157 protein-coding genes and 2 pseudogenes (1 of these 159 cut by a window edge) are annotated in these 230,686 nt (G+C 53.2%); 78 read left to right on the top strand and 81 right to left on the bottom strand.

The features are described 5' to 3' along the window. The coding region (locus tag A6X21_RS07555; RefSeq protein WP_165603718.1) for an RHS repeat-associated core domain-containing protein at positions 1-11,004 on the bottom strand (11,004 nt) is incomplete at its 3' end. Between the two features lie 159 nt (positions 11,005-11,163). Beyond that, on the bottom strand, positions 11,164-11,796 hold the full coding sequence (locus tag A6X21_RS07560) for a hypothetical protein (protein WP_131818241.1): 633 nt from the start codon (positions 11,794-11,796) through the stop codon (positions 11,164-11,166). Positions 11,797-11,827: 31 nt separating this feature from the next. Between A6X21_RS07560 and A6X21_RS07565 the strand changes: the two genes are divergently transcribed. The 7 genes from A6X21_RS07565 (at position 11,828) to A6X21_RS07595 (ending at position 20,588) form a co-directional block, all read left to right on the top strand. Next, positions 11,828-12,115, top strand: a complete 288-nt coding sequence (locus A6X21_RS07565) for a hypothetical protein (protein WP_068847001.1) — start codon at positions 11,828-11,830, stop codon at positions 12,113-12,115. A gap of 51 nt (positions 12,116-12,166) precedes the next feature. Beyond that, positions 12,167-12,613 (top strand): hypothetical protein, encoded by a 447-nt coding sequence (locus A6X21_RS24305; protein ID WP_068847002.1) that lies wholly within the window; start codon positions 12,167-12,169, stop codon positions 12,611-12,613. 747 nt (positions 12,614-13,360) lie between these two features. Continuing rightward, on the top strand, positions 13,361-13,807 hold the full coding sequence (locus A6X21_RS24605; RefSeq protein ID WP_165603719.1) for a glycosyltransferase: 447 nt from the start codon (positions 13,361-13,363) through the stop codon (positions 13,805-13,807). Positions 13,808-13,935: 128 nt separating this feature from the next. Next, a complete protein-coding gene (locus tag A6X21_RS07580; protein ID WP_068847004.1) occupies positions 13,936-14,631 on the top strand; it encodes a glycosyltransferase family 2 protein in 696 nt (231 codons plus the stop codon). A gap of 467 nt (positions 14,632-15,098) precedes the next feature. Beyond that, on the top strand, positions 15,099-16,145 hold the full coding sequence (locus A6X21_RS07585) for a glycosyltransferase family protein (protein ID WP_165603720.1): 1,047 nt from the start codon (positions 15,099-15,101) through the stop codon (positions 16,143-16,145). A gap of 532 nt (positions 16,146-16,677) precedes the next feature. Continuing rightward, positions 16,678-18,585 carry an ATP-dependent nuclease gene (locus A6X21_RS07590; RefSeq protein ID WP_068847006.1) on the top strand — a complete coding sequence of 636 codons (1,908 nt, stop codon included), beginning with the start codon at positions 16,678-16,680 and terminating at the stop codon, positions 18,583-18,585. Beyond that, complete coding sequence (locus A6X21_RS07595; protein ID WP_068847007.1) at positions 18,582-20,588, top strand: UvrD-helicase domain-containing protein; 2,007 nt, start codon at positions 18,582-18,584, stop codon at positions 20,586-20,588. The genes A6X21_RS07590 and A6X21_RS07595 overlap by 4 nt, the downstream gene beginning before the upstream one ends. A 150-nt stretch (positions 20,589-20,738) precedes the next feature. Here the strand turns inward: A6X21_RS07595 and A6X21_RS07600 are convergent, their stop codons facing one another. Next, positions 20,739-21,938: an aminotransferase class V-fold PLP-dependent enzyme gene (locus A6X21_RS07600; RefSeq protein WP_068847008.1), complete on the bottom strand. Its 1,200-nt coding sequence runs from the start codon at positions 21,936-21,938 to the stop codon at positions 20,739-20,741. 223 nt (positions 21,939-22,161) lie between these two features. Here A6X21_RS07600 and A6X21_RS07605 point away from each other — a divergent pair, with 223 nt between their 5' ends. From A6X21_RS07605 to A6X21_RS07620, 4 genes are all read left to right on the top strand, one after another. Further along, entirely contained in the window at positions 22,162-23,385 is a 1,224-nt protein-coding gene (locus A6X21_RS07605) for a class I mannose-6-phosphate isomerase (protein ID WP_068847009.1), read from the top strand. 155 nt (positions 23,386-23,540) lie between these two features. Next, positions 23,541-24,131, top strand: a complete 591-nt coding sequence (locus tag A6X21_RS07610) for a Uma2 family endonuclease (RefSeq protein WP_068847010.1) — start codon at positions 23,541-23,543, stop codon at positions 24,129-24,131. 52 nt (positions 24,132-24,183) lie between these two features. Continuing rightward, complete coding sequence (locus A6X21_RS07615; RefSeq protein WP_068847011.1) at positions 24,184-24,789, top strand: Uma2 family endonuclease; 606 nt, start codon at positions 24,184-24,186, stop codon at positions 24,787-24,789. 62 nt (positions 24,790-24,851) lie between these two features. Beyond that, entirely contained in the window at positions 24,852-25,880 is a 1,029-nt protein-coding gene (locus A6X21_RS07620) for a sugar phosphate isomerase/epimerase family protein (RefSeq protein ID WP_068847425.1), read from the top strand. 137 nt (positions 25,881-26,017) lie between these two features. Here A6X21_RS07620 and A6X21_RS07625 read toward each other — a convergent pair whose 3' ends face one another. The 6 genes from A6X21_RS07625 to A6X21_RS07650 form a co-directional block, all read right to left on the bottom strand. After that, on the bottom strand, positions 26,018-27,043 hold the full coding sequence (locus tag A6X21_RS07625) for a transglutaminase family protein (protein WP_068847012.1): 1,026 nt from the start codon (positions 27,041-27,043) through the stop codon (positions 26,018-26,020). A gap of 92 nt (positions 27,044-27,135) precedes the next feature. Then, positions 27,136-30,258, bottom strand: coding sequence for an efflux RND transporter permease subunit (locus tag A6X21_RS07630; protein ID WP_068847013.1), 3,123 nt, complete (start codon positions 30,256-30,258; stop codon positions 27,136-27,138). Then, the gene (locus A6X21_RS07635; protein ID WP_240490198.1) at positions 30,255-31,598 is read right to left on the bottom strand and encodes an efflux RND transporter periplasmic adaptor subunit; all 1,344 of its coding nucleotides are present in this window, start codon (positions 31,596-31,598) and stop codon (positions 30,255-30,257) included. Before A6X21_RS07635 ends, A6X21_RS07630 begins: the two co-directional genes overlap by 4 nt. A 201-nt stretch (positions 31,599-31,799) precedes the next feature. Beyond that, a complete protein-coding gene (locus A6X21_RS07640; protein ID WP_131818243.1) occupies positions 31,800-32,942 on the bottom strand; it encodes a DUF6666 family protein in 1,143 nt (380 codons plus the stop codon). A 189-nt stretch (positions 32,943-33,131) separates the two neighbouring features. Further along, positions 33,132-34,598: an HD-GYP domain-containing protein gene (locus tag A6X21_RS07645; protein WP_068847016.1), complete on the bottom strand. Its 1,467-nt coding sequence runs from the start codon at positions 34,596-34,598 to the stop codon at positions 33,132-33,134. Positions 34,599-34,937: 339 nt separating this feature from the next. Continuing rightward, a complete protein-coding gene (locus tag A6X21_RS07650; protein WP_013109879.1) occupies positions 34,938-35,810 on the bottom strand; it encodes a sigma-70 family RNA polymerase sigma factor in 873 nt (290 codons plus the stop codon). Positions 35,811-36,597: 787 nt separating this feature from the next. Here A6X21_RS07650 and A6X21_RS07660 point away from each other — a divergent pair. Continuing rightward, complete coding sequence (locus tag A6X21_RS07660; protein WP_068847018.1) at positions 36,598-37,440, top strand: TPM domain-containing protein; 843 nt, start codon at positions 36,598-36,600, stop codon at positions 37,438-37,440. A gap of 85 nt (positions 37,441-37,525) precedes the next feature. Then, positions 37,526-38,212, top strand: coding sequence for a TPM domain-containing protein (locus A6X21_RS07665; RefSeq protein ID WP_068847019.1), 687 nt, complete (start codon positions 37,526-37,528; stop codon positions 38,210-38,212). Between the two features lie 80 nt (positions 38,213-38,292). Here A6X21_RS07665 and A6X21_RS07670 read toward each other — a convergent pair whose 3' ends face one another. The 4 genes from A6X21_RS07670 to A6X21_RS07685 form a co-directional block, all read right to left on the bottom strand. Next, positions 38,293-38,709 (bottom strand): carboxypeptidase regulatory-like domain-containing protein, encoded by a 417-nt coding sequence (locus A6X21_RS07670; protein WP_131818244.1) that lies wholly within the window; start codon positions 38,707-38,709, stop codon positions 38,293-38,295. A gap of 192 nt (positions 38,710-38,901) precedes the next feature. Continuing rightward, positions 38,902-39,978: a DUF1559 domain-containing protein gene (locus A6X21_RS07675; protein ID WP_068847021.1), complete on the bottom strand. Its 1,077-nt coding sequence runs from the start codon at positions 39,976-39,978 to the stop codon at positions 38,902-38,904. Positions 39,979-40,401: 423 nt separating this feature from the next. Beyond that, on the bottom strand, positions 40,402-42,195 hold the full coding sequence (locus A6X21_RS07680) for a 30S ribosomal protein S1 (RefSeq protein ID WP_068847022.1): 1,794 nt from the start codon (positions 42,193-42,195) through the stop codon (positions 40,402-40,404). A 320-nt stretch (positions 42,196-42,515) separates the two neighbouring features. Beyond that, a complete protein-coding gene (locus tag A6X21_RS07685) occupies positions 42,516-43,703 on the bottom strand; it encodes an aldose 1-epimerase family protein (RefSeq protein ID WP_068847023.1) in 1,188 nt (395 codons plus the stop codon). Positions 43,704-43,967: 264 nt separating this feature from the next. Here A6X21_RS07685 and A6X21_RS07690 point away from each other — a divergent pair, with 264 nt between their 5' ends. Together A6X21_RS07690 and ftsH are read left to right on the top strand one after the other, a co-directional pair. Next, entirely contained in the window at positions 43,968-44,810 is an 843-nt protein-coding gene (locus tag A6X21_RS07690) for a glycosyltransferase family 2 protein (RefSeq protein WP_068847024.1), read from the top strand. A gap of 341 nt (positions 44,811-45,151) precedes the next feature. Further along, positions 45,152-47,104: an ATP-dependent zinc metalloprotease FtsH gene (gene ftsH, locus A6X21_RS07695; RefSeq protein WP_068847025.1), complete on the top strand. Its 1,953-nt coding sequence runs from the start codon at positions 45,152-45,154 to the stop codon at positions 47,102-47,104. Between the two features lie 792 nt (positions 47,105-47,896). Here the strand turns inward: ftsH and A6X21_RS07705 are convergent. From A6X21_RS07705 to A6X21_RS07725, 5 genes are all read right to left on the bottom strand, one after another. Then, positions 47,897-48,088, bottom strand: coding sequence for a hypothetical protein (locus A6X21_RS07705; RefSeq protein ID WP_068847027.1), 192 nt, complete (start codon positions 48,086-48,088; stop codon positions 47,897-47,899). Positions 48,089-48,203: 115 nt separating this feature from the next. Continuing rightward, on the bottom strand, positions 48,204-49,202 hold the full coding sequence (locus A6X21_RS07710) for a DUF1559 domain-containing protein (RefSeq protein ID WP_068847028.1): 999 nt from the start codon (positions 49,200-49,202) through the stop codon (positions 48,204-48,206). A 525-nt stretch (positions 49,203-49,727) separates the two neighbouring features. Next, the gene (locus tag A6X21_RS07715; protein WP_131818245.1) at positions 49,728-50,060 is read right to left on the bottom strand and encodes a hypothetical protein; all 333 of its coding nucleotides are present in this window, start codon (positions 50,058-50,060) and stop codon (positions 49,728-49,730) included. Positions 50,061-50,239: 179 nt separating this feature from the next. Then, positions 50,240-51,244, bottom strand: a complete 1,005-nt coding sequence (locus A6X21_RS07720; protein WP_068847428.1) for a DUF1559 domain-containing protein — start codon at positions 51,242-51,244, stop codon at positions 50,240-50,242. Between the two features lie 252 nt (positions 51,245-51,496). Next, positions 51,497-52,507 carry a ThuA domain-containing protein gene (locus A6X21_RS07725; RefSeq protein WP_240490199.1) on the bottom strand — a complete coding sequence of 337 codons (1,011 nt, stop codon included), beginning with the start codon at positions 52,505-52,507 and terminating at the stop codon, positions 51,497-51,499. 278 nt (positions 52,508-52,785) lie between these two features. On the opposite strand from A6X21_RS07725, the gene A6X21_RS07730 reads away from it, so the two are divergent. After that, a complete protein-coding gene (locus tag A6X21_RS07730; protein WP_068847030.1) occupies positions 52,786-54,735 on the top strand; it encodes a tetratricopeptide repeat protein in 1,950 nt (649 codons plus the stop codon). A 213-nt stretch (positions 54,736-54,948) separates the two neighbouring features. Continuing rightward, positions 54,949-55,710 carry a polyprenol monophosphomannose synthase gene (locus tag A6X21_RS07735; RefSeq protein ID WP_068847031.1) on the top strand — a complete coding sequence of 254 codons (762 nt, stop codon included), beginning with the start codon at positions 54,949-54,951 and terminating at the stop codon, positions 55,708-55,710. Here the strand turns inward: A6X21_RS07735 and panB are convergent, their stop codons facing one another. Then, the gene (gene panB / locus A6X21_RS07740; RefSeq protein ID WP_068847032.1) at positions 55,711-56,556 is read right to left on the bottom strand and encodes a 3-methyl-2-oxobutanoate hydroxymethyltransferase; all 846 of its coding nucleotides are present in this window, start codon (positions 56,554-56,556) and stop codon (positions 55,711-55,713) included. It lies immediately after the preceding gene. Positions 56,557-57,516: 960 nt separating this feature from the next. Between panB and A6X21_RS07755 the strand changes: the two genes are divergently transcribed. The 5 genes from A6X21_RS07755 (at position 57,517) to A6X21_RS07775 (ending at position 62,265) form a co-directional block, all read left to right on the top strand. Then, positions 57,517-58,566 carry an NAD(P)/FAD-dependent oxidoreductase gene (locus A6X21_RS07755; RefSeq protein WP_240490200.1) on the top strand — a complete coding sequence of 350 codons (1,050 nt, stop codon included), beginning with the start codon at positions 57,517-57,519 and terminating at the stop codon, positions 58,564-58,566. Positions 58,567-58,659: 93 nt separating this feature from the next. Continuing rightward, on the top strand, positions 58,660-59,841 hold the full coding sequence (locus tag A6X21_RS07760; RefSeq protein ID WP_068847035.1) for a M24 family metallopeptidase: 1,182 nt from the start codon (positions 58,660-58,662) through the stop codon (positions 59,839-59,841). 47 nt (positions 59,842-59,888) lie between these two features. Continuing rightward, the gene (locus A6X21_RS07765) at positions 59,889-60,908 is read left to right on the top strand and encodes an NAD-dependent epimerase/dehydratase family protein (protein ID WP_068847036.1); all 1,020 of its coding nucleotides are present in this window, start codon (positions 59,889-59,891) and stop codon (positions 60,906-60,908) included. 285 nt (positions 60,909-61,193) lie between these two features. Further along, positions 61,194-61,697, top strand: coding sequence for a thioredoxin family protein (locus A6X21_RS07770; RefSeq protein WP_165603721.1), 504 nt, complete (start codon positions 61,194-61,196; stop codon positions 61,695-61,697). A 259-nt stretch (positions 61,698-61,956) separates the two neighbouring features. Beyond that, on the top strand, positions 61,957-62,265 hold the full coding sequence (locus A6X21_RS07775; RefSeq protein WP_068847038.1) for a hypothetical protein: 309 nt from the start codon (positions 61,957-61,959) through the stop codon (positions 62,263-62,265). 21 nt (positions 62,266-62,286) lie between these two features. Here the strand turns inward: A6X21_RS07775 and A6X21_RS07780 are convergent, their stop codons facing one another. After that, the gene (locus A6X21_RS07780; RefSeq protein ID WP_083233501.1) at positions 62,287-63,108 is read right to left on the bottom strand and encodes a phytanoyl-CoA dioxygenase family protein; all 822 of its coding nucleotides are present in this window, start codon (positions 63,106-63,108) and stop codon (positions 62,287-62,289) included. Positions 63,109-63,213: 105 nt separating this feature from the next. Further along, entirely contained in the window at positions 63,214-64,635 is a 1,422-nt protein-coding gene (locus A6X21_RS07785; RefSeq protein ID WP_068847039.1) for a sigma-54-dependent transcriptional regulator, read from the bottom strand. 279 nt (positions 64,636-64,914) lie between these two features. Here A6X21_RS07785 and A6X21_RS07790 point away from each other — a divergent pair, with 279 nt between their 5' ends. Beyond that, on the top strand, positions 64,915-66,252 hold the full coding sequence (locus tag A6X21_RS07790) for a hypothetical protein (RefSeq protein WP_068847040.1): 1,338 nt from the start codon (positions 64,915-64,917) through the stop codon (positions 66,250-66,252). Between the two features lie 281 nt (positions 66,253-66,533). Then, positions 66,534-68,027 carry a hypothetical protein gene (locus A6X21_RS07795; protein ID WP_068847041.1) on the top strand — a complete coding sequence of 498 codons (1,494 nt, stop codon included), beginning with the start codon at positions 66,534-66,536 and terminating at the stop codon, positions 68,025-68,027. A 98-nt stretch (positions 68,028-68,125) separates the two neighbouring features. Here the strand turns inward: A6X21_RS07795 and A6X21_RS07800 are convergent, their stop codons facing one another. From A6X21_RS07800 to A6X21_RS07830, 6 genes are all read right to left on the bottom strand, one after another. Next, positions 68,126-69,058 carry a TIM barrel protein gene (locus tag A6X21_RS07800; protein WP_068847042.1) on the bottom strand — a complete coding sequence of 311 codons (933 nt, stop codon included), beginning with the start codon at positions 69,056-69,058 and terminating at the stop codon, positions 68,126-68,128. A gap of 212 nt (positions 69,059-69,270) precedes the next feature. Beyond that, positions 69,271-69,828, bottom strand: a complete 558-nt coding sequence (locus A6X21_RS07805; RefSeq protein WP_068847435.1) for a hypothetical protein — start codon at positions 69,826-69,828, stop codon at positions 69,271-69,273. A gap of 488 nt (positions 69,829-70,316) precedes the next feature. Then, entirely contained in the window at positions 70,317-71,288 is a 972-nt protein-coding gene (locus A6X21_RS07815; protein WP_068847044.1) for an aldo/keto reductase, read from the bottom strand. A gap of 57 nt (positions 71,289-71,345) precedes the next feature. Beyond that, positions 71,346-71,801 carry an RbsD/FucU family protein gene (locus A6X21_RS07820; RefSeq protein ID WP_068847437.1) on the bottom strand — a complete coding sequence of 152 codons (456 nt, stop codon included), beginning with the start codon at positions 71,799-71,801 and terminating at the stop codon, positions 71,346-71,348. A 108-nt stretch (positions 71,802-71,909) separates the two neighbouring features. Beyond that, the gene (locus tag A6X21_RS07825) at positions 71,910-72,425 is read right to left on the bottom strand and encodes a YaiI/YqxD family protein (protein WP_068847045.1); all 516 of its coding nucleotides are present in this window, start codon (positions 72,423-72,425) and stop codon (positions 71,910-71,912) included. Positions 72,426-72,587: 162 nt separating this feature from the next. Then, complete coding sequence (locus tag A6X21_RS07830) at positions 72,588-74,207, bottom strand: arylsulfatase (RefSeq protein ID WP_369009488.1); 1,620 nt, start codon at positions 74,205-74,207, stop codon at positions 72,588-72,590. A gap of 389 nt (positions 74,208-74,596) precedes the next feature. Between A6X21_RS07830 and A6X21_RS07835 the strand changes: the two genes are divergently transcribed. Further along, positions 74,597-76,381: an ABC-F family ATP-binding cassette domain-containing protein gene (locus tag A6X21_RS07835; protein WP_068847047.1), complete on the top strand. Its 1,785-nt coding sequence runs from the start codon at positions 74,597-74,599 to the stop codon at positions 76,379-76,381. A 68-nt stretch (positions 76,382-76,449) separates the two neighbouring features. Here the strand turns inward: A6X21_RS07835 and nhaA are convergent, their stop codons facing one another. Beyond that, positions 76,450-77,865, bottom strand: a complete 1,416-nt coding sequence (gene nhaA / locus A6X21_RS07840) for a Na+/H+ antiporter NhaA (RefSeq protein WP_068847048.1) — start codon at positions 77,863-77,865, stop codon at positions 76,450-76,452. A gap of 203 nt (positions 77,866-78,068) precedes the next feature. Further along, positions 78,069-79,973 (bottom strand): ATP-binding cassette domain-containing protein, encoded by a 1,905-nt coding sequence (locus tag A6X21_RS07845; protein WP_068847049.1) that lies wholly within the window; start codon positions 79,971-79,973, stop codon positions 78,069-78,071. Positions 79,974-80,330: 357 nt separating this feature from the next. Here A6X21_RS07845 and A6X21_RS07850 point away from each other — a divergent pair, with 357 nt between their 5' ends. Continuing rightward, positions 80,331-83,018, top strand: coding sequence for a PAS domain-containing sensor histidine kinase (locus A6X21_RS07850; RefSeq protein ID WP_068847050.1), 2,688 nt, complete (start codon positions 80,331-80,333; stop codon positions 83,016-83,018). 14 nt (positions 83,019-83,032) lie between these two features. On the opposite strand, the gene A6X21_RS07855 is transcribed toward A6X21_RS07850, so the two are convergent. Next, positions 83,033-84,106 carry a DUF1570 domain-containing protein gene (locus A6X21_RS07855; RefSeq protein WP_165603722.1) on the bottom strand — a complete coding sequence of 358 codons (1,074 nt, stop codon included), beginning with the start codon at positions 84,104-84,106 and terminating at the stop codon, positions 83,033-83,035. Between the two features lie 339 nt (positions 84,107-84,445). Here A6X21_RS07855 and A6X21_RS07865 point away from each other — a divergent pair, with 339 nt between their 5' ends. Together A6X21_RS07865 and A6X21_RS07875 are read left to right on the top strand one after the other, a co-directional pair. Further along, positions 84,446-85,801, top strand: a complete 1,356-nt coding sequence (locus A6X21_RS07865; RefSeq protein WP_068847053.1) for a hypothetical protein — start codon at positions 84,446-84,448, stop codon at positions 85,799-85,801. Between the two features lie 178 nt (positions 85,802-85,979). Then, the gene (locus A6X21_RS07875) at positions 85,980-87,635 is read left to right on the top strand and encodes a glycine--tRNA ligase (RefSeq protein WP_205847416.1); all 1,656 of its coding nucleotides are present in this window, start codon (positions 85,980-85,982) and stop codon (positions 87,633-87,635) included. Positions 87,636-87,715: 80 nt separating this feature from the next. Here A6X21_RS07875 and A6X21_RS07880 read toward each other — a convergent pair whose 3' ends face one another. From A6X21_RS07880 to A6X21_RS07905, 6 genes are all read right to left on the bottom strand, one after another. Beyond that, complete coding sequence (locus A6X21_RS07880) at positions 87,716-88,183, bottom strand: transthyretin-like family protein (protein WP_068847055.1); 468 nt, start codon at positions 88,181-88,183, stop codon at positions 87,716-87,718. Between the two features lie 54 nt (positions 88,184-88,237). Next, positions 88,238-89,206, bottom strand: coding sequence for a DUF1559 family PulG-like putative transporter (locus A6X21_RS07885; protein WP_068847439.1), 969 nt, complete (start codon positions 89,204-89,206; stop codon positions 88,238-88,240). Positions 89,207-89,379: 173 nt separating this feature from the next. Then, entirely contained in the window at positions 89,380-90,630 is a 1,251-nt protein-coding gene (locus A6X21_RS07890; RefSeq protein ID WP_068847056.1) for a hypothetical protein, read from the bottom strand. 185 nt (positions 90,631-90,815) lie between these two features. Beyond that, a complete protein-coding gene (miaB, locus tag A6X21_RS07895; RefSeq protein ID WP_240490201.1) occupies positions 90,816-92,456 on the bottom strand; it encodes a tRNA (N6-isopentenyl adenosine(37)-C2)-methylthiotransferase MiaB in 1,641 nt (546 codons plus the stop codon). Between the two features lie 61 nt (positions 92,457-92,517). Then, positions 92,518-92,727: a hypothetical protein gene (locus A6X21_RS07900; RefSeq protein WP_068847057.1), complete on the bottom strand. Its 210-nt coding sequence runs from the start codon at positions 92,725-92,727 to the stop codon at positions 92,518-92,520. Between the two features lie 162 nt (positions 92,728-92,889). After that, positions 92,890-93,954: a YheT family hydrolase gene (locus A6X21_RS07905; RefSeq protein WP_131818246.1), complete on the bottom strand. Its 1,065-nt coding sequence runs from the start codon at positions 93,952-93,954 to the stop codon at positions 92,890-92,892. A 188-nt stretch (positions 93,955-94,142) separates the two neighbouring features. Between A6X21_RS07905 and ychF the strand changes: the two genes are divergently transcribed. Beyond that, positions 94,143-95,234: a redox-regulated ATPase YchF gene (ychF, locus tag A6X21_RS07910; protein ID WP_068847059.1), complete on the top strand. Its 1,092-nt coding sequence runs from the start codon at positions 94,143-94,145 to the stop codon at positions 95,232-95,234. Between the two features lie 698 nt (positions 95,235-95,932). On the opposite strand, the gene katG is transcribed toward ychF, so the two are convergent. Continuing rightward, positions 95,933-98,314, bottom strand: a complete 2,382-nt coding sequence (gene katG / locus A6X21_RS07920; RefSeq protein ID WP_068847061.1) for a catalase/peroxidase HPI — start codon at positions 98,312-98,314, stop codon at positions 95,933-95,935. A 252-nt stretch (positions 98,315-98,566) separates the two neighbouring features. Between katG and A6X21_RS07925 the strand changes: the two genes are divergently transcribed. The 4 genes from A6X21_RS07925 to A6X21_RS07940 all read left to right on the top strand — a co-directional run bounded on the left by A6X21_RS07925 (position 98,567) and on the right by A6X21_RS07940 (position 103,519). Then, on the top strand, positions 98,567-99,433 hold the full coding sequence (locus A6X21_RS07925; protein WP_068847062.1) for a LysR family transcriptional regulator: 867 nt from the start codon (positions 98,567-98,569) through the stop codon (positions 99,431-99,433). A 109-nt stretch (positions 99,434-99,542) separates the two neighbouring features. After that, complete coding sequence (locus A6X21_RS07930) at positions 99,543-101,165, top strand: ThuA domain-containing protein (protein ID WP_068847063.1); 1,623 nt, start codon at positions 99,543-99,545, stop codon at positions 101,163-101,165. 210 nt (positions 101,166-101,375) lie between these two features. Next, on the top strand, positions 101,376-102,044 hold the full coding sequence (locus A6X21_RS07935) for an LpoB-related protein (protein ID WP_068847064.1): 669 nt from the start codon (positions 101,376-101,378) through the stop codon (positions 102,042-102,044). Positions 102,045-102,109: 65 nt separating this feature from the next. Beyond that, on the top strand, positions 102,110-103,519 hold the full coding sequence (locus tag A6X21_RS07940) for a COG3014 family protein (RefSeq protein WP_068847443.1): 1,410 nt from the start codon (positions 102,110-102,112) through the stop codon (positions 103,517-103,519). A 19-nt stretch (positions 103,520-103,538) separates the two neighbouring features. Here the strand turns inward: A6X21_RS07940 and A6X21_RS07945 are convergent, their stop codons facing one another. Continuing rightward, positions 103,539-104,324, bottom strand: coding sequence for an AraC family transcriptional regulator (locus tag A6X21_RS07945; RefSeq protein ID WP_068847065.1), 786 nt, complete (start codon positions 104,322-104,324; stop codon positions 103,539-103,541). Positions 104,325-104,476: 152 nt separating this feature from the next. Here A6X21_RS07945 and A6X21_RS07950 point away from each other — a divergent pair, with 152 nt between their 5' ends. From A6X21_RS07950 to A6X21_RS07980, 7 genes are all read left to right on the top strand, one after another. Then, positions 104,477-107,749, top strand: a complete 3,273-nt coding sequence (locus tag A6X21_RS07950; RefSeq protein ID WP_068847066.1) for a bifunctional proline dehydrogenase/L-glutamate gamma-semialdehyde dehydrogenase — start codon at positions 104,477-104,479, stop codon at positions 107,747-107,749. A 510-nt stretch (positions 107,750-108,259) separates the two neighbouring features. After that, positions 108,260-118,876 (top strand): type I polyketide synthase, encoded by a 10,617-nt coding sequence (locus tag A6X21_RS07955; RefSeq protein ID WP_068847067.1) that lies wholly within the window; start codon positions 108,260-108,262, stop codon positions 118,874-118,876. 41 nt (positions 118,877-118,917) lie between these two features. Then, positions 118,918-119,682, top strand: coding sequence for a 4'-phosphopantetheinyl transferase family protein (locus tag A6X21_RS07960; protein ID WP_165603723.1), 765 nt, complete (start codon positions 118,918-118,920; stop codon positions 119,680-119,682). 60 nt (positions 119,683-119,742) lie between these two features. Further along, positions 119,743-120,507 (top strand): SDR family oxidoreductase, encoded by a 765-nt coding sequence (locus tag A6X21_RS07965; RefSeq protein WP_068847069.1) that lies wholly within the window; start codon positions 119,743-119,745, stop codon positions 120,505-120,507. 92 nt (positions 120,508-120,599) lie between these two features. Beyond that, on the top strand, positions 120,600-122,309 hold the full coding sequence (locus A6X21_RS07970) for a GH3 auxin-responsive promoter family protein (RefSeq protein WP_068847070.1): 1,710 nt from the start codon (positions 120,600-120,602) through the stop codon (positions 122,307-122,309). A gap of 168 nt (positions 122,310-122,477) precedes the next feature. After that, positions 122,478-123,494, top strand: coding sequence for a dihydrodipicolinate synthase family protein (locus A6X21_RS07975; protein WP_068847071.1), 1,017 nt, complete (start codon positions 122,478-122,480; stop codon positions 123,492-123,494). Positions 123,495-123,621: 127 nt separating this feature from the next. Beyond that, the gene (locus tag A6X21_RS07980) at positions 123,622-124,188 is read left to right on the top strand and encodes a DJ-1/PfpI family protein (protein WP_068847072.1); all 567 of its coding nucleotides are present in this window, start codon (positions 123,622-123,624) and stop codon (positions 124,186-124,188) included. 113 nt (positions 124,189-124,301) lie between these two features. On the opposite strand, the gene A6X21_RS07985 is transcribed toward A6X21_RS07980, so the two are convergent. Beyond that, the gene (locus A6X21_RS07985; protein WP_068847073.1) at positions 124,302-125,582 is read right to left on the bottom strand and encodes a valine--pyruvate transaminase; all 1,281 of its coding nucleotides are present in this window, start codon (positions 125,580-125,582) and stop codon (positions 124,302-124,304) included. 520 nt (positions 125,583-126,102) lie between these two features. On the opposite strand from A6X21_RS07985, the gene A6X21_RS07990 reads away from it, so the two are divergent. After that, positions 126,103-127,170, top strand: coding sequence for a sigma-54 interaction domain-containing protein (locus A6X21_RS07990; protein ID WP_240490202.1), 1,068 nt, complete (start codon positions 126,103-126,105; stop codon positions 127,168-127,170). A gap of 54 nt (positions 127,171-127,224) precedes the next feature. On the opposite strand, the gene A6X21_RS07995 is transcribed toward A6X21_RS07990, so the two are convergent. Then, a complete protein-coding gene (locus A6X21_RS07995) occupies positions 127,225-128,172 on the bottom strand; it encodes a C-terminal binding protein (protein WP_068847074.1) in 948 nt (315 codons plus the stop codon). Positions 128,173-128,784: 612 nt separating this feature from the next. Here A6X21_RS07995 and A6X21_RS08000 point away from each other — a divergent pair. The 4 genes from A6X21_RS08000 (at position 128,785) to A6X21_RS08015 (ending at position 132,608) form a co-directional block, all read left to right on the top strand. Next, positions 128,785-130,044: a DUF481 domain-containing protein gene (locus A6X21_RS08000; RefSeq protein ID WP_131818248.1), complete on the top strand. Its 1,260-nt coding sequence runs from the start codon at positions 128,785-128,787 to the stop codon at positions 130,042-130,044. 177 nt (positions 130,045-130,221) lie between these two features. Continuing rightward, positions 130,222-131,085 carry a sugar phosphate isomerase/epimerase family protein gene (locus A6X21_RS08005; RefSeq protein ID WP_068847076.1) on the top strand — a complete coding sequence of 288 codons (864 nt, stop codon included), beginning with the start codon at positions 130,222-130,224 and terminating at the stop codon, positions 131,083-131,085. Between the two features lie 189 nt (positions 131,086-131,274). Beyond that, the gene (locus A6X21_RS08010; RefSeq protein WP_068847077.1) at positions 131,275-132,048 is read left to right on the top strand and encodes a segregation and condensation protein A; all 774 of its coding nucleotides are present in this window, start codon (positions 131,275-131,277) and stop codon (positions 132,046-132,048) included. 110 nt (positions 132,049-132,158) lie between these two features. Continuing rightward, positions 132,159-132,608 (top strand): magnetosome magnetite crystal formation protein family, encoded by a 450-nt coding sequence (locus A6X21_RS08015; RefSeq protein ID WP_068847078.1) that lies wholly within the window; start codon positions 132,159-132,161, stop codon positions 132,606-132,608. Here the strand turns inward: A6X21_RS08015 and A6X21_RS08020 are convergent. From A6X21_RS08020 to A6X21_RS08035, 4 genes are all read right to left on the bottom strand, one after another. Then, positions 132,601-132,981 (bottom strand): hypothetical protein, encoded by a 381-nt coding sequence (locus A6X21_RS08020; protein ID WP_068847079.1) that lies wholly within the window; start codon positions 132,979-132,981, stop codon positions 132,601-132,603. The two genes, A6X21_RS08015 and A6X21_RS08020, sit on opposite strands and share 8 nt — an antisense overlap. Before the next feature lie 138 nt (positions 132,982-133,119). Further along, complete coding sequence (locus A6X21_RS08025) at positions 133,120-134,307, bottom strand: DEAD/DEAH box helicase (protein WP_068847080.1); 1,188 nt, start codon at positions 134,305-134,307, stop codon at positions 133,120-133,122. A 260-nt stretch (positions 134,308-134,567) separates the two neighbouring features. Then, positions 134,568-136,226 carry a formylmethanofuran dehydrogenase subunit A gene (locus A6X21_RS08030; protein WP_068847081.1) on the bottom strand — a complete coding sequence of 553 codons (1,659 nt, stop codon included), beginning with the start codon at positions 136,224-136,226 and terminating at the stop codon, positions 134,568-134,570. Between the two features lie 109 nt (positions 136,227-136,335). Further along, a complete protein-coding gene (locus A6X21_RS08035; RefSeq protein ID WP_068847082.1) occupies positions 136,336-138,807 on the bottom strand; it encodes a PAS domain S-box protein in 2,472 nt (823 codons plus the stop codon). Between the two features lie 508 nt (positions 138,808-139,315). Between A6X21_RS08035 and A6X21_RS08045 the strand changes: the two genes are divergently transcribed. From A6X21_RS08045 to glgC, 3 genes are all read left to right on the top strand, one after another. Then, positions 139,316-140,332: an AAA family ATPase gene (locus tag A6X21_RS08045; RefSeq protein ID WP_013109950.1), complete on the top strand. Its 1,017-nt coding sequence runs from the start codon at positions 139,316-139,318 to the stop codon at positions 140,330-140,332. A 70-nt stretch (positions 140,333-140,402) separates the two neighbouring features. After that, the gene (locus A6X21_RS08050; protein ID WP_068847084.1) at positions 140,403-141,302 is read left to right on the top strand and encodes a DUF58 domain-containing protein; all 900 of its coding nucleotides are present in this window, start codon (positions 140,403-140,405) and stop codon (positions 141,300-141,302) included. Positions 141,303-141,345: 43 nt separating this feature from the next. Then, entirely contained in the window at positions 141,346-142,596 is a 1,251-nt protein-coding gene (gene glgC, locus A6X21_RS08055; RefSeq protein ID WP_068847085.1) for a glucose-1-phosphate adenylyltransferase, read from the top strand. Between the two features lie 82 nt (positions 142,597-142,678). Here the strand turns inward: glgC and A6X21_RS08060 are convergent, their stop codons facing one another. Together A6X21_RS08060 and fliD are read right to left on the bottom strand one after the other, a co-directional pair. Further along, a complete protein-coding gene (locus A6X21_RS08060) occupies positions 142,679-143,179 on the bottom strand; it encodes a flagellar export chaperone FliS (RefSeq protein ID WP_165603724.1) in 501 nt (166 codons plus the stop codon). 283 nt (positions 143,180-143,462) lie between these two features. Then, a pseudogene (gene fliD, locus A6X21_RS08070) lies at positions 143,463-146,262 on the bottom strand (flagellar filament capping protein FliD). Positions 146,263-147,084: 822 nt separating this feature from the next. Here fliD and A6X21_RS08075 point away from each other — a divergent pair. Next, the gene (locus A6X21_RS08075; protein WP_068847089.1) at positions 147,085-148,377 is read left to right on the top strand and encodes a beta-ketoacyl-[acyl-carrier-protein] synthase family protein; all 1,293 of its coding nucleotides are present in this window, start codon (positions 147,085-147,087) and stop codon (positions 148,375-148,377) included. A gap of 128 nt (positions 148,378-148,505) precedes the next feature. On the opposite strand, the gene A6X21_RS08080 is transcribed toward A6X21_RS08075, so the two are convergent. Continuing rightward, positions 148,506-150,026, bottom strand: coding sequence for an alkaline phosphatase D family protein (locus A6X21_RS08080; protein WP_438822575.1), 1,521 nt, complete (start codon positions 150,024-150,026; stop codon positions 148,506-148,508). A gap of 475 nt (positions 150,027-150,501) precedes the next feature. On the opposite strand from A6X21_RS08080, the gene A6X21_RS08085 reads away from it, so the two are divergent. The 9 genes and pseudogenes from A6X21_RS08085 to A6X21_RS08125 all read left to right on the top strand — a co-directional run bounded on the left by A6X21_RS08085 (position 150,502) and on the right by A6X21_RS08125 (position 162,426). Beyond that, positions 150,502-151,209 carry a MotA/TolQ/ExbB proton channel family protein gene (locus A6X21_RS08085; RefSeq protein WP_068847091.1) on the top strand — a complete coding sequence of 236 codons (708 nt, stop codon included), beginning with the start codon at positions 150,502-150,504 and terminating at the stop codon, positions 151,207-151,209. Continuing rightward, the gene (locus A6X21_RS08090; protein ID WP_068847092.1) at positions 151,206-151,727 is read left to right on the top strand and encodes an ExbD/TolR family protein; all 522 of its coding nucleotides are present in this window, start codon (positions 151,206-151,208) and stop codon (positions 151,725-151,727) included. The genes A6X21_RS08085 and A6X21_RS08090 overlap by 4 nt, the downstream gene beginning before the upstream one ends. 3 nt (positions 151,728-151,730) lie before the next feature. Continuing rightward, a complete protein-coding gene (locus tag A6X21_RS08095; RefSeq protein WP_068847093.1) occupies positions 151,731-152,483 on the top strand; it encodes a biopolymer transporter ExbD in 753 nt (250 codons plus the stop codon). Further along, positions 152,483-156,037 carry an outer membrane protein assembly factor BamB family protein gene (locus A6X21_RS08100; RefSeq protein WP_068847094.1) on the top strand — a complete coding sequence of 1,185 codons (3,555 nt, stop codon included), beginning with the start codon at positions 152,483-152,485 and terminating at the stop codon, positions 156,035-156,037. The genes A6X21_RS08095 and A6X21_RS08100 overlap by 1 nt, the downstream gene beginning before the upstream one ends. 782 nt (positions 156,038-156,819) lie before the next feature. Beyond that, a pseudogene (locus A6X21_RS25745) lies at positions 156,820-158,271 on the top strand (ABC transporter substrate-binding protein); the annotation flags it as partial. Positions 158,272-158,636: 365 nt separating this feature from the next. Further along, positions 158,637-160,250 (top strand): hypothetical protein, encoded by a 1,614-nt coding sequence (locus A6X21_RS08110; protein ID WP_068847096.1) that lies wholly within the window; start codon positions 158,637-158,639, stop codon positions 160,248-160,250. Between the two features lie 80 nt (positions 160,251-160,330). Further along, on the top strand, positions 160,331-161,497 hold the full coding sequence (gene aroC, locus A6X21_RS08115; RefSeq protein ID WP_068847097.1) for a chorismate synthase: 1,167 nt from the start codon (positions 160,331-160,333) through the stop codon (positions 161,495-161,497). Between the two features lie 30 nt (positions 161,498-161,527). After that, entirely contained in the window at positions 161,528-161,950 is a 423-nt protein-coding gene (locus A6X21_RS08120; protein ID WP_068847098.1) for a secondary thiamine-phosphate synthase enzyme YjbQ, read from the top strand. A gap of 56 nt (positions 161,951-162,006) precedes the next feature. Continuing rightward, positions 162,007-162,426, top strand: a complete 420-nt coding sequence (locus A6X21_RS08125; protein WP_068847099.1) for a Dabb family protein — start codon at positions 162,007-162,009, stop codon at positions 162,424-162,426. Between the two features lie 187 nt (positions 162,427-162,613). Here A6X21_RS08125 and A6X21_RS08130 read toward each other — a convergent pair whose 3' ends face one another. Continuing rightward, entirely contained in the window at positions 162,614-164,518 is a 1,905-nt protein-coding gene (locus tag A6X21_RS08130; protein WP_068847100.1) for a cytochrome c peroxidase, read from the bottom strand. A 328-nt stretch (positions 164,519-164,846) separates the two neighbouring features. Here A6X21_RS08130 and A6X21_RS08135 point away from each other — a divergent pair, with 328 nt between their 5' ends. Beyond that, entirely contained in the window at positions 164,847-166,028 is a 1,182-nt protein-coding gene (locus tag A6X21_RS08135) for an acyltransferase family protein (RefSeq protein ID WP_083233460.1), read from the top strand. Positions 166,029-166,152: 124 nt separating this feature from the next. Beyond that, positions 166,153-167,403 carry a 3-keto-disaccharide hydrolase gene (locus A6X21_RS08140; protein ID WP_083233461.1) on the top strand — a complete coding sequence of 417 codons (1,251 nt, stop codon included), beginning with the start codon at positions 166,153-166,155 and terminating at the stop codon, positions 167,401-167,403. A 33-nt stretch (positions 167,404-167,436) separates the two neighbouring features. Here the strand turns inward: A6X21_RS08140 and A6X21_RS08145 are convergent, their stop codons facing one another. From A6X21_RS08145 to A6X21_RS08155, 3 genes are all read right to left on the bottom strand, one after another. Continuing rightward, positions 167,437-168,822, bottom strand: a complete 1,386-nt coding sequence (locus tag A6X21_RS08145) for a tRNA modification GTPase (RefSeq protein WP_083233462.1) — start codon at positions 168,820-168,822, stop codon at positions 167,437-167,439. Between the two features lie 147 nt (positions 168,823-168,969). Then, positions 168,970-171,069 carry a membrane protein insertase YidC gene (gene yidC, locus A6X21_RS08150; RefSeq protein WP_068847102.1) on the bottom strand — a complete coding sequence of 700 codons (2,100 nt, stop codon included), beginning with the start codon at positions 171,067-171,069 and terminating at the stop codon, positions 168,970-168,972. A gap of 250 nt (positions 171,070-171,319) precedes the next feature. Next, positions 171,320-172,063, bottom strand: coding sequence for a metallophosphoesterase family protein (locus A6X21_RS08155; RefSeq protein WP_013109972.1), 744 nt, complete (start codon positions 172,061-172,063; stop codon positions 171,320-171,322). Positions 172,064-172,661: 598 nt separating this feature from the next. Between A6X21_RS08155 and hflX the strand changes: the two genes are divergently transcribed. Then, complete coding sequence (hflX, locus tag A6X21_RS08160) at positions 172,662-173,978, top strand: GTPase HflX (RefSeq protein WP_068847447.1); 1,317 nt, start codon at positions 172,662-172,664, stop codon at positions 173,976-173,978. A 165-nt stretch (positions 173,979-174,143) separates the two neighbouring features. Continuing rightward, on the top strand, positions 174,144-175,145 hold the full coding sequence (locus A6X21_RS08165) for a YdjY domain-containing protein (protein WP_240490203.1): 1,002 nt from the start codon (positions 174,144-174,146) through the stop codon (positions 175,143-175,145). Between the two features lie 73 nt (positions 175,146-175,218). On the opposite strand, the gene A6X21_RS08170 is transcribed toward A6X21_RS08165, so the two are convergent. The 3 genes from A6X21_RS08170 to kdsB form a co-directional block, all read right to left on the bottom strand. Next, entirely contained in the window at positions 175,219-175,875 is a 657-nt protein-coding gene (locus A6X21_RS08170) for an HAD family hydrolase (RefSeq protein WP_083233463.1), read from the bottom strand. Between the two features lie 255 nt (positions 175,876-176,130). Beyond that, complete coding sequence (pyrG, locus tag A6X21_RS08175) at positions 176,131-177,768, bottom strand: CTP synthase (RefSeq protein ID WP_068847103.1); 1,638 nt, start codon at positions 177,766-177,768, stop codon at positions 176,131-176,133. A gap of 138 nt (positions 177,769-177,906) precedes the next feature. Further along, on the bottom strand, positions 177,907-178,662 hold the full coding sequence (gene kdsB, locus A6X21_RS08180; protein ID WP_068847104.1) for a 3-deoxy-manno-octulosonate cytidylyltransferase: 756 nt from the start codon (positions 178,660-178,662) through the stop codon (positions 177,907-177,909). Positions 178,663-179,283: 621 nt separating this feature from the next. Here kdsB and A6X21_RS08185 point away from each other — a divergent pair. The 6 genes from A6X21_RS08185 to A6X21_RS08205 all read left to right on the top strand — a co-directional run bounded on the left by A6X21_RS08185 (position 179,284) and on the right by A6X21_RS08205 (position 185,207). Then, positions 179,284-181,626, top strand: coding sequence for a PAS domain S-box protein (locus A6X21_RS08185; protein WP_068847105.1), 2,343 nt, complete (start codon positions 179,284-179,286; stop codon positions 181,624-181,626). Positions 181,627-181,742: 116 nt separating this feature from the next. Further along, on the top strand, positions 181,743-182,438 hold the full coding sequence (locus A6X21_RS08190) for a response regulator transcription factor (RefSeq protein ID WP_083233464.1): 696 nt from the start codon (positions 181,743-181,745) through the stop codon (positions 182,436-182,438). Between the two features lie 113 nt (positions 182,439-182,551). Next, the gene (locus A6X21_RS08195; protein ID WP_068847106.1) at positions 182,552-183,220 is read left to right on the top strand and encodes an HAD family hydrolase; all 669 of its coding nucleotides are present in this window, start codon (positions 182,552-182,554) and stop codon (positions 183,218-183,220) included. Between the two features lie 208 nt (positions 183,221-183,428). Then, positions 183,429-184,067 carry a hypothetical protein gene (locus A6X21_RS08200; RefSeq protein ID WP_068847107.1) on the top strand — a complete coding sequence of 213 codons (639 nt, stop codon included), beginning with the start codon at positions 183,429-183,431 and terminating at the stop codon, positions 184,065-184,067. A 35-nt stretch (positions 184,068-184,102) separates the two neighbouring features. Continuing rightward, on the top strand, positions 184,103-184,258 hold the full coding sequence (locus tag A6X21_RS24610) for a hypothetical protein (protein ID WP_165603726.1): 156 nt from the start codon (positions 184,103-184,105) through the stop codon (positions 184,256-184,258). After that, entirely contained in the window at positions 184,245-185,207 is a 963-nt protein-coding gene (locus tag A6X21_RS08205; protein WP_068847108.1) for a pyridoxal-phosphate dependent enzyme, read from the top strand. The genes A6X21_RS24610 and A6X21_RS08205 overlap by 14 nt, the downstream gene beginning before the upstream one ends. Before the next feature lie 91 nt (positions 185,208-185,298). Here the strand turns inward: A6X21_RS08205 and A6X21_RS08210 are convergent, their stop codons facing one another. The 5 genes from A6X21_RS08210 to A6X21_RS08230 form a co-directional block, all read right to left on the bottom strand. Continuing rightward, positions 185,299-186,309 carry a cytochrome-c peroxidase gene (locus A6X21_RS08210; RefSeq protein ID WP_083233465.1) on the bottom strand — a complete coding sequence of 337 codons (1,011 nt, stop codon included), beginning with the start codon at positions 186,307-186,309 and terminating at the stop codon, positions 185,299-185,301. Between the two features lie 65 nt (positions 186,310-186,374). Further along, positions 186,375-189,608 carry a c-type cytochrome gene (locus A6X21_RS08215; RefSeq protein ID WP_068847109.1) on the bottom strand — a complete coding sequence of 1,078 codons (3,234 nt, stop codon included), beginning with the start codon at positions 189,606-189,608 and terminating at the stop codon, positions 186,375-186,377. Between the two features lie 121 nt (positions 189,609-189,729). Further along, the gene (locus A6X21_RS08220; protein WP_083233466.1) at positions 189,730-191,037 is read right to left on the bottom strand and encodes an NAD(P)/FAD-dependent oxidoreductase; all 1,308 of its coding nucleotides are present in this window, start codon (positions 191,035-191,037) and stop codon (positions 189,730-189,732) included. A gap of 149 nt (positions 191,038-191,186) precedes the next feature. Then, entirely contained in the window at positions 191,187-193,940 is a 2,754-nt protein-coding gene (locus A6X21_RS08225) for a glycosyl hydrolase family 28-related protein (protein ID WP_068847110.1), read from the bottom strand. A 94-nt stretch (positions 193,941-194,034) separates the two neighbouring features. Beyond that, positions 194,035-196,167: an alpha/beta hydrolase family protein gene (locus A6X21_RS08230; RefSeq protein ID WP_068847111.1), complete on the bottom strand. Its 2,133-nt coding sequence runs from the start codon at positions 196,165-196,167 to the stop codon at positions 194,035-194,037. A gap of 392 nt (positions 196,168-196,559) precedes the next feature. Here A6X21_RS08230 and A6X21_RS08235 point away from each other — a divergent pair, with 392 nt between their 5' ends. The 5 genes from A6X21_RS08235 to A6X21_RS08260 all read left to right on the top strand — a co-directional run bounded on the left by A6X21_RS08235 (position 196,560) and on the right by A6X21_RS08260 (position 203,764). After that, complete coding sequence (locus A6X21_RS08235) at positions 196,560-198,257, top strand: DUF1549 domain-containing protein (RefSeq protein WP_165603727.1); 1,698 nt, start codon at positions 196,560-196,562, stop codon at positions 198,255-198,257. Between the two features lie 203 nt (positions 198,258-198,460). Further along, positions 198,461-199,810 carry a DUF1501 domain-containing protein gene (locus A6X21_RS08240; RefSeq protein WP_205847418.1) on the top strand — a complete coding sequence of 450 codons (1,350 nt, stop codon included), beginning with the start codon at positions 198,461-198,463 and terminating at the stop codon, positions 199,808-199,810. A gap of 26 nt (positions 199,811-199,836) precedes the next feature. Continuing rightward, a complete protein-coding gene (locus A6X21_RS08245; protein ID WP_068847113.1) occupies positions 199,837-200,895 on the top strand; it encodes a WD40 repeat domain-containing protein in 1,059 nt (352 codons plus the stop codon). A 398-nt stretch (positions 200,896-201,293) separates the two neighbouring features. After that, positions 201,294-203,006, top strand: coding sequence for a DNA polymerase/3'-5' exonuclease PolX (gene polX, locus A6X21_RS08255; RefSeq protein WP_068847115.1), 1,713 nt, complete (start codon positions 201,294-201,296; stop codon positions 203,004-203,006). Between the two features lie 383 nt (positions 203,007-203,389). Further along, positions 203,390-203,764, top strand: a complete 375-nt coding sequence (locus A6X21_RS08260; RefSeq protein ID WP_068847116.1) for a hypothetical protein — start codon at positions 203,390-203,392, stop codon at positions 203,762-203,764. Between the two features lie 87 nt (positions 203,765-203,851). Here the strand turns inward: A6X21_RS08260 and A6X21_RS25330 are convergent, their stop codons facing one another. Next, on the bottom strand, positions 203,852-203,980 hold the full coding sequence (locus A6X21_RS25330; protein ID WP_261340641.1) for a hypothetical protein: 129 nt from the start codon (positions 203,978-203,980) through the stop codon (positions 203,852-203,854). 140 nt (positions 203,981-204,120) lie between these two features. Between A6X21_RS25330 and clpX the strand changes: the two genes are divergently transcribed. The 4 genes from clpX to A6X21_RS08285 all read left to right on the top strand — a co-directional run bounded on the left by clpX (position 204,121) and on the right by A6X21_RS08285 (position 207,682). Next, on the top strand, positions 204,121-205,404 hold the full coding sequence (gene clpX / locus A6X21_RS08270; RefSeq protein ID WP_068847118.1) for an ATP-dependent Clp protease ATP-binding subunit ClpX: 1,284 nt from the start codon (positions 204,121-204,123) through the stop codon (positions 205,402-205,404). Positions 205,405-205,706: 302 nt separating this feature from the next. Continuing rightward, positions 205,707-206,576: an FHA domain-containing protein gene (locus tag A6X21_RS08275; protein ID WP_068847119.1), complete on the top strand. Its 870-nt coding sequence runs from the start codon at positions 205,707-205,709 to the stop codon at positions 206,574-206,576. Between the two features lie 198 nt (positions 206,577-206,774). Further along, a complete protein-coding gene (locus A6X21_RS08280; RefSeq protein ID WP_068847120.1) occupies positions 206,775-207,170 on the top strand; it encodes a DUF4440 domain-containing protein in 396 nt (131 codons plus the stop codon). Positions 207,171-207,229: 59 nt separating this feature from the next. Then, positions 207,230-207,682 carry a hypothetical protein gene (locus A6X21_RS08285; RefSeq protein WP_068847121.1) on the top strand — a complete coding sequence of 151 codons (453 nt, stop codon included), beginning with the start codon at positions 207,230-207,232 and terminating at the stop codon, positions 207,680-207,682. A gap of 39 nt (positions 207,683-207,721) precedes the next feature. Here A6X21_RS08285 and A6X21_RS08290 read toward each other — a convergent pair whose 3' ends face one another. From A6X21_RS08290 to serC, 6 genes are all read right to left on the bottom strand, one after another. Continuing rightward, positions 207,722-209,167: a DUF1501 domain-containing protein gene (locus tag A6X21_RS08290; protein ID WP_083233504.1), complete on the bottom strand. Its 1,446-nt coding sequence runs from the start codon at positions 209,165-209,167 to the stop codon at positions 207,722-207,724. Between the two features lie 67 nt (positions 209,168-209,234). After that, positions 209,235-211,652 (bottom strand): DUF1553 domain-containing protein, encoded by a 2,418-nt coding sequence (locus A6X21_RS08295; RefSeq protein ID WP_068847122.1) that lies wholly within the window; start codon positions 211,650-211,652, stop codon positions 209,235-209,237. 226 nt (positions 211,653-211,878) lie between these two features. Next, positions 211,879-212,262 (bottom strand): hypothetical protein, encoded by a 384-nt coding sequence (locus A6X21_RS08300; protein WP_240490204.1) that lies wholly within the window; start codon positions 212,260-212,262, stop codon positions 211,879-211,881. Between the two features lie 551 nt (positions 212,263-212,813). Continuing rightward, complete coding sequence (thiC, locus tag A6X21_RS08305) at positions 212,814-214,667, bottom strand: phosphomethylpyrimidine synthase ThiC (protein ID WP_068847123.1); 1,854 nt, start codon at positions 214,665-214,667, stop codon at positions 212,814-212,816. Positions 214,668-214,960: 293 nt separating this feature from the next. Next, positions 214,961-215,857, bottom strand: coding sequence for a phosphorylase family protein (locus A6X21_RS08310; RefSeq protein ID WP_068847124.1), 897 nt, complete (start codon positions 215,855-215,857; stop codon positions 214,961-214,963). 66 nt (positions 215,858-215,923) lie between these two features. Continuing rightward, positions 215,924-217,000 (bottom strand): 3-phosphoserine/phosphohydroxythreonine transaminase, encoded by a 1,077-nt coding sequence (gene serC / locus A6X21_RS08315; protein ID WP_068847125.1) that lies wholly within the window; start codon positions 216,998-217,000, stop codon positions 215,924-215,926. Positions 217,001-217,551: 551 nt separating this feature from the next. On the opposite strand from serC, the gene A6X21_RS08320 reads away from it, so the two are divergent. Further along, complete coding sequence (locus A6X21_RS08320) at positions 217,552-218,364, top strand: sensor histidine kinase (protein ID WP_068847126.1); 813 nt, start codon at positions 217,552-217,554, stop codon at positions 218,362-218,364. Positions 218,365-218,667: 303 nt separating this feature from the next. Here A6X21_RS08320 and A6X21_RS08325 read toward each other — a convergent pair whose 3' ends face one another. The 15 genes from A6X21_RS08325 to A6X21_RS08395 form a co-directional block, all read right to left on the bottom strand. After that, positions 218,668-219,591 carry a malate dehydrogenase gene (locus A6X21_RS08325; protein WP_041403408.1) on the bottom strand — a complete coding sequence of 308 codons (924 nt, stop codon included), beginning with the start codon at positions 219,589-219,591 and terminating at the stop codon, positions 218,668-218,670. Between the two features lie 93 nt (positions 219,592-219,684). Next, entirely contained in the window at positions 219,685-220,593 is a 909-nt protein-coding gene (pvmN, locus tag A6X21_RS08330) for an aldolase PvmN (protein ID WP_068847462.1), read from the bottom strand. Positions 220,594-220,650: 57 nt separating this feature from the next. Next, the gene (gene pvmM, locus A6X21_RS08335) at positions 220,651-220,962 is read right to left on the bottom strand and encodes a BMC-P shell protein PvmM (RefSeq protein WP_068847127.1); all 312 of its coding nucleotides are present in this window, start codon (positions 220,960-220,962) and stop codon (positions 220,651-220,653) included. Further along, a complete protein-coding gene (locus A6X21_RS08340) occupies positions 220,959-221,819 on the bottom strand; it encodes a hypothetical protein (protein WP_068847128.1) in 861 nt (286 codons plus the stop codon). The genes pvmM and A6X21_RS08340 overlap by 4 nt, the downstream gene beginning before the upstream one ends. A gap of 84 nt (positions 221,820-221,903) precedes the next feature. Beyond that, the gene (gene pvmK / locus A6X21_RS08345) at positions 221,904-222,161 is read right to left on the bottom strand and encodes a BMC-P shell protein PvmK (RefSeq protein ID WP_068847129.1); all 258 of its coding nucleotides are present in this window, start codon (positions 222,159-222,161) and stop codon (positions 221,904-221,906) included. Positions 222,162-222,242: 81 nt separating this feature from the next. Then, complete coding sequence (locus A6X21_RS08350; RefSeq protein WP_068847464.1) at positions 222,243-223,664, bottom strand: aldehyde dehydrogenase family protein; 1,422 nt, start codon at positions 223,662-223,664, stop codon at positions 222,243-222,245. A gap of 135 nt (positions 223,665-223,799) precedes the next feature. Next, entirely contained in the window at positions 223,800-224,315 is a 516-nt protein-coding gene (locus A6X21_RS08355; protein ID WP_068847130.1) for a hypothetical protein, read from the bottom strand. Beyond that, positions 224,312-224,674 (bottom strand): EutN/CcmL family microcompartment protein, encoded by a 363-nt coding sequence (locus A6X21_RS08360; protein WP_068847131.1) that lies wholly within the window; start codon positions 224,672-224,674, stop codon positions 224,312-224,314. The genes A6X21_RS08355 and A6X21_RS08360 overlap by 4 nt, the downstream gene beginning before the upstream one ends. 53 nt (positions 224,675-224,727) lie before the next feature. Continuing rightward, complete coding sequence (gene pvmG, locus A6X21_RS08365) at positions 224,728-225,915, bottom strand: lactate kinase PvmG (protein WP_068847465.1); 1,188 nt, start codon at positions 225,913-225,915, stop codon at positions 224,728-224,730. Positions 225,916-226,142: 227 nt separating this feature from the next. Further along, on the bottom strand, positions 226,143-226,412 hold the full coding sequence (pvmE, locus tag A6X21_RS25510) for a BMC-H shell protein PvmE (protein ID WP_068847467.1): 270 nt from the start codon (positions 226,410-226,412) through the stop codon (positions 226,143-226,145). 189 nt (positions 226,413-226,601) lie between these two features. Further along, the gene (pvmD, locus tag A6X21_RS08375; protein ID WP_013110017.1) at positions 226,602-226,892 is read right to left on the bottom strand and encodes a BMC-H shell protein PvmD; all 291 of its coding nucleotides are present in this window, start codon (positions 226,890-226,892) and stop codon (positions 226,602-226,604) included. A gap of 87 nt (positions 226,893-226,979) precedes the next feature. Continuing rightward, entirely contained in the window at positions 226,980-227,714 is a 735-nt protein-coding gene (gene pvmB / locus A6X21_RS08380; RefSeq protein ID WP_068847132.1) for a phosphotransacylase PvmB, read from the bottom strand. A gap of 46 nt (positions 227,715-227,760) precedes the next feature. Continuing rightward, positions 227,761-228,510, bottom strand: coding sequence for a DeoR/GlpR family transcription regulator PvmA (pvmA, locus tag A6X21_RS08385; protein WP_068847133.1), 750 nt, complete (start codon positions 228,508-228,510; stop codon positions 227,761-227,763). Between the two features lie 325 nt (positions 228,511-228,835). Further along, positions 228,836-229,504: a phosphoribosylglycinamide formyltransferase gene (gene purN / locus A6X21_RS08390; protein ID WP_068847134.1), complete on the bottom strand. Its 669-nt coding sequence runs from the start codon at positions 229,502-229,504 to the stop codon at positions 228,836-228,838. A 114-nt stretch (positions 229,505-229,618) separates the two neighbouring features. Then, positions 229,619-230,686, bottom strand: the 3' portion of a protein-coding gene (locus A6X21_RS08395) for a hypothetical protein (RefSeq protein ID WP_068847135.1). 300 nt of this gene lie beyond the right edge of the window; only the last 1,068 of its 1,368 coding nucleotides appear in the window; the start codon falls outside the window, past its right edge; its stop codon occupies positions 229,619-229,621.

The following is a 230,686-nucleotide window of genomic DNA, read 5'->3' on the forward strand; positions in this document are numbered from 1 at the left end:
GTGGGATTTCGTGGTGCCTAACGGTTGATGTTCTCCTTCGATCTGGAGTTCGAGAATGCTTCCCGACTTGTGCCGGAAGACGCCTGTGACCAGACGGCCAGTGCCGGGGACAACAAACGTCTCTTCAATGCTAACGACTTGAGCGGGTCCCTCAATCCCGATTTCGGGGAGATTGAGGAATATTGTTCTGCCGGGAGTGGCGCATTCATCGTCCACCCATGCGGCGGGACGCAGCAGTGTGGCGGTGCCGCAGGGTGTGTTGTCGGCCAAGAGCACCAACTCCACCCGCCGCCAATCTACAAAGCGCCCCTCCAGCGAAGCAGCAGCCAACTCCCAGTCTTCCGGCAAAGCGGGATCCACCCGCTCACCCACCCCCAAGCGTTCAATGAGTGTTCGCCCTACATGGGTCTTCACCAGCGTCCCCGCCACAAAGCAGTTGCCGCAGGCTTTGGGCGCGCCACCCTTGGGAGGAGCGGCGGGGGCTGTGTTGCCACCGGTTCCCGGCAGGCCGCATGCGGGACCCGCAGGGGCTGCGCCGGGTTTGTTGCGGGGCCTCTTCCCTTGAAGCAGCCAATGCAGGATCGAAATCAGGACCTGCTTCATGAACTGTCGAATCTTCGCCTTGATCTTGCAGACAAGCTCCTGCAGTTTCTTGATCAAACCCGGCAGCACCGCTGTCACGATAGCCTTCAAGAAGGGACCGATCATCCCCACGACCAGTGTGCTGAAGCCTGTAGCGATTTTTTGAATGGTGGCTTCGTTGCAATTGCTGGCTTGGCAAATGGATTGAACGAGGAACTGCATCATTTTGACAAGTTCGTCGCACATTGAAAGAAATGCCTTTAGTAACCCGTAGAGCAAATCTAGACCACCGACGCCAGGAGCAAGCTTTCTCGCGACTTGACCTATGACATCTGCCAAAATATTCGGCAGTTCCTGGGTCACGGTTTCAACGATCATCTGCCGCAATTGTTCGAAAGTCGGAAGCGACGGCACCTCGATTGGTTTGCCACTCATCCAATCCATCGCCATTCCGGTGGCAGTCGAAACAAGTGACCTAACCTGAGTGTCCGCAATCTTCAACTCTCGTGCCGCTTCATAGGCCAGTTCTTCGATGCCCGAGGCGCTCAAATCCACAGCGGCACCCAGAGCCCCGAGAATTCGCGTTGGATTGCCACTCAGGAGAGCATCGAGGTCAATATCTGCGCCGAGAACTTCCTTGAGTATCTGTCGAACGACTTGCATCGAATTCGATTTGAGATAGTTGATGGCCATTTCAATGCCGCGGTTCATTCCCGCCATCAGGCAATAGAGCACTTGCCGGGCTCGATCAACATCTGAGAATACAGCCATGACCTCGGCGAGCTCACCTGCCGCTCCACCGGCTTTGCTGAAACAGTCGATCAATCGGCTAACCGTTCCGCAGAAGTCATCCAGCAGTTTATCGGCCAGCCAGCAGCCCCAACTTTCAGGCTCATTCTGCGCTGGTGGAGGCGTCTCCGGAGTGCTTGGCGCCAAATTGGGTGCAATCGCCTCAGGTGGCTTTTTGCATTTCAGTGTCCCTTTGTAGTCACTACATTTGCGAGCACCGGCAAGCAGAGCTTTAATCGCACGGCCTTGAATATCCCCCTTGGGGTCGAGATTGGTTTTAGCAGCAATCGCTTTCGCGACATTGTAGGGAATACACATCCCGCTGTCAGTGACATCGGAACCTCGTTTAATCGAGGTGATTTCAAGAACTCTTCCGATGGATGGATACTTCTCATCGTTGGGACGCCCGACGTAAACCTGCGGTGTTCCACATTTGGATGCTGCCGTTTTCCAATATGTATTGGTGACCATCGCACCTGTGGTTTTGTCGTTCCGGAATTCTTCGACCAGCGTATCCAAGCCGCTGGGGTCGGAGTTGTTGGTGGGGTTGTTGTGGGCGTAGCGGTAGAAGTTTTCGTCGCTGGATTCGAAGCGGATGGGGTCTTCGCTGCGGAATCGGCCGGTGTGGGTGTCGTAGTCGCGGCGGCGGAGGTTGTACCAGCCGGTCTCCTCGTCGCGGTAGTAGCCCTCCTTCGCATTCCACAGGTAAGGCTGCAGCGTGGTGCCGCTGCTGGTGGCTTCTTCGCCCCAGGCGGTGAACCGGTAGGTGTCCTCGACCACGGCGGAGCTATCGGTGAGGGCGGCAGTCGAACCGACCACGTCGAAGTGGTGGAACAGGCTGCCACCATCGCGATGCTGGCTGAGCAGGTCGCCGTATTCCTGCGGCTGGAACGTGTATTCCACCAGCGCCGTGCCGAACTCGTCCTCTTCGAACGCCAGGTTGTGCTTGTCCCAGATGTAATTCACAGTTTCGAGGTCGTCGGTCTTCGAGATCCGCTTCCTGTCGATGTTGTAGGTGTAGGTGACGACCGATTCATCGGGCAGCAGGACGGCGACGGCCTGGTTCTCGGTGTTCCAGATGGTGGTCGTGACGGCACCGGCGAGATCGACACGTGTCTGGTTGCCGACGGCGTCATAACTGTAGGTCGTCCGTTCGGAAGGATTCCAGGCGACGAGCAGCCGGTTGGCCGCATCGTAGGCATGGTGTGTGGTTTCCCCATCGACACTTTTGGTGGCGCGGTTGCCCGCCGGATCGTAGGTGAATGTCGTGGCGGTATTCAGGGTTCCCGCCCGGAACTCGCCGGTGAGCTGGCCAGTGAGGTCGTAAGTCCACGAAGTGCTGTCCCCTGTGGCTTCGAGCACCCGACGTTTGCGACCGGCGGGATCATAGGTGCACGTGAAGCTTTCCAGGAGCAGGCCTGCTGCTCCCTCGTGCCGCACCACGCACAGCCGGCCCGCCAGATCGTAGATCTGAGAGGTGCGGGTACCGTTGGCCCGGTCGATGAGCGTTTGCCGGCCTGCGGGATCGTAGCTGTAGCTGGTGAGTTCGCCGTATGAGTTCTGCAGCGTGCGGGGCTGGTTGGCGAGATCGTAGGTGTAGGTGGTGCGGCCCCCCGTGACCTGACCGGTCGCCAGACGATTGCCGACGGCATCCCACAGGAACGTGAAACGCTGGAGATGGGGGAAGCGGACAACGACGATGCGATTGAGCGGATCATAGGTGCGGGTGGTGCAGCCCCCCGTGTCGCAGGCGAGGAGCCTGTTACCGACAACATCATAGACGGCAGTGGTGCGGCTGCCATCGGGATACCTGCGGGTGGTTTCCTTGTCGAGGGAGTTGTAGGTGAATGTGATCCGATCACCCCGGGCGTCCTGGCGCACGACTTCGCGGCCCAGAGGATCGCGCAGGAATGTCAGCCGCTGGCCAAGGGGATTGATCTGCGACCGCTCGCGACTGGCGGCATCGTACAGGAATGTGGACCGGAACCCGCGACCATTGACCTGGGCAACCAGCCGGCCTGCGGCATCATGAATGGTGCTGAGGCGGATCCCGAGCGGCGAGACCGAGGCCCGTGTGCGGCCCGCGAGGTCGTACAGTGTTGTCGAGCGGGCTCCCAACGGATCGATCCGGCCGGACTGGCGACCGAGAAGATCGTAGAGGGTGGTCGAGATATCGCCGAGAGGATTCAGAACACGGCGCTGCTGCCCGGCGGCATCGTAGACCGTTGTTGTCCGGGCGGCGAGCGGATCAATCTGGACAGTCCGGCGGCCCGCCCGGTCATAGAGCGACGATGTGCGTCGGGCCAGGGGATCCACCACGGACCGTGTGCGGCCTGCGGCATCGTACATATTCGTCGTGCGGGCCCCCCGGGGATCGACTGTAGCGATGGTGCGATCCGCAGTATCAAAGACCGTGGTGCTGCGATGGCCCAACGCATCGATGGTCGCAATGGCCCGATTGGCGAGATCGTGGATGGTCGAGGTGCGGCGTGCCAGTGGATCGATCGAGGCAATCATACGGCTGGCGGCATCATAAAGCGTCGACGTGCGGGCGGCCTGCGGATCAATCACGGCCCGCGTGCGGCCCGCGAGATCGTAGACGGTCGTCGCACGCTGCAGGAGTGGATCGATAGCGACCATGACACGACCCGCGCGATCGTACACCGACGTTGTCCGTTCCAGCAGTGGATTGACCGTGGCCATCGACCGTCCCACAGGATCGAAGACCGTGGTGCTCCGCAGACCGAGTGGATCGATCCGCGTGGTTTGCCGTCCGGCGGGATCGAAGATGGATGTCGTACGCTGCCCTAAGGGATCAATCTGGACAATGGGCCGGTTGTCGGCGTCATAGAGAATTGTGGTGCGACAGGCCAGGGGATCAATCGTGGCGACACGCAGTCCACCCAGGTCGTAGAGTGTGGAGCTGCGCCGCAGCAGTGGATCGAGTCGGGCAATTTCCCGGTTCGCGGGATCGAACAGGCTCGTCGTGCGTGCTGCCAGGGGATCGATCTGGGCCACCGTTCTGGCGGCGGCATCGTAGATGGTGGTCATTCGTTCGGAGAGCGGATTGACAAGAGCGACGCGGCGTCCGTTCAGGTCGTAGATGGAACTCGTGCGGTAACCGAGCGGATCGATCTGGGCAATGCTCCAGCCGGCAGCGTTGTAGATCGATGTCGAGCGTTTACCGAGTGGTTCGACCTGGGAAATCTTCTGACTGGCAGCGTCGTAGACGGTCGTCATCCGATAGCCGAGCGGACGGATCCGGGTGGTTTCCCGACCTGCGGCGTCGTAAAGGAAGCTGGTGACCACCAGGACGGGATCGATCGTGCGGCGAATCTGCCCGGCAGCATCAAACACCGTTGTGGTGCGCGCGGCCAGCGGGTCGACCTGTACGATCTTCCTTCCCGCGGCGTCGTAGACCTCTGTTGTGCGCGCACCGAGGGGATCGATCTGAGCGACTGGTCGACCGACCGGATCGAACTGGGTGGTGGTGCGGTGCCCGAGCGGATCGATCTTCTGCTTGAGTTGGCCGGCCTTGTCGTAGACCGACGTCGACCGATAGCCGCGACCATCAATGGAGGCGATCTGGCGGCCATCCGCATCATGGATGGGAGTTGTACGGACACCCCGTGGATTCACGACATCCCGGACGCGGCCTGCGGGATCGTAACTGGTTGTTGTCCGGGCTCCCACTGGATCGATCTGAACGATGGTCTGTCCCGCCAGATCGAAGAGGGTGGTACTGATGTGAGCCAGCGGATCAATCGTCCGCACCACTCGTCCCGCGCGATCGTAAACGCTGGTGGTGCGGTCGAGCAGCGGATTGAGAGTGGCAATTGTTCGTCCGGCTTTGTCGAAGACGGTCGTCGTTCGCAGATTCAAAGGATTGCGGGAGGCAATCTGGCGGCCGGCGGCATCGTGAACCAGGGAAGTGCGTCGGGCCAGGGGATCCACAGTGGCCCGCACGCGACCCGCGATGTCGTAGACCGTGGTGGTACGGTGGGCGAGGGGATCGATCAGCACTGTGCGACGGCCCACGAGGTCGTACTGGCTGGTCGTCCGCCGTCCCAGGGGATCCAGCGTGGAGATCGTCTGGCCAGCCGGATCGTAGAGGGTGGTCGAACGGTGGTTCAGCGGATCGATTTTCGCGGTGGTGCGACCATTCAGGTCGTAGACGGTTGTCGTCCGTTGGCCCAGGGCATCGACCTGAGCGACCTGCTGTCCTGCTGCATCGAAGAGCATGGACGTGCGGCGACCGATCGGATCGACAACGGCGATTTTCCGGGCGACGGGATCATAGAGGCTCGTGGTGCGCGCTCCCAGGGAATCGATGGTCGCCATCTCGCGATCGGCGGCGTCATAGACCATGGATCGTCGATTTTCGAGGGGATCCACAATCGCCAGTGGCTTACCCACGGGACTAAAAAGCGTGGTCGTACGGAAGCCCAAAGGATTGATGGTCGACGTCTGACGATCCGCCGCGTCGAAGAGCGATGTTGTCACCGCGCCCACTGGATCCATAGTTCGGCGTAACCTGCCGACGGGATCGTAGCTCGACGTCGTCCGTTGACCCAACGGATCCTGCGCGACGATGGATTGCCCTGCGGCATCAAAGATGGTCGTGGTTCTTTCAAGAAGCGGGTTGACAGTGGCGATCGTGCGGCTCGCCCCGTCATGGATCTGCGTGGTGGCAAATCCCAGCGGATCAATGGTTCGGACGATCTGATCGGCGGCGTCATAAATCGTTGAGGAGCGAAATCCGGCTGCATCCACCGTGGCCACTGTTCGCCCCGCCCGATCGAAGATCGTGGATGTCCGCCGTCCCAAAGGATCGATCTGGGCAATGTTCTTTGCGGCCCGATCATAGATCGACGAGGTACGCAATCCCAGTGGGGTCACCCGTGCGATCACCTGGCTGGCAGCGTCGAGCAGAGTGGTGGTTCGACGCTGCAAGGGATCAATTCGGGCAATTTCGCGACCGGCGCGATCGAAGAGAGTTGTCGAGCGGGCTCCGATGGCATCAAGAGTGGCCCTGATCCTCCCGACAGCATCGAAGAGGCTGGTCGTCCGTTGTTCCAGGGGATCGATGGTGGCCACTACGCGACCGGCAAGGTCATAAAGCATCGTGGTGCGATGATTGTTGGCGTCGATCTGTGCGATTCGCTGTCCGACCCGGTCGAACAGCAGGCTTGTCCGCTGACCCAGCGGATTCAGGGTGGCGATCGATCGCCCGGCAGCGTCGTACAACTGTGTGGTGATGTGACGATTGGCATCGATCCTGGCCACAGTTCTTGCCAGTGCGTCGCAGATCGTTGTCGTGCGGTACGCCAATGGATTGATGGCCACAATCGCACGTCCCGCGGCATCGTACAGCGTCGTCGTGATTTCGCCTTCAGGATTGATCGATCGCCTCAAGCGTCCCGCCGCGTCGTAAATCGAGGACGTTCGGCGGGCGAGGCCGTCCAGCAGGGCGATCGACTCGCCAGCCGCGTTGTAGACGGTGGTCTGCCGATGCCCCAGGGGATCGATCTTGCTGACGGCCCTGCCGACGCTGTCAAAAATGGTCGTCGAGCGGTACGGATTGGACACCGCAATGGCCTGACCTGCAGCATCGAAGACCGTTGTGGAGCGCCTTGCCAGAGGATCGAGGGTGACTCGCGGACGTCCCAGCAGGTCGAAGAGGCTGGAGGTTCGAGCTCCCAAAGGATTCACCGTTGCGAGCTGGCGTCCGGCCAGATCGAAGATCGCAGTGGTCCTCTCCTCGAGGGCGTTCACCGTACCGACTGCCCGTCCCGCGACATCGTAAAGGGTCGTGGTTCGCGTCCCGTCGGCAGCGATACGGGCCAGATTCTGCCCGGCCACATCGTACACGGTGGTTGTCAGCCTCCCGAGTGCGTCGACGAGACGAATCGGCCGGCCGGCAGGACTGTAAACCGTCGTGGTGCGGGCATTCAGAGGATCGATTGTGACAATCGATTGATCGGCGGCATCGTAGAGCGTGGTGGATCTTTGACCCAGCGCATCGATCCGCGCGACCTGTCGGCCGGCACGATCATAAATACTGGTGGTCTGATATCCGAGAGGGTCTGTGACACGCCGGACTCGACCGACGGCATCGAAACTGCTGGACGTCCGCGCGCCGAGCGGATCGATGGTCGCGATCTGGCGTCCCGCCCGATCAAAAATCGAACTCGATCGCCGCCCCAAAGGATCGATCTGCGCGATGGAACGTCCCACGGCATCGAAGATCGTGCTCGACCGGGAACGATCCGGTGCGACGGTCGCGATGGTCTGGTCGGCCCCATTGAAAATGGAGGTTGTCCGACGGTTCAAAGGATCAACCTGCGCAACCACCCGGCCTGCCGGATCGTAGACGCTTGTCGTCCGGGCTCCCAGGGCATTCACCCCGGCCACAGCCCGCCCGGCCGTGTCGTAGACCGTCGAACTTCTCGCTCCCACCGGATTGATCTGGGCCAGTGTCTGATCGGCCAGATTGTAGATCGACGTCGAGATGGCGCCGGCGGGATCGACCACCCGCCGCTGACGACCGGCGGCGTCATACACCTGGGTCGTAATGCGGCGCAGCGGATCCATCGTGCGACGAACCCGTCCATTAAGGTCATAGGTCGTCGTGGTACGTTCACGCTGGGGATTGATCTGCGCGATCGCCTGATTGGCGGGGTCAAAAACCGTCGAGTTGCGGTTTCCCAGGGGGTTGACGGCGGAAATCTGTCGGCCGAGGACGTCGTAGACCATGGTCCGGGTGAACGCCAGGGGGTTCACCCGGCGGATGACTTGACCTGCCAGATCATAAACCGTTGTCTGGATTTCGCCCGCCGGATTGACAACGCGAATCGCGCGTCCGGCCGCGTCGTAGACTGTCGATGTCCGGTACCCCCAGGGATCGATCTGAGCAACCACCTGGCTGACAGAGTTATAGACGAATGTTGTCCGTGAGCCATCGGCACTGATCATGGCCACTCGCCGACCTTCCCTGTCGTAGACCGTCGTCGAGCGGTGCCCCAGGGGATTAATTCCGGCGACAGCGCGACCGACGGAATCATAAATCACTGTCGAACGACGGCCCGTCGGACGGATTTCCGCAATCCGCCGGCCCGCCAGATCATAGACCGAAGTGATGCGATCGCGGGCCGGCGAAATGGAGACATGGCTGCGGCCGGCGAAGTCATACAAGGTGGTCGCCATGCGACCCAGGGGGTCGATCGTGCGCACAAGTCGGCCGTCCAGATCGTAGACAGAAGTGGTGCGGGCCCCGAGAGGACTGATACTGCCAATCAACAGGCCACTCAGGTCGTAGATGTTGGTGGAACGTTCTCCGCCGGGAAGGACCTGCCCGATCAGTTGCCCGGTCGGGTCGTAAATGAAGCTCGTCGTGCGACCCAGGGGATCGGCCTGCTGAATCGGTTCACCCTGCTTCGAGAAGGTGTTGGTGGTTCTGTACTCCGCGGGATTGATGACCGCAATCAGCCAGTTTCGATCATCGTAGACATTCGTCGTACGACGCCCCATCGGGTCGATCAAAGCGATAGGGCGACTGGCCGCATCGTAGATCGTCGAAGTCCTGGCTCCCAGAGGATTGATCACAGCGATCTGATTTCCGAGATCATCATAACGGTAATCAACCGTCCGACCCAGAGCGTCTGTTGTGGAGACGAGGTGTCCCTGGGAATCAGAAACAGATGTCGTTCGTGATCCGGATGGCGAAATCACGGTTCGTGTACGGGTCTCATCGTGGTAACGGATCTGTTCTGTCGCGAGGTCAGGAGCTGTAAATTGAACTAACCTTCCGGCATTGTCATAGGAAAACGACTGGACAAAGCCCAGAGGGTCCATCACCCGAACCAGTTGCCCGGCCTCATTGTAAGACATCGAAGTGCGACCACCACTCGGAGCAATAATGGCTGTATTGCGATCCGCTGCGTCGTAGAGATACGTGGTTGTGACTCCCATGGCCGTCCGCACGGTCAGGGGCAGACCCCGGGGAGTATATGTCGCAGAAATATTGCGGGAGAGAGCCTCCTGAATCTCCGTTAAAACGCCGGTCTCACTATCCCGTACCAGCGTCGTGCGGGCATTCAGCGCATTAATTGTGGTTTGCAACTGGCCGAATGCAGGATCGTAGACATAGGTCGTCCTGAAGCCCCGTCGATCCACATTGACTGTAACTCGATTGAGTTCATCGCGGCCAAGCTGCAGGGGATTACCAGCGGCGTCAATGACGGCTGTCACCTGTCCGAGGGCATAGGTCTGACTTGTCTGGCCCCCTTCCGGCTGCTGCTGATTCAACAACTGGCCTGTTCCGTCACCGATGAACGTCGTGATCAGTCCCTGTGGACGCATGAGCCGAAACAGTCGCCCGGACGAATCATAGGTATAAGTGGATCTCAGGCCCCGAGAATCAATCACGGCCTGACGCTGACCGGTCACAGAATCATAAATGGAGGTGGTGCGACTGCCATCCACCAGGAGAAAGCCTGTGATACGGTTCGCTGAGTCGTAGAGGTAGGTATAGCGTCCCACAGAGGGAATCGAAAGACTCTGGATCTTCGCCGGGAAAGTCGCGTCGGGCCGGGTGAATGTAGAACTCGATGTCGCACCGGTCGCCAGTGTCCGTCCGGTCAGATTTCCTGACAGGTCCCAGGTCAGCGTTGTCGCCTGATTCAGCGGATTGGTTAACCGGATCGGTTGTCCCGTTGTATCAAAGCCCATACCCCAAAGGCCACCATCCGGATTTTCAAATGACGTGCGGATGGCCGATGCATCGTAACTGATGGTCCCGCGAAGATTTCCCAGGCGGATGGTTTTGAGGGAACGGCTGCTTCCTGTATAGGCAAAAGTTGTCCTGCTCAAATCAGGGTTGATGACAGTTGTCAGCCGCGAACTGCTGTTGTAAGCGAAGGACGTGCGGACAGCAGTGGGGAGGCAAATGCTCTGCAATCGTCCTGAACCATCGTAACTGAATGTCGTGATTCTGGACGTGGCGTCGATTCCCTGTGTGAGATGGCCACTGGAGTCATACAGGAAGGTCGATCGACGATCATCGAAGGGATGTATCACATGAGAGAGCCGGGGCACACCCGCCACACTCGTGTAGACGAGGTTCCACTCGAGAGATCCCTGAGTCGCTAAAATATATTTTCCATCGGCATCGTACCGGACGACTAAACCCTCGGGAAAGAATTCCTCCCAGCCCGAGCTGGTTGATCGAAGCCGATTTTCGCTCCCGGAAGGGAGATCATAGTATTCAGCATCCGGATCTGACTTCGTGTAAATCGACAGCGTTCCGCTATCAGACTGGACAGTCACATGAAGTGACGGATCATCACCCGGAATGATCCTGCGGTCGAAATAGGCAGTCCAGCCAATTCCCAGTGGCCCATCAGTCTCTTTACCACTGAGATAGGTGGCTGAAAGAGGGGGATCGGAGTTGGTGGCTGCGGGACCGACAAACAACAGGAGCAACTCGCGGGTGAAAGCATCGACGACGGCCGGCGGTGTGTTGTACTGCCCGCGAATCCCGGTTCCCTCCACCGTGACAAAACGGGTGACTACGGGAAGCCGTGCCATCTCCAGTCCAAAATCAAACTCTGCTGCTTCATCGACAACAGACATCTGAGTGCTGACAGGTGAATTCTGAGACCCTCCTAAAATGCCTGATTCAGGTATTTTCAACTCGACTCGGAACATCACAAGGTCTCGCATGCGAGGGAAGGGCTCATGAGTGAGGGGGACACATAATACTTGGCGACACCCGGTGCAAGGACATGCCGGTCACGGGTCCTGGAGGTAGAGATCATCAGTGCCGTTGAGCTTGTAAATATTGTAGAGAACGCCACCGTTGACATTAGGGATTGTAGCGCTCTGCTTTGTAAAGCAATCGTCTCGATGGGGCAGACCTGAGCGGGTATCGCCAGGAAAGAGCTTCCCTTTGTAGGATCCGTAGCAATAGGTTTCCTGAACCCATTTCAGACAGTGGTCGGGAACACTCCCTCCGGGACTGCCTCCCCCCCCGGTCCGTGGAGCGGCAGGGTCAGCAAATGAATCTGACGACGAGGAAAAAGCTCCATAGGCTGCATCAGTCATGGCACGCGGATTTCCAGAAATCGCATTCCCAAGCTGATTTAACATGCCATACAGATTCATATCCGCCTGGCTGGGAATATAGATGTTTGACAGGGAAGGCCAGATATTGGCAGGCGTGAGGCTGCCCCCAATCAATCCGTTACGAAGCTTCCATGCATTGAGCCTGGCAAGATGAGCTGCACGGAGTTCTTTTGATGTGAGTGATTGAGTCTTTACAGAGCTTTTTGTTATGCATTCCCCATGCCCGACTCCTCCATTCGGCTCGCCGGTGAGTTTGACGGCAGCAACCGGAAACTGTGCCTGGGCCTGCGCATTCTTCACAGCGGCCTCACCACATGGATCACTGATCAACGTGATCAGTTTTGCACCAGAAGGCTTAGCGCTTGACGAACTGGAACTGGAGGAGGAGCTGGATGGCCCAATGCTGCTCGATGAACTATACGGAGGAGTGCTGCTTGACGAGCTGGAGCTGCTCGACGAGCTGGAACTACTTGAGGAACTCGAACTGCTCGACGAGCTCGAACTGCTTGAGGAGCTGGACGTCGGTATGCCACTCGACGAACTATATGGCGGAGTACTGCTTGAGGAACTGGAGCTGCTGGACGAACTGTATGGGGGAACGCTGCTCGACGAGCTGTAGGGTGGAATACTGCTTGAAGAGCTCGAGCTGCTTGAGGAGCTGGACGGCCCAATGCTGCTCGACGAGCTATATGGCGGAATGCTGCTGGACGAACTGGAGCTGCTGGATGAACTGTATGGGGGAACGCTGCTCGACGAGCTGTATGGTGGAATACTGCTTGAAGAGCTCGAGCTGCTCGAGGAGTTCGATGGCCCAATGCTGCTCGACGAGCTATATGGCGGAATGCTCGAAGAGCTGGAGCTGCTTGACGAGCTGGAGCTGCTTGACGAGCTCGAACTGCTGGACGAGCTCGAAGGTGGAATACTGCTGGACGAGCTGTATGGGGGAATGCTGCTCGACGAACTGTATGGCGAATCACTGCTGGACGAAGTGATCGAATCACTGCTCGATGACGTCATCGAATCGCTGGATGATGAGGCAGGAATCTCTTCGGTGTCGCTTGATGCACTGTTCTCGTCAGGCATTCCCCTACCCTTTATCTCCAGAGACTTCTCTTAGTAAGGGACTTACCGATCAAATGTGCGTAGAGCGTACAAAGAGGATTTCACTAAGTCAAATAAAATTGACTGTGCAGAATTCTGTTGAGAATTCGACAGAGACAGACTAGGTAAGTATACATTCTTCGTTTTATGACCAACGCCAGCCCCCCCCCTTTTTTTCAGCACTGCACAAATGCCGCTCAATCAAATCTGCGTCATCGGCTTCCCTTCACGCCTCGGCGGCGCCGACACAGAACTCGACCACCAGATACACGTTTGGCAGCATCTAGGAATTGAAGTTTACCTTCTGCACACTGGAGATCTTGATGACAATTTGAAAGCGATGCGAATGGAGGAGCGGGGATGTAAAATCCTGAGACCGCGTGATTGGAGCGCTTGCCGTGGCATGCACGTGATCTCTTACTGCAACGGGGAATTCCTGAAAAACCTTGCCGAGATCCGCAGGCACGCACGATCGACAACTTTTGTTAATTGCATGACATGGCTGTTTGAATCCGAGAAAGAAGCGCACCTCCAGGGCTGGATCGATCACTTTCTCTATCAAACAGATCATGCCCGAGAACGCGTCTCACTAGAATTACAATCAATCAATGCCAACTACTCCTGGATCACACTCCGACCCTACTTCCACCTATCCGACTTTCCCTTCTACCGAGATAGAAACTCTGACAGATTCCGATTTGCCAGGGTGTCTCGGGAAGACCCTTCGAAATTTCATCCTTCACAAATGTGGGTCTATGAAAGCATGGTGGCACCAGTCCTTAAGGAAGGTGTGATATTGGGGATTAGTGATCGGATTCGAGAAAAGATCGGTCGAGAGCCGAACTGGATAACCGGCCTGCCAGCTGGTGGAACTCCAGTTCAGGAAGTCTACCGGCAGGCACACTGTATCATTCAGATGTCAGAGACTTATGAAAATCTGCCAAGAGTCGGTTTTGAAGCCATGGCCAGCGGATGCGTGCTCATTGTCGACGATCGGGGAGGATGGCGAGAACAGGTGCTCCACGGCCAAACCGGCTTTCTTTGCTCGAATGAGCGAGAATTCGTCTACTACGCTTCTCGAGCCGCTTTTGAAAGTGCCGAACGACGGCAAATGGCGGAACAGGCGAGAGTCTGGCTGGAAGAACAGTGGGGTATGGAAAAAGCCATGATTTCGTGGGGAGATTTCTTTTCCATGCTGGAAAACAAATGACTCAATGACGGCAATCTGTAACCAATTCGGCCACACGACAACTCAAACTCACAGTTGGCTAAAAAATGGAAGACTCAGACCATCCGTTCTTGTCCTGTGTGTGCCTGACGTACAACCGTCCGAAATGTGTGGATTCCATTCTCGCCTGCTATCAGGCGTTCGACTGGCCGATTTCACGACGTGAACTGATAATTCTCGACGATGGCGGCCTGCATAGAACGCAGCAAGGACCAGGGTGGAGGCTGGTTACCGCTGCTCAGCGATTCTCTACGCTGGGAGAGAAACGCAATTTCGCAACGACTTTGGTCGCGAGGGATTGCTGGGCCATCGTGGTCATGGATGACGATGATATCTATCTTCCCTGGACGTTGCGGGCCCATTTCTTCGCACTGGCACAAGCCGGGTGGTCGAGGCCCAGTCAGGTTTACCATGCGAAGGGCGACAGCCTGCATGTGGCCAACACCGGAGGGCTTTATCACGCAAGCTGGGCATTCCGTCGCGACGTACTCACTCGAGTGGGTGGCTATCCGCAGATCAATAATGGAGAAGATCAGGTTCTGGCGGCCAGCTTGATGGCGGCGGGTGTTTCGGTCATGGATCCGATAAGTGGCTTCCCACCCTTCTTCATATTGGAATTTGAGACGGGATATCCGCACCTCTCACTAATGGACAACGAGACCGGTTGGAGTCAGATGCAAAGCCTGAGAGATAATCTCCACGGCCACTTGAATTCGGAACCTCGAACGGTGACTCCCCAATGGCGCAAGGACTACATCAAAATGGCACGGCAGGCAATCGCTCAAAGGCAGCCTCCCCTGGAATGATCATCCCCTCCAGCCCATCTCGTGAGGACGCCGTGCGATCTCAGCCAATTTTTCCAGACGTCCGGATTATAGGTGATGTCCGGAGTGCAGGAGGCAGTGGTCCCTCGAATGGACAGTATGCACTTCAGAAGGCAATGCGACAGGATAATGAAACCGCGAATCGCGAATGGTTGCATATCGGCGGAGATCTCCATACCGGTGAGATTCCCTGGTTCTGGAGTTGGGAACACCGACCACAAGCTGTGGCATGTTCCCGCGAGGGTCGACCTTTTTTCATTGGCCCAAATGTACTTTTTCTGAATTCCCAAGCCCCGCGGTCTGATCTCTTGGAATCGGAGTTGCTGGATTCACCTCACTGCCTGGCGATGTTTTGTCATTCAACATGGTATGACGAACTCATCCGCCAAAACCGTGGTTCACAAAATGATTGCCCCATCGTCCGAATCCCGTATCCGGTCATTCCCCACGTGAGTGTTCCTCAAGAACCCGCTGACTTCGATCTGCTCATCTATCTCAAGCAAGACAAGTTCAGTTCTCTAGCTGCACAACTTCAGCAGCCACCCCTCAGAACAGTTCTCATTCGCTATGGTGAGTATGTGCGGGAAGAACTCTGCGAGATCGCTTCGCGGTGTCGAATGTGCGTTTATCTGACTGATGATGAGCAGGGGGGACTGGCTCTACAAGAGATTCTGATGACCGGCTGCCCGACCATTGGACTTCGCACTGGCGCTCCTCTGGTCGTCGACAAACTTACCGGCCGAATCGTCACACAACTTGATGAATCGATCCTTCGTGAAGCCATGCGGGAAGTTGAAAGCTATCCCAGAGTGCAAGTCGCAAAAGCGGCAGCACTCATGTTCTCAACCAGGCGAATCGCAAAGAGCTTTATCGATACGCTGGATCGATTGCGGCGTGGAAGCCTTTCGAAAAACCAATTACAGGCTCAACCGACTCCACCAGCGCCCACTTCCATGGATGTGGCCGCATGGAAGATGTTCTGGGTCGAGCGATTCGCCAGTCGCAGGGTTGTGATTCATTGCCTCGATTCATCGGCGGCGGTTTCGGAGATTCTTGCCAAGCTACCCCTTGAAGTGTCAGCAGAGCTGTCCTTCTGCGAAAGCGATCCGACCGATTCCCTTTCTCTTTTAAAATCGACCCCTGCGACGAACATCGACGCTCTTGAAGCCATGTTGCCAACTGATCACCACTTTGATGTGGTTGTCGTTATGGCTCCTACTCTCGATTTGCCCCAGCTTCGATACCGCCTGGCGAAGACAGGGTGTTTCCCAGGCAGGGAAGTTGTCACGATATTCCAGGCGACGGAAATTGATCCCACCAAAGCACAGGTTATGGATTTGCCATCCGCAAGCAGATCGCAGAAAGGCAGACTGATAGTTCAAGAAAGGTTTAACGAAACCCGGGCTGCGGTAAGATTCACTTTTGAATCCGTCAACGTCGCCTCCTGGAGATATGCGTCAGTTGCCGTGGACTCACCAATAGTCACCGACGATTGAAGGCATCGTTCTCCAGTGCCGGTCATCGACTGTTCTTGAGAGTTTCTCAGACCTATTTGACCACCCGTGAGATCATAGCGACCCGGTGGCAGCCTGCTCACACCTTTTCCAGTCGTTCAGCACCACAGGCTTGTCGTCTTGAGCGTTCCAGAAGGCCAAATCGACTTGGTACGATCCATCGACCAGACAACAGGACAAAGCCATTTTTCGCCTTGGAATGGTTGATGAATTCGAGTTAACTCCCATTCGCAATAGCCTTGCGATTTAGCATATCCCGGCAGGTTACCACGGGTCGGCACTCTTCGAGCGGGCGGGCTGTATGCCCGAGGCAGGGAGTTTTTATTGCCGAAAGCGCTGCTCTGCAAGTTGCTGAGGATCTCAGATGGAACCCAATAAGAATTGGGGCCCTGTCATTGCCCCTCTATGGATTCACCATACTGGTAGAAATAAGAGTTTTCAGCCTGGGCGTCTGTATGATTAGATTAAATGTATCCAGTTAGCTACTATGCTGAGAAAAAGAAGGGCTTAAGCGATGTACTTGGACAAAATCGAAATTGAAAATTTTCGTTTGTTTGGCAGTCGTGAAGATGGGCGGCACGCTCAGATTCAATTCCAACCAGGAATCAACCTGATTGTTGGGCCGAATGATGCGGGCAAGACATGCCTCATCGACTCTATCAGGTTGCTAGTCGGAACCGTTACGGCGGACTACTTCCCGATTACCGAAGATGATTTTCACATATTTGGCGGAAAGAGGGCTAGTCAAATTTCGGTGATTGGCGAGTTCCGAGGAATTTCCGTCGATGAAGCGGGAGCGTTCCTCGAATACCTTGGAACGGAAGAGGTCGATGGGAATCCACAGTTTTGCCTTCGGTTGCGATTGGTTGCAACTCTTCACGATCCCAAAACTGTATCTCCGCGAAAGCGGCGAGTTCGAGTTGACCTACGCGCTGGCCCCGACGAAGACGGCATCCGGTTTGACGGACAGGCACGAGAACTTTTGGCCGCCACCTATCTCAAACCTCTCAGAGATGCTGTCAACGAACTTGCAGCGCGACGAGGCTCTCGCCTGTCCCAGATTCTTCGGGCATACCAACATATCGATGGACATGAAAACTCCGACTGGAATTCCGGAATTACTGAAGAGCCCAAAACGATGATGGGGATAGCTCAAAAGGCCGACCATCTTCTACGCAATACCAACGTAATTCAACAGGCGGAATCGGATCTTAACACATTGCACCTCGGCGAGTTCAGTATTGGAGACACTCCCTTGATGGGACGCATCGTGCCATCAAGTCAAGAGTTACGACACATTCTGGAACGACTAGAATTGTCGCTAGCTGACGCGGAGGCCAACACGTGCCGAGGACTTGGCCTTTACAACCTTCTCTTCATCGCGACAGAACTTCTCGCGCTTTCCCCGACTGAAGATCCCGATCTTCCACTGCTGTTGATCGAGGAACCAGAGGCCCATCTCCACCCGCAGTATCAGCAAAGATTGATAGAATACATTCGACGCAAGGCCAAAACGTCCTCTAAGGATGGCCACAAAAGTTTGCAGGTGATTCTGACCAGCCACAGTCCGCACCTTGCCTCTCAAGTACCTTTGCACTGTGTGACTCTTATGCATTCGGGTCGAGGGTATTCACTCCGACCAGGCGAAACAAAGCTCGACGAAACAGACTATGCGTTCTTGCAACGCTTTCTGGATGTCACGAAATCAAACCTGTTCTTTGCAAACGGCGTGATTCTCGTGGAAGGCGATGCTGAGGCTTTGTTACTACCGGTACTCGCCTCCAAGATTGGCCGTCCGCTTGATCGTTACGGGGTGTCAATCGTCAATGTGGGTCATACCGGATTATTCCGATACTCACGAATTTTTCAACGTGCCGACGGTAAAATGTCCGTACCTATCCAAGTTGCCTGTATCGCTGATCGAGATATTCCACCAGTAGAAGCCGCTGACCTTGTGTCGGAAGATCGGCCCACCGCCGACAAATACACTCCCGAGCAAATAGCAGCAAACATTGCTAAACTTCAGAGGAATGATGGTCAACGGGTGAAGACATTCGTTTCGAGTTGTTGGACGTTAGAATATGACCTTGTAATACATGGCCTTGGTCGACTCGTTCACGCCGCAGTCTGCCTTGCTAAGAAATCAAAAACTTCAAATGGTTTTCCGAAGGGCGAAAAATATTTGAGATGCGTTGCAGCCGCAAATGAAGAATATCGAAGCTGGGTACAAAAAAAAGTCGGAACGAGCGATATAGCTGTTCAGATTTACGCTCCGCTGGCTAAAAAGCAGGCGTCAAAAGCTGAGACTGCCCAGGCACTGGCAACGCTCCTTGAAAAAACTTGCGTGAAGGATCTTAGACCGTTCTTGCCACCGTACCTTGTCGACGCGATCGACTTTGCCACGGGAGCGACGAGCCCATGAATTCGATACTTCCTTTTGACGATTTAGACCTGCCACATATTTCCGATGAAGACATCGATCAGCTTGCCGCCCGAACTTCACTGCGCCTTGATGATGAACGCAGATTGATCCTACGAAACATGTCTCGAGTGGACGTACGGGCATGTCCCGGAAGCGGTAAAACAACGCTTCTCGTTGCCAAGCTAGCGATCCTTGCAGCGAAGTGGAAATTGAGAAGTCGCGGTATCTGTGTTTTGTCGCATACAAATGTGGCTCGCCGGGAAATCCAATCGCGATTCGGCCAGTTTCCAGCGTTACAATGCCTAAATGCTTATCCCCATTTCGTTGGAACCATACAGTCATTCATTGATCAGTTTCTCGGCGTACACGGGGCCCTGAGTGCATTCGGGCGAAGGCCAGCAGTGATCGATAATGACCGATATCGTTTCGAGGCGTGCAAAGAGTTCTTCAGCGGACCTCAGTACAACACGGCCAGAATGGCGCTTCAAAGGTTCTACCAGGGAAATCTGCATCGAACATCGGCCGATTGTATAAGTGAGATCGAGTACTGCGATTCAGCACTCTCACTGACTCCGATTCCATCGAAATCGAATCCGTGGGGAGAGGCTGCCCCTTCGATTGTCCTACTAAAAGCACTCAAAAACACACTCTCTCGCCGTGGTTATTTTCGGTTCAAGGATATGGATGCACTTGCGCTGCACTACTTAGAACGCAATTCCGTGATCGTAGCCTCGCTTCGAAGGCGGTTTCCAGTTGTCTTCGTTGACGAAATGCAAGATACATCCCAAATGCACGCAGGTATTCTGGAAACGCTGTTTGGCGAAGGGGTCGTATTCCAGCGCATCGGAGATGATCGACAGGCGATCTACTCTGATTCAGCACCGGAAGATGACGCTAATGGGTCGTCGTTTCCCAGACCAGCCGCTCTGACGATGTCGAAGTCGTATCGTCTAAGCCCACTGGTGAGTTCACTCGTGCAAAACCTCTGTTCCGGTGAAGTTGAGCAAATTCAGGGAAATCAAGACCGTCGGGATGGACGCCATTCCATCTTGGTGTTTACCCGTCAAAACATTGTAAACGTTCTTCCGAAGTTTGCCGAACTGGTGGCCGAAGATGTTGGCACAGACTTGCCTGCAAACTTGGTTCGTGCGGTCGGTGCAGTGCAAAAAGATAAGGGAGAAAGCGATAAATTTCCTGCTTCAATCCCACAATACTGGCCAGCCTTTGATCCACCACGACGAGATAAAATAACCAGAGGGCAGTCACTCGGCGTATTTGTGCAGAGTGCGGCGGCGCACGTTCGCACGAATGGTAATGTGGGAGCAGCGATGCGTTGTCTTGTTGAGGCAGTTTCCCGTGTTATGTGCCTTCAGTCTGGGGCTGATTCAACTGTTGATATTCGGCCTCATGCTCTGCCTTCATCTCTGCAACAAGTCTCTCCACAAGCCGCGAAGCGACTGAAAACTAGTCTCGCAGAGTTCCTTCTGTTTCTAAGCGACCCGAGCGTGGCCGTGACAATGGATTCACTTGGAAAGATTACTGCTGTTTTGAAGGAATTGTGTCCCGGAAAGTGGAAAGGGGATGCGTCGCAATTCTGGCAATTGACAATAGAGCCAGTGGGGAAAACTCCAGTTGGAGCCCAGACTTCGTCTGAAGCTGTCGAAACTGGCACAAACATCTTTCAACATCACAGCAGTCACGGCAAAGTTGAAGTGATGGTCGATACCATTCATTCCGTAAAAGGAGAAACACTTAGAGCAGTGCTTGTTCTAGACACGTTTCAGAACACGCAACATCTTGGTTCTCTGATACAGAGCGGGCACTTACTGGGAACTCGTCCAGCGAACAAGCCAGGGAAGCAACTCGACCGACACTTGAAACGAGCGTTTGTTGCAGCCACTCGCCCCACACACCTGCTTTGTATAGCACTGTGCAGCGATTACGTGAATGACACGAATCGGGCTGAGTTTAAAAAACTTGGATGGCAAGTTGTGGATGTCTGACACAAGCCACAGGTTACGCGACCCTCTAATGTGTGACCCATTAAAGTCTCGTTTTGGCCCTCCATTTCGAGTCCTTAAAGTTATGGAGAACTGGCGTAACCAATGTCACACGCCAGAAACCAATATGAAGTATGACAAATTGGTTAACTGCTACCAGCAGCGGCCGTGGAGTTTTTTGAGGGTCTCTTCCAACAAGCGGAGATCCTGGCGGTCGTTGTAGAGGTGGCAGGAGATGCGGAGGTGGCGGGTGTTGTTCCAGAACATGACCGGTGCCTCAATACGGGCTGTTTCCCAGAGGCCAACCTGAAGCGGGTCGGAGTCGGCCTTAGGGAGTGGCAACTCGCTGGGAGGCAAGGGGACCGCGACCATCGTGCCACACCACGCCATATCCGCTGGAGCGATCGCTTTGGTGCCGAAGAGTTCTTCCAGCATCGTTCTGGCTTCACAAGCGAGAGCGAAACCCCGCTTGCGAAAGTGATCGAGGCCGAACGATTCCACGAACTGGATCGCGGTCGGTACCGCGAGGTAGTGATCTGGATCGCGGGTCCCTTGCCAGCGAAGTTCATCCTGCCAGGTTGCGGCACGTCCAGCGGCAGGGCGGCCCCAGCTCAGCATGGGAGCACGGACTTTCGACTGCCATTCCGGTGCGACGTAAAGGAAGCCGGTTCCTAACGGAGCACAGAGCCACTTGTGCAGGCTCGCACAATAAAAAGCGGCTCCCAGTTCTCCCAGTGAAAAATCCTGCATGGCAATAGCATGCGGGCCATCGATGACGACGGGAATCTCCCGCTGCTTGAATTCGGCCATGAGTTCGCGAATGGGAAATACGGTCGCGGTGGCGGAGGTGACATGGCTGAGAATAACGAGCCGTGTGCGCGGTGTGACGGCGTAGAGCAGGGGCTCGATGATATCTGAGGGATCGTGAAATGGCCTGAGGTTGGCCGTCACAAGTTTAGCACCGGCTGCTGTACAGGCTCGTTCCCAGATGCGGCGGACGGCTCCATATTCGTGGTCGTTGAACAGGACTTCGTCGCCGGGCCTTAGTTCGAACGAGGCTGCCACGACATTCATGGCAGTGGTCGCGTTTTCGATGAATAGCAGGTCATTGGGCGAGCATTTCAGAAAACTGGCGAGAGCGGCTTTTGCCAGCTCGACTTCATGGTCCAGCTCGCGGACGAAGCCATTCATGGGATTGGCGGCGAGACGCTGCGACCATTGTTGCCGGGCCTCCTGGACGGGAAGAGGAGTCGGGCCAAAGGAACCGTGATTGAGGTAAGTCACACCTTCGGCAATCCTCCAGAAGTTCCTTTTGTTGTGGGTGGCGTCGTTGAGTTGCAGCAGATCGGTCATTGTGAATCGATTACGGGGACTGGAATGATGCGAATTCGTTCGTGGAGGCAATCAGGATTGTAATCGATGTTTTGCGAAGAAGGTGGTCTCCCCCTTTGCAAAACGACCTGCTTCCAGCCACAATGCGACGAATTCACATGCGTTGATCTTCAATGGATCAATGAACGTGATTCTGATCGAACAGCATTGAGTCTGGCAAAAGTCGTGAAACGGGAGAATTCCAGTGGCAAGTGTAAAGACGTTGGCCAGTGCCGCGTTGACCGAAGGTCGTGGTGTATTCCGATTGTCCCCGACGTGGGTTCCTCGCTCGTTCCTGCAGCCTGGCCGTCGGCTGAAGCTGCATCCAGCCGATTATTACGCTCTGGGAACACATCGCGGTGGGATTGATGAGCGTTGGTTTGGCTCCACGACAGAAGCTGCCAATGAAGGACGTGCACATGATGAAGGCCTGAGCTACTGCGTGGCGGGTGGGGAAAAATTCCTGCTGCGAGACGCTGTGGAAGAGCTTGGCGCAGAGATCGTGGGCGAGCACATCTGGTCGAAGTACAAGAAGTGGCCAGTCTACTCCAAGTTCTTCGATAACATGGGGCCCATTCCTCACCACATGCACCAGAACGCCGAGCAGGCGAAGCTGGTCGGTCAAGAAGGGAAACCCGAGAGTTATTACTTCCCACCGCAACTCAACAATGTGGGGAATAACTTCCCCTACACGTTCATGGGTTTTGAACCAGGGACGACGAAAGAACAAGTGGTGGCCTGCCTGGATCGCTGGAATGATGGCGATAACGGCATTCTCGACCTGTCGAAGGCATACCGATTGAAGGTGGGCACGGGCTGGTTGATTCCACCCTGTATTCTGCATGCTCCCGGCTCGCTGTTGACCTACGAACCACAGTGGGGCAGCGATGTGTTTGGGATGTATCAGTCGATGGTCGAAGGCCGCGCTGTGCCACGTTCACTGCTGACGAAGGACTTCCCGGAAGAGAAGCATGGCGACAATACTTACCTCGTCGATGCCCTCGACTGGGAAGGGAACGTGAATCCAAACTTTAAGGATAGCCACTATCTGGAACCGATTGTGGCTTCCGGGAGTGATAAAGAAGGCTTTATTGACCGCTGGATTGTTTACGGCCGCATCAAGGGAGCACAGGATTTCACCGCCAAGGAACTGACCATTCAGCCCGGCACCAAGGTGACGATCAAGGATGGCGGCGCCTACGGCTGGATCACAGTGCAGGGCGAAGGGTCAGTCAATGGCTTGAAGCTGCAGACACCATCGATGATTCGTTTTGGCCAGATGACGATGGACGAAGTCTTCGTCACGGCCAAGGCTGCCAAAGAAGGTGTCACCTTCGAGAATACAGGGACAGATCCACTGGTCGGCTTGCGTTACTTCGGTCCGGAAGCTCAACCTGAAGCTCCTGAGATCGGTGCCTGGAAGAAGTAACGATTGTTACGACGTAAGTGATGCTCTTGGGCGGGGGATTGACAACAATCCCCCGCATTTTTTGATATACTCAATGGTCGACAGTCTTTGATTTCTTCTATCGAGATGAAGAAGTTGTCAGTGACCTGGCAACAAAATTTTCCCGGAGATTCGCGATGTCGATTGCTCCCATGCCTCCCGTCACTCTGGATGAATTTCTGCGGCGAGAAGCGGAAGCCGGTGAAGGTGTGCGTCTGGAACTCATTCACGGAGAGATTCGAGAAACCGATACGACCACACGCAATGCCTGGAATACATTTGTCTTGTTTCGGCTGTCATACATTATTGAAACATGGTTAATTCATCATCCCCAATTGACGGCATTCGCCGGCGTTGGTGAATGCCGTTGTGAGATCACTCAGGATCCCCCGCAAATTGTAGGAATTGACCTGGGTGTCTGGATGGGGCCGGAATACGCTCAAGTGCCAGAAAGCCCATCGCATCCTCGTACACCGCCGGTGCTGGCAGTGGAAGTGCTTTCTCCCAGTGACACCCATGGGGATATCAGCGAGAAGCGCAAGCTCTACCTCGATTGCGGCGTTGAGGAAGTCTGGTATGTCGATCCTGAACTGCGAGCCATAACGATCCATCGAAATGGTCAAGAACCCGAATTGCTCTCAATTTCTCAACGATATGTAGGCCAGGGGACATTCAGCGGCCTCGAATTTGATACCCGCCTGCTTTTTGAACGTGGACCGATTATTTGAGTGACTTCCATAGACATCAGTCCTGAGTCAGGATTGGTTGAGGAGATGCCTGATGGCCACAGTGACAACACCACACATCACACTTCAAGAGTTCTTGAAGCTTGAAGCCGAAGCTCCTGAGGGTGTGACGTTAGAACTGATCGAAGGCAAGTTGGTGGAAAGGCCATCAATGACGACACGAGGCGCTTGGCATTCTTTTGTCCTTGCACAACTCGTCGCGAGACTGGTTTTGTGGCAAGATTCAAAACTTGATTTTCAAGGAAGTGTGGCTGCTGGTGAAGTTCGTTGCCAGCTTGATCCAGAAAGTGAATCTGTCGTCGGCATTGATGTTGGTGTCTGGGATCAGGAAACACCTTCTTTCGATCCACCGCTTTACGAAGGGCCGCCAGTGGTGGCGGCGGAGATTCTTTCACCCAGCGATACTGTGCAGGGAGTTTCCTCAAAGACTGAGTTGTATTTGAAATCGGGGGTGAGACAGGTGTGGATTCTGGATCCTGTCTGGAAGACGGTCACAGTGTTCCGCAAAGGTCAAAAGCCGATTCTGCTGGGAGATGATGACCTGCTGAGTGGAGAGGGCGAACTCCCCGGTTTTTCTGTGCCGGTTTCCCGATTTTTCGGCAAACTCAAGGACGTTGCGAGTCCATCTGAAGTTCATTAAACCATTTCCTGTTGATGATGAGTTTTTCGTTTTGAGTGGCACCTTTTGTGGAATCGATTGCTATGACACACGCCTTTCCGAAGCTTCACAACGCCATGTGGCCTGGTCTCGTTGGTAAAGAACCAGGCACAGACCATCCTCCCATCAGCCTCGAAAAAATGCTGGAAATGACGGGCAAGGCACATGTCAATGGCGTGACCTACGACGGCGTGGATCTGTTCCTGTTTCACCCGCACACGGATCCCGATGCCAGCGAAACCGCCATTCGCAACATGGCTGATCTGATTGCGGCACATGGCCTCAAAGTGGGTTCGCTGGTGGCACCTGTCTGGCCGGGAACGGTCGGCGATTCCGCCATGGGTGATGAAGCGGCTCGTAAGAAATTCGTGCTGGCTGTTGAGAAAGCCTGCCGCATTGGAAAGATTCTGCGAGAGCACGGTGTGCGTGAATATGGCGTCATCCGCATCGATTCTGCGACTGGCACTTCGACATGGCATGATGACCCCAAAGGGAACACCGCCAAGATTGCCAGAACGTTTCAGGAAGCGGCCAGTGTAGCGGCCAGCTATAACGAACGATTAGCAGCCGAAGGTGAGATCTGCTGGGCGGGAATGCACTCGTGGAAAGATATGGTCGATCTGCTGGAAGCTGTTGATCGCCCGAAGACCGTCGGATTTCAGGCGGACCTGGCTCATACCTACCTCTACCTTCTGGGCTATAACGCGGAAGAGCATGCCCTGCTGAAGCCTGGTTACTCAGATGAAGAATTCTGGGCGGCCTACAAAGTCATGACTGACGCACTGCGTCCGTGGACCATCGATTTCCATGTCGCCCAGAACGATGGTTCTGTCCATGGTACTGGCAGTCATGACAAGACCGGTCGCCACTGCCCGGCAGATGATCCGAATGGCAAGCTGGATATTGTGAAGTGTGCTGGCTACTGGCTGCAGGGAGCCAAAGAACGCGGCATTCAGCATATCTGCTGGGATGGCTGCATGTTCCCGAACTCCACTCTGGAAAATCAGCAGACCTGGAACACCATTCTCAAGACGATGATCGATGTCCGCGAGGCTGCTGGCTGGGACAAGTAGGCAGACTCGTTGTCTTGAGATTGAACACCAACGAACAACGGCAGTGCTTTCTCGAAGAGCACTGCCGTTGTTTACATGACCATATTTCTATCGAACAAAATTATTCATCGACTTTATTCGTTCAATAATGTCTCCAGCTACTGATCAGCACCAGTCTCCAATGGTGCCGCAGGGGGCGACATTGGTTCTGATGGTGATGTCAGCGGAGCAGATTCTGCGATCTGCGCAGTGACTGCGCTGTCGGACTCCGTTGGCAGAGGAAGTTCAGCAGACGGTGCAGGTTCGCTCGAAACGGGAGGCGCTGCCAATTCGTTGACATCGAAGACTTGAACGTTCACTTCCATGTGATTGAAGGCATTGGATGGGCCCGACCAGAAGCCTGCCAGTGGCGAGGCCTTGTCCTGTTCGCGGGCGACACCGACCGAGACATGTTCAGCTCCTGCGAGCTTATTGTTTGTGGGGTCAAACCCGCGCCATCCCGCACCGGGAAGATAGATTTCCGTCCAGGCGTGTGTTGAGCCATGTTGTTCGGCTCCCATCTGGATATAACCCGTCACAAACCGCGCCGCCAGCCCCCAGTGCCGGGCTGCCTCCATCATCAGGACGGCGTAGTCTCGGCAGGAACCTGTTCCCAGACGAATGGTTTCACAGGGAAGCTGAACACCGGGTTCATCCCGATGCATATATTGAAACGACTCATAGATGCGGGTGTTCAAGGTGATCAGCAGATCGGCCGTGTTCAGGAGTTGACCCGGTTGATACAGACTTGAAAGCCATTCATGAATGACCGCACCGTCAGCGGGATAGCTGGGTAACCGGAATGGAAACAGTTCGACCTGCTCATCAGCACTGTACTGAAACGGATAGGATTGACCAATCGGGTCGATCGAACAACTCAGGCCATAATCATCATAGAGATCAACTTCGACTTCGCTATAGAAACGAAGTTTACTGGCAGGTTCGAGAAAGTTAACGATCGCTATGCTGTTGCCATAAATATCGCGAAGCCAGCGAACTTCAGCAGCGGGCTCGATTTCCAACCTGGAAGACACAATATGCAGGTCATGCCCCTCGCGCGGCCTGACCATCGCTCGATGCGGACCGAATGTCACGGGTTCGTTGTAGTGATATTCAGTGTTATGAATAATCCGAATGCGTTTCAATTGAATCTCTTATCGTCTCTGAAAGGCTCACTCATGCGAAGAATCATTGATGCTTCGCGAGAAGTCATTGGTTAATCAAAGGAAGAGTGGCCTCAATCTGTGACGACCGAAGCGGGCTCTTCATCTTTTTGAACCCTGTAAAGGATCGCGTAGATGGCTGGCATGACGAGCATTGTCAACACGCAGGCAAACGAAAGTCCGAACATGATGCAGGCGGCCATCGCTGCGAAAAACGGGTCTTTTGTCAGTGGAATCATGCCGAGCACTGTCGTGATGGCCACCATCAGCACGGGTCGAAGTTTACTGACGCCGGCATCGAGAATGGCTGCATACTGCGACTTTCCTTCAGCTCTGGCCGTTTGAATTCGACTGAGGACCACAATCGAGTTTTTGATCTGCTCTCCACCGAGACTGAGGACACCGAGCAGAGCCATGAATCCAAAAGGCTGCCCAGTGATCAGCAGGCCAGCCGTCACTCCAATGAGAGCCAGCGGAACAATCAACCAGACCAGGAGTGTCTGTCGAATCGAGTTGAACAGGCAGACCACGATGAAGACCATGATCACCAGCGCCATCGGCAATGGTTGCACCAGAGCGGCACGAGCATCGCTGGAATCTTCGTACTCACCGCCCCAGGTCATGGTGTAACCCGGTGGCAACGGAATGGCCTCAATCTGTTTTCGAACTCTTTCAAAGAGCTGGCTGGGCAACCCAGTGCGGGGATCCGCATGCACCGTTACAGTTTCGCGCCGGTTTCTGCGATGGATGATCGGATCTTCCCATTCGAGCGTCGTTCCGGAAACCACCTGGCTTAGTGGAATCATTCGTCCTGCCAGCGGGCTCCAGATCTGCATGCTCTGGATCGCATTGACATCACTGCGTTCATTGAGTGGGGGACGTGCGATAATTGGTAGTAGCCGGGTTTCCTGCGGGAAAATCCCGCGACCACTCCCCCCTGGTTCGCGATAAAAACCAACGACTCGTCCTTCGAACCCAGATTGCAAGGCTTCGGCGACTTCAACGCGGGTAATACCATTTCGACGGGCTTGCTGTTCAAAAATTGCTGGTCGAAGCACGAGTTCGCGCTCACGCCAGTTCGTCCTCACGCACAGAGTGTTCGGATCTTCCCGGAGAATTCTGACAGCTTGATCCGAAAGTTCACGGAGCTTGGAGGCATCCGGGCCATCAAAGCGTGCCTGAATACGACCACCGGCTCCTGGGCCCAGCAGGAACTTTTTCGCAATCGTGTTGGCGTTGGGATAATTCTCGTCGAGATGTTTCTGAATCGTGGTGATCAGTCCCGCGATCTGTGTGGCATCATCGACATCGACCAGAAACTGAACGAAAGCACGATTTTCCCGTTCCGGACTATAGACCAGAAGAAACCGTAAACCTCCGCCTCCCACAAATGCGGTCACATGCTTAACGGAAGGGAGTTTTTGAATGTAATCCTCGATTTCCTCAGCAAATGCTTCGGATTCGAGAATGTGCGTTCCGGAAGGCAGAAAACAGTCGACCATGAACTGCGGTCGAGTCGCGGGAGGAAAAAAACTCTGATCAACGAATCGGAAGGCATAAACCGAGCCGATGAACCCGAGAATCGAGACCACCACCACGCCCCACCGAAACCTCAGGCAGAACTCGAGGAGTTTACGGTATGTCTGAAAGAAGATTCCGCCATAAGGATCTGCTGCTTTTTCAGAGCCATTCGGCTGTTTCGCTTTTGCGAGAGGTGAGAACGATAAATAACTTAGCAGAGGAGTGATTGTGATTGAGGAGACCCAACTCAGGCTCAGTGAAATCAGAATCACCCAGAAGAGTGAATTGCAATACTCACCCGTCGAGTCTTCCGACAGTCCAATCGCGGCAAAGGCAATGACTCCGATCGCGGTGGCGCCGAACAGCGGCCATTGGTTCTGAGAAACCACTTCGCGCACGGCCTGGAGCTTATCGTCTCCCCCTTCAATGCGGACCTTGATCCCTTCAATCACAATGATCGCGTTATCCGTCAACATGCAGAGTGCGATGATGAGTGCTCCCAGCGAGATCCGCTCCATGAGCAACCCACCGACCAAATACATGACGAGGAATGTCGCCATGATCGTGAGGAATAGAACCGCACCAATAATCAGGCCAGTCTTGCGCCCCATGGCGAAGAGCAGCACAACGAAGACAATCGTCACCGCCTTTGCCAGATTGAAGATGAAATCATTCGTAGCAATGGTGACGGCTTCGGGCTGGAAATTGATATCGCCAATTTCGATCCCCAGTGGTTGATCGCTTTTGAGCGAATCCAGCTTCTCGCGAACTCCATTTCCCATGGTCACAACGTTTCCACCCTGAACTGTGGAAATGCCGATCCCTACAGCCGGTTTTCCATCGTAGCGTAGAATTCTTCGGGGAGGATCTTCGTAACCTCTTTGAATATCCGCAACATCCCGCAGACGGAGCTGGCGACCCGAACTGTCGGAATTGATAACGATATCGAGCATCTCTTCAGCAGAATTCAACGCTCCTTCGGGATCGATCGCCAGGTGCTCTTCACCAACGCGAATTCGTCCACCATCGGCCGCGATATTCTTGGATTGCAACAGGCTGTAGATCTGCTGCTCGTTAATCCCCAGTTGCGAAAGTCGTTGTCTGGATATCTCCAGAAAGACGACTTCCTGCTGGGGACTGAAAAGATCGACTTTCTTTACTCCCGGGACAGTGAGTAATTCCCGGCGTAGAAACTCCGAGTACCGGCGAAGTTCTGGTTGAGTGAAACCATCGCCCGAAACCGCGAGAAAGATGCCATAAACATCTCCAAAATCATCGACGACGAGTGTTCGCCCACGGACAGAAGGTGGAAGCTGGCTCTGAACATCGTTGATTTTGCGACGCAGTTCATCCCAGACCTGCGGAATGGAAAAGCGGTCATAACGATCCTGAATGACAGCCGTGACCACTGAGCGGCCGCGGACAGATTCGGATTCGACACGCAGCAATTGCCCCATTTGCTGACAGGCCGCTTCGATGGGGTTCGTCACTTCTTTCGCCACTTCCTCGGCACTGGCACCGGGGTAGGGGGTGATAATCAAGGCTTCTTTGATAGTGAATTCGGGATCTTCGAGCCGACCCAGTCGCTCATAAGCGACGATGCCGCCGAGCAGGATGAAGAACATCGAGACGAAGAGTACACGGTTATTGCGAACGGAAAATTCACCGATATTCATCGTGTGCTCCCTTCGCTGGTCGAGGGAGTCGAAGCGAGGCTGTCTCCGAGATCACGAACCTGCATGCCCGGTCGAAGAAACTTGACACCTGCAACCGCAATTCGATCACCCGGGGCCAGGCCTTCCAGGATTTCGATATCACTGCCAGTGGCTGAACCCACTTTGACTTCTCGTGATTGAGCTTTTAACTCTTCATCGATGATCCAGACAATCTGCTGACCGGTTTCGGACTGCGTCAAAGCTGTCACAGGAACCAGGAGAGGACTGTTTCCTAAGACTTCGGCTCGGCGGTAGGTGGCGAGTATATTGGCGGTCATTCCCGGAAGAACTTGCAGCCCTGCGGGTGTCTGCATGCCCACTCGCACAGTGAATGTCTGTGTCACCGGGTCGGCCACTTGTCCGATCTCGCGAATCCTCACAGGAAAAGCCACGCCGGGTGCACCGCTGATCGTGGCAGAGAGCGAGACGATGTCTGCCCGGGTAATGTCTGCCACCATGACTGTTTCGGGAACATCCACCAGGATCTCGACTTCATCGACATCCTGAAAGCGCACGATGGGCTCTTTGGCCCTCACATTCTGGCCCTGTTCAACAAACCTCTGGGCAATCACACCATCATAAGGAGCTCGGAGCGTGCTGTCCTGAAGATTGAGATTCGCCTCCACCAGTTGAGCTTCCAGCCCGCGAATCATGGCTTCTTGTGATTGAATATCTTCTTCTCGACCAATGCTTCCTGCCGCAACAAGTTGCTCAGCAGCCTTGAGCTCTTCCTGAGCGACACGGTAAGCCGCTTCCGACATTTCGTACTGAGCTCGAGTGACCACATTGGTGGTGACGAGACGCGTGTTGCGTTCGTGCTCTGTTCGTGTTTTCGACAGGCGGGCCTGGGCAGCACGCACCTGGGCCTCACGCCGGAGACGTTCTTCGGCACGTTCCCCCTGCATCAGTGCTGCCAGTCCTGCGCGTGCCTGATCGAGCTGGCTCTGCAGAGTGGCGACTCGTGCCTTGAATTCATCCTGACGTAATTGACCGATAAGCTCGCCTTTGGCGACGCGCTGACCTTCCTTGACCGGAAGATCCACGAGTAATCCGGAAACCTGAAAGGCAAGTTCAACGCGTTGAGAGGCTTCGACTTTGCCGGGAAAAGTGCGACTACGAAGATCCGCCACTGAAGTGATGACTTGAGTCTTCACCGGACGCGGACCGACGTTAATAACCTTTGGCTGGGGCGAGCAACTGGCAGCCAGGCAGATCATCGAGCAGAGGATTAAGACATGGGAAGATTTCGGCAACGAGAATGTGCCAAGACTCAACCGCTTTGAGTTCCAGAGTCGCTTCATGATGAGTTGAATTCCCAGAGGCTTCGGTACCTGATTGGCCCGAAACTGGCAGAGAGTTGGATGCATGCATACTAGAGACTGGCCTGGGTTCAATCGCGTCGAACCTGCTATAAGCTAAGGTGCGGCAACCTGAGTTGGAAAGTCTGTGCCTCTGGAATTTCGCGACGGAGTCAGTTTTAAGACCATTCTCCGCGGAAAAGACTACCGGTTGAGATCGACAGAGAAGGTCGGGCTTCCTCCCATGGGGAGTAGTGGTCGAAAGCGAGTCAACTTCTGGCGCATTGCATTTCCGCCGGGATAGAAGGCGAAGCCCAGAAATGCGTCAACCGTCCCGGAATCTGCCGGCATCATCAGATTGGTCTCACCGTAGAGCGACCAGTAATCACTGAGAGGGCAATTCACTCTGGCCCCTAAAATCGGCATGGCACTCGTGCGGTCATCCTGGGGAAAGACAAGGACTTCCTGGCCATGACTTTCACAGACGCCAACCCAGACGGCTGTCTCTGCCGCCGTCGGCCACACATGATTCCAGTAGACATTGATCTGATTGATCGATTGGAGCTGGACAGTCGTCGCACCAATCACGGCATCATCGGTCATCCCTCGAAGTGTTGACCACACTCCGATTTCATTCGATTCATTGAGTTCATAGCCCGCCTGAAAACGCCACTGGCTGAGAAAATTGTTGTCGTAATACTCCTGATAGAGAAAATCGTGACCAGCTCCCCAGTTAATTCCGTTGGGTAGCCTTTGAAAGAGACCCACTGTCGTGAAGAACTGAGTGCGACCTTCCGTTCCATCCACTGTTTCGAGGACTGCCACAGCATTCCCGGCGGCAACAAAGGCTGTTCCCATTTGAACACCCAGTCCCCACTCTTCGACTAGGGGGATGCCCAGATTCGCGTGGATGCGGCCACCAAGGTTGGCGTTTACGCCCAGATCCTGTGGCTGCTTGGCACCGTCAATCCCTGCAAAGAGCTGCAGTCGGTCCAGCCAATGCTCTCCAATAACTTCAAACGACTCCCGGCACTCCGGCACACAGGCAGGTTCATGATCAGAGAATTCGACTTGCGAAAGCTGCAAGATGGCAGGAGGTTCTTCCTCTTGAGAATCGATGGTTAAGTCTTGCGTTGAAGATTTAGCCGTTTGCTGAATCGAAGCATCCGTATGAAAGGGAGCGAAAACGGTATCTGGTGCTGCTAATGAAGCTGTGCCAAAGACCGTAAACGGGCTTTCATACACCTGGTGATTCGGTCGTGGAGCACTGGCCGAAACTTCGACCGGCATCTGGACCTGAAAAATTGCCAACACCGCCACACTGGCCCAGAGACCCATCCTGGTCATGCCGATTCATCCTTGCACGGTCGCATCATGCAGCCGGTGAAACTGTTGCTGGAGGTTGAATGAGAACGAAGCCATTCATTGTAAGTATTGCCACTTACGAACGTATTCAGTTCTACGCAACAGTCGAGAGAAATCACTCACGGGATATCTCGACGATTGTATCGGCTATCAAATAACGAGGTAATTCACTCAAAGATTACCAAGAAGCTGATCAATCGCTTCGAGCTGTTGTGTGACGCGCGTTTGCGGGTTTTGTCGATCGATCCAGTTATGCAGTGCCTGCACGACCTCGGGGGCAAAGACAGTCCCCGCATCTTTATCCATAATGGACATCACTTTTTCGATGGGCATGGCATCGCGATAAGGGCGTTTGGCTGTTAACGCATCGTAAACGTCGGCGACGGGAAGAATGCGATAATGCAGTGGCAGCTCTTCGGTGATCAGCCGGCGATGGTAGCCTTTACCATCCAGCCGTTCGTGATGGGCCGCAGCGACATCCGCGAGCTGACCAAAACGGGGCACGTTGAGCAGGATTTTTTCGGAGAAATCCGGATGCTTGCGAATGGCTGCAAACTCTTCATCCGTAGGCTTGCCTGGTTTATCGAGTATCGCGTTGGAGACGCCGAGTTTTCCCAGATCGTGAAGCAGGCCGGCGCGGTACAGATCCCGCTGCATCTCTTCACTAAAACCAAGAATCTGTGCCAGATCGCGAGACAATTCAGCAACAACGTTCGAATGATTGAATGTCCATGGACTCTTGGCATCAACGACCGAGGCAAACGCATAACAGATCTTGTCCATAAGAACGTCATCGACCAGATGAATCTGATCGGGAATCTCCCAGGCGACGGCCAGATCGAGCGAATTTCGAGTCTCAACCTGCTCCCAGAAAGCGGTATCGAAGCAAAGCCCGCTGACAATACGCGACAGTTGAGGGTCAAACCATGTGCCGCTTCGTTCGGTCACGATCTGATGAACTTTTTGCGGGCCACCCAGTTGGTAAAAGACCTCGACTGTTTGTGCGATACCCAGAATTCGAGCCAGGAGTGGAATTTCCTCTCCCTTGAGACCATCTGGCTGGCCTTTGCCATTCCAGTGTTCATCCAGACTGCGAATTGCCAGAGCTGTGGTTTCAGAGAAACCGAGATCGCGAGCAATTTGGGCTCCTCGTTCACAACGAGTCTCTACAAGACGTCTGGCACCTTCAGGACCTGTCGCAAACAGGGCGGCCACCTTGAGGATTTTTTGCAGTGGTGAAGCCTCAGGAGCCACATGGGCCCAACTGAAACTGACGCTGGCTTGCATCCTCGTCCAGTCGATCGATTTCAGGTCATGCTTGATCTGCCGTTCATCAGCGCCAAACAAATAACACATCTTCGCGGCGTTACTCGAGCACCCGAGATCTTTCATCAGCAGAGCGTAGTAGAGATCGGCCAACTGGTGCTGTGGCAATCCCAGCAGTTCGGCAATCTTCATCCCGATGATGCAGGAGCGGGCGGCATGACCGGCGGGCTGACCTTCGGTCAAGTCGAGTGCCACTGACAACGCTGCGATCAACTCAGAAAGTCGCAGTTGACCAGGTTCGATCAGCCGTTTTTCAGTGATATGAGAGGAAGTTGTGAGATTATCCCAAGAATCGACGATTGCAGTCGCCATATGTCCCTGCCTGCGAGCTTCGCCTGAAAGTTCCGCAGACACAAATCCGCAGAACAGGCAGACGACCAGTAAACCACGAGAAATTTAGTCTTGTAATGGTTCACCAGAGCAACTACTTGAGGGAAAACATGCAGTTCAAAGACAGGGGCATCGACCTTTATCGAATATGACTGAGATTCATCTTCAAAGTCGAGAAAATGTCCACTGAAACTTATGAAAATGCAGTGGGTAATGATTCGAAGTTAAATGAAAAAAGGGGCCTGTCCCTCGCGAGACCGGCCCCTCTCCTTGCATGGCATGTCCTGTTTCAAAGAGAAACACTCAGGTTCTCTTCGACGATTACTCTCCCAGAATCCGCTTAGCGATTCGCTTGAGAGCTTCAGATTCGATCTGGCGAACACGTTCACGGGTCAACCCCATCTCCTCGCCAATTTCTTTCAACGTCTTGGGCTCGGAATCATCCAGGCCAAATCGCAATCTCAAGATTTTCGCCTCACGCTCGTCCATGGTTTCGAGCATGGCGTAAACATGCTTGAGATTATCGACATCGAGCAGTTCATCATCCGGGCCTTTGACCCGCTCATCAGCGACCATGTCCGACATCATCCAGCCCGATTCTTCGTCGTCGGTCTGAGGTGTCGAGCTGTAGAGGTGAATCGCCTTTTTAACGATCGAGAGTTTCTTTTTAGGAAGCCCCAATTCGATGGCGACTTCTTCCTGAGTCGGAGGCCGCTTGAACTGATCTTCCAGCTTGGCAGTCGCTTTTCGCCACTTGGAAAGGAGTTCAACCATGTAAGCGGGAATGCGAATGGTCTTGCCGCAGTTGATTAAGGCACGTTTGATCGACTGTTTAATCCAGTAGCTGGCATAGGTGCTGAACCGGGTATTCATATCCGGGTCAAAGCCTTCCACCGCACGGAGTAAGCCCAGATTTCCCTCTTCGATGAGATCCTGAAGAGGAAGACCTTTACCAACGTAAGCCCGGGCAATATTGACAACCAGGCGGAGATTGGCGCGAACCATGCGGTCACGTGCCTCTTTCTCGCCATTGGCAATCCGATTGGCCAGCTCCCGCTCATCGCGAGCTGTCAGAAGGGCTGTCTCGTTGATTTCCCGAAGATATGTTTCGAGGGGGGTCTGAACTGCTGAACTGCCGCTGGCAATACTGCCACCAGCGTCATCGAGAAACGAAAGACTCAAAGATTTTGACATTTTTTAGGGCTCTGCCGCTGAGGGTGTCAGGGGATGGCACGTTGTCGGCAGACTGCTCTCAGGCTGCCACTCGGTGTCGCAGAGCGCTGGAATTGAGTCCCACTGCATTCAAACAGGCACAGCCCCGAATCATCCGGCGGCTTGCGGCCCCTCATGTCGCAGATCTGAGTTCATCAGATCGACCCTCGACATGGGCCAGCTTTGTCATCCTGTTCGCTTCCAACACTGATCGACGCTTTGTCTGACAATGTATATCGACAGGAGGGGGGGAGAATTCGCGGTCTTCTCTCGAAAAATGGCTGTTCCGATTAGTGAAACCAGGCAAGAGAGCTAGTCGTGCGGGGCGTAAGGGACGTGCGGGCGCGCCGTCAAATTCTTCGCACATTTCGTAATCGCGCGACTTGACAATGTGTCAATCGTGAGCCTCCTGCATTCGCAGACACGTCTGTGGCGTTGTCGAAACGTTTCAACATCTTTGCAACGGACAATCGCGCAGCAGTGAAGACTCCAGTGGATTTCACACCAGCGATTATCACAGCATCTGTCGTGCCTGAAATCGAGGATTAAAGATTTCACGATAAGTTTCTGCTCAATAAAAAACGACCAAACGTTAACATCTGCAGAACACGATTTATCGTTACAGACCTTATCTCGTCATCATCAGGAATTCGATATCATCACGCAGATGATGATGTCATCACTGAAGAAGTCTTGATAACGAGCCATCGCGACTCGACGAGTCCATGGCATTGCCGGCAGACACGCAATTAGAAAGCCCTTCACAGATATGCTGCGAACGACAAAGCTGCCCTTTCCGTCTCCATTGTTTCTGGTGCTGGTAACAAGTGTCGTCTTGTCGAATTTCACAGCCTTGCCAGGCACGGCTTTTGCGCAACACCTGATCTCGATGATGCGACCGGCTGAAGGTCAGTTCATTGTGGACCGGGCTTCTCTGCTCAAACAGGCCGATTACGAGACCGTCGAGAGGCTGGCCGACAACCTTCTGAAAAGCAGGGCGGCACCACTGATTGTCGTAACAATCTCGACCATGGCTGAAGTGGGTGGTGAAGGAATGAGTATCGACATGTTTGCCAGAACCCTCTTTGATCAATGGGGGATTGGCCCGAAAACTGTCGCCAATGAAAACTGGAACCGAGGAATGCTGCTGGTGGTTGCACATGATGATCGCAAGGCTCGCATTGAACTGGGAGCAGGCTGGGGCCGAAGCCACGACAAAGACGCACAGCAAATCATGGACGAACTCATGCTGCCACATTTTCGGCAAGGCGATTATTCATCAGGAATTCTTGCGGGTGTCGAGGGACTTGATGCCATGGCCAGAGACTTGAAACTCCCTTCAAAAAGCATCACCAGCCGCCCGATTAAAGCCAGCGATCTCTGGATAGCCGGAGGCGTGATTGGTCTCGCGATCTTTTCGGTAGTCTCACTCGTCAGGCGTGGGACGAATGGATGGGCATGGATCTTCTGGGGTTTCGTCTTTACGGTCGTTGTGATGGTGATGTTTAAGAGCCGCTCCTCCAGAAGGTCAGGTTACTCAGGAGGTTCCTATGGTGGCAGTTCGTTTGGCGGTGGTTTTTCTGGTGGCGGTGGGGCTTCAGGTTCATGGTGATTCCCATGAGCTCACTCATTTCAAAGTCGAACGATTCTGATTTCCTGAGCTGTGAATTCTTGACTCGACTGATAGCGAGAACGACATGTCGCATCTGGTAGCAGATCTGACCGACGAAGATTGCGAAGCCATCAACCGTGCAGTGCAGCAAGCTGAATCTCGAACGGAGGCAGAAATTGTGCCCGTAGTCGCGGCGATTTCTGGTCGTTATGACCGCGGCGAAGATTTATTTGGATTGCTGATGGGACTGCTGCTCATGATCGTTGCATGGAACCTGCTTCCGCAATCAATCCCGGAACCAGGTTCCTGGGAGGTTGGCCCGGCATGGTGGGAAGCATTCCTTTTAAGCATTGCAGTCATCGCGGGCTTTCTCTTTGGTGTTCATCTTGCGAGTCGTTTTCCAGTCCTTGCTCAGCTTCTGTCGAGTTCAAAGGATAAAACGGAAGAAGTGATGGCTGCGGCTCAAATGGCTTTTGTGCAAGAAGAAATTCACCATACTCAACGCCGCGCAGGGGTTTTGCTCTACCTCTCAATGACAGAGCGGATCGTCGCTGTCATTGCGGACAAGGTCGCATACGAAGCCCTCGGTCAAGCCGCGATCAATGAACTCTGCCAATCACTGACTGCCAGGTTGCGAAGCGATTCTCTCACCAATGCCCTTACTGCTGCGGTTGAAGAACTGGGCCAGCAACTGCAGCAGGTCTTACCAAACACAGCAGTTCAAGCGGATGAACTTCCCAATGCCGTGCGCGTTCTGAGAAATGCCGTCTAGCGGAGTCTATGGAAGGTTGATGCAGAAGGGAGCAGGTCTCGACAAATTGCCTCTCAGGGAAATCGAGGGTTGATCAACGCTCATTCCGCCTTAGGTTTAATCCCCGCCAAGTCGAAATTGATGACATTTTCCCCACTGATCACTGCGGCAGATTTTTCGGGGAGATACATCACGGGAGGAGGCACCGGCTTGGATTCATCTGTTGAAAGCTCTTCAATGACGATTTTGACTTTACTCATGCCGACAGGCGCTCCTTTGACGCCACCTGTGTAAGTCAAACTGTATTCCCCTTGATCGTTGGTGCGGCCAGTGGCAGCCGCGCCACTTTTCTCTCCCTCAGGAGTGAACACAATCGTGGCATTGGTCACTGGTGTTGTCCCTTTGGTGACCACGCCTGTGACTTGCCCCAGATCTGGCGTATCCGATGCTCCTGAACAGCCCAATAAAACGAGGGACACAACTAACGGGCAAATGCAGCAGAATGTTCGAACAGTCACTTGTTGAAAAACTCCTTGAGAGAAAGCCAACCTGGATGAGGTGAACTCTCACTGGTGCAAATCAGTTAAAAAGATAACAGGAGGCCCAGCCACCTGGACGGACAGAGATGGCAAACCTGCGGCCAGCAACGAGAAGGGATTGATTGCAATCGGCAATCAATCCCTCGTCTTTTGCGGCCAATTCAAGACTGATTAAAACTCACCCGAGACCCAACTGTCGTTGCGGCGACAGATGCCATCAATAACCACGGTTCCAACATTCTCAGAGATAAACCGCACCGAGCCATCGGCCATCAGGAAGTGAGCACCGCCCGTGTGCTCCGAGTTGAATGTCGAGTGAAGCAGTCCACCACTATCGGATGGTCCGTAATTATTGACGCCAACGACATTCACTGCGGGATTATCCCAGTTGATCAATTGAGGAGATCGAGGCGAAGTGATTCCTCCAATTCGGGAGATCTGATCATTCCCCGCCGACCAGGCTCCACCGCGATGATTTGATGACCGATAATCGAGAGGGGTGGTACCACCTGTCTGGCGCATCCCCTTACCCTGTTCGGAAACCATCGCAGTGTTCGACGTCCCGTCCACCACACGAGCGATGGTAACAGGTGTAATCATACTGCCATAGCGCGACCACCCAGAAGTATTCCACACCGCGTCGGTAATTGAGGGGACAATAATGCCGCTTCCCACAATCTGTCCATATCCCGTCCAGGCCGCCTGAGTACGAGCATCACCTGACGTGTTGTAGGCACCGCAGATTCCCACATAATTCGTGATCTGAACCGTGATCGATGTGACTGCCGAGGCTCCAGGGAGTGCACGAGTGCTGGCTGTTGTCGCTGATGTACGACTGGTCGGCAGAGTGCTCGATGGGCAGTTGAGTCCAGGGACCATCAGGCCATTTTTCACTTCCCAACTGCGATCGGCCCCGGAGGTTCCATGGAAGTCAGACCCTGAAAAAACCATTCGATTGAATGCGGGTGCCTGATCCATCATAGGCAAAACACGCACAAACCAGGAACACGATTTGTTCAGATTGGCTCCCGTACCCTCAGCCACAAATGAGGCAATCGGGAACATGCCGGCGACATCATGGTAATTATGAATCGCCAATCCCAACTGCTTCAGATTGTTGCGGCACTGCGTACGACGGGCTGCTTCGCGCGCCTGCTGAACGGCAGGCAAAAGCAAGGCAATCAGAATTGCAATAATGGCGATCACCACCAGCAATTCAATCAACGTAAATCCATTTCTTCGTTGCATCACAAGTCTTTCACAAACAGGTAGGAAATGCTCCAAAAACAAAAACCGGAGCAACAAATAGCTACCTGAGCGAATATTATGCCACGCTTTGCGTGACAAATTCGTCTATGCCTTTGATTGATCATGCACACAAACTTTGGCATTCGAAAGTACTTCATTTGACAAGTAGTCGAAAATACTTACGTCAGGAACCACTGATTGAATTGATCTTACGCCCCTGTCAATTCTTCTCAAATCGATCTCTCGCCAAGCACTGCTATTAAAAGACTGCGAAGAAATTGGGCATAATGATTGCTGTATTCACAGCATCGAGACGGCTTCGATTCCACAAAATAAAGAAAGCCGTCCGACAACCGGGAAGTTGTCGGACGGCTTTGAAATCAATCGAGCGTGAACTGAGGGAAACCTTTCCCTCAGAGATGATTAGCCCTCAGTCGATCCTGCATCGCCACTCATGCTGAAGAGTGGGCCTGCAGCCCCTTCGGTACCACCCTTAAGCTCAGTTCGAGGCTTAGGAGCAGCGGGTGTCTGTTCGGCTGGTTTGCTCTCTTCCGTCGGCAGTTCACCACTGGTCTTGCGACTCAGGCCGATCTTCCGATCGACTGGGTCGATTCGCAGAATACGAACTTCCAGCTCATCGCCCACCTTCACGAACGTTTCAGGATTTTCGATCTTCTGATCGGCCAGCTCAGAAACGTGGAGGAGACCTTCGAGTTCCGGCTCCAGTTCCACAAAGACACCAAAGTTGGTGATCTTCGTCACCTTGCCAGTGACAACTTCACCAGGCTGGTACTTCGTGGGGATGCGGTTTTCCCATGGATCTTCGTCAAGCTGCTTCAGACCCAGGGCAATTCGCTTGCGCTCTTCGTCGACCGAGATCACCTGGCACTTGAGCAGATCGCCCTTCTTGAGCATTTCGTTGGCGTGCGAAATCTTGCGTGTCCAGGACATATCGCTGACGTGCAGCAGGCCATCGACACCCTCTTCCAGTTCGATGAACGCGCCGTAATTGGTGAGGTTGCGGACAGTTCCTTCGACAATCGTACCTGGTGGGTACTTGGCAGAAACCTGATCCCATGGATTGGGCATGGCCTGCTTCATCCCGAGCGAGATTTCCTGCTTGTCTTTGTTGATGTTCAGGACAACAACTTCGACTTCGTCGCCAGGGTTGACAAGTTCCGATGGGTGATTGACGCGCTTCGTCCAGGACATTTCGCTGATGTGTACGAGGCCTTCGATGCCGTCTTCGAGCTTCACGAACGCGCCGTAGCTCATGACGTTGACAACATCGCCCTTGATCTTTGTGCCAACCGGGTACTTGGTTTCGACATCGTCCCAGGGGCTCTTGTCCTTCTGCTTCAAGCCGAGAGCGATCTTTTCTCGATCCCGGTCAATGTGCAGAATCATCACTTCGACTTCGTCGTCAATTTTGACCATTTCGCTTGGGTGACCAATCCGGCCCCAGCTCATATCTGTAATGTGCAGCAAGCCATCGATACCACCGAGGTCAACGAACGCACCGAAGTCGGCGATGTTCTTGACGGTACCACGGCGAATTTCGCCTTCTTTGAGGTCGGCCAGCAGAGTCTTCTTCATCTTCTCGCGCTGCTCTTCAATCAGGCGGCGGCGAGAGACCACAATGTTTCGACGCTGTTCATCAATCTTGAGAATGAGGCACTCGATTGAGCGGCCTTTGTATGAGTCAAGATCGTGTGGGCGGCGGATATCGACCTGAGAAGCCGGCAGGAAGACGTTGACGCCAATGTTGACGAGCAGACCACCCTTGATCTTGCGAACGACTTCGCCCTTGACGACGTCGCCTTCTTTGTGCTCGCGAATGACCTTTTCCCACTCACGGATCCGATCGGCTTTCTTCTTGGAAAGCATAATCAGACCGAATTCATCCTCGATTTCTTCGAGGAGCACAGCGATGCGCATGCCGGGAATTGGCTGTTCATCTTCATCAGACCATTCGTCGCGAGGAACAATCCCTTCGCTCTTGTAGCCGATATCGATGAGAACTTCGTCGCCTTCGATGCGGATCACTGTCCCTTCGATGATCGAATTGACATCGTAGGTTTCGCCGTGAGGCGTGTAGAGGGCATCAATTTCTTCTTGATCCAGGCCAGCATCTTCAAGGCCGAGCGAGGCGGCAAATGCCTGATCCAGTTCGTCGTCGCTAATGGAGTATTCGCGAAGCAGATGACGGTCAACCATGCGTTTTCAATCCTGACTGCACGACTCAAAACCAGACATAAGCTCCGCCAGGGGAATGACTTATGCTGAATAGAAAGTCGGCGGCGGACACTTTGCCAGCTCCACAGCAGAGTATCCTCTTCTCAAAAATGGAGGAGGTGCGGGTCGACCGGGCACACTGCCCGAAATCCAGACCCGATGGAGCGAACCCGGATTTTAGTCACAAACGGACTTTTTTGAAAAGTCTGGAGGCGGCGCAATTCCCTGCAAAACCGAGAGTTCGGCCAAAAAGCACTCCGGATTCCGGCACAGACAGCCCTTGCGGACAAACGTTTCAGCTTTCAGACTTCGGCCGAAGGCGACCAACCCGGTTTGGGAAAGTGATGAATCACGCCCGGAATCAGCGTCTGCAATTCATGAACCCGGGACAGAACAGCATCCACATCTCTCTGCTGCGTAAACACTTCCAACTCGAATCTTGTCTCATAGCTGGCTCCGGGAGCGAGCAGGGGTAAACGGCCTTGCTCCCGCTCAAAACTATGGAAGTTCGGGAAGTTTACACTCGGCTCAATTCCGGTCACATACCCCGTCGCAACGTCACAGGTGTTTTTCCAAACTGTCAGCCACGGAAGGCTGTGCTTGTCAAACTTAACCGCCAGAGCCAATGGCCCCTGGTTGCCTTCAGGAGGAGCTAACACAGCGAGCGATTGACCTTGTTCGTCGGCGATCGGGTCAAAGAAATAGGCTTCCTCAGCATAGCCGGTGGTGGGAGGCAGGTAAGTTTGCCATGTCGAAATTCCACTCGCAGCCTGTGCATCGCGCGGTGCCAATGTGCGAAAAGGGATATGAACCTGCGAGCCCTGCTGCAAAAACGGCTCGCCGATATTCAGGTGGTAAAGCATGGAAAGCGGTGCCTTATGGCCGCCAAGATTCGTCATCCGATCGAAAATCTCGATGCCCGACAGATTCGAGCGAAATGTGTACGTCGTTTCGAGCCGGAAACAGTCACCGAACATCGACTGCTCTTCCACAACCCCGATCACCTGAATCTGCTGCTTAGGTGCAGAGATCTCCACTCGTAGATGATGCGCCGGGAGATTCGCCACACGCCCATGCAAGGTAATGGTTTTGCCAGCATCGTTGCCGGGAGGCCCGTTGAACCCCATGCCACAACGACACAAAAGCTCGTTAAATCCATGCAGCCAGCCCAAACCTCCGCGATCCTGCAAGGGAACATACGCTGGGTGAACAGGCCTTGAAACGGGTGAATTCCACTTGAGTGGAAACCCGGAAACGGTTCCTTTCCATAATCCCATGCCCCGGGTGGGGAGAATTTCAAATGAGACATCCCCGAGTTGCACAGACAGAACATCGACGCCAGCGGAAACCCCTGTTTTTAATGTTTCGAATCTCAATGACCATGGTTGTCCCCAGGCGGGCCCGGCATCATCCAATGTTGAATTGAGACAAACAGGTGCCGCGTGCCGATTGGTGGTTTCATCAATCAGCAGGATTGTCTTTTCATCCATAACTCACCCGATCTCCTGGGAGTAGACTCAAGTTTTCTCAGCAGCGAACAACGTTTTGCCTGGTGGGACATGGTAGCAGAGTGATGTTCATCCCGTGAAACAGTCTGTTCAATTTCGCCGGTCTCAGATGATTTTGTCAGAGACTTTTTTTAAGGGAAGGGGACTACGCACTGGCAAGCGGCACCATTCCCGATCATGATCATGCCTATTGCTTTGCAGTCATTTTGCAAGTTCAGCGATCTGAGCAGAAGGGAAGAACCCGGGATGAATCTGACGGAAGTGGAAGTCGAGAAAAGACCTTACAGCCCAGAGTGGTTCGAGGAAGTTCGTCGCCAACTGGGTGATATCGTCTGTCGACAACTGGGCATCTACGCCGTTGCCGATGACATCCTGCTGAGTGTCGTGATCCCGATTTACAACGAGAAAGATTCTTTCAAGGTTCTCCTCGACCGGGTGAAAGCTGTTCCCATCCGCAAGGAAATCGTCTTAATCGACGATTGCAGTAAAGACGGCACTCGAGATCAACTGAAGGAACTTGAAGCCGAACTGGCCCAAAGTCCGCCTGATGAATTCAACAAACTCGTCTTTGCCTATCACGAAAAGAATATGGGCAAAGGAGCTGCTGTCAAAACTGGTTTTTCCAAAACCACGGGCCAGATCATCATCATTCAGGATGCCGACCTCGAGTACGATCCTTCAGAGTACCTCAGGTTGATTCGGCCCATTATCGAGGGCAAAGCCGATGTGGTTTTCGGCAGCCGGTTTCTGGGTGATCAGGAACATCGAGTGCTGTATTACTGGCACTTCCTGGGGAACACTGTACTGACCACTCTTTCGAACTGTTTCACAAACCTCAATCTCACCGACATGGAAACCTGTTACAAGGTTTTCACGAGAAAGGCCCTCGATTCGATCTGGCCCACACTCAAGCAGAATCGCTTTGGTATTGAACCCGAGATCACTGCCAAAGTCGCCCGCCGCAATCTGCGCGTTTATGAGATGTCGATCAGCTATTCGGGCCGTACTTACGAGCAAGGCAAAAAGATCGGCTGGAAGGATGGAGTCCAGGCCTTGTACTGCATTGTCCGCTACTGGTGGGCGGATTGATTCCCAACGAGTTCGCCCAAAAGATTCGTTCGAAACTCCATCCATCAACTGCGATATGCCATTCGATTTCGTCGTCACATGGTAACTCTCAAGGGATTTTCTCTCGTTTCCATGTCAGTTTTCGTATGACTGTGCGTCTGTCTTGATTGATCGAATCAAATTCGACGGCTGACAATCGAGGCACAGCCACTGGGGTGACAATGTGGTTTGCCCTCAGTATGTCTGACGTATTATGCTTGTGGCATTGCAGTTATTGCAGCAGCAATGGGTCGTCATCATCTGGATGGCTGCCTACCATATGGGACATTGGAAGTTCACCAAGATCGTAGTAAAGAGGCCTCATGGCACCGCTGCCGAAGGATTCCCCGCCCCCACCTGCTCCCCGCCTTCCCAACAACCGGGAAACTGATGATGAACCCAAGCGGTCTTCGTTTCCCGCCTCCTGGGTGATCCTGTTTCTCATCCTCACCATTGGCTTCGTCTGGATGTGGCAGGCTTCTCCTTCCAATCAAGGAAAGCGCGTCGACTACATCTTTGTCTGGCGGCAGGCCGAAGAGGGCAAGATCGCCAAAGTGACTTATCACGGCGAACTCCTCACAGGGACATGGAAAAACGAAAAGGGAACTGTTGATCCCGAAGATCCCAATAAAGTAATTCCAGCAAATTTCAATACCATTCTCCCGTTGAAGCAGGATGACGACCTGCTGCGATTGCTCCGCGAGAAAGGGGTCAAAATCTCGGCTGAACCTCAGGATCCAGGCCTCGGGATGACGTTACTCCTGTGGCTCTCCGGGCCACTCCTGATTCTGGGTGTCTTTTACTACATGATGCGTCGCAACACCGACGCCATGGGTGGCGGCGGGATGATGGGCAATTTCATTCGCAGCCCTGCCAAAAAATTCAAAGCCAGCGAACAAATGACAACCTTCGCCGATGTTGCCGCGATGGAACAGGCCAAAGGTGAACTGGCAGAGATCGTCGAGTTCCTCAAAAGTCCGCAGAAGTTTCAAAAGCTGGGTGCTCAAATCCCCAAAGGTGTTTTGCTGATGGGGCCACCCGGAACCGGCAAGACTCTATTGGCAAGAGCCACTGCTGGCGAAGCGGGTGTCCCTTTCTATTCCATCAATGGCTCTGAGTTCATCCAGATGTTTGTGGGTGTCGGTGCCAGCCGCGTGCGTGATCTTTTCCGCAATGCGAAGGAGAACAGTCCCTGCATTCTGTTCATCGACGAGATTGATGCCGTCGGTCGTGTTCGTGGAGCAGGGCTGGGTGGTGGACATGACGAGCGGGAACAGACTCTCAATCAGATCCTGAGTGAGATGGATGGTTTTAATCAGACAGAGGCTGTCATTGTCATCGCTGCGACAAACCGTCCCGATGTTCTCGATCCCGCACTCTTGCGACCTGGTCGCTTTGACCGCCACATTTCGGTGGATCGATCCAATAAAACAGGACGGGAAGCCATCCTGAAGGTTCATTGCCGGAAGGTCCCCTTAGCCGATGATGTCGACCTCGCTGCGATTGCTGCTTCGACCATTGGTTTTTCGGGCGCAGAACTGAAGAACCTCGTCAACGAAGCCGCTTTGGGAGCCGCTCGTGATGGCCGTGATAAAGTCACCAAAAGTGATTTCGATCTCGCCCGCGACCGCGTGCTGATGGGTGCAAAGCGTGAAGAAGTCTTATCGCCCCATGAACGCGAAATGACGGCTTATCATGAGGCCGGCCACGCTCTTTTGGCATGGTTCCAGCCTGAGCTGGATCCTGTTCATAAAGTGACGATTATCCCGCGTGGTCGCGCTCTGGGTGTGACTCAACTCCTCCCCAACGAAGAACGTTACAATATTGGTGAAAAGCGCATACACGCCCAGCTCGTGTTCATGCTGGGTGGTCGTGCTGCAGAGAAGCTGGTCTTCGACGAGTATTCGGCTGGGGCCGAAGACGATCTCAAACGGGCCACTCAACTCACCAGGCGGATGGTCAGCCATTGGGGGATGAGCGACGTCATTGGGCCGGTTGCTTTTCGGAGTGGCGAAGAACATCCCTTCCTGGGAAAAGAAATGTCAGAGCCTCGCGAACACAGCGAAGCGACGGCTCATCTGATCGATCAGGAAGTACAGCGAATTCTGGTCGAAGCCGCCAATAAAGCCCGCCAAATGCTGGTCGATCATCGAGAAGCCCTCGACAAACTCTCACTGGAACTGGTGAAAGCGGAAGCCCTCGATTATGACCAGATGGTGGCCATCATTGGCGAGCCAATCCCAAGAACCGAGCACACACTGGTGAGTAATGACTAGGCTGGTGGATGTAAATCACCAGCAAGTGATCGCTGTTTGATCCGGGTCGTGTTCGGGGCCTCCCACGATGTTTTCAGCGTGAGACCTTATCAAAGGCTCGACTGCGCTAGAGCCCCTTGTTCATCACACACCAAAGACGTGCGAGCTCGCCCTCATCCCAACCTTCTCCCGTCGGAACGGGAGAAGGAGCAAAAAACCCTCGCCCGCGTCCTCGTGGGAGAGGGTGGCACGGAGTGCCGGGTGAGGGGCTTTTCCGTTCGATGTGGAGCAGCCACTTGCACTTCCACCGTGTGCCACTGCTGGCTTGCCAGCAGTGCTCATCCCACGATGTTTTCAGCGTGAGACTTTATCAGAGGCTCTACTGCGATAGAGCCCCTTGTTCATCACATACCAAAGACGTGCGAACTCGCCCTCATCCCGGCCTTCTCCCGTCAGAACGGGAGAAGGAGCAAACCCTCGCCCGCGTCTGCGTGGGAGAGGGTGGCACGGAGTGCCGGGTGAGGGGCTTTTCCGTTCGATGTGGAGCAGTCACCAAGGCTTTCGCAGGGGCGCCAATGGACTGCTATTGGCCAGTGATGAAAGGCATCCCGCGATGAATCCGTTCGTGAATTGTTCGCCAACAACGCTCGAGCTCGCCCTCATCCCGGCCTTCTCCCGTCAGAACGGGAGAAGGAGCAAAAATCTCGCGGCACACTCCCAGCGTATTCACCTCGATTAGCAGTCATGCCGATTCGGCACAATGCACACTTCTGGTGAACTCAAAGACTTTCGCGAGCGGGATGATCTTCAGATTTACTTCTTGCCGGCGGCATGAGCTTCTGCGGCTTTGGCAGCCGCTTCTTCGGCTTCCTTCTGAATCTTGGCAGACTCTTCTGCAGTTTTAGTAGCGACCGGCGTACCACCGCCACCGCATCCGGTGAGCATTGTGGTTGAGAATCCACCGAGGACGAGAGTGCAGAGGGCGAGACGAATCAGATGAGTCATGGAGCAATTCCGCTGTAAAGGAGAGGTAAAGGAAACGCCTGCCGCGAAGATCGCGACAGGCGCCAAAAGACAAACATCCCGGTACTCAGTTGACGGCCTGGAATGGTGGTTCAGCTTAGAACTCACCCAGAGTTTCGCCGCCGTTCTTGGAGCCGATGCCGCGATAAAGCGTCAGATCGATGTTTTCGCTCAGGAACTTGACAGCCCCATCACCCATCAGGAAGTGAGCACCACCGGTATGGCGGCTGCCAAAGCCTTGGTCTGAACCACCATTGATTCGATAAACACCCTGGCCCGTTGTGGCATCAAGCACGTTATCCATGATTCGAAGCTGCCCACCAATTGAGCTGCGTCCATTGCAGCCAGCGTTGTTGTTACCGCCTGCCCAAAGAGGATAATTCCCGTTTCCAGTATTAGTTGGGGAGACGTTGGCAGAAATGGAAACTTCACCCAGCATGGCTGTATTCGAAGTTCCATCCGTGACATCACGCATCTTCGTGAACCATGTTTCGTCATTGTTGTTCGACATTAAAAATATGCCCGTCTGCCGGTTCCCACGCCAGTTTCCATCGGCGCAGGTGGTGCTGATTTCACCACCGATGTTGCCCAGATAGTTGGACTTGGCATACCCATCATTATCTTTGGCTGGCAGGACATCAGAGGGACACACGAAAGCAGCCAGTGTGTTTCTGGCAGCACCACCAGCGGCATTGCCGTTGATTTCCGCGGCGTTATTGGCTGGTGTTCCATCGATGTTGGCATGCCGGAGATAACCAGAGCTGTTGACAGGAACCCGGTAGAAGTAAAGGGTATCGGCAAACAACAGATTGTAAAGCGGGGCCTGATCCAACTCTGGGAGAATGGCGGCACCCCAACCCCAACTGCGGTTGTCATCATCCGACATCCCTGTCGGGAAGACGTTGTAGGTGTCATGGAAGTTGTGGAGTGCCAGGCCAAACTGCTTGAGGTTGTTGCGGCACTGGGTTCTCCGGGCCGCCTCGCGAGCCTGTTGGACCGCAGGCAGCAGCAGTGCAATCAGAATGGCGATAATCGCTATCACCACCAGCAGCTCAATGAGCGTAAAACCAGTACGACGGACACAATGCGTTTTCATGCGAAGCTCCTCAGAACGAGTGAAAAGACATGAACGACAGAAATGAATCGACAGAAGAGAGGCTTTGAGTCAGACATTCGATCGATGTCGTGACCCACACTGTCATCGGTGAGATTAGTCACAGAGAGTCAACAAATCAACACCTGCCAATACTTAAGAATGTGTGATTTTTCGAGAATTAACTCATTACCCAGAAAGGGCTTAGTGAAAACACCAACAACCCTGGTACACATACCAACACAGCATATTGACACCACTTAGATTGTGAGATGAGGTATTTCATTAGAGTCAAACGGAAATGATCGGCTTTACTTTTTCGTCATCGAGGCACGACTCAAGGGTGAGTGGAGAGGGTGACTGGAGAAAATGCTGCCTTTGTTTTATGTGGCATGAAATGAGAGAGCCCCTACTTTCGTAAGGGCTCTCTCATTTCAAGTTGCTTTACTGAGCGTGAAAAGTGCTACCTGGCCAACCACAGGCAATCATGCGAGCATAAGTATGGATTGCTGCCGCTGCTCAATTCATTCATTGGGCCGGGAGCTTCTTGAGGAGTTCAGCGGCAAGTTTCTTGCGGGTCGCTGGATTCGGATGACTCGTCGCGGCATCGAATTCCTTCTGTAAGACTGCTGTTTCGACGCCGGGTACCGAGACTTTGCCAAGTTCTTCGCGGATCAAGCTGACACCACTATCTGTCTGACCTGAATTCGAGAAAAACGTCAGCCACTCGCGAACACGATCCAGTGAGGTTGTTTCTTTAGCTTTTTGAGCGGAGGCGTACTTCTGCTCCCCCGAGCTGCACCCTGAAACAGCAGCTATGGAAAGAACAATCGCTGCGAAAGTGGCATAACTTTTCATCATGTTAGCTCCGCGAAATTTTACATGGTCTATCGAGATTGAGTTGATGGCAGAATCCTGATGACTGTGCAACACCAGTCTTTACAGTCAACTATTTCAAAAGTATCCCCAACCGTCGGGGCGGAATAAAAACACCACTGCAGGAAGATCCAGCAGTGGTGTTTGGTGATATACAGCTCGAGTTAGAAGTCGCCTAATGGATTTCCATCAGCACGAGCACCGGCACGCTGCCACAACAAGGTATCAATGTTCTCGCTGATAAAGCGAACTGTGCCATCTCCCATGGCGACATGTGCACCGCCCGTGTGGCGACTGCGGGCAGGAGCAATTGATGATCGGTCAGCACACAATCCAAAGCCACCACCATAAGCTGCGGAACGGAATTTCCAGTTGGGGGTTGCCGCTGTGTTAAAGAGTGTCTGGTGAGGATAAGGTGAGGTCCAGTCGCTGCCACAAGCACTCAAAGAACCTTCGGCAGTTGTTGAAAGCCCATTGAGGACCGCCCCTTCGGTGGCAAGTTCAGCTGCCGTGGGAAAGTTATTATCAACGAATGTAGGGCTTGTCGGATTGCGGACGATGTCGGAATCCGATGTGCCGTTCTGATTATTATCACCCTTTAACAGTTCACCCAGAATGACCACGTTCGATGAACCATCCGTAATGTCACGAAAGTTCATTTCTCGCCCCTGAGTGATAATCCCATTGGATACCGTTCCAACAGCAGTCGCACTCATACCGCTCCAGTTGTTCCAGGCTGAGCCGGTGCAACCTGCGTAGTTGTTACCTGGCTGAGCACCACCATAAGGACGATCTGATGGGCAAACAAAAGCTGCAATTTTCGAATTGCGTGCGGTGGCGTTGGCACCATTGTCATAGGTGACGTTCATGTTCCAGGTGTTGAAGAGGGGCGTCTGATCCACATAAGGAAGAATCGACACGACCCACGAATGTCCATGCCAGCCACTCCCTGTCGAAGGCCAGTAGGCACCTTTGGGAAACATGTTGTAGACGTCGTGATAGTTGTGCAGTGCCAATCCCAACTGCTTGAGATTGTTCCGGCACTGGGTGCGGCGGGCGGCCTCGCGTGCCTGCTGAACGGCGGGCAGCAGCAAAGCGATCAGAATGGCGATAATGGCAATCACCACCAACAGTTCAATCAAAGTAAATCCGCGGCGAAGTGACTTCATAGAATCTTCCTGAAGATGTGAGAGAAAAGACGAGATCATCAAGTATAGACATCAACACATCTCCATGCAAATCCCAAGTCTCTTTAGCAACAAAAAATTCAGGCACGCGCAAACACTTTGCATTTCAGCAGTTACAAAAAACGCAGGTGCCAGAACTCTCTTGCAAATTGAGAATTCTGACACCTGAATTGCTGAATGCCGTGAAAATACTCAATAGTTGGCGACGCCTTGAGTGTTTGCGATCTCCCAACCTTAACGTGTTGCTGGCAAAGACTTTTCGGGGATTGGCTTCAGTCCGGGAAGCTCAATCGGTACGATGCCGCTCCCTTCGTAGCCTGGCAATGGCTGGCCATTTTCCTGCAGTTTGTCGACTGTCCAGAGGACGCCCCGGGTGACGACTCCCAACCACTCCTCGCTCAGCATTGTCTCATTGTGATGACCCAGGGTGGTGCCAAACACCTTGGTCTTCCCCAAAGTGTTCACCCAGATCACAGGATGCTCGGCCTTGGTTTGAGGCCCAAAGGCAGTCGCCAGCGGAGTGCAGTTAGGCCACACTTTTTCAATCACGTAGAGTTCACCATTCGGAGTCGTCCACTTTTCAGGGAAGCCGTGCATCACGGGGTGCTGAGGCATGATGTTGACGACGTTCTCAGGCCGGGCATTCTCATGTCGGCGCGAGGTGACGCCAATCAGTTCCCGCCAGCCATCGGCAATATCACCCGCATTGCGATAACTGTGCATCGAGCAGTGAATGAAAATCGCTGGCTTCCCTTCCATGTGAGCCTTCAAGATCTTGCGAATGAAGGCTTCGTCTTTCACGTCGCCGAAGCATTCGTTGTGGATGATCACGTCGTAGCCATCGGCCCAGTTCGCCTCGTTGTATTTCGATACCTGATGGTCCTTTTTGCCATCGCCTTCTTCGACCACATCGACCTGAATCCGTGCCCGCTGTGCCAACCCTTTCGAGATGATGATCCCTTGCCTTGGATAATCGTGGCAGCACCCACCGGAAATCAGCAGAGCACGAATCGGTGCCACACTCTCACCTGCCTTGGCGGCAACAGGTTGTTCCCCCTGAGCGCTGGCAACATTCCCGAGTGAAATGGCCACGACGCCACAGGCCAGCATCGCGATCGCCCAAATGGCCCGAGTTTTATTGAGAGATTGATCCATTCGCATCTGCTGCCCCGTCGTTAGAAGTGATCGATTGAAAATGTTGCCAAAGCTCTCTGGTCGCCCTGAAGCCTGAGTTCGCTTGATCATATCAACGGTCAGTGATCAATAACATCTTCCAGTTCACTTTACGGACTGTGAGGCAATCTCTTCTTCCAGAAAGCTCCCTTGCAGGTGGCGACATTCATCAAGAATGTCGCTCGAGCTAACTTTTCAGCAGCATCTTTACAGTTCACCAGCGGAGTGCGATACTTGATTTACGCGAGAACCTCACTGTCCCCTGAGCTCCCCAAAAGTTCTGAGCAGGTTCTGGCACGATGACCGATCGCCAGAGAGAAATCTCGATGGCTTATTTTCGAGGTTGAACCATGCTTTCCAGACAGCAGCCTCTTTCCCATAACCAGAGTGATCCAGGGCAGATCACAATTGGTGCCGCTTCCGATCGGCTTTTAAGCAATTTCTCGCTGTTGAGTAAAATCACAAACATTCCGCACTTCATTGATCGAGCCAGCCGGTGTTCTGTCGATTGGTCTAAGTTCACAACGAACGCGTTGAAAACCTTGATCTGCCTGGTCGTCACAGGTGGCGGAATCTGTTCCCTGCCCACTGAAGCTGACGCTCAGCATCAACCCACCCCCCGAACCTCAAGTTCTGCGTTCCCGCAAGGTCAACCTTACTATCCACCCCATGGTGGAAATTCTGGCTATGGTGGATATCGCGGACGATCGTATGGCGGCTGGGGTGTGGTCAGTTCACAAGGCCCGGGCTGGGTGGGTGGCACATTCACTTCCGGTGGCATGATCACTTACAACCTGCCGCTATTCCCCGCTTATTATGGCGGCTGGGGCAATTACGGAGCAGTGCCATACTATTCCACCTGGGGTACCTTTGCGCCCGGCATGGCTGGGCCGATTGGTGGTTATTCCTGGGGTGTCACGCAGACGGGGCCAGGTTGGGGGCCACCCATTGGTGGCAGCGTCTACACACCCGTGCTGGGGCCCAACGGCTTCGAGAACAGGTATGTGGGGACCTATGGCCTTGGTCCATTGGGTGGCAGCATTATCAATTCCCCTTCGCCAGGCACTCCGCTCCCTGGCATTAACGGTGGTGTACCCATTGGTGCGGGAATCATCGGTGCTCAAGGAAACATGCAGCCCGGGAACATTCCCGGCGGCCCGATTGTCGATCAATTCGGGATTGATGCCGCACTGGTTGATCCGGCTCAACGCCCTGTAGCAGCTTCCAGTCCTGACTCAAAAATCAAAAGTCTGGAGGCGCAAAGTCTGGGAGATCACTGGTTCCGCCAGCAGCAATGGGCGAAAGCATTTACTGAGTACCGCAAAGCAGTGAGCCTCGCAGATGACCGGGGTGAAGCCCATTTCCGCACAGGATTATGTCTGGCTGCCATGGGTCAGTTCACTTCGGCTGTCGCGTACTTCAAACGGGCTTTGTATCTGAATCCGGAAATTGCCCGTGATGGCGAATCGCTGGTCATGCTTTTTGGCGAAGACCACGACCTCGCACGCTTGAATACCATTCATCGAGTCAGTGACTGGGTGCGCGGTGACATCCGAGATACCGACCGACTGTTTCTGCTGGGGCTGCTGCTACATTTTGATCGCGACCCGCGTTCTGTTGAAGTTCTGACGGCGGGCCTGCAGATGGCTGGTCGCGGCCCTCATTTTGAAACACTTCTGGCCAGCCAGTTGGCCGCCGCCCAGCCAGCCCCCGGCGAGGCACAAGATCAACTTCCTGCCATCCCTGGACAAAACCCTACCGGACTCAATCCCTCAAATCCATTATCAAACCCTTCCGGACGACAGCTGGGGCAGGGCATGGCACAGCCCCAACCACCTCGGCACTCTCCGGTCAATCCTCCCACTTCGAGCTATACCGTCATTCAGCCACGTGGTGCCCAGAATAACCCCATAGTGCCGCCGAGAACCTTGCCTCGGGAACCGCTGTTTGATCCAGCTCGTCCCGATCCAGTCCCTCAGAGTGACTTACCGCCTCTACCATCAAGAAACGTCATTGATCAGCAGCCACCAGTTCCGGCGATCCCCCAGGAAGCGGGCGGGGACTCGCTGCCCATGCAGCCATCGCCTTTGCCGCCTCCACCCGTAGCACCCCTTCCTGAGGATGAGCCGACCACCAGGCCGACAGTTCCTGCGGCTGGCAGTTCCGGCAACATGCCAGTCGTCATCCCCCCACTCCCAGGTGTGAGCGGAGCGACAACTGGAACCTCAAAGCAAGTCCCTACAAACCCCAAACCACCCGTCAATAGCACTGGCCCCATGTTGCCACCTCCCAGTCCGTAATCCATGATTCCTGACTCCGAAGGGGCGGCTGCAGTCATCGCTCGTCGATTCACACCTTTCCCAAAATTCGTTCGCAGCATTGCCACCCAATTGAGTTGCATGGGGCTCGACAACAGGCGAGATTACGTCCAACTTTCGCCATTGGGCATCAGATGAGAATGTTTTCATCGATGTCGTGTTATTGAGTCACCACCTGATTCTGGACAGGGACGCATGAGCAATGTGCACGACGCACAGATCCTGATCTCCATCTGTACTTACAACGAAAAGGAGAACATCCAAAGGCTGCTCCCCATGATCCGGGAGGCCTTGCCTGCCGCGCACATCATGGTTGTCGATGACAACTCACCAGATGGCACGGCCAACGTGGTGCGAGAACTGTCTCAATTCGATCAGCACATCGAGTTGTTTCTCAGGCTGAACAAAGAAGGGCTGGGTGCTGCACAACTCGCCTCCTTTCGGAAAGCCTGTGAAAGCTCTTTCGACTTTCTCATTAATATGGATGCCGATTTCAGCCACCACCCGCGTTACCTGCCATCGTTGATTGCCGCGATGGAAACCGCCGATGTGGTCATCGGTTCCCGCTATGTGCCTGGGGGTGGAGTCCAGGGCTGGCCCTGGAGTCGCCGGCTGATGAGCTTTCTGGTGAATCTCTACTCGCGGACACTGCTGGGTATGAGGGCTCGAGACACCAGTGGTGCATACCGCTGCTACCGGTTGGAGACATTGCGGCAAGTGCGCCTCGATCAAGTCCGTTCCCGAGGCTACGCCTTTCAGGAGGAGATCCTCTTCCGGCTGGTTCGCGCAGGTGCCCGAGTGGTCGAAGTCCCCATTCTCTTTGAAGACCGTCAGCACGGGCAGTCAAAGATCAACTGGAAAGTTGCCCTGGTGGCACTTTGGGATATGTTCTGTGTCGCGACTGAGCGACTTCGCCGCCAACCCATCAAGCAGGAAATTTCGACTCAGGCAAAGTAGTTACGAATGCGTATGCTCGGGCCCGGGAAACTGGCCGGCATGAACTTCCTGTACATAGGCGCGGGCAGCACTGCGAATCTGTGAATCAATTTCTGCGAACCGCTTTAAAAATCTGGGGGAGAAACCTGGCGTGATCCCCAGTAAATCGGGCCCCACGAGAACCTGGCCATCACAGTGTGGGCCAGCACCAATACCGATGGTTGGAATTCGTAAAGATTTGGTCACGAGTTCGGCAATTTCCGAAGGAATCAGTTCGAGGACAATCCCGAAAGCTCCCGCCTCTTCGGCCGCTTTCGCATCTGCCAGAATCACGTCGGCATTGCGTTGAATCCGTCCTAATCCGCCCAATTTATGCATTGCCTGCGGTCTCAACCCCACATGGGCCATTACGGGGATATCGGCATCAGCAATCCGGCGAATTGTCTCAGCCTGCAAGGCACCACCTTCCAATTTGACCGCTGCCGCTCCGGTTTCTTTGAGGATGCGACCTGCATTAGCCACTGCCTGATCGCCATTCACCTGATAACTCATGAATGGCAAATCGACGATCACCAACGCCCGCTGACAGGCCCGAGCCACGATCTCACCGTGATAGATCATCTGGTCAATCGTGACAGGCAACGTCGAACTCCGACCTTGCACAACCATTCCTAAAGAATCACCAACCAGCACAGAGTCGACACCAGATTCATCAAATGCCTTTGCCATCAGGAAATCGTAGGCTGTCGCCATGGCCAGTTTTTCGCCACGAATTTTGGCTCCCTGAAAACGGGGAACCGTCATCCTGGGGCCTGTGAATGATCCTTCAGCCTGACCGGACGACGGGAGCGGTGGATGGTGCGACATGATGAAATTCTGAATCTCATGGGTGAACAGAGCATGGAGAGCTGCCGTCGATGATGGCCAACCAGTCCCAGCGAGACAACTTCGACAGACGGAAGTTCACCCCGAAAACTCTGAAAATGTCTCCAGACACTCTGCAAACGGCGGCTCGACAAACCCGGGAAATGGTGTGCCTCACGTCAAGTGGCCTAGATGAACGACAATCTGCCCTCCATGAAAAGGTGACAACAGCCATCCATGCACAGATGATCAAAATTTGTGACAAATCGCATGAAAAGTGTTTTTATGAACACTTCTTATGCGATATTCTGGCACAACGGCGAGTGCGGAGTGTTTATTTTCGCTGCATCATTTTGCAACAGCCATCTGTGCGATAATCGATCACAGGCTGGTGGACTGATGGATGATCTCGCAATTTCAGCATTCGAAAGTGCTATGACTCGGTCCTACCCGAGAAACTCACGATTGGCATAGAACGTGCCTATGTAATGCGGCATGAGTCGCGACAGGCGTTGGCCCGCACTTGTCGTTACTTATGAAAGGGTGACCTGCACTTTCAGTGTGGGTCACCCTTTCTCCATTTCATCCCGCCAGGTGGCTTCATCCCACCCGATGTCTCAATTATCTCGTCATCCCCGCTGAAAACTCGCTTTCCGTGATTTCACTGGACAAGCCTCATGTGCGATCCATGACATTCAATTGGCTGAATCAGCATGATTCGGAAAACAGGAAGTCGGGCAGCGGCATGTTTTCGAGTTGCCCTTCTCAATTGAGGGCTATCGTGCTGGATCCGCTAAGAATCACGCCCCATCGACAACGGTTTCCAAGCGAACTCAGCCGCGTGATCGCTCCCGGGCATTTCACTCCCATGCATTGATGGAAATGCCGGCCACCTGTATTGTTCCCTTTGCAAAGATGGTCATTTGGCACGAAGTTCGACGAAGAGATCTGTGGAGTAGCGCTGTGACAGAACGAGTTGTCATCATCGGTTCCGGCCCGGCAGGATGGTCAGCAGCAATTTACGCGGCTCGAGCCAGTCTTGAACCCCTGGTTTTCGAAGGCGCCATCTCCGATGAGAATCGTATTCGTGGAACACTGCCACTGGGTCAACTCGCTCTCACAACTGAAGTTGAAAACTATGCCGGCTTTCCGGCAGCCAATCTCACACAATTTCTGGAGACGGCACTTCCCAAAGAACGTCGGCAGTACATGCCACCCCACTCAGGCCACGGTGTGACCGGGCCCGAACTGATGGAACTGATGCGTGCCCAGGCAGTGAACTTTGGAACGAGGATTATCACGGCAGATATCGTTTCCGCTGATCTTTCCAAACGCCCATTCGTTCTGAAAACTTCCGACGATACGGTGGTTGAAGCCCATTCGCTGATCATTGCGACTGGTGCCCGAGCCAACTATCTGGGCCTCCCCAGCGAAGATCGCTTTAAAAATCATGGTGTCTCGGCCTGCGCAGTTTGCGATGGAGCTTTACCTCGCTTCCGCAACAAGCCACTGGTGGTTGTCGGCGGTGGTGATAGTGCCATGGAAGAAGCGACTTACCTCTCCAAGTTTGCGTCGAAGGTTCATCTTGTTCATCGTCGCGATGAATTCCGTGCCAGTAAAATCATGGCGGCCCGTGTGCTGGAGAATCCTAAGATTCAGGTCGAATGGAGTTCTGCCGTCACCGAGGTTCTGGGGGATGACCAGCGCGGTGTCACTGGTGTGCGGCTGAAGAGTCTTAAAGATGACTCCGAGCGAACACTCGAGGCAGCGGGGATGTTCTGCGCCATCGGCCATACGCCCAATACAGACTTTCTTGCCGGACAGATTGAAACGGATGACAAAGGTTACGTTGTCTATAAGACGCCGTTCCGCACAGAAACGTCCGTCGAAGGTGTGTTTGCCGCTGGTGATGTCGCCGACAGCTACTATCGGCAGGCGATCACCTCAGCGGGCACAGGTTGCATGTCGGCACTCGATGCCGAACGCTGGCTGGCCAGTCAGGGAATTCACTAGACCTTGCCCAGCCACATTTGAAAATGCCTTTGGAAATCTCAGAGAAAAGCCCCGGTCAGTTTTTGACTGGGATGTCACCTGCAGGAAATGAATATGCTGACCAAAGATGGTGTTCTCGGGCGAAGACAGCGGCTTTGGAATACAATCCCTTCACGGTTTGAATGGCTTCTGATTGCCGACCCGAGGCATGTTCAATACCTCTCGAACTTTCTCGTGAACCCATTGAGTTTTTCAGCGGGTGAACGTGCCTGGCTCCTGCTGGAACGATCGGGCAAGGCCACTCTTCTGGGCGACAACTTCACCCTTCGTTCGAGAGCTATGGAGCCGGTGGTCGATGACGAAGTGATGATCAAGTGGTATGACCACCAGCATTCCGTCATCAACCGAGATCATGCACTTCTGGAAGCGGCCAGGCAGGTTGCAGATCGATTGTATGGCCGTGTCGGTGCTGTCGAAGCGGAATGGCTGCCTTTGGGTGCCTTCGAGGTTCTGGGGTTAGATCACGAATCTCACTCGATTAAACGAGAAGCAGGGGATGGACTGCCCGATAAGTTCCCAGTCGATCTGGGAACAACGATCCGTTCGCTGCGTCGTCAAAAAGATGCGGATGAAATCGCCTTGCTGAAGCAATGTATGGCAGCGGGTGATGCTGGCCATGCCTTTGCCCGTGAATTCGTGGCGACAGGTCGAACTGAACTCGAAATCTACCTGGGAGTACAACAGGCAGCACTTTCGGCTGTGGGCCGCACAGGGCTCGTCTATGGCGACTTCCGAGCAGCCACCAGGGAAACGCCCAAGTCGGGGGGCTTGCCGACAAATTATGCTCTCCAATCGGGAGATATGTACATTCTCGATTATTCGGTTTGTCTGGATGGTTATCGATCCGATTTTACCAATACGATCTGCGTGACCGATCCCACACCGGAACAGCAGAAGCTCTATGATGTCGTGATGGCCGCACAGCAGGCGGGCGAAAAAACACTCAAAGCGGGTCGACCTGCCAAGGATGTCTTCGCTGCCGTTGAAGCTCCGATCATTGAAGCCGGCATGAAGGATCGTTTCGGACATCATGCCGGCCATGGAATTGGTCTGGCACACCCCGAACCACCAGTTCTGGTTCGCGACAGCACGGATACTCTGCTGGCTGGTGATGTGGTCACTCTCGAACCGGGACTCTACGTTCCTGGAGTGGGTGGGATTCGCATTGAGCACAACTACCTCATCACCGAGACAGGTTACGAGCGGCTCAGCCAGCATGTGATCGCATTGAGATAAACTTCCTCATCCCTGTTCGACTCTCTTTTGTGGCCGATTGAAAATACATGACAGATGCGATTGGTTCGGTTCGTCCTCGCCGGGTTCTTGTAACGGGTGCCGGTGGATTTCTGGGGGGCGTGCTGGCCCGTCGTTTGCAGGCTGAGGGACATCAGGTCGTCACGATTCAACGTGGCGATTACCCTGAGCTAGCCAACGCAGGAATCGAGTGCCATCGCGGCTCGATTACCGACCTTTCTGTCCTTGCTCGAGCCATGGAAGGATGTGAGACTGTCTTTCATGTGGCAGCCAAAGCCGGCGTATGGGGATCGTGGCTCGATTACTTTCGCACGAATGTGCAGGGGACTCAGGCTGTCATCGATACCTGCAAACAGGCACAAGTGAGGCAGCTCGTTTTCACCAGTTCCCCCAGTGTGATCTTTGATGGTAAAGACCATGTGGGTGTGGATGAATCCTATCCCTATCCCGCTTCCTATATGGCTCATTACCCAGCCACGAAAGCCGATGCGGAACGACGGGTCTTGAACGCCAATCATGAGAGTTTGCAGACGATTTCGCTCAGGCCACATCTGATCTGGGGTCCGGGAGATCCCCATTTGATTCCACGAGTACTGGATCGTGGCCAGAAGGGAAAACTGCGCCGGATTGGAAATCGTGAATACCTGGTCGATGCCGTCTATGTTGATAACGCGGCCGATGCTCACGTGCTGGCGATGAGTGCACTGGATCGAGGTGTCGGCGGTGGACAAACCTACTTTGTGACCAATCAGGAACCGTGGGAGTTATGGAAGTTGCTCAATGCCATCCTCGCTTGTCGTGGGATCGCTCCCGTCACAAAAACAATCCCGGCAGTTCTGGCGAAATCAATGGGGGCACTGTTTGAGACCACTTACCGACTCCTCGGGAAAACTTCCGAACCACCCATGACCCGTTTTGTCGCCAGCCAGCTCTCGACCAGCCATTGGTATTCCCCAGTGAAGATTCAACGGGACTTAGGTTATTTTCCGCGAATCTCGATGGACGAGGGGTTGCAGATGCTGGCTAAGTCATTGGCATCCCCATCCTGACCAAAGCCTCAGTTCCGCCAGCCTCTCCTAGACTTAACTCTTCCCAGTTTGACACAAATCGCTCCTCAGTTTCCTAGCCATCCTGAACTTACGGAATCTCCGGCAATTTCCGCCATTTCGTTGGCGTCGCTGAGTCATTTCCCTTACCCTTTCCCGGTGGTTTAGGAATCTTTTGCCGATTCCGCTGACTTTTCCGACAAGGACGATGATGGCGGTTTTCGGGCAATTGGTACGGATGCCCCTAGGGAGTGAATCTGAATGGTTTTTGCAGAGCGCAGGATGTGCGTGGTATTCGCAGTTTTCAGTGCAGTTGTCTGTCAGACATGGCTACTACTCGCCGCCGAACAAAACAGCCCTCCCGTGACTCCTCAGGTGCCGGCAGCACCTCAGAGCATTTCCTGGAGAGCCAGCTATCGAAAAGCCTGGGATGAGTCCAAGGCCACAGGCAAGCCGATGCTCATCAACATCTCGGCCAAATGGTGCCTCGCCTGTCGGACACTCGAACAGCAGACGCTTAACCAGCCGCAGGTGCAGCAGATGGTGAATGAAAATTTCATCGCGGTGCAACTGGATGCGGATGCTCATCGCGATCTCGTCCAGTCCTTCCGTGTCACGGGATTGCCCACATGCCTGGTGGTCGCTCCTGATCTCACCATCGAAGACCGCATCATCGGCATGCAGCCAGCCAACACATTCACTGGCCGCCTCTCCGAATCAGTCAGACCTGACATCGAAATGGCCAGTACACCAGGACCGGCCTCCGCAACTCAACCAGCCAATGGCATCTAATTGCCGTTGCATCTCAAAGTGAGTCGCTGAACCCGCAGAAAACACCAGCGGATCTCCGCTGGTGTTTTCATGTACACGCAAGGAAGTGCCGGTTTTTATCAGAGTGGCAATTGCATCGATTGCACTGTTCCGAGACTTCACCATATCGTTTTCGCGATGCCGATCCGATGACCAGTGACGTCACGGTGGGCGCAGGAAGTCATGGACAGGTCAACCAGAGCAGGGGTGCTCTCTGTTGCCTGAAGATGAAAGCAGCAACGTGCGTGATATCTCGTCTGTTCGATCACTCAACGATCTTCGAGACTTTGTGCATCAGGAACTCTGTCGGTTCGAGAATCTGCTGGCAGAGCAGTTTCAACTGACCGAATCGCGTATTCTTCGCCAGGGAGAATTATGCGGCTTGCAGTTTATGCTCCAGGGCCCGCGGAGTGTTCGCCTGAACGCTGTCTGGGCGGCCGACAAAAACGATCTTTATCTTTATAATGCCCGAGGTGAGCGCTGCGCCAAGCTTAAGGTCGCGACTCAACTCTCGACGGAATTGAGCCAGACTGATTCATCGGCTGCTTGAGTCGTTACCTCTTCCCAGATGCTAACTGGTGATCGAAGGGGTCAGCAGCAGTTCGGGCATGGAGGCCGACCGGCTTCCTGCAACCGGCAGATTGTCTCCACCACGAAATGTGAATACGACCGAGTATTTCGTGTCGTTTGTGGTGTTTCGATCAGCCGCATGCAAAGCGAGGCAGTGGAAAAACAGGACATCGCCGGGTTCCAGCTCAACGAATTCCCGCCGGGCAATCCACTCTTGATTCTCCGGTAAATCGGTCCGGAAAAACAACGCGTCATCCAGTCGTTCGCGGCTCAATTTCTCTCGATGGGAACCTGGAATCACCTGCAGGCAGCCATTCGCGCGAGTTTCGTGGCCCAGTGCCAGCCACACATTCACCAGATCGGGCTTGGTATAGCTCCAGTAACGAATGTCCTGATGCCAACCCGTCTCGCTGCTGTAGGCCGGCTGCTTGGTCATAATGCAGTTATGATGGGCCAATGGGCAGATCACACGCGGACCGAGAATCTGCTGCAATCGACGCACCAGTTTGGGCTGTCCCAGCCATTCACTAAAGACATAATCCCGGGTCAAGGCCTGCTTCAGCCGGCGAATAGTCCTTCCACCTTCCGCTTCAAACGATGCTGGTGAACCTGGGTATTGCAACTCGGCTTCGTATTCGACGGGAGCAATGTGTTCATCCAGCCCCCGGCGAACGACTTCCATCATCCGCTGACGACTTTCCGATGTCCCTAACCCCCGGACAACGACGTATCCTCGCTCACGAAACTGATGAATTTCATCATCAGAAAAAAAATCGCCGGGTAACTGGCTGGCCGTCGAACTGGCATTCAGGATGTTCGTCACGCTGGTCTCACAACTCACAAGATCGATTTCGATCAACAACTTTCAGAACAGACTCCTCTGGGGATCCGTCCTCTGGCCATAGGCAAAATTCTGACTCACCATGGATTACAGCTCATACTCGCGAATCTTGCGATAGAGCGTGCGTTCGCCGATTCCCAGCAGATTGGCAGCTTCGTCGCGCTTTCCACCGGTCAACTCCAGCGCCCGCGCGATGTAATACTTTTCGACATCGTTCAACGAACGCCCGATAAGTCCATCATTTCCGGCAGGATGCTGAATGAGATCAACTTCGCTCTGTTCATGATGGCCAGCACCAATCCCTTCCGGAAGATCGTCCACATCCAGTTTGCCATCAATGTCGAGCACCATCATCCCTTCGACCACATTACGCAGCTCGCGAATATTTCCCGGCCACGAATGAGCCATCAAGGCCTGTTGAACCTGACGGGTGACGGTGGGAATCGGCTTTTTATGACGCTCGGCAAACTGCTTGAGAAAATGATCAATCAGGAACGGGATGTCGGCTCGTCGATCACTGAGTGGTGGCAAGACAATCGTGACGACTGAAAGCCTGAAGTAAAGATCTTTACGGAATGTTCCCTTCTTGATCATATCCTGCAGATCAGCATTGGTCGCAGCCACGAGTCGGACGTTGATTGGAATCTCGTCGTTGGCACCCAGCCTGGTAATGCGACGCTCTTCGAGGACTCGCAGCAATTTGATTTGCGTGGCCATGGGCATTTCGCCCACTTCATCGAGAAACAATGTGCCACCGTTGGCATACTCGAATTTCCCGATTCGTTTAGTCGCTGCACCGGTGAATGCTCCCGCTTCGTGACCAAACAGTTCACTCTCGAGAATACTTTCCGGAAGTGCCGAGATATTGAGCGGAACAAAAGGCTTGTTTTTGCGTTCGCTGTTCTGATGGATCGCCCGCGCCACGAGTTCTTTACCAGTCCCGCTTTCTCCCTGTATCAGGACTGTACTATCCGTCGGCGCTACGCTCCTCAATTTTTCAATGAGCCGGTGCATCGAAGGACTATTGCCAATCACCCCTTCAAAACCAAACTTTTCATCAAGTCGCCGGCTGAGTTCAAATGTCTTTCTCAGCAGACGGATGCGCGAACTGGCACGGTCCACCGCCTGCCTCAACTCACTGATATCGAGCGGTTTTGTGAGATAGGTATGAGCCCCGTGCTGTCCCGCTGTCAGTGCCGATTTGATCGAGGCATGCCCGGTCAGCAAAATGACTTCGGCATCCGGCAGTTCAGCCTTGGACCTGCGCAGAATCTCCAGGCCATCTACTTCGTCCATCATCAGTTCAGTGATGATCACATCAAAGTTCTCAACCTCAATCAGGTCGAGTGCCTTCTTTCCGGATTCTGCTCCGGCCGAAGCGACTGTGCAGTCGTAACCCACACGCGTCAAACTGTCAGCCACGGCTTGTGCATGGGCTTCGTCGTTGTCCACAATCAGCACGCGGACACGGACTTCACTCGTTTCTGCAGGCTTGATTTCCTTGGCCATGAGTGACGGATTTTCCTCACACGAAGCATTTTTTCAGGCATATCATCTCGTGTAGTAGGATACCATCTCCTGATCATCCTTGCGATGTATCCGAGCGTCGCTTCTCGGCTCGACCTTCATGAGCAGAATTTTGTCCAACAGTTTCAATTTGAAGACGATCCCTCAGTTTCAACCATCGCCGTTACACTAAGATCGATTTCTTCAAGATTTGATGGCGCCATTTAAAACGAGTGAAGCCGCCCCTGGCCAATGCATTAAACAAGTTCTGGAATTTCAAGCATGGTAAACGCTGATTCTCAAATCCGGGCTGGTCGAAAGAATTTTCAGCTCCACCAAAATGTCACCGCCTGGGTGGGGCTGGCAGTGGCAGTCCTGGCCTCGTTGAGTGTTCTTCAAGCGGTCATGGCGGCTCCACAAAAAGTAACGGCCGCCAAGCCCGTTGCCAGAGCGATCATGAAACTGGAGCTTGATTACGTTGTCAAAATGGATCGCACCGAATATCCACTCAAACCCGGGGCCATTGTCACCCTGCAGATGAGTAATGGCAAAGTTTACGAGGATCTGGAAATTGCTCAGGTTCAGAATGGCTCGAAACCAGATACTTTCAAACAGATTACGTTCAAACCATCAAAAGGTGTTCCACCCAAAATCGCACCCGTGGCTATGCAGCAGTTTCGTACGGAAGATAACGCTTACGACGTCGTGATCGATCCACAAAGTAAAGGTTACCTGCTGATTGATCTAAAGCGACGCGATGAAATCGCCGCTGAACGGCTGAAGAGCTCTGGACATCGCTTATGGAAGGAACCTGCGAGTGAAGCAGTCGAGAAGGCGAATGCCTTCTATGACGATCTGATGAAGAAAGCGCAGTCTGATAATCCGCAAAGCCGCTTCCATAAGGTGGAAACTCAGTACTTCGTGTTTTTTACCGATATGCCCCCAGCCCATGTGGCTGCATATATCGCCAATCTGGACAAAATGTACGATCAGCTTTGTGTGCTCTTCGGTGTGCCACAAGGGACAAACATCTGGCTGGGGAAATGCCCGGTGATCGTCTTTGCCTCGTCAAACGACTTTCAGACATTCGAGGCCCGTCATCTGGGTAATCCAGAGACTCAAGGAATCGCCGGGTTGTCTCACCAATGGAGTGACGGGCGTGTATTAACGGTCTGCGGTCGTGGTGATGATCCCGTCTTCTTTGCTGCCGTTTTAGTGCATGAAACCTCTCACGGGTTTCTCCATCGAATTCGTTCAACGAGCCGGATTCCTCCCTGGATGAACGAAGGGATCGCCGATTGGGTGGCAGCGGTCGTGGTTCCACAAAGTGATCATATTGCCAATCGCATGACGGGAGCGATCCCTCAAATCAAAGCCACCGGATCTCTGGATGGACTGCTCAGTTCTGATGGCCGGATTGATGGCTGGCAGTACGGCGTCGCAGCCACAATGACTCAGTTTCTCGTTACGACCGATGCCAATGCGTATCGAGGGTTGATCACGGCAGTTAAGGAAGGGTTTACCTGGCAACAGGCTCTCGAACTCACCTATGGCATCACCCCGGCACAACTTGTTTCTGCCTATGGTAAGCAACTGGGATTTCCCGCCCTGCAGCCTTAATCAATTCATGCCGCCAGGCACGCCACCGGCACGATTCGCCGATAACCCTCCGCTGAATTATTCGACCGATCATCGAGCAGGAGAATTCCAGCGAAAGTGGCCGTGTCACTTTGGGTAATTTGTAGTGGGCTCGCGGTGAAGCGTGGAAAGGTTGTAAGCCATCGCCCATCCGTTCCGATGTCATGATTACTGAGGGATAGGGATCAGTCTTCCGAGAGTGTGATGGAGCACCTTCGTGTGAGATTATGGCCGCCTCAGCCCTTTCACGACGCGATTGATCCATGTCGTTTGCCGGTGCACGCTCCGCAGGTGATCGACGCCGCCGGCGAATGGCTGTCGGCCACGATCATGGTACGGAGAGATCACCAGAAAATGGTGAGTCGATTCCACTGGCCGATCTGCTCCAGAAAACAATGGCTGGAAGATCTCTTAAACTGATTCCCGGACTGCCAGTGCGTCTCTGGGTTGTCTGGTTGACGATTTCTCTGGCAACATTATCGGCGGCCTTTGCCAGTTGGCTGTTGATCGCCCATACCTCACTGCCGGCTTTCTTTGCCCCCATCACACAGCGGCTGTTCAGCTCAAACGATGCTGTTTTTTCGATTGTGCTCGAATCCGCAGGATGGCTGGCGGCTGGCCAGATCTTTTTCCTGATTGGCTGGTGCCGTTCTCGCAGTTCCCTCGATTTCAAAGGACGGTACCGCGTCTGGTATTGGGCTGGCGTCTTGTCACTGACTGTTTCACTGTGCCGATTACTCGATCTGCATACCGCGATTGCCGAGATGATCCTGCAGACCACTCAATGGAAGTTCTGGAACTCCGTCAATGTTCTCTGGACTTCGGCTGCGTTTTTCACTGGAACACTCCTGGTGAGAAATCTCGATCGTGATATGCGATCCAGCCGGCTTTCTCTCTGGAGTCTAAGATTCACCGCTGCTCTGATGATGATCTGCGTCTGTATGCGACTGGCACTGGATCGCTCGGCGAGTTTGAACGGGCAGGTCAATGCCAATGCCGAGATGTCTCTGGCAATTCTTCGGCTGTGGACAGCAGGTGCTGTGGTAATAACAGCCTGGCTGCATCTCAGGCAGGTCGTCTACTTCTCGGCCGATCCTCCAGCTTCCCAAGAGCGTCGAGCCAACCGCATTACACGAGTTCTCAGCGGAATGAAGCTTTTCCGCTGGTGGGGAGTCAAACGTCCTGCGGCTCCAGCCAAGCCCACCCGTGTTCGCAAGAAAGCCGCAGCATCTGAAGATGCACCCAAAAAGACCACCCGCAAGAAAGCGACGAAAAAGCGGACAACGCGCGCCAGGACAGTCGTTCAAAGTGAAGTGGCTGATGACAGCGAATCAAGCGAAGCCACGTACGACGAAGAGAACTATGAATCAAACGATCAATCGACTGACGAATCCGGTGAAGAACCACTCGACCGAGATGCTGAGATCCAGCGTGCGATGGACGAAGAAGACTGGGATCGTCTCGAAGAATTGACACGTCCTGATCATGCAAACGCTTCGAATACCTCCTCGTCAGGAAAAGATCGCTCAACACGTCACCATCAGGCAGCCAGCTCCTCTCGAAAACAAGTCGAGGAAGAATCTGATGTCAGTGCTGAAGCAACTGATTCAGCAGACTCTGGAGAAGAATCTGCCGACCAGGATTACATGCGGGTCGATGAAGGGCATAAATCCCTCAAGGGACTGTCCAAGAAACAGCGCCGTGATATGAAGAAACGCCAGAAGCATGGTGCCTACGACGACAGCGACGACGAGTAGCTGCGATTCATGAAATCAAACTTGAGAGCACTCGAATTGGGTTGTGCTTTCCGCGTGACAATCTCTCTGAAGTCTAGATCTGGATCCTGGATCAAAAATCAGACATCGCACAGGTGAATGGCTTCTTTGAGTCCAATCGCTGGATCCATGGTGGGAATGAATTCGTGCCCCACATAGCCCTGGTAGCCCACATCCAGCAAGGCCTGCATGACGGCAGGGTAATTGACTTCCTGATTCACATGGAGTTCACCCCGGCCTGGATTACCAGCCGTGTGAATATGCCCCAGCCAATCTTTGTGCTGATGAATCCTTGAGACCAAATCACCATCCATGATTTGAACATGATAGATATCAAATAACAGCTTCACTCGCGGCGAACCGACCTGTTTGAGAATCTCGATGCAGTAATCGACATGATCCCCCTGATATCCGGGATGTCCTTTCATCGGATGAGTCGATACCCGGCTATTCAGATGCTCCAGGCAAAGCGTGACCTGTTTCTCTTCAGCATAACCGGCGATCTGCTTGTAAGCCTTAACGCAATTCGCCATACCCACGTCATCAGGAATAATGACTCCTTTCGAGTTCGCTCTCATCCCGGTAAATGTGATCACACTGGGGCAGCCAAAGTCCGCCGCTTGATCAATTTTCTTTCTCAGAACTGTCAGACATTCTTCATGATTGGCAGGATCGTTGACCCCTTTGACAAAACCATGGCTGGAAGCAATCGCACAGGTTAATCCGTGTTCCTTGAGAACAGGCCAGTACACAGGATCCACCAGTTCCACACTCTGGACCCCCAGCTTTTTCGCCTGACGACAAAACTCTTGAATGTCTTTCCAATAGTCTTTGTAGCACCAGTGCACCAGAGAATGACGAATGTTCCCCTTCAGTGCCGGACTCGTCGATTCCTGAGCAAGGGCAGTGTGGGTTTCCATGGCGGCAATTCCCGCGAAAGCAGCACCAGCAGCAGCGGCTGCGAGATAGTCCGATGTCTGACCGAGCCATTCCCTGCGAGTCGAAGTCGTCATGATCTCTTTCCTGATGTCACTTCAATCTGAGTTGAGAAAAGAATTATGCCATCTTTTGGGCAGGAGGAAAGCCCGTTCAATTCAAACCACCAATCGAAAAACAAAGAACCCCGTGCCGATCAAATCATGACACGGGGCTCTCTGAAATTGCTGGAAATCGCCAGGACATCGGCCCGCGAACTCACGGAACCGTCGAATAATTCGGCTACCAACTACTCGAGAATTTTGGAAGCATCTTTGGAGATGGCAGCAATCGTTTCTTCGGTGAGATCCTTGGCGGCGAAGCCCTTGTTGACCTTCACTTTGCCTTCGACCCACATCATGACAGTAACGTCGGCCTGTGGATTGAGCTTGTAGCTCTTAGGACCGGCGGCACCTTCGAATGTTGTCAGAGGGATCTGCTTGATGGAGTGCTTGGTTGCCACTTCGGACAGCTTTGCTTCCGCAGAGCTGGGTGAATCACTGGTCAGCACCAGGAAGCCAGCCATCTTGGCATCGCGGTTGGCAGAGACCACACCATCCAGAGCCTTGGTCAGCTTGGCGACGTTTTCATCAACGTCCTTGGTGAAAATGGAGACCACAGGCTGATTGCCAAAGCGGCAGCGGTAGCAGAGGTCTTCACCCTTCTGAGGGCCGGTGACATCATGCACATAAAACGCAGGAACTCGCTGGCCTGCGGAAAGTCCGGATTCAATTTCTGCAGCCGTCGAAACGACCACACCTGTCGCTACAGCAGCCAGAACAGCCAAAGACGCAAACAACTTCTTCATTCGGTAACTCCACATCTAACGAGGTGATCAATCAAGCCGATTTTCAGAGAAGAATCAAACCTCACTGAAAACCAATGCAATTCCTGCATTACAGCTTAGTCATGTACCGGAATTTGATCCAGAACTTTCACGAAAGAACTGGGATCGGACGAAAAATGATGAAATGACCGATTGATTTTCTTATCGAAGCCTCCAGCCTCAGGCGTTTTGACTTCGTCACCATGCCAACCGATCAACGAGAAGAAGCAACGAAGGCCGACAGCCCTGTCCGGAAGCCCCTCCAACGCAGAGTGACTTCGCGCCGTCGGCCTTCGCTGCGATCCCCAGGAGTGAGATAAGCAGAATCTGTGCCAGCGGCGTAATTTGCACCTTGATCAGCAATTTCCTGAGAGTTTTCGCGTAAGTCACTCCGCCAGATCTCCCAGACTGACGCGAAAATGAAAATTTGATCGTCAGAATGACAACGCTTTACCTTTTTCCAACAACGCTCATACGACGAATTCACCGTTTTGAAACCGGGAGCCTGCGGGCTCATTATTTTCGGGTTTCCCCTCGACATGTGCCCAGTTATGAATGGGTTCCAGAATCTTCAAGACGACCTGAAGCAGCTCTTCATCAATCGGTTCTTCTGCCCACCGGCACCATTCCGAAACTCGGGCCGGGTTAGCGGTCCCGGCAATGCAGGTCGTCATCTCTTCATTTCGAATCGAGAATTGAAGTGCGAGCTTGGCAAGATCGCTCCCATGTTCCCTGCAATAAGCCGCCGCCTTTGCAGCGACTTCCCGAACCACCGGTGTTGCCTTGTGCCAGGGAGGCAACGGATCATTGCACAAGAGTCTGGCAGCAAACGGGGCAGCATTCTCAATTCCCACTCCACGTTCCTTCAAAAATGGAACAAGATCTCCAAAACTGGTGTTCTGCAACGTGTAATGGTTGTACGAAAGGACCACATCCAGAGGTGTCTGCTTGAGTACGGTCGTAAAGTTCTTGAGGGGGTAACCGCTGACGCCTATAAACCTCACCTTGCCCGATTTTTGAACTTCACGCAAAGCCGGGATCGTCTCGTCAATGACCTGCTGGACATCGACAAATTCGATGTCATGGCAGATCATGATGTCGATGTGATCGGTCCCGAGTCGATGCAGACTGACGTCGACACTTTCACGCACACGCTTCGCAGAAAAATCGAAATGGTTCGCATCGTATCGCCCCAGTTTCGTCTGGAGGATGTACGAATCGCGCGGAATCTCCCGGAAGAGAATTCCCAGAAGTACTTCGGACATCCCGCGCCCGTAAAAAGGGGCGGTATCGATGAAGTTCATCCCCTCGTCGAGTGCGACCCGAACGGCCTGCATGGCCTCCGAGACATCAACTTTACGAAACTCCTGACCTAACGATGAGGCGCCAAAGCCGACCACTGGCAGCTTCAGTCCGGTCTTTCCCAATTCGCGATACTGCATCTTCGTTCCTGAATCTGGCAGGGATGTCTTTGTCGAAACGGCTCAGAAATGCACAACTCAAACAGTTGATGGCTGACGCACACCGACTTTGAGCAACAGATTCGCCCAGAGTGCCACGTCTCCCGTCTGGATTGTCAGCACATGGTCGGTCGATTTCACTTCTTCGTAAAAATCCCATTTGGAGATCGGTGTCAAAGGCATCGAAAGACCGGCTGCAGCCATCGTGGCAGCAAACTCCTTCCACACGGGGGGATCACCCAATTGTGCATACGGGTCATCGGCAGGGATACCCATGGTATGCACGTGATCGATCGGAATCGCCGAAAGTATAGCTTCGAGCACCTGGTTAACCGTCACCAGCCCTGGCGACAGATTCAACGAAATCAGCGTCCCATTGGGCCCCATGGTTGTTGAAGCGGGATAGTTACCATCCGCAATCAGGATGCGGGCATGATGCCCAGCCCGCCCCAGGACAGCCAGAATCTCAGGATGAATCAGTTTGGATTTGAGCATTTGGATTTGTTTCGTCTGGAGAGCAGGTTCAAGCGACTCAATCTCGTTGATCAAAACATAATCATCTTTGCCTCGCGATGAAAGCTGGCGATCTCTTCCAAAACCTGCTCACGCACCGGGCGAGTCGTCAGTGGTGATTTCGGGTGGAGAAGGCGGTGGATTGCTCGCCAGCCTTCTCAATTCCCGAGTCAAAAGCTGATCCAGGGCCTGAGCAAACCGCTGCTTGTCTTTCACACCATAAGGTGCCGGCCCACCTGTCAATAACCCCGCTTCGCGCAGTTGATCATTCAAATCGCGCGCTGCCCGGCGCTCGCCAATTGTTTCCTGGGTGCAGAGATAACCATGAAAGTCGATGACGAAAACGCCTTGAGGAATCAGATCGGACATCAGAGGCACATCACTGGTGATGGCCAGATCGCCACGATTCGATTGAGCGACAATGTATCGATCAGCGACATCGGGCCCGCCGGGAACAATCTGCAGTTTGACAAATCGATTTCCAGAAGGAACCCACATGCCAGAATTCGCCACCACGGTGGTTTCCAACTGGAGTCGAGTGGCTGCCCGGAAGACCAGCTCTTTTACTTCCCGCGGACTGGCATCCCCATCGATCCAGATCTTCATACGCGATCCTTATGGCTTTACCCCAAGCTCAATTTCGTCAGGCAATAAAATATCGACTCCTGAGACATTATGATTGCCTGGCGTTCAAACGCAAAAACCAGAGAGGCAAAAGCCCATTGCCTTTGCCTCTCTGGAATTCGGTCAACTTCATTTTTCTGGATATCAATGGCCAGTGGGCAAAGGAATTCGAATGCCCTCTTTTTCGAGCAGTTCGCGAACATGTTTCAGTCGCTCAAACTCAGGAATCGTGATGGGCCCTGTATAGGCCTCGCTCTGCATTTTTCGAGGTGGATAGGTGAGATAAGTTTTCATCAGATCCTTGATGGCCACATTGAACGAGACCAGAATCCATGTACGCTCTGTGTAGTTGTTCATAAAAATGTCGTAGCGTTCTTGAGGATCCTGCCAGAGGTCAAATACCTGTGGAACTGTAGCAACATACTTTTCGGGCCCTTTCCAGCCCAGGTTTGAATCGACACTCAGCCCACCAGTAGGCTGGCCATTATCTCCCCTGAGGTTGAACACGACCTTATAGTTCCCCACTCGAATAGCGCCGGGGCTCAGTTCCGTCTCGGTGAAGTAGAACCATGTGTTTCTTGGACATTTACCACTCCCGGTGAGAACTGGAGTCAGGTCATAGCTATCAAAAATCATGGGTTGACCTTCACGATCTTTCGTTGGTAGCGGCACCCCGGCAACTGAAGCAAATGTCGCCATCAAGTCCAGACCGCCCACGATATCGTGATTCCGTACTGCCGGCTTAATTTTTCCAGGCCAGACGGCAATCGCGGGCACGCGGTTCCCTCCTTCGCGAACAGTCCCCTTGGTTCCGCGAAATGGTGTATACCCCGCATCAGGATAGACATCCTGCCAGGCGCCGTTATCAGTCGTGTAGAAAATCAACGTGTTCTGATCGAGCTTCAATTCTTTCAGCTTATCGACCACACGGCCGATCCGCGTATCGAGCTCGACAACAGAGTCGGCATACTTCGACTTCGAAGGCGACTTATGCACAAACTCCGGCGCTGGCAGGTTCGGCTGATGCACCTTCATAAAGTTGATATGTGCAAAGAAGGGTTGATTGGGAGTCTTGGCGGCATCTTCCAGAAAACTGATGCCCGACTGCTCAATGTACTGATCCAGAAACGGAATCCCGACGACGCCTTTATCCGGCGTGTTGACATACTGGCCATTGACCTTCCAGTCTTCGCGAGCTTTTTCGCCAGCATTCCCTGAAAGCGAACCTTTGGTGATTTTTCCAAAAAGTTCCCTCAATGATGGATCCATATCCGGGAACCAGGTGGGATCACCGTAAGTGTAGGCATTGCAATGGTAAAGAAAGCAATGCTTCATCACGTCATAGCCATGAGCATTCGGGAGAGCGTAATCGGCTTCACCCAGATGCCATTTGCCCGTGAAGTAGGTTTTGTAGCCACCCTGTTTGAGAACAGAACCCAGCGTCCATTCGGCTTTAGGTAGTCCGCCACCTTCGCCCTGAAAAGCCACTGTCGTCATACCACTGCGATTCGGAATGCGCCCTGTCACCATGGCAGCTCGCCCGGGAGTGCAACTGGGCTGAGCATAAAAAGAGAAAAAGGTCATACCATTGGCGGCCAACCGATCGATGTTCGGTGTGGGCATCCCGCGGCCTTCGCCCCCGCCGTATGGTCCGAGATCGCCATATCCCGTATCGTCCGAGACGATCAACAGAATGTTAGGTTTATCGGCGGCCATCGCCATTCCAGACAGCATCCATCCCAAAGCCAACGTCAGCAGGCTCATGTGAAGTTGTTTCATCGTGCAAAGACTTTCCATGAAGAGGATCGAGATTCTATGCTGCAGCGATCTGCCGAGAGGTCTTGCTGATTAACGATTTGCTGTCCCTGGCCCTGAACAGCGGATCGCGTTTCAAACCAGTTGTTACCGGCAATCAAGCCCTGCGAACGCACCTCTGCACGCTACAAAGCCTCTGAATGATTGGCAAGCAGCCAACCCGTGAACATATCTTCATAACGAATATTCATTCCCTCAAAATAATCCTGCGAAAAAAACTCCTCAGGATTGGCTCCTGCCCGCACTCTCCACGACAAGCCAAAAGGCCGCTATACTCTCGTTTCGATAATTGTGTGATCATGAAAGACGAGTTTTCCACAGCGAGAGTATAGGGCGTTATGGCACTGCTGCAGATTCGAGATGCCTGCAAAAGTTATGGTTCGCAGATTCTGCTCGACCATGCCGAAGCGACCATTTCTGAAGATGTCAAAGTCGGCTTTGTCGGTCGGAATGGTGCTGGCAAAAGTACTTTGCTGCGCGTTCTCCTGGGGGAAGAAGAACTCGACAGTGGCACAGTCTCGCGCCATCCGAATCTCCGACTCGGTTACTTGCGCCAGCATGATGATTTTCGCCCCAACGAGTCGGCACTCGAATTTCTCATGCGGGATAGTGGTCAGCCTGATTGGAAGTGTGGCGAAGTGGCTGGCCAGTTCGAACTCAAAGGGAGCTACCTCGACGGCCCGATCTCCAAACTTTCCGGCGGATGGCAAACCCGCGTCAAACTGGCTGCACTTTTACTGCACGAACCCAATCTGCTGCTCCTGGACGAACCCACGAACTTTCTGGATCTGCGCACGCAGATTCTGCTCGAACATTTTCTAAGAGGTTACAACGAAGCCTGTCTGATTGTTTCCCATGATCGCGCATTTCTCGGTGCCACCTGTACTCAGACACTGGCACTCGCCCGCGGCAAGTTGACCATGTTCCCCGGCAAGATCGATGCCTATCTCGATTACGAGCGGGAGCAGCGCGAGATCATTGAGCGATCGAATGCCTCTGTCCTTGCCAAGCGGAAACATCTCGAAGAGTTTATTGCCAAGAACAAAGCTCGCGCAAGTACAGCCACCCAGGCCCGTTCAAAAACCAAGCAGCTCGAACGTCTCGAATTGCAGGATGTTGAAGCCGATGAAGCCACGGCTCACATCCGCGCCCCCATGATCGAACCCCGGCAGGGCCCGGCCGTTCGCTGCAAAGAAATGGCGATTGGCTACGCCGAAAGAAAAATCGCCGAAGATATCACCCTCGAAATCGATCATGGCTCGCGCGCTGCCATTGTGGGTGACAATGGTCAGGGAAAGACCACTTTTTTGCGAACAATTGTCAATTCGCTTAAGCCACTGGCAGGTGAACTCCGCTGGGGACATGGCTGCCAGGTCGGTGTCTACGCGCAACATGTCTATTCCACGTTGCCACCAGAAAAAACTGTCATTCAGTATCTGGAAGAAACCGCCGCCCCGCTGACACGTACGCAAACAGTGCTCGATATTGCCGGCGCATTTCTGTTCCGTGGCGCCCATGTCGAAAAGAAAATCAGCGTGCTGTCCGGAGGAGAGCGTGCCAGGCTCTGTCTCGCGGGCATGTTGCTCAGTCAATACAACGTTATGGTGCTCGACGAGCCGGGTAACCACCTTGATGTGGAAACCGTCGAAGCCTTGGCAGATGCATTGGTGAACTACAAAGGGACCGTGATTTTCACCACACACGACCGCCACTTCATGAAGCGTGTCGCCACCTGTGTGATCGAAGTCAAAGATGGTCGAGTCACCAACTACAATGGCGATTACGACGCTTACGTTTATGCCGTCAATAAAGAAATCGATGACGGAGAGCGTGAGGCCAATGCCGGAAAAATGGCCAAAGCTCCAGCGGCAGTCCTCGCTCCCAAGGCAGCAAAGCCCAAGGGTAAAGACGACCGAGCCCTGCGAAAAGAACTTCAAACCTGCGAGCGAAACATCGCCAAACTCGATGAGCAGAAAAAAGCCCTGACCCTGTCACTTTCGAATGAAGCCGATGCGAAAAAGGCCCTGGAGCTTCACAATCAGCTTGAAGACATCACCAGCCAGTTGACTCAGGCTGAAGAACGCTGGTGTGAAATCCAGGAGGAACTGGGCGAAGGCTGGTAGCAGCCCGGAATAGGGACCACATGTCGAGAGGCGGTGCCCCGGACTTTCCTGCATGATCAATCATTGAGTCAGACTTTTCCCTCATCGGATGATTCCGAAACTGCTGGCAAGGCTTTGCTGATCAGCACAATGCCCAGAATCGCCGAGAGGGTGGAACCCATCAACGTCCCCAGCTTCCCGGCTGCTATGAAACTCTCTGGAAGTGCGAGCGCCCCCAGAAACAGCGACATCGTAAAGCCAATCCCCGCCAGGCATGCCCCGCCCAGATAAAGCTTCCAGTTCACACCATCGGGGAGTCTGGCCAGGCCAATCAATACTGCCAGAAACGACAGCCCGAAAATCCCGACGGGCTTTCCAATCGCCAATCCCAGCGCTACGCAGAGAGAAACCGGTTCAAACGCTTTACTGAAATCCAATGGAACACCGGCATTCGCCAGGGCGAACAGCGGCATGATCAGAAATGCCACCCACGGGTGGAGCGCATGCTCAAGTCGATAGAGTGGCGCAATGCTCTCTCGCGTGGCGAACTCGGCTTCTGCCAGATCATCGTGCATTGTTTTATGCAGGGGAATTGGCTTTCCAGGTTTGAGAGATTCCTGATCCGAATCGGACTGAAATTTCTTCAATTCATCAGTCAGTCGCTTCAAAACAGCCGTCAATGTGTCGTAGGGCACCCAGGCCTTTGACGGAGTCATCAACCCGAGGATCACACCGGCAATCGTGGGATGGACGCCCGATTTCAAAACCGCCAGCCACGTCACACCACCCACAACCACATACAGCCAGACATTCCGCACGCCGACTCGATTCATCAGGAATGTGAGCGTGATCCCCACAGCGGCAACCATCAGTCCCACCAGGGCCAGCTTTTCTGTAAAGAGAACTGCTATCAGAATGACAGCTCCCAGATCGTCCACAATAGCCAGCGAGAGCAGCAGAATTTTCAGACCAATGGGGACTCGATTTCCAAAGAGCGAGAGCAGGCCAACCACAAAGGCGATATCGGTCGCCATCGGAATGGTCCAACCCTTCATGGCTTCTGGCGGAACTCGAAAAACCTGACTGGCTCCCAGAAAGACGAGGGCAGGGACAATCATCCCTCCCAGCGCTGCAATAATCGGGAGTGCCGCTTTGCGCAGATCACTCAACTCACCCGAAACAATCTCTCGCTTGATCTCCAAGCCCACCACGAAAAAGAAAATTGTCATCAGGCCATCATTGATGACATGGAGAAAATCCTTCTTCAGAACATAATCACCAAAGCCTATGAAACAGGATGTTTCCCAGATATGCAGAAACTGTTCACTCCAGGGAGAATTGGCTGCAATCAGCGCGAAGGCCGTAGCCGCCACCAGGAGCAGGCCACTTGTCGCCTGCAGCTTCAAAAATCGTCTGACAGGCGATAACCACCCCGCAATCTGGCTGACAGGTAACAAACGATCTGCCGCTTGATCGGACGCCGGACGATCACCTGGGTTGGCCATTGATGAGGGGTTCCTTGAGTCAGAAGGACGACATACGCAGACGATCAACTCGTCCCATCAGGTTGAGTAACAATTCTCAAACTGATGATGCGAGAGGTACCACAGTGACGCCTCGGAGAAAACCTCAACTCCCAGCGAAAAGACTCGCATGCAAAGATCCGCAGCTATCAATCTTTAATGGCCACACAACTGATGATCCGCATTTACCCGCCGCGTTTGGCCTCAAGTTCTTCCCAGCGGGCATACGCGGTCTGTAGATCTTGATGCAGTCGACTTAACCTCTCTGTGACTGTCGCCACTTCCTGAGGAGACTGCTTGAAGAACTCAGGTTGCCCCATGCGAGTTTCAAGACTCGACTGCTCCTGTTCCAGCGACTCAATCCTGGCAGGTAGCTCGGTCAGTTCTTTCTCTTCCTTGAAGCTCAGAGACTTTCCCTTTTTGGCTGCCGGTGGATTCGTGACAGGTGCCGCCTGAGCCTCAACAGGTGTGTTCTGCCGAACAGACTTCTGGGCCAGCCAGTCATCATACCCACCGACATACTCATTGACGGAACCCTCGCCCTCAAAGACAAGAGTCTGCGTGACCACATTATTGATGAACTGCCGGTCGTGACTGACAAGCAGCACTGTTCCGGGATACTCGACCAGCAAGTCTTCCAGCAATTCGAGAGTTTCGGCATCGAGATCGTTGGTCGGTTCGTCGAGAACCAGCAGGTTCGACGGCTTCGAAAACAATCGGGCCAATAACAAACGATTTCGCTCTCCACCTGAGAGGTACTTCACCAGCGTCCTGGATCTCTCCGGGGAGAAGAGAAAATCCTCCAGGTACCCAATGACATGTCTCCGGCGGCCATTAATCTCAATCATGTCCGCGCCCGGCGAAACATTCTCCTGCACAGAGAGATCATCATTGAGCTGAGCTCTCAACTGGTCGAAGTAAGCAATCTCCAGCCGGGTCCCCAGTTTTACTTTGCCCGATTGAGGTGTGAGTTCACCCAACAGAATTCTCAAAAGTGTCGTCTTGCCACATCCATTAGGCCCGAGAATCCCAATCTTGTCACCACGGGTAATGAGTGTTGAAACATCTCTCAAGATCGTTCGCCCGCCGACCTCGTAATTGACCTTTTCTGCTAAGGCCACCACAGTGCCTGATCGCTCAGCCTCCTTGTGAAGCTCAACTTTGACATTGCCCACTTTGGCCCGGCGAGCCGCCCGCTCCTTGCGCATTTCCAACAGCGCCTTCACACGCCCCTGATTCCTGACGTTACGAGCTTTGACCCCTTTACGAATCCAAACTTCTTCCTGAGCCAATTTCTTATCGAAAAGCGCCTGTTCATGCTCTTCGGCAGCCAGGGCTGCTTCTTTTCGCTGCAGAAAAGTCTGATAGTCACATGTCCAGTCGAACAGACGGGCGCGATCAATTTCGATGATCCTCGTCGCAAGGCGCTGCAAGAACATGCGGTCGTGCGTCACGAAGATCAAAGTCCCGGAGAATCTCAGCAGAAATTCTTCGAGCCACCGAATGGCTTCAATGTCCAGGTGGTTGGTGGGCTCATCCAGCAGGAGCACATCGGGTTCGATAACCAACGACTTGGCCAACAGTACGCGACGCTTCATCCCGGAAGAAAGGCTGTCAAATGGCCGATCATGCGGCAGTTCCATCCGTTCGATCATCTGCTCGACCTGATGCTCCCATTCCCAGGCGTAAGCAGGATCGAGCGTGGCAGAAAACTCTTCCATACGTTGGATTTCATCGGCGGTTCGCTGAATTGCTGATGAATTCTGGCTCAGTTGGTGCAGCCAGTACTGTGCCGCCACCGCTTCCCCATGCGGGCCTAACCCTCGGGCCACTTCATCGAAGACGGTCCCGACGACACCGCGCGGCACATCCTGAATCTGGCGGGCGAGTTTGATCCCTGATTGAACTTCGACGAGGCCCGCGTCTGGCTTCAATTCGTTGAGCATCAGCTTCATCAGAGTCGACTTACCGGTACCATTTCGACCCACCAGACAGACTCGTTCGCCAAGCTCCACCTGAACTGTCGCGTTCTCAATCAGCGGTTTTCCACCGTAACTGAAACTCAGCTCTTTCAATCCCAGAACAGCCATCCGGCAAATGCCTTTCAAATGCGATCAATTTTCAATAACGCCTATCTGCTTCCTGAGAGGCTAACAGGTAGGAGGGAAAATCACATTCTCATCGAAATCCCAGAAGAATCCCCTCAAATAAGGGGTAACTACCAATAGAGATTCTTCAATAAACATTGTCTTATATGATGCTCGCGCGAAGCATTCTGGGTTTTACTGCTGTGCCTCAACCTGTCGCTTCGCACTTCCATGTGTCACAAAGTCTGCCAAAATGTCTGTAACTTCGACAAGTTTTGGCACCAATTCCCTGCCGACGCGATAGGTTTGGTGCCATTCGCCTGTCGACATTCCAATAAGTGTTGTTCAAGGGTTTGAACCATGCAGATGTCAGAGCATCGGTCATCCCTCGATTTTCTTGCTGACTACAAGAGCTTCCTGGAAACGGTCCCGGCCGGTGTTGAACTGCTTGATTTCGATGGCCGTGTGATTTACGCCAACGGCGAGTATTTTCGAATCTTTGGCTGTCCACCTCGTCGCTCGGAAGGTTCACCCTGGCTGCAGCGTTTCCAAAACCACAATTTGATGGAGGCCAGGCTCCAATGGGAAGGTGTTCAACGCGGCGAAAGCATTGAAGGCGAGCAAACCGAACAAACTTATGACGGTTCGCAGATAACGATCCGTTATCGCTTTTGCCAACTCAACAAGGGGACTGCTAAGACTGCACCCAGGTTGTTTGTCCGCTATTCTCAAAAGATTCCCTCGCCTGGTACAGGCAAAACTCCAGAATGCGCGGCAGGATCGCCATGCATTGCCCTGATCGAACAACTGCCGATTATTGCCTGGATGGAAGACACGAATCATAACTGTATTTTTGTAAGTCATTACTGGTGTCAGTTCACTGGTGCTTCCGAAAATGAGCACATGGAACAAGGCTGGCTCAATTTCATTCATCCCGAGGATTTGGAGAGAATTCGTTCCGCAAATGAATTCCATGCCACTTGCGACCTCCAATACCGGATCCGCGGGAAAGATGGTGAATATCGCTGGTTTCTTGAACTCAGTCAGCCCTGCCTGAATAAAGCTGGCCGCATCGATGGATACATGGGAATTTGTATCGATACCACAGAAAGTCTTCGCGAATCGCGAATTTCTATCGAGCGAAAAAAACAACTGCGTGCCATGGTCGAGCACGCTCCGGGAGTCGCGATTCAATGGTTTGATCGAACAGGCCGTATTCAACTCTGGAATGCGGCATCCAGTCAGATGTTTGGTTTTACTGCCGAAGAAGCCATTGGAAAGACTTTCGCCGAACTCATTCACACCCCCGCAGAGTTTGATTGCTTGCTCAAGACTCTGGAGGAGATCTTACAGACGGGCCAGTCGATTGGCCCGAATGAGTATCAGTTCCATCGAAAGAATGGCTCCACGGGAACTTGTCTCTCGACTCTCTTTCGGATTCCTTCCCATGACGAACAGCCTTTGTTCTGCTGCATGGACATCGACATTACGGAGCGCATCCGCACCGAAAACGCTCTCCGGGAAAGTGAAGCCAAGTTCCGCACCTTGGCCAAAAATTTTCCGGATGCCATCTTTATCCTCGACCCCGATGATCCGCAGGTGCCACTCAAGATTGCCTTCACGAATGATGCGGTCCGCACGATTCATGGCTTTGAACCCGAAGAACTGATTGGCCAATCGCTCGCTAGAAAAGTTGATGACGCACCAACCGCTGCTCATGTGCCGGAAAGAATAACTCGTGTGAGAAAAGGCGAAGTGCTTCGATTCGAAGCGACACATATCCATCGGGATGGTCACACCATCCCCATGAGTGTGACCGCCTGCATGATTCCCTGGGATGGCAAAATGATGCTGCTGGGCATCAACCGGGATATGTCGTTACAAAAAGCCGCCGAAGAAGCTCGGCAAGAAAGTGAGGCCCGCTTTCGATCGGCGTTCTATTCTTCCTCAACAGGCATGGCGATTGTTTCTCTCAAAGGGGAATTCCTGGATGCAAACACATCGCTTTGCCGCATGCTGGGATACTCCCTCGAAGAGTTGACTGCCACAAGTTTCCCGGCGATCACACACCCGACAGAAGTTGACCGTGATGTCCATGCGATGAAACGTCTGATTCGTGGAGAAATCCCCTTTTATACAACAGAAAAGCGATATCGCCGACATGACGGAAGCTACATCCCGAGCTATATCTCGGCAGCACTGGTCCGCAACAGCCACGGCGAACCTGCCTACTTTGTCACACAAATGCTCGATCTCTCAGAGAAAAAACGGCTTGAGCAGGAGTTGATCCAGAACCAGCGACTTTCTGTCATGAAGCAGATGGCCAGTGGCCTCTCTCATGATTTCAATAATCTGATTACCGTTATCCTCGGTTATTGCGAGACGCTTCTCGTCAGACCAGACACCACTGATCAGCAGCGAAGTCTGATTTTGCCGATCCGGGAAGCCGGGCATCATGCTTCGCGGATGATCCGGCAGCTCATTGCATTCAGTCGCAAGCAGCCCGTAGCCTTCGAACGGATCAATTTGAATTCCATCGTTCGCAGCATGGAAATGATGATTCGTGGCATCCTGCGACAAAACTTCGTCCTCGATCTTCGTTTGACCGAACTCCTCCCAAACATTATGGCAGATCCCGTACAGATTGATCAGATCCTGGTCAATCTGGCCATCAATGCCCGCGACGCCATGCCGGAAGGAGGGACATTCACCATCAAAACCGAGTGGGTCTCGTCACATGCTGACCACCCACAATCGACGCGCACTACTAAAACGGTCGTGCAGGCGAATGATCTTGTCCGCCTCTCTGTCAGCGATACGGGAACAGGTATCCCGAAAGATCTCATCCCCCGCATCTTCGAACCGTTCTTTACGACCAAAGGCGAGGGACAAGGCCATGGATTGGGTCTCTCGGTTGTTCATGGAATCGTCAATCAGGCCGGTGGCACGATTCGCGTCTTCAGTGAGCCAGGAAATGGCACCACGTTCGAAATCGACCTTCCCGCCTGTGTCGGGCCCATCTCACCGGATCGTCCCGAAGCTCCCTGAAGCTCAACGCCCCCTTATCGACTGCGGGGAGAAAGTTCCTCAAAGAACCTTTTGATCTCGATTTCGAGGCTTTCAGGCTCTTTTCCTAGATTTTCCACGACGTGTCGCAGCCGCCGGGAAGTGATCGACTTGTCGATCTTTGGATCCGTTTTATCGAAGGTCGTCAGCAGCCGGACATACTGGCTGGGCCTCGTTTCCAGCAGAAAGTATGTCACCGCCCAGGCTTGGGCATAAGCATCCAGAGCTCGGGCTTCGAAGAGATCATCACCTTCGATCAAAGCTCGCAACCAGCCCCGAGGCAACTTCTGTTGAATGGCTCGAAAGTGCAGATACCTCTCCCGGTTGATGCGATCCCACGCACTCGCTTGCCGATCTCTTTTTCGTAGAGCGTCATTCTCGAAAGCCATGGCTAAGCCTTCAATCATCCAGACAGGCCCCGGATCAATTCTCGAATGCAGACCATAATTGAAAGCCAGTTGGTGAACCGCTTCGTGGATGAGTGTGGCATGACGTTCACGCAACGATTGATGCTTTTCACCAGGCGAGAGCACTATTCGATTACTCTCGACCAGATAAACCCCTGCCAGATTTTCCCTCGCTTTTCGGGGGCGAATCTGCACCAGTTGATCAAACTCAGCCTGTCGGGACGGCATGATAACTACGAGCGGAAACTCCAGTGGCGCGGGAGTGTGGCCATACACACTCAACCAGCCCACAAAATCGCGGCGAACTTCGTCGAACAACTCCTTCAGTTCATTTTCCACACCCGCAGGTGCAGCCACGATCAACCCATCTGTCGCTGCCACACGCAGAGTTGGCCATTCCCGCACGAGCTGACTCTTCATCTCGACCGTTGTCATGGGCGAAAATTCGCCCGGCAATACCTGATAACGACTCACTCGGGCAAGATCGACCAATCGTTGAGAACCATCGGCCAACTGAAACCAGCATTGAACCGAATCCCTGGCAATCACGCGCCCGCGCAACGTCGCTCCTTCGTACAAAATCTCCAATGAGCGATCATCGGCTGCTAATCCAGCAGAGAAAGACAACCACACACAGCAGGCCCACAAAGACGCGCGAAACATAGGAACCACTCGTGCTGCAGGGTGCTTTGATGTGAAACTTTCTGGCATAACGCCCTTGATCATTCTTCGGCCAGATCTTGTAAATCTTCTCCTGATCGTCGCATCCTTTGCGTATGATCGAGGAGAATGTTGCAGAGGGCAGGGAGGGACTCTCCGAAGATGGCAATGGTCAGCAAACCTGTCGCCCCAAAAAACAATCTAGTTTTTATTCGAGCACAAGCCGCACGATTTCGCAGTTCGTCAGAGGAACGTCCCAAAAGTCCATCGTTCTGGAGTTGATGAATACGCTCAACTCGAGCGATCAAGGACGGTTTTGGCCACGTCTTCAAGGAAAGAAACATGCCCGACACTGGGTTTTATCGACATTTATCGATTCTATCGATTTTGACGCTGGCACTGTTTTCATGGGAACAGATTTCATGGGAACAGACTGATGCGGGCGAGATTCGCCCCGCCGAACCTCTCCAGATGAGTGATCCTCAGCTTCCTGCTCTTGTTGCACAAAAGATTCGACAGCTCTCATCCCGGCAACTCGAAATTCGCCAGACTGCCGAAAAAGGTCTGGTTGAATTGGGGCCGGAGGCTTTGCCATTTCTTCCATCTCCTGAAGTTCTGGGAGATGCTTCCAGCCGTGATGCATTACGTCGTGTGCGCCAGCAGTTAGAGATGTTACGTGCCCGTGAAGCCGCACAACCTTCGCGTATCACTCTTTCGGGAACGTTCACCGCCAATCGTCTCGAAGCCGAGTTTTTGCAACAAACGTCCAATCCAGTCCGTTTATTGAAGAATTCACCCGCAACGACATACACCGTCAACTGGCAGGGTCTGACGTTCTGGGAAGCGATCGCCAACCTGCTCGAGGTGTCCGACCTGGCCATCGATCCCGATTCCATGGGCTCGACGTTAACGCTCATCTCCTCGACGAAATCAGCGGCAGAGAGATCCGTCATTCCCTCTGGGCCCTTTGCCTGGAGTGTCGAGTCGATCGAACAGAAGCCACTCAGTGGTACGCCTGGTTCCATCGCCAGACTTCACATTCGAGTCCGAACGGAACCTCGACTTGATCCACTCTTTGTGTTTGTCAACAGCCAGGACTGGCAGGTGAACGCTCTGGTTAAGACCGCCGGCGAAAAGGAGCCAGCCCTTGAAAAATTGAATTTGTGGAACCCTTCCGCTCGATATGAACTTGTGGCTGGCTCTGTTCAGCAGGGCACGACGTTCACCATCGATGCCATCCTGCCGGAAGGCAAAATCCCCAGCGAATATCAGATTTCCGGCAAAGCATTGATTCACACCGGCCTCGTGAAGCAAGAGTTTGATTTTGCGGCGAATCGACTCAAACCTGGCCAATCGATTCGTCGTGGCGGAGTGACCATCACGATTCGAGCTGTCTCAGCACCCGAAACAAAACCTGCGACAATCGAACTTTCAACCGCATACGACGTGAGCGGCCCGGCCTTCGAATCGCACCGTGCCTGGGTGTTCCACCGTCAGGCATGGATCAAACGCGGCAAAACTGGCACCCTCGAGCCATTTGTGGAATTGAATGTCACCCAGGCCGCTGCGGGGATCACCATGGCCGAGTTCACTTTTGCCAATCCTCTCACCGAAAGTGAAACGTTCGTTTACTCGGCTCCGCTTTTGCTTTCCGATCTTGAAGCCACGCTCAAAACAACCATCCCAGTGGCCAGGTAGTTCCGAATGCTACAAAACGCTCTGGCTCAGCGAACAATCGGCAAGTTGCCTTGACCGGAACGCCGGGTTGCTCAAAACTTCCCATGATTCTTCAGCCTTGGCTGGCACTTGCGCCCGAACTCGGCGACGATTTGTCACATCAGTCTCTTTGTTTCCTTTGCATGATAGAACAGCTTCAATGACCCAGTACAGCATGGATAAGATTGTCGCCCTCGCCAAGCGGCGTGGCCTGATGTTCCAGTCTTCCGAAATCTACGGTGGACTCAACGGTTTTTGGGATTACGGACCGCTGGGTGTCGAACTGAAGCGGAATGTTCGCCAGGCCTGGTGGGATGACATGATCACCCGGCACGACGAACTCTCAATTCCTGCAGGCGCTCCTTCGACCTTCGACATGGTGGGTGTCGAAACATCAATCATCATGCACCCGCAGGTCTGGAAAGTTTCGGGACACTTCGACCTCTTCTGCGACAAAATGGTCGATTGCAAAGAATCGCGCAAACGATATCGGCTCGATCATGTGAAGGGCCGCTGGATCGAAAGCGTTAAACGTGTGCAGGGCGAAATCCCGGAAGGCGCCGCTCCCGAGCGAGTCTTCATCACGACGATGGCCGAAATCGACGAGCGGAATGACGATATCGAAAAGAAGGCGCTGCAGTACTTCGGGCTCCGCAGTAAAGATGCCGGTAAATTGAAGTTCGTCTCAGAAATTGAATCGCTGCCACCGGTTGAGCAGTTCGTTGACGTGATTGCGCCTGATGCTCGCAGCAAGGCAACATTAACCACGCCGCGCGACTTCAACCTGATGTTCAAGACCACCCTCGGCGCGTTGGGAACCGAAGACGATGCCGCCTTCCTTCGTCCGGAGACGGCTCAGGGGATGTTCGTCAACTTCAAGAACGTCTGCGATTCGAGCCGGGTCAAAATCCCATTCGGAATTGCGCAGATTGGCAAGAGCTTCCGTAACGAGATCACTCCTCGCAACTTCACCTTCCGCTCGCGAGAGTTCGAGCAGATGGAGGTGGAATTCTTCTGTCATCCGCAGGATTCTCTCGCCTGGTACACCTACTGGCGCGACCGCCGCTATAAGTGGTACACCGATCTGGGCATTTCGAGCGATAAGCTCATTCTTCGCGAGCATACTCACGAAGAACTGGCGCACTACTCTGTTGGAACCGCCGATGTGGAGTACGCCTTTCCATTTCTGCCGGCTGGTGAATATGGAGAGTTGGAAGGGGTCGCCCATCGCGGCGATTTCGACCTGCGCTCACACTCTCAGGGTAAGCTTCGCAAAGAGGGGAACGAACTGGTTGTCGAAGCGGGAGCCGACGGCAAACCCAAATACTTGGGAAGTGGCAAGGATCTTTCGTACTTCGATGACCAGTCGCGCGAGCGGTACTTACCGCATGTTATTGAACCAGCCGCTGGCTGTGACAGGGCGACGCTGGCATTTCTTTGCGAAGCCTATCACGAAGACAAACAGCCGGATGAAAAGGGCGAGATGCAGGAACGTGTCGTGCTGAAACTGCACCCACGACTCGCCCCCGTCAAGGTCGCGATTTTCCCGCTGATCAAGAAAGACGGCATGCCCGAAAAAGCAGCCGAAATCTACCGCGAATTCAAGCGGGCAGGGATTACGGCCGCCTACGATCAACAGGCTGCCATTGGCCGACGCTATCGCCGTATGGATGAAATCGGCACACCCTACTGCATCACAGTCGATGGCGACACGATGTCCGCCGACACAGTCACCATCCGCAACCGCGATACCCTGGAACAGATCCGCCTGCCCGTTAAAGAAGTGGTCGACCACATCGCCAAACTGGTGCGGTAGCAACTCTTGACTAAAACACTGGCAGATCGAGCCGGTTCAAGTAGTGGCTCGATCTGTCAGCTTTTTCAAATATAGCTACTTCAATTCCTGAATTTTGTAAGCTCAGGGATACTCAACTCGAAATTCGCGAAATCAGTACCATCGTAGGGCACCTCAAAAGTCAAAGTCGTCTCTTCGTGATATCTTTTAGGCAGATACTCCTTCACGAGGATGAGATCCCGATCAATATCTCGAACTTCACTGACGATTGCGACAGTGTGACCACCAGGAACCGCACCAAGTACTTTCGAGCCCGCAGTACGTAGTTCAAAATTGCCGTTGGAATCAGTAACTGCAGATGAAAGTTCACCTACCATGGCGGACCGACCGTTTCGCACCGGTGCGAAAATCACGGTCAATTTCTCGGTTGGCACACCATTCAGCGTCACTTTTCCGCGAACCGGCACATATTGGAACGTCTTAGGACCAAAACTAATACCAATTATGGTAAAAATCAGCATTGAGAGAACACACAGCCCTCCCCATCGAATCCAGGGGTTCAATAACATCAAGCCTCCCTTCACAACATATCTTTACATGCATTTGCGAAAGCAGGATGCGGATTACCAATCACCTACGGCATTGTTATCAGCCTTACGAGCCAGCCAACTGAGTGTTTGCCAATCCATGTTTTGACTCGCAAATCTCACTGACCCGTCACACATGAGGAAGTGAGAGCCACCCACATGTTGGCTGTTAAAAATATCTGTGGGATATGACCCAGTATTAGGGTTCCAAAGGGTAACGCTCGCCAACGTATCCGGGACTCGAGCGTGGTTATGCTGAATGCCAGCAGCAATTGCTACTTGTGGAGCTCCAACCCATAGCGCACCGCCCGAGTTGTTGGGTGCAGTCCCGCGCGTGCGAACACAATCTCGTTCACCGAGATAGATGGTATTGCTTGTCCCATCGAGTACATATGCGATCTTCGTTGCGCTCTGATAGTGGGAAACGCCGGCAGTCGTCGAACCACGCGAATAAATAGAGGTATTGTTAGGGTTTGCTCCTGTACAAGCCACATAGTTCGATTTCGCAAGCCGTTGATCTTCTGTTGCTGCTCCATGAGCAAGGTTCGAGGCGTCAGAATACCATGGATTGATCGCTGGACCTGTATCTGAGGGACAGACAAAGACTGGGAGTACCGTTCGAGGGAGCCCACTAATCGCAGTCCATGGCGACTGAAAGTCAAATCGATTATAGAGCGGTGCCTGATCGACATACGGGAGGAGAAAGGTCCCCCAGCCAACTCCATTACGGCGTGTTCCCTCCAGATTAAGATTCACCGAAACTGCTGGATACAGAACCCCAGGTGGGAAAACCTCATGTGTTGAATGGTAGTTATGCAGAGCTAATCCTAATTGCTTCAAATTATTACGACATTGGGTTCTTCTCGCTGCTTCACGGGCTTGCTGAACCGCAGGCAGCAGTAAGGCAATGAGTACCGCGATAATGGCGATCACCACCAGAAGTTCAATGAGAGTGAAGCCGCGGCGGTCCCGCCGTCTTCCCGAATTGACAGAATACAGAGTCATCATGAGATCCTTGACAGAGAAAAACACCACGAATAGATGAGCGCGATCCAGAGAACAATCGAAAGTGGAACTGCAATGAATCCTGAGGATGTTATGTCTACAAAAATTGTTTTCAAAAGCGCCTTAAGGACTGACTTTGAGCAATTGTCGAGAAGCCTGTTTTGGAAGATTGTTTAATTGGCACGCCGAGGGTCGATCAGTTCGCCGATGATTTCGCAACCGTACAGTGGATAATCGACACGGAGTCGCCAGCAAGTGTATTGATCGATGTCATAACCAGCACCAGTCGTAATGGTTCTCATCATAGAGGAGTAACCTGGATACTCTCGAATCACACTGGGACCAACCCCCAGATTTTCCATCTGAAGTTGCGTGGGAAGATTGCGCTCAATCCCGGGCGGAGAAGGCTGATCGCTCGAAGAACCACCAACCAGAACCTGCACATTGGGCTCCCAATCATCGGCAAAGCCGGGCTCGACCAGCAGGTCGGTCACATAGCTTTTGACAGGCAGATCCATGACACAGCGTGAACCAACCACACCTTCCTGACCTGTCGGATCAGGGATGTTGCCGTAGTTCACTCCAAAAAAAAGCGTAGACTCCCCCGTGGCTCCCACGTTACCGTGCAGCAGATTTCCATAAATCCAGCCAGCTTCGCCAAAAACCATCTCCACATCGGGGGCTGGCTGCGAACAGAAATCCTGCAACAAATAGCTACCCAATTCTTCTGTCCCGGCCAGATTCGTCCGGCGAATTCCTTTGCGATGATTTGCCCCCGGGCCATTTCCGACAGTACGGGAGCGAAATACATTAACGCGTTCAATCTCCCAAAGCAGTCTCAGGTCGACGAGGCCGCCCACCATAATCAAATTCACTACTCCGGAATGCTCCTTCGACTTCTGAATGATCCCGCAGCGAATGAGCGTCTGGGCCTGCACACCCAGCATGTGACTCATACCCCGAAAAACATTCCGACGATGTTGAAGTTCGGCAGCATGCCAGCCATCTCGCGCGCCGACCGCTGAAACCATCGAATTGAAGCAAACTCGATCTCCCGCATGCCGTTCGACGAGTGTTTCAAATTGGTTGTAAGCCGAAAGTAATCCATCGAGCAGCTTCTCATTGACCCCGCGAACTCTTGAACCTTCAACGAACCGGTTGATCGAGACTCGCGAAGGAACACTGGCCGCAGCCTCCAAAGGAACCTTCGCTTCAGCGATCTTGAGCAATTGCCAGGAAAGCGTCCGATCCAAGTCCATCAGCCGCTCAAGATCTCCTGCTTTTTTGATTCCTCCCAGCGCTCTAAGAATTGCAGCCACTTGATAATTGAGCGAGGACATCACAGCGGCAGCCTCATCCATAAATCCGCTGGGCGATTTTGCCACAGACTGATTTTTGGATTTTTTGGTGCTCACCTTTGTCATGATTGAATTCTGGCCCCTCTGCGACTCAATAACCTCGAAACCTAAAAACTCAGCGTCATTGACTTTCCGAGCACTCTATCGTCCGAACCTGTGATTTCAAAAACATTTTTTCAAAAAGTTTTTGAAAGCGCCTGAGAGCATAGCTTTCGTGCGTTAGAAACAAAGAAAAAACTGCAAAGGGTAAGCTAAACCAGAATCGGCAGCAGGGAACTGCTGCCATGCTGGACTTCGCGCGTCAGTATCGAACCCACCAGTGTCGTGGGTGTGACATCGTGAACCACTACCTGCGCCAGGCTCCCCGCCAGCCTGGGATTGCCGTCAAAGACTACAATGCGGTCACAGCGGGTGCGGCCGGTCAGTTGTTCTTTGAGCGAACTGTCAGCTTTCTTGATGGCATTCTTACTCGGACCTTCCACCAGGACTTCCACCTCCCGCCCGATAAACGCCGCGTTGTCCTCTTCACTGATCTCGTTCTGAAGCTCCAGCAGTTCCTGATTTCGACGCTTCTTCACGTCATCGGGAATATCATCCCGGAAGAGTGATTGGGCTTTCGTTCCCGGTCGTTCGCTGTACTTGAAAATGAAACTGTTCTTGAAGCGGTATTCGCGAATCGCCTCCAGACTCTTTTGATGGCTTTCTTCGGTCTCACCACAAAAGCCCACAATGAAATCACTTGAGACTGCCGAGTGCGGGAGATACTCCTTGATCCGTTGATGCATCTCGCGATAGTGGGCCGTGGTGTAACCTCGTTTCATGCGGGAGAGAACGTCGTCACACCCATGCTGCAATGGAACATGGATGTAATGACTGCATTTAGGCAGGTCTCGCAAGGCAATCAGCAAATCATCGGTCATGTCTCGCGGATAGCTGGTGACAAACTTGAAGCGCAGCATGCCGGGGGTTTCGTGCATGGCTGCCAGCAGATCAGAGAGTCGCCAAGTTTTGCCATTTTCGACGCATTTGTAGCTGTTGACCGTCTGGCCCAGAAGTGTCACTTCCTTGACACCTTGCCCCGCCAGATGAGCCACTTCGGCCAGAATCTCTGACGGCAAACGGCTCTGCTCCGGCCCGCGCGTCATCGGCACCACGCAATACGTGCAGAACTTGTCGCAACCAAACATGATCCGCACAAAGGCCTGATAGGGCGAAGGCCGCATCTCCGGTTCTCGCAAAGGATCGTAGCTTTGAAAGCTGGCACTCACTTCCCGGCGTGTCCCCGCCTTGCGATCAAGACTCACGGCCAATGCCCGCTCGCGATCTTTCCGAGCATTTTTGATGAGCCCAGGGATCTCGGCCATCTGGCCAGTTCCCACGACGATGTCCACATGCGGAGCCCGATCAAAAATCAGCGATTGGTCCTTCTGAGCCATGCAGCCCATCACGCCAATGACCTGCTGCGGTCGCTGCTTGCGGGCATGCTTGAGGCGACCCAGAGCACTGTAAATTTTATGCTCAGCATGCTCGCGGACACTGCAGGTGTTGAAAAGAATCGTATCGGCATCATCCGGTTGGCTGGTGAGTTCGTATCCCTCACGCCTTAGAGCCGCCACGACCAACTCACTGTCGAGCATATTCATCTGGCAGCCGACGGTTTCAATATAGAGCTTGCCGTTATGGTCTCGCTGACCTGGCGCACCTTGCTCATCAGGACTGAGTTCAGTGCTTGCTTGAGTTTTGGCAGCATCGCTTGCCGAATCTCCACTGGCTGCAGCGGCTAAATCATCCGAATTCAAAGTGGCGACTTCGAGAGAACCGGTAGAAGTACCTTCGCAGCCATCATTCGATAGTGCTTGTGTAGGCAATGTGATAATAGGAAGCGTCGACATACAAACCACCGCAACTCTGTAATCAGATTTCAAAACAATACGGCAATACTTCTGCAATCACTCAGGCGGCTTTCCTGGCTTGTCCCGCCAGTGTGGATTCCGCGTCCCTCGATTCTGCAGCAGCCGCAGCAGCTTTTTCCCGCTCAGCCTTTTCTCTTTCGAACCGCAATTTCGCAAATGTTACCTGTCGATGCTGTTCGACCATTCCCATCCAGAAACGAAGTGCCAGCAAAGCACAACCGACCCATAAGGCCGCAATCAGATATCCCATCACGAACCTCCTGTTCGTCGGTTGCCACGCTTTGCTTAAATCACACTCTTCGCCTGCCGGAGTCGCCTCAAACCCATCGCCATTCGGCCGTCAACGGCGGAAAGTTTAACAGAGAACAGTTTTTCAGGGAATCGTGGCTGCAACTGCTGAATAGATAAGGCATTAAAGTCGATTCACTGGCCCACCCGCCACCCCGAGTGCCCAATGTGCCACAAACTCATCGAGCCAGAAGCCGCTTTTCCCACCCTGTCGAGTTTCGAAATAACCGACATGACCTCCAGACCGGGCCACGACCACCCGGGTAGAAGGCGACCAGCGAGCCTGCGCATCACTGAAAATCGACACAGGAATCAGAGGATCATCCCGTGCTGTCAGGATGGTCGTGGCCAGTTCAATCTGATCGAGTGTCGATCGAGCACTGGAAAGTCTGTAATACTCGTCGGCACTCGCAAATCCACTGCGGGGAGCCGTATAGAATTCGTCAAACTCCAGGAGAGTTTTGGGGCGTCGAAGTTCTTTCGGCCAGCGGGTGGCATCGGTTCTTCGGGAAAGCTCTCCGTAGAGACGCCTGACAAAGAACTGGTCATAGATCCAGTTCAATCCCACAGAAAGCTGCTTCACGCATTGAGAGAGGTCAATCGGCGGATTGATGGCCAGAGCCGACACAACATCTGGCGGTAACTCTCGCGCCGCCACACCCACTGTTTTCAGCAGAATGTTTCCGCTTAACGAGATGCCGCAAAGGGCCAGCTTGCGACGTTTTCCTGAAGCCTCAATGGCCCAGGGGGATTGCTTCCACCAGTGGATCACAGCCAGTAGATCAGACGTGCGTCCGGCATGATAAGGCCTTTGGGCGAGAATCTCCTGTTCACCACAGCCGCGATGATTCATCCGTACCACTGAAATGCCTGCCTGAAGCAACTGGCTGGTCAATCGACGGATCAGCCCACTGCGATGATCTCCACACAGGCCAGGCATCAGAAGCACTGTCAGTGGGATTTCCGAGCGATCCACAGACGTATTTTCTTTGGGAAAATTCGCATAAACAGTCAGTCGATCGCCATCGTCCAGCGGAACCACCTCACGCAAAGAATCTCCCGGCTCCTCGGAAACGGGCCACAACCCGCAGGCAATTGTCTGCAGGTGCCCGCTTTTCAGCCACCACCTGGGAGACATTGGCAGGTCGAAAAAGTTCGTACCACCACTGGAAATAGCGCGATCGCTCATGAGAAATCGCTGATCTGTCGCGATCGGGGCGGCTTGATCTGAACAATCCAATCGATGCTCCGGCGTGCAAAACGGAATGGGGCGTGATATCACTCCACTACAGTGGTCAGTCTGCCGACTGACCTGTGGTCTGCCGTGGGGCACGGCCGTTCAAGAGAATTCATGCAGTGTAGATTGGTTTCGCAATTATGGAAGCGGGAATTGTCGGGCTCCCCAATGTCGGCAAGAGCACACTCTTCAATGCACTCACATGCTCAAAAGCCGCTCAAAGTGCAAACTACCCTTTTTGCACGATCGAGCCGAACGAAGGCATCGTCAGCGTCCCCGATTCCCGCCTCGAGCGGATCACCAAATTCATCCCACCACAAAAGGTGATCCCCGCAGCCCTCAAGCTGGTTGATATCGCCGGTATCGTCAAAGGGGCCAGCGAAGGGCAGGGACTGGGTAACAAATTCCTGAGCCACATTCGCGAAGTCGACGCCATTCTTCAGGTGGTCCGCTGCTTCGAAGATCCGGATGTCGTGCACGTCGCGGGCGATGTCAACCCTTTGGTCGACATCGAAACGATCGAAATGGAACTGATGCTCGCTGATATGCAGACGCTCGATAACTCGCTGCCCAAAGCCGAACGGGCAGCCCGCACGGGTGATAAAGAGGCCAAGCTGCGCGTCGATGTCATTAAGAAATGCACAGCTCATCTGGCCACCGATCAGCCACTAAGAAAACTTGAAGCCGACGAGAACGAAACCAAGATCATCCGCTCATTCGGCTTAATGACAGCCAAACCCGTCCTGTATGTGGCGAATGTGGACGAAAATGATCTTCTGGGCGAAGGGCCACTCGTCAAACAGCTTCAGGATTTTGCTGCCAAAGTCGGGGCAGAAGTGGTTCCCGTGTGTGCGAAGCTCGAAGCGGAACTGGCTGAACTCGATCCAGCCGATCGAGCGGAAATGCTCGAATCGGTCGGCCTGAAAGAACCGGCACTCGCCATTCTGGCCCGGGCCACTTATCGCACATTAGGCCAGCAAAGCTACTTCACTGCGGGTGAAAAGGAAGTGCGGGCCTGGACAATCCCCGTCGGAGCCACAGCACCACAAGCAGCCGGCGTAATCCACACCGACTTTGAGAAAGGCTTTATCCGCGCAGAAATCTACACTCTGGCCGATCTCGAACAATATAAAACCGAAAAAGAGATCCGCGCTGCGGGCAAGCTGAGAGTGGAAGGCAAGACCTACATCATGCAGGACGGCGACATCTGCCACTTCCTCGTGAATTCGTAAGTACAAACGATGGGCTATCATCGTTCCGGACTTTGCGAGACACATCGATTGATCCGATGGTGACTGATCGAACTATTGCTATGCCCGCCGCTTCAATCCACTTGGGAACTGCCGAGTTGAGTGCTCTGGAGTGTCTTTATGAACGAGTTATCGATGAAGGTCTTTGTGAGCATCTGAGGCGCTCGGAATCAGCCATCCCAGCACGAAGGACAGGCCGCAGGAGATTATGGCGGCGACTCCCAGGAAAATGACGGCTCCCAGCCCGGGAAAATTTGGGGAACGTTGGGCTTGTCTTTCCCACCAGAGAAAGAGCAACGTAAACCCGATCGACCCACAAATGATCGAAAGCCAGAACAGCACCCGCCAGAACCGAAGGCTTGGAGCCCGCTGTTTCAGAGCGACTGGAAATGAGGCTCCGATGAAGGCAGCAAACCAGCAGGTCGCCAAAGAGATCGCAGAAAATTCGACAACGGCGCGTGGAAATCTGGGCAACCAAACAAATGAACACACTATCAGCCCTAGATAAAACAGAATCTCCATGCTCGACCACATCGCTTTAGAGCTCACGAAGGATTCCCCTGTAAACATGGGATTTGTGCGTTGATAAAGGATCTATAATGCTTGACCGATTGCTGATCACCTAACAAAAAAAGCCACTCGGTTTTGAACCCGAGTGGCCTGGATCGATCTCGTGCAAACTATCTTTGACCGAGAGCTGCCTGAACGTTGGCCTTTTTCAGCTTGGGATCCAGATCAAAGCGATCCAGATGCATCACCTTTGTCCATGCTGCGACGAAGTCATTCAGGAACTTCTGCTTGCCGTCAGCACTGGCATAGACTTCCGAAATCGCTCTCAACTGTGAGTTCGAGCCAAAGACCAGATCGACCGATGATGCCGTCCATTTGACCTGTCCCGTCTTGCGGTCGCGACCTTCAAAGAAGTGCTCACACATGGGCGAGGTCTGCCAGGTCGTGTTCATATCCAGCAGATTCACAAAGAAATCGTTGGTGAGAGTGCCAGGATTCTTGGTGAACACCCCCATGCCCGGGAAGCCCACATTCGTGTCGAGCACTCGCAGACCACCGATCAGCACTGTCATTTCGGGTGCAGTCAGTGTCAGCAGTTGAGCTCGATCGACAAGCAGTTCTTCACCCCGACGATCGAGATCATGCCCGAAGAAGTTGCGAAAACCATCAGCCTTGGGTTCGAGGACTGCAAAGGATTCCGCATCCGTCATTTCAGCCGTGGCGTCAGTACGACCAGGCACGAAAGGAACTTTTACGGGATTTCCAGCCTTCTTGGCCGCTTCTTCAATTCCGGCACAACCACCCAGCACGATCAGGTCGGCGAGTGAAACTTTCTTATTGGTCTTCTGAGCCGAGTTAAAATCTTTCTGGATCTGCTCGTAGACCTTTAAGACCTTGGCCAGTTCCGCAGGCTGATTCACCTTCCAGTCTTTCTGGGGAGCCAGACGAATACGGGCTCCATTGGCTCCACCACGCTTGTCACTCCCGCGGAAAGTCGACGCCGAAGCCCAGGCGGTTCTCACCATCTGAGGAATGGTCAGTTCGGAAGCGAGAATCGTCCCCTTGAGCGAATCAATATCCTGAGCGTTGATCAGCTCATGATTGACCGCAGGCACAGGATCCTGCCAGATCTGTGGTGCAGCGACTTCAGGCCCCAGCAGGCGGCTGACTGGCCCCATATCGCGGTGAGTCAGCTTATACCAGGCCTTGGCGAACGCCTGCTTGAACTCGGCAGGGTTCTCATGAAACTTCTTCGAAACCTTCGCATAGGCAGGATCGGTCTTCAGAGCGATGTCTGTCGTGAACATCATCGGGGCATGAGACTTTTTGGCGTCATGAGCATCAGGGACAGTTCCCTGTGCAGCTTTTTCTTTGGGTGTCCACTGCCAGGCACCCGCAGGACTCTTGGTCAATTCCCATTCGTAGCTGAACAGGTTATCGAAGTAACCGTTGGACCATTGTGTGGGAGTGGAAGTCCACGCACCTTCGAGGCCACTGGTGATTGTGTCCTTCCCATTGCCTTTACCGAAGGTATTCTTCCAGCCCAGACCCTGTTCCTGAATAGGAGCACCTTCGGGTGCAGGGCCCACATGACCTTCCGGCGTGGCGGCGCCATGCGCTTTGCCGAATGTGTGGCCGCCGGCAATCAGAGCGACTGTTTCTTCATCATTCATCGCCATGCGGGCAAATGTTTCACGAATGTCGCGGGCAGCTGCCAGCGGATCAGGCTTGCCATCAGGGCCTTCGGGATTCACATAAATCAGCCCCATCTGCACGGCTGCCAATGGTTTTTCAAGAACGCGATCACCCGTGTACCGGCTGTCTCCCAGCCACTTGGATTCGGGGCCCCAATAAATATCTTCCTGAGGTTCCCAGACATCTTCACGACCACCGGCAAACCCGAGTGTTTCACCACCCATCGATTCGATGGCCACATTCCCAGTGAGAATCATCAGATCAGCCCACGAGATCTTGTTGCCATACTTCTGCTTGATGGGCCAGAGCAGGCGGCGGGCTTTGTCAAGGTTGGCATTATCAGGCCAACTGTTCAGCGGAGCAAATCGCTGTGTGCCATATCCTGCACCACCGCGACCATCGGTGATTCGATAAGTACCGGCACTGTGCCACGCCATACGAATCATGAGAGGCCCATAATTACCAAAGTCAGCCGGCCACCAATCCTGCGATGTCGAGAGAAGTTCTTTGATGTCCTTCTTCAATGCCACCAGATCGAGTTTGCTGAACTCTTCGGCATAATTGAAGTTTGGCCCCATGGGGTTACTCTTCGCCGAATTCTGATGCAGAATCGACAGATTCAATTGGTCAGGCCACCAGTCGCGATTTGACATGGCTCCCGCGGCAGTGTTCCGAGCAGACGCCGGATTCACATTCCCCATGACGGGGCATTGGCCACCGGCCGCACCTGGTTTCGCAGCCCCCTTATCTTCGGCGGTTGTCACCAGCCCGCTGGTGGCCAGCAAGCCACACGACGCCGCCAGTGCCGTGACTGCCATTGACCGTCGCATCGATCTCAACCATGAATGCTTCGTCATTGTCCATTCCTTTCAAGGTTTTGCCTTGTCACCATGGGCTTGAGCACATCAGCCCATCTGTGGGAACAAGCACACAGCCAATCATCTGCCGATCTGCACACTCCGTGATATGAAACCCGTTTCAATTTTGAATTTGTTGGGTTTTGATCCATCAACACTTAAGATTATGACAACCCGAACTCAATACAGCCAATGCATTCCTGTGATATATTCCATGCATTTCATGCATGAATCCAAAGGGTGAGAATTGTGATGGATCTGGATCAGTTAAGATATTTTCTGCAGGTGGCTCGTGAAGGAAGTTTCACTAGAGCGGCCGAAACGCTTCACATTTCTCAACCAGCTCTCAGCAGATCGATTCAAAAGCTGGAAGAAGAGTTTGGTCGCCCGGTTTTTGAGCGCAAGACTCGCTCTGTCGAACTGACCGATGCCGGCCAGTTGTTGCAATCGCGGGCCCAGCAGGTCCTCTCCATACTCGATGACACCAAATCAGAATTGATGGATGATGGAGAAAGTGGCCGGGTCCGGATTGGAGCCATTCCCACCATTGCCCCCTATTTTCTGCCAACTGTCCTCCGCCGTTTCTCCCAAAAATTTCCTCGGGCAACGGTCTTCGTGCAGGAGAGCACGACAGATGTTCTCCTGAAAAGTTGCACGCAGGGAGAAATCGACCTCGCTGTTCTCGCACTTCCCGTCCCGGCCAAGTATCTGGAAGTCGAAGAACTTTTCGAGGAAGAATTACTGCTGGTGCTGCCGACAGATCATCCACTGGTTGAGAAAGACAAGATCCGGGTCACAGACGTGGAGCCTTTCCCCTTTGTGCTGCTCGATGAGGCTCATTGCCTCTCGGATAACATCGTCTCGTTTTGTCGGCAACGATCTTTTCAGCCTGTAGCGGTCGAACGCATCAGTCAACTGGCCATGGTGCAGGAACTCGTCTCACTTTCACACGGCATCTCGATGATCCCGGCCATGGCGCGGCAGCTCGATCAGAGCGACCGCCGTGTCTATCGTTCGTTTGCCGGTAGAAAACCGACCCGGACAGTCGCCGTCGCATGGAACCCTTATCGCTTCCAGAGTCGCTTGCTGGAAGCATTTCGTGAATGCCTGCGACAGTGATAGTAATCGGAATCTCAATTTACGAGTTGGAGAAGGTGCTACCCAACGAGATTGAGCTTGAATTTATCTTGCAAGATCCGGTTTGATCCGCTGATGATCAGGGAACTTTATGCACGGCATCATTGAAGGTCTCACCATGATTCGAAAGCTCATCTGGCCCGCAGCACTTTACTTGCTGAGCTTCTGCGGTTTATTCGCACTGAACGAGGTTGCAGATGCAGGTTCCATGAATTTGACATTACGCAGCCGCACTCCGGTTGCAGTCAAAGAGCCCACAGGTCGCGACGATCGCCTTCCTTCCACTGGCAATCACTATTTGACCAATCAGCAGGCTCTTTGGGATCCTCAGAAAACAGCCTTGATCATTTGTGATATGTGGGATCAGCACACTTGCCCGAATGCGGCCAGGCGGGTGGCCGAATTGGCACCACGAGTGAACCAGGTGGCACAAAAACTGCGATCTCAAGGGGTCCTGATCATTCATGCTCCCAGCGACACAATGAAGTTTTACGAAGAACATCCCGCCAGGCGATTGGCCCAGACAGCACCTGTCGCGAAACCAGAGACTCCGCTGCAGCGCTGGGCAGGACTGGATTCATCGAAGGAACCACCACTTCCGATTGACGATTCCGATGGCGGCTGCGGTGGCGAATCCAATTGGAAGAAGGGCATGCCCTATCCCTGGACACGGCAGATCGCTTCGATTGAGATCGCCGAAGGAGATGCGATTTCTGATTCAGCCGAGATCTACAATCTGCTGAAGGCCAGAGGCATTGAGAACGTGCTGGTCACGGGCGTGCATACGAACATGTGCGTTCTGGGTCGCCCTTTCGCCATTCGCCAGCTTGTCAATCAGAAGTTCCACGTCGCACTGATTCGCGACTTGACCGACACCATGTATAACCCGGCGAAGGCCCCCTTTGTGAGTCACTTCACGGGGACGGATCTCGTCGTCGAGCACATCGAGAAATACTGGTGCCCCACGATCACCAGCGATCAACTCGTGGGGGGGCAGCCATTTCGCTTCCAGGACGATCAACGCCCACACATCGTGATGCTCATCGGCGAACCTGAGTATCAGACAGCAACAACTCTGCCAGCCTTTGCAATCAGCCATCTGGGAAAAGACTTTCGTGTCACGATTCTGCATATCGACGAGAAGTCACAAAATCACTTTCCGGGAATAGATGCTGTTCTTGAAGCTGATGTCCTTCTGCTGAGCGTGCGCAGACATCCATTGATTCCGGGTGACCTGCAGATCATTCGCAACTATCTCTCGGCGGGGAAGCCTGTGGTTGGCATTCGGACAGCCAGCCATGCCTTCTCGTTACGCAATAAGCCTGCCCCCGAGGGAACCATCGACTGGCCCTTGCTCGACCCCGAAGTCTTCGGCGGCCACTACACCAATCACTATGGTGCAGAACTCAAAACCACTGCCACCATCGTCGCTGAGCAGGCCCAACACCGTATCCTGAAAGGGTTGCCGATGAACAGCTTTCGCACAGGTGGCAGCCTCTATCAGGTTCTACCGCTGGAAGAAAAATCGACGATTCTTGTGTGGGGCAGGGCAGAAACGATCGAACAACCCCAACCTGTCGCCTGGCTTTTCCAGCGTGCCGATGGCGGCACCTCGTTCTACACATCACTCGGACACATTGATGACTTTCGCGGAAGTGAATTCCCGAAACTGCTGACACAGGCCATTCAATCTCTCCTCCCGAAGAAATCCTGACCCGGTGAGACTGCATGAGCAGGCTCCCTGCATGATCACACGCCCGGAGTGGGCAGCGGCAGATTCCGCCGCAACTTAACCTGAGGCTGGTCAATTCTCGTCTTCTGCCTCGCGATGAACTTGTGATAACTCTCGTATGTGAAGATGAGCGGACGGTTCAGAAAAATCTGAACTCGACGCTCTGCCCTGGAGCTCACAGAGAGGTCAATCATGAGACGTCGTACGTTTCTTCATACCGGTTGGGTGGCCATGACGTCGTTCGCAGCCGCGCAGCTTGGGTGCCGGAACAAGCAGGTGGCACATATCCTTTCTGAAGACGACAAAGACATGGTGGGCAGCCATACGGCTGGCGCTGAGACGTGGGAACCTTTGATCCAGACATCCGTCGGCCAGCTTCTTGGTCGACAGGAAATTGTGCTTCCCACCAGTGGCGGCGATATGGCCTTTCCTCTGCGAAAGAAAATCTGCTTCGCGGGGGTCGAGAACAAAAGCTCCGAAGAAATTGGTGATTTCAAAGCCCAGATCTACCAGAAGATCGATTCATGCATCAACTCTTCAGAGAGTTTTGAAGTCATCAATCAGAGATACGTCGAAGCGGGACTCCGGCAGTGCGGACTTCGCCCCGATGATCTGTTCGTGCCGAACAGTCGTCGCACGTTCGTCGCCACGATGGAAAAGCTGGAACAACCATTCGACTATCTACTTTTTGCAACCATTACCTCAGGTACCACACGCAGCAACGAGAAAAACTATCAACGCGACTATCTGTTAACGCTGGAGCTGGTCAACCTCGAGAACGGAACTGCTGATAAAGAATCGGCTGAGATCCGCAAAGGATACCATAAATCGCAACTGGGTAAGCTGAAGAACTATGGTTGATCGATGAGAGAGAATTCTCATCTCGTGGATTACCATTTCTTTCCATTCCTCCCGGTCATTTCGTCATGAGCTGGCTGTTGCTGAAAGAGCGATATCGCATTCTTGCGACGGTTTTCATACCGGGGGCTATGCTGTGGCTGGCCTCAGGGTGTGCTTCGCACGCTGCCCGGGCAATGGCCATTCGAGAATCGTTTTACGCCAACAATCTGCCAGTCGCTCTGGAAGAAATCGACCGGCACAAAGATCGGCGTTTGCGGAATAACGATGTCAAACAGCTCGATCGAGCGATCATCGAACTGGCGCAAGGCGATCCCCAGTCGGCCGAGCGACTTCTGCGAACAGTACGGGATCGATTCGACCATTACGAGCAGGTTTCATTAGCCGACGAAGTCGGCAATCTGCTGGCGGACAGTAATGCCCGTGCCTATGCCGGTGAGGACTACGAGAAGGTTCTGATCCGTACTTTTCTCGCTCTCAGCAGTCTGATGCATGGTGGTGAAGATGCCGGGGCATATGCCCTGCAAACCATCGAAAAGCAGCAGCAGATCATCGATCGGATCAAATCCCGCGATGAGGAGCAGGAAGCTGAGATTCTGGCCTATAAGCAAGTCGCTATCGGTCCTTACATTCGCGCAATGCTGGCTGAAGAATCTCCGCTCACACTGGATGAAGCGGCCCAGGCACGAATTCAGGTCGCTAACTGGGCACCCGATTTTCGCGATGCCAAGAGCGATCTTCAGCGGGCACAATTTGAATCGCCACATCGCCCTGGCGAAGGGACTTTGTATCTATTTGCCATGGTGGGCCGCGGCCCCATTAAGGAGGAAGTCGCCGAGATCGCTACTCAGGCCTCGTTACTGATTGCTGACCGCATCATTTCGAATAACTCGAACCGAGGTTTGCCACCCACTTTGGCACCGGTCAAAGTTCCCAAGGTACGAACTTTTACACCGTCGATCCAAGCTGTCGAACTGGTGGTCGATGGCCAGCATTCTGCTGAAACAGCAACACTCCTTGATATTGGCGAGATGGCGCAGCGTCAGGCAGAGGCTCATTTTCCGCGTGTGATTGCTGAGGCAGTGGCTCGTCGAGTGATCAAAAAGGGAGTCATCTACGCCGCCAAAGAAGGTGTCGATGCCTCCCCCTGGTCGGCAGCGAGCGTCGGACTTTCCGCATTGGGAGTGGCCTGGGAAGCGACGGAAACCGCTGACACCCGCTGCTGGTCGCTGCTCCCGGATCAGATACAAGTGGCCAGAGTTTCGCTACCTGTTGGCGAACATGAGGTACAGCTCAGGGGAGTCAGGGGCCACTTGAAATATCCCGGGGCTTCCGCCCGGAAAGTGACCATTCGACAAGGACGCCACACCTATCTGATGGGCTTTTTTCCGGATGAGCAACTCGTCGGCCAGCTTATCATCAGCGAAGGCCCGGATTCTCGCAGTGAAGAATCGTCGAACTTGATGGTGAACCCCTGAGACAATTTGTATCAGATCATCATAGTCTCTTTTCACCCTGAGCCTGGCCTTCCCGCTGAAAGGCTTTGCGATATTCACCGGGCGAAGTTCCCGTCGCTTCGCGAAACTGTCGGCTGAACGACGCCTGATCGTAGAACCCGCACTCGATCGCCAGATCTCGCAAAGGAATCGCCGATTGTCTCAAGGCAATGGCGGCTGCCTCAATGCGCGCCTTTGTCAGGAGTTGCCTTGGTGATAAGCCCGACATTTCCCGAATCTTTCGCTCAAACTGACTGACCGATAAACCCGATTTTGCCGCCAGTTCCATCACGCGCAGCGGCTCAGCAAAATCATTTGTTAAAGCGTCAAGTGCCTCAGCCATCGGATTCAAAGATTGCCCCTGATCGGCTGGCGTCGCCAGATCGCGCGAGATTCCTGCCAGAGCGACAATCTTCCCGGAAACGTCACTGACTGGAATTTTCTGAGAAACAAACCAGCCAATTGCACCATCTGTCCGCGTCACCATCTCCAGGCGGTTATGGACTGGCATCCCGGTGGAAAGTACCGCGTCATCCTGTTGTTCATAGCCAGCAGCCAAAGCTGACGGAAAGAGACTTTGGGCAGTCTTTCCCAGCAACTCGCTCAAAGTCCTTAACCCGGCCGCTCGAACAAAAGCCGAATTCGCAGCCACATAACGCCTCTCCACATCTTTCACGCAGAAGAGCACATCTCCGAGCGCATCAAAGAGCATTTCGGCGGCAGCTAATCCGGGAACATCCCGCAAAAGTTCGTTCCGCAGATTCTTTGCATGAGAGGTTTTTGCCATGAGGAGAGTCAATTCGTGGAAACAGAATCATCCAGGTTCAGCGGCCAAAATATCTAAAACGTCGACCAATGGAAATCATTGTATAAATTCGGCGTCGCAACAGGGCGAATTCCCACACGACGATCATCGGATTTCAGGGTAACATTCACATCATGAGAACACTCACCCCCCCTGATTTTTCCGTCAATCTGATTGATTCTGCTTCCTTTCTGGAGAGTGTGAGTCAACGCGCTGAACAACTGCTTGTCAAATCCCGACTGGCTCAAACCTCGGCCGAGAAGAAAGCCGCCCAAAATGTGGCCGGTATGATGAACGACCGTGCCGGGAAGTCGCTGACGCTGGCGATGGTTGACGAAGTCTTTCGCAGCCATCAACCAGCCCGACAGGCCCAGAGGTGGCAATCGGCATTAAATAGGTTTGGTATTCCCGGATACCTCCCGTGGATTGATCGCTGCCTCATGCAAATTGGCTCTCTGGCAAGTCGAATTGCTCCAGGGATCGTCATGCCTTTAGTGACAAGCCGACTGCAGAGCGAAAGCTCGAATGTCATTCTCGATGCGACACCGAGTGAACTCAAAAAGCACTTTGCCACACGCCAGAGCGAGGGCTTTCGCTGCAACCTGAATCATCTGGGAGAGGCAATCCTCGGTGAGGAAGAAGCGCAGCACCGCTTAAAGCTCATTCTCGGATATCTGGCCAACCCACTGGTCGACTACGTTTCGGTCAAGATCACTGCGATTTTCAGCCAGGTGAATATCGTTGCCTGGGAAGAAACCCGAAGCGAGATCTGCAAGCGACTGAGAACAATTTTCAGAGCAGCACTTCCACAAGGAAAATTCGTCAATCTCGATATGGAAGAGTATCGAGATCTGGCGATTACCATCGAAGCATTTCAGACCGTGCTCGATGAGCCTGAGTTTCGTCAACTTTCAGCCGGTATTGTGCTGCAGGCATACCTGCCGGATTCTTTCGCAGCCCAGAAGAATTTGACGGAATGGGCCCGAAAGCGAGTTGAATCTGGTGGCGAAGATATCAAGGTCCGCCTTGTCAAAGGGGCGAATCTGGCTATGGAACAGGTCGAAGCTGAACTTCACGGCTGGAATCAGGCACCCTATCCCACAAAAGCCGATACCGATGCCAACTTCCGGCGCATGCTCGAGTATGGCTGCCAGCCCGAACATGCCGAGTACGTTCGTTTAGGAGTGGCTTCCCACAATCTGTTCGATATTGCACTCGCACTCGAATTACGCGAGCGTCTGGGAACAACCGAACGCGTCGAACTCGAAATGCTGGAAGGGATGGCAAACCATCAGGCGCGTGTGGTACGAGACGAAGCCCATGGTTTGTTGCTGTACTCGCCGGTGGTGCAGAAGGCTGATTTTTTCAGTGCCATGTCGTATCTGGTGCGCCGCCTCGATGAGAACACAGCACCCGAGAACTTCTTGAGAGCGGCGTTCTCTCTTGAACCAGATTCACCCACCTGGCATGAGCAGAAGCAACGATTTGAAGATGGTTGGAACCATCGAACAAACGTGAGTGCTCTTTCTCGACGGATCGAACCTCTCCACGATCTGCAGACGATGTCGACCTTTGAAAACGAGCCTGACAGCGACTGGACTCAGATCCAGGTTCGCGAACAACTCAATCAGGCAATTGCCAACTGGTCAAACCCGGTCTTGCCGCCACTTGCCGAACTTGATTTCGTGCTCGATCAGGCAGTTGTTTCACAGCCTGCCTGGGAATCGAGAACGATCGAAGAACGCCGGCAAATCCTCATGTCAGCCGCCAAGGTCATGCGACAGGATCGTTTCCGAACGATTGCCTGCATGCAGCGGGAAGCCAAAAAGGCGATCTGGGAAGCTGATGCCGAAATTTCTGAGGCGATCGATTTCGCGCGCTATTATGCGATGGAATTTGAGATTCCCGCCTCGATGAAGGCGCAAGCACTCGGAGTTGTGGTTGTCACTCCGCCATGGAATTTTCCTTATGCAATACCGGCTGGAGGAGTTCTGGCAGCACTCATGGCGGGTTGCAGCGTGATTCTCAAACCGGCTCCAGAAACGGCAGTCACGGCCTACTTGCTGGCCAGTCAACTCTGGGAAGCTGGCGTTCCGAGGGATGTCCTGCAGTTTTTCCCCTGCGAAGATGGTGAGACTGGAAAAGCTCTAATCACTGACTCTCGTGTCGCTGCCGTCGTGCTGACTGGCGGATGGGAAACCGCGCAGATGTTCCGCAACTGGCGGCCAACGCTCCGTTTATATGCCGAAACGAGTGGCAAGAACGCCATGGTCATCACGGCTCAGGCAGACCGTGAACTGGCGATTAAAGACCTTGTGAAGTCCGCGTTCGGACATTCAGGACAAAAATGCAGTGCAGCCAGCCTCGCGATTGTCGATCAGGAGATTTATCGCGATCCAGCTTTTCGCAGACAACTGCGCGATGCTGCATCCAGCCTGATCGTTGGCCCAGCGACTGATCGACGCAGTGTTGTCACACCGCTGATTCGCCCGGCCAGCCCCGCATTACATCGAGCCTTAACGACTCTCGAACCCGGAGAAGAGTGGCTGCTGGAACCTGTACAAAGCCCCCACGATCCTTGCCTGTGGTCTCCGGGGATCAAACTCGGCGTGAAACCTGGCTCATGGTTCCATCTCACCGAATGTTTCGGCCCGGTTCTGGGAATCATGTGCTCGACCACTCTTGATGAAGCGATCAAGTGGCAAAATGCGACTTCCTTCGGCTTGACGGCCGGCCTGCATACTCTCGACAAAGAAGAGCAGGTCTACTGGAAAGATCGCGTGCAGGCTGGAAACGTCTACATCAACCGCTCAACAACGGGAGCCATTGTTCGTCGGCAGCCTTTTGGTGGTTGGAAGCGATCAAGCATTGGCCCCGGTGCAAAAGCTGGTGGCCCGAATTACTCCCATCTCTTCACACGATTGACCGACAGGAACAGCTTCGTTTCACCAGTCGAGATTGAGCATAGCTACCAGAAAGCCTGGAATCAGCAGTTCAGCGTCAGTCATGATCCATCGAAATTGCACTGCGAGCGAAACGAATTCCGTTATCGTCCATCTCGAGGTGTCATCCTGCGAGTTGGTATCTGTGACGAAACCACGGCCTCTCAAGCGATTGAGCGTGCTCAACTGGCTGCACAGATCACTGGCGTCCGGCTGATCATCAGTGATTCGAGGAGAGAATCCGAAGCCGATTTTCTCACGAGTCTTGCAGATCATGCAGGCGAGGCCGAATTTCTGAGAATTGTCGGAGCTGTCTCTGAAGCTGTCTTTAAGGCGGCGGCAGATCTTGATCTCAACTGGATCGATGCGCCATTAACGGCTCATGGTCCAACAGAGCTTCGATACTGGTTGCGAGAACAGAGTGTTTCCCAGACGCGACATCGATATGGATTAATCATCGATTGATGAACGCAGCGGGATCAAGGAATTAATCTCATCTTGCATTCACTCCAAACCGGCCATTTCAGGGAGATCAAAACTCCTGGGATTGGCCGGTTTTTGGTTTGATTGGCAGCAAGGATCTCATTGATTGACGGAGACCATGTTTGTTGAAACTTAATACAAATCGTGTCACCCAATTCACAATACAAGTGTTTATACTTACTGCAACAGGAGTGAAGAATCCGTAAAATCCGTCCATATAGTAACAATCGTCACAACCGGATTAACCGGAAGACTCGATAAGTTTGCTTCGACATGCATATGGTGAATGATCTTACAGCCAAGAACTCTATGATTGATTTCACCTTGTTGACCAGCCCCGGCAACCATTTCTAAAGTCGGAGGCGACGAACGATTACAGATTCAATAAGTTGGATTTATTTATCTGATAGGAATCCGTTCAGTCATCAGCAGGACGGAGAGCCCGATGCAAGGATGTATCGCACATGAAATGAATTCAAAAGGCTGTTTCCCATGGTACAGGTTCCCCCCATCGCCGTGATCGGTGTCTCATGTCGGATGCCCGGTGGCGACGGTATCGCAGAATACTGGAAGCTGATCTCATCGGGATCAAGCGCTATTCGCGAGTTACCTGCTGATCGACTCGACAAGAGTCTCTATTTTGATACAGAGCAGGGGAAACCAGGACGTTCTTATACCGATCTGGGAGGCGTTGTTACGGAGCGACCTGTCAATCGACAGATCTGTCCCATCTCTGATAAAGACCTGCAGACTTCTGATACAGCGCATCTCACACTTTGCGAGGTGGCCTCCTCGGCACTGAAACATGCAGGGATGGATCCTGCTAAAGTTCCTTACCGACGAACGGGTGTCTATGTCGGACATTCTGGCGGCAGTTGCCTGGGAGGAGATGCCGCCTTTGCCAGATATGTGGGGATTGCAGGGGAAATTCTCCGCAAGCAGGAGGAATTCAAAGGCTGCTCACCATCCGCCCGGGCCGAGATTTCTCGCCGTATGGTCGATCAACTGCGATCCCAGTTTCCGGACGAAGAATCGCTCAAGCCGATGAATTTTGCAGCGGCAAATGCCGCCATGCTGATTTCTCGCGTGCATGGTTTCGAAGGTCCTTCGCTGGTCATCGATGCCGCTTGTGCCTCATCACTGATGGCATTGAGCCAGGCTGCCTACGCCTTGGCGCGTGGCGAAATCGACATGGCCGTGGCGGGTGGGGCATCCTACAGCAAGTGGTTTGGTCTCGTTCTGTTTTCGATGGCCATGTCCATCAGTGGAACCGGGTCAAGACCGTTCGATGCCGATGCCGATGGCCTCATCAGTTCAGACGGTTACGGGCTGGTTGTTCTCAAAACACTCCCGAAAGCTCTGGCCGATGGTGATCGAATTCTGTCGGTCATCCGCGGGATTGGTGTCTCTTCTGATGGACGCGGTAAAAGCCTGTGGGCTCCACGCCAGGAAGGACAGATTCTCGCTGTCGAACGGGCATATTCGAAGAACATCGACCCCGCTTCGTTGCAATACATTGAATGCCATGCCACATCCACTCAGGTCGGCGATGCCACTGAACTCAAATCTCTGGCTCAAGTGCTGACTGGCAAAATCCCGGCTGGTCGAAAAATACCCATTGGCAGTGTGAAAGCCAATATTGGCCATACTCTCGAAGCCGCAGGGATTGCAGGGTTTATCAAAACGGTTCTCGCCATGGAACATGGCGTGATCCCACCTCAGATCAATTTCAAGACGCCTAATCCTGAAATTGAGTGGCAGAATGTTCCTTTTGAAGTTGCTACCAGCGCCAGAGAATGGAACCGTCCTGCTGGAGGAATGCCGCGACGAGCTGCCGTGAACTCGTTCGGTATCGGTGGGCTCAATGTCCACATGGTGCTCGATGACGGGCCCTTGCCTGGTGAAAAATCCAAGACCTCTGTGACCGTACCATCGGCACAGCCAAAGAGTAACGTCGCACCGGCTCCCGTGCAGCAGCCGATGGCTGTGATTGGCATGGCATCGATTCTTCCCGGTGCTTTGACAAAAGCCGCCCTGTGGGAAGCGCTCATCGCCGGCAAAGATCCCAAGTGCGAGTTTCCCAAAGAGACCAGCACCTTGGCCTATACGCTCCTCGCTGAAGAGCAGAAATCGCAAAAGCCAGAATTGACATCGCGCGGTGGTTACGTCGCGGATTTCGTTTACGATTGGAAGCGGCATAAAGTTCCACCCAAACAGGTCGCGAATGCCAATCCACTGCAGTTCATGCTGCTCGACGCGGCGGACCAGGCTCTGACCGATGCCGGTTACGAAAAGAAACCTTTTGATCGCCATCGTTCAACAGTAATCGTCGGAACGATGTTTGGAGGTGACTTTGCTGTCCAACTCCAGTTGGGTCTGCGTTTGCCACATATTCAAAAGGTGCTGCGCGAACATCTGGAAGCGAATGGCACAGAACCACACCAGATTGACGAAGCTCTGCTTCAATATGAAAAGCACTTCTTGAAAGTTCTGCCAGCATTACTCGATGAAACAGGCAGTTTCACCAGCAGTACCCTGGCTTCCAGACTTTCGAAAACCTTCGATTTCCGCGGTGGCGCGTTTGCCCTCGAAGCTGAGGAAGTTTCCGGGCTGGTGGCTGTCAACCTCGGGATCAATATGCTCGAAACCGGCACGACAGATCTTGTTCTGTGTGCTGCCGGCCATCAATCGATGAGTTACAACAGCTTCGAGAAACTCGTCGAGAAGGATCTTCTGAGCAACGGACAATCCCGCTCGGCCTTCGATGCCGATTTCGATGGAATTCTGCCCGCAGAAGGTGTGGCCGTTCTTGTTTTGAAGCGTCTTGCGGATGCTGAACGTGACGGGGATACGATCCGTGCAGTCATTCGCGGAACTGGCCAGTGCAACCGTCGTAATGATGAAGCTGGTGCCCTGCGCGAGTCGTTTAACACCGCTCTCAAAGTCGCCAACACTTCACCGAAGTCAATTGGTGCGATTGAAGTCTCAGGTGTCGATTGCAAAGCCCGCAATCTTGACCAACTTGAACTGGCCAAGGCCATCGATCAGGAAAGCGGCCAGCCACAAGCCTTGATCGGTTCGCTGACTCCTCAAATCGGTTACCTGCGCGGTGCCTCGGGAGTGGCTTCGATTGTCAAATCGATTCTCGAGTTGCAGAACGGTCAAATCGCCCCGCAATTTGGTCTGAAAAAGCTGGCTGCGGAAGTTCAGCCTGTCGCACATGCGATCCCTCAAAAGGTCATGCCACTCTATGCCACAGCTCCCGGCGAGAAAGGCCAGATTGCAATCAGTAACAGCTCTCTTGATGGGTCAGGTTTCAGCCTGATTCTCGAAAGTGGCCAGAAACTGCCACTCCGCCCGGCAGCAGTTCCTTCCGTCGCAACCAGCCAACCAACCACTGCAAAACAGGCCCCGGCTTCTTTGCCTTCGCGACTGACTGCCTCTCAATCAAAGAGAGCAAAGCTGGCTCTCGCCTTTCCAGGGCAGGGGTCTTACTACGCAGGGATGGGCGCCGACCTGATTGCGAATTACCCCGAAGTCCGGCAGAAACTGGCCGAGTTCAACGAGGTGCTCAAACTCGAAAACTGCCCGGACTTTGAAACGCTTTCTGCAGACCCGGGCAACAGTATTCTCAATGCTCAACTTTCGATGCTCGTGATCGATCTGCTCTACTACACGGCCTACAAGACAGCGGATATTCAGCCAGATTTTGTCTGTGGACACAGCTATGGCGAGTTTCCGGCACTGGTGGCAGCAGGGGCACTCACCTTCCGCAGTGCGGTCATAGCCACACGCGATCGATCTCATGTGGTCGAAGAATTTGCTGGCAAGCAGGGGACCTTACTCGCTGTCTCTTCGGATGCTTCCACATTGCGCCATCTCTTGACGAGGGCACCCGTCGAAGTCTTCATTGCCAATATGAACTCGCCCGAGCAGACCGTTCTGGGTGGAACGATTGATGACCTGAAGCAATTCGAAAAGATCCTGCGGGAACGCCGGATCGGGAGCCGACTTCTGAAAGTTCCGGCTGCCTATCACACACCTCTGCTCGAACCGGCACTTGCCACTTATCGTGACTGCATTCGAGCTTTGCCAATCTCCGTTCCGCAGATTCCGGTCATCAGTGGCATCGGTAATCGAGAAGTCACTGATCCAGAAGAGATTCGCGAAAATCTCGTAATGCAACTGGTCAGTCCCATGGACTTTGTGGGGATGGTTCAACTCCTGGGACAGCTTTCTGTCGGCGTGGTGGTCGAAGTGGGGCCGCGAAAGGTACTCACGCAACTGATTCAGAAAACAGCCACAGAAGGGCAGATGGAATGCCTTCCTATGGATCCTCGCGACAATTCGTCGCCAGATTGGCAATCCACGCTCAGAAGCAAGTACGAAGAATCTGTCGTCAAAACTGCCCCATCGGCTGCTGCCACGCCCCAGAAAACGCCAGCTTCCCCAGTACCAGCACAGGCCCAAAAGCCAGTTTCTCTGCCACAAAAGCCCGCCGTTCAGCCCGCTGCTGCGAGCTCATCCGTTTCGATTCCTGGTCAGACGAAAACCAGCCAGGTTCAACCCACTCCCGCAACGACCACCGTACCAACCACAGGTTCAAAAGTGACAGACCGTCCCCGTATCGTTCACTTCGACGCGACCGCGAAACGAAAAGAAGAAAATCGTTTGCGGGCAATCCAGCAACGTGCCGAGTCTGGTCGACCTGTGGCCACACCGGCCAGTCCGAAATCAACGCAAAACTCGCCTGCCATTTCTCACAGCGACCTCGCCGAGACAAATGGACATTCGGGGCACTTCGAAAAGAATGGACACGCTTCGGATGTCAAAAGCAAAGCACCAGCTCTTAACCCAGCTCAAGCGAAAGAAGAAATCGCTCCTCCGGTCGTTGTGATCGACGAGGTTCCAGCGGCTCCACGCAAGTTACCCAATCGCGCGGAACTCGAAGCATTCGTTGTCGAATACATCGTCGATCAGACGGGTTACCCACCGGAGATGGTCGAACTCGAAGCGGATCTTGAAGCCGATCTCGGCATCGACAGCATCAAGAAGGCCCAGATGCTTGGCGAATGCGCTCAGAAGTTCGAACTCCACTGGCTCGCCAATGAAGTTGCCGATCTTTCGCTCGATCAGTTCCCCAATCTCGCTTCCATCATCAAGTTCCTGACGGAAGATGCCGCCAAAGCCACTGCATCACCTGCGGAAGAACAGCCTGTTGCAGCCATACCTGCCGCTGCTCTGCCAGCCGTAGCCATCGTGACTGAAACCAGCGAAGAGGCGGCTCCACGCAAACTTCCCAATCGCGCGGAACTTGAAGCATTCGTTGTCGAATACATCGTGGATCAGACGGGTTACCCGCCAGAGATGGTCGAACTCGAAGCGGATCTCGAAGCCGATCTCGGTATCGACAGCATCAAGAAGGCCCAGATGCTCGGCGAATGCGCTCAGAAGTTCGAACTCCACTGGCTCGCCAATGAAGTCGCCGACCTTTCCCTTGATCAGTTCCCCAATCTCGCTTCCATCATCAAGTTCCTGACGGAAGATGCCGCCAAAGCCTCTTCAAGTGCAAATACGATTGATGCGGTTGCAATTTCCAAATCGGTCGACACCGTCGACAGAATTGAACCAGTACATCCGGCGGTCGAGGCATTGCCTGCTCCCGTCGCGGCCCCTGTCCTCGCGACTACAGTGACGAGCGAAACAGGCACCAGCGAAACACCGACCAGCGAAGAGGCGACTCCACGCAAGTTGCCCAATCGCGCGGAACTCGAAGCGTTCGTTGTCGAATACATCGTCGATCAGACGGGTTACCCACCGGAGATGGTCGAACTCGAAGCGGATCTTGAAGCCGATCTCGGCATCGACAGCATCAAGAAGGCCCAGATGCTTGGCGAATGCGCTCAGAAGTTCGAACTCCACTGGCTCGCCAATGAAGTTGCCGATCTTTCGCTCGATCAGTTCCCCAATCTCGCTTCCATCATCAAGTTCCTGACGGAAGATGCCGCCAAAGCCACTGCATCACCTGCGGAAGAACAGCCTGTTGCAGCCATACCTGCCGCTGCTCTGCCAGCCGTAGCCATCGTGACTGAAACCAGCGAAGAGGCGGCTCCACGCAAACTGCCCAATCGCGCGGAACTTGAAGCGTTCGTTGTCGAATACATCGTGGATCAGACCGGTTACCCGCCAGAGATGGTCGAACTCGAAGCGGATCTCGAAGCCGATCTCGGTATCGACAGCATCAAGAAGGCCCAGATGCTCGGCGAATGCGCTCAGAAGTTCGAACTCCACTGGCTCGCCAATGAAGTTGCCGATCTTTCCCTTGATCAGTTCCCCAATCTCGCTTCCATCATCAAGTTCCTGACGGAAGATGCCGCCAAAGCCTCTTCGACATCACAATCAGAGTCGCCTGCTGCCTCACGGGAGACCGAACTTGAACTTCAGGATTCCAGCACTGCTACAGCCACACTGACGGAACCAGCAACTGTTTCTACCCAAGCTGTGACCCAGGTCATCGAAGCCGTGCCTGCAGTTTCGATTGTCAGAGAATCTGTCATGATTCTTAAAGGTAGCCCGTACGAAATGGGCTTCCAGCATGGCCAGAAAGAGAAAGCCGCCATCCACGGTATTCTTGAACGCCAGATCACACGCTATGGTGCCCGACTCGACAACATGCCCGAATTGGATGAGGCCGTCAGTGATCCCGCACGATACTTCGGAGAAGATGAAGTCGCGGAACTGAAAGGGATTGCCGACGGTGCCGAACTCCCTCTTGCATTCCTGATTGGCCATAACCTGGGCCTCTGCGAAGACTATGTTCCGGGCTGTGCTCAGTTTGCGGTCTCTGCTCAGGCGAATGGTGGAAAGGGAATGATCCATGCCGCCAACGAAGATTCTTCGCTCGCACTCAGTTTGACAGATTGCCTCCGCCGCGTTGTGCAGTGTCGAATTCCTGCTCACGGTTATCGACACATCGTCTTCAGCGTGAGTGGACAGGTCAGCGGCATCAATGGCACCAACGAAAAGGGTCTCACAGTCACCAGCACTCTGCTGCTGGATCGAGCCCCTCGCGACATTACGGCACCCGGTGATATCCATCCGGTGCTGATCAAGAAAATCCTCGAGAAGGCCGCCACACCCGCCGAAGCGATCGAGATCCTCAAAAGTTCCAAGCGAAATGGAGCCTGGGGAGTCTGCGTCAGCCACGCCGATACCGATTCACTCTGCTATGTCGAATACGACAGCGATCAACTGGAAGTTCGCAGTGGGATGACCCGCGTCATTGGCACAAACCACTCGCTGCTGCTCGGCGCCACACATCCGACACCTCCACACTCCATGCACCGTATGGATCGCCTGCAGGAACTCCTGGCCAAGGAAGAAGCTTTCGGGCTCGACTTCCCGGCTGCTGAAAAGACTCTTCGCGACCAGTTCGATGGTGGGCGTCAGCGAGTCACTGCTCATGCGACCATGAACACAATCTGCCGTGTCGATAACCAGATCAGTGTGGTTTTTGGCCCGGGACAGAAAACAATCCGTGTGACTCCCGGTTCATACCGCAAGGAATTTGCGCATGAATTCTCCACGCTGGATGTCAATGGCTTCTTCCGTGGTGCTGATGAATTAGTCGTCAACGATGTCCCGACGAACTCAAACACGGGCTCCAGCGTGAGTTCGGCACTAGATTCTACATCAGCACAGCAAACCGATCTCCCTCGCTTGGCTGGTTTACCAGTGATCGATGAGCGTGTGATGCATCGGGTCATCCTGCGTCCACGTGTCGCACCGCTCTCGCAGACAGCACAAAGGGTAAGCCTCACAGGTAAAACAGTCGTCTATGGTTCCGGTGAAGTCGCGAGGGCCTTGATCTCCAAGTTAAAGGCCACAGGTCTCGAAGTCGCTGCGATCCCGACCTGTTTTGATGTGACAAAGCTGGAAGCTGAATTCGAAAATCTGGCATCTCTTCAATCTGCCAGGAATCTGATTCTCGTAGGGCCACGATCCTCAGAAGAAGTCAGTGAAGCGAGTGCTTCTGCACGATTCCTGACAGCCTTCCGTCTTTGCCAGTTATGGACTCAAAGCGGTCAGGAAACCTGCCCGCTGACCGAGAGATCGTTAACCTTTGTCTCCTTCATGGGAGGAAATTTCGGTCTCGAAGGGAGCCCAGCCAACGCCGATGGTGGTGCCATGTCTGGCCTTGCCAAGGCTCTTCGCCGCGAACTGGCACCTCTAGCTGTCCGAACTGTCGATTTTGCCAGTGACGACGTGACAGATCGAGTCGTTGACCAGTTGGCAAACGAACTCTCACAACCTTTCGAAACATGCGAAGTTGCCTATTCGCGTGGTGAGCGTTTTGTTGTGGGAGCCCGCCCTGTGCCGGCGACTCCTGTGCCACAGAATGGGCCAACACCAGGTTCAGCCTGGATTATCTCGGGCGGTGCCCGCGGTGTCACAGCCGTTGTGGCCAGAGAGCTCGGAGTTCGCTATGGAGTTCACCTCCATCTGATTGGTTCGTCACCAATTCCCGAACTCGATCCATCACTTCTGAACGCTTCCGCCGAAGAGCTGAAAGCCTTGCGTCGGAAAATCATGTCCGAGGCGCGTGAACGTGGCGAAGTTCCTCTGGATGCCTGGAGTACGTTCGAACGCAGCCTCGAAGCCTGCCGCAATCTGCGGGATATGCGACAAGCCGGTGTCTCCGTCACATACCATTGCTGCGATATTAGTCAGGCTGAAGCGGTCGAGAAAACGGTTTCAGCGATTCGCACTTTCAATCATCCGATTGAAGGGGTCATTCATGGAGCCGGTGTCGAACATGCCTGCCGATTCGAACGTAAGCAGTTACCCAAGGTTCAAAAAACCTTTGATGTCAAAGTCGAAGGCGCACGGCACCTGGCTGCTGCACTTGAACATGATCCTGTGGCCTACTTTGTCGGATTCGGTTCGACGAGTGGTCGATTCGGTGGTTTAGGCCAGGCCGATTACTCGGCAGCCTCCGATTCACTTGCCAAGTTCTGTAATGAACTGGGCCGCAAGAATCCCGACTGGCGGACCATTGTGGTTCACTGGCCGCCCTGGGGCGAAGTGGGCATGGCCGCCCGCCCTGAAAGTAAACTCGCTCTCGAAGCCGGCGGAATGGCATTTATGCCACCACAAGAAGGCGTCGCCTTCCTGCTGGAAGAATTGGCTTCATCATCACCAGAACCAGAGATCCTGATTGTCGATAAGCCAGATGGCCTCGACCTCGATCGTACGCTGCCCGAACTGGCAGAGTGGAAAGGCTTCGCAGCCGCCCAGAAAGTGGTCGATGCCTCACCACTCCTGGATACCGTGATCGCCCTGACACCTGGGGAGTATGTCGAAGTCGAAGTCCGATTGAACCCTGCACAAGATCCCTTCCTGTATGATCATCAACATCGCAATGCTCCCATTCTCCCCATGACATTCGGTCTGGAGACATTGGCTCAGGCATTCAGGGTTCTGCATCCCGAAATCGAGCAGGTGACTGTTCTCGATGGGGAAATTGTCAACCCCATGCGGTTCTTTGCGGATCGTCAAGAACTTGCCATCGCTCGCATCCGTCGATCAGGAGACAGTTTCGAAGGGGAACTTGTCACGAGGTTCTTCAATCGCAAGGGTGTCCTGCTCAAGCACGAACGAGTGCTCGTCAAAGCCCGGCTCAAACCGGGTGTCGATGCACCAGACGCAGTCAAACCTGCCAAATCATCCATGCAGCTTAAGAAGGTTCAGTACGCAGAAACGTGGGATCAGGTCGCTGCCTTGAATCTGGGGAGTGTCTTCACAGGCCCCTCCATTCGAGGGCTGACGGAGTTCGCTTACGAAGGGAAGACTTTCGAAGGGATCATCGTTCCACCACCGATCAGTGGATTTGCGGGAAATCGTGGAGCAACCGGCTGGATGTTGAATCCCGCTGTGCTTGATGCCTGCCTCATTGGGTGTGATCGCTGGGCAGCCCAGGCCGTCGAGAGGCAAAGCCTGCCTGTGAATATCGAAAAGGTCAGCCTGTATCGCCCCGCCACCGATGGTGATCTTTGCCGGATTGATGGTCAGGTGCTTGAAGTCACTGAGAGAAACCTGCGATTCAACTTTTCGCTGTGGAACTCGAAAGAGGAGCTCATTCTGCAGGTGGAAGGATTCTGTACCACAGCAGTCATGGGTGGCTCGTCAACGGAAACGACGACAGAAATCCCTGTCGAAATCGCTTCGAGAACGATTGCCGAAACGAAGTCTCTCAACCCGGCTGATCTGAATCTGCTGTTCCCTGTCGAGGCAGTGACAGCCAGTGCAGACCGTTGGGAAGCCGAAGTGCGGATCGAGCCTTTGACAGAGCCGCTGATGACAGCGCACCGATTTAACAATTCACCACTCCTCCCCGGAGCCGCGATGGTCGAGTTGTTTGCCGAAGCGTTACAACAGGTTCTTCCCGGCCCCGGTGTGGCTCGAATTCGCAACTTTTCCATTCAGCATTCGCTGCACCTGAAGGCAGCTCTCCCACGTCGTGTGCAGGTCGTAGCAGTGAAAGAAGCCGACTGCTATCGCTGCCAGTTGATCGATCTCGATGGTGGCTCCATTACACTGGCAACCGCTCTGATTGACCGAGTGGATGCAGCCAGCCTGCAATTGCCACAACTCGATCAGCCCAAGGGAAGCTACAGTCCCATGAAGTATCCGGATATGGGGCCGTTGATTCATGGTGCGCCTCTGCGCAGCCTGCAGGCGATGTGTTCTGGCCGAGATGATGCCTGGGCCGAAATCGTACCCACAGAAATGAGCAAATTGCTGGGCCCCAATTCGAAGTGCCAGCCGGTTGTTCACCCGGCCGTGCTCGATGGCAGCTTCTATGCCTGTGGAATTCACGCCTGGATCAACTGCTTCGGAAGAGTCGAGTTACCACTTGGTTTTGAGGAACTGCTGATTCTCCGTGATCAGCCATTAAGCAAAGCCGACAAACTGGTCACTCGTGTCCGATACCGCGACAGTGACGACAAAGGTTCTTCGTATGAGATCTCTGTTTTCGACAAACGGAAACAACCAGTCTACGTAGTGAGGAACTATCGCAGTGTTGCTAAAGGCAGCGTGACATTGTGATGAGTAACGACGGAATGAGTGACTACGGGATCAGGGAGGGAATGACTTCTCACTTCGAGATTCATACCGCCACCAAAGCACAACTTCGAACCGAACTGCTCTCCAGCGGTCTCGGGGAGAAGTTCGCCAATGATACTGAAAAGTTCCTCGACCCTGCCCGCAAAGAATCGTGGGAGCTCAGCCGATTTTTGATTGCGAGTCGAGTTTTTGGATTGCTGAAAACTGATTGCTCTCAGGATTTCATGTCACTCGAGTTATCCGAGATTGAAGTCTTGACGCGCAATCATCAGGGCAGGGGGATTCCACCAGCAGTTTTCATCGAGAACCAGCAGATCCCCTGGACATTTTCGCTTTCACATGCAGGAGACAATTACGCACTCGCCATTTGTCGGCAGCCGCAATTTCGACCCGGAGTGGATCTGGTCAACACCAGCACTTTCACTCTGGCCGCCTTACAAATGTGGTTCACGCCGGAGGAAAGAGAATATCTCGCCAATCATGATGAGCGGGCGGCTGGAACCCTCTGGGCACTCAAGGAAGCAGTCTACAAATCCGTAAATCATGGAGAACCATTTCGTCCCAGACAGATTGAAATTCTTCCTGAGGGCAGAAAGTTGATTTGCCGTGTGAGAGGAATTCAAGTGCACTTTGATGAAGCCGTCATCCGCTTCATCGAAAAAGATTGCCTGCTCGCAGCCATCTTGACCAAGCAGAACTCCTTCTCGAACTCTGATGAAGACTACTTCGATAACAAAACCAGTTCTCACTCACTAAACGACGCATCTCACGAGCTGATCATGCATTGATGCTCAACCCTGAAAACACGAATTCTTACTCCCGGAATTACAGAGTCAAAGGCCACTCGAATGATTGATTTAACCAATAAGATCGCCCTCGTCTCCGGGGCCTCGCGCGGCATTGGTCGCGCGACAGCCCTGCAACTTGCCCGCGCAGGAGCTGACGTGGTCATCAATTATGTGCAGTCTCGCGACTGTGCCGACCGCGTGGCAGAAGAAATCGCCGCCATGGGCCGCCGCGTGGCTATTGTCCGTGCGGATGTCAGCGAGCAGAGCGATGTTCAGAGCATGATGGAATTTGTGGGCAATGAGTTTGGCAGGCTCGACATTCTCGTCAGTAATGCTGCATCGGGTGGATTCCGCCCCCTGCTGGCGGCCACTCCCAAGAATTTCGAAGCCGCGATGAATACCAATGTCCGCGCACTTCTATTCCTCGTACAGGCCGCACATCCTTTGTTAGGGCAAAGCGTCGATCGAGCCAAGATTGTGGCCATTTCGAGCCATGGCTCACACATGGCACTCCCATGGTACGGTCTGATTGGTACCTCCAAGGCGGCACTGGAAAGTCTGATTCGCCACATGGCACTTGAGTTTGGCGATCAGGGAATGAACTTCAACGTTGTCCAGGCGGGTCTGGTTCCGACAGATTCCACCAAGATGATTCCTGGCTCCGAAGTCATGTTTAACGCACGAAGCTCCAAGACCATGATGGGTGATCGCCAGCTCGAGCCCGAAGACGTCGCGAACGCAGTCCTTTATCTTTGCAGCCCACTGAGCGATCTGGTTCAAGGGCAAGTCTTGATCATCGACGGCGGGGCCGCCATTCACGTTTAACGAGTGATTGCTTTCTCCAAGTGGTCTTCGAACTGGTACTGACCATCTGATCGCGATCACTTTGCCAGAACTGTTCTACGGAATACTGCACGATGCTCAATCTGATCTTCTCCATGATCGGCAGTTTCCTGGCACGGAAAGTCGGCCAGCAGCGCATGGCGTTTCATCAGGCCACAATGCGACCCCGCGAATCGCAACAGGCCTTCTTAAAAGAATTACTTGCTGCCCATGCGGATTCGGCGTTTGGCAAGGATCATTTTTTTCGAGAAATTCAAACTGCGGCTGATTTCCAGAAGAGAATGCCAATCGCTGAGTACGAGAACTTCGCCCCTTACATCGAACGCGTCAAAGCGGGTGAAACCACGGCGATGTTCTGCAACGAGCAGATCGTCATGTTCAATCTCACCAGTGGTACGAGCAGCACTCGAAAATTTATCCCCGTCACCAATCGCTACCTCAGTGATTACCGACGCGGCTGGTCGATGTGGGGCTTACAGACTTTCGAAAAGTACCCGCAGCTTTTCCTGCAGCCAAAAGTCAGCTTTGGCAGTGCCTCGAAGGAATCGGTCACTTCAGCGGGCATTCCCTGTGGCAGTCTCAGTGGCCTGACAGTCAAAATGAATCCTGCCGTCGTACGGAGCACCTATTGCCTCCCGGCGGATACGGCTGACCATGCCGACGCTTTTGCCAGATGTTACCTCAACTGGCGGATCGGCATCCAAAGAAACCTCGGTATGGGTGTCGCCCCCAATCCGGGTTTGCTTCTCCAGTTCGCTCGGTTTGGAACTGAACACGCGGAACGTCTCATTCGCGAACTGCACGACGGTACCCACTCCTGCACAGCGGCTTTGCCGCGACATCTCCAGAATTGGCTCAAGCGCCAGATCCGCCCGAATCGCAAACGTGCTCTCGAACTGGAGCAGATCTTTACTCGCCAGAATGCTCTTTACCCCAAGGATGTCTGGCCTCAACTTCGATTGATTGCCTGTTGGCTGGGTGGGCCTACGAGGGCTTACATCTCACAAATTCCCGAGTATTTCGGCGATGTCACATTGCGGGATATCGGTTTGATCTCCAGCGAAAGCCGCATCAGCCTTCCCAAAGAGGACAACACACCTGCGGGTATTCTCGATGTGACCAGTGCCTATTTTGAGTTCGTTCCCGTCGACGAAATGAATTCCAGCCATCCGATTGTTCTCGATGCCGCCGAACTCGAAACCGGGAAAGAGTATTACATCCTTTTGACAACGACCAGCGGTCTCTATCGATACAACATTCATGATGTGGTGCGAGTTGTTGACTGGCATGAAAAAGCACCGATGATCGAATTTCTGCATAAAGGAAGCAGAATTGCCAATCTCTTCGGTGAAAAACTCACCGAGAGCCAGATTGTCAAAGCGGTCACAACGTTCGTTCAGTCAACAGCGACGCCTCTGGGCGATTTTTCACTGACTATGCCACTTCCCCATGAGCCGATGGCCTATCGGTTTTACGCCGAAATGCGAGATTCACTCTCTTCCGATTCGATCGCCACTCTGGCTCGGCAACTGGACGAATCTCTGGGTGAGCAGAACTATCTGTACCGCCGGAAAAGAGTCGAAGGCCTGCTCGATCCCCTCGAATTGATTGTCATTCCACAAGGTGCCTGGCGCGCCTGGGATCTCAGCCAACTCGCCCGCAATGGCGGCACCATGGATCAGTACAAGCATCCTTTTCTGATCACCAATCGCAGCCTGATCGACGATCTCCAGGTCGAACCTGTCAGTTCTCACCCCGCCACCTCGATCACTGATCATAAATAATCAGTTGGCCAAAGACGTCTGAATCGGATCGTTCAGGCAAGTGCATGAGATGATGGTCTGTTACTATTTCTCTTGTGATTCGATATCGGTTGCCGCGCGCATCGACTTCCTTCTGGCAACTGGAATCCCCTGAACAATCCATTCGTCCAAGCTCAGGCCGAAAACTTCATGCATTCCATTTCAAACGCCCGTCAGCAGTTACAGCAGAAACTTTTCCCTCAGGGAATTCCGCGACTCTGGTGCCCCTCACTGACGCACTTCTCAGCCGCCGCTCAGTTCGACGTCCAGAGAATTCGCGCTCATGCCACGGCGATGTCACCCTGGATCGGTGGACTACTCGTTCCCGGATCGACAGGCGAAGGCTGGGAGATGACCGATGACGATATTGAGCAGTTGCTGGAAATCACGTTCGATATCGCCCACTCCCTCAACCTTCCCGTCCTGATTGGTGTCCTGAAAACCTCGACAGACAACGTCATCAGTGGCATCCAAAGGCTGCATCAATTTTCACAGCATCCATGCTTTGCCGGGTTCACTGTCTGTCCACCGCAAGGTGAACAGTTAACACAGCCCGAAATTCTTGCTGGATTACGCACAGTCTTCGATATGGGATACCCGATCGCTCTCTATCAGTTGCCACAAGTCACCAGGAATGAAGTCTCACCAGAGACAGTGCAATGGCTGGCAGCCAATTACCACAATCTGATTCTGTTCAAAGACACCAGCGGACATGACCGTGTCGCAACCTCTGGCGTCGATCTGCAGGGCGTTTTTCTGGTTCGCGGTGCCGAAGCTGGCGGCTATGCACACTGGCTGAAAGAGTCTGGCGGGGCCTACGATGGATTTCTGCTCAGCACGGCCAATGTCTTCGCCAAAGAACTGGCGACCATGATTCAACTCGCGGAAGCGGGCCAGATCGACGAAGCTAGAGCACTATCGACTCGACTGGAAACTCTCGTACAACAGACCTTCGATTCCGTGAAATCAATCCCGGCAGGAAATCCCTTTACCAATGCCAATAAAGTGCTCGATCACATCCGGGCTTATGGAGAAAGCTTTCACATTCAGCCAGCACCACGGCTTTACAGTGGTATTTCACTTCCCTGGGAACCTATAGCTCAAGGACATGAACGACTGAAAGAATGGCAGCAAGCACCACTGACCGGATATCTCAACACTCAGTGATCGCTGCCACAACACGCTCGATCTTTACCGTTTCCGTGGCGTGGCATCGCTGTTGATCGTCTCGTATAACGATGAAACTCGAATGACACCCAATGTCTTGATCCTGTTATTCCCATGAGGTTCTTCCGTGTCACAGCCCAAAGTTCTCATCGTTGTCGGAGACGCGACAGAAACCGTCGATACGCTTTATCCTTACTACCGCTTGATTGAAGGAGGATATCAGCCTGTCGTGGCTGCTCCGGAAAAACGCAAGTATCAGATGGTTCTGCACGAGGTGAAGCCAGGCTGGACTATCACCAAAGAGTGGGAAGGCTATTCGATTGATGCAGAGATCGCCTTCAAAGACATTCGTCCTGAAGATTATGCAGGGATCTTCTTCAGTGGGGGCAGGGCTCCTGAATACATTCGCGAAGACGAAGATCTGCTGAACATCACCCGCTGGTTCTGGGAAAAGGGCCTGCCGATGGCCAGTGTTTGCCATGGTGTTGAAATCCCGGCTCGTGCCGGCATTGTCAAAGGTCTACGCATGGCGACTGTCGCCAAATGCCGCTTCGATCTTGAAATCTGCGGCGGAATCTACGTCAACGAACCCTGTGTCATCGATCGCAACATGGTGAGTGGTCGCACATATCACGACAGTGGCCACTTTGTGGGCCCATGGATTCAAATGCTCGATCGCTGTCGCAATTCCTGAAGGGGTCGGCGACTCGGTATCTGATGTCGGTAGGACAAGTTATACGCATGGCACTGCGTCTTGTCGTCGTGCCTCTGCACGGCAACCCGGCCACAAGTTGGCCGGGCTACCCGTTATCCGCGACAAACCAGACTCACCTCGCTGGCGATCACTTCAAAAGCCTTTTCAAGCACATGTGCAGGTTGTGCAAAGTTGAGGCGTATACATTGCTCGGCATGCTTCCACGGCTCTTCCAGTCCAAAGAAGAATTCTTCTCCGGGAACAATCAGCACCTTTCTCAGCTTCAGTCGCTGATAGAGCTTTTGTGAGCTGATCGGGAGCCCAGGTAACCAGAGCCATAGAAAAAACGCACCTTCGCTGACGTGAATTCGTCCATCAACTGCATGTCGTTTCAAAGCATCGGTCAGACACTGAACAGCGAAACGGCTTTTCTCTTCATAGAATGGTCGCAGAACTTTTGGCCCGAGACCGACAATCTGGCCCGACTCGATCAGATCGGCCACAAGTTGCTGGCCCACCGTTCCATGCGAAAGCCCTGTCACGGCCGACATAGCTGTGATGGCCTTAATGATCTGCGGAGCAGCGACCACAAAAGCCGTACGTGTGCCTGGCAAACCCAGTTTCGAGAGACTGAAGGTCGTGATCATCGACTCATTCCACACGGGAGTCGTCGGCTGAAACACCACACCAGGAAATGGTGCCCCGTAAGCATTATCGATAATCACTGGCACCCGATGCCGGGTGGCGAGTTCCACGATCTCACGGGTCTCTTCATCGGATAAAAAATTCCCGGAGGGATTCGTAGGCCTGGAAATCGCTACAGCCCCAATGGAATGTCGCGACAAAGCTGAATCAACGGCCTCCAGATCAACATGGTACTTGAAGAGATGTGGCTGTGACTCATCAGGGGTCGATATTTTGGGCCGACATCCCACAAAGAGACCCGAGTCTAATCCCAACGGTGAATAGCCAATATATTCCGGAGTGACAGGCAATAAAATCCGCCGGTACGAGCCATCAGACATCTGGCCCGCCAGCAGGTTGAAAAGATAAAAGAAAGCCGTCTGGCCACCACTTGTTACAGCGATGTTTTCAGTGGAGACATTCCAGCCATAGTGAGTGCGAAGCAGTTTGGCCAATGATTCAATGACCTGCAGATTCCCCTGAGGCGGATCATACTGACCCAGTAATCGATCGATAGTTCCGGTCTTGAGGAGCACCTCGATCCGCTCTCTCCAGATTTGCGTCATCTCCGGGATCAGGGCCGGATTCCCTCCTCCCAGCATCAGCATGTGTGGGTCAGAAGCCAAAGCCCGGCCGAGGTCATCCATCAAGGTTAAAATTCCTGATGGCCCAGCCAGCTTTCCACCCATCCTGGAGAATTCAAACTGCATTTCAATCACTCACTATGGAACGTTAAGCCACTGACACGATCAGCTCTGGCGAGCTTGTGATGGATCAGATCCATGATTGCTCAAAATTCATCGAGCAATATGCGTTGAATAAAGTGTTCTGGAAAAGTTGACCGCTTCATCCCCAGTCCGCTTTCAGAGTGTGCACTGTATCAATCCTTCTGACATCGTGTCATGCTTAACGCCGATAAACTGTTTCCATCAGAGTGACTCCAGTTGCCGACACATTCGAAGGCGTTTTCCAGTCTTCGCAGCCAGAGTCAGCGATTGTCAGCGCATCCCGAGGATAGCACAGGATCCCGAACGTGAGTCGCATCCAGCAATAGCCCACATTCAAGGCATCGCCGCGCGATTCATTTGCAACACAAGTGTTTGTAGCCAAGAATATTTGAATATTTTTTCGTCCCCACCCAGATTGATTAGCAATCGAGCTCTCGAACGCCTATATTACAGGCAATTGGCTCCCGATAAGCGAGCGTCTTCTTCCTCATGCGATGATCTCATGAGTTCCAACTTAATGTCGAATGGCACAAAAGGCGGTTTTTCCGTCATGGACACCATGATTGGCACCAGCCAATCGATGCTGGATGTGCATCGGCTTGTCCGTCAAGTGGCATCCACATCTGCGACTGTCCTGCTCCTTGGTGAAACCGGGACAGGAAAAGAGCTTGTTGCCAAAGCCGTTCACGAGATGAGCCCGCGGGCCTCAGGTCCATTTATCCGGGTCAATTGTGGAGCATTGAGCGAAAGCCTGCTTGAGAGCGAACTCTTTGGTCACGTAAAGGGTGCCTTCACGAGTGCCTTCGAGAATCGCACCGGACGGTTTGAAGCCGCCCATGGGGGCACAATTTTTCTGGATGAAATCAACTCCATGAGTTATACGCTGCAGGTCAAACTGCTGCGTGTGCTCCAGGAGCAGGAATTCGAACGCGTTGGCGATACAAAGACCATTCGTGTGGATTGCCGGATCGTCGCAGCCACAAACCGTGACTTGCTCGATGAAATCGATGCCGGTCGCTTCCGTGAGGATCTCTATTACCGCCTGAACGTCGTCCCGATCTATCTGCCCCCATTGCGCGATCGACCAGACGATCTGGCAGACCTCATTGCTCACTTTGCGAAGCGATATGCGATTGCCAACAGTCGCCCTGTGCCTAAAGTTTCTGAAGACGTGATCGCCGTCCTGAGATCCTACGCGTGGCCGGGAAATGTGCGAGAACTCCAGAACTATGTCGAGCGTGCGATTGTCTTGTCCTCAGGCGAGACATTAACACTCGATCTTTTCCCTCCGCATGTTCGCGGAATGGCTCCCATCCGCCTGAATCGATCCCGCTCCAACAATCTCGAAACGCTTTGTAGTGAACTGGTCACGCTGGGCCTGCTCGATGCAGGAGAAGATTGCACTAACGCCTATGACCGCGTGGTGACTCTCGTCGAGAAAGAACTAATCCTGCAGGTTCTGCGAACTTGCCAGGGAGTTCAAACCAAAGCGGCGACCAAGCTGGGGATTAACCGGAACACACTGCATAAAAAAATCACCGATTATCACCTCGAATCCGAGGCTCGATAACCGGTGAGTTGAGTACTGCTTCTACATCGATCTGGATAGTAATCTCAGTAGACCCTACTTCAGGTTGACCAGATTTCTTGGCTTTTCCCCTCGAAAAACCTGAACGATCTGTTCCATGACTTCCCGCCGCATTTGTTCGAGGGATTGTTCTGAAATAAAGGCCGCATGAGGGGTGACAATCACTCGCTCATCCTGAAAAAGTGGCCTGCTTAAATCGCAAGGTTCCGGATCGAAGACATCCAGCGCTGCACCGGCAATACATCCCGACTTGATGGCCTCTTCCAACGCCGCCTCATCAATCAATCCACCACGCGAAGTATTGATGAGATACGCCGTCGGCTTCATCTGGCGAAACTGCTCTTTTCCGAACATCTTGCGTGTGGCCGGAGTGAGTGGAGCATGCACCGAGATAAAGTCGCTCTGCGACAAAAGCTCTGCCAGGCTCACCATCTGGCAGCCCGTCCCGTAATCATTACCGCTCGATGTATGAGCCAGAATCTCCAAGCCGAGGGCCCTGGCTTTGGGTACCAGTGCGCGAGCCGTATTCCCCAACCCAACAAGGCCCAGCTTCTGGCCCTTGATGCGGGTTAAAGGCAACCCTGCCCCCAGGTTGTATTCGCCCTGCTTGGTTCGATGATGAAAAAAAGCAATTTTTCTCGACAGGGCTAACAGCAATCCGAGGGCATGATCAGAAACTTCGTGAGTGCAGTAATCGGGTGAATTGGTAACGGGAATTCCCCGTGCGGTACATTCGGGAATCGCAATGTTATCCAGTCCGATTCCCAGACGAGCCACAGTTTTCAGACGGGGTGCTGCTGCAATCACGGCTGGCGTCACTTTGGCCCAGTTCGTGGCAATCGCATCAGCCTCCGCTGCCAGTTCGCAGAGTGTTTTTTCATCACCTGCCGGTGCTTCAATCAATCTGGCACCCGCTGCTGCCAGCACTTCCGTTTCGATATCCAGGCTGGGCCAGGCACGATCAGTCAGCAGAACTTGATACATCTTGAAAAATGACTCCCTGTTGAACGTTCAGACCACTTCTTCCAGATGCAACAGACATCTGTGAAATAGTTCTTGAAGCATCATTTCTGATTGATGGACACCAGAATCCACTTGGTTTGCGAGTTTAAGCATACACTTCCAGCCACAAATCTCCCAAACTGAGCCTAAGTTCTGTGATTATCTGAGGATAGAAATTGTCCTCAACTCAGTGGCACACATGGTCTCTCTGAAGACAGGATTTTTATCCCAATCAGCTCACCCCACTGGAACCGACACTCACAAACAACGCAAACAACAACAGAATAAACACTTACAACGCAACAACACTGGCCCGCTTGAGTAGAATTCAGGTTGTCCTCGGCCTCACTTTTGAGCTAATATCCGCTCGCCGCGCTAACACTTCCTCTAATCCCCTATTCCATTCCGCAATCTTCTCCCGCCAGCACTTCAATTCGTCCTGTCAGTCACGTTCGGAAATTTCGTCAGAAACTTCTCTCGCCTGATCTCATTCCAATTTCACGTTGTACGTTTTGAGGCCCCAGTTTGCCCCAGCCTGAACGCACAATTCCGGCTTTGATTCAGCCCTTGGAGATTGCTTCCAGGTGCCTGGGAATGTTCGTCCTTTGTATCAGCCTTTTGTGCAGTGGCTTAACGGGGTTCGCCGCCGAGAAAGTCCTCCTTCTTGACGGAACCGTTCTGATTGGCACCAGTCAATCCGTGGAGAATGGAAATGTTCTCTGGCGAAAACAAACGGGTGAAGATGTTCGCATTCCCATCAACGAGATTGTGCGGATTGATGCCGTTGAACCAACGGGCCCGACGAGCCTGCCTGCCAGATCTCAACCCCCAAATTCATCTCAGCAGAACACAAGTCCTCCTCCCGATATTCTGAGACCAAACTCCGAGAAACCGATCTTCTCATCCAGTGCCAGAGCCCTCAGCGACTCTCCAGAGGACTCTCTGTTGAAAGGCATCAACCCTGAGCCAACGACACCGCCCCCAATGCAGAAAGATCCTCTATTAGACATTCACAACTCGCTGGAAGACGTCATTGATCTGACACCTCCCGAAGAAGCCTTCGGTCACGACGCGATCGAAGAGACATGGACTGCATCAGTTCCTCTCCTGGGTTCCTCAGTCAATGCCATCAGCTCAGTGCTCTCGACGGCTCAGCACACCGCTGCTGCAGCCACTAATCAGGCTTCTTTGTGGACCAATCGCATTCAACTGGGGGGAAACTTTACGAACGGAAATTCGAATATCGACATCATCGATATCCTTGCTCAATTTGAACGTTCAACCAAAGTCAGCCTCAGACAAATGGATGTGGGTGGGCAATGGGCACAGACGACCGGGAATGTGACTGCCAACCGCTGGTGGTTGAACGGCAACTTTGACTGGCCATTCTCCAGCGAAGAAGACCGCTGGATTACGTTTTTGAGTACCAAAAATGAATACAACCAGCTCGCAAATCTGAACATTCGCAGCACCAATACGACAGGATTAGGCTACCGCTTCTATTACGAACCCAAAAAACGATTGATCACTCGTATTGGCCCCGCTGTGACGGTCGAAGCGTTTGACTCTCCTGACAACACGCGCACTACGTTTGATTTATTTTCGGAGGTTGAACTGCGCTGGCCGATCGCCAAGCGGACATCTCTTGAATCGCGGATCCGCTATCAACCGGGGCTTCTCGATGGAGCGATCTACCGTGTCTTCTCCACCTCTTCCATCATGTGGGATCTTGACGAAGAGAATCGCTGGAAGCTCGCCCTGAATCTTCGCACAGAGTACGTTTCAGTGCCCAGTCCCGGTCGAAAATCCACCGACTGGTTCACTGTCGTGTCGCTGGTCTATCAGAGAAAATAGTGGGTTGGCTTTCAAAGAATCCCAACCCGGAACTCTGGGGACTGGTTGCACAATGCACAACGGGCTAACATTTCGCACATCAACTGGTCAAAATGTCGCCTCATCAAATGACATTTGCCTGCTGACTTGTCAATCGAATTGACCGCACCTGAGACAGACTACTGAAGGATTGGCTCCATGACTTCCCAAAAACCGTACTGGCCCATTGGTGTATTCACATCTGTCGATGCCGGGTTAGGTGTCCATCTGGAAGTGGCACAGGATCTCAAGGTCCCCACGGTTCAGGTGCATGCCCCTCATCCACAGACGCGAACTCGTGAACATGCTCAGGCTTTTCGAGCGAAGTGCGATGCCGCCGGCATTCAGGTAACTGTTATCTTCGGCGGCTTTGATGGAGAAAGTTACGCCGATATCCCCACCACGGCACGAACTGTCGGGCTCGTGCCTCTTGAGACACGTGCCAGTCGCGTGGCAGAAATGAAAGAGATTTCAGATTTCGCCAGTTGGGTCGGCTGCCCGGCTATTGGATTGCACATTGGTTTCGTTCCGGAAAGTTCCAGCCCCGATTACAGCGAACTGGTTCGCGTCACCCAGGATCTGCTCACCCATGCAGCAAACCATGGCCAGGCCGTCCATCTGGAAACAGGGCAGGAATCAGCAGATCACCTGCTGGAATTCATCGAAGATGTCAACCGCCCTAATCTGGGAATCAATTTCGACCCGGCCAATATGATCCTTTACGGGACAGGCAACCCGATTGAAGCTCTTCGCAAAGTGGCCCGCTACGTCCGCAGCATTCATTGCAAAGATGCTCTCTGGGCCCCAGTCAACGAACGTGGAAAGTCATGGGGCCAGGAAGTCGCACTGGGGACTGGCGATGTCGGGATGGAAGCTTATCTCACGACACTCTGGGAAATCGGCTATCGCGGCCCCCTTACCATCGAGCGCGAAATTCCACATGATCCTGTTCAACAGAAGAAAGATCTCGCCAGTGCTCTGGAACTCCTGACAGGGCTGCGGAAGAAAATTGCCAACTGCTGAATCGCGGCGTCGGCAGTTTCTGCCGCAAGCAGACACTCAAAGCCCAGCCCGCAAACTTCATCGGCGAAGTTTGCGGGCTGGGCTGGATTTAATGATACCGTTCGTCGATAAACAGAGAGCCGGCTTTGTTTCACTTCTGAAATCTGTCACCTTCAGAATGCGAAATTCTTCACGAACGCGGATCAGGAAATGCCCGACTATCGCGTTCAACTCGACACCTTCAGCGGTCCTCTGGACTTGCTGCTTTATCTGGTGCGCCGCAACGAAATCGATCTGCTCGATTTGCCGATCTCGCAGATTACGAATCAGTTTCTCACATTTCTGCAGGTCCTTGAGCTGATCGATCTGGATACCGTGGGAGAGTTTGTCGTCATGGCAAGTTCTCTGATCGAGATCAAAAGTCGCCTCGTTCTCCCGCGGGCTGAGGATCAGGCCCAGGAAGCTCAATCAGCCATGGGGGAAGATCCCCGGGCAGAGCTCGTGGAGCAGTTACTCGAATACAAGCGATATCGAGATGCAGGACAAGCCCTGCAGAAACAGGCCGACGACTGGCACAATCATTTCCCGAGAATGACCAGTGAAAAGCCCAAATCGAGCCGGGATCTCGCCAACGACTCTTTCAAAGAAGTCGAACTCTGGGATCTGGTGAGTGCATTGACTCGCGTCATGCAGAAGAAAATCGTCGTCGAAACCGCTGCTATTCGTTACGACGACACTCCCATTTCTGTCTACGTCGAACGAATTGGAGCACATGTCCGCAAGACTGGTCGGGCATCGTTCAGCGAATTCTTCGAAGGTGCCAACGAGCGCAGCAAAATCGTGGGTATTTTTCTGGCTGTTCTTGAGCTTCTCAGGCATCACCAGTTTCATGCCGAGCAGCCGGAACCTCATGGCGAGATTTATCTCATGCCGCCTGACAATCCCGAGCATGCCTCGTCAGTGGATCCTGCGGAAACTCCCTGAGAGACGGGCCATGACGAATTTCTGATAATGAATTTGGCTTTTGCAAAAACTTTTGCCAAGATCGGCCATCTCTCTGCGTAATACCTCGGGATCAGAAACCGGAGGCCACAATGTCAATTGCCGATGAACTCTTCAAACTGCAGCAGCTTCGCGATAACGGTACGATCTCGAATGAAGAATTCGAGCTTCAAAAAGCCCGGCTGATTGAACCCAAGCCAGCACTCAATCTGGATGTGAAGCAATGGTCAGTGCTGCTCCACCTTTCCCAATTGTTGAATCTGGTGACTGGCTTTGGCGGAATCGTTGCCCCCATTGTCATCTGGATGCTCTTCCGCGATCAGTCACCGGAAATTGACCAGCACGGCAAAAACATTGTGAACTGGTGGATTTCCAGCTTCATCTACGGTGTTGTCAGCGGCATTCTCTGTGTCGTGATCATTGGCATCCCGATGTTGATTGTGCTGGTGATCCTGACGATCCTTTTCCCCATCATCGGTGCTATTAAGGCCGGTAATGGAGAAGTCTGGAAATATCCCATGACCATCGCCTTTATCAAGTAGTCGTCTTTGCGGGTGATGTTTTGTACCAGGCGAACACAAAGAGCCCGGCAAACAAAAAATCAATCGCAGCAGCACCTACGAGTGGCCACGGCAAACGTCCCACGACTGTCAGAATCAGAGCGGGGATGACAAAACCCACCTTCTCGATAATCGCGGGGATGATCATCAATCGATAGCGCTTAATATCCCAGGACATGATCACGTAAGCCACTTGCCAGGCAATCGTGACGCCCAGAAAACCATAATAGAACTCAGTATGAGTTATTGCGGGTGGATACTCGGCGGAGAATGTCGATTCCGCTGCATACATCGGTAGCAGCACCACCAGGCCATAGATCCCTGCGACAAGAAAAATGATTCGGGCTGCGAACATCCAGACATCCTCGCAAAATGATCGTCAGCTCAAAATTTTCAGAACTGCCGCCTGATTGAATTGATCGCCAGAAAAGCGGCCTGTCATCAGAACGGCACAAGTCATTCTTCATCTGCAGCAGCAACAAGCTGGCTGGTATTAAGTCGGGTCATTCACATGCCGGGCAGGGCGGCGGGGCCTTTGAGTTTCGAAATCTCGAATCTCGTACCGTGCCAGTTCCTTGTTGACTCGAATTTCAATGTTGGTCAACTGGTCGCCCTCCTCACGCGTCACAAACGTGATCGCGGAGCCAATTTTCTCCGTTGATGATAGGCGGCCTGTTCGACCAATCCGATGCACATAGTCATCGCAGTCCATGGGGACGTCGTAATTCACAATATGTGAAATCCCACTGATATCAATGCCGCGTCCCATGACATCGGTCGCAATCAACAGCCTCAGTCGACCATCACGGAAGCGGGAAAGCACGCCTTCTCTCAGATTCTGCGACAAATCACCGTGGATGAAGCCAATTCTCGGCAGGCGACCACTGAACTTGCGGTAAACCTCTTCTGCACCACGTTTGGTTCTTGTGAATACCAGCACTTGCTGTGGCTTTTCTTGTGAAAGCACACGAATCAAAGTGCGAAACTTGCGATCCTGATCCACGGGCACATAAAACTGAGTAATCGAATTCTGGGAATTCGCCCCGATGTGAGAAACATCGACTCGTTCGGGATCGTTCATATACTTCTGTGCCAGCCGCGCCACAGGTGCTGGCAACGTGGCAGAGAGCAACAGCGTCTGCCTTTCTGTCGGGCATTTTCTCAGAATTCGCTCGATATCGGGCCGAAAACCAATGTCGAGCATCCGATCGGCTTCGTCTAACACCACCATCTTCAACCGGGAAGTATCCAGCTCACCGCGTTGCATCAGATCGATGACGCGGCCGGGAGTTCCGATAACGAGCTGTGCTCCTTTTTTCAGATCGGTAATTTGCGGGCGAATATTTCGGCCACCCACGCAACAAACAGATCTCAAAGGATGTTTCAGTGAAAGGCGGCTGGCCTCTTCGGCAATCTGCTGACTCAATTCCCGAGTGGGAGTCAGTACGAGGGCCTGAGGATAACCTTTCTCGGAGTCGACTCGCTCAAGAATCGGCAACACAAAAGCGGCTGTCTTACCAGACCCGGTACGCGCCTGGCCAATGACATCTTTACCTGATAATGCCAGCGGGACAAATGCAGCTTGAATCGGACTGGGGGCTTCAAACCCCATTTTCTTAACGGCTGCCAGAGTTGTCTCACTCAGGCCCAAATCTTCAAAACGAACTGTCTGATTCTCCATCCGGGGAGCAATACCTCATTCAAACATGATCGGGAGAACCTCCGCGTCTCCCTCGCGTCATCTACATCGAAACTCTGGCGGAACATATTGCTATGGGGCAGTACGAACGTCGCTCAGCAAGTTTTCGACAGATCCAGAGAGACTTGCAGTCGCAAAACATTCTCTCATGTGACTTGACAGACTACCGCCCCGCACTCTCGAACACAATCTGGAATTTTTGCTTCTTTAAGGAAGGTGGTAGCGGAAACATCACTGATCAGTTACCCGGAAGTCGAATTCGCCGCGGTTTGACCTGCCAGGTCTTCGGGCTCGAGCACATAATTTTTGATGTTCAACGTGTAATGCTCGCGAAAGAACGACGCCAATTGTTTCTCAAACGCATCGTCCCAGGTCCTCAAGGTATGCCACGTCGTGCCTGTCGGGGTCGATCGCAACTCCCCACCATCGACAACCACTTCACCACCTTTGAGAACATATCGGGGGATTTCGAACATCTCTCGGAGATCATCCTGCCGGGAATAAATGGTCACATCGGCATCCGCACCAGAGCCCAGGTGACCTTTGTTCGCCAACCCGAGCATCCTGGCCGGGGCAGCTCTCGTAATGATGGCAATTTCGCGCAAACTGTACTCTCGTTTTAAATCTCCCAGAATCGTCTTCGACCGCATGGCCGCAGGCAAACGAGCCAGCATTTCGGCTCGCAAAGATTCGCTCATCAGTAAGGCGATGATCTGCGGATAAGCCAGAAACGAGGCACCATTCGGATGATCCGTACTCATGGCGATTCGCCATGGGTCACTCATCAGTAAATACCACTCCAGGCCAATGGCCCATTGAAGAGCATGGACAGCACTTTTATCGCGATAAGTGATCGGTACGACACCACAGCCACCTTCGACTTCCGTATCTCCGCTGAACCACCGGCGTCCTGTCAGTCGATGCAGGTAGTAACCGACCTGACTGTCTCCGGTCATCGAAACTGTGTCACCAAAGAGCACCTGTCCCACATCGACGGTAATCTCCGGATGACTCTCGACGTACTCAACCAGTTGTGCAGTTGCCGAACCAAACGTCGCCTGATCATTCGGTTCACCGGCATAGCTGTGATACTGAATATGTGTAAAATGCCCGCGATGCCCCTCCAGTGACTGCATCGTTGCCAAAGTCGTACGCCAGTTACCGGGAATTCCCAGATGGTTGCAATGAATATGCACAGGATGCGGCAGACGCAGTCGATCTGCGGCCTCGGCCAGTTGTTTCACAATGTGACGAGGTGTCACTCGCTCACTTCCAATCGGCATATCGAGATCGTAGAGTGGTAAACGGGCACTTTTCCAGTATTCCACTCCCCCGGGATTCACGATCTTAACGGCGTATCCATAGGCAGCATTCAGCACCCAGGCCACGAACGCCTCCAGAGCCGGCTGATTGTTCTGTTCGAGGCATTGCATCACGAACTGGTTATTACCCAGAAGCGTATAAAAGCCCTTATCAAGGATGGGAAGATCCGCAAACTCGGCATGCACAGCTCTGGCATGTAATGGCGGAATCGCAGCATCAAACGCCGTCGTATACCCCAGTCCCGCGTACAGATATCCCGTTGCAAAACTCGATGGCACCGGGCCGGCATTTCCCGCCCGCGGAAACTCGGGCACTCCAAGCTGCCTCGCACTTCGCTGGGCACCAGCCAGCATGCGACGTGCTGCATTCACTTTCGGCCCCGCGATATGACAGTGCATATCGACTCCACCAGGCATCACAACACAACCACTGGCATCCAGCACTTTGTCAGCTCGGAAAGCAGGATCGGCAGGTGGTTCGACAACTTTGCCATTTTCGATCCACAGATCGATGATTTCGCCATCTCGATGATGGAGAGGATCATAAACCGCTCCACCACGGATTACTAAAGTTGTCACTCGGTTTTCCTTCACGACCGATCAATCTGGCCAGCGATGATGATCGTCATGACCATCCACCCATGGTCACGACTGTAATCCATTCATGCCCAGTTCGGCAGTGAAAAACTCAAATGGGCTGCTGACTCACGACGGCCGAAGGGTGGCCCAGTTCATCAATCAGTTGCAGCAAGGCATGGCGATCAATCGGCTTGGTCATGTACTCCGTACATCCCGCCTGCAGGCACTTCTCGCGATCACCCACCATGGCATGGGCTGTTAACGCCACAATCGGGATCTGACATCCCATACTTCGCAACCGGCGTGTCGCTTCATAGCCATCCACAAAGGGCATCTGCATGTCCATCAGGATCATGTCGATACTCTGCCCCTCTGCGATGGCCCGTTCATACAGAGCAATCGCAACTCCTCCATGCTCGGCAATTGTCAGGTCATGCCCCGCTTTGCGGAGAATCAGACCAATGAGTTTCTGATTATCAACACCATCTTCAGCCAGCAAGATGCTCAGCGGCTTCTCCCGCACTCTGGCTTCTGCCTGGAGTGCTTTTGTCAACCTTGGGCCAGACACCTGTCTCGAAGTTCCCAGAGCCGAATGACTGATCTTTCCGGTTGGCAAAGTGATCGTGAATGACGACCCACTCCCGAGAATGCTTTTCACCTGCAGATCGCCACCCATTAACTCGATCAATCGCTTGCTGATCGCCAGCCCTAATCCAGTTCCTCCAAACCGTCTGCTCACCGAAGTATCAGCCTGCGAAAACGGAATAAACAACTTATCAAGATGCTCAGCCGCGATCCCGATTCCCGTATCGCAAATCTGCATCTGTATTCGTGGTGCGGTCTTAAACTCTTCCGTCATTCGCACCGAGAGATCCACACCACCCTGTTCTGTAAACTTGACGGCATTACTCAACAGATTCATCAACGACTGCTTCAGCCTCAGGACATCAGTCTCGATACAGACCGGGACATTGGTCGCAAAATTGACCGTCAAACCAATCTTCTTCTGTGCGGCTTTAGGCCCGATCGATTGCATGAGATCATGGATTAACAAACGCAAGTCACATGTCGTTTTCTCGATTTCAAACAGACCGGATTCAATCTTGGAGATATCGAGAATGTCGTTAATCAGTTTCAGCAGATGCTCGCCATTCCGCCGAATGATCGACAACGCTTCACAATCCTCTGGTCGATTCAAACTTGCAGAGACTTGTTCGGCAAAACCGAGAATGGCGGTCATCGGTGTCCGAATCTCATGACTCATATTCGCCAGGAAATCAGACTTCGCGCGATTCGCTGCCTCGGCCGATTTTCTGGCTTCAGAAAGACTTGTCGCCTGCTGTGCCAGTTCCTCAGCCTGAATTTTTAATCGAGCCTGAGATCTCGATGATTCTTCAATCGACTCTCGCAAGCGAGCCTCGTACCGCTTGCGGTCAGTAATGTCTCGCACGATGCCAGTAAAATAACGCCGGGAACCTTGCCGGACTTCGCTGACTGACAACTCCATAGGAAATGTCGAACCATCGCGCCGGCGGCCCACAGCTTCCCTGCCAATCCCGATCACACGCCGAGTTCCTGTCTGCTGGTACTTCTGCAGATAGCCATCATGCTCACCACGATAGGGATCCGGCATGAGCATACGCACATTCTCACCAATCATTTCATGATGAGAGTAGCCGAACATCTTCTGAGCTGCCGAATTGAGCGATTTGATCAATCCCGATTCGTCAATCGTGATAATTGCATCTACCGCAGTTCCGAGAATGGCCCGCACCCGCGCTTCACTGTCACGCAATGCTTCTTCTGTTCGTTTGGAATGAGTAATGTCGCGAACAGTCCCGACAAACAATCGCTCTTCACCGTCGGTGACTTCTGAGATCGAAAGATTCATCGGAAAAACGGTCCCGTCTTTCCGCTTACCAATCACTTCTCGACCAATCCCGATGACTCGCCTCTCTTTGGTTTCAAGATATCGTCTCAGATAGTTGTCATGCTCCTGCTGATAGGGCGATGGCATGAGCATGTTGACGTTCAGTCCCAGAACTTCATCGCTTGAAAAGCCGAACAAACGCTCTGCCGCCGGATTGAATGCTTTAATGGCCCCATGAGTGTTAATGATGACAATTGCATCCACAGCCGAATCCAGCAGAGTCTGGTGGCGGGCTTCACTCCGTTTGTAGGCGCTTTCAAGCTGGCGAATGACTGAAATATCCCGAATACTCAGCAGGTGACACAACCTCGCTGTTCCCAGTTGTGCCACCCGATGATGCACCTCGAATGCACGATTTGACCCATTCGAACAATTGTGTTCGACGATAATATGTTCCAGCCGATCGCCGTGGGAAGCATTCTGTAAAGAACTCAGTAATGCGGATCGATTCCAGCACCCCTCGTGGATCTCAAATAGACTTTTGCCTGTAATCTCCGCCTGCTGACACGACATCATCTCTTCGTAGGCGAAGTTCGCATAGAGCACGTCCCACTCGTTTGATCCCACGAGTAATGTCGGATGCCCAATGGCTGCCAGGCATTGCTCAACACATTCAATCGTCGGAATGTCGGGCGACAACGACAACACCATCAGTATGACTTTCCGACACACCTGTCTCAGTAGCAACGAGGAACCGGCACAGAGACACCATCTGATCACATGAATCGCTCAGGATTCATCGGCCAGTCAACCATACTTCATCCACATCTGCATCGACTGCATCGGTGAGTTTTCAGTCTCCAAGCGAATGAATTTGAAGAACTTCAGTGAAAACACTCGCTGTTTTGGGGGGGATCTTCACTGAATGTCACTTCCCAGTATCCAGTCATCACTTCACCGCTCTGGGACTGAAAATGCTTCACGCTGACTTCGGTGCAATTTCCAGATAAATCATTGATTCGGTTCTGGATCAATTCATCCTGTAATTGAAGAGGAAAAACGCTCAAAACTCTTTCAATCTCAAAACGCCTGACGAGGGAAGCGAAGGAAAAACTTATCACGAATCGTCAACGAACGACCTGTTGATCGAGTGTATTGGCCATGGTTCTCCGTTACGATTTAACGCAGACATTTCACTGCATCTGGTAAAGGAAACCTTGTGGCCACAGAAAAACGAGACTTTGACGATTTTCTGGAGAAGTTCCGCAAACACCGTGAACTGATGCAGGAAGAACTCAGCAAGATCATCGTTGGTCAAAAGCCTGTTATTGAGCAGATTCTTGGAGCCATCTTCACTGGTGGGCATTGCCTCCTCGAAGGTGTGCCCGGTCTTGCCAAAACTCTCACAGTTGCCACGATCGCTCAGATTCTGGATGTCCACTTTAAACGCGTGCAATTCACTCCCGATCTTATGCCTTCAGACATCACGGGTACGAACGTCCTCGATGAAAACGAAAGCGGTCGACGCGAATTCCGTTTTGTCGAAGGCCCGGTCTTCACGAACGTCTTACTGGCCGACGAAATCAATCGCACGCCCCCCAAAACACAGGCGGCACTTTTGCAGGCCATGCAGGAACGGGAGGTGACGGTCGGCCAAACCACCTACCGCCTCCCAGAACCTTTCTTCGTCATTGCGACTCAAAATCCCATTGAGCAGGAAGGAACTTACCCACTCCCTGAGGCACAACTTGACCGCTTCATGTTCAACGTCGTCGTCGACTATCCCAATCTCTCGGAAGAAGAAGAAATTCTCACCGCGACCACACGTGGCGAAAGACCAGAGATCCGTAAAGTGCTCTCCGCAAAATCCATTCTGTTCCTGCAGAAACAAGTGAGCATGGTCGAAATTGGCCCACTCACAGTGAACTATGTCGCCCGGTTAGTTCGCGCCACCAGGCCACGCGACGATTCCGCACCGAAGTTCATCCGCGACCTGGTCGATTGGGGAGCCGGGCCGAGAGCCGGGCAGTTCTTGATTGCCGGGGCCAAAGCCATGGCAGCGATGGATGGTCGACCGAGCGTCGCCATAGAAGATATTCATCGCGTGGCCATTCCCGTTCTCAGACATCGCATTTCCACCAACTTCCAGGCCCAGGCTGAAGGACTTTCACGCGAAGCCATCATTGCCCGTTTGCTCGATGCCGTCCCTGAGCCATCGATCAAGAAATACTCCTGATTGCCTGACAGATAAGTCCAGATAGAAAGCCATGATCGACTGTAGAAACTGACCATTCCGGAATACTGTCATGCCCAACTCAGCCGAGCAGTATTTGAATCCCGAAGTGATCCGCAACGTTTCACGTCTGGATCTCCGCGCACGTTTCATTGTCGAAGGTTTTTTACAGGGGCTTCACGCCAGTCCTTTTCATGGTTTCAGCGTCGAATTCAGCGAACATCGCCGATATTCCCAGGGGGATGATCCCAAAGATATCGACTGGCTCGTCTACGCAAAAACAGATCGATATTTCGTTAAGAAGTTTGAAGCGGAAACGAATATCTCGGGCATGCTGCTGATGGATCTCTCCGCCAGCATGGGCTACACCTTCCGGCAACAACTCAACAAGTTCGAGTATTCGATCTGCCTCGCTGCGGCACTCGCCTACCTGATGATTCATCAGCAGGATCCTGTCGGACTGATGACGTTCGACACCAAAATCAATGCGTCATTACCACCTCGGAGTAGGCGCTCCCAACTCGCTGAACTGCTGGGTCTCCTTTCGCGATTAAGCCCGACAGGAACAACCGATTTCGGCACATCGATGAAGCGTGCCGCCGGGATGCTGAGGCACCGCCATCTGATGATGATCTTTTCCGATCTCCTTTCTGATCCTGATCAGATTCTGGAAGGACTTCGATACTTAAAGCATGGTGGTCACGACGTGATCCTGTTTCACGTTCTCGATGAAGCGGAAGTCACGTTTCCCTTTCAGGGAGCATCGATGATGATTGACCCCGAGAGTGATGAGTCTTTGATTGTCGACGCCTTAGGGACAAGACCTGCTTATCTCGAGGCACTCAAAACCTGGCGGAAAACTCTCGCTGCCGATGCTCTCAAACTCGGTATCGATTACGTTCCTCTGGATACCAGTCTGCCATTTGATCGAGCCCTTGTGGAATACCTCTCGCAGCGCCGGGCGAGAGGTTAACTTTCCATATCGAACCTGTAGCGGCTGCAGAAAGTTTTTTGCAATGCGAAATGTACTTGCCCTGATACTTGCGGGTGGTAAAGGAACACGCCTTGAACCCTTAACCCGCGATCGCGCAAAACCAGCCGTTCCCTTTGGGGGAGTTTATCGCATTATCGATTTCGCACTTTCCAACTGCATCAACAGTGGGCTGCGTAAAATGCTCATCATGACGCAATACAAAGCCGCCAGCCTTGACCGACATATCAATCTGGGATGGCGATTCTTGTGCCGTGAACTGGATGAATTTATCGACATTCTTCCCCCGCAGCAGCGTATCGATGAAAGCTGGTATCAAGGGACTGCCGACGCGGTCTATCAGAATATCTATTCGATCGAAAAGACCCGGGCCGATTACGTACTGATTCTGGCGGGCGACCACATCTACAAAATGGATTACTCGCAATTAATTGCAGACCATATCGTCTCAGGTGCCAAGCTGACAATTGCCTGCATCCCGGCCACTCTGGAAGAAGGAAAGCAGTTCGGCGTCATGCAGGTCGACGCCAATCGTCGAGTCATAGAATTCGCAGAAAAGCCCTCTCAACCAAAATGCATGCCCGATGATTCCACTCGTTGCCTCGCTTCGATGGGCATTTACGTTTTCAATGCTCAATTTTTGTATGATGAGCTGTGTCGGGATGCGACCGAACCCGATAGCCATCGCGATTTCGGAAAAGATATCATCCCGGGTGCCATACGCGATCATCTGGTCAGAGCGTGGCCATTCCGCGATAAGAACACTGGAAAATCGCTCTACTGGCGCGATGTGGGGACACTCGACGCCTTTTACGAAGCGAATATGGATCTGGTGGCCGTCGATCCCGAGTTGAATCTGTATGATCGCAACTGGCCGATGCGAACCTATCAACCGCAATTACCGCCGCCCAAGTTTGTCTTTGCCGATGAATCGACGACACCTGCACGGATCGGACAGGCCCGCGACAGTATGATCAGTACGGGCTGCATCATCTCCGGCGGTTCAGTCACTCGCTCTGTGCTGTCACCTCGCGTTCGTGTGAACAGTTACGCGACTGTGGAAGATTCCATTCTCTTCGAAGGCGTCGAAGTGGGGAGACATTGCCGGATTCGCAAAGCGATCATCGACAAGGGAGTCAAAATTCCTGAGGGAGTCGAGATTGGTTTCGACCCTGCCGCTGATCGAGAACGGGGATTCACCGTGACAGATTCCGGTGTCTGTGTTCTTGGAATGGGGTACGACTCACTACTCGTCCAGGACTGGTCAATCGACTGATTCACGATCCTTGATGGTACATTCCAACGATTTCGACCTGCGATCACTGATCCAAAAGAAATCAATGCGTCGCGTGAACAAACTACGTCCACATAGAAAAACCGGAACCTGGTAATTCATCCCCCTGGTCGGATGTGTGCCGTCCAGTGGATTGCAGAGAATTGGGACGGTTCACCCGCAAGTGATTTGGCTGAGGAATTCCAGCAGCATTGGCGGCTGCCAGCTTTTCGCCCAGAAGTTGCCAGGTTTCCTGATGAATCATCAGAATTCGTAGGCCATTGGCCGCATGATCCGGGCTCCGCTCGACATCGGCCATCACCAACTGCTTGTAGCAGAAGGCAAATAAAGCCTGCTGCCTCGATGCCAGGTCAGGAGCCGCATCCTCGCGGACACCATTCATTAATTCGGCCACGCAAGCTCTCGCCTTGGCCAGAGCCTCCAACACGTCATCAAAGTCAGCGGTATTCCACTGTTCAACAGCAAAACGAGCATTCCTGACGGCAGCATCCACCACCATCTTGTGTAACTGGTAGGGGGATGCGGTCTCGATACTGGCCAGAAAGTATTCGTTCGGAGAAGTCACGGGAGATTCCTGAAGATGAAAACCGCAACGAAACCAGGCATCCAGAAAGTCCATTGATGACATGAGGCACATCAAAGGCCTGACTGACAAGACACAAGCAGAAATCGCATCGACCGCAAGCTTGAGCTCACGTTGAAAATTTCCGTGGACTGCTTCTCTCTGCCACGATCGGAATAGCTTCTACGAACGGAAAAATGAATCGACTGAAACACATATCGATGAACGACCATCCGGATGAGAAGCGACTCATACAGATGCAGGAAAACCCTTCAAACTCGATTCATCAATTTGATTTGCTGTTGTTAAACTGCGTCAGGAAGGACGTCAGAGCATTCCCCTGGCTTTGCAGGGAATTGATCACCGTCTCCAGCTGAGTAAATTGCAACGTCAATCGTGTCCTGCGAAGAGCCAGCCGATCATCGATTCGCTTGACCTGCCCCGTGATGCTCGTGGCGGTCGCTTCCAACGATTTCGAAGTCGTGGTCAGCGAGCCATCGATGGAGTCTGTCATCGATTTGGCCAGATTATCCAGTTGTTTACCAACACCGGTTCCATCCGTGGTAAAGAAGGCCGCGACACTCTCAGGAGATGCGGCCAGTGCGTCATTCAGCTTGGCCGTATCAATCTGCAATTGCCCGCCAGTCGTGACCGTCACACCCAGATCACAAAGATCGAATATCACCCGTCGCTCCGGAATTTCGATAATTGACAATACTGCTTAAGCTCTCCTGCACACGTAATACAGAGGCTTCCCCTTGCAGAATGGCCCGCGTATTGGTGGCTGTGTTGAAAGCTGTTAACGTGCTGATTGTCGAAAGGACTGTGTTATACGAGGTGACAAAATCGCTCACAATCTGGCTCGTGGCGGCATTGTTTCGCGAGATGGTGACGTTCGTTGGGTTAGCCCCGACCGCTTTGATCGAGACATCCACAGCAGTTGCCACGTTGTTAAAGCTGTTGATAGGTGAGGTCAAAAAGTAGGCACTGGCAGCAGAATTCCCAACGCGTAGAACCGCATCGCTCCCATTTGCGGGATCAGTGACTCCCAGCACGTTATTGGGATCTTCGATCAAGAAACTGCCTCGAGAACCACTGGCGGTGGCACTAAACGAGATTTTAACAGGACTGACGAGTGAACCCGTATTGATTGCAGTCGCCCGGACTCGCCCACCCAAAGAGTTCAACTTCGAAATCACATTGTTCACAGTATCCGTGGCTGCAACATCAATTATGAGCACCCGTCGTCCATCAATCGCCTGTTTCCCATCACTGCCAACCACTCCACTCCCCAGCAAATTGAGTTCTGTCGCGGTCTTTCCCGAGATCTCCGCCACAGAAAGGGTGCCGCTCCCGGCAGCCTGATCGACAAGTTCAATCCCGTCGCCAGATCGACTGAGTTGGGCTGTCACTTGCCCACCAGTCGCCTGATTAATAGCCGAGAGCACATCACCCACAGTTTTGGTCGTGGAACTGACTGTTACGATGAACTGACTTCCCGACGAATCGGTGATTCGAAATGATCCCGTCGGGACCGAGACTCCTGCCGTTGAATAGGTGGAAAGGCCCGTCGCTTCGTTAATGCTTCTCAGCTTCAAAGAACCTGAGGCAATGGATGACGTCGTCGTCGAACTGGCGATCTTCAGATCAGCGGCTGTCGTTCCTCCCCCCACATCGGCCACAACCAGCGGTGATGCCGAACTTCCCGATGTGTCCACCAGACGAATACCAGTTCCTGAGCTGTCCACACTGGCCGTCACCGCTAATCGATTCCCACCACTGTCAGTCGCACTGTTAATCGCCAGCAGCACGTCCTCCAATGTCTCTGCCGACGACAGATTAATCTGTGCGGTTTTCCCCGTGCGATCTGTGACTTCAATGGTGCCTTGTGTCGTGACCCCTGTGCCACCATTCAAATTTTTCAGCAGCACAGTCCCCAGGCCGGCTGCCAGACGGCTTCCCGTCAATGTCCCTCCGGCGGGTGTGGTTTTTAATCCCAGCACATCCTTCGCATTCGACGAATTCAAATTCGCAACAGCCAGTGTCCCTGCGCCCGTCGTTTGATCAGCGAGAACAAGTCGACCATTCACCAGCGAGGCAGTGAGCTTTCCCGCATTGTCCGCATCATCATTGATCCGAGTGAGGACATCACCAATCGTTAATGCACCATCGAGATTGACATCGACCTGGGATCCATCGGCAGTCGTGAATCTCAGGTCATCGACACTGGCTTGCTGATAAAGGCTATTTCCGTCGTTAATCGTGCTCAGCAGGAAGTTTTCTGTCACATCGAACAGATCATTGCCAGTTAATGTCGAACCGCTGACTGTTGTCGCGATCCCCAACTGGCTGGCCGTTTTTCCGCCCGAGATATCGGCAATTGTCAGTGAACCTGAGCCTCCCGAGAGATCTGTGATGACCAGCCGATCCTGTTGAATCCTGGCGCTGATATTGATGCCACTGGCTTCATTCAGGGCACTGACAACATCTTCAATCGAAACAGCTTTCGATAAATCAACTGTCGCCGTGGTTCCGGTCCGGTCGGTAATGCGGATGTTTCCTCTCTGAACTCCACTCCCTCCATTGAGCAGTTCCAACCGTGTGGTCGAGTTCAATCTTGCAGGATTCGAAATCTTAATCTGACCGGCTTTGCCGACAGTTTGTGTGTCGGCATTTGCAAAACCGCGGGAAGTCGTTTGCGCAAAACTGGCCTCTCGAATGGCCTGAAACTGATAACTTCCCACCTGTGCGCCAGATCGGGTGGTTACGGCAAGCTGATTCGGATCACCGACCGCCACGCTCGTCGTGCGAAAGGTCGAAGCGGAAGCCAGCTTACTGGTGGATGTCTGAAGATTCAGAATCGTTGCCGAAAGCTGCGTAAACGCCGCCTGCTTGGACTGAACATTCTTCAGTCTCGATTCCAGTCGAGCGGCCGGGGCACGTTCGGCATTGATGATCGCATCTGTCAACGCGGAATAATCAATACCACTGATCAGTCCGGTTCCAGTGGAAATGCCAGTCATGACAGAATCACCACGCGACTGAAAACTGATCGGAACCTGCGACTCAAATTTCCCTCTCGTCATCAACCCGTCGAATGAACATCAGGCCAGATCAAAGCCAATTTGTATCAGTCTTAACGAGGATTCCGTAGAAGTCTCTGCTTGAGTGATCGGACAGGCGATTCACTTCGCATCATGGAAAGTCCACCGTTCGAGTCCTTAATGGCAGACGGCTCACTTCAGTTTAACGATTATGACTGAGATGCCGATGACCAGCCGTTTGACCGGAGGCCTGAACAGCCAGATTCCAGAAGCGGCTTCGCCGAGGATATTGCGCCGTGGCGGCGGCGGTCACGATGCGCAGATGACAGAAAAACAGACTGACAAGTAAGACACCTGCACAAAAGATTACAAACAACCTAGGGAGGGACTGGAAATCAACAGCAAAACGGCCTGTACAAAAGAGTTCTCTCTTGACGATTTCATCCTCACATGGTTTTAATAAGCGATGGTTGAACTGTTGCCAGAAGTACCGGCTGGGGTCTGCCAAAAGGCGGATTCGGGAAACTGTCAACAATATTCTGTCTGACATCCACGAGCAATTGTGTGTTATCGGGCAGATTTATGGTGTGTTTGGCAATTCTGACGGTGGGGACCGAAGGAATGGCCAGCTTTCTGATTTGCTACAAAGTGGCCAGTGTCATTGAGTTTTTGGCGAAAATTGGTCGATAAACCAATGCCCGAACTCTCTGACAAAGGCTTGTGCATCATTTTGCAACTGGATTTGCAACGTGGTGAACATGTGGCATTTCGAAGTGCCGGAAGGTTTTTTCTGTCTTTGATGGACAAGACTGACGGCGAATCGAGCTGCAGTGGAACAGCCGCTCGATCCTGAGGGCTGCTACGATGGCAGGCAATAACTTACAATCAGACGCTGTCCCACGCATTGTGGTGACCGGGGTGGGTATCGTCTCACCCATCGGTATCGGGAAAGAGGCGTTCTGGGACAGCCTCAGCCAGGGCGTATCCGGAATCCAGGCAGATGCAAATATCTCTGGACATCCGTTGGGGGCAAAGGTCAATGAGTTTGACCCTGTCACTCATATCTACCAGAAGAAGTTTATTCGCGTCATGCCGCGAGAAGTGCAACTGGGTGTGGCTGCCGCCTCAATGGCGATGAAAGACGCCGGCCTGGAGCGAGGCGATCTTGATCCCTACCGCATTGGTGTTGAGTTTGGCGCCAGCCATATTTCGACCTCAGCGGAAGATCTGCTGGATGCCGCCCGCGGACTGAAAACCGTTGTCGATCCCGAACGATTCGCCAGTCAATTCGGCTCTGCGAACATGGATCAGATTGGCCCTTTGTGGCTGATCAAGCAACTGCCCAACATGCCTGCCTGCCATGTCGCGATGGAGCACGATGCGCGGGGCCCAAACAATACAATTACAAGTTCAGAATCTTCAGCAATCCTGGCACTCGCCGAAGCCGTTCGAATCATCGAACGTGGTGCCGCAGATGTCATGATCGTGGGTGCGTGCAGTTCGCATTTTGACCCAGTCGAATGGACGCGAGTGACCACTTACGAGCAGTTGAGCCAGGAATCCGATCCTGATCGTGCCTGCCGCCCATTCGATTTAAATCGGTCGGGAACAGTCATGGGTGAAGGGGCAGGGGCGTTCATCATCGAACGATATGAACATGCGATGGCCCGTGGTGCGACCATCTATGGGGAAGTGCTGGGAGTCGGAGCAGGTTGTGATGGTGCAGGTTTAGAAAATCGCCGCCAGGGAACAGGTCTGGTTCGTGCGATTGAGCATGCTTTGCGCCGCAGTCAGTTGACTCCGCAGCATCTGGGCCATATCAACGCTCACGGCAAGGGCACCGTTATTGATGACCTGACAGAGGCCAGGGCCTACCACAGGGTTCTTGGGTCTGTCGCGGAGACGATCCCAGTCACGGCATTGAAGAGTTACTTTGGACACTTCGATGCCGGCGCTGGTGCTGTCGAACTCGTCGGCAGCATTCTCGCATTACGTCATCGGCTGATTCCTCATACACTCAATTACCGCACTCCCGATCCTGAGTGTCGACTCAAGATTGTGCGCGGTGAGCCACGACGTATGACGAGTGATATCGCCCTGAGTGTCAATCGCACGCGTATGGGGCAAAGTGCTGCTGCTGTCATTCGTGCGATTTAGTCCCGAGTACGTGCTGAAGCGGATATTGAACAGCCAACTCAATTCAGTATCGTAAAAGAAGGCTGCTACCGCTTTTGGCGGTAGCAGCCTTTCTTATTGGGCACGACATACTGAGTAAGACATTCCGCCTAGATCTTCTGGGCACCGGCTTTGCCACTTTCAACGGCAAAGCTCGCACGCGTCACCAGTGGTGCACCGGGCTTGTCGACATACTCAACGACCTGATAGTTCGACGTCCAGCTCTTGGGAGTGATCTCACAACTGACATACCCTCTCTCGGCATTGTAGAACTTCACAAAGGGGTTCTCGTCCTGCACAGTCTGGGCATATTTCAGATTCTGTGATCCATTCCCACCAGAACTGATCGATGTCACAACAAACTCAGTGGCTACGGCCTGGGCATTATCATCCCGACCTGATGCCAGGTTGTTGACCCAGTTACTGTGGATGTCGCCTGTCAGAACAATGGGATTGGAAATCTTCTCGCGATCAAAGAAACCAAGAATTCTCTGTCGCTCGACTTCATAACCTGGCCATTGATCCATGCTATAGGCCACTTCTTCCCCGGCTTTGCGATCCACATGCCCCATCATGACCTGCTGCGCCAGCACATTCCAGATGGACGATGAGGCCTTGAGCCGCTGGGCCAACCACTTTTCCTGAGCAGGTCCCAGCATGGTTTGCGAAGGCGACAGCGATTCCGGGCAAGGGGGTTTGTTTCCATCCCCACAGGGTTGATCCGAACGGTACTGCCTCGTATCGAGCACTGAAAAATCGGCCAATCGGCCAAATGTAGCTGGACGATAGAGCGCCATATGCGGCCCCTCAGGCAGGCAGGCGCGCGGCAATGGCATATGCTCGAAATAAGCCCGGTAGCTGTTCGCTCGCCGGTCAAGAAACCTGGCAGGATCGACATCTTTCTGCTCGGAAATGTAACCCGCGCAATTGTTATCAAATTCATGATCATCCCATGTCACAATCCATGGGCAAAGTGCATGAGCCGCCTGGAGAAACTCATCACTTTTGTACTGCGCATGCCGCTGTCGATAGTCTTCGATCGATTCGATTTCATTGCCTCGATGCTTTCGCACAAGGCGATCTTTCCCTTTGTACTCGTAAATGTAATCCCCCAGATGAAAGATCAGATCGAGATCTTCTTTGGACATGTGGTCATACGCAGTAAAAAGGCCCTGCTCAAAGTGCTGGCAGGATGCAAACGCCAAGCGCAACCGGTTGCTGAGAGCCTCAGGTCTGGGCATCGTGCGAAAACGGCCTGTGCGACTGGCACCGCCAGTCGTAAGAAATCGATAGAAGTACCATCGATCAGGGTCTAATCCACTGACTTCGACGTGCACCGAATGCGCCATGTCAGGAGTGGCAACGGCAGTTCCCTTCTGCACGATCTTTGAGAACTTCTCGTCGTGAGAGACTTCCCATTGGACGGGAATCGCCACAGGTTCGACAGGCTCATCACTCAGCGGATCGGGCAGAATGCGTGTCCAGAGGACAGCACCGGTCGGTTGAGGATCACCCGCAGCCACACCCAGTCCAAAAGGATTCGGTCCCAGTCGATAATTGCGATTAAGCACAGCCCCCTCTGTCCATGTCGATAATGTCGGCCACAGAACTGCACCAAATCCAGCAGCCATGATCTGCCGCCGAGACCACTTCAGCGGGATCTGACCTTGACGAATTTCGCGCGATAAGGACTGTGGGGGGTTATCGTTGGGCACTGGATCAACTCCTTGTTGTTAATTCTGGAAAAGACGCATCGTCACATGTGCGTCCTGGCTCAGAAGAAATCCTCACTCTTATTCGAATCAAAAATTATCAATAAACGGTGAAGATTTAACTGGGAATCAATTTTTTATCGTAAACTATTGCTTCAGAAAAGAATCTGTCTCCGGTCTTGTAATCGGCAACGATCAATGACGTGACCTCAGATCCATCAATCCCTGCCACCATAATCTTCTAAAACTACGCTGTTCTGCCTCGACTTACGCAGTTGACAACAAACCTGTTGGCTTTGTGATTGGGAGCAGGCACAAAAAGCGTTACTCTGAATGCGTCGCCAGCGAATTGAGGCTCAGTCAATCGTCTACTCTTTGCAAATCTGAAAGCGCTATGGAGCTGAATCAAATCATCGAGTGGGCCGGGAACTCCATCTACGCCTTTCAGGCATTGGGGGCATTAGTCGGTGGGACATTGTGCGTGATCCTGTTTCGCCAACTGGCGACCAAGCGTTTTCGCACCCACAAAGAGGCGGAAGAGTTTCGCGAAGAATGTTCTCAATGGATTCGCGACCACAATTGGGAAGCCTTGATTGCCCGTTGCGATGCACCACCCTGGTGGACGAAAGTTTGTCCTCAACTGCTGGGGTTAGCTGCCAGCCGTACGGATATCCCCCCCGCCGAAATCCGAAATTTCGCTCTCGATCAGTTCGAGAGGGAAGTTCAGGCCGAGCTTGAGCACAAAGTCATGTGGGTCAACACGGTCATCAAATCAGCCCCGATGCTGGGGCTGTTAGGGACGGTTGCGGGGATGATTGCAGCCTTCGGCAAAATTGCTTCCATGCAGAAATCCGGGACAGACCCCTCCATGCTGGCTAACGATATCAGCCTGGCACTCATCACTACCGCTGTGGGTCTCGTGATAGCCGTACCACTGATGATTGCGATTTCTGCGATTCTGATTCGTGTTCGCAAATTGCAGTTCGAAGTGGATCAGATTCTCACTCCACTCCTCGATCAACTGGCAGAGGCCCGGTTTGCAGAAACTCAGCAAAAAGTACGCACATCATCCAGTGAACGGCAGGTGGAACGTACCCGATGAATTCGCCAATCCGCCGCGAACAGATCCCTTCAAACCCATTGAATCGATCAACTGGCAATTTGCTCGATGTTCAGCCACCAGCCCGAGCCGAACGAGTTCGTCGAAAATCGAACAACACGGCTCTCAACAGCGTCGATCTCGACATCACACCCATGATCGATTGTGTTTTTCTACTGCTGATCTTCTTTATGGTCTCGTCCACAATGCAGGGAACACCCGATCTCGATGTCCCCTTTGCGATTCACACGCAAGGCGTCGACAGCCGGCAGTCGACCGTACTCATTCTCAGGCCAGGCAGAAACCCGGGTGATCGCGCATTGATTACTCTTGAAGACTCCGGCCAGCAGATCTCATTTGCAGAAATTGGTCCACGGGTGACAGAGGCTGTGCGAAACGGCCAGAGAAATGTCGTCGTCAAGGCCGAGGGGGACGTGGCACACGGCGATGTCCGGGATGCCATGCAGGCGGCAGCAAAAGTCCAGGGCACGAGTGTGTTTGCCGGCGTACGGGAGAAGTAGCTCATGCCCATACGTTTCCGCTGTAATGCCTGTGGGCATCGGTTATCAATCACCTCCAGTAAACAGGGACAGACGACCATCTGTCCGATCTGCCAGAGCGAAACCACCATCCCCCTGGAAGTCGACGAGCCATACGATCAAGACCTTCACGACATCGAGCAAACCCAGCCTGAAGCAGTCGATGTTGAACCTTTCGTAGAACCACAGGAAGTGGCTCAGTGTCTTCCCGTGGCTGCCAAACCCCGATCGATCAAAAGGATTCCCATCGATCTGGAAGAGATGGATCTCACGCCGATGGTTGATGTGACCTTTCTGCTGCTCATTTTCTTTATGATCACCGCCTCCTTCAGTCTGCAGAAAACGATTCCATTCCCCACGCCTGACCCACAAAAGTCGGGTGGCAAAGCCTCTTTGCAATCCCTCGACGATCTGCTCAACCAATCGATTCTTGTGGAAGTCAGTCGAGAAGGAAAAATCACGATCGATCGTCGACCGATTGAGACGGACTCTCGAGTCCTTGAAGATGAGTTCCGACTGCAAATGACTCGTGACAATAAACAGGAACTGGTTCTGACTGCCGACCCTGCGGCTAAGCACCGCCTGGTGATCACGATCCTCGATGCTGCCAATGCTGCAGGATTACAGAAAATTCGGATCGTCACAGCCGGCAGTCAAGTGCCACTTAAAGTGACTCGAATTTCACCGGCTACGAATCTCACCCGGACGCTCACTCACACCATAACGGAGGGAGTGTGATGCCGGAGCTTGTCGTCGTCTGCCCGGGAACTGCCAATCGTGTTTTGGAACTCACCAAAACTCACCCCGTCATGATTGGCTCACTGGAATTCAATGAAATTGTTGTACCAGGAGACAACGTTCCAGCAGTTGTCTGCCGGGTGAGCTGGAATGGCTCGGCATTCGAAGTCACAGTCGCTGGAACTCCTTCAGTTAGTGTGAATGGAGCCGATGTCGCTCGGTCCGAACTCTCTGCAGGAGATGTCATCACGATTGGCAAAGTCGCCATTCGGTATCAGGATTTGCAGCAGCAGGGGACGGAAAAATCATTGCTGGCTCCTGAGGCTCAAGCACTTCCCAGAAAGTCACCTCGGAAAGGGCAGCCTGAACAGCCCGTCGTCATTATCGAAGAAGAGTCTTCCACCAGCCTGAGCGATCTTCCGACACTCCCCACTCGGGATAACGCGATTGCCAGTCGACTGGCAGCACGCGAGTCTGTTGGATCGCCCGGAGGCAGTTCTTCGGAAAAACCTGATCTTCGACAAAGAGGGTTCAAGACGGCTCCCGCACTTGCCCGCCCGGGAGAAGAAGACCTGGTCAGATCGCCGTTTGTTCTGGGAATGGCCATCTGTGTCGGCTTACTGATTGTGGCAGGACTCGTCACGACGTTTCTGATTCAACAAAGATCTCTGGAAAGGGAATTCAGCCTCGCAGAACTCGACTTCAAAGAAGGGCGTTTCTCTCAGGCTTACGAAGGATTCCAGAAGTTCTCCACAAATCACCCTCGGGCCAAACGCTCCCAGGAAGCCAGACGCTACGCCTGGAAAGCCGCCATTGAACGCGAACTTCTCGGCGCAACTCCCGATTTCACTCAGGCCATGTCCCATTTACAGAAATGGATTGTCGATGACCGGGATGCCGAGGATTTCAGTTCGATCAGACCAGATTTGCTTCGCGCAGCGGAAAGAATTGCAACTGGTAGCGCGACAGCCTCGGCTGCCAATGCCAATGCCGAACTTCTGAGTATTTCCGATGAAGCCACCCGTCTGATCGAACGCTACAACGACGACCGGACGTCTCTGACGGCTTCACTCGAACGCCTGGAACAGTTGCGAAAAGCGGCCAATCGCGCTCTGGTTCGAAAGAACCGCCTTGATACCGCCACGCGTGAGATACAGTCCGCCTTAAAAGCAGACCAGGCTTTGAAAGCACTCGCCATTCATCGGCAACTGATGGATCATCACCCGGATCTCAAGAAGAACCCGGAGTTGAACGAACTCCTTGCAGAAGCCATTCGACTCGAAACAAAACAGGTCATTGAACGTCCCGCCGAGTCACTTCCTCAACCTGACAAACCTCGTGAAGCTGCCAGCGTCATGCCTTACTTCCGGCAGCGCAGCCGCAGCGAAGATGCCACCAGCAGTTTGATCCTTCCACTGCGATTGAAGGATTCATTAGTCGCCATTCAACCCGAAACCGGCAAACTTCTGTGGCAGTATCCCCTGGGAAGATCCATTTCAGCATTTGCGATCCCCTTGGCAGGGAATGCCGAGCGCTGGCTGGCATGGAGTGAGCGTGAACAGGGCCTCATTTTGTTCGACTCGGAAAATGGGCGGCCCTTATGGCTCTGTCCGACGGGTCAACTTGCTCCGGGGATTCCTGCGCAAGCGGAGAACTCGCTCTTCGTGAGCGTGGCCTCGGGAGAGATCTGGCGGATCGATAAAGAAACAGGACGAGTGACTGCCGCACTGAAGTTTCCGCAGAGACTCGTGACGCAGCCCGTGTTGCTACGCGACGCGACACATCTCGTCGCAGGGGGAGAACAGTCGCTCCTCTACACTTTCAGTCGTAACCCTCTCCAGATCGTGGCAGCCACGTACTTAGGTCATGACAAACACACGTTAACAGTTCCTCAACTGGCGACGGGCGATCTGCTCCTTGTGGGGGAAAATGATCAACTCGACACAGCCAGACTGCACGTACTGTCCACCGGGCAACCCCTCCAGCCTCTGGCAATCCGGCAAACTTTGGAATTGCCCGGTCTGCTCATGGGAGCTGGCAAAATTCGTGGATCAACACTTGTATTGCCACTCGTCGGCGAACGACTGGCTCTCTTCAACGTCTCTGATCAACCCGGAATGACTCCGCTGACTGAAGTGGATGGCTATCCTTTACAATCGAACTACAACGGGCCGATTGAACTCTGGTTCTCACCACAAGATGAAATCTGGATGTACGGTTCCCGATTGAAACGCTTTTCCACTCGTTCCGATGGGCTCAGTCTGCTCTCTGGAGAATCCATAACAGGGTGGGCTGCCGGTCCAATCACCAGCTTTGATCGACAGGTCATGATCCCCCGTAGAGCTTCGTGGACGACCGGAACAACCACCAGCACGGTGAATCTGGCTGGTCAGCCCGGAAACTGGAAGATGATCTCCGGTGGGAGATTACTCGGTTCAGTCACTACTCCAGATCGAATGCTCACTGCCAGTGAAGCTGGCATTCTTTCGCTATGGACGACGATTTCTCATGACGGGTCTTCTGTGATGGAATCGCAAGTCGCGATTGATCTGCCACCACTGGAGAATTGGCAATTGTTCGCCATTCCCTGGAATGGCAAACTCATAATCACAGCGAGCAGAGCGGAATCTGCAGATTCTTCGACCCGCTACTGGATCTATGAGGGGACATCGACACTTCCTCCATCACGACCCATCGAAGGTCGTCTCGAGTCCGCCCCATTTCCCCTCGATGGCGGAATTGTCCTCTTCCAACCAGGAACGGCCACGTGGCTCAATCCCCAAACGGGCCAGAAATCGCAGGTTCTCCAGCCACAGGTGGCCACCAGCAGTGATTCAATCCTGCAGAAAAGCTGGAAGTGTGCTGCCGTATTACCTGATTCCATCGTGGCCGCAACCAAAGATGGTGAACTCTGGAAACTGGCGATGGTCCAGGGACAACTGACACGCATCGCGACCATCAAATTGCCTGACGCCGATGTGGCTCAAATGGCGAGCTGCGGCCGCTATATCGCCGTTCTTTTGCGATCGGGACAACTCGATCGCTCAGCTCAGGTTCATTTGTATCTGGCAGAAACATTCGACCCGCGCGGAACGATTGAACTCTCGGATTCTGAATCTGGCAACGAAATTCAGACTCTCATCGGTGATTCACAATCACTGATCGCGTCGACCAGTCAAGGAGTCGAACACTTTGATTTGAGCGGCAGTTTCAATGCTGCGATAGTCAGCCAGACGACACCGCATCGCTGGAAGATCGCCACAAAACAGCCGCATCGATTACTGGCACACTTTCAAGATACCACCATCTGGATTGTGACTGCACCCGATCAGGTTCAACTGGTGGATCGTCGCTCAGGAAAGGTATTGCATAGCGTTCGAACTCAAATCCAGATTGATTCGCTACTTGTTGCCTTTGGAAAACTCTTTGCAGCCTCCAGCGATCTGGCAATCGAGTTGATCGCCAACCCCGCCAGTCATGTCATTGAAAATCGGCAGCAGACACTGAACACGAGTGATTCTGCAAATCGAGCGGTTGAAGGGATTGAGCCATGAAGCCTCGATCAACACTTCATCGGTGGTTTTTCGTCATGGTTGTGGCTGCATCGGGCTTCACCCTCAGCGACGCACTTTTCGCTCAGGAAGTCACCCCCGTTACCAAAGCACCACTCAGTGAAACCGCACAGCCTTCGGGCAATCAGCCTCCGGGCAATCAGAATCCCCCCAACGGCAATACAGCCACCGATGAAGCTGCCGAGGAAGTAGAAAAGCTCCCGACGTTATCGACACTGGCTTTACCCGATGCCAAAACATTGCTCAAAGGACGGCCTGTCGACTGGATCATTCTCAAAACTGACGAAGTGATTGTGGTTGAACCACTCGATCCTCGACCCGGCGCGCTTGAAAAGCAGATCAACGATCAACTGGAGGCCATGCGAAAACCATTGCCACCCCAGAAAAATGCCATGGAACTTGAACAGGCGCGCCGCCGCGAATTGGGAACACTCAAGATCACACTGGCCGATCCTGAGGATCCTCAACCGGAATATCGAATCGATCTCAAACTCATCCGGGAAGTTCTTTACCATGAAGATTTGCTGCTCCGCCGGGTTGATGAACTGCTGAAATCGGGCCAGACAGATGTGGCTTATGAACTGCTTTCCGAAATCTGCGAGATTGCTCCAGGCTGGCGAGGAACTCGCGAAAGACAGATCGATCTTTTACGAACGGAAGCTCGCCTGGCGATTAAGGCAGGAAACTCGTCGCGTGCCCGAATCCGGCTTCTCAAACTTTTGGAACTCAACGCTGCCAATCGCGACGACATCGCCGATCTTGTCATGCTCACCCGCGAGGAAATCGAAGCCGCGGTTGCTGACGGAAAACTGCGTCTGGCACGAGAAATCCTCCAAAGCCTGCCCAGTTCGATTCGCCAGAGCCCGGCTGGCGAGTCACTTTCCAGGTTACTTCCCTCAAGTCCTCGACCGACATCAACAATTCCTGGAGAGGCCAGCCAGTGGGAGCCGTGGCAAAAACTGATCAACTGGCGTCAAACGACCACTGATCTACCGCTTCTCAGGAAACTCTGGCGGGATCAGTCTCAAGGGAACGCGCTATTGCGGATTGTCCGCACAAACGATGGTCGAAAAGATCTTCTCGAACTGACAGAGGTTCGACTCTTTCAACAAGTTCCACTGGCTTTCATTGATACAAAACGGCCAGTGCCCAGTAGCACAACTCACAATGCAACATGGTCTTCGCCGATTCTTCAGAGTTGGGAGCCAACAGATCTGGGTCGGCAGGAACGACTCACTTTGAATCGGTTCGCCATTGAAGCTGGATGGAATGCCGATCGACTGGCCCAATGGCTGGGACAATCAACAGCCGATTCCTCGACTTTGCTTTCTCAGTACATCGATGGCTACAAGGTCCTCAACGCGACCGAACTCGTGATCGATTTACGGAGTTCACCGCGGGCTTTCGAGGCCATTTTTTCTGACGCACCACACTTGAATTCAACGCCGCATGGTCTGCCGGATGATCAATTTCAAAACCAACTCGCCTCCTGGCAAAAGATACAATACGAACCAGTCAGTGCACCTCAGCAGAATCTATCAGAAGAGAAGCGATCGAGCCCGCAGGTCGTCATCCTCCAGAGGAATCGTGCCAGACCTGCCATCAGAAGCGCCACGACTTCGTCCATTTACTGGATTCATCAGACAAGACTTGATTCCGAGGCTGAGGGTGTGCGGGAGTTACTTCAGGGAGAAGCCGATTTTTTCCCGGTGATCGATCCTCAGGATACCGTTCGATTCCAGAAAGACAGTCGTTTTTTCACGATTCCTTATGCCACGCCATCGATGATCACCCTTCGATTTTCTCCTCGATCACCGCTGGGGCAGTGCGAGCCTTTAAGGCAAGCGATCAACCTTTGTCTCGATCGCAAAAAAATGGCAGAGGTGGTAGCGGGAACCGATGGAAAAAACTTCGTTCAACCAGCCGCACAGTTTTTTGGCCAGTCGGCTGCTCGATCCAATTCATTACTTGGTGAACAACTCTCCGAGTTCGATCCACTGACGGCAGCGACATTTCTGCAGCTTGCCAAAGAAAAGTGCCCGGAATTCAATCGCCCTCTCCGCTTCGAAAGGCCTGCCTCAGACGTCTTTCGTCGCTGTCATGAGATGTTGACGAATACCTTGAATCGACTGGGAATTGCTACGGAAATTGTTCCTGAAGATTCCGGTCTGGCTGATCTTCGCTGGGAACGCCAGGTTATCTCCAATCCACTCGACAACTGGATCAACCTGATCAGACCCGATGCTCCCCAACATTCCAACACGCGCTCCCCATGGAATCTCATTCACAGTACGACTGAGAATGGAAAAATCGATGCTTCATCATTCGCGGAATGGAATTTTGCTGGTTCGAACTTTCGTTATCTTGCAGCCGAGTTACAGCGGACCACGAATCCGGAAACTGCTACAAGACAGGCCTTGAAGCTCGAATATGACCTCCGACTTTCGGCCTGGGCATTACCTGTCCTCAGAATCACAGATCATGCGGTCTGTTCCAGGAAGCTCTCTCGCTTACCAGCGGAATTGAGTACACCTTTTGATGGGATTGAACAGTGGCTGATGAATCTGGAGGAAGAATCCAGATGAACCTGTTCAACGATCGGATCGCAATGATTGTTTCTGGCTTTTGCCTGTGGCTATTGGCAAACGGCTTGAGCTTCACTCCGGAAGCAGGTCACAAAGTCATCGGGGCAGAAGTGAACCCCGCTGATTCCCAAAGCCTGGTCTCGTTGCCAGTCGCTGAAACGGCAATCGCCTGGGAATTGTCGCCTTATCGTGTGACGTGGGAATTTCGTCATGACGATAGCCCACCCGAAAACAGGATCCTACATTCTCATAAAGCCGAGTTCGAACAACGGGTTCTCAGTACCAGTACACGTATCAGTTCGGGCCTTTGGCAATCGACTCTTCGTCACAAAAAAAGTGGTCAACCCGTTGCTGCTGCCGATGTCGAAATTGTCGTCCTTTGGAAAGTGGAGGGGGGTGGTTATGCGGCGATCGTCACGTTGGCTCAGCCTGCCTACAACCGCTTGGTGGAATTCTCCATCTCCCGACAACCTGATCTTGATGCACTGGCGAAAGCAGTCGTTCGCTCCTGCCTGAAGCAGTTTGCTCCCGAGTTGCGACTTGCGACGGGCTCATCCGGCCAATTGATGGCCACACATCGCGGCGAACTGCTGTTTCCAGAAGTGGACACACGCTGGTCTCCTCGAAACCTCCACCTGGCCATTCCCTGGATCTGCTATCTCGATGAACAGGGCAAGACCATACGCCAGGAACCTGTCGAGTGGACGGTTCTCGAATTACCAGCCGCTGGTGCGCCAATCCTGCATTCTGGAAGCCGAATCAATCTGGCAGGCCGTGGACGTTCGCAGATTGAACTCAAAGGATTACTGATACCACCCAATGACCAGTCAACTAAACTTTCCATACTCACTCTGGGAAGTCGGCAACCTCAACCGGGCCTCGATATCTTCGTTTCTCACGAGCCATTGGCAGCAGCCACTCGCGTGCAGTTGATCCAGAGTTTACAACCCTCCAATCAACAAAAGACCCCCACCACGACAGAAAACACCACCGCAGCGGCTGATTCGAAAAGTTTAGCAGCTTCGCCGCCACCCCGGCCATTCCTGGTCACCACGAACCTGCGCGGTGAGGTGCTCATCACTTCTCAATCTGAGCAGGATCAGTCTCGCATATTGTGGCTGAATGTGTTCGGTGGCGATCAACTTCTGGCTCGCGTGCCGATGATTGCCGGAGCGGAAAGACACGAGCAGTTGTTTCTTCCGGATGACGGGCCGCGACGTGAAGCGGAAGCACAACTCCAAAGTCTTGCCGATGAAATCACCCTCATTGTTGCCAGGAGAACTTCACTTCTGGCGCGCTTAAGAAATGCCTCCCGGCAAAGAAACTGGCAACTGGTGAGTGACCTACGAAGGCAGATTGGCCAACTCCCCACCGATCAGAATGTCGAAACCTTGATCTCTGCGATTCAATCGACCAGTTCTGAAGCCGCCAAAAAAATCTCCAGCCGATCCGCAGCCGAACGTATCCGCAGACAATCTTCAGCCTTGCTTAAACTCGCACAGCAGCACCTGGGAACGGAAGCACTCAAAGTTCTCGATGAAGAAATCGCTCAATTGCGGGCACTGGACGACGCTGCTCCTCAAACTACTCCCAAAGTCGATACTCCCTGAATCCTCTGAAAGACATCACCACCGAACAGCATGACGACTGGCTGTTCTCGATCATCCAATCAGTGTAAAATCCGTTGATTATGGCAGGAAACAGTTTTGGACAAGCATTTCGCATCACGACCGCTGGCGAGAGCCACGGGCCAGGGAACGTTGTCATCGTCGATGGTGTTCCCGCGGGAATTCCACTGACGGTCGATGATCTTCTGATCGATCTCAATCGCCGTCGCCCTGGGCAGAGCCACATCACCACACAGCGAGATGAAGCTGACTTGCCCGAGATTCTCGCGGGTGTCTTTGAAGGCCAGACCACTGGCACCAGTGTTGCGATCCTCATCCGTAATACCGATCAGCGAAGCAAAGATTACGGAAACATCCAGGATGTTTACCGGCCCGGTCATGCCGATTTCACCCTGGATGCCAAGTATGGATTTCGAGACTACCGGGGGGGTGGCAGGTCCAGTGCCCGAGAAACAACAGCCCGCGTCGCAGCAGGGGCGATTGCCAAAAAGCTGCTCGCCCACGCGTTGGGAGCCCAGGTAATTGGCTATGTCCATCAGGTGGGATCGATTGTCGCTGAAGTGCCTCATCCAGAGTTGGTTACATTGCAGCAGGTTGAGTATCTGGCAGATGGAACGCCGAACATTATCCGTTGCCCCGATGAAGCCAATGGCAGCCGGATGATTGCACTCATTGAAGAAGTGCGTAAGCAACAGGATTCAATTGGCGGTGCTGCCACAATTGTGGCCACTGGAATCCCTGCCGGACTCGGGGAACCGGTCTTCGATAAACTGAAAGCCGACCTCGCGAAAGCCCTCTTCAGTCTCCCTGCGGTTCTGGGTGTGGAGTACGGCGTTGGATTTGGCTGTGCCAACATGCGCGGGAGTGCCAACAACGATTACTTTGTTCCGAAAGAATCACCGTCGGCAACAAACGAAGCAACAACGGCAGCAATTCCAGCGATTGATAAAATCACCACACAGACGAATCGCCACGGTGGGATGCTGGGGGGAATATCCAGCGGTCAGGCCATCACTCTGCGTGCTGCAGTCAAGCCCACCAGCAGCCTGCCACTTGAACAGCCCACCGTGACGCGGGCCGGTGAGGCCACGACAATACGCACGAAGGGGCGGCATGATCCTTGCCTTCTGCCAAGATTCATCCCCATGGCTGAAGCGATGGTTGCGATCGTGCTGGCCGATCATTGGCTCAGGTGGTGCGGGCAGAAAAACTGGAAGCCTGCCACTTAGACCTGCCCTCCGAAGCAAGTATTGGTGCCTATGAATATCCGCCATGCTTTCATTCAGCTCGGCGCCAGACCTCGGGGCTGCCACCTGGTGACCGACGAAATCGTCTCTCAACTCGAAGCCTTGCCAAGTTCTGGCGATGGGCTCTTATTTGTGTTCATCATGCATACATCGGCCTCTTTGACGATCAACGAGAATGCTGATCGCGACGTCCGTACCGACTTCGAGATGTCGCTCAACCGACTTGTGCCTGAGAAATGGCCTTACGTCCATACACTGGAAGGAGCAGACGATATGCCTGCCCATATCAAAGCCTCACTGATGGGCTCCAGCGTGACCATTCCGGTGGTTCGTGGCCGACTAGCTCTCGGAACCTGGCAGGGAATTTATCTGTGTGAACACCGAGACCACGGTGGTTCTCGCCGCCTCTCGCTGACGCTGATGACTTCGCAATGATGGTCTAACGACGACTTGACCCGGCAATTTTCTCATCCCGATAGAAAGAAGTTTCCATGCACACAAAAGCTGTATCTGTTGCGACCTTCAAGCTCTGGAGCCTCATTGTGACAGCCGCGATGATGTCTGCCGCCATGCCTCAATCCGCCCTCAGTGAAGACGCTGCTCCACAGCTCTTGAGGCACGTTGTGCTGTTCCAGTACAAGGAAGGCACTACACCGGAACAGATTGAAGAAGTCACCAAAGCATTTGCCGGTCTTAAAGGAAAGATCAGCGAGATTGTCGATTTTGAATGTGGCACCGATGTCAGCGTTGAAGGCAAAGCCGGTGGCTTCACACATGGATATGTGGTCACCTTCAAGAGCGAGAAAGATCGCGACACTTACCTGCCACATCCAGCCCATAAAGAGTTCGTCAAACTTGTCGGGCCACGCCTGCAAAACGTGCTTGTCTTTGATTACTGGGTGAAGAAGTAATCGGTCTTATACTTTCCATGAAGAAACAGCGATCTGTGTGCCCTGCTTGCGGCTCTGGGCAAGCATGTTTTCGCGACCAACAACGCGCTGTTGTTTCCTCGAATACCGCAGACATCTTCAAAGGTGATCAGCCAACTGCAATAAGCATTCGGCTGATTACCTTTCCTTCTTTGACCGAGTGCGCTGCTTAAAGAGATTCGAGATATCGAAGTAACTGCTGCAGTTCTTCGGGAGAAAGCTTCTCGCCAGCCACCTTTTCCGGGGCATGATACTTTTCGAGGGCGTCACGCAGACTGCGCGAACGTCCATCGTGCAGAAATCGTCGCCTGAGATTCAGCCCCAGCAAACTCGGGGGATTGAATCGGAAGTCACTGTCATTTCGACTTTTCAGCCCGATCTCAAATGTATCCCCATGGACCATCTGTGGCCCCTGGTGGCAGTTGTCGCAGGCGCCTTTCCCGAAGAAAATCGCCTTACCAGCATGCCAGTCGGGATCATCCTGTGGCTGTGAACGCTCCAGAGGATTTCCCTGCCACGATGCAGGACGGAGTGTTTCAAGGTAGGCCACGAGGGCTTTCTGCTGCTCTTGAGTCGATGACTTTTCACTTTGCATGGTTTCCTCGATGGAACGCTTCATGGCGTTCTCCAGATCTCGTTGCCAGCCATGCCAGGTCCATGGGCCAGTTTCAGCCACGTGGTACAGCGTGGGTGTCAGCTTGGCTGCTCCATAGCCCCGATCGTTCTGGGTATCGAAGAGTTGTCCTGCGGTGTGACCATCGGGATGGCACGAATGGCAACTGAACCACTGATGCAGACTGTGCCTGGCATCATAGAAGATTTCTTCACCTTGCCTGGCTAAAGATTTCTCATGAGGATGGGCCCCCACAGCGATCGACAGCTCAATTATTCCCTGTTCGAGATCAACGATTTCTACAGCTTCTTTCAGACCATTGGCGACGGCAATCCGACGATCATCAAGGAACTCGAAATCCAAAGGACGGCCTGCCAGCGAAATCCGGCGGTACCTCGTCTTGTCACCAATCAGTTCTGGACGCACAAAATCGCCCGGGTCCCCAGGCATCCAGGGCAGTTCTTTGCGTTTGACAAGAATGAGCTCATGCGAGCCGCTGGCAGTGATGGCGATCCATTCACCATTTGGCGAGACGCGAGTGGCATAGGCATCGCCCACACCTTTTTGAAATTCATCAAGACCAAGCTGTTCCTGCTCGCCCAGTTCTCCCTGAGGAATTGGCATCCGTACCAGACGGTTATCGATCACCCAGCCTCGTTCGATATTGCTGAAATTGACAGGAAATCCTCGATTGATGGCACAACTGACGAGCAAAGAACCTGTTTCGGGTTCAAAAGCCATCGGGCCCAGATTGAAACCATCTGTGTAAACCTTGTGCTCACCAGCGACTTTGTGTGTCGCGAGATCGAAGACTGTCACGCGGGCCGGCACCTGCGCAGCCACCGCGAGCCACTTTCGGTCGGGAGAGATGATCACCTGCTGCGGAAGACCACCAGTTGGCAAACGCTGAAACACCTGGAAGGAATCCAGATCAACAACAGCGAGTTCATCGCTCCCCGAAACAGCCACATAAGCCAAAGGCGGACGAGATTCACTATCAATGGCCAGCCCGCAAGGTTCCAACCCGACGGGGAGTTGACGAAGGAATTCAAGCTTTCCTTCGACGACACCCATCTCGACGAGTTGGCATTTTCCTCGCAAAGTCACATAGGCCTTTTGATCGTTCAGCCACTGGATATCCCAGGGGACTCCCGCAAAAGAAATCTCAGACAGTTTCTGACCGCTTGTGAAATCCACCAGGGCCACAGAGCCCCCCGTATTTGCGACAAGTCCCAGTTTCTTGTCGGCAGACAAGGCCAGACTGCGGGGATTGCGATAGCCACCTTCGTGATCAGTCGTTGAATTTTTCGTCTCCGGACGAGGCGTACCAGCAGATGTCAGTTTCTCCTCGGCAGCCTGTACGACCGATTCACTGAATGAAGAGGATGTGCAGAACCAGAAAGCCATCGTCAACAGTAAACAAACAGCCACGCCGGCACTGCTATAAATCATCCATCGCATGGAATACGCTTTCCTCAAAGTCAGGCTGAGTCGGGCCAGACAAACGCTGCCCGTTGACAAGATTTTCTCGGCTAATCAATCAATATTATCAGTACATCAGAATTTTCGATGGATCAATGTGATTGATGACCTTGTTTTCTGAAAAACCGGGATTTCGCCAGGATCAAGTCCCTTCTCCGCCAAAACATGCGAAATCCATTATTCAACGATGAACAAGAAGTGCATATCGAGGCCAAGTGACAGAGTAGGAATCATGTCCCAAAGCTCGTCGGAATGAAGTACGATCAGGCGTCGGGACGATTTCGATTTCAGGCTTTGGAGCAGCTTTGTGACAACTTCTTCTGCCAACCCAACTCGATTGGTCTCAATTGATGCCTATCGAGGTCTGGTGATGATTCTGCTGGCTTTCAATGGGTTTGGCATTCTGGAGGCCAGTCGAAACTTTCCCGCGTCCGAAGGCTGGCAGACAGCGGGCTGGATGTTTGAACATGTCGCCTGGCGAGGCTGCTCCCTCTGGGACATGATTCAGCCATCGTTCATGTTTCTCGTTGGTGTTTCGATTCCCTGGTCATTGGCTGCTCAGAAAGCGAAAAACATCTCGACAGGGCAGGGCTGGGTGCGCGCCCTCTGGCGATCATTTCTGCTGGTCGTGTTGGGCATTTTCCTGATCTCGAACAATAAGCCCTCGACTGATTTTTCGTTTGTGAATGTTCTGACCCAGATTGGTCTGGGATACCTCGTGGTCTATGCTGTCGCCCAGTCGTCTCGACCTCTGGCTCCTTTCGTGGCGGCGGCGATCCTCGCGGCCTACTGGCTGCTGTTTGCACTCTGGCCTATTGGAAGTCAGGAGTTAGCAGCACAACTCAACCTCCCCATTGATCGTCAGCAACTGGCAGGTTTTGGTGCCCACTGGAATCAGCATTTGAATCCTGCGGCCAGCTTCGATCGCTGGTTTCTCAATCTTTTCCCGCGAGAAACACCCTTTGTATTCAATCGTGGCGGATACCAGACACTTAACTTTATTCCCTCGATCGCGACCATGTTGCTCGGCCTGGCGGCTGGTCAGACCATTCGTGAAGTCCCTGGTGCATTCCCAGCAGCCATTCGACTGGTTCTGGGTGGCGTCGTGATTGCCTTACTTGGCTGGCTGCTGGATATCACGGGTGTCTGCCCACTCGTTAAGCGCATCTGGACACCTTCATGGACACTCTGGAGCGGCGGGTTATGCCTGTCGATTCTTGGGCTCTTTCACTTTCTGACAGAAGCCCTTCAGAAGCAGATTCTCGCCTGGCCACTCACGATTGCCGGGATGAACTCAATTGTGCTCTACGTCTGCTACATGTTGCTCCGACCATGGACAGCAGCCTCGTGGGAACGCCATTTCGGGCCAAACATTTTCCTGATGGCTGGCCCGGCTCTGGCTCCCATCCTACAGGCCTGTTTCGTGGGTTTTTCGTTCTGGCTGTTTGTCTGGTGGTTGCAGAGACAAAAAGTCTTTATACGGCTCTGAAATCACTGATGTTTCAAGTAAACTCAGGCTCTGCTGAGTCGTTCGGTTCCCTCTTCCAATAACTCAGCCTCCGTTTCTCGGCCCACATACAAACCACAAACCAACCATCAAGAGAGCAACCAACGTGACACTAAGTACGCGCAATATCTCGCAAACACCTCTCCTCTCTCGACTGACATTGGCACTTCTCGTATCCAGTTTTACCTTCACCCAGCTTTCATTCGTCCACATATTGCACGCGGAAGAGCCCGCGAAAAAGCCGGCTCCCGTATTGCTTTTCGATGGTCAGACTCTTGACGGCTGGAAGAAAGTCGGGGGAGACGCCACTTATTCGATTGAGGATGGTGAGATCGTGGGCCGCGTGGGCCCAGGGCCCAACACTTTCTTGCGAACACTGGCGACCTATGGCGATTTCGAACTGAAGTATGATGTCAAACTCGATACTCCAGGCAATAGCGGAGTTCAGTTCCGCAGCCACCAGAAAGATGGTACTGGCCGGACATTTGGCTACCAGTGCGAAATTGATCCCTCACCTCGCCAGTGGACAGGTGGCATTTATGACGAATCCCGTCGCGGGTGGATCTATCCTCTCGACAAGGACGAGCAGGCCCGTAAGGCTTTCAAGATTGATGACTGGAACACGTTTGTCATAACAGCCAGAGGCCCGCACATTACGACCAGTGTGAATGGAGTGCGCTGTGCCGATCTGATCGACACAGCCGATCTGGAAGGGTTTATCGCACTCCAGGTTCACTCGGGAAAAGCAGGGCAGATTCGCTGGCGGAACATTCAATTAACACCACTGGGACAATCTGCCTGGAAGCCACTGTGGAATCAGAAGGATCTGGCTGGCTTTCGTGCGATCGGCGGTGGCGAATGGAAAGTTGCTGATGGTGAACTCGTCGGCATATCCAGCAAGGAGGAGTCTCGTCATGGTTTGTTGATCACAGAAGATGCCTTCCGGGATTTCGCAGTGCGTGTCGAGTTCAAAGCCGTCACTGGAAACAGTGGACTCTACTTCCGCTGTGTCGAGGCAGATCCGTACGGCGTCGCAGGTTTTCAGGCCGAGATTGATCCCACGAAAGATGTGGGCGGATTGTACGAAACCAATGGGAGAGCCTGGATTTTTCAGCCGAATGCCGAACAGTTAAAGAAAGCCTTCAAGCCCGGCGAGTGGAATGAAATGACTGTGGTGGCAATGGGCGAGCGAATTGTCATTCACCTCAATGGGATCAAGACCGTCGATTTTATCGACAAAGGGGGCAGGGCGGCCGGGAAAATCGCGTTACAACTCCATGGTGGGCAGGATATGGATGTTCGCTTCCGCAAGGTAGAAATCATGCGGCTAGACGACATTGCCTGCTGCACGGAATAAGCTCTGCTCGCCTGCGGATCTTTGATTTCGCGGTTATTTGCCGATACAAAATCGACTGAATATGCGGTCGAGGAGATCTTCCGTTTGTGTGGCACCGGTCATCAAGCCCAGAGCATTGATGACCTGCCGGAGATCTGCTGCGAGCAGTTCGTCGGCAGTTCCGCTTCGCGCGGCCTGGAGTGCAGAATCGAGTGCTCTGAATGCTGAACCAAGGACTTCATGGCAGCGTGCCGCTGTGGTTCCCAGCCAGAATTGCGACAAGGAATGATCGCTCGTCAGCAGTTTGCGGAGCAGACCTGCCAATTGATTCAGTCCAGTCCCATTCACGGCAGATAACGAAACCAGAGAATCTTTAGGCAGATAATGCTTCTCGGGTTCATAAAGATCGAACTTCGTGGTAATGCGGATGGCCTTGGATGTTTTTGAGGCGGCCAGATCGAAAAACTCTTGATCCTCGGCCGCTTCGGCTAGTGATAAATTGGCAGGCGAACACCAGAGGAGAAAATCACTGGCGGCCATCTGCTCTTCGCGTTGCCTTTGCGAGGCCTCAGCAATCGGATTGAGGCTCTCTTCCCAACCTGCAGTGTCAATCAAATCAAACGACAAACCTTCCCAATCGATTGACCAGAGGAGGTAATCTCTGGTTGTCCCTGCAATTGGTGAAACAAGGGCGGCATCGACATCGGAGAGACGATTCAGCAGTGTACTTTTCCCGGCATTCGGACGACCCGCCAGAACCACGCGCTTGCGGGAATTCGACGTCAATCGCGATGGTGAGCGTCCTTCGATTGATTTCAATTGGGCGAACGCTGTCTGCAATCGCTCGATGACCTGGGAACGAGGGACGAATTCGATATCTTCATCGACAAAATCAAGGCCCGCTTCGATATCAGCGAGCAGATTCAGCAGGTCATTGCGCAGATCAATCAGGGGTTGTGACACCCCGCCACTGAGCTGATTGAGCGCCACACGCAAATCGGCTTCATGACGGGCTTCAATCACGCCAAGAACTGCTTCGGCTTGAATCAGGTCGACCTTGCCATTCAGGAAAGCCCGTAAAGTGAATTCGCCTGGTTGAGCACCACGGGCACCGTGCCGAAAACATTCAGCTAACGTCGCTTCGAGTAATGGCTGGCAACCGGGTAGTGTGATTTCGGCTTGAGGCTGACCGCAATAACTGCGGTGATCTGGCCAGAAGGTTAAGCGCGCTGGAATGTGAAAACGATCTCCAGGAATCCAGATCGATCCATGAACACAGATGGCTTTCCTGGCAGCTTTCCATGTCCCAGTGGAGGCTTCAAACAACCCGCTGACGACGGTGGCTGTCTGCGGGCCGGCAAGGCGAATCGTCCCGGCGCCAGCAGCCCCTGGAGCGGTCGCAATCGCCGCAATTGTGTCACTCAGGTTCAAGTCGAGCATTCAGGAAACTACTTTCCGAAAAGCCGCTGCACCACGTTTCGATCTGACAGGCACTTCAACCAGACAAAGCTCGCCCGAGTATTTGTTTGCCGAGGCAAATTCTCTGCCTGCATCGAAAGACACTCATTTCGACAGAATCAGGATCGACTATCGGCCCTTGCCGTTTTGACTGTTCTTCGATGAAGAATTCGTTCCGGCAGATGGCATTTGACGGGCCTGCTCCGCCTGACGATCTGCCGCTTCCAAAGCCTGCTGCCAGAATTTGGCGACGGCCGATGGCTTCTTTTCTTTCACTTCGACCGGTTTGGCTGGATACCATTCGTTCATGCGATCGAAGAACCAGCGTTCGGCCATGCCCCACAGACTGGAAGTGATAAAATAAATGCACAGCCCCGCCGGCACACGATAGAACATTACTCCCATCATGACCATCATGATATTCATCATGCGGTACTGCATCGCCTGCTCTTCATCAGCAGGTGGCGGCATCAAGATCTTCTGTTGAGCGACAAACAGGATGATTGTCAAAATGGGGAGCAGATTGAATTCTGTCCATCCGAGAAACGGGACACGAAAAGGAAGCTCGAAGAGAGCATCGGGTGCCGCCAGGTTGTCGATCCACAGGAATGAGGCACGTCGCAAATCGACAGAGACACTCAACGCCCGATAAAGGGCAAAGAAAATCGGCATTTGCAATAGCACAGGCCAGCAACCCGCCAGAGGGTTGAAGCCATGCTTGCTGTAAAGTTCCAACTGTGCACGGCGGAGCCCATCGGCATCACCAGCGAACTTCTTTTGCAGCTCCTTGAGTTTTGGCTGCATCTCCTTCATCCGCTGTGCGCTTTGTGCCTGCTTGCGAGTCAGAGGCATGAGGCAGGTTCGCACAATGATCGTCAACAGGATGATGGCAATCCCGTAATTAATGCCAAGGGCATGCAGGCCATTGAGCAGTGCCAGCATCGGGATCACCAGCAGCCGAACCAATGGCTCAAGGAAAAAGAAGGGATTCCAGCCGATGTGATACTCTGTGACATCTGCTGCTCCGACTGCGGCCATCAGATGAGCACGCTTCGGGCCCGCAAAAAGCTGGAAATGATGCGTCACTTCCGCTTTCGGGCCAGCGCCTTGAGGAGCCAGTTGGATCGGCACAGAAGTCAATTCGACCGACACATCACTGAAGTGCTTCTCCTGGGCAGGATAAGTGACCTGGGATTGAACACTTTCAATCGTGCGATCCTTGATTTGATTCTCAACAGGATGCACAAGGGAGGCGAAATAAGTGGCATCGACTCCGACATACTCGATCGGACGTGTCCAGACAGAAGGCTTACCTGAGGATTCGGCATTGAGCACTTCTGTCGCCGATTGATGCGATGACTCGACAGATTCTCCATCCGGGAGAATAAACCCAACGCGAACATCACGATACTTGGTGACATTTTCCGGATTTTCCAGAGGGACACCGACAGGCCCCTGCATGGTGTATTTGACTTCGCGTGGATTCTCCGTGAGATTTCTGATGGTCAGGCTGTAATCGAGCAGATAACCTTGCCCCAGATTATCGCGTTCGGTTTTTGTCGGCTCCTTGCCAGCCAGACCCGGCACTTTGGGCAATCGATAAGCCTTCTCGAGCTGAATCGAACCATCGGGCGAAGTGAATCGAAAAGTCACACCCTCAGGGCTTTCGCTGCCAGGCACAACCTCCCAATCAATTTTCGCCAGACTCAAACCCAGTGCGGCCAACTGGCGATCAATCGCCTCAATTGTCACATCTGTGGTCTTTAATTTGAGCAGTGGATCATCTCCCACTACTTTGACGGGCTGGTTGCTGTCATCGAGAGATCGATACCGGGGATCATTCAGCTCGATCGTTTCAATAGAACCTCCGCGACTGTTCAGCTTCACGGCCAGAAAGAATGGCTCGTCCGGATCCGTTGACCCCAGCAGAATCTGTCGATTGGGGAACGACTGGAGTTTCGGTGGTTCGACAACTTTTTCTGGTGCAAGAGCCGGTGGCTGGTTGGCATCGGCGCCAGCTTTCGCAATGGCATTCGCAGGAAGTAACGCATCGGCAGGTTGAAGTTCCGCGGGCTTGGCAATATCAGCCGCCTGGTCATCTGGTGCTTTCTCAGCCAGCTTTTCAGCCTTGGGAGGAGGCGGAAAGAGCATGGGCATGACAAAACCCGACCAGCCAAAAATGACCAGGGCAGAAAGCGCGATAAAGGTCAGGAAGCGACGTTGTTCCATGGATCGACATGCCGACTATCGAGAAATTTCAGAAAGCTCACCAGAGAGCACTGCCGCGGGACAACCCTGTCACCTCGACAAAACCATGAGATGATATCGGATAATGTCCGACTGGGCACGCTCGGAAGGAAAAACACGTTCGCCTTCATCAAGCTTTACGCGAATTGCTGTCAAAGTCGGTGGTTAGCGCTGGTGTCCGTCTCAAGAATACGCGAACAGATCGTCGGCAGATCAGGGGAGAGCCCGCGATTTAACGACCATCGGCGAGACGATCACCGAGAAAGTTATCCAGATCGGGTATGTCGTAGATCTTCTTCTGCGTAATCCGGAAGTCGTATTCCACTCGACGAAAACGAACCGTATCACCATCAATGGTCACGTAGGAAGAGCGGGGATCGCTGTTTCTTGGCTGACCGACGGACCCCACATTGACCATCACCTTCTCTTGCCGCAGAACGTAATTAAAGTCAATTTCTTCTGGCGGCAGAAAGTTAAGATTCTCGGTAAAAACTCCTGGAATGTGCGTGTGCCCCTGGAAGCAGTGACGCTCAATCATGCCAAAAATCTTCTCCATCTTACGCTGATTGTAGATGTCTTCCGGGAAGACATACTCATTCAGTGGATTCCTGGCACTCCCGTGCACGAACATGAGATTCTGTTCACGGTGCACTCTCGGAAGTTCCCCCAGAAATTCCCATCGGCGATCCGCCTGAGGGCCACGCCCACTTTCTAGTTGCTTTCTCGTCCAGAAAATCGCTCTTTCGGCACTGGCATTGAAACCCATAGGGTCGAAGAGCGCCCCTTGATCGTGATTTCCCAGCAAAGAGAGTTTGCACTTGGCCATCACTCGATCGACACATTCACATGGGTTCGGACCGTAGCCCACAATGTCGCCCAGACAGTAAATCTCGGTAATTCCCTGGCTGGCAATGTCCGCAAGGACTGCCTCCAGCGCTTCCAGATTTCCGTGGATGTCGCTGAGAATGGCTTTCAAAACGAATTTCCGGTCAAAGAGTGCATGTGGTCAAATCGATGTGGAGTTAATTTCAAGTATCCGATCGCACCCTGGAAAAACTCCAGCGAAACTCGCTGATACATTCAAGTTCTCCCATGGGGCCGAAGATCATAACGACAATTCGGCCAGCAAATCCACTTCGCTAAAGATTAACAGACTTACACCACTTTGCGAGTTCAAACAACCGTACAGCACGCACCATGCGGATGTCGGTACATTCTTTCTAATCGATTTATCTTCACTCAATTCAACAACTTCAGCTCAAATCTTGAGGAGAGAAGAGTCAACCAAAATCACTCAGCCTAAGCCTATTTCCGCTCGCTCGCACTCCACTCTGAACGTGGAAAATCATTTAACAGGATGAGAAATGTTTTGAAATCACCAATTTTGCTGAACCTTTTTCAAATTCACCTGTTCCTTCCCGCGGCCGATCCAACAACTCCGAAGACAGACACTTCTGGACATTTTCAACTCGCCTGGCCAGACTCTGGTATTCTAAGGTGAACAATTAACACGTTTGTCATGTCTTTCTGAAAATCAAAGATTCGGACTTTTTCTCCCTGCTCTGGATGAACCATTGAATCAACCGCTCCGCAATGATCTTCAAACCATCAACAAAACGGCTGTTCTCGTCGCAGTCTGTTTGAACGACAATAAACGCTCGCGGGAAAACGTGCTGGATGAACTGAAGGGATTAGTCAAAACCGCCGGCGTGAAAGTCGTCGGAGAACTGGTTCAATTTCGGCAGATGGTTCATCCGGGGACCTGCCTGGGACCGGGAAAAATCGAGGAACTCAAACTCATTCTCGAAGAAACCCGGGCTGAGCTGGTGATTTTTGATAATAATCTCACCCCAGGGCAGGGTCGCCGTCTGGAGCAGGAGACAGGTCGCGTCATTGTCGATCGCAGTGAGCTGATTCTTGACATTTTCGCCACTCATGCCCGGACGGCTGAAGCTCGTCTTCAGGTCGAACTCGCGCAGCTTCAATACAATCGGACGCGACTGAAACGACTGTGGACTCACCTGGAGCGTATTGATGGTGGGATTGGTGCCAGTCGCGGCCCTGGTGAAAAACAGATTGAAACTGACCGCCGCCTGATTGATCAGCGCATCTCGGAACTGCAATCTTCACTCAAAGAAGTGGAACAGCGACGGGAAAGAATGGTCAAGCAAAGGCGCGACCATGCCCTGGTCTCACTCGTCGGATACACCAACGCCGGCAAAAGCACGCTCATGCGGGCTCTGACGGGCGAAGAGGTCTACATTGCCGACCAGTTGTTTGCCACGCTGGATACCAAAACTCGGCTCTGGAAGATTCCCGGCTGGGGCGATGCTCTCCTGAGCGATACGGTCGGTTTCGTGCGTGACCTGCCCCACTCGCTGGTCGCTTCTTTCAAGTCGACTCTGGAAGAAGCTCGTCATGCGGATCTGCTCCTGCATGTTGTCGATGCGAGTAACCCTGAAGCTGAGGCTCAGGTAGCGACTGTCGAAGCCGTATTGGAGGAAATCGGAGTTGAGCTCAAGAACTTTATCCTAGTGCTCAACAAAGCCGATCAGGTTCCTGATCGTATGGCTCTGGATCTGTTGCGCGCACGCTACGAGTGGAGTGTTTCCATCAGTGCCCGGACTGGTGATGGACTGGATCGACTTGCCCAGCTCGTCGTGGATCGATTAGGTGACGGACTCGAAAGCGTGACGGTTTCCACAGGGATTGAAGATGGTAAACTTCTCGGCTGGCTCTCTGAGCATGCCACCATCATCGATACCCATTATTCTGAAACCACAGCCACTTTCCGGTGCCGGATATCGCGCTCCATGTTGCCGCGGCTTCGCCAGCGTGGGACCATCCTGGAAGACCACCACGATCAGTCTTCACTCGAAGCGGTTGGTTAAACCCGATTCATTTGCAATTCCATAAGAAGCCTTTCGACGGCTGATTGCCGGACATGATGAATTCTTGTGTCCCCGAGGAAAACAAATACCTTAGAACACAAATTCTGTTTAGACTGTCGTCGTCGAGATCAGATCAAAAGTGTTTGCAAAGGAAGATCGATAATCATGTCAGGAAAACCGCTGGCAATAACTTCCGGCTTGTTCATCTGCCTGGCTTTCCTGGCGGGTTTCAGTTTGTTCAATGCCAACTTAGCGGTTTCACAGGTGCCGGTTGGTGATCAGAATACTGCAAAATCAGCACCTGCGGCTCAAACAAATCCAGCCACCGTCGAAAGTCAGAAGTCGGTAGAAAATTCCAACGACAAGCTCACAGCTCTCAACCCCTCAGGGACCGTCCAGGTGGACGCGGCAAACAAGCGACTGCTGGTGAAAGGCCGAGTCGTCTTGAGAGAAGGTCAGTTGGAAATGCTCGCTTGTCCCCGACAGACAAAAGAGCATGAATCGATCATTGCCGTCGATGCACCGGCACAGTTAGTCCATGCTGGCTTGCTGGCACTGGGGGCCAAAACCGGAACTGGTGTCAAATTTCAGCCCAAATTTCAGCCACCAACGGGCGAGAAACTCCTGATCAACATCTCCTGGAAAGATGCTCAAGGAAAGGATCATAAGGTTTCGGCACAAAGCTGGGTTCGAAATGCCACCCGTCGATACTTTGTTGCCTCATTGCCCAAGATCGATGAAGAACTGAAGTTTCCCGAAGAGAGTGGCCTGATCTGGGATAACCGGCAGAAAGAACTTCTCTGGTATGGTCATATGACTCAGGAAAAAAAGGCTGAACTGAAAAAGACTGTAACTGATCCACGCCTGCAGGCCTCGATCGACAAGTTCTTTAATGACTCTCAATTCGCAGAAATGAAAGCCGATTTTGTCTTTGTTGGCAGTTTGTTTGAAGCTGATCCCGACAGTGGCAAGCAACGCTACCTGGCCGATGGTGGTGACCTGATTTGCGTCGCCAATTTTTCCACAGCCACCATCGATGTGGCGACGGCCAGTACCAACACTGGTGAAGACCTCCTGTTTGAGGCTTATACTGAGCGGATTCCGCCAGTGGAGACACCCATTACGCTGGAGATCCAGTTGGCCGAAGCCACTGCACCAAAGCCGTAATTCGACAAGGCGACCAGCTCTCCGGAAGCTGAAAACTACTGAAAAACGTCGTGATTTCAGTCACGACGATCGCTCAGGTTATGCGTCTTGGCGTGTAAAAAGTTCGTACATCGATGGAAACCATCCCCGCCCTGCGGGCAGCCTCAATCCCGGGGTCGACATCCTCAAAGACGATGCATCGATCAGGAGGAACATTCAGACGTCGAGCAGCTTCCAGAAAGATCTCTGGCTCCGGCTTATGGCTCTGAACATCTTCACAGGTGACAATAGTATTGAAGAGTTTTGGTGACAGCCCAATACTCTTGAGGACTCCCAAACAGACTTCTGGCAACCCACCGGTCGCGACTGCCAGAGGAATTTTGCCGTGGTAATAGTGCACCACCTCAACCACCTGGGGGACCGGAGGAACTTCACTGAGTTTCTGCACAAAAAGTTTCTCTTTGTGCTTAACCATTGTGCCCAGATCCGTCTTGATATCAAACCGATCCAGCATGGTTTGTGCTACAATTTTTGTAGGCCAGCCCCCCATGGCGTAGAACTCATCTTCGCTCATCGTCGCGCCATAAGGTGTCAAAGTCTCCACCCAGGCCACATAGTGCATGGGCATGGAATCGCCCAAAGTCCCATCGCAATCAAAGATAATGGCATCGAACGTCAGCCCGTCAGGGATCACCGCTGGACGTTGTTTCCTCTCATTCAAATTTTCTTTCGAGTGGAGTGAAGCATCCATGACGATCTACCCTTTTAAGGCCTAATCCTGAACTCAGGTCAGAGTGCCAGTCTCACCAGAACTTTATCTGTTCGACGGGCACGAACTCAACAAAGCCGAGACTTGGCTCTGTTTTCATGATCACCACGAACATGCTTGGAAGATGACACGCCCGTCGAATTTCATGACCGCTCTATGTGTCAATCAGTTCTATGAGTTAATCCATGAAGTATGCATTCACGTTAGGCAAGACATCCTCGCAGAAATCCAATTCAACTAAGGAGTCGTTCCGGTCGTGGCAACCAGCGCTCGTTCCTGATGGCGCTGAAGTGCAGCCTTGATGAATCCATCGAACAGCGGATGAGGCGACTGGGGTTTCGACTTGAATTCCGGATGAAACTGGACGGCAGCAAACCAGGGGTGCCCGGGGAGCTCCACTGCCTCAACGAGCGACCCATCCGGACTCGTGCCCACGAGGTTCATACCTGCTGCCATGAACTGCTCGCGATACTCGGGATTGAACTCGTAGCGGTGTCGATGCCTCTCCGAAATCTCCGTACGGCCATAGAGTTTGGCCAATAACGAGCCCTCTGCAAGGCGGCATGCCTGTGCACCAAGTCGCATGGTACCGCCGCGATGAGTCACTTTCTTTTGTTCTTCAAGCAGACAGATGACGGGATGATCCGTGTCAGCCACAAACTCGGTACTGTTCGCATTCTTGTGGCCCAGCACTTCTCGGGCAAACTCGATGACCGCCACCTGCATTCCCAGGCAGATTCCGAAGTAGGGGATCTTTTGAGTGCGCGCAAAGCGAACCGCACGAATTTTGCCTTCAATCCCCCGTCGACCAAAGCCGCCGGGAACAAGAATTCCATCCACACCAGCCAGGATGGCGGCAGGATCCTGCTGTTCAAGTTCTTCAGCTTCAATCCGTTTTACGATGATTCGTGAATCATGCTTGAATCCCGCATGATCGAGCGATTCGTAAATCGACTTGTAGGCATCCCGATGTTCAATGTACTTGCCCACCACGGCAATCGTCACATCATGCTGGGGATTTCGAATCTTCTGGACGAGAACCTCCCAGCCCTCCATCTGGCGTTCACCGGCCTTCAGGCCCAGTTTTCGAACAATCAGATCGTCCAGACCATGTTCAATTAAACCCAATGGAACTTCGTAAATGGAAAATTCCGTATCCATCTCCTCGATGACTGCGTTTTTCTCCACGTTACAGAACAAACCGATTTTCTCGGCGTTGTCTCGACCCAGTGGCCGCTCGCAACGAATGATGAGGACATCTGGCTGAATACCAATCTGGCGAAGTTGCTGCACGCTGTGCTGAGTTGGTTTTGTTTTCAACTCGCGAGCCGCTTTGAGATAGGGCACCAAAGTCAGATGAATGAACAGACAGTTTTCGCGGCCGATATCGAGGGGAATCTGACGAATCGCTTCCAGAAACGGCAAACCTTCGATATCGCCAACTGTCCCACCCAGTTCCGTAATCACCACATCCACATCGGGAGCAGCGAGTTTCAAAACGGAATTCTTGATTTCATCGGTGATGTGGGGAACCACCTGTACGGTTCCCCCCAGGTACTTTCCCTGCCTCTCTTTTTCGATCACTTTGAGATAAATGCGACCAGACGTGAAATTGGAATCTCTTGTCAGAGGGCTGTGCGTAAACCGTTCGTAATGCCCCAGATCAAGGTCGGTCTCGGCACCATCATCAAGAACATAAACCTCACCATGCTGGTAAGGGCTCATGGTGCCGGGATCCACATTGATGTAAGGATCGAGCTTCTGCATCCGGACTTTCAGCCCGCGACTTTCCAGAATCGTGCCAATCGACGCAGATGTAAGCCCCTTGCCCAACGAACTGACAACACCACCGGTCACAAAAATATGCTTGGACATCCGCAAAAAAATCCTTTGGCCTCGGGCAGATCAGTCGTTTTTGATGGCTCAGCATCCATCAGCAGGATCGAAGACAGGAGCGGTCTCCGCTGATAGATTCGACTCATGCCAGATCACTCTGGCTGGCGAATCCAGATTTCAAACATTCCGCATCCGTTCCACGAACTGAGCATAATCCTCGGGCGTATCGATTCCAACTGAGGGATGATCAACATCAGCCACCTGGATGTGGACACCTGCTTCGAGTGCCCTTAATTGTTCAAGTTTTTCGAGCTTTTCCAGTGGGGATTGTGGCCATGTGGTCAGTTGCAGCAGAAAATCGGTGCGGAAGCCGTAAATTCCAACATGCAATCTCCAGGGTGATGGCTCCACCAGCATCGATTCATCAAAGCCATCTCGCGGAAAGGGAATCACCGACCGACTGAAATAGAGCGCTCGGCCCGTCGAATCGGTGACGACTTTGACACAGGACGTGGCTGCAATCGATTCCCAGCGTCTCAGGGGAGCAGCCAGCGTTGACATCTGCGCCTTGGGGACAGCCAACAGACTTTCGATCACTTTCGAAATATGTCCTCGATCAATTTCGGGCTCATCTCCCTGGACGTTCACCACAATTTCAAATTGATTCCCACGACGCCGGATAACTTCTGCCACCCGGTCTGTGCCGCTGGCGTGTTCCCCCGTCATTTCCACGTTGGCCCCAAACGTCTGGGCAACCTCGAAAATTTCCTTGGCATCGGTCGCAATGACTAATTCATCAAAAAGTTCTGTCGCAGCAACACGTTCCCAGACGTGTTGCAACAAAGGCTTGCCAGTTTGATTAAGGAGCATTTTTCCCGGCAGACGGGTTGATGCCAGTCGAGCAGGAATGACACCGCAGATTTTTTGAGACATGTCGTTTGATCTTTAACTTCCAATAGGGAGACGTCTTCGAACTTTATGGCAGTGATTCGCCATTGATATTTATCATCACAACATGTCTGACATTCAGGCCATCAGACTCTCTCTGAACTGAGGTGAAAACCTCGAATTCAGCCATCATTTTGTGAGAGGTCACTCACTGGGGTTCAATCCATCTCCAGGTATTAAACCTGGCGACCCAGAAATTGTGTTCTTCAATGGTAAAACCACTCATCACATTTAGCAAAACCATCAACAACAACTGGTTTTTCAACGATCTGCGGTCGCGACTGTGTTCACAAATTCCGACAGACATTCCTTCTTCTGCAATCAATCGAACAATTTCTCTCGATAATGGGTGGTCTTAAACTGTGATTCTTTGTTCCATCTGTTCATTCAATCTGTACACTTTCAATTGGCCAGTGAATGATGCACGAAAATCCAGGGAGGAAAATCAATCTGACGTCGATATGCATCAGAGTTGTGATCAGTCTCACGCAGACGTTTTCAATACCCGGCACTCATGCTGCCGGAAAAGACTTCCCAAATCTTCATCGATTGATCCCGACTATTGGGGAATTTGAATACCTTTCTTGAAGTCAGTTTTCGTTCCATATGAATGAGTTCCTCCGCCGAGCTGAAGATGATCTCGTCGCCTTTTCCGGAATCTTTCATCATTCCGAAATTGCCGATCAGCAATCTTTACTCAAAGAAGTCGTCTCACAGTCACCCATCATTCTCTGGGTGATCGACGAACATGGTGTTTTCCGGTTGAGCGAAGGGATGGGCTTAAGTGCTCTCGGACTGAAACCTGGTGAGACGATTGGAAAGTCTGTCTTCGAGATTTATGCCGACCAACCTCAGGCTTTGATGGGTGTTCGCCGCAGCCTTGCAGGTATTGAATCTCGGGAAATCGTCCGAGTGATCGATCGTTATTACGACAGTTGGCAAAGACCACTCTTCTCAACCGAAGGAAAGGTTCGCGGCGTTCTGGGAGTGGCGACAGATGTCACTCAACGGATTCTGGCACAGCAGGAAACAGCCGAGTTCGAACAACGTTTTCGGGCAGCTTTTCATCATTCACCGGCAGCAATCACCGTCACTGATCTTGAAACAGGGCGTTTCATTGATGCCAACGATGCCTACCTTAAGATGATCGGGTTGAAGCGAGAAGAAACGATCGGCAAAACCACTCTCGAACTCGGCCTTTGGAAAAACCCTTCGGAACGCGCCCCTTTGATTGAAAAGGTTCTCAAGGGCGAAACCATGGCTGCCTCCAGCCATGTATTGACAGATCGGCAAGGGAGAAATCTCTCTGTCCAATGGTCAGCCAGCGTGATTGTGCTCGATGGTCGAAAATGTATGCTTTCGTGCATGCTCGATATGACGGCTCGAGCCAAAGCGACACAACGCGCAGAATTGACGCGTAAACAACTGCGTACTCTTGGCCGACTGGCTCCCGTAGCCATTTTTCGGACGAATGCCCAGGGCGAAATTCGACAGGCCAATGGACGCTACCGACAACTGGTTGGCGATGCTGGCCAGGTCAACTCACTCGGCTGCTGGATTGATCGCATCCTTCCTGAGGATCTTCCAGAAGTCACTCGCGTCTGGAAGAGTGCCGTCAAGCATGGCCAATCCTGCCTGCTTGAGTTTCGCATGGTTGATGCACAATCGCGTGAGCGATGGATTCTCCTCAGTACTAAGCCGCTGTTTCATAGAAAATCCTTGCGATCCTTCGTCGGGACGTTGACAGACATCACCTCCCGCAAGCGAGCCGAAGCAGCGATGGAGCAGATGAATCATGCCCTTGAAACCCGTGTTGCCATTCGCACTCAAGAGTTAAGGCAGGTTGTTGAAGAGTTGGAAGTGCGCCGTTCCCAATGGGAATCGCTGGTTCGAAATGCCCCTGATATCATTTTGAGAATCCGGACTGACCGCACCATCGAGTTCGTCAATCGCACAGAGTTCGGCTGGCAACCAGAAGATCTGATTCATCAGGACTCTCTGTTTTTTGTCCATCCTGATGATCGCGACGATGTCGAGAGAGTGCTTCATCTGGTCTTCACCGAGGGGACACCACTGACCGTCCAGTTGCGCAGCCGGAAAAAAACGGGCGAAACTCTCTGGTACGCAGTGCACATCGGCCCGGTCTACCGCGGGAATACCATCATTGCTGCCACGGCGGTGCTGCGCGACATTACTCAGCAGAAGTTTTATGAGGAAGAAGCCATTCGCAGACGCGATGAACTCGCTCATGCGTCCCGCCTTTCGACGATCGGTGAAATGGCCGCCATGGTGGCCCATGAACTCAACCAGCCACTGGCCGCGATTGCCAATTTTGTCCGCGGCGCCGTGCATCGCCTGCAGGAACCCAACTTCAAGGTTGATGAAATCATCGATGGCCTGGAAAAAGCCAATCGGCAGGCTCAAAGAGCCGGCGAAATGATCCATGGGATTCGCCGCTTCCTCCGCAAGCGCGATTCCCTGCAGATGCCCATTCATCTGCCTCCTCTTGTGCACGAAGCCTGGGGCCTGGCAGAAATTGAAGCCTCCCGCTATCGCATTCAGTTGGAAACCGAGTTCGCTCCGGCACTGCCATTAATCATCGCGGACGATGTCCAGATCGTACAGGTGCTCCTGAATCTCTTTCTCAACGGCATCGATGCGATGAAATCCATTCCTTTGCCTGAGCGCAAACTGATTGTTCGAGGGCGAGTCGAGAATCGCCAGACTGTTGTTTGTGAAGTGGAAGATCGCGGAACTGGCTTCAGTCCCAAGATTTCCGAGACAATGTTCGATGCCTTTATCACAACGAAAGAGGAGGGGCTGGGGCTGGGACTCTCCGTCAGCAGAAGCATTGTCGAAGCTCATGGGGGGCGGCTGCGATCCTTCCCTAACCACGAAAAACCGGGAGTCACTTTCCAAATGATTCTTCCCATTCCCGCAGATGATTAGCCACGCCCATTCCATTTGAAGAAATCACCCATGAAAACTGTAAATTTTTGAGTGACCGAACCCTGTTGTACATTCTGTATCCTTAGTTGATGCACGATGTGAAAGAGATAGAAATCATGTATCAATTCGCTTCCTTAGCTCAGGAACTGGACACTATGACCACAGAACAGCCATTGCCACCGACGGTTTACGTGATCGACGATGACGCTGGATTTGCGGAATCTGCCAAGTTTCTGATTGAGTCGATTCATCGCCCGGTAGTGAATTTCTCTTCGGCTGATGAATTTCTAGCGCAGTTTAGTCCCAGGCATACCGGCTGCATTATCTGCGATGTGCGCATGCCGGGCATGAGCGGACTCGAGCTTCAGGAAGTTCTGCGTGAACGCAACTGTCTTATGCCGATCATTATCATCTCCGCCTTTGGGGATGTTCCCATTGCCGTCCGGGCGATGAAAGCTGGTGCGATCCATGTTCTCAAGAAACCCTTTGACGACAACGATTTTCTGGAACTCATTCAGAAGGCTCTGGCTGAGGATGCCAGACGACGCGAAGAATTCCGGACGCAGCAGGTCGTTCTGGATCGATATGATCGCCTGACTGATCGGGAACGGGAAGTTTTCGAAGAAGTCATCGAAGGTCTGTCGAGCAAAGAAATTGGCCAGCGGCTGTCAGTGAGCTTCAAGACCGTCGAGGCCCATCGGGCGAAAATCATGAAGAAAATGGAAGCGGACAGTATTCCGCAACTCCTCCGCATGTGGTTCACCATCCAGCAATGCCGGCCGACGAAAACCATTCTCCCACCACAGGGATAAACTCACCATGATGACGATGAAGAATTGCACCGCAGGTTTGGACGATCCTCTGAACGACTGACATCAATCATGGAATCCAGTTCAAGAGAATCTGTCTGAATGGGCCAACAAGCATGCATCTGCTGTTCGATCTCGATGGTACGCTCACAGATCCATTGGAAGGAATCACAAACTGTATTCGCTACGCTTTGGAACAGCACGGTTTTGAAGCACCATCGGCGCACAATTTGAAGTGGTGCATCGGCCCACCACTTCGATCAAGCTTCCAGCAGTTAACCAGGAGTGACAACCCGGATCTGCTGGACAGTTGCCTCAAGTCTTACCGTGAACGATTCACCACAACAGGGCTCTATGAGAACCGGCTTGTCGATGGAATTGTCGAAGTTCTTGAGAGTCTCGATCGCCAGAAACACAAACTCTGGGTCGCCACCTCAAAACCGGCTGTCTATGCACGCCGGATTATCGCCCACTTCGGACTGGATCAGTATTTTCTCGATGTCTACGGGAGCGAGCTCGATGGGACCCGCACCCATAAAGTGGAACTGCTCAGCCACCTTCTCATGAAAGAACAACTCTCTCCCACAGAAACCCTGATGATTGGCGATCGGGAACATGATATCTATGGTGCCAGAAGCAACCGTCTTGGCGCCATTGGCGTCCTGTGGGGATACGGCTCTCACGAAGAGCTGACTCAGGCCGGTGCTCATGCCATCGTTGACACACCTCGCGAACTCAGTCAGCTGTTAAACAACTGGACTTTTCCTCAGCCGATGACTCCCTAAGTAGAAGTCAAAAGAAGTCATCAGGTGGAACTTTCGCGGCGATTGGCCAGCCTCTCTCAAGCTTATTGTCGGAAATAATTACTGACTCATATTTCACTTGGCAATCAAGAATCCACATCTGTACCCTGACTTCCTGGATTCGCTCTGAAGTGAATATTAATGACATATTCGATGAAGTCCTGATTCTCACAGATCAAGGGGTGTGCCAATGAATTTTCCCAGCATGATTGGTGGTGGCATTGTTGGTGGAGCTGTGGGAGCGACGATCTGGGCCGCGATCACCTATTTCACCAACTATGAAGTCGGCTATGTCGCCATTCTGGTAGGGATTCTCGTTGGCTATTGCGTCAAGCTGGGTGCAGGGACATGGCAAGGCTTTGTCCCTGGCGCGATCGCAGCCGTGCTTGCGATTGTCTCTGTGACAGGTGGCAAACATGCAGCAGCCACACTTCAAGCCAACGAAGTTGTTCAGAAGATGAACACTCAGGTGACTGATGATAATTTAAAGCTGGGAATGGCTGATCAACTCGTGAACGAAAAAACTGAGAAAAATCTGCCCATCACATGGAGAAATGGAAAAACTTCTGAGACAGCAGAGTCACTCGAGGACTACCCGGCCGATATTGTTGCGTCTGTGAACAAATCCTTCGAGGCTCTCACGGCTGAGCAGAAAGCAGCTCAACTCGCGGAACGTCAGAAAATGATTGACGAATTTCAAGGCGAAATGGCCGCCATACTTCGTCATCAACTCTTCATGGCCAGCTTCAGTGCATACGATCTGCTATTTTTTGGCCTCGCGACTTATGCAGCGTTTCAGTTGGGCAGTAATGCCGCCCCTAAACAATAGGGACCAGCCCGATCTGAACTGACTGACCAGACTGCGTGGTACAGGAATTAGAAGAAAAACTGCTGGTGTTGGCTCAGCGGATTGAGAAGTTGACCGCGACTTATGTCAAAATCTTCGTTCTCAAAAGTTCTGCCTGTATCAGCCTGCAGATCAACCGATTTCCGGTCTACATGGAAAATGCCCACCATTAACCTCTACGAGCATATCCAATCGGCTGCTGTGCGCATCGCCCCCTGGATCCACCGCACGCCAGTCCTCACCAGCCATACGTTGAATGAGTTGTGCGAGGCCGAACTTTACTTCAAGTGTGAAAACCTTCAGCGCACAGGTTCATTCAAGGTTCGTGGAGCCCATAATGCCACATTCCTGCTGGAGGAGGATCTCGCAAACAAGGGAGTCGTGACGCATTCTTCTGGTAATCACGCAGCGGCACTGGCGCTGGCGGGAAGGAATCGAGGGGTACCGGCCTTTATCGTGATGCCCAGCAACGCACCGAAGGCAAAAATCGAATCGACCAGACGACTCGGCGGCAACGTGATCCTCTGCGAACCAACATCAGCCGCACGTCAGATGGCAGCCGATCAACTGGTTCAGGAAACGGGCGGAACCCTGATTCATCCCTATGACGACCTGCGGATTGTTGCAGGGCAGGGGACATGTGCCCTGGAACTGCTCGAGGAAATCTCCCAATTGGATGCCATCGTGGCACCAGTCGGTGGTGGAGGTCTCCTCAGCGGAACGTCCATCGTCGCACATCATCATAGTCAGGTAACGAACTGCCCGTGTTTAACTTTTGGAGCAGAGCCAGCAGGTGCCGATGATGCCGCTCGATCCTTAGAAACTGGCGTTCGCCAACCGATGACCTCACCACAAACAATTGCCGATGGACTGCGGACAGCCCTGGGTGAGAACACGTTCCCCATCATTCAACAGCATGTCGCTGCTATCGGCACCGTTTCCGATGAAGAGATTCTCAAAGCCACGAGGCTGCTTTGGGAAGTGATGAAGATCGTCGTTGAGCCATCAGGAGCAGTCCCCTTCGCAGCCGTTTTACACAATCGACTCCCAGTGCGTGGCAAGAAAGTGGGCCTCATTCTCAGTGGGGGGAATCTCGATCTTGATCGCTTGCCATGGTGTTGAGTGCCATCACGCAGCATCGAGAATCGCTAGCGGTTCGTTAAACGACAGCCAGTTAACTCAAAGGCAGATCCCATGTGTGTCGGGGCTGATATCAGTTTGAGAAATCGGGCTGACGATAGTTCTCTGGCACTTTCCCGGAGAGTGTTTTGAGAAATGCTTCGAGATCCTGCAGTTCCTCAGGCTTCAGAGAAACACCCAATTGCAATTGGCCCATGATGCGAATGGTTTCGGGTAAACTTTTCACAGAACCATCATGATAATAAGGTGAAGTCAAAGCAATATTCCGGAGCATTGGCACTCGAAAGACGTACTTGTGTTCCTCTTTCATGGTGGATTGATAAAGCCCCTCATCAATTTTCGTAGACTTCGTTTCCGTCCAATAAGGGGCGGTGATTCCAAATCGCTCCCGTTCATTTCCTCCCAGCAATGCACCATGATGACAGTTGGTACATCCGGTCTCGATAAACAGTCTAAGCCCGCGAAGTTCCTGTTGAGTCAGCGCATCAGCCTGCCCGCGCAGATAGTCATCCCATTTTGACGTGGTCATCAGAGTTTTTTCGTAAGCAGAAATGGCAGCCCCAATCTGAGGGACAGTCACTTTTACTGCAGCTTCAGGGAACGCCCTTGTGAAAAGTTCCTCGTAGCCGGCCTTTTGCAAAACAGGAAGCACATCCTGTGCTTTACCCCAACCCATCGATCCCGTCAGAGAACCCATTGCCTGATCGGCAGCATCGGGACGATCCGCAGTCCACCGCAAAAAGGGCTGCAAGGCAGCATTAAAGACAGGTTGCGAGTTTCGCTTCGTCAGTTTGTTGCGGGCATCCAGAGAAAACTCACGGCGATCAGCCGATCCATCTTGCGGAAGATGACAACTCGCACAGGCGATCTCTCCATGAACCGAAAGTCGAGAATCCCAGAAGAGCTTTTGCCCCAACAAAACGATGGGCCGATTCAATTCGTCCTGATCAGGCAAGCTCACCACTCCAAAGTGCTGGCGTGCCTTCTCCATCAAATCGTCATCAGCCCCCAGGCATTCCACTCCAGGAATGCCAGATAACGCCATCAGCAAAAGCCCGGTCATCAGACGGCAGACAGAATCCATTCCCAACGGTTCCCCGGATTGAGTTGTCACTTCCTGAACTCATCTCGACCAGCTTTGGACGGCCATCATTTCGAAAACCTGCGATCTCGCGGATTGTTTCGAGAAATCGAATAGGCCAGGAGATCCAGCAACTCCTCCTCATTGAGTGTATTCAACAACCCTTTGGGCATCAGTGATTCCTGCGCTGCGGAAATCGACTCAATTTCCTTCCGTTGGAGTTCGACAAACTTGGTGGCATCTTCGGGGTCTGTCACCAGCAGAATCGACGTCGGCGATTCATGCACGATTCGTCCCACCAGCGAGCGACCGTCGGCGGTCTCCACCACGCTGGCTTTGTATTGATCCGAAACAACCTTGCTGGGTTCGACAATCGCTTCGACAAGGTCCTTGAGCTGGAATCGGCCGGCGACCTGTGTCATATCGGGCCCGGTTGCACCACCGTCCTCGCCAAAGCGATGACAGACAATACAGCGTGCCGCCGCAAAAGCGCGTTTACCTTTTTCGAAGTTTCGCCCGCGATCGAGTCGGCCACTTGTCACCATGGCCATCACCTCATCCTGTGTCCAGGCTTTCCCTGGGCCCATGGGCTTTGGCAGCGGGGGTGGCGTGTAAGGCTTACGAGCACCGAGAACTTCCAGTGCCAGTTTCTCGTTCTCCGAAAGCCCTGTGAGGCTCTCGTTCTCCATATTGACCAGAAACTTGCGGAAACTGTTGCCACCGGCCCACTCACGAGCCCGCTGGAACCAGCCGTGATACCCCTTTCGATCTTCAATTGTCCAGGCATCCCGGTCATGAATGGTTCGCAAGGCATAGGCGTAATGAATCTGCAAAAGGTCACCACCCCGTTCGAGAGATGCCCGCACGGCACTCCCGTAGCCAGCATTACGAGTGATCAACTCTTTGAGAGCAGATTCGTCCGGTGCCAGATTCGTAGGACGTCCCTTCGAACTGGATTGCTCCGAAAGGAGACTTACCAGCCGGGAAACAATTCCCGGGGCTCTGACGGCAACCAGCATCGAGGAGAGCTGCCGGTCGAGATTGAACTCTCCACTGGGGAATTGGGGATTCCATCGGGCCGCAAAACTCTTCTTGAACTCGGCTGAGGGCTCACCCAGTCGAATCATCGCCAATTCGTAAGCTCTGAGGAGCCAAACCTTCTGGGTCGCTGAAAGCTTCTCAAGATCAATCGAATCGAGAGTTTTAAGGATGGCCGGCTGATCGGAAGGATCTGCCTGATGGGCCAACGCGATGGCCCCTTCGATCAGCGCGAGTGGTGATTTGGAGGCCAGCGCCTTGTCTTTCCATTGAGCAACTGGTTGATGCTCAAGTGCCACCCGGGCTGCATATCGAATGTACCGGTCGTCATGCCCCAGATTTGCCAGAGCCTTTGGAATTGCCTGATCCGGATTGGCCGCAGACGAATGGAAACTTTCGAGTTCACGCCTCAAAGAGCGAAGCGGGGCCTCCTTATCAGATTTCGCAATCACGGGCTGTGTTGACTCACTCCCCGTATAACGCACACGGTAAAGTTCACCTTGCCCACCACGTCCACCCACGGTGAAGTACATTGCTCCATCGTGACCAATCGTGACATCTGTCAGCGGGAGAGGTGTGCGAGAGACGAACTCTTCACGCGTAGCACGGTAACTGGAACCTTCCGGAGTGAGATGAATCGCGTACATCGTCCCGAACGTCCAATCACACAGGTACAGCGCCTGCTGATACTTGGCAGGGAAACGAGTGCCATATCCAAACGTCACACCGACTGGTGAACCCGGACCAATGTCATACAGTGCGGGCAGGCTGTCTGGAAAAATCGCAGGCCATTTCGCACTGCCACTTCGCCAACCCAGTTCACTGCCGCTGGTGGCATGGTTGACGCGGGTAGGCCGATACCACGGAGTGCCAAAATCCCACTCCATGTCGGCATCGTAGACAAACAATTCACCATCAGTGTTGAAAGCCATGTCGTAGGGATTGCGATAACCCGCACTCCAGACTTCCCAGCTTTTGCCGTCTTTGTCTGTAGAAACGACATATCCACCCGGAGCCAGAATCCCGGCAGCATGCCCATTGGCATCCCACATACGAGTGATGATCTGATCTTCATCCCAGTTAGCAGGCAGTCGACTGGCGCCATCGGCCGCCAGTTCAACACGTCTCTGCTCAGCACGAATTCCACCCATTGTCTGCGGCGGGGAGAGGTCTTTGATGTTGAACGGAACTTTCGTGTGATTGCCACAAATCACAAAGAGTTTCTGACCATCTGGCGAAAGCACAATGCTATGCGGGCCATGCTCACCCCCCCCTTGCAGATCGCGAAGTTTTTCAACTTTGTCGAGAACGTCGTCTCCATTGCTGTCGGTGGCTCGATAGAGCCCGCTCCCTGGCCCACCATTGCACACCACGTAGAGAGCATCAAATGCCCAGAGGAGCCCTTGTGCGCCCGAAAGTGCGACTGGAATTTTTTCCACGATGGTTTCACCAGTGCCATCGAGTGGGGCTGGTGTAATTCGTACGAGTCCTTTGCCACCTTGATCACTGGCAATCAGCCGGCCTTTGGGATCCGAAGTAATCGCCACCCATGAACCCAGTTCATCCCGGGGCACAACAAACAGTCGTTCGACTTCAAAGCCACTGGGGACTGAAAAATTCTTGGCTGCCGGACTAACTTCGTTTGCATTAGCCATCACCTGGCCCCAAGGGCCTTCTCCCGGCTTGGCCACCAGCTTGATGGGAAGTTGCTTCTGAAGATCGTCGCTGGAAAATGCCTGCCAGCTCTCGTCACTCTCGATGGTCGAGACTTTGCCCTGGGCATCTTTCATACTCAGGCGGCAGCAGAACGCAGCGATCCCACCTTCATTGCGGACTTTCGCCGTCAAAACATTCTCTCCCTTGGCAAGCTTCCCAGTGAGAGCAATGGTAATGGGAGTCTGCCACTCGTTGCTGGATCCTATCGACTTCCCATTCAGGAATAACTCCATCTCGTTATCGCACGTCGCAACGAGCTGCGCAGCCACGAGACCTTCGGGAACAACCCACGACTTCTTGAGGACATAAGGTGTGTCGTACGATGGGCCCCAGATCCAGGGAGCATTCTCAGCCGGAAACTTTGTATCGGTACTTGCCGCAAGCTCCCGGCCATTGACGGGCATGCGCTCGACAGCCTGCGACCATTTCTTCTCAACAGGGTCCTCAGCTTGAATAGAGATGTTCGATCCGCACAGCACCATCAGGCTGCAAGAACAGACCAACCGAAAACGATGCCAGGCGCTGGCGAAAACTTGATGCCGACTCATAAATCACACTTGCCCATCAATGAAGCCAAAATCCTGCAGATTAAAACCTTGATTAAAGAGTTAACGCATTCGAGAACGAAACTCCATAGGGCACCTCGTCACAGGGCCACATCCTCGTCAATCAATGATTGGCAATCGCTTCCGCCACCCGGCGACCACTTGCCAACGCCCCTTGAATCGAAGCTGTCTCCAGATAATCACCCGCACTGTAGAGTCCAGGTCTGAGCATCGCTGGCCGAAAATCATGCTTCAGTCGCGATCCCGAGAGTTTCCCCACAGGCTGCGCTGGCAGGGCCTGCTCAATCCGATAGGTTCGCAAATGTTCCAGTCGCGGAAATGGAGATCCCGACCATGGAATCGCCTGCGGATGCGATTGGGATTTCACACAGAACCAGGATTCAATCTGCTGGCGTACATCAGACTGCAATTTCTCTGGATCGCCCTGGGCAGCCGCCCCGATCACAGATGCCGATATCAGAGTTTTGCCTGCTGGTGCGTAATCTGAAGAGACACCGGCTTGGAAGCACAGATTGTTGATGGGCCCATGCCCGTCTCCATTAAGCATTAACCATCGATGATTGACATGAGGTGTCTCACAACTGAAGTACAGGCAGGCCGTCGAACAGGTTTTTGTTGCCGGGATGAGTCCTTCGCTCAGCCTGGTGGCAGAAAGGCCATCTGTGGCGAGAACAATTGTGGGAAAGGATTCTTTTCTCCCGTTGGCAAAAACCAGAGTCTGGCCATCAATCTTCTCGACCGGCGAAAGATAGTGGATCGTCCCTTGCGGAAGCTTACTGGCTAATTGCTCGGGAATCTGTTGCATTCCCAGAGCTGGGATTGCAGCCTCACCCTCAGCCAGCATCTTGAAAACAAAGTTGAAAAATCGACTGGTTGTCTGCAGGTCGGCCTCCAGAAAAATGCCGGAGTACCACGGACGAAAAAAAGCTTCGATCAGTGATCTGGAAAAGCCAATGTTCTTCTGCAGGTAGTCGATGGTGGGTAACTCGGGTTCATCCCAGATCTGCTCGATACTCGTCGACAATAACCGATGGCGAAGTCGGTACAGCTTCCAGAAGTCAGCCAAGTTTGCGAAGCCGGAATTCAAACTGGCCCACGCTGTCGATGGCTTTCGCCACGGGTCGGCCATCAGTTTCCAGTCACCTTGAGAATAAACCAGAGCACCGGGATTAAACGAACGAAGCTTAAGTGCAGGATAATCCAACACTGCCCGAGCTTCTGGATAGGCTGTCTGCAACACTTGAAAACCACGATCCAGGCGAAATCCCTCATGGAAATCTGTGCGGATGCGTCCTCCCGGTGCATCGCTGGCCTCGAAGATTGCACACGGAATGCCCTTCGAAGTTAACTGGAGAGCACATGCCAATCCGGCCATTCCCGCCCCGACAATCCCAACCGAATCCGTCGTCACTCCGCAGACTTTCTCTTGAGAGGCGTTGAAAGTGGCGATGAATCATCGCTTTTGGGCTTAACCCAGGTCTCCACAGATTTCCTTATGAAACTCCAAAGAACCTCTCTCATTCTCAACTTCAGTCTGCTGCGACTTGAGAGAATCGAGCTTCATTTAGGAAGAACCTGACCAGAGGAAGTGTAGAGATCCATGCGACCTCGGCTACCCACCCACAGCAAAGCCTCATTTTTTACATGCCGTTGCTCGCTCCCCTGCTGGTCAATGATCTGTACAGCGTGGTTCGATTGGTAGACACTCAGGCCATAGATCAAGGAAAGTTGCGAGTCCCGATTCTCAAAAACAGGTCGTTCTTCAGGAATCTTTCCTATGGGATAAATGAACGCCCCCAGAATTTCAGTTTTTGCCCCCGCTTCCGCCAGCAACTTCTGGCTTTCGTACTCGGTCTTGAAACCGAGTGACCAGATCGTAGCACCACGGCTGTGGATACATGGCCCTGCAGCGTGACTTTCCGGGTTCCACTGACGTACCCAGACCGACTGCGGATGATCGAAATGCCAATCTGCCCCGCCCACATCTTCTGCAAACAGTTTCCCACCACTCCCCCCAGTCGCAGTGCTGTAACGCCTTGGTGAACTGCTTCGTAAAACGAGAGTCGCTGGTGAGGCATGCTGGAGGTGTTGACATTCCAGCCGATCAAAAACCAGGGTGTGCCCCGCCTGCTGTTCATCGTAGATCAGGAGAGGTGGAGGAGCGGCCTGTGCATTGGTCTGCTCGTAGTCGCCCGATCGACTCCAAACATTGGGATGCCAACCAATCTCATGGCCAAAACCTACGATTCGCTCCAGCGGTGCATGGAGCTTTACGGGAGTTTTCCACTGAAATCGCTCATTGGCAGGTAGATAAACCACTCTGGCACCATCATCGACAGCCGCCTGTAAGGCCAAAGACCAGTTGTCATCAACGACTCGATGGGCATACCTCAACAGATTGACCCACTCTTTGGTAGGTGGCAGCTCTGGATCAGGCGTCTCCTCAATCTTCAGTCGCAGGCTCCCTGCAGGATGACCGAAGCCTTGAACCACTTTCTGACCCGTCAACTCTTCGATCCACGGCCCTTCGACAATTTGTTCCGCATATTCAACAGGTGGTTTACTGAGACCTTGCTGGTGAACCGCATGGCGATAACCCGACGTTCTGACGCGACAGGCATAGAGAGCACCGGCTGATTCAATGGCATTGGCCGAATTGCTCCCTCCCATCAGTTCCGAGTCGAGCAGCGTGACCATCGAGTTGGCACCCACCGTTTCTATCGCGGGAACCTGGTTTTCACTTTTGAGACCGCGAATTGCGACGATATTGCCGCGATTGCGAAAACCCACCACTCGCTGATTTTTCAGAGTGAGATGCTCAAAAGTATGGCTGTACTCCTGGTAATTGATTGCCACACCAACATCGAAACCAGATATAGAAACATGTTTAGCGAGTGCCGGCCCCACATCATGGTGTGTCAAATCGAGACCGACCAAACCACTTCCATCCCCCGAGCGAATGACGATGTGTTCGAGCCGGCCCAGATTGTTGGAATGGTATTCCAAACCCTTGGCTCCGGGATTCCCTTTGCCTGTATCAATCGTCATTCCTTCGAGATAGAGCGCGATACTGCTGCCATTCACCCACGGATGAGAACCTGGAGCACCACTGGTAGAACTCATTCTCAGGACCGGTTTGGGCGAATCCTGATTGATAAAAACCTGATCCTTAAGTCGAAGGATTGTTTTATCAGGCCCCGCACCTTTGATGTCGATAAACCGGGAGCAATAGAGCATATCACTCACGAGATACACACCTTCGGGGAATACCAAGGTGTTTCGAGCGAGGGGAACTTTGTCGGCCAGATGTGCAAATGCCGCATTGATCGCCGCAGTGTCGTCCGTTCTGCCATCACCTGCAGCACCAAAGTGGCGTTTCACATCATAACATCCCGAATCTGCGGGAACGATGTTCTGTGTTGAGACGAAGTCCACCGCTTCGATGGCATCTTTTCGGGCTCTCTGGAAATGGCTGGGATCGAGAGCTTTGGTGACGAGGCGTACCTCATCGATTTTCCCATGGACACCCCATCGATCTTGACTCCCCCCGATATAAAAGTTGCCGAGACTTGGAATTGGTAATCCTTTCACTTCGATTGATTTCGAAAGGTGATAATCGATCCAGCACGTCAACATCGACGCCTGCCGGTCATAGACTAAAGCCAGATGTCGCCAGGGATTTTTCTCCCGTTGGAGCCGAGAACTCGAAAGGTAATGTCCGACAGGAAATCTTTCCTGACGCCCATCAGGCATGCGATAGCCGAAACCATGGAATGTGACATGGTGATTCGGGTTCCAGTTCCATTCGAGAGCCAATTGGGAACTGGATTTTTCTTCCCCAGGAAACCCGCAGATCAAGGCATTATTCCCGGCTTCGTCTGCCGGGTGGATAAAACACTCAAGTGTGAACCCACGGGAAGCTTTCTCCCAGATGGAACGGGGAAGTTCATAGACCAGTGGCCGGCTGCTTTCATGCGATTCTGAGAAACTCACACTGTGGCGGTTGTGACGCGATTTCTTCGTGAGTGGGTCGTAAATGAATTCACCTGGGGTATCGTCATTCATGGGGAAAGTGCCGGTGACTGACGACGAAAGGGGTTCTAACGGGATTTTCGTCGTGTTCGAGACGGCAGCCAGCTTATCTTCGAAGCTCCATTGCAGAGACTCCACCTCGCCTGTCGCAACAGGCACAGGCTGATCATCAGCCTTGCTCGCTGTACACGCCAGAATGAAAGCAAACTGGCTGATACATGCGGCGATCAGCACCTTGGTCGCAAAAGACTGCAAGCACAACAAAAAATGTCGTTGAATCATGGGCAGGGTGCCTCCTTCAAGTCTCTCAACGTCACTGAGGATTCTGTCTGGCGATATCGCCCCACCATGCATGGAATTGATCTTTTCGCAATTTTCAAGACACATCGATCCAGCGAATGCCGCGAGACTTGATCAGTTCCACAGCATCCGGCAAATCAAACTTCGAGAGGACATCGGGAATCATGGAAGATAGCGGCCACTGATAATCCTCTGTGTTCGCCATCGCAAGATAACTCTCGGGCAATCCCACGAACTGCACACTGGCAATCTCTTCGGACAGGCAGGCGGCGAGGAGTGCCGGGATGGTACCACGCTCAAAGGCGATCAAGTCAATCGATGAATGCCCTAAAGACTTGAGCCACGCGACTGTCGACAGTAGATCGAATACTCGCTGGCTGGGGATCGGGCGGCCCAGCATGAGGGAGTGAATCGCATAAAAGTAGTCGTTGCCGTAAGGCTGAAGGTAGGTTTGTGTGCCACCACAGGTATCGGGGCGGGAATCACCGACACCACGCAAATCACAGGCGAAGAAGGGTTGATCGGGATTTGATTCTATCCGCCGGCGCAACCATGCTTCTTCACGAAGTTCGCTGTCGGCAGAGAGACTCGACACATAAAGTGCACAACCTTCCTTCAGAACTGGCGGCCTTGATTCCAGCCGCTGTTGGGCGAGGCGATAGACAATCGTTTCAATTCCAGGCTCCGTCTGAAGTGCATAGTGGGTCACACCGGGGCGTGGATACTTACGCCCCGAGACACTTCGAAGAATGCGGTAGTCGGGTACTGAGAATGTTTCAGGAAGCTGGAGGCATGCCCGAAGATGCTTTTTCCAATCCTCGCCGAACTTTCGAGGGCGAGCCTGTGCTTTCAATCGAGCTTTCTGAGCGGTCATACTGAAGACCGTCGCTCCTTTAAGTTCCGCCACCTGGCCTTGCGTGGTCACGAACAGATCGGCATCTTTTTCCAGCACGATCTGAGGTTCGGTGCTGGCTTTTGTTTGACCGGTCGCCTGATGAAAATGAGCATACATCGCTTCCCGGCTCACACGAGAATAGTCATGTCCACCCGGTGCAATTGAGAGTTTCAAGTTCTCTTCATGACCCAGCAAACGCCAGATTTTGCGTAGCTCTTCATAGGCCTGAATGGTCCCACGCACATCAAAGAAGTCTTCTTCCTGGGCAAGAATGACAACCGGCTTCGGAGCCATGACCGCCACAAAGTCGGCATGATCCAGACCGAACTGCAAAGCTTCAGGCGGACACTGCTCCGTATCTGTCGGGAGTTCATTCTGAAAGTTTCGATAGAAAGAAGTCACCGCACAACTGGGGGCCGCCATACCCCACCGAGAATCGAGACCACACAGCCACATCGTCAAAGTGCCACCGCCGGAACTTCCCGTAATCCCGATCTGATGAGGAATCACATCCTCGCGTGACTGAAGATAGTCCAACGCACGAATTGCATCCCAGGCACGGGTCGTCCCCAGAAACTCATTGATCAGGAACTGCTGATTCCCTTCATGAAGGTGCTCCAGCACGCCGATCCCAATCCGGGACTTCGCTGCGTCGTCCGCTGGATACTGGATTCTTTCACCCTGACTCACCGGGTCAAAGATCAACACAATGTAACCTTGCCTGGCCAAACCCTGGGCAAACGACTGGTACGAAGGATAGGCCTTGCCATTCACGGCATGGCCACATTCCCCCACGACAGCCGGGAAGGGGCCTTTTGTGGCCGTCGGCACGTAAAGATTCGCCGTCACAAAAAAACCGGGCTGACTTTCGTACAACAGTTTGTCAACGCGATACGTATCTCTAATGAGAGTTCCAGTGATCTGAGCATTCAGTGGAGTGCGTTCTGGAAAACTGCCAAAGGCTGTTCTGATCTTCTGACTGACATCCTGAATGTAAGAAAGAGCCGCTTCGCGGGTATTGATTTGAGAGAGTTTCGATTGGCGATCCTGCATTTTTTCGCGGATCTGACCATCGAGGTAAGTGTGCATCATCCGGCCAAATCGCTGGATGGGGGGAAGTTTTTCCTGCTCTTTGAGATTTTGGATCACACTTTCTGTATTCGATAGGCTGCTTGCCGGCTCATGAGGTGTGTTGTTCGCCAGGGCAGTCCCTGAACTGCCGTGAACACCACCTGCCAGACCCCCAATGACCGACACACCAGTTCCTGCAACACCCAGGGCAGTGACTCCCAGCATCGATCTCCGAGAAAGCATAGTGGTTTCCTTAGGATTCACAGTAAGACTTACGACACTCATCCAGAATGATCTTTGCGATGGAGTGATTTTTCATTAAATCGTCATAACCGGCATCTTCGACAAAGTCTGCAAGCTAAGGTCAGGAACGAAGGTTTTTGCAAAAAGTGAATGAATCGACCTTCAGAAATCGAATTCAGAGCCCCAGTGCGATTCCACCAACCTAAAATTCATTATTCCGCGAGCTTAATGCCCTGAGAAAAAGTTTTGAGGAATCCTTTCGCTGACAAGTTGTGATCGATCATCAGGATCTTGCTTGCCGATCATATAAGCAAGTGTTAATGCGACGGAATCTCTGCCAGCTCTGCCAGAATATTCCGCCCGAACTTCCTCAAGATCTGTTGAGGCCCACCATGAACCCAACCAGAGTTTTTGTGATTGCGGCTGCAATGGCCCCAATACTGGTCTGGAGTTGTGTTGTTCAAGCGGCAGAAATTCCATCTCCGGAATTGAGCATTTCCACCGCCATTGATCGCCTGCTTCAAGAATCTCATGATCGTGCTGGCATTGTGCCGGCTCGCCGAACAGATGATCGTTCTCTGCTGCGCCGCACGACTCTGGATCTCGCGGGACGAATCCCGACTTCGGCAGAAATCCTTGCCTATGAGCAGGATTCGGCTTCTGAACGGCAGTTACGACTCGTTGATCGACTGATGTCAGCCGCCGACTACGCGATTCACCTTCGCAATGAACTGGACGCCATGCTTTCTGCGGGTGGAAACAGCCCTCAGGAATGGAAAGATTATCTCCTCAAAGCTTGCGAAGAGAACCAGCCTTGGGATGAGACCTTTCGTGAACTGCTGGCACCGGATCAGAATCTCGATGATCAGCGCGGGGCGGCCCATTTTCTCAAGTCACGCTTAAACGACCTGGATGATTTAACGAACGATACAAGTTCGCTACTGCTGGGTGTCAGCATCAACTGCGCGAAATGCCATGACCACCCTCTGGTCGAAGACTGGAAACAGGATCATTACTTTGGCCTGCAGGCCTTTCTGGCACAAACCTATCAGACACGCTCTGGTCGTCTGGCCGAGAAACCACCCACTGAGTTGAATTTCAAGACGACCTCGGGAGTGGAAAAATCAGCCAGGCTGATGTTCCTCACGGGCGCGACAGTCACGGCGCCGGAAGACAAGCGAACTGATGAACAGAAAAAAGCCGACGCGGAAATGGTTCGAAATCAGCGTGAGAAGGAAGGCTTGGCTCCACCGGATGAGCTCGAATTCAGCCCACGCAAAGAGTTCGTCAAGCTGGCATTAGATCCTGCCAATCGAACCTTCATGGCTCGTTCAATTATTAATCGCACATGGGCTCGACTCATGGGGCGGGGATTGGTTCATCCCGTTGATCAGATGCATTCCGGGAATCCTTCAAATCATCCCGTCCTGCTCGACTGGCTCGAAAGAGATTTCATCGACCATGGTTTCGATTTGAGTCGGCTCATTCGAGGAATCGTCCTGAGTGATGCGTATGCCAGATCGTCTCAATGGGTGTACGACACGCCAGCCCCTCCCGCAGATCAATTTGCTGTGGCTGCCATTAAGCCGCTGACTCCTCAACAACTGACGGTCTCTTTAATTGTCGCCACCATGAACCCGGAAAAGATTCCTGCCACCGATTTCCAACAGTCGGGAGTCGATCCCAACATATGGAAGTCGTTTCGTACAGAACTGGAAAAGAAGGCTTCTGGCACAGCCAGATTGCTCGAATATCCAGGCGAAAACTTCCAGATCAGCGTGACAGAGGCCCTGCTGTTTAATAATGCGGCCCAGATCCAGAACAATTACCTGAAATCCTCGGATGAGCGGCTTGTCAGTTTTCTATCCAATCAGTGGAAAACACAGCAGACTCAAGAGGATTTGCATGCAAGGAGCATGGATTCATTGATCCAGACCACCTTTGAAATCGTTTTTACAAGAAGAGCCGAAGAAGACGAAGTTTCGATGTTTCGTAATTACCTGCTGGAGCGAAATGAACGTCTCCCAGAGGCATTTCAGCAAATGCTCTGGGCCATGATCACCAGCCCCGAATTCCGCTTTAACTATTGAATCGACACCACGACGAACAGACGGCAAACAATCGGAATTTCATTTCCAGCGAAGATGGCACTAATGGATGACATCAGGTCGAACTGGCTCACAGCTTCTCACCAAAGTGGTGGCGGTTGAGTCCAGTGGATCTGGTTCATCAACACATCAAAAAAGCCATGGAAAGCTGTGATTCCTCTGTTTGCCGGAGAGGACGGAAGATCATGTCACTCTTCTCGCAGGGTCAATGGCCCACACGTATTCCTCCCCATAACGGGCTGCGGGGAATTGAAACTGCCAGCCAATTGCGGGACGGCACCAGCCGCAGAGGATTCCTGAAGGCTTCGCTGGCAGGGACTGCCTTCGCAGCGAGCATGCATCAACTCGATATCCTGCAGAGCCCGGCTTTGGCCTCCGAGCTGAAAAGGCAGCAGAAGCATGTCATTCTGATCTGGCTGGCTGGTGGTGCCAGTCAGTTGGAAACCTGGGATCCCAAGCCTGGCCGTGCGACGGGTGGCCCATTTGCCGCCATTCAGACGAATGTCACCGGTGTGAGCATTTCCGAACTGCTCCCCAAAATGTCGCAGCGGATGCACCATTCAGCGATTATTCGCTCGCTGAATACCAAGAATGCCGACCATGGCGGTGCGGCCAAAATTATGGAAACCGGCCGCGCTGTCGATCAGGGGATACCATGTCCTGATCTGGGAGCCATGATCGCCCATGAATTGGGGCGCGCCGACAGCCAGGTGCCGGATTATGTCTCGATGTATTCGTCGACTGAAGGACGAAGGCAGGGCGGCTCGGGCTTTCTCGGTGGCAGATATGCTCCCATGTTCCTGACAGAGCAGATGATTCCCGAGAACACCTCGCGACTCGAAAGTCTTTCCGAACTGGACCACTCGGCCCGAAGTGACTTGAGATCTTTTCTCGCCAATCGATTCCGGGAAGGGCGGCCCGATCTTTCTGTCGATAGCCATAACAGTGCTTATCAGCGGGTTCGCGGGATCATGTCCAGTGCCAATCTGTTTAACATTGAACTGGAGCCCATGGATGTCCGGGCTCGATATGGCCCGACACAGTTTGGCGAACAATGCCTGATTGCCCGGCGGCTGGTCGAAGCTGGTGTTCCTTTCGTGAAAGTGGCACGAGCCTGGTGGGACAGTCATGGTCAGAATTTCGAAACTCACCTTGAACTGGTCACCGAACTGGACCATGTGCTGGCGACATTAATCGACGATCTGGAGGAACGAGGCCTCCTGGAACATACCCTGATTGCCACGTTTGGCGAATTCGGTCGTACTCCACAGATCAACTCGAGCCTGGGTCGAGATCACTTTGCGAGTGCCTGGAGTGCTTCGCTCCATGGGACGGGTATCCGTGGTGGTTCAGTCTACGGAAAGACCGACGCTGACGGGCTGAAAGTGATCGATGGAGAGGTCAACGCTGCCGATCTGTTTGCCACGATTTTTCAGGCAATCGGCATTGATTATCGCAAAGAATACCATGTCGGTGCCAGGCCGGTACCAATCACTGATTTTGGTGGCAAGCCCATTCGGGATATTCTCCTTTAGCCTGCACTCAGACCATCGAGATCATCATGGGCCGCATCACTCAACTCAAACCGCTGTCTGACATCAGTACACCAGAGATCAATCTGGCGATCACACGGAGTGTGGTCTCTCTGGCGGATAACCAGAGGATCATGGTGGTCGGCAATTCGGCTGGACAACTGGTCGAGTTCGACTTCTCCTCTCAGAATTCCACCTCCGAGAAGGCTAAATCAGAGAAGCCAACATCGCGCCCTTTTGAATCGGGCCATTCGAGTTATGTCACCGGTGTCGGCTCGACAAAGGGTGGGATTGTTTCTGTCGGTTACGACCGCAAGATGATCTGGTGGGATCCCCTTGAGCGAACCGTTTTGCGTGAGATCGTCGCTCACGACAAATGGATACGACGAATTGCTGTCAGCCCGGACGGTACAACGATTGCCACCGTCGCCGATGACATGCATTGCAAGCTCTGGAATGCCATCAGCGGCGAGTTGATGTTTGTCCTGGATGATCATCAACCTGTAACGCCACACCATTACCCTTCGATGCTCTATGCCGTCGCGTTTTCTGCCAGTGGAGAACAGCTCGCGACAGGAGACAAAGTTGGCCACATCGCCATCTGGGAGACTCAGACGGGTCGAAAGCTGGGTGAATTGGAATCCCCCGGAATGTACACCTGGGATCCCAAAGCGCGGCGACACTCCATTGGTGGAATTCGCAGCCTCGCGTTCTCCCACAGCGGCAGTTCCATCGCCGTCGGAGGGATTGGAGCGATTGGCAATGTTGACCATCTGGATGGCCCGGCACGAGTTGAGATTTTTGACTGGCAGCAGGCCAAATCCCTGGTGCAATTATCTGATACCGCCATGAAAGGATTGGTCGAGCAGCTCCATTTCTCGAATGACGACAGCCAGTTGATCACAGCCGGTGGCGACAACAATGGCTTTATTACGATCTACGACCTGGCCACTAACAAGATTGATGTCCAGGCGAAAGCCCATCAGCACCTGCATGGGATGATTGTCGATGAGGCCTCGCAACGGCTCTATGCAGCCCACCATGGCAAAGTGTCGATGTGGGAATTGCAGGACCAACCCGTTGCGTGAGTTAATCCCAAGGAAGCTGATGCCGTAACAAGCGACTTCAGTTAAGTGGTTCTGCCAATCTGGCGAATCCTCTGAGTCAGATATTCAACGCTGATGACCTCGCTGCCTTTCAGGAATTGCAAAAGGTTCCATGGAGCGCATGTGAGGAATCAGCTCGCCCTCGCGGGTGATCCATGCCGCGAAGCTGAAACATGCTTCGACATCTACCATTCTCCGTGGGCACTGGGAGACGTGACTGGTACTGAGAGCAGCTTTTCGCTCTCGAACTTGACCAGCCATTGGCAATTCACTCAATTCTCAGTGAACTTTGTCGGTTAAACCACCGGGTTTTTAATCTCCCAGTTGTGTGTGGTTTCAACTGACAACTTCATGCGTTCGACTTTTTCAGGACGAAAAACTTGAGTAATTCGCAAATTGCTGCTGCACTTACGGAACTTGCCGACCTGCTTGAGCTTCTGGGAGAGAATGCTTTCCGAGTGCGGGCTTACCGGAATGCAGCGCGTACGATTGATAGTCTGCCGGATGAAGTCACGCTACTGCTGGAGCAGTCTCCCGATGCACTTCTCGAACTGGAAGGGATTGGAAAAGATCTCGCACAGAAGATTTCCAGTCTCGCAACCACTGGGCAACTTGGCCAACTTGAAGATGTCAGGTTGCAGGTTCCTCCAGGTGTTGTGCAGATGCTCAAAATTCCAGGGCTGGGCCCCAAGAAAGTAGCCACTCTCTGGAAAGAGCTTCAGGTGAACACCCTCGAAGATCTGCAGGCGGCAGCCACTGCCGGTCGAGTTGCCGAATTAAAAGGCTTTGGCAAAAAGACGGAACAATCGATACTAGAGGGCATCTCGCTGGCCGCAGAAGCGGGTCGGCGTGTCTTGATTTCCGTCGCGAGAGAAGCTGCTGAACAGATCGCTGAATCATTGCGAAATGTCGCTGGGGTCGAACGCGTCGAAATCGCCGGAAGTGCCAGACGATGGAGAGAAACCTGCGGTGACCTCGACTTATTAGCCATCGCGGCCGATTCAACGGCAGCCATGGACGAGTTGTCCCAACATCCCCTCGTTTCCCAGGTGGTTGCCAGGGGCGAAACGAAACAGCATGTTCGTTTGAAAAGTGGCATCGACCTCGACTTGCGTGTTGTCCCACCGGAGTCATTTGGAGCAGCCTGGCAATACTTTACCGGTTCCAAAGAACATAACGTTGTCATGCGGCGACTGGCACAGGAGAAAGGCCTGAAGCTGAACGAATACGGCCTCTTCCGTGGTGAAGAGATGGTCGCTGGGACCGACGAAGAAAGCATCTACAAGACTCTTGAACTTCCGTGGATTCCCCCTGAAATGCGTGAAAACCGGGGTGAATTTCACTTACACGGCCCGATCGATCTGATTCAGCCAGGCGATCTGCAGGGAGACCTGCACATGCATACCACAGCGACCGACGGTGCAGGCTCGATCGAGGAAATGATCGAAGGTGCCCGGGCGGCAGGCCTTAAGTACATCGCGATCACCGATCACTCCAAGCGGGTGGCGATGGCCAATGGGCTTGATTCTGTCCGCTTACGGGAACATTGGCGAAAGATTGATTCGATCCGCCAGAAAACCAGAGGAATCGAGGTTCTTTGTGGTATCGAATGTGACATCCTTGAAGATGCCACTCTCGATCTGCCAGATGATGTTCTGGCGGAAGCCGACTGGGTGATTGCGGTCTTGCATTATGGCTTAAGGCAACCGGCAGAAATGATCGAAAAGCGACTGCTCGCAGCGATTCAGAACCCTCATGTCGATTGTATTGGCCATCCTTCAGGACGGCTGATCGGATCACGGGCACCGGCAGAGATCAATTACCATACATTCTTGAAGGCTGCACAAGATTACGGCGTCATGCTGGAGATCAACGCCAATCCGGCCCGGCTCGATCTGAATGACATTCAGTCAGCCCGCGCCAAGGAGTTGAGAATTCCGATGGTCATCAATTCGGATTCTCACCACATCCATGGATTTCAAGTACTCGAGTACGGTGTGCATCAGGCCCGCAGGGCAGGGCTGACGAAAGCCGATGTCGCGAACACACTCGACTTCGCCAGCTTTCGTCAACTCATCCGCCGCAATCACTGATCGTCAGGCACTCGTCAAGCAGATCTCATGTGGCATCAGACCATTGGTGAACAAATCGCAGGACAGCGCTGGAGAGCGACGAGTTACGGAATTTGAATACGAGACTTCCGCCGCACCTCTGAGTGCAAATCCTCGTTGTAAAACTGACAAATCACAGTTTGCACCAATCAGAGCTCAAATCGAAGCTTGAGCCCACTTTCTCACGGGAAATCGGCAGTTCTTGCCGATTGCCTTGCGGGCTACGATGTGGCCACTCTTTCCAAGGGTGTGGCATGGAACCTGCTAATAAAACAAATATCGCCCGCTTGCCGCTCACAAAGCCAAAGAGGATAATCAGATTCGTAACCTGGGAGACTTAAGAAATGCACGGGATGATGTGATCGATGCTGGCAGCAATTCCCAAAACGTGGGCTGATTTTACAAACAGGCTTCCCGGGTTCTGGGAATTGCTGGGGATAACATTCATAGTGTTCGTGCTGATTTGGGGGATTTTTCGGCTCAAGGCATGGTTTCGCGACGATGACGATCCTGCGGACGCTGAACGGCAATTGCTTTTACAACTTCACGAAATGACCCGCGAGGGTGAGTTATCCGAGGATGAATACCGATTGTTGAAGCGGAAGCTCGGCGTATCAGTTGCAGAATCGATCGGCGGCCCATTTCAAAAGCCACCGGCTCATTCTGCAGATGATTCACGAGGCCAGGCAGCCGATGATTCTGTTGATCAGCCACCTGCGGCAGAGCAACAGAATACCTAGCCGAAAAGATGTCACCTCAGCTCAGAGATCATTGATCGAGTCCAGTATTGATTGCGTACAGTCAAGTGCATTGCTCTGGTCTTGTATTCAATTGATGGCTCGAAACAGGACATCGGCAACTAAAGACAAGATGACGGGTTGGTGAGAGACTTTGGCGAGCGACTGCTCTTTCCGGACAGTGACCGCCAGAATATTTCTCAAGGAGGAAACAGCCATTTGAGTCTCACGGCTCATTTGGCATTGGAGTTCATGGTGGAACTCTGCAATATCAATCTGTTCGACGGCGCAAGGATCGCCCCGTTGCGGCATGGCTTATCGAACAACGGATAAACACCGGCAGAGTTGAAGGAAAACGGATGCCCTCAGGTCGCGATTTCATGTCCGCAGGTAAACGTGGTGCCACTGGCAAAAAGAACGCCAATTGTTCCTTCTGCCGCAATAGTTACCGCGAAGTCGGCCCCCTGGTTGAAGGACCGGACGAGGTCTATATCTGCGGGCAATGCATTGAACTTTGCCAATCGATTCTCGACCAGGAGAAGAAGCGGCGTGGAGGGCCTACCAAGCTCTTCAACCGCATCCCGACACCTCGGGAAATCACGACTCATCTCGATGAATATGTCATCGGGCAGGATCGTACGAAACGACTGCTGTCAGTGGCTGTCTACAATCACTACAAGCGCCTGACTGCCGCCGCTGACGCTGACAACGATGTTGAAATTGAGAAGTCGAACATCCTGCTCATTGGTCCGACAGGTTCAGGAAAAACCCTGCTTGCCAAAACCCTGGCCCGCCTGTTGCAAGTCCCATTCGCGATTGGTGACGCGACCACTTTGACCGAAGCAGGATATGTTGGCGAAGACGTTGAAAACCTGCTGTTGAAACTCCTGCACGCCGCCGATTTTGACATCGAAGCAGCTCAGCGGGGTATTGTTTTCATCGACGAAATCGACAAGATCGGCAAGACGAGTCAGAACGTTTCCATCACTCGCGATGTCTCTGGCGAAGGTGTGCAGCAGGCCCTGTTAAAGATGCTGGAAGGAACAGTGGCCAACGTTCCACCGCAAGGCGGCCGCAAGCACCCTGAGCAGCAGTACATCCAGATCGATACTTCGAACATTCTGTTCATTTGCGGCGGAACGTTCGTGGGCCTGGAAGATATCATCGCCAAGCGTCTGGGTAAAAAGACCATTGGTTTTGGTGGCAGCAGCGTGGATGATCAAAAGACCCGCTCTGGGAAGTTGCTGGCTCAGGCCTGCACCGATGACGTCATCGAGTTCGGCATGATCCCGGAACTCGTGGGTCGACTCCCCGTCGTGAGTGCGTTGTCACCACTGGATGAGCAGGATCTGGTCAGAATTCTTTCTGAGCCCAAAAACTCTCTCGTGAAGCAATATCAGAAGTTCTTCCAGATGGAAAATGCCGAGTTGGAAGTGACCTCAGAGGCTTTACTGGAGATTGCTCGTATCGCCAAAGCCAAAGATACCGGGGCCCGCGGCCTTCGTTCTGTTGTCGAAGAATCCATGTTCGAGGTCATGTACGAGTTGCCTGACATGGAAGCTGGCAAAAAGTATGTGTTGACTCCCGAAGTTGTCCGCGGCGAACATCGTTTGCGACCACTCGATGAGCCGGCCGCTGCCTGATTGAGATGGATTGACTCGCGGATTTTCAGCTGCAACGGCTGCTGAAAATTCGAACCAAAGATTACAGCACAGCCTCGCTCTGGTCGATCGACCTGGCGAGGCTGTGCCGTTTGGGGCGAGATGCAATTCACACATCCCATGGCTTATGATCCACAAAACTTATTGTCTGCAGATCCCGGGAATTCGCAGTTGAATTGATCCAATAGGTAGACACTTTCGCTCTGTAGTGATTCATCAGTATACTTGAGCAGTTGTTGAGTCGGCACGGATGCCAGTTTCACCGCGGGTGTATTCGGGTTGTCATGCAGGCATCGCTACAGTTACTTCACCGAACTGCCAATATCCAGCAGATCCGCCTGCGCCCAGAAACGAGCATAGGCCGGGCACCTGAGTGCGAGTTGCGCATCGCTTCCTCGCAGATCAGTCGTCGCCATTGCCGGGTTCTGATTGAGAATGACCGCGTTTATATCGAAGATTTAGGGAGTTCCAACGGCACCATTGTGAATGGTGTACTGATTGCCCCTCATGAGCGGGTGGAACTCTCTGCTGGTGACGAAATCACGATTGGCCCTGCTCAGTTTCAACTGAAGTTGAATAGTGCCAACACGACCCCAAGAATTCCTCCTCTGGGAAGCCTGCTGGCAGGTGCATTGAATTCGTTGAGCTCGACGATTCTGGGCGGCCGCAAAGAGGCCTCTGGCGAATCGACGACACAGGCCATTCCAGTCCAAGCGGTATCCGTTCAGCCAGATCCGATTCAAAACCCGGTCGTCGCTCATGAAGTGGCCGCTGATAGGGTGGCCCCAGTTCCAGTGACTGCAGTTCCGGTGGCCCCAGACCAGGCATCGAGCGTAACACTCGAAGCTTCGCCAATCACCACCACTGATGATCTCGCTGCGCAAGAATCCCCTGTTGACCAATCACAACCTGCCCCTGCAGTGAGTCCTGCGGCATCCCTTGTGGTTCCCTCGATTGATGAACCACCTGCCATTGAGACGGTCTCACCAACGACCGATTCCGAAGGAAATCTCTCACGTCTCAAGCTGGAAGCAGTGGAAGATCCCCCCTTACCAGTCGCTGGGATCGATAGCGAGCAGGCTCCAGCCCAGTCGGATCCTTTGGCACAGGAGGAAGACAATGATCTCTCCCGATTTTTGCAGGGCTTAGGGTAGCGAAATCGATTGGACTTTCGACAATATCGACGACTCCTGAGGAGTGCGGATCACTCAGACATCACGAATCAACTCTGTCTTCTGGTGACCATCGCCTGGAGTTGACATCGCTGGTGTCGCACTTCGCGAGGTTTCTGGTCTGAACAAGTCCAACTGAAAACTGTTTGCCAACAAAATCTTTTCTTGAAATGACATTGCATGACCACTGATTCAGCATCTGCCGAAATTCTGGCCTTAAGTCAGCAACTTCTCGCCACCATCGATCGCGGTGACTGGGAAGCTTACGCCAAACTTTGCGACCCTTCGATTACCTGTTTCGAGCCTGAAGCCCTGGGGCATCTCGTCGAAGGTTTGCCATTCCATCACTTCTACTTCCAGCTTCCTGGCTCACCAACCAAACCGGCAAAGCAATCGACGATGGCTTCGCCTCATGTCCGCGTGATGGGAGAGAGTGCTGTCGTCTGTTACACGCGACTGGTGCAGAAGCTCGACGGTGCTGGGAGCCCGATCACAGTCGGAGCGATGGAAACACGCGTCTGGCAGAAGCTGAATGGTGCGTGGAAGCATGTCCATTTTCACCGTACACCGCTCTAAACAACCAGTTCTTCAATTGAACGATTGCTGGTTTCTCTCTGGAACTCATTGGTCAGACCATGCCTGCCGATTCCCCGCAAACTCCTGCAGAAAAATCGCCAGGCATTCTTCTGATCTGCAAGGATCTGATGCTGGCATCGGGGATTCATGCGGCAGCCCGTCAGGCGGGATTGGTGGTCAAGCAGGTTTCGCGATTCCCTACCGATCTATTTGCCGGAAATGCTCCAGTTAGTGGAAGTTCCGGCCTAAATAGTACAACGGCAAACCCCGGCGAAACCGTGCGTTTTGGCATTTGTATTGTTGATCTCGCCATGATGCCGCTACCTCTGAGCGAGATTGCCGCCTGGTGCCAGATGCGCTCCATTTCGGCGGTCGCTTTTGGCTCACATGTCGCCGTCGATCTGCTCAATGCCGCACGTGAGGCCGGGTTTGCACAGGTTATTCCCAACAGCCAGTTGAATCGCAAGATTCCCGAATGGCTGTCGATGGCACAGCAGAGCACTTTCGATTGAGACAGATTACACGCAAGCTCTTCGCCAGTTCCCTAACGATCACGACATCACCTCCCGAATGATTCGACCATGGACATCGGTGATCTTGCGGTCGAAACCATTGTGGTACCAGCTCAGCCGCTGGTAATCGAAACCCATTAAGTGCAGAACTGTGGCATAGAACTCCCAGACATTGGTCGGGTTCGTCACGGAGCGGCGGCCGAAATCGTCGGTCGCACCGTACACCGTTCCACCTTTCACACCAGCCCCCATCATCCAGACCGTAAAGGCATCCGGGTTGTGATCGCGGCCAGTCGTATTGGCCTGATGCGTCGGCATGCGGCCAAATTCGGTGGTCCAGAGGACGAGTGTGTCTTCGAGCAGCCCTCGCTGCTTCAAATCTGTCAGTAAAGCCGCTGTGGGTTGATCAAAAACGGGAGCGTGGCGTTCGTAATCTGCCTTGAGTGTCTTGTGAGCATCCCAGTTAAGCAGTCCATCCACACCACTGGCACGGGATGCACAGTAAAGATTGACAAACCTGACGCCGCGCTCGAGAAGGCGGCGGGAGAGCAGACAGTTCTTGGCGTAGGCAGCCAGGAGTTTGTTCTCACTGGTCGTGCCATACGCCTCATGTGTCTGCATAGACTCTGACGCCAGATCGGAGACTTCGGGAGCCGAAATCTGCATGCGTGCGGCCAGTTCATACGCCGCAATTCGCGCAGCGAGTACTGTTTCCGAGGAGTTTTTCTCCAGATGTTGCTCATTGAGTTGTTTGAGATACTCTCGCGTGGCGGCCTCTTCATCTGCACTCATTGAAGCTGGTCTCTTCAGATTGCGAATATCAAGATGAGCCGCCATCACCACAGCCTGATGCTTTGCCGGTAGAAATCCATTGCTCCAGTTGGCCTTTCCATTGGGTGGTTCTCCGCGGAGATCAGGAAGCGCGACAAATGTCGGCAGGTTGTCATTCTCACTTCCCAGTGCATAACTGAGCCACGCACCGGCACTCGGGAAACCTTCCTGAACATGGCCGGTATTCATGAGTACGCAGCCGGGGCCATGAGTATTCGTCTTGGCTTTCATGGAGTGAATGAAAGCGATGTCATCCACGTGGCTGGCCATGTGGGGCAATAGCGACGAGATCCTTTTACCCGTCTGACCACACGGAACAAACTCCCATGGTGGAGCCATGAGATTTCCATTTTTTCCCTGAAAGGAAACCAGATTCTCCTCACCAGGAAGTGGCTGACCAGATCTTGCAAAAAGTTCGGGCTTGTAATCCCAGAGATCGATATGGGAGGCTGCTCCGGGGCAATAGATTTGCAGCACACGTTTGGCTTTGGCAGGGAAATGAGTCTGCCCGATGCCGGGAACCCATGTCGAACCTGAGGTCTTGGAGGCTGCTGAGGCATTCGCCAGAAGACCATCCCGCATCAACAGATGTGATAATCCCAGGCCACTGAGTGAACCACAGATCGTTTCGAGAAAACCTCTTCGAGTCGTCATGCTGGATTTCTCTCGCATAAGTTGCTGTGCCAGGACTTGATCAAACGGGAAAACCAACAATCCAGAATCAGCGGATGAAGATAAACTCATTGGAATTGAGCAGGGCATGGCAAAACCCCTTGAGCCCGACCTGCTGAATCACTTTCGCTGCTTGAGAGATCTCCCGATCGGTCGGTGAACGACCATACGCCAGAAGATACGCCACTTGAATGCGAGCTGACATATCTGAGCTCACCTGCTCCAGTCTGCCGGCGAACTTAGTCGCCATATCGATGGAGAACTGATGGTTCATCATCGTCAAGGCCTGGAGCGGAGTGGTGGTCGAAGCTCTGCGCGGCTCAGCGAGGGCCGGATCCGGGCAATCAAAATCAGTTAAGACATCGACACGAGAGGCACGCGCTGTGTGGTGGTAAACGGTTCTGCGGTAAGTCTCCGGGCCATGGACATCTTTGGGAACATAAGTTGCCACGTTATCCTGCTGATACTCATAAAGGCGAAACCCGGGTCCACCCATCGACAGGTTAAGCATTCCGGCGGCATTGAGCATGGAATCGCGGATTTCCTCAGCACTCAAGCGCCTGGGAGGAAATCGCCACAAGAGACGACTGGCGGCATCAAGCTTTCCTGGATCATCCCGCCAATCGGACGATTGCCTGTAAGCCTGAGAAGTCAGAATCAACTTGTGAAGCGGTTTAAGCTTCCAGCCACTTTTAACCAGTTCTCCTGCAATCCAATCCAGCAGAGCAGGGTGCGTCGGTCGACCTCCGAGATATCCGAAGTCACTCGGTGTGTCGACAATCCCGGAACCAAAGTGATACTGCCAGATGCGATTTGCCAGTACGCGTGGCACAAGTGGCTGGTCGGGTGCCGTCAACCATTTGGCCAAAGCGACTCGACGTGTGGCTTCATGGGTCAGATCGGCCACTTCGTATTTCGACGGAAGTGTATTGAATACATCGAGCCCGGAGGGCAACACGATCTCACTTTTCTGCTGCGGGTTACCTCCCACAAAGACATGAAACGGGCCTGGTGCCGATCGATGGTTTCCCACCCACCAGACAGGGAGAGCCGGAATCTTCGAGATCTGGGTATCAAGTTCTGCAATTTCACCTTTTAATAGACCCTGACGATCCTGCAGCGTCGCGATGGAATCTTCCAATGAATTCTCGGAAGCAGACTCTGGCGGAGTTTTCTTGAGTTCCGCCAATCGCTTCTCAATCTCGGTCTTCTCATTCTGCTTGGATTGCTTGAGCTTCTGCAGAGGCTCAAGAGTCGCAGCACGAGCCTGGCGAGCCTCGAGAGTGGCAACTTCCCGCGGTCCATGGACTGTTCCAGCAAAGGTGGCGTAGAAGGCGTAATAGTCGCGGGCAAGAATCGGGTCAAACTTGTGGTCATGGCAACGGGCACAGCCAATCGACAACCCTAAGAATGCCTCACCCGTCGCACGGATCATCTCATCCATCTGGTCAGCGCGAATCTGGGCTGCTGCGACAGCATCCTGATTTCCCACATCGTCGTAGGGACCCGCCACCAGAAAGGCCGAGCCGACTTCGATCTTCGGCTGATCTTTGCCAATCACATCACCCGCCAGATGCTCATGAATCATGCGGTCGAACGGCTTGTCCTCATTGAAGCTGCGAATGATGTAATCGCGAAACGGCCACAGGTTGGTGATGATTTCATTTCGTTCGTAACCACGACTTTCGCCGAAGCGGATCACATCCAGCCAGTGTCGCCCCCATTGTTCACCGTAACGGGGGCTGGCCAGAAGACGGTCAATTAACTGTTCGATGGCGGCATCATGCAGGCCATTGGGACAGGCCTGAACGAATTGCTCAATTTCCTCGGGTGTTGGCGGCAAGCCGGTTAAATCGAACGTAATCCGGCGAATGAATTCGTTGGGAGTGGCGGGAGGATTGGGGAACAACCCTTTCGCCTGCATTTCCTGCAGCAGAAAACGGTCGATGGGATGAGTTCGCCATGCTTCAGGCCCCGATTTGACATCTGGTGGAACCACGTGGGCCAATGGTTGAAACGACCAGAAGCTGGCATCCGCCTTGGATTTCTCCTTGAGCACAAATCCTTCTGGCCACGGAGCACCTGAACTGATCCATTGCCTGAGTGACTCAGCCTCCAGTTCGGTGAGAGCCTCGCCTTTCTCGGGCATTTCGGGCTTCTCGCCCTCGTGCGGGATGGTTCTGAGATAGAGCGAACTTTTCAGAGGCTGGCCGGGAACGAGAGCCACACCACTCTCTCCCCCTTTGAGGAGATTCTGGGGCGTAGTGATATCGAACTGTCCCTTGAGGTTGTCCGCCCGATGACAGCCCACACATTTGGCCGCCAGTACCGGTGCGACTGTCTCGCGAAAGAATTTGACAGCCTGCTCGTTCGAGTCTTCGGCAAAGCCATGCTGTGATAAAAGAGCACAGAACGCCACAGCGAAAAACATCGAGTTAAGCAGTCGCCATACAAGAGCAAATCGCATACGACGACTCCAGGTCGATCCATCAAGGGAGGAAGCTCCACCGGTGTTAAGTCACCAGCAAAGCCAAAGCAGAAATCCGGCGGGATGTACGAGGAGAGTGAGTCAAGTTGTCGTGCCTCATTCAGGTCGTAACCGTTCTACCCCTCCACACGATTGCACGCAAGAACATTCTGGCAATGTTTGATGCGTGTGGATGCAACGACTGCCTGATCATGGCCGCAAGTTATCAGCGCGGAATTGATCGCTTATCGAGTCGCTGCGGCTCTTCTTCGGAAATTGGGATAGGCACGACTCTATCTATGGAATCTGTATCGTCGGCGATTTTCAGAACATCACGACAATACTGATGACAACTGATGCACATTGTCAGCGATTGCATATAGGTAAATGCAGCACCATCCAAGTTGCGATCGTCAGCGAGCTTGATAAGTTTCTGGGATTGTCTTTTCAGTTCTGTTCGATGGTGTGAATAAATCTGGTCGCTGTGACCGGCCCATTCCGTCGCTTCGCAGATGCGATTCAACTCTTCCGCTCCACGACGGATCTCGGCAAAGTCTTCCGAGACCAGCCCGCTAACCACTCTTTGCGAACTGGCCAGCTTTGCGAGCATCAGTGCCGACAGTTTATCATCGCGCCGTGAATCTGGAACTGCCCGCTGTTGGGCACCCGCTGTCAGCCACGCCCCAGCGACCAACAAAACTGCAACAGCCCCAATTCCCCATCGTTTTGACGCTGACATTGTAAATTCTCCAATTCCGCAGGCGTTCCCTCGCACTTCTGTTATCGGCACAGCCATCGAAGCTTCCGAAGTGATTGTGCCGACAGAATCGATCGCTCAAAAAATATTCAAGAAAGACGGGATCGGCCTCGGCGGAGATCAAAAACGTTGTTCTGCCACTGAAACATAGAGTTTGCAGCGTACGTTGGTAGGCAGCATACCCCGTAGGAAATTCGGACTTCTACCGGGGTGGCAACGCTGCAAGAGGTTGCCAGAGTAAGGCGGTCTAACCAGCTTCAACATCTGTTATCTGAGGCACACAAGTAGCCCGAGGACGGGCTAGCTTTGCTACTTAGCTCGCTACAGATGTTGCAATTGAACACCTGTGTTGGTGCAATCCGTCGGAACTTCATGCACCCTACGAAACCAGTGGTAACGAGTCTTCACGTTGCCGAGCTCAGGCGTTCGACGTGGATTTGCTTGGCACTTTCTGCGTCAACCACATCGCTATGGCAGGCGGCTTTGGCGTCTTTATTGGCACCGACGACCTTTTTGGTTTTGCTGGCGAGTTGATGGATCTCCTGAGGCGAAAGATGACCACGCTTCTCAAGGATTTCCCGCTGCTCGGGCGTGAGAGCGGCAGAAACCTTGGCGCGGTTCCACTGATAGTTTTCATCCTTGCCTGAAGCAAACTCGACGATTTCCTTCGAGATGCGGACGCTGCACCAGTCGTGGCCGCACATCGCACAGAAGTCGGTATCAACGTCGAGGTCCTCGTCGTGATAGGCGCGAGCCGTATCAGGATCAAAACTGAGTTCGAAGTGCTTTTCCCAGTTGAGGGCAGCGCGCGCCTTCGTCAGTTCGTCGTCGCGATCACGAGTGCCGGGGATGCCGAGGGCCACATCGGCCGCATGCGCGGCGATCTTATAGGCAATACAGCCCTGCTTCACATCGTCTTTTTTGGGCAGGCCCAGGTGTTCCTTGGGGGTCACATAGCAGAGCATGCTCGCGCCGTGATAGGCGGCGGCAGTCGCACCAATGCAACTGGTGATATGGTCGTAGCCCGGGAAGATATCTGTCACCAGCGGCCCAAGGACATAGAACGGCGCTCCGTGACACAGCGTCCGCTGAAGCTTCATGTTGTATTCGATCTGGTCGAAGGGGACGTGACCCGGCCCTTCGATCATGACCTGCACACCCTTCCGCCAGGCGCGCTCGGTCAGTTCGCCCAGCGTCGCCAGTTCGGCCAGTTGAGCGCGGTCGGTGGCATCAGCCAATCCGCCGGGACGCAGGCCGTCGCCAATTGAGAAGGTGACATCGTGCTTGCGCATGATGTCACAGATGTCCTCCCAGCGGTCGTACATCGGATTCTGGCCGCTGTTGCGGATCATCCACTGAGCCAGAAGTGAACCACCCCGGCTGACAATCCCGATGAGCCGCTTGACCACGAAGGGAAGATGTTCACGCAGGACACCGGCGTGGATCGTGAAGTAATCGACCCCCTGTTGTGCCTGCTGTTCGAGACTTTCAAGGATGATCTCGTGCGAGAGTTCTTCGATCTTGCGGCCGATGATCATCGAATAGATGGGGACCGTCCCGATGGGGACAGTGCTGTTTTGAACAATCGCCACGCGGCAGGCATTGAGGTCGCCACCGGTGGAAAGATCCATCACGGTATCGGCACCCCAGCGTTCGGCCCACTTCAGCTTTTCGACTTCCTCGTCAGTGCTGGAAGAAACAGGGGAGGCCCCCATGTTCGCATTGATCTTGGTCTTCGTGGCTCGACCGATCGCCATCGGGTCGAGCTGATACTTGAGGTGGTGTTTATTGGCAGGAATCACCAGTCGGCCAGCAGCAATCTCATCGCGAACTTGAGCAGGAGTGAGATGCCCTTCACGTTCAGCGACACGCACCATCTGCGGGGTGATCACACCCACACGAGCCCATTCAAGCTGTGTCGACGGTTCAAAGCCGGCTGGGATACGAACTTCACGTCGGCTGTCATCACTCTGCAGAAAGACAACTCGCATGGCACCTGAGGTGAAATCGACGAGTTCGGCTGCCTCTTTGAGTTCCACAGTCGACCAACCATCCGGGAGGAAATCCCAAGCCGTCTTATCGGAAGGTTGCGGCATGTTAGGTGTGTCGGGCGAAGAGAAAGTCCAGCGACCTTCGGCACCAGGTGCAACTCGTGGGGGGTTGGCAAAGCTGCCAGGTGTTGTGCCCGCATGATGAGTGGAAGGGTTATTACCTAAAGGAGGAAGTTCCATCGAGTTCGAATGCGCGATGTTGATCATTCCGTGAAATACCTTCCATTATCGAGACTGGGAAATCGGCCTGAGGAAGCCGAGGTCCAGCGTTGTTGACTCATAACCATCAGATGGTGGAACGAAAGACGGCTGCACCGAGCCATAACGCCGGTGTCGCTGCCTGTCGCAAATCCTCCACTATCCTAGTGGCCCGCGTTGCATTTGCAAACTGCCTCACGGGACAAGATGAGCGTCACAACCTGCGTCGCCTGTGGAAATCCGGGAAGCATTACGGAGTGAATGCCCGGAGATATTTGCATCCGTCGAACTGCAGGCCAGCGTCAGGCTTTCGAAGGAAGGAGCATCGGCATGACGCTTTGAACAAAGGCCGAGAGCCTTTCGGATGATTGGAGAGCTGACTCGCGAAGACTCCAGAGATCGCTGACACTTCCCGGCCGATTCAAAATCGCCCCAACGAGAGCGCCGGCTCGAACACTGCCTGTGGGCCCGGAAACTGTCATGATTTCTGGCGGGAGGTTTGTTTTCGCATCATCACTGATGACGCGAATTGAGATCATCCGGCAATGGCGTGTTCGGCAGGCCTCAGCAACACCCCAGGTTTCCATTTCGGCCGCCAAGGCTTTGGTTGTCTCAAAAACAACCTGCTTTTCTTGCGTAGTGCGCACAATTTGCGGAACTGTCACGATGGAACCCGTGAAGATTTTATTCGCGGGCTCTGAAACCATCGAGAGCCCCAGTTGAATGGCAGGTTGAGTTGTTCCATAAAGCTGGACGTTTTCGGCCAGAATAAGACTGCCTCTCGACAACGCGGGATCAAGTCCACCCGCAAAGCCGGCGGAGATGATCCACTGTGGATTGAAAGCATCGATGGCTGCATGTGTCGCTCGGCGAGCACGATCCAGCCCGATCCCCGATTCAACAATGGCCACAGGATGCCCCTTCCAGAAACCCCCATGGAAGACAAAATCCCCACCTTGAACGTGATGAGGATGTTTGAGCGAGGCCAGAAGCGGAGCGATTTCAATTCGAAGAGCTGCGATGATCACGATTGCCGGGCGGGGAGTATCCTCTTCATCGGCAGTTGGTTTTTCCTGCCCTGAAGCTGCTGAATCTGACGCTTTGCCGGAATCTTGTGCTGCTCCCCGGACAGCATCCATGGCTGCCTGAGATGCCGACTGCATCACCCAACCTCGCAAAAGCCACATCAGCCAGTTCACAATGGCCTCATTCGTTGTTGAAGTTGATCAGCCGTATGAAAAACATTCCGGAACGATGAATTACGCCTAGCGGGCCTCGAAATCTCTCATGAATTTGACCAGTTCGACGACACCTTCCTGTGGGAAAGCGTTGTAAATGCTGGCACGCATCCCACCGACGCTGCGGTGCCCTTTGAGTCCATCGAAACCGGCTTTTGTGGCCTCAGAAATGAACTGCTGGTCGATCGCCTCGTTCCCAGTAACAAACGTCACGTTCATCAGCGACCGGCTGTCAGCCTGTGCTGTTCCTTTGAATAAGCGGCTCTGGTCAAGGTAATCGTAGAGCACCTTGGCTTTGGCTTCGTTTTTGGCAGCCATGGCAGCCAGGCCACCCTGCTTCAAAATCCATCCAAAGACGAGATTCATCATGAAGATCCCGAAGGTGGGTGGCGTGTTGTACATCGACTCATTCTTGGTGTGAGTTCGGTACTGGAGCATGGTGGGAAGCTCTTTTTGTCCCCGCTCAATGAGATCTTTCCTGATGATGACGAGCGTCACACCTGATGGCCCGAGGTTTTTCTGTGCCCCACCATAGATGATGCCGTATTTGGAAACATCGATGGGCCGGGAAAAAATATCGCTGGAGGCATCGCAGACGAGGAACGAGCCGGCCGCGGGCGTTGGCTCAGTCCTAAACTGAGTACCGAAAATCGTATTGTTCGATGTGAAGTGAGTGTAGACAGGGGATGAACCTGGCTTCAGTTCCTGCGGAATATAAGTAAAGTTTTTGTCTTTGCTGGAGCAGGCTTCGTGAACAGTGCCGAAGCGCTGTGCTTCTTCCCGAGCTTTTTCGGACCAGACGCCCGTGATCAAATAATCTGCAGTCTGGCCGGCTGCGAGAAAATTCATCGGCACCATGCTGAACTGTAACGACGCTCCCCCTTGTAAAAAGAGGACTTCGTAATCATTGGAAATCCCGGCAATCTCCCGGCAACGAGCGACAGCCTGTTCGTAGACTGCCAGAAACGCCTTGCCACGGTGCGAATGCTCCATGATCCCGATGCCCGTCGAACCCAGCGACAGGAGGTTTTCTTTGGCTTCTTCGAGGACCGATTCAGGGATGATGGCGGGGCCGGCAGAAAAGTTAAAAATTCGGGCAGTCATGGGAGGTTTCCGAAAATATCTAGTGCACGAGGCTCAATCTCCTCGGGGAGCCTGCGACCAGGGCATCCGGGGATTTGATTGATCATTTGCGAGCAAGCAGCGACGATTTTTACCGAAAGTCTTATTCCGCAAGTATCAACAGATGGTTCCATTCTTGCAAAGCAACAGGCAACTTCGACTGGAATTTTTCCTTTCAGGTAAGTCAGCGACGCGTCAGATCCATTGAGAATTTGAGTGTTGGTTTAAGGAAGTGAGGGGTACTTTTCCGGTTGGCAGATCGATGTGTCCAGCGTCATAAGTTACCGGAACCCCGCAAGTGGAAATTCTTTTCACTCGAAAAACGTTGATCCATGATCGGCTTAGCCCATTTGGGAGACTTAACCGACGACCATCTGCAGACCTCATGAGCCGTCAGAAGGTTCGCCGATACCTCGGGGGCGGGGAGGTGTGCCGGAAACTCGCTGGAGGCGAGACGGTCTCATCTGTCGATCGACGGGTGAGCTGAACATTCGGCAAAACGAAGGCGATCAATGCCCGAAAGAAGGAATGGCATGTCAGATTCGCAGAATACGCGACTGGCCGAGCTTGAGGCCGAAATTCTGGCACTCAAGAGCGAGTTGCTGCATGCCCAGAAGGTGGCTTCTGTCGGGATGCTGGCGACTTCAATCACGCATGAGTTCAACAATATCCTCATGACAGTGATCAATTACGCGAAGATGGGAATCCGTCATAAGGACCCTGCGACCCGTGAGAAAGCCTTCGACAAGATTCTGGCTGCCGGTCAGAGAGCATCGAAGATCACGACCGGCATGCTTTCCTATGCCAGGCGACAGGCCGATCGTCGCGAGCCGACGGATCTGGTAAATCTGCTTGACGATGTGCTGGTACTCGTTGAGAAAGATCTGCAGATGCATCGTGTGCGGGTTGAGACCCGCTATGACCATAAACCACAGGCGAACATCAACGCCAGCCAGATTCAGCAGGTGGTGTTGAATTTAATCGTTAATGCCCGGCAGGCGATGGCCAATGGTGGATCGCTGATTGTCACTGTTCGCAGCAACATCGCTGAAGGATTTGGTGAAATTTCCATTCGCGATACCGGTTGCGGTATCCCGGCTGAACAACTGAAGGAAATCTTCAAGCCATACTACAGCACCAAAACGAGAGACAGTCAGGGGCAGGGCGGAACCGGCCTCGGATTAGCCCTGGCCCGGGAAGTCATGGAGTCGCACGGTGGGCGTATCCGCGTCGAAAGTGCACCGGGTAAAGGGACAGCCTTTACTTTAAAGTTACCTCTCGCGGGTGTTTCTCCCGCAGTGGTACCTGTTGCCCCGTTGCCACCGATCCCCACACCCGTGGTCTAATTCCACCTCAACCGTGCCGATCAAGCCCGTGCCGATCAAGCCCGCACCGATCAAGAGAGTGCAGGGTGACCGTTTTCCCTTGCGATGTGCAGCAATCATCAAGGCTTCTAGCAGCAACGCCATTCGTCTGCGATAAATTTCAGGGCCAGAGCGTCTCGCGATGAAGCTGCTGGTGGATTGCTCATCCAATGCGTTCGCGCTGGCCCTCATCTCAAACTTCTCCCGTTGGAACGGGAGAAGGCGCTTAGAATTCTTGGCCGGTACTCCGAAAGCCTGAGAACCAAATCCGAGGTTCTCAGGGAACTAGAGCACCTTTTCGATTGTCTCTCGCAGAACGCGGCCGCTCGATTGCAGAGCAATCTTTTCCTTGGGCCAGAGATCAACTTCGACCACGCCCAGGACACCCTTGCGTCCCACAATCGTTGGAACGGAAATCGCCACATCACGCAGACCGTAAGCCCCGTTTTGTAATGACGACACGGGCATCACACGACGCTGATCAAGTGCAATACTGTGAATCACATCGGCAATCGATACACCGACTGCAAAGCCGGCGCCGCCTTTTTTCTTCAGCATTTCTGCACCGCTGTTGCGTGCCCGCTTTTCAATCTCGGTGATGAGTTGCGGCGTAACGCCTGGATACTTGTCGACGGGCAGACCGCCGATCTGACCAAGTGACCAGATCGGCACCATGCTATCGCCGTGCTCACCATAAATGGTGACATCGACTTGTGTGGGCGGGACGGAAAGCTGCTGTGCCAGCAAACTGCGCAGGCGTGTTGTATCGAGTACGGTTCCTAATCCGATGACTTGTTTAGGTGGCAAACCCAGTTCACGAATGGCGAGATAAGTCAGCACATCGACAGGGTTGGAAACCACAAACAGAATGGCGTCTGATTTTGGGCCTGCTTTCTTGATGTCTCCCAGAATGCCGCGGAAAAGCGCCACGTTTCGATTGATAAGGTCGAGGCGGCTTTCATCGGGTTTTCGCCGCAGCCCTGCGGTGACCACAATGACATCGCTATTGGCACAATCAGCCATGGTCCCCGCATGAATCGACTGGTCAGCCACCAGGCTGGCACCGTGCAGAATATCCAGTGCATGACCATCGGCCGCCTCGGGGTTCACGTCGATCATGACGATCTCACGAACAATCTTTCCGAGTTGCAATGCAAACCCTGCGCATGACCCGACCAGTCCGCCGCCACCGATGATGCTGACTTTCATGGAACTGACTTTCGCTGAGAGACGATGCCTTGAGAACCACGCCCTTCGGAAGACCTCTGGGACGTGCCACGCGATCAAACGGTGACAAAAAGACTACTTCTTAAGGGCGGCCATGACCTGCTCGGTGATCATCTTCACCAGCATTTCGGTATCGACAGGTGCTGCAGCAGATTGTGCTGCGGCCGGTGCGGGCGTTGACTTCTGTCGTTCGAGATAGCCTGGGTAGAATGGGGCTGGCTCGAAAGCGACCGGTTGTGGCTGAGCATCTTTGTAGCCTTCGCGGAACGCGCTGTTGCCGCAAAGATCGCAGTTCTCCACATGGAAGCGGGGATCATCAAAGCCAAGCTTCTTCTTGAGATCGAGAAGCTCAACCGATTCTCGCTCGTTGAGATATTCAACACGACCTAATTGCTTGGAAAGCAGCAGAATCCGACAGTAAGCATCGAGGATCTCGGTCTTCCAGTAAGCTTCTTCGAGGTTCGCACCGAAGCTGACTGTGCCGTGATTGGTCAGAATGATTGTGTTGGTCCCTTTGAGAAAAGGCACCACGGTATTGGCAAACGCATGCCCACCGGGAGTTTCATAAGGAGCGATGGGAACTTCGCCCATGAAGACTTCGATTTCTGGCAGAATACACTGCGGAATGGGTTCGCGGGCCACTGCGAAGGCTGTGGCATGTGGTGGATGGCAATGCACAACAGCCTTGACATCGGGACGATGCTTCATGATGGCCAGGTGCAGCAGGATTTCGCTGGTGCGCTTTCGCTTGCCGGCAATCTGGCCGCCTTCAAGATCCACTGCGCAGATATCATCGGGAGTCATGAACCCTTTACAGATCATCGTGGGGGAACACAGCACTTCGTTTTCACCCACGCGGATCGAGATGTTCCCGTCGTTGGCGGCGGCAAAGCCCTTGTTGTAAACCCGGCGACCAATCTCGCAGATGAGTTCTTTCAGCTTGCGGTCGTTAATGCCCGAATTCCATTTGTTGGCAGTTGTCATGAGAAACATCCGTTGAAAATGATCGTTGTGGGTTGTGAGTTGTCGATTGCGAAAAAACTATGTTTGCGTCAGCTCAATCTTGTCGAGAAGGCAGGCGTTGTAAGCATCGAGTGGTTTGGAATCGGGATGGAAGGGTGCCGAGGCTTCGGCTCCTTCACTGATGGCAATAATGTCACCTGGGCTGGCCCCCAGTTCATCGTAAACAATGATGGCTTCTTCTCGTCCGCGAACTGCCATCGTCTCGCCGTGATGAATCACAGCGGCAAGACCCTCAGCCAGCAGTGGCACTGCGACAATCCAAGTGCCACCGACCACAGTCGGATCGCATTTTGACAAAGTGACCCGGCCAATCACTTCGGCTAATCTCATGATGCCACTCCTGTTCCTGAGGGGATCCCCGTTCGAACAATGGCCTGGACGAGATTTCGCAGCTCAATGAATGTTTTGAGCGTCGGGTCAATCACATAAACATTCGGGCTGAAGTCGCTGCTCGTGAGCAACACTTCGGCAAGAGAAGAGACAACAGCAGCTCGTATCGCAGGCGAACGATTGAGATCGCAGGCCCGCTTTGCTGCTGAGCGTTCAATCAGAATCGCCCCATGAGCTTCGGCTTTATGAATCGCTCCGGAGACAAACTCCTGGGTTTCAGTTCCCGCACCCAGAATCTTGACTTGAGATACTGTCGCGGCTGTCTGAGTGCTATTCAAAAAGGTCTTCACACTCGCCGTGGCAGAGACCACACCGAGAACCCACTTCGCAGCCATCGAGGATGGATTCGCGGTTTTGCCTGCAGGCGAGCTGCTTGCAACCTTGGGGATCGCCAAGGAGTTGGCAGGTGGAAGACCACGTTCGAGAATCACATGATGATCGCGGAGCCAATCCTTTGCGGCTGGCGTCACAATCGACTTTGCGGAAGCAACAATTCGAGCAGCACCGGGAGCCAACCGGGAAAGTAACTCGGCTGTAATGACCGCCTCTGTGAGTGTCACACTGGAGCCAGGTGGGTTGGCAACAACTGGAGCCGTGACTAACGGTTTCGAAACGGAAGTTGCCGGGAAGCTGTGATTGAGGCTGGCCACCGTTTCTGGAGGTAAATGAATTCTACTGACAGACACCACAGACTGATCGGTCGAAGCTGTTGATTCAGGACGTACGGCGCCACCAGCTCGGCTGTGAAGCTGAGCCAGCACGTTCCGGACGATCTGATCGACAAGTTCAGTGGACATGGAGACTTTGCTGGTCGTTTACAAAAAAGGTTGACTTTAAGTTGGTTGGCAGACGGGAGCCTGCCCTACGAATCAGTTTTTAACTCAGGGATCGACAAGGCCAAGTGACATGTAACGAATCGGACTGTCCTCCGCTTTGACGGTCTCGCGAACGGTCTTTCCGTCGGACGTAATGACCACCAGATCGCCCTGGGCAGCTCCCAGACCATCAATAATCAGTTGGGGGGCACCATCGGGCTTGTCGTTGACACCCAGTGGCTGGGCAATCAGCAGTTTCCATCCCTGAAGACTGGGATGCTTGACTGTGGAAGTTGCTCGACCAATGATTTTTGCCACTTGCATCCCCGTCTCCTTTCTCTGTGTTTCTAAGTGATCGAGCTTGATTGGCAGGCGGGAGCCTGCCCTACGGTAAAAGACTACGAATCAGATGACGCGGAGGCTGTCGACCAGCACACAGCGGCGACTGCGTGTGAAAGTGAGTGGGTTAGTTACCCCTTCTCCTGTCGGCGTCGCAATGCTGAAACTGAGATAGCCTTCGCCACCCAAACCCAGACCAGCCATCGAGGGGCCATTCTTGATGAAGAGTGTCGTATCGACAGCTTTTCCCATTTTCGTCATCGTCTGCACATTGCGCGAGTGAATCAGACTGGTGTGACGGAAACCATGCTCGTATTCGAGAGCCAGTTCAATCGCCTGGTTGACATTCTTCGCCCTGATGAAGGGGACGAATGGCATCATCTGCTCTTCGGGGACGAACGGGTTGTTGACGTCGGTTTCGCCAAAGAGAAGCTGAGTACCAGCGGGAACCTTCACACCAATCAGTTCAGCCAGTTTGGTGGCATCAGAACCAACGAGGTCGCGATTGAGGTGCCAGTGGTCACCGGGCTTGGTGGGAGGTGTGAAGGCAAGTTTGGTGAGAGCATCAACTTCGCGGGCCGAGAGCTGGTAACCACCTTGCTGCCCCATCCGCACCATGAGTGTGTCGAAGATGGACTCGACGGCAAAGACTTCCTTCTCGCCAATGCAGAGGAGGTTGTTATCGTAAGCGGCCCCTTTGACGATCGATTTTGCGGCGTTTTCGAGGCATGCCGTCTCATCCACAACTACGGGCGGATTGCCTGGGCCCGCCACAACGGCCTTCTTGCGGCTTTCGAGAGCAGCTCGAGCCACTGCGGGGCCACCTGTAACGCACAACAGCTTGACACCACGATGTGCAAAGATTGCGGCAGCGGTCTCCAGCGTGGGCTGTTCGATGATGGTGATCAGGTTCTCAAGACCTGTCGCTTTATGAATTGCCTTGTTGAAACGGCGAACCCCTTCGCAGGCAATGCGAGCACCACTGGGGTGGGGATTGACAATCAGCGTATTGCCGCCGGCCACCATGTTGATGACATTGCCAGCCAATGTCGGCAGAGAGTGCGTGACCGGCGTGATGGCACCAATGACACCAAAGGGAGCGTACTCCACAATGGTCAGGCCATTATCGCCGCTGAATGCATCGGTTCGCATGAACTCGGTGCCTGGCACCAGCTTGATAATCTTCAGCTTTTCGATCTTGTGATCGAGGCGTCCGATTTTTGTTTCGTTGAATTCCAGAGTGCCAAGTTCTTCGGCCTGGGAGTCGCAGATCTGGCGAACGCATTCAATGGCTTTGCGGCGGGCGTCCATCCCGGCATCCGAGAGCTTTTCAAATGCTTCGTTGGCGGCAGCAACGGCCTGATCGACATCTTTGAAGACACCCCAGTCTCCATCACGCTGTGCTGCTGATTTCTCGGCACCGCCCTTGTTGAGCTGAGCAAGAACCTCCTGCACCACCTGACGGATGGCTTGTTCTGTCGCTTGCATCGATTCGTTCTTTCGTATCTGGCCTGGATCTTCTGAGCGAATCAGAGCCATCGTCTGTTCGCTGCGGATGATTCATGAATTGATGTTTGAAACGTGATGAACCATGTGTAGGTTCCGTTCAGAACTATCGAGGGCTTACTCGGTAGAAATTCCTCGATAGGCCATTGACTCCTGACAGTTTTTTCGAAATCGCTGGACTTTGGATTGAGTGGGAAAATGAATCAGCATCGTGAAGATGGTAAGAGCCGCCACAATGGGACTGATGATTGAGCCGCCGATCAGCCAGGCCACAAGATTCAACATGCCTGCACCTTCCACGACGGCTAGCCGAATGATGCCTGAAGTGAGGAAATTCTGAGCCATCCAGGCTTCGTCGATCGTTTCCGCCTTCTTCAGAGCCCCCTTAAGAATCTGCTCTGGAAGTACAAATGAGAGCACAATCGCGCTACAGCCCATCACGGCTGCAATCAGAGTCAATGGATTGCCGAGCAGATCTCCATCAAACTTCAACTCTCGGATCACGGTGATTACGACGGCAAAGACCACTGGTCCCATGATGAGAGCCAGCGTAATGATCTGCAGATTCTTCAAAGCGGCATCGAGTGTTGTGACCTGCGTGGCCCCAGATTTTGTTGATGAAGAGTTGCTCATGATCTGGACTCCTCAGCCGTTGAGGATTGATCGGCGAGCCTGGTGCTGAAAACGATCTTCCCTTGAATCTGAACAACATCAATCAGCCCGATGATTGCGCAGTCGATGGGGAGAGGTTTGGTTGAAGGCGTGAAGCGTGCCGAGGAACCCTGCACGATCAGTACAATCTGGCCTTCTCCCGCGCCGACAGTATCGACAGTGATAAACGTACGCCCCGTCGAGACGAGTTTGGATTCTGTCTGCCCATCTGCGGATGATTCCTGGATGCGCAGCGGCTCGACCACCAGCAGCTTCTGGCCGACCATGGAGTCGACCTTCTGCGTGGAGACCAGACTTCCGGTGACGCGTGCGAGGAACATGGTGGATTCAACTTAAATGGAACGTGGAGCGACTTGCCCATGAAGTTCATGGACTAGGATTTTGAAAGAAGTTCGGCTGTCTGTCGGGCGACGACCAATTCTTCATTGGTCGGGATCACCCAGAGTTCAATCTTGCTCGTCGGAGTTGAAAACTTGCCTTCAGTGCGAAGCTTCTCGTTGATCGCCAGATCGATTTCGATACCTGCGAAATCCATGTGAGAACAGACATCTTTGCGAATTCGGCTGCTGTTCTCGCCAATTCCACCAGTGAAAACGATCGCATCAGCACCATTCAGGACTGTGAGATAAGCCCCGATGTACTGACGAATCGACTGAGTGAAGACTCTGAGAGCCAGTTCGGCTCTTTCGTGACCATTGGCGGCGGCCTGTTCAAGGTCGCGCACATCGCCAGAAAGACCACTGAGTCCTAACAGTCCGCTTTTATTGGCAAGAATGTCAAGGATTTCTGGCAACGTCTTGCCAGTCTCCTGAATCAGCACTGGGAGGGCAAAAGGATCAAAATCGCCCACCCGGTTGTTATGAGGCAAGCCAGTCTGCGGGCTCATTCCCAGCGTATTACCTTGCGACTTACCATCACGAATGGCACACAGCGAATTGCTCCCTCCCAGGTGGCAGGAGATCACTTTCAAATCCGATCGGCCTTTCAGCTCAGCAATCCGCTGACTGATGAACCGATGGCTGGCACCGTGAAATCCCCAACGCTGAATGCCATATTGCGACTGCCACTCATGAGGCACCGCATAGGCTCGTAATTCGGGTGGAGCAGTTTCATGAAAAGCCGTTTCGAGAGCGGCGACCTGCGGCAACCTGGGGAATGCCGCCTGAAGCTGTCGCATGGCTTTGGCATAGGGAGGATTATGAGCCGGTGCAATCGCTGCGTACCGCTCTAACCCGGCGAGCAAAGCATCATCGACGTGTCGGACACCCGAGAGTGCCCCCGCCATCACCGCTTTGAAGCCAATACCATCCAGTTCAGATGCATTTTTGAGGCAACCGGTTTCAGGAGCGGTCAGTTGCTCCAGACAGAATTTGACTGCCACTGCATGATCAGGGACGTGTGCCGTCACGTCGTCCTTGAATGAGCCAATTTCAACGGTACAACGACTTTCCGGCCCGCCAATACGATCAATCCCACCACGCGCCAGTTGCCGTTCGGTAGTCAGATCGAATAAACGGTATTTGAAGCTCGTGGAGCCGAGATTGGCGACCAAAATCTTCATCGGGAAACCCTCGTGTTGAAATTCGCGGCTGCCTTCAATCTGTGGCAATACCCGGGTGCGTGCAGGTCATTCGTTCGAAATCACTGCTGGGTGAACCGGCAGTGGCACCCCAGACAACCCCGCAGTAGCACCCCAAGGCAAGGCAGAGGAGTGGCATCCGGACAAGCCAGGAGTGATACCAGAAAGAAGACGTACGCGCCCGTTACAACCCTAGATGAACTGCTCCCCTAGATAAACTGCTCAAGGAGCGACTTTTCCGGACGGGCAATCACATGTGCGCTCACCACTTCACCAACAGCGGCAGCAGCTTGCTGACCGGCATCGACGGCAGCTCGAACGGAACCCACATCGCCACGAACAATCGTGGTGATATATGCATTGCCGATCTGAATCTGCTTGACGAGAGTGACGTTGGCAGCCTTCAGCATGGCATCGGCGGCTTCGATCTGGGCGACAAGCCCTTTGGTCTCAACGAGACCGATTGCTTCACCATTCATGAGAGAAGTTCCAGAGACAGGAGAGGGAGTTTGTTCAATAGAATTCGCAACAGGCGTAATCACTGAACGAGCGGCAGCTTTTGCCCGAGGACGCTTCTCCGCAGACGAGCGAGATTTTTCAACCGGTCGTTTGCTGGATGTCTTGGGCATGACCACCTCATTCACGGACACGCAGGCACGTTCCGGGTACTACTTGCTGATGGGCTTTGGCAGAATGGCGGCCAGTTCTTCGTGTGGGCGTGGAATCACTTGCACACTGAGAACTTCGCCAATTTTGCTCGATGCGGCAGCACCAGCGTCGACTGCTGCCTTGACAGCAGCCACATCGCCGACCACGAAAGCCGTGACGATACCACTGCCGACCTTTTCCCATCCGACAAGCCGGACGTTAGCCGACTTGAGCATGGCGTCGATCCCTTCGATCATCGTAACGAGACCCTTGGTTTCGAGCATGCCGAGCGCTTCGATCGATCCAGCCATGAAAACTTCCTCTCAAGAAATGGAACTGCGAGAACCTATGAAACCTGCCAGCCGGAAAACACTCCCGGCTGGATGTATTCCTTCACATTATTTTGAATGGCAACCACAGCCGACCGGCTTGACTAATTCCACTTTCGTGGCATGCGAGAGATCAACGGCATTGCCTTCATCCGTATCAATATGAACTTCGAGCTTGACGTCTTTATCTTCACGAACCGTGACATGTTCGAGAGTCGTGGTACAGGGGCCGGAATGGATTTTGAGATCCATTTCATCGCCATTTTTCACGCCGTAGTAAGCACAGTCCGCGGGGCTCATGTGGACATGCCGCATGGCGCGAATGACACCCGACTTGAGCTCCACCACACCGGCCGGACCGACCAGCACACAACCGACCGTGTCATGGTGATCCCCACTGATTCGTACCGGGAGGTCAATCCCGAGCGAAATCCCATCAGTGAAAGCCAGTTCGACCTGGGAAGCATTGCGGCAGGGACCTAACACACGAACATCAGGAATCATCCGGCGACGAGGGCCAAAGATGGTGACCGTCTGTTTGGCAGCGTAGTAACCATCCTGATATAGCCACTTCATAGGCTCGAGTTTGACACCCTTGCCAAACAGAACTTCAACATGTTCTTCTGTGAGATGCACATGCCGGGCAGAGATATTCACGACCAGAGGGTTAGGAGGCCCGCCAGCCGAAGGGACGGAACCCGAGAAGGTGGTCGCTCCCGCCAATTGCCTGGTGAGTACGGCTCGAACCACTCGCTCGACATCAGCACGAGAGATATTGCCTGCAACCACAGAATCAGACGACATACGCGAACTCTTTCTCACTCCAGCGTTTGATCATCACGGGTTTGAATCACGCAATTCGCAGTTCAATTCCCAGTTCTTCAATCCGCTTTCGCCAATCTTCGGGAATCCCTTCGTCTGTCACAATTTCATGAACACGGTCGAGTGGACAGAGTGGGGAGAGGGCTGCTTTTCCAAACTTCCGACTATCAACCGCCAGCACCACTCGTTCCGCAGCATCAATCATCCGCCGCTCGGCCTCAACGAGGAGGGTATTACTGTTAAACAGGCCTTTCTCAGTCACGCCACCGACACTGAAAACCATGCGAGGTACCTGCAATTGCGATAACGCCAAATTCAGGAGCGGGCCTAAAGTCACACCTGTTTTGGGATGCAGATACCCTCCTAAAAAAATCAATTCCACACCCGGGCTGTTCACCAGCAGATTGGCAATTGCCAGAGAATTGGTCACAACCTGTAATTCTTTGCCGATCAAGGCACGAGCAACCTCAAGCGTTGTCGTTCCCCCGTCGAGCAGAACAGTTTCACCACTTCCAATTGTTTCCGAGATCGAACGAGCAATTCTCTGCTTCTCGACCAGAGAGGTCACACTGCGCTCTTCCAGAGAAACGACCGATTCACCGACATAGGCAGCCCCGCCACGTGTGCGGCGAACCTGCCGAATTCCGTCAAGATATTCCAAATCCCGCCTCAATGTTGACTCGCTGACCCCAGTTTTGGTTGCAAGCTCATGAAGCGATATAAAGCCTTTTTCTTCAATAAGTTCGAGCACATGTCGACGGCGTTGATCCAACAGCATGGTTCAAATCATCCCTCGCCACGCCTACCCAAACATCCTGATCGTTAAACTAATCAGCTCAGGATGTCATAAGAATAGGTCGAACTTTCATCTCACTCAAGCAGGAACATATCACAAAGTGCAATTATTTTCCAAATTATTGCAAAACATGCCATCCTGTTGAAAACACCAACTCACACATACTCTGGCATCGACAAGTTCCTCCAGCAGAATGAAAAGAACTTGCGGAAGGTCTGTTCAGGCAAGGAGTGCCGATATTCCCGGAGGGACTTCGCGCTGCCAGCGGGATCACTGTTCAGAGAGTTTGGTTAACGTCAGACATGACTCACCGATGGGAAGAGACTGACCGCTTAGGCAAGATCATCGTCCGGCGTCCAATAATCTGTACGCGATGGTTTGCCACCAGTTCAATCGCTTCGGGATAGGCTTCACACTCCGCTTCAAAAACACGCTGGGCTAAGGCATCGGGCGTATCATCCGGCAGAACGGGGACAACCCGCTGGAGAATGATTGGGCCGTGATCATACTCATTATCGACGAAGTGGATTGTACATCCCGAGAACTGGACACCCCGCTGAATCGCAGCTTCGTGAACATGATGCCCATAAAACCCTTTGCCGCAAAACGCAGGAATCAGGGAGGGGTGAATGTTCAGCACTCGATTGCGGAAATCTTCGGGAACTTCAAGAAGCGAGAGAAATCCGCCACATATGACAAGATCGGCTTGATGCGACCGGCAAAGTTGAAAAATTGCTTCGCTGTGACTGCTCGTGGAAGAGAACTCTTTTCGATGGCAGACCGCGACTTCCAGTCCATGCTGTCGGGCTCTTTCAATACCACCCGCATCAGGACGACTGCTGATGACCAGTGGAATCTGGGCCTTGAGGGAACCCGCTGCGATTCGACGACAAAGATTAACAAGCGTTGTGCCGCCCCCGGAGATCAAGACAACCAGACGAACAGCCTGATGACCGGCAGGATCTCCTTGTGGCATGGATCACTCAATAAGTTCAGAAATCGGGGGCGATGGGACGGATCTTCCCAACAAAGCATCCGTCATGAAAAAGCAGGGCAATAAATTTTGCCTGTCAGATGCAAGATAACGTCCTCAGGATGGTTCGTCGTCCTCTGGAAGCCGCGGATTTTCGGGAAAACCTAAGGCGGTGTCTTGTCGGCGATGCGGTGTGACCTCCTTCGATGATCGACTGCCTTCCCCTTGGCCAGCAAGACCCGGAGTCGGCAAGGTCGATGAATTCCCGGGAATCGACGGAGTCATCGGGGCATGACCATTCTTGAGTTCCAGTGAGGAAGCACTGGGAGGAATGGCGATATTTAACAGTTGTTCGTGTGGAGTAAGTGTCTGATCGATATTCCCGGGGACTCGCAACTTCTCGGGCAACCGTCGTTTTTCACTTCGAAAAGTCCAAAGACCTAACATGATCCAGACGGCAACCAGGCCAGCAATCCCATAGGCCCAGACGGGAATAATCAGGGTTGTTTTCTGAATTGGCGGAATCCATTCAATCTCTCCAGCCAACAGCATCGGAGCTTTCCGCGGTTGATCCTGGGCTTCATAGCCATACATTTTGAAGAAGTACCCGGCAACAACAACCTCTTCGACAAGATCCCCTCCCAGAGGCATGCCTTCAGGCTTTTGTGTAAAGACGACAACGGTGGGATTGTTTTGCGAATCCGCAGAGTAAAGCCAGCCTTCGTAAACTGTCGTTAAGCCCTCGTCATTCGGACCTGGATCGTATTTGACAAGTTTTCGCAGAGTTCCCCGCAAGACGACCGGCTTTCCCCGATAGACCTCCGGGTGGAGGAACAGATCAACGAATGGCGAAAACTTCTTTTCTGTGGCGGCTTTGGAATCATGAGCAGCAATGCGGGCCTTGCGATACTCAATTGCCAATTCCTGCAATTGGGGAAATGACATGAGACTGGCCAGCTTGAGAATTCGAAAATAAGCCTCCCGATCTTCGACTTTTAACCCGAGAGTGCTGTCACGAACATCCTTCAATACTGCGGGATTAATCGAAGCGCCGCCATCCAGTGTAATGTCGAACTGACCAGCTTTTTTAGCGGGAAGATCACGAATACTTTCGACCGGGCGACCCAGACTGGGAACCGGATCTTCAAACTGGATACCGGGAGCCAGCTTATTTTCGGGCCCTCG

It is taken from the genome of Planctopirus hydrillae (genome assembly GCF_001707835.1).
Taxonomy (GTDB): domain Bacteria; phylum Planctomycetota; class Planctomycetia; order Planctomycetales; family Planctomycetaceae; genus Planctopirus; species Planctopirus hydrillae.

What these genes read in the sequence shown, in the direction of transcription:
- A6X21_RS24305 (WP_068847002.1), top strand. Translation starts at nt 12,167, where the DNA reads ATGCTGCTCGACGAGCTATATGGCGGAATGCTGCTGGACGAACTGGAG.
- A6X21_RS24605 (WP_165603719.1), top strand. Translation starts at nt 13,361, where the DNA reads ATGGTGGCACCAGTCCTTAAGGAAGGTGTGATATTGGGGATTAGTGAT.
- A6X21_RS07590 (WP_068847006.1), top strand. Translation starts at nt 16,678, where the DNA reads ATGTACTTGGACAAAATCGAAATTGAAAATTTTCGTTTGTTTGGCAGT.
- A6X21_RS07595 (WP_068847007.1), top strand. Translation starts at nt 18,582, where the DNA reads ATGAATTCGATACTTCCTTTTGACGATTTAGACCTGCCACATATTTCC.
- A6X21_RS07600 (WP_068847008.1), bottom strand. Translation starts at nt 21,938, where the DNA reads ATGACCGATCTGCTGCAACTCAACGACGCCACCCACAACAAAAGGAAC.
- A6X21_RS07610 (WP_068847010.1), top strand. Translation starts at nt 23,541, where the DNA reads ATGTCGATTGCTCCCATGCCTCCCGTCACTCTGGATGAATTTCTGCGG.
- A6X21_RS07615 (WP_068847011.1), top strand. Translation starts at nt 24,184, where the DNA reads ATGGCCACAGTGACAACACCACACATCACACTTCAAGAGTTCTTGAAG.
- A6X21_RS07620 (WP_068847425.1), top strand. Translation starts at nt 24,852, where the DNA reads ATGACACACGCCTTTCCGAAGCTTCACAACGCCATGTGGCCTGGTCTC.
- A6X21_RS07630 (WP_068847013.1), bottom strand. Translation starts at nt 30,258, where the DNA reads ATGAATATCGGTGAATTTTCCGTTCGCAATAACCGTGTACTCTTCGTC.
- A6X21_RS07635 (WP_240490198.1), bottom strand. Translation starts at nt 31,598, where the DNA reads ATGAAGCGACTCTGGAACTCAAAGCGGTTGAGTCTTGGCACATTCTCG.
- A6X21_RS07640 (WP_131818243.1), bottom strand. Translation starts at nt 32,942, where the DNA reads ATGACCAGGATGGGTCTCTGGGCCAGTGTGGCGGTGTTGGCAATTTTT.
- A6X21_RS07645 (WP_068847016.1), bottom strand. Translation starts at nt 34,598, where the DNA reads ATGGCGACTGCAATCGTCGATTCTTGGGATAATCTCACAACTTCCTCT.
- A6X21_RS07650 (WP_013109879.1), bottom strand. Translation starts at nt 35,810, where the DNA reads ATGTCAAAATCTTTGAGTCTTTCGTTTCTCGATGACGCTGGTGGCAGT.
- A6X21_RS07660 (WP_068847018.1), top strand. Translation starts at nt 36,598, where the DNA reads ATGCTGCGAACGACAAAGCTGCCCTTTCCGTCTCCATTGTTTCTGGTG.
- A6X21_RS07665 (WP_068847019.1), top strand. Translation starts at nt 37,526, where the DNA reads ATGTCGCATCTGGTAGCAGATCTGACCGACGAAGATTGCGAAGCCATC.
- A6X21_RS07675 (WP_068847021.1), bottom strand. Translation starts at nt 39,978, where the DNA reads ATGCAACGAAGAAATGGATTTACGTTGATTGAATTGCTGGTGGTGATC.
- A6X21_RS07680 (WP_068847022.1), bottom strand. Translation starts at nt 42,195, where the DNA reads ATGGTTGACCGTCATCTGCTTCGCGAATACTCCATTAGCGACGACGAA.
- A6X21_RS07685 (WP_068847023.1), bottom strand. Translation starts at nt 43,703, where the DNA reads ATGGATGAAAAGACAATCCTGCTGATTGATGAAACCACCAATCGGCAC.
- A6X21_RS07690 (WP_068847024.1), top strand. Translation starts at nt 43,968, where the DNA reads ATGAATCTGACGGAAGTGGAAGTCGAGAAAAGACCTTACAGCCCAGAG.
- ftsH (WP_068847025.1), top strand. Translation starts at nt 45,152, where the DNA reads ATGGCACCGCTGCCGAAGGATTCCCCGCCCCCACCTGCTCCCCGCCTT.
- A6X21_RS07705 (WP_068847027.1), bottom strand. Translation starts at nt 48,088, where the DNA reads ATGACTCATCTGATTCGTCTCGCCCTCTGCACTCTCGTCCTCGGTGGA.
- A6X21_RS07710 (WP_068847028.1), bottom strand. Translation starts at nt 49,202, where the DNA reads ATGAAAACGCATTGTGTCCGTCGTACTGGTTTTACGCTCATTGAGCTG.
- A6X21_RS07715 (WP_131818245.1), bottom strand. Translation starts at nt 50,060, where the DNA reads ATGATGAAAAGTTATGCCACTTTCGCAGCGATTGTTCTTTCCATAGCT.
- A6X21_RS07720 (WP_068847428.1), bottom strand. Translation starts at nt 51,244, where the DNA reads ATGAAGTCACTTCGCCGCGGATTTACTTTGATTGAACTGTTGGTGGTG.
- A6X21_RS07725 (WP_240490199.1), bottom strand. Translation starts at nt 52,507, where the DNA reads ATGATCAAGCGAACTCAGGCTTCAGGGCGACCAGAGAGCTTTGGCAAC.
- A6X21_RS07730 (WP_068847030.1), top strand. Translation starts at nt 52,786, where the DNA reads ATGCTTTCCAGACAGCAGCCTCTTTCCCATAACCAGAGTGATCCAGGG.
- A6X21_RS07735 (WP_068847031.1), top strand. Translation starts at nt 54,949, where the DNA reads ATGAGCAATGTGCACGACGCACAGATCCTGATCTCCATCTGTACTTAC.
- panB (WP_068847032.1), bottom strand. Translation starts at nt 56,556, where the DNA reads ATGTCGCACCATCCACCGCTCCCGTCGTCCGGTCAGGCTGAAGGATCA.
- A6X21_RS07760 (WP_068847035.1), top strand. Translation starts at nt 58,660, where the DNA reads ATGCTGACCAAAGATGGTGTTCTCGGGCGAAGACAGCGGCTTTGGAAT.
- A6X21_RS07765 (WP_068847036.1), top strand. Translation starts at nt 59,889, where the DNA reads ATGACAGATGCGATTGGTTCGGTTCGTCCTCGCCGGGTTCTTGTAACG.
- A6X21_RS07785 (WP_068847039.1), bottom strand. Translation starts at nt 64,635, where the DNA reads ATGGCCAAGGAAATCAAGCCTGCAGAAACGAGTGAAGTCCGTGTCCGC.
- A6X21_RS07790 (WP_068847040.1), top strand. Translation starts at nt 64,915, where the DNA reads ATGGTAAACGCTGATTCTCAAATCCGGGCTGGTCGAAAGAATTTTCAG.
- A6X21_RS07795 (WP_068847041.1), top strand. Translation starts at nt 66,534, where the DNA reads ATGTCGTTTGCCGGTGCACGCTCCGCAGGTGATCGACGCCGCCGGCGA.
- A6X21_RS07800 (WP_068847042.1), bottom strand. Translation starts at nt 69,058, where the DNA reads ATGACGACTTCGACTCGCAGGGAATGGCTCGGTCAGACATCGGACTAT.
- A6X21_RS07805 (WP_068847435.1), bottom strand. Translation starts at nt 69,828, where the DNA reads ATGAAGAAGTTGTTTGCGTCTTTGGCTGTTCTGGCTGCTGTAGCGACA.
- A6X21_RS07815 (WP_068847044.1), bottom strand. Translation starts at nt 71,288, where the DNA reads ATGCAGTATCGCGAATTGGGAAAGACCGGACTGAAGCTGCCAGTGGTC.
- A6X21_RS07820 (WP_068847437.1), bottom strand. Translation starts at nt 71,801, where the DNA reads ATGCTCAAATCCAAACTGATTCATCCTGAGATTCTGGCTGTCCTGGGG.
- A6X21_RS07825 (WP_068847045.1), bottom strand. Translation starts at nt 72,425, where the DNA reads ATGAAGATCTGGATCGATGGGGATGCCAGTCCGCGGGAAGTAAAAGAG.
- A6X21_RS07830 (WP_369009488.1), bottom strand. Translation starts at nt 74,207, where the DNA reads ATGAGCCTGCTGACGTTGGCTTTGGGATGGATGCTGTCTGGAATGGCG.
- A6X21_RS07835 (WP_068847047.1), top strand. Translation starts at nt 74,597, where the DNA reads ATGGCACTGCTGCAGATTCGAGATGCCTGCAAAAGTTATGGTTCGCAG.
- nhaA (WP_068847048.1), bottom strand. Translation starts at nt 77,865, where the DNA reads ATGGCCAACCCAGGTGATCGTCCGGCGTCCGATCAAGCGGCAGATCGT.
- A6X21_RS07845 (WP_068847049.1), bottom strand. Translation starts at nt 79,973, where the DNA reads ATGGCTGTTCTGGGATTGAAAGAGCTGAGTTTCAGTTACGGTGGAAAA.
- A6X21_RS07850 (WP_068847050.1), top strand. Translation starts at nt 80,331, where the DNA reads ATGCAGATGTCAGAGCATCGGTCATCCCTCGATTTTCTTGCTGACTAC.
- A6X21_RS07855 (WP_165603722.1), bottom strand. Translation starts at nt 84,106, where the DNA reads ATGTTTCGCGCGTCTTTGTGGGCCTGCTGTGTGTGGTTGTCTTTCTCT.
- A6X21_RS07865 (WP_068847053.1), top strand. Translation starts at nt 84,446, where the DNA reads ATGCCCGACACTGGGTTTTATCGACATTTATCGATTCTATCGATTTTG.
- A6X21_RS07875 (WP_205847416.1), top strand. Translation starts at nt 85,980, where the DNA reads ATGACCCAGTACAGCATGGATAAGATTGTCGCCCTCGCCAAGCGGCGT.
- A6X21_RS07880 (WP_068847055.1), bottom strand. Translation starts at nt 88,183, where the DNA reads ATGTTATTGAACCCCTGGATTCGATGGGGAGGGCTGTGTGTTCTCTCA.
- A6X21_RS07885 (WP_068847439.1), bottom strand. Translation starts at nt 89,206, where the DNA reads ATGACTCTGTATTCTGTCAATTCGGGAAGACGGCGGGACCGCCGCGGC.
- A6X21_RS07890 (WP_068847056.1), bottom strand. Translation starts at nt 90,630, where the DNA reads ATGACAAAGGTGAGCACCAAAAAATCCAAAAATCAGTCTGTGGCAAAA.
- miaB (WP_240490201.1), bottom strand. Translation starts at nt 92,456, where the DNA reads ATGTCGACGCTTCCTATTATCACATTGCCTACACAAGCACTATCGAAT.
- A6X21_RS07900 (WP_068847057.1), bottom strand. Translation starts at nt 92,727, where the DNA reads ATGGGATATCTGATTGCGGCCTTATGGGTCGGTTGTGCTTTGCTGGCA.
- A6X21_RS07905 (WP_131818246.1), bottom strand. Translation starts at nt 93,954, where the DNA reads ATGAGCGATCGCGCTATTTCCAGTGGTGGTACGAACTTTTTCGACCTG.
- ychF (WP_068847059.1), top strand. Translation starts at nt 94,143, where the DNA reads ATGGAAGCGGGAATTGTCGGGCTCCCCAATGTCGGCAAGAGCACACTC.
- katG (WP_068847061.1), bottom strand. Translation starts at nt 98,314, where the DNA reads ATGACGAAGCATTCATGGTTGAGATCGATGCGACGGTCAATGGCAGTC.
- A6X21_RS07925 (WP_068847062.1), top strand. Translation starts at nt 98,567, where the DNA reads ATGGATCTGGATCAGTTAAGATATTTTCTGCAGGTGGCTCGTGAAGGA.
- A6X21_RS07930 (WP_068847063.1), top strand. Translation starts at nt 99,543, where the DNA reads ATGCACGGCATCATTGAAGGTCTCACCATGATTCGAAAGCTCATCTGG.
- A6X21_RS07935 (WP_068847064.1), top strand. Translation starts at nt 101,376, where the DNA reads ATGAGACGTCGTACGTTTCTTCATACCGGTTGGGTGGCCATGACGTCG.
- A6X21_RS07940 (WP_068847443.1), top strand. Translation starts at nt 102,110, where the DNA reads ATGAGCTGGCTGTTGCTGAAAGAGCGATATCGCATTCTTGCGACGGTT.
- A6X21_RS07945 (WP_068847065.1), bottom strand. Translation starts at nt 104,324, where the DNA reads ATGGCAAAAACCTCTCATGCAAAGAATCTGCGGAACGAACTTTTGCGG.
- A6X21_RS07950 (WP_068847066.1), top strand. Translation starts at nt 104,477, where the DNA reads ATGAGAACACTCACCCCCCCTGATTTTTCCGTCAATCTGATTGATTCT.
- A6X21_RS07955 (WP_068847067.1), top strand. Translation starts at nt 108,260, where the DNA reads ATGGTACAGGTTCCCCCCATCGCCGTGATCGGTGTCTCATGTCGGATG.
- A6X21_RS07960 (WP_165603723.1), top strand. Translation starts at nt 118,918, where the DNA reads ATGACTTCTCACTTCGAGATTCATACCGCCACCAAAGCACAACTTCGA.
- A6X21_RS07965 (WP_068847069.1), top strand. Translation starts at nt 119,743, where the DNA reads ATGATTGATTTAACCAATAAGATCGCCCTCGTCTCCGGGGCCTCGCGC.
- A6X21_RS07970 (WP_068847070.1), top strand. Translation starts at nt 120,600, where the DNA reads ATGCTCAATCTGATCTTCTCCATGATCGGCAGTTTCCTGGCACGGAAA.
- A6X21_RS07975 (WP_068847071.1), top strand. Translation starts at nt 122,478, where the DNA reads ATGCATTCCATTTCAAACGCCCGTCAGCAGTTACAGCAGAAACTTTTC.
- A6X21_RS07985 (WP_068847073.1), bottom strand. Translation starts at nt 125,582, where the DNA reads ATGCAGTTTGAATTCTCCAGGATGGGTGGAAAGCTGGCTGGGCCATCA.
- A6X21_RS07990 (WP_240490202.1), top strand. Translation starts at nt 126,103, where the DNA reads ATGAGTTCCAACTTAATGTCGAATGGCACAAAAGGCGGTTTTTCCGTC.
- A6X21_RS07995 (WP_068847074.1), bottom strand. Translation starts at nt 128,172, where the DNA reads ATGTATCAAGTTCTGCTGACTGATCGTGCCTGGCCCAGCCTGGATATC.
- A6X21_RS08000 (WP_131818248.1), top strand. Translation starts at nt 128,785, where the DNA reads ATGTTCGTCCTTTGTATCAGCCTTTTGTGCAGTGGCTTAACGGGGTTC.
- A6X21_RS08005 (WP_068847076.1), top strand. Translation starts at nt 130,222, where the DNA reads ATGACTTCCCAAAAACCGTACTGGCCCATTGGTGTATTCACATCTGTC.
- A6X21_RS08010 (WP_068847077.1), top strand. Translation starts at nt 131,275, where the DNA reads ATGCCCGACTATCGCGTTCAACTCGACACCTTCAGCGGTCCTCTGGAC.
- A6X21_RS08015 (WP_068847078.1), top strand. Translation starts at nt 132,159, where the DNA reads ATGTCAATTGCCGATGAACTCTTCAAACTGCAGCAGCTTCGCGATAAC.
- A6X21_RS08020 (WP_068847079.1), bottom strand. Translation starts at nt 132,981, where the DNA reads ATGTTCGCAGCCCGAATCATTTTTCTTGTCGCAGGGATCTATGGCCTG.
- A6X21_RS08025 (WP_068847080.1), bottom strand. Translation starts at nt 134,307, where the DNA reads ATGGAGAATCAGACAGTTCGTTTTGAAGATTTGGGCCTGAGTGAGACA.
- A6X21_RS08035 (WP_068847082.1), bottom strand. Translation starts at nt 138,807, where the DNA reads ATGGTGTTGTCGTTGTCGCCCGACATTCCGACGATTGAATGTGTTGAG.
- A6X21_RS08050 (WP_068847084.1), top strand. Translation starts at nt 140,403, where the DNA reads ATGCCCAACTCAGCCGAGCAGTATTTGAATCCCGAAGTGATCCGCAAC.
- glgC (WP_068847085.1), top strand. Translation starts at nt 141,346, where the DNA reads ATGCGAAATGTACTTGCCCTGATACTTGCGGGTGGTAAAGGAACACGC.
- A6X21_RS08075 (WP_068847089.1), top strand. Translation starts at nt 147,085, where the DNA reads ATGGCAGGCAATAACTTACAATCAGACGCTGTCCCACGCATTGTGGTG.
- A6X21_RS08080 (WP_438822575.1), bottom strand. Translation starts at nt 150,026, where the DNA reads ATGGCTGCTGGATTTGGTGCAGTTCTGTGGCCGACATTATCGACATGG.
- A6X21_RS08085 (WP_068847091.1), top strand. Translation starts at nt 150,502, where the DNA reads ATGGAGCTGAATCAAATCATCGAGTGGGCCGGGAACTCCATCTACGCC.
- A6X21_RS08090 (WP_068847092.1), top strand. Translation starts at nt 151,206, where the DNA reads ATGAATTCGCCAATCCGCCGCGAACAGATCCCTTCAAACCCATTGAAT.
- A6X21_RS08095 (WP_068847093.1), top strand. Translation starts at nt 151,731, where the DNA reads ATGCCCATACGTTTCCGCTGTAATGCCTGTGGGCATCGGTTATCAATC.
- A6X21_RS08100 (WP_068847094.1), top strand. Translation starts at nt 152,483, where the DNA reads ATGCCGGAGCTTGTCGTCGTCTGCCCGGGAACTGCCAATCGTGTTTTG.
- A6X21_RS08110 (WP_068847096.1), top strand. Translation starts at nt 158,637, where the DNA reads ATGAACCTGTTCAACGATCGGATCGCAATGATTGTTTCTGGCTTTTGC.
- aroC (WP_068847097.1), top strand. Translation starts at nt 160,331, where the DNA reads ATGGCAGGAAACAGTTTTGGACAAGCATTTCGCATCACGACCGCTGGC.
- A6X21_RS08120 (WP_068847098.1), top strand. Translation starts at nt 161,528, where the DNA reads ATGAATATCCGCCATGCTTTCATTCAGCTCGGCGCCAGACCTCGGGGC.
- A6X21_RS08125 (WP_068847099.1), top strand. Translation starts at nt 162,007, where the DNA reads ATGCACACAAAAGCTGTATCTGTTGCGACCTTCAAGCTCTGGAGCCTC.
- A6X21_RS08130 (WP_068847100.1), bottom strand. Translation starts at nt 164,518, where the DNA reads ATGCGATGGATGATTTATAGCAGTGCCGGCGTGGCTGTTTGTTTACTG.
- A6X21_RS08145 (WP_083233462.1), bottom strand. Translation starts at nt 168,822, where the DNA reads ATGCTCGACTTGAACCTGAGTGACACAATTGCGGCGATTGCGACCGCT.
- yidC (WP_068847102.1), bottom strand. Translation starts at nt 171,069, where the DNA reads ATGGAACAACGTCGCTTCCTGACCTTTATCGCGCTTTCTGCCCTGGTC.
- A6X21_RS08165 (WP_240490203.1), top strand. Translation starts at nt 174,144, where the DNA reads ATGTCAGGAAAACCGCTGGCAATAACTTCCGGCTTGTTCATCTGCCTG.
- A6X21_RS08170 (WP_083233463.1), bottom strand. Translation starts at nt 175,875, where the DNA reads ATGGATGCTTCACTCCACTCGAAAGAAAATTTGAATGAGAGGAAACAA.
- pyrG (WP_068847103.1), bottom strand. Translation starts at nt 177,768, where the DNA reads ATGTCCAAGCATATTTTTGTGACCGGTGGTGTTGTCAGTTCGTTGGGC.
- kdsB (WP_068847104.1), bottom strand. Translation starts at nt 178,662, where the DNA reads ATGTCTCAAAAAATCTGCGGTGTCATTCCTGCTCGACTGGCATCAACC.
- A6X21_RS08185 (WP_068847105.1), top strand. Translation starts at nt 179,284, where the DNA reads ATGAATGAGTTCCTCCGCCGAGCTGAAGATGATCTCGTCGCCTTTTCC.
- A6X21_RS08190 (WP_083233464.1), top strand. Translation starts at nt 181,743, where the DNA reads ATGTATCAATTCGCTTCCTTAGCTCAGGAACTGGACACTATGACCACA.
- A6X21_RS08195 (WP_068847106.1), top strand. Translation starts at nt 182,552, where the DNA reads ATGCATCTGCTGTTCGATCTCGATGGTACGCTCACAGATCCATTGGAA.
- A6X21_RS08200 (WP_068847107.1), top strand. Translation starts at nt 183,429, where the DNA reads ATGAATTTTCCCAGCATGATTGGTGGTGGCATTGTTGGTGGAGCTGTG.
- A6X21_RS08205 (WP_068847108.1), top strand. Translation starts at nt 184,245, where the DNA reads ATGCCCACCATTAACCTCTACGAGCATATCCAATCGGCTGCTGTGCGC.
- A6X21_RS08210 (WP_083233465.1), bottom strand. Translation starts at nt 186,309, where the DNA reads ATGGATTCTGTCTGCCGTCTGATGACCGGGCTTTTGCTGATGGCGTTA.
- A6X21_RS08215 (WP_068847109.1), bottom strand. Translation starts at nt 189,608, where the DNA reads ATGAGTCGGCATCAAGTTTTCGCCAGCGCCTGGCATCGTTTTCGGTTG.
- A6X21_RS08225 (WP_068847110.1), bottom strand. Translation starts at nt 193,940, where the DNA reads ATGATTCAACGACATTTTTTGTTGTGCTTGCAGTCTTTTGCGACCAAG.
- A6X21_RS08230 (WP_068847111.1), bottom strand. Translation starts at nt 196,167, where the DNA reads ATGCTTTCTCGGAGATCGATGCTGGGAGTCACTGCCCTGGGTGTTGCA.
- A6X21_RS08235 (WP_165603727.1), top strand. Translation starts at nt 196,560, where the DNA reads ATGAACCCAACCAGAGTTTTTGTGATTGCGGCTGCAATGGCCCCAATA.
- A6X21_RS08240 (WP_205847418.1), top strand. Translation starts at nt 198,461, where the DNA reads ATGTCACTCTTCTCGCAGGGTCAATGGCCCACACGTATTCCTCCCCAT.
- A6X21_RS08245 (WP_068847113.1), top strand. Translation starts at nt 199,837, where the DNA reads ATGGGCCGCATCACTCAACTCAAACCGCTGTCTGACATCAGTACACCA.
- A6X21_RS08260 (WP_068847116.1), top strand. Translation starts at nt 203,390, where the DNA reads ATGCTGGCAGCAATTCCCAAAACGTGGGCTGATTTTACAAACAGGCTT.
- A6X21_RS25330 (WP_261340641.1), bottom strand. Translation starts at nt 203,980, where the DNA reads ATGGCTGTTTCCTCCTTGAGAAATATTCTGGCGGTCACTGTCCGGAAA.
- clpX (WP_068847118.1), top strand. Translation starts at nt 204,121, where the DNA reads ATGCCCTCAGGTCGCGATTTCATGTCCGCAGGTAAACGTGGTGCCACT.
- A6X21_RS08275 (WP_068847119.1), top strand. Translation starts at nt 205,707, where the DNA reads ATGCAGGCATCGCTACAGTTACTTCACCGAACTGCCAATATCCAGCAG.
- A6X21_RS08280 (WP_068847120.1), top strand. Translation starts at nt 206,775, where the DNA reads ATGACCACTGATTCAGCATCTGCCGAAATTCTGGCCTTAAGTCAGCAA.
- A6X21_RS08285 (WP_068847121.1), top strand. Translation starts at nt 207,230, where the DNA reads ATGCCTGCCGATTCCCCGCAAACTCCTGCAGAAAAATCGCCAGGCATT.
- A6X21_RS08290 (WP_083233504.1), bottom strand. Translation starts at nt 209,167, where the DNA reads ATGACGACTCGAAGAGGTTTTCTCGAAACGATCTGTGGTTCACTCAGT.
- A6X21_RS08295 (WP_068847122.1), bottom strand. Translation starts at nt 211,652, where the DNA reads ATGCGATTTGCTCTTGTATGGCGACTGCTTAACTCGATGTTTTTCGCT.
- A6X21_RS08300 (WP_240490204.1), bottom strand. Translation starts at nt 212,262, where the DNA reads ATGCTCGCAAAGCTGGCCAGTTCGCAAAGAGTGGTTAGCGGGCTGGTC.
- thiC (WP_068847123.1), bottom strand. Translation starts at nt 214,667, where the DNA reads ATGATCAACATCGCGCATTCGAACTCGATGGAACTTCCTCCTTTAGGT.
- serC (WP_068847125.1), bottom strand. Translation starts at nt 217,000, where the DNA reads ATGACTGCCCGAATTTTTAACTTTTCTGCCGGCCCCGCCATCATCCCT.
- A6X21_RS08320 (WP_068847126.1), top strand. Translation starts at nt 217,552, where the DNA reads ATGTCAGATTCGCAGAATACGCGACTGGCCGAGCTTGAGGCCGAAATT.
- A6X21_RS08325 (WP_041403408.1), bottom strand. Translation starts at nt 219,591, where the DNA reads ATGAAAGTCAGCATCATCGGTGGCGGCGGACTGGTCGGGTCATGCGCA.
- pvmN (WP_068847462.1), bottom strand. Translation starts at nt 220,593, where the DNA reads ATGACAACTGCCAACAAATGGAATTCGGGCATTAACGACCGCAAGCTG.
- pvmM (WP_068847127.1), bottom strand. Translation starts at nt 220,962, where the DNA reads ATGAGATTAGCCGAAGTGATTGGCCGGGTCACTTTGTCAAAATGCGAT.
- A6X21_RS08340 (WP_068847128.1), bottom strand. Translation starts at nt 221,819, where the DNA reads ATGTCCACTGAACTTGTCGATCAGATCGTCCGGAACGTGCTGGCTCAG.
- pvmK (WP_068847129.1), bottom strand. Translation starts at nt 222,161, where the DNA reads ATGCAAGTGGCAAAAATCATTGGTCGAGCAACTTCCACAGTCAAGCAT.
- A6X21_RS08350 (WP_068847464.1), bottom strand. Translation starts at nt 223,664, where the DNA reads ATGCAAGCGACAGAACAAGCCATCCGTCAGGTGGTGCAGGAGGTTCTT.
- A6X21_RS08355 (WP_068847130.1), bottom strand. Translation starts at nt 224,315, where the DNA reads ATGAGCAACTCTTCATCAACAAAATCTGGGGCCACGCAGGTCACAACA.
- A6X21_RS08360 (WP_068847131.1), bottom strand. Translation starts at nt 224,674, where the DNA reads ATGTTCCTCGCACGCGTCACCGGAAGTCTGGTCTCCACGCAGAAGGTC.
- pvmG (WP_068847465.1), bottom strand. Translation starts at nt 225,915, where the DNA reads ATGAAGATTTTGGTCGCCAATCTCGGCTCCACGAGCTTCAAATACCGT.
- pvmE (WP_068847467.1), bottom strand. Translation starts at nt 226,412, where the DNA reads ATGAATGGTGAAGCAATCGGTCTCGTTGAGACCAAAGGGCTTGTCGCC.
- pvmD (WP_013110017.1), bottom strand. Translation starts at nt 226,892, where the DNA reads ATGGCTGGATCGATCGAAGCGCTCGGCATGCTCGAAACCAAGGGTCTC.
- pvmB (WP_068847132.1), bottom strand. Translation starts at nt 227,714, where the DNA reads ATGTCGTCTGATTCTGTGGTTGCAGGCAATATCTCTCGTGCTGATGTC.
- pvmA (WP_068847133.1), bottom strand. Translation starts at nt 228,510, where the DNA reads ATGCTGTTGGATCAACGCCGTCGACATGTGCTCGAACTTATTGAAGAA.
- purN (WP_068847134.1), bottom strand. Translation starts at nt 229,504, where the DNA reads ATGCCACAAGGAGATCCTGCCGGTCATCAGGCTGTTCGTCTGGTTGTC.